Consider the following 228,374-nt stretch of genomic DNA (forward strand, 5'->3'; position numbering starts at 1 on the left):
CGAGTTCGGCGGCGATCTCCGTGGGCTCGGGGTCCCGGCCGTGCTCGCGGTTGAACTCGCGCTGCACGCGCCGGATCCGGCCCAGCTCCTCCACCAGGTGGACGGGCAGGCGGATGGTGCGGGACTGGTCGGCGATCGACCGCGTGATGGCCTGACGGATCCACCAGGTGGCGTAGGTGGAGAACTTGAAGCCCTTGCGGTAGTCGAACTTCTCGACCGCGCGCACCAGGCCGGCGTTGCCCTCCTGGATCAGGTCCAGCAGCGGCAGACCGCTGCGGGGGTAGCGACGGGCGACCGCGACGACCAGACGCAGGTTGGAACGGATGAAGACGTCCTTGGCCCGCTCACTCGCGTCGTGCAGCGCCTGGAGCTCCTCGGTGGTGGCCCCCACCGTGTTCTCCTCGGTGCCGTCGAGGATCTGCCGTGCGAACACACCCGCTTCGATGATCTGGGACAGCTCGACTTCCTTGGCTGCGTCGAGCAGCGGCGTGCGCGCGATCTCGTCGAGGTACATCCCGACCAGGTCACGGTCGGCTATCTCGCCGTGATGGGCGCGAACACTGCTTGCCGAGTCGGCCGTCTCGCCGGAGGCGGACTTACGACGGGCGACGGCACGGGTTGCCATGCTTGCTCCCTTACGATGGTGAGTCAGCGGGTGGTTCCTGCGGACACTCGGCACGTACGGTCAGGTCTGCGTCTCGATCTCATTCGGACTCTGCTCGAGTGCCCGGCATCTGTTGGAAACAACGACTGGAATCCGGACAGAATTCCCAACCCGCCCCCCGATTTTTCTGATCATGCAGTACCCTGTCGGACCGCAGGGGGCACGGGCGCCGTCGCTTTACGCGAATACCCAGGTCAGACCGGGAGCCGAGGGTCTTCTGACATCGCGCACCGATCCGTAGGACCAGTGCGCGCGTGAGACGACAATCACGTTCGACACCGCGGCCCTCATTCCAAAGGAGTACCGCCCCGCCCCGGACTGCTCTCCCCCCTGTAGACGGCCCGTGCCGTCCGATGGTTGCCACGGAGTCGCCCCGGGCGGGTGACGGGTGGCGGTGGCGGGCGCTCCGGCCACCCGCCACCGCCACCCGTCACCCGCCCCCGCCCCCGTCGCCGCGACTGCGACCGCAGCCCTCAGCCCTCAGCCGAACTGAACCGACCGCTTCGCCAGCCCCAGCCAGAACCCGTCGATCACCGACTTCTGCGTGTCCAGGTCGCCGGCGGCGTCCGCGGCGCCCATGGTCACGAAGAGCGGTGCGAAGTGCTCGGTGCGCGGGTGGGCGAGCGCGCCCGCCGGGGACTTGCGGGTGAAGTCGAGCAGCCCGTCCACGTCACCGGCACCCAGGGCCCGGTTCCCCCAGTCGTCGAACTCCACCGACCACCTGGGGATACCGCCCTGCCGCAGCGCGGCCAGGTTGTGGGTGAAGAAACCGGAACCGATGATCAGCACGCCCTCGTCACGCAGCGGCGCGAGCTTCCGCCCGATGTCCATGAGCTTCACCGGGTCCAGCGTCGGCATGGAGACCTGGAGCACCGGGATGTCGGCCCCGGGGAACATCTCGACCAGCGGGACGTAGGCGCCGTGGTCCAGCCCGCGGTCGGGAACGTCCTGCACGGGAGTGCCGGGGGCGCGCAGCAGCTTGCGTACGGATTCGGCGAGCGCGGGAGCGCCGGGGGCGCCGTACTTCACCTGGTAGTAGTGCTCGGGGAAGCCCCAGAAGTCGTAGACGAGGGGGACCGTCTCGGTGGCGCCGAGGGCGAGCGGGGCCTCCTCCCAGTGGGCGGAGACGACGAGGATCGCCTTCGGGCGGGGCAGTCCGGCGGACCAGGCGGCCAGCTGACCGGGCCAGACGGGGTCGTCGGCCAGCGGCGGGGCGCCGTGGCTGAGGTACAGCGCGGGCATGCGTTCCTGAGTGGCGGCGGTCATGGCTGCGACTCCTTCCGGTGATCGGTGCAGATCCGTCATGGGCTGGCACGGTCTTTACTTGAAACCTCAACCTCTTCTCCGGATCCTACCGTAATTTTGTTTAACCTTCAAGCAGAAGCGTCGTACAGTGGAGTGCATGACGACGGCACCCACATCCGCACCGGCCCCGGGTCCGGTCCCCGACCCGGCACGCACCGACGAACCACGCTGGCTCAACGACGAGGAACAGCGCGTCTGGCGCTCGTACATCGAGGCCAGCACCCTCTTGGAGGACCACCTCGACCGCCAGCTCCAGCGGGACGCGGGCATGCCGCACCTCTACTACAGTCTGCTGGTCAAACTCGCCGAGGCACCGCGGCGGCGGCTGCGGATGACCGAGCTGGCGATGCTGGCGAAGATCACCCGCTCCCGGCTCTCGCACGCCGTGGCCCGCCTGGAGAAGAGCGGCTGGGTGCGCCGCGAGAACTGCCCCTCCGACAAGCGCGGCCAGTTCGCCGTACTGACGGACGAGGGCTTCGAGGTGCTGCGCCGGCACGCACCCGGTCATGTGAACGCCGTACGGCAGGCGCTCCTCGACCGGCTCACCCCCGAACAGCAGAAGTCCCTCGGCGAGATCATGGAGATCGTCGCCGAGGGACTCCAGCCCAGCGAAGCGGGTGCGGACCTGCCCTGGCTCCGCTGAGCGCGGGAGCCGGGGCAGGTCCTGGGAGCCGTACGGACGAGGCGTCCCCTCCTCATCCGTACGGGTGGTCCGAATCCGTACGGGTGGTCCGAAGGGGCGGCGGTCAGTGGGCGACGACCGGCACCGCCGCTTCCTCCTGAGCGCCCTCGGCGCCCTCCGCGCCCCGGTCGGCCCCGTCGGAGGCCCCGGTGACCGTGGTTCCCGGGCGCCCTGCGTCGACGAGGGTCAGGGCGATGACCGCGGCCAGGACGAGGATGCCGACGGCGAACCAGATCGCGCTGGTGTAGCCCTGCACCATGCCCTCGAGCCGCACCACCTGCTGCTGGGACCGGCTCGCGGCGCCGCCGATGTGGTCGGCGATGTAGGACGTGGTGGCCGAGGCCGCGATCGTGTTCAGCAGGGCCGTACCGATCGCGCCGCCCACCTGCTGCGAGGTGTTGACCATCGCGGAGGCGACGCCTGCGTCCCGGGGCTCGACGCCCTGGGTGGCCAGCGACATGGCCGGCATGAACGCCGTACCCATGCCGAGACCGAGCAGCAGCATGCCGGGCAGGAGTACGGCGGCGTAGGAGGTGCCGATCTCCATCCGGGTCAGCAGCAGCATGCCGACGGCGGCGACCAGGAAGCCGGGCCCCATCAGCAGCCGGGGCGCGACCCGGGTCATCAGGCGGGCGCCGATCTGGGTGGAGCCCGTGATCATGCCCGCGACCATCGGCAGGAAGGCGAAGCCGGTCCTGACCGGCGAGTAGCCCTTCACGACCTGCAGGTAGTAGGTCAGGAAGAGGAACAGGCCGAACATCGCGATGATCGCCAGGCCGAGTGAGAGGTAGACCCCGCCGCGGTTGCGCTCGGTGATCACGCGCAGCGGCAGCAGCGGCGCCCTGACCCGGGACTCGACCAGGACGAACGTCAGGAGCAGGACGGCCGACGCGACGAACATGCCGACGGTCAGCGAGTCGCTCCAGCCCTCGGACTCGGCGCGGGTGAAGCCGTAGACGAGCGCGACCAGGCCCAGGGTGGACAGCACCACGCCGGGGATGTCCAGCGGCGAGCGGTTGCGGCCGCCCTTCGGCTCACGGATGACGAAGTACGCGCCGGCCGCGGCGACGACGGCGAACGGGATGTTCACGAAGAACGTCCAGCGCCAGTTCAGGTACTCGGTGAGGAAACCGCCGAGGATCAGGCCGACGGCGCCACCGCCACCCGCGATCGCACCGTAGATGCCGAACGCCTTGGCGCGCTCCCTGCCGTCGGTGAACATCACCGCGAGCAGGGACAGCGCGGCCGGCGCGAGCAGCGCGCCGAACACGCCCTGCAGCGCGCGGGCGCCGAACATCATGGCCCCGCCGGTGGCCGCGCCGCCCAGCGCGGAGGCCGCGGCGAAGCCACCCAGGCCGAGCACGAAGGCCCGCTTGCGGCCCCACAGGTCGGCCATCCGCCCGCCGAAGAGGAGCAGTCCGCCGAAGGCGAGGGCGTAGGCCGTGACGACCCACTGCCGGTTGCCGTCGGAGATGCCCAGGTCCTGCTGGGCGGAGGGCAGGGCGATGTTCACGATGGTGGCGTCCAGGACGACCATCAGCTGGGCGAGCGCGATGAAGACGAGCGCTTTCCAGCGGTTGGCGTCCGGTGCGTTCCGTGCGTCAGGTGCGTCCGGCGCGTTCCGTGCTCCCGGTACGCCGGGGGCTTTTGAAGCTGTTTCAGACATGGGGATACCCACTTCGGAACTTCGTGACGGAAAATTCAGAGCTTGAGATGAAAAAACGATGTCGTCGGGGAACGACTCGCCCACGGGGGACGGCCGTTGAGGCAGCTCCACGGATCTCGGTCTGGAACTCGGTCTGGAACTCGTCCTGAAAGTCGGTCTGGAACTCGGTCAGGGAGCGCTCAACGCGCCCGCAGGTCCTCCACGGTTACCGCCGCGCCCGGCAGGACACCGCGGGCCGGGGCCCGCATCCCGTCCAGGAACAGCTGAAGATGGCGATGGACGAACCGGTCGGCGTCGAGGCACCCCGTACCGGCCGGCGGCCGGCTGAGCTGGGCGACACCGACCAGCAGATCACCGAAGTCCACGTCGGCACGGAGCTGACCCGCCGCCTTGGCACGGTCCATGATCTGTGCGACGAGCCTCTCGGCACGTACACGCGCGGCCCCCAGGTCGGGGTGGTTCTGGTCGAAGGTGCCGGCGATCATCGGGCACAACGCGCTGATCCGCTCGTCGGCGGCGGTGTGCGCGAAGCGCTCCAGCGCCTCGAAGGCATCCCCGGTCTCGGCGAGTGCACGCTCGGCCGCCTCCGCCGTACGGTCCATCACGGCGCACACGACCTCACGCACCAGCGCGTCGCGGTCGGGGAAGTTGCGGTACACCGTGGCATTGCCCACGCCGGCCCGGCGGGCGATGTCGTCGAACGGCACGTCGGGGCCGAACTCGACGAACATCTCCCGGGCGGCGGTGACGATCCGCTCCCGGTTGCGCAGGGCGTCGGCACGGGGCCGGGACACCTTGCGCGATGCGGAAGGGGCGGTCTGCACGATGCACTCCTGTCGTTCTGCTCGCCGATGCCCTGCTCACCGGCGTTCTGCCCACTGATGTCCTGCTCGCTCCCGTGATCCGGGGAAGAACTCCCCGCTTCACGCGAACACAGGACTAAACGGGGAAGTGATCCCCGCTTATTTCCCACTCGGGAAACTCCCGACGTGACCTGAGTCACATTCGCGTGGGCATCCCTCACCACCTCCCTCACCCTCCCGCCCTCCCGTCCGTAAACCGCACGATCGGCCCCTCCAGCGCGCGTCCGCGCACCCTGCGACAGAGGGTGATCGAAAGGGTGCAGCCGGAGACCGGCGGCTGCCGTGTGGAGCGGAGGTCCCCCGCATGCAGGCGCAGCCGACCAGCAGCCGGATATCCCCGCGCCGACTGGCCGCCCTGGCGTCCGTGACCGCATTGACCCTCGCCGCCATCCCCTCGGCCGGCAACGGCCACCTCTCCCCGTACACCTCGGCCCCCGGTGCCGGCCCCAGCGCCCCGGCCCCCACCTCCTCACACGGCCCGTGCATGATCAGCAGTGCCCGCGAGGTGCAGATGTCGGAGGGCATCCCCACGGGTGCCGGCTACACCCGCTCCACCGGCACCGTCCGCGCCCTCACCCTCATGGTCGACTTCTCGGACGCGCCCGGCGAGGGCGATGCCCTCGACCGCTACCGGGAGTTCTTCCCGCAGACGCAGGAGTGGTTCCGGACCAGTTCCTACGGCCGCCTCGACTACCGCCCCGAGCTGCCGATACCCGGCTGGCTGCGGATGCCCAAGTCGTTCCGGGACTACGGCATAGAGCGCGGCGCCCCCTTCGACCCCGACTACCGCCAACTGGTCCGGGACCTCGTGGCGGAGGCGGATCCGAAGGTGGACTTCGGGGCGTACGACCTGGTGAACATACTGGTGACCCCGAACGCGGGACCCTCCGCCCTGGACACGGTCCTGTCGGTGACCTTCGCGGGCAACGCGGAGGCCCCGACGGCGGACGGCGTCCCCGTCGCCAACGCGTCGTTCGTCTACTCCCGCCAGGACGACGGCTCCGGTTCCCTGGACCGCACGGGTTACCGCGTCCTCCCCCACGAGAACGGCCACGTCTTCGGCCTGCCCGACCTCTACACGGCCGAGGGCGGCGGCGCCGTGGGCCACTGGGACATCATGAGCGAGGACTGGGGCGCCAACAACGACCTGCTCGGCTGGCACAAGTGGAAACTGGGCTGGCTGGACGCGCCCCAGGTGCACTGCGCGGCAGGCACGGGCACCAGCGAGTACGCCCTGACGCCGCTGGCCGAGTCGGGCGGCCCGAAACTCCTCTTCCTCCCGCTGGACACCAGCTCCGGCTACGCCGTCGAGTTCCGCACCCGGGCCGGCAACGACGAGGCGGTGTGCCGCCCCGGCGTCCTCATCTACAAGGTCGACGCGGACGTCGACACCGGAATGGGTCCCGTCACGGTCTACGACTCCCGCCGGAACAGCGGCGGCTGCACCCGTAGCCCCAACGTCCACGCGGAACTCTCCGACGCCACCTTCACCCCCGGTGAGACCTTCATCGATCGCAAGGCGGGAATCCGCGTCAAGGTCCTGGAGCCGACCACCCCGAACACGGACTCGGCCTCCGACACGAACTCAGACCCGGGCTCCGGTTCCGGCTCCGGCTCGGACTCGAAAACGCCGGAGTACCGAGTGCAGATCACCCGAGGCTGAACCCTCGTCCGAGGCCCTCACGGATGCCCGGCCGGGCGGGCGGGACTCACTTTCTCCGTCGGAAAACAGGCGGCGCGGGAAGGACACAGGCAGCAAACGGGCACCGTTCCGAGCGAACCGGGTGCGGATCATGCTCCGTTTTTGGCCGAAGAAGGCCCCTGTCTGCGAGAACAAGACATGCGAAGCGGGCACATCCGGTCACGGAACGCATGACGTTTTGCCTGGTCATAACCCTGGGCGTAGCCATAAATAGTCCGCAAGAGTCCGAACGGACCGGACTCTGCCTGGCGCGATCGCGCCACACCGGAAACGGCCTGACCGGGTGTCGGCCCAAGGCGCGCAGGGGAGGTGTCACCGTGGACGCCGAAGAACGTCGACGCTCCATCCTGGAAGTGACGCGCCGGGCCGGCTCGGTGGACGTCGCCAGGACGGCCGCCGACCTGGGCATCTCCAAGGAGACCGTACGGCGTGACCTGAACCTGCTGGCGGCTCACGGGCTGGTGCGGCGAACCCACGGCGGCGCCTACCCCGTCGAGAGCGCCGGCTTCGAGACGACGCTCTCCTACCGCACCACCAGCCAGGTCAGGGAGAAGTCGCGGATCGCCGCCGCAGCCGTGGAGCTGCTCGGTGACGCGAAGACGGTGTACATCGACGAGGGCTACACCCCGCAGCTCATCGCCGCCGGCCTGCCTCGCGACCGGCCACTGACCGTGATCACCTCCTCCCTCGCCGCGGCCGGCACCCTGGCCTCCGTCGAGAACATCACCGTGCTGCTGCTCGGTGGCCGCGTCCGCGGCGCCACGCTGGCGACCGTCGACCACTGGGTGACCCACACGCTGTCCGACCTCGTCATCGACCTGGCCTACGTCGGCGCGAACGGCGTCTCCCGCCACTGGGGGCTCACCACTCCGAACCCAGCGGTGAGCGATGTGAAGACACGGGTCATGGCTGTCTCCCGACGCCGGGTGTTCTCAGGCGTCCACAGCAAGTTCGGAGCGGCCAGCTTCTGCCGTTTCGCCGGGATCGGGGACCTGGAGGCGATCGTCACCGACACCGGGCTCCCCGCCTCCGAAGCCCGGCGCTACGTCCTCCTGGGACCGCAGGTCATCCGGGTCTGACCCCCGCCTCCCCACCACGTACCGCACACCACGCACCACCTACCGCACACCCCACGCACCACACGCACTCACCACTCGACACCACGCATTCGACACCACGCACCACTCACTCACCACTCGCCCGACCGGGCGGGCCTTCCACGCCCTCGAACACCTCTGGAGCCAACCATGCCCACCCCCAAGACCACCCGAGTCCGGAGAACCACCCGCGCCGTGCTCGTCGCCGTCTCCGCCGGTTCGATGCTGGCCGCGTGCAGCGGGGCCGGCGGGGCGGGTTCGGAAGCCGGGGGCGAGAGCATCAACGTCCTCATGGTCGGCAACCCGCAGATGGAGGACATAGCCAAGCTGACGAAGGACACCTTCACCAAGGACACCGGCATCAAGGTGAACTTCACGATCCTTCCCGAGAACGAACTGCGCGACAAGGTCACCCAGGACATCGCCACCCAGGCCGGCCAGTACGACGTCGCCACCATCGGCGCCTACGAGGTGCCCATCTGGAACGAGAACGGCTGGCTGCAGGAGCTGAGCTCCTACGCCGAGAAGGACTCCGCCTTCGACAAGGACGACCTGCTCAAGCCCATGGTCCAGTCCCTGTCCGGCGACGACGACAAGCTGTACGCGCTGCCGTTCTACGGCGAGTCGTCCTTCCTGATGTACAACAAGGAGGTCATGGAGGAGAAGGGCATCACCGTGCCCGAGAAGCCGACCTGGCAGCAGATCGCCGACATCGCCGCCAAGGCCGACGGCGCACGCCCCGGCATGAAGGGCATCTGTCTGCGCGGCCTGGCCGGCTGGGGCGAACTCGGCGCGTCGCTGTCGACCGTGGTCAACACCTTCGGCGGCACCTGGTTCACCGAGGACTGGAAGGCCCAGGTCAACAGCGCCGAGTTCAAGAAGGCGACCAACTTCTACGTCGACCTGGTCAGGAAGCACGGTCAGTCGGGCGCCGCGCAGTCCGGGTTCACCGAGTGCCTCAACGCGATGAGCCAGGGCAAGGTCGCGATGTGGTACGACGCGACCAGTGCGGCGGGACCGCTGGAGGACCCCAGCTCCAGCAAGATCGCGGGCAAGGTCGGCTACGCCTACGCGCCGGTGGACAAGACGGACAGCTCCGGCTGGCTGTGGACCTGGGCGTGGGCGATGCCGAAGACCACCAAGAAGGCCGACGCCGCCTCGAAGTTCATGCTCTGGGCGTCCGGCAAGGAGTACGAGAAGCTCGTCGGCGAGAAGCTGGGCTGGTCGCGTGTTCCCGCCGGGAAGCGGGCCAGCACCTATGAGATCCCGCAGTACAAGGAGGCGTCGGCGGCCTTCGGCGACATCACCGTCAAGTCCATCGAGCAGGCGAACCCGACGAACCCCGGTGTGCAGCCGCGGCCCACGGTGGGCGTCCAGTTCGTGGCCGTCCCCGAGTTCCAGGACCTCGGCACCAAGGTGACGCAGGACATCTCCGCGGCCATCGCGGGCAAGACCAGCGTGGACAAGGCCCTGGACAACGGCCAGAAGCTCGCGGAGGAAGTCGCCAAGAACTACCGGTGACCCGCCCGGTCGCCCTCCGGTGACTCCTCAGGTCACTCTCCGGTGACTCTCCGGTGAATCCCGCTGCCCGTCGGACGCCGACGCCCTGACGGGCAGCGCCCCCGCCGCGGTGCCCGGTACGCCCTCCTCCGCACCGGCGGACGCCACCCCGTCACGGCGTCCGCCGACCGGGCACCGCTTCTTCTCCACCCCGGCCGCGATCGGCTGCGACCGGCCGGCTCAAGGACCCCTCATGACCACGCTCACCCCCGCACCCCGAGCGGTGCGCACAGACCCCCCGCACCGGCCAGGCAAACGTGAGACGCCGCACAAATGGCGACGGCGCATCCCACTGCTGCCGGCACTGATCTTCACGATCGTCGTGACCCAGCTGCCGTTCGTGGCCACGCTCGTCATCTCGACCTTCCAGTGGAACATCCTCAAGCCGGGCGAACGGCACTTCACCGGCCTGTCCAACTACGGCTTCGTCTTCACCGACGAGAGGCTGCGCACGGCGGTACTGAACACCATCGTGCTCACCGCTTCGGTGGTGATCCTCAGTGTGGTCCTCGGACTGGGGCTGGCGCTCCTCCTCGACCGCCGCTTCCCCGGCCGGGGCCTGGCCCGCACCCTGCTCATCACACCGTTCCTGGTCATGCCCGTGGCCGCCGCGCTGCTGTGGAAGCACGCCATCTACAACCCCGACTACGGCCTCATCAACGGCACCCTCAACGCCGTCTACCGCCTCTTCGGAGCCGAGAACGGCCCCACCATCGACTGGGTGTCGCACTCGGCGATGCCGGCCGTCGTCGTCGCGCTGGTGTGGCAGTGGACCCCGTTCATGATGCTCATCCTGCTGGCCGGGCTCCAGGCCCAGCCCGGCGACGTGCTGGAGGCCGCCCGGGTCGACGGTGCCTCGGCCCGGCAGACCTTCCGCCACATCACCCTGCCCCACCTGCGGCAGTACATCGAACTGGGTGTTCTGCTCGGCACCATCTACGTCGTGCAGACCTTCGACGCGGTCTTCACCATCACCCAGGGCGGCCCCGGCTCGCAGACCACCAACCTCCCCTACGAGATCTACCTGACCATGTTCCGCAAGTACGAGTACGGCGAGGCGGCCGCCGCCGGCGTGGTCGTGGTGATCGGTTCCATCGTCGTCGCCACGTTCGCCCTGCGCACCATCGCGTCGCTGTTCCGCGAGGAGGTCTCCCGGTGACCACCACCCAAGCGGCGCCGGCCGCCGCTCCCGCGGCCGGGCCCAGGAAGTTCCTCCGCCGCAAGGACGACCAGGGCGGTCAGGGCGACTCACCGCGGCTGAGCCCGGTGTGGGCCTTCGTCGCCTGGCTCGCCACCCTGGTCTTCTTCGCCCCGGTGGCCTGGATGGTGCTGACCAGCTTCCACCAGGAGTCCGACGCCGCCACCAACCCGCCCAGCCTGCTCGCACCCTTCACCCTGGACCAGTACGAGCTGTTGCTGGGCCGGGACATCACGCCGTACCTTCTCAACTCGGCCATGGCGAGCGTCATTTCGACGCTCCTCGTCCTCGCCCTGTCGATTCCGGCGGCCTACGCGCTGTCCATCAAGCCGGTCGAGAAGTGGACCGACGTGATGTTCTTCTTCCTGTCGACGAAGTTCCTGCCCGTCATCGCGGCACTGCTGCCGGTGTACCTGATCGTCAAGGACGCCGGGATGCTGGACAACGTCTGGACGCTGATCGTCCTCTACACCGCCATGAACCTGCCGATCGCGGTGTGGATGATGCGCTCCTTCCTCGCCGAAGTCCCCAAGGAGATCCTGGAGGCCGCCGAGGTCGACGGCGCCGGACTCCCCACCGTGCTGCTGCGCATCGTCGCCCCCGTCGCCATGCCCGGCGTCGCCGCCACCGCGCTGATCTGCTTCATCTTCAGCTGGAACGAGTTCCTGTTCGCCGTCAACCTCACCGCCACCAACGCCTCCACCGCCCCTGTGTTCCTCGTCGGATTCATCACCAACGAGGGCCTCTTCCTCGCCCGTCTGTGTGCCGCCGCCACCCTGGTGTCCCTGCCCGTCCTCATCGCCGGCTGGGCCGCCCAGGACAAGCTGGTCCGCGGTCTGTCCCTAGGAGCAGTCAAGTGAAAGCCGCCCTCATCGAAGCCCCCGGCAAGGTCACCGTCACCACGGTTCCCGACCCCACCCCGGGACCGCGTGACGTCGTGGTGGACGTGGCCGCCTGCGGTCTGTGCGGCACGGACCTGCACATCCTCCAGGGCGAGTTCGCACCGAAGCTGCCCATCGTCCCCGGCCACGAGTTCGCCGGCGAGGTCGTCGGCCTCGGCTCACAGGTCACCGAGGTCTCCCTCGGCGACCGGGTCGCCGTGGACCCCTCCCTGTACTGCTACGAGTGCCGCCACTGCCGCACCGGCCACAACAACATGTGCGAACGCTGGGCCGCGATCGGCGTCACCACCGCCGGCGGAGCCGCCCAGTACGCCGTGGCCCCGGTGGCCAACTGCGTCAAACTGCCCGAACACGTCCGCACCCAGGACGCCGCCCTGATCGAACCCCTCTCCTGCGCGGTCCGCGGCTACGACGTCCTGCAGTCCCGCCTCGGCGCCCACGTCCTGATCTACGGCTCCGGCACCATGGGCCTGATGATGCTGGAACTGGCCAAACGCACCGGCGCGGCCCGCGTGGACGTCGTCGACCTCAACCCCGACCGCCTCGCCACCGCCCACCAGCTCGGCGTCTCCGCCACCGCCGCCGACGCGGACGAACTGGACCGGCCCCAGGGCTGGGACCTCGTCATCGACGCCACCGGTAACGCCGCCGCCATCCAGGACGGCCTGGACCGCGTCGCCAAGGCCGGCACCTTCCTGCAGTTCGGCGTCGCCGACTACGCCACCCGCGTGACCATCGACCCGTACCGCATCTACAACCAGGAGATCACCATCACCGGCTCGATGGCCGTCCTGCACAGCTACGAACGCGCCGCCGACCTCTTCGCCACCGGTGTCCTGGACCCGGACGTCTTCATCAGCGACCGCATCCCGCTCGACCGCTACCCGGAGGCAATGGAGCAGTTCGCAGCGGGCCAGGGCCGAAAGATCCTCGTCACCCCCTGACACGGGCGGACGGGGGCCGGGCGGAGCACCCCTGCCCTCCCGGACCCCGTCCCCACCCCCTGCCCTTATACCGACAACCCTCACCGGCACGTATCCGCTACGCTGTCCCTGGTCGGTCATCGGTACGCCGCGCCCCGCAACCGAGCAAAATCGCGGAGCACCCCGCACCATGTCCGACCAGTGGGTTTGTCCTCCTCACAGGGGATGCCCTCGCCTTCGTAGCTCAGGGGATAGAGCACCGCTCTCCTAAAGCGGGTGTCGCAGGTTCGAATCCTGCCGGGGGCACCAGCCGAAAGGCCCCGGACCGATCATGGTCCGGGGCCTTTGACATCTACTTCTGACATCAACGCGGGCGGTCACTCACAACCGGCCGCCGCTTGAGCAGCCGATCCATGTGGCTGATGGCCTCGCGCTGAGTGTCCTGCACGACGTGCGTGTACACGTCCATGGTGATGCTGATCTGACTGTGCCCGAGGATCTCCATCACGACGCGAGGCGCGACCCCGGCCGCCGTGAGGAGCGTCGCGGTGCCATGCCGGGCGTCGTGCAGCCGAATCACGCGAAGGCCGGCGGACTCAGCGACACGGGTGAAGGAACGGTAGACATTCCGCGGCTCGACCTGACGACCGGTGCGGGTGGTGAAGACGTAGCCCGACTCGTGCCACTGCTCCCCCGCCTTGGCGCGAGCGGCGGACTGGCGCATCCGGTGCCGGCGCAGCGGGGCGATGCAGAGCGCGGGCAACGGAACGACGCGTCGACGGCGGCTCTTGGGATCGTCGTCGTACAGGACACCACGGCGCCGCTGGGTCTGCTGGCGGACGTAGAGGACGCGGCTTTCGAGGTCGAGGTCAGACCAGCGGAGACCGATGATCTCTCCCCGGCGGAGCCCCATGGCGATGGCGAGCACGAAGGCCGCGTACAGCGGGTCCTTACGGGAGGCCGCCAAGAAGTCGAGGGTCCAGGGCTTCAGTTCGTGGTTGTCGGTACGGGCGGTCCGACGAGCTTGGTGACGTTACGCGTGATCAGTTCCTCGCGGCAGGCGGAGGAGAGCGCCGATCACAGGACGCGGTGGGATTCCTTGGCGGTCGCCGCGGTCGTCTCCTTCTCCAGGCGGACGAGGAAGCGGCGTACGTCGGCGACGCCGAGGGATTCGAGTCGTTTGGCGCCGAGCAGGGGCACCAGGTAGAGCCGGACGTGTGCCTCGTACTTGTCGTACGTGCTGAGCTTCCGCCGAGGCTTGATGACGTTGTCCAGCCAGTACGGCAGCCACTCGGAGAGCTTGGCCGAGCGGGTGGGCACGGGCACGCCCTGGTCGGCCTTGGCGAGCAGCTCCCGGCGCTTGGCGTCGCACTCGGCCCAGGTCTTGCCGTAGGCGAACTTGCGGGCACGGGTGCCATCCGGCTGGAGGACGTAGACCGCGCACTGATAGCGGCCGTCCTTGCGCCTGGTGATGGTGCCGGCACCGTTCGGATTGCGCTTGCGCTGGCCGGCCATCAGGCAGCCTCCTCGATCCGGTCAAGCCCCGGCTGCGCTCCGCTCCGCCGGGCGCGCTTCCCGGCTCCGCTGCGGGCGACGCTCCTGCCTCCGGCCCGCTCCGCCCGCGCTGCGCCGACGCGCGCCCACTGGTGGATAGGGCCGGTGGCCATGAGTCGATCACCGCATAGAGCGGCCCACGGCCAAGACGATGGTTGCGGACGCTGCCCCCTCCGGAACAACGAAGAGACCACCCATCCGGCCGGGGTGGTCTCTTCGTTCCAGGGCCTGTCCGACGGGTCACGTCACCGACCCCGCACCCGACAGCACTGTCACCCGAATGGCCCAACATGATGTGCCACCCACATGGGTGAACATCAAGCTGATTAGTGCCCCAACCGAGGCAATCCGTGAAAGGCGAACAAAATGCGCATTCGACGAATCCTCGCCGCAGTCATCGCCACGGCAGCCCTCGCCGGACTCGGCCTCACAGGCGCCGCCACCGCCACCGCCAGCAGCGCCACCTCGCCCGGCAGCGTCACCCCGGGTGAGTGCACGGACGGCGGCGGAACGATCGATCGGTCGACGCCCGTGCTCCCGACCTGCAGGGGCGGTATGTACGACGGGCAGACGGTCGACTAAACCCCACTAGGGCCTGTTGCGAAAGTGGATCGGCGCCCCGCAGCCACGCGCTGCGGGGCGCTCCCTCGCGAGCGTAGCCGGGAGAGTCGCAGGGACTGTGCCAACCCATTGGGCACGCCAGGTCCGAGTCGGCCCGGAAGCACGCGGCGGGCGGGAGCTCCCGAACGCCGTCGCGCGCGAGCGCAGCGAGCTGCCAAGGTTTGCGCGGCCGTAGCCGCACCTCTGTTACTGAGGCAAGAAGCCGGGGGTTCCTTGCCCAAGCTCGCGGAGGCGAGCGAGGTAGTCCGCCTCCGGCGGGGGACCGGCCGGCACCGGGATGGAGGGGGCACCCTCCGGCGGTCGTCCGACCGTGGGCGCAGACTCCGCCGGTGACGACACCGAACCGTCATCGGCTGAGTGCCGACGGGCGTTCCCGCACCGTCGCGGTCGACGGCCAGGACGTGGGCGAGTACGCGGCCGCTGTGGATGTTCACGCCGTGCCTCACGACCTGTCGCGGGTCGTGCTGCATCTGCGCCCGATCGGAACGTGGCCGGCCGAGCCGGAGTCCTCGCCCGGGTGGAGGCGGCATCCCGCGCACCCTGTTCTTCGGAGCCGGCTTCTTCGAGGAGTCAAGCCACGCCACACAGAGTGGGGCATACTTGAAGTATGGCAACTCGGAAGATCACCATCACCGTGCCGGAAGAGCTGGTGGAATCGATCAAGGAGCGCGTCGACGCACGCGGGGTGTCCGGCTACATCGCGGCCGCCGCCGCCCACCAGGACGCCATGGACCGACTGCGCGAGTTGGCCGACCGTCTCGAGGAAGAGCACGGCGCCGTGACGGACGACGAGCAGCAGGCAGCGCTGGATCGCATCGCCGCCATCGACGGCTGGCACGACGAACAGCGGTCGGCTTCGGGCGAGGCCGCGTGAGCCGCGCTGTCCGAGCGAAGTTGCCCCGGCCGCGGCAGCGTGTCTTCGTGTTCGGCTCCGAGGCTCTCTCCAAGGCGGTCCAGGGTGATCGGGAGATGGCTGCGCTGATCAAGACGGCTCCGCGGCTCGACATCCCGATCGTCACCTCGGCGCTCACCACCCTGGAGGCATGGGACCCGCGCGAAACGTCGAGGCAGGCACTGTGGAGCTGGACGCTGTCCCGGATCCGCATCGTGCACACGGACGACCAGGTGATCGCCATGGCGCGCGACATGCTGAAGGCAGCCGGCCTGCACGGGCACAAGTACGCCCTCGACGCCCTCCTGGCGGCTGTGGCCGGGCGGGAAGCCGCACAGGGAGCCCAGGCAACCGTCTTCACCTCCGACACCGACGACATGGATCAACTCCTCGCGGGCCACTCCGTGCGAGTCGAAAAGGTCTGACAAGACGCCCGCACCTCACTCCGGCCGCTCGCCGGGCCCCGAGCACCCCGTGGCCTTCGCCGGACAGCACACTCACCGGCACGTATTCAGCACACACGAGGGCGGGAAGCACCGTGAACACGTGAGAACCGCGGAGGAGTCCTTCCCCTGGTCGGACGCCGTGCGGCCCTTTCCACGTCACGGCCACCGCCCCAATCTTCAATGGGTGTAGCTCGCGTTTTGGGAAGATCGCCGGTCAGGCCCCGTCCGGGTGGCTCGGTGATCAGTCAGCTGGTGGCGGGTCAATCCCTAGGACTGGCAGGCAGTCCTCAACGGCGACGAGTTCGATGTCGTCGCGCCGCCGCTTGTTCCACTGCTCGCGGGTCAGCCTCCACTGTTTGATCTCCGCCGGCTCGCCGCGCCGGGTGTCCCAGGTGACGCCGTTCGGCACGTAGCCCAGAGCTTGGGAGATGCGGTTCGAGGCATGGTTGTCGCAGAAGGCATCGCTGCTCGCCTCACGGGCCCCCAACCCATCGAAGGCCAGATGCAGCACCGCCTGCCGCATCTCCTTGCCCAAGCCGCCGCCCCGCACGTCCGGGCTGAGCCAGGAAAAGGTGGTGACCGTACCGAACGCGGCGAAGTCGGTGCCGATCAGATCCTGCATGCCCACCGGCTCACCGTCGATGACCACGACGAAGTACAGACGCCAAAGGCTCGCGCTCACCCGGCCCCGGCCGCGCCACACCCCCTGCAGCCAGCCCCACTCGCGCTCTGGGCTGTCCTCATAGAGGGACATCGGATCGTCAAAGGGCCACGGGGGCTGCGTGACCACGCCCTTGCGAACCGTCGGGACCAGGCGCTCCAGGAGCTCATCTGTCGCCCCTAGCAACGACAGACGGGGGGTGTGCACCTGCACGTTCAACGGGGGATATGCAGACAAAGGCGAGGCAGACACCGGCATGCGCGCAACCCTATGGGCCAGCCAACATGGCGCGCATCACATATTCGACCCGGAGCCTGAACATGGCGATCTTCCCAGAGGGAGCTACACCCATCTTCAATAGCCGACAACGTCGCAAGAAGTCATCTCAATTGGCACGTGCGCCTCCGCACGTGAGAGTCAGACTGTCCGGCTCATGCACCATGGCTTGACCGTGATGTGAGACTTGCGGCATGGACATGGGGCGTGAGTCGCGGTGGGAAAAGGACGCAATGACGGTGGAGATCGTTTTCGCCCTGGTGACTGCCGTCGCGCTGGCTGCGGCGGTCTTCGCCGTCGCTCTGACTCCCGCACTAGCCTTTGGCATCTCTGGTTCAGCGAAGAAGGGCGTGTTGGCGGGGGGCGCACTGCTCGGAGCGACGGCCGGAATGTGGCGTCTGGTACGGGTGCTGCGTCGGTTCGACGAGCAGCGCCGAATGGGCCGCTGACTGCGGGCCCTCTCCGTGAGGTCGCTAGTGCTGTGACCGGGAAGGGTCGCCGGGTCAGCTCGGTCAGTCCGATCGTGCTGCTTCCCACCTCCATGAGGTTTGGCGAGGGAGGCCGTCGAGGTCACCGCGGCCGGTGCACCAGAGAAGTACCTGGGTGGGGTCTCCGGGCGGGGCGGCGGGGAAGAGTCGGTTGAGTACGGCTGCGCTCAGCGGTGCTGGTGGTAGCCAGCCCACGGACAATCCCTGCGTGATGTCGTGGGTGTGCAGGAGGGTTTCGGCGACGCCCATCGCCGCGAACCCGTCGGGGTCGCACGGACCCCAGTGCCAAGCACGCAAGGTTGGGCTGGCCGTGGCCAACGCGCTGCTGAGCAGCCCGCCGCAGGCGGTGACGGCCTGGAGCACCTCAGCCGGTGAGGCGGTGGAACGGATGTTCAGGTCGAAGGGAAGGTAGGCGTCGGCGGGCTGTGCTGCCAGCTGCCCTGCGTAGGCCAGCAGGTCATGGCCGATGTGCGCTGCTGTCTGCCGGCAGGTCCATTCGAGCGGCCCCGCCGGCACCGTCCAGTCCTCGGCGGTTTGGGGGCTGAGCACCCGCAGCATCTCTGCCACGGCGGCGTCGACGTCCTGATGGTCCATGCGGAGCTCCTTGCGGTTCGTGCTGTGCGACTGGGCTGTGCCGGGAGTCGTCCATTCACGCTGCCAGGCACCTGGCACGTCCGCCCCAGCGGATGCCTTTCCCACTGCGAATGCGGGCGCGCCCGCGGCGCTGGGCGGCGGCGTGTCAGTCCCCGTGGTCTTCGCGGCGGCGTCGATAGTGTGCCTTTGCGCCGGGCGAGGAGTAATCGTCAAGACCTGTGGGCCGATTGATCTCAGTTTCGTTCGGGTGGGTTGATCGCGACGAGTTCGACCTCGAAGCCGTCGTCGTTCTCCAGGTAGGCGGCGTAGTGCTGTCCGCCGCCGGCGTATGGATGCCGCTCGGGGAACATCAACTGCCAGCCATGCTGAGCGGCGTCGGCAGTCAGCTTCTCGACCATGGTGGCGTCTTCGACGTGGAAGGCCAGGTGGTTCAGTCCCGGGCGGCAGCGATCGTGCCGTTCGGCAGTGAGGGCCGGGGACTGCTCGATGACCAGGTAGGTCGGCCCGAGCCGCCAACTGCGGCCGCCGTCCCAGCTTTGGTAAACGGCGTAACCCAGCGCCTCCAGCAGCCAACCGAGCGAGGCGAGTGCGCGGTGGAGGTTGGGCACCCACAACTCGACGTGATGCAGCGTGCCGTGTGTGGGCCGGCTCATGCGGCCGCCTCCTCAGCACGCTCGACGAGGTGGCCGTTCTCGAAGCGGGCGCCGGAGCGGACGAGGGCGACGAGGTGGGGGGCGGTGACCGCCCGCCAGCGGGCCTGCGCGGCTTCCGCGCGCTTGAACACCATCGCCAGAGCGGCGGCCGGGCTGCCGGCGCCCCGGGTGACCTTGGTCCGCAGCCTGATCGTGGAGAACGTGGACTCGATCGGATTCGTGGTCCGCAGATGGATCCAGTGCTCGGCCGGGAAGTCGTAGAACGCCAGCAGCTCGTCCAGGTCACTGGTGATCTTCTCGGCGGCCTTGGGCCACTTCGCCCCGTAGTCCTTCGCGAACTGCTTCGCCGCCTGCTCGGCGTGGGCCCGATCCTCGGCGTTGCAGATCTCCTGCAGGGCCTTCTTCGCTCCCGCGTGCACGGACTTCGGCAGTGCGTTGATCACATTTCGGGTCTTGTGAACCCGGCACCTTTGGTGCCTGGCCTGCGGAAACACCTCCGCCAGGGCCCGCCACAGGCCCATGGCCCCGTCGCTCACGACGAGCTCCGGATCGCGCATGCCGCGCCGTCGGCAGTCCCGCAGCAGGTCGGCCCAGGACTCGGTCGACTCCCGCAGCCCCTCCGCCAGGGCGATCAGCTCCTTGCTGCCGTCCAGACGGACGCCCACCAGGACCAGGACACGGGAGCGGGCCTGCCCGAGACGGACCTTGGGGTGGACGCCGTCGGCCCACACGTAGACGTAGTCAGTGCCGGCCAGGTCGCGGCGCTGGAAGGCGGCGTGCTCGTCCTGCCACTGTTTCGTGAGCCGGTTCACCGTCGCCGCCGACAGGCCGGCCGCGGAGCCGAGGAACTGCTCGAGCGCGGGCACGAAGTCGCCCGAGGACAGTCCGTGCAGGTAGAGCAGCGGGAGGACCTTGCTGATCTTCGGGGACCTGCGGCACCAGGGCGGCTGGGGGTACCTCCCGGCCGAAGGCTGGGGGGAGATCTTCGACGAGAATCGCTGCCGTTCACCACTCGCCTCGTCGACGCGGCGGTCGTTGACCCGCGGGGCGCGGACCTCGACCGGGCCGGCCACTGTCGTCACGGTGCGGGGCCGGTGGTGGCCGTTGCGCACCACCGGGCGTCGGCCGCGTTCGTCCCGCTCGGCCGCCAATTCGGCTATGTACTGGTCGACTTCGGCTTCCAGTGCGGCGGCGAGCATCCGTCTCGCGCCCTCCCGGACGATCTCGTCGGTCAGGGAGCCAGTAGCGGTGGAGCCGTCTTCGTTGACTACGCTGAGCACGGGCGTGCCTTCCCGACCCGCGCTGCGAACGCGGGCCTGCTCGATGACCATCAGTCGATCCCTCGGGAAGGTACGCCCTTCACGTGCCGCTCCGGGAGCCGATCCACAAGTCATGAGCATCGCTCGGAGCTACAAGAACCGGTGGTACAACTCCTCGAACCGGACGACGTCCTGGATCAACGTCAACTACTGGGCGTCCTTCGCTCTGCACAGCGACCGGGCCTACAACCTGGACAACGTGTACAAGCTGGGGATCGGGGACATCCTCCAGATGGACTTCGGCGGCAACAGGTCCAAGGACCACTCCATGACCACCACGTACAAGAGCGGCGGAGTGCCCTACCCCACCCACCACTCGACCAACACCTACCGGAAGTCGGTGAAGAGCCTTGTGGCGCAGTACCCGCGCGCGACCTACTACGCCTTCCGCACCTGACGGAAGCGGACACCGCTCGTGGCGGCGTCGCGCCGGGCTGCTCATGGCGGTGCTCTGCGCGGTAGCGCTCACCGCGTGCGGCGGCGGGGACGGCTCTGCGTCCGCGAAACCCGACCTGGCGGACCAGGACCGTTTCCTGCACGACTACGTACGGTTCCTCAACCGCTCGGACGAGGACGGGCTGGCCGGGCTGCTCGACGCCCATCCCCAGGGCTCCAAGGACGCCCGCGTCCGGATCAAGGCGTACGGCGGACAGGACTGGGACGTCCGGTGGACGCGCACCTCTGACTTCAAGGACGTATGGAAAGTGGACGTGTCCGGCACCGCAGGTGCCAAGCGCCGACCCGTCCGCGTCACCGAGACCATCACCTGGGAGAAGGCGCGGTGGGTGATGGCCCCGCTCCCGGGTGTCGTACCGACCCCATCCGACGCGGCGGGGACCGAACCGCCCGGGTGAGCGCATCAGAGCCCGGCCGTTTCGCCTGAGCGGCGTCCGGTCTTGAACAAGACAGCGAATGTACCTCCTGAACTGGGGCGGCCGGGCTTGTCCAAGGCTTCTGTCGTTCCAGCAGGAAGACACTTTCTGCGTACACACCATCGCCTGGCCCTCAGGCTCGTCGTCCCGGCCGACGCCCACGGAGTGGTCAGCCACGCAGGATCGCGTGCCCACGCCTGCCTTCTTCGCCGGGCTGTTCGCGCTTCGGTCACCGCAGACCGCAGGAGACGGCCAAGCGAAGGCACCCGCCAGGCGCAAGTGCGCATCGTGCACATCACCGACCGAACACACCATGGGCGGATTCATGGTCCGGGGCCTTTTGGCGGTTCGGTTTCAGGCGGCGTGGGGGGGTGAAGGTGACGCGAGTACGGCTCACCAAGGGTCGTGGGCTCGTCCAGGAGGCGGTCCGTCTTGTCCTCCACCCGCCGGTGGAGGCGGAACGGAAGCAGCTCCAGCCAATCCCGCACCTCGGGTTCGATCTCGATCTCCCACCGCTCCGTCATGCATTCAACGGCATATACCTCCAAGCACACAACGCAAGCCTCCACCGGCCTCCCCGGCCTGCGCTTCCCCCTGGCCGCGCCGCGCGCCCACGCTTCGCAGCAAGAGGTCTCTCCCCCTGCAGGCGGCCCAGAACGGATTCAGCACACATGAGGCCGGGAAACCCCGCGAACACGCGAGAACCGCAGAGGAGCGTTTCCCCTGGTCAGACACGCCGCGGCCCGCATCTTCGCAGGTCACAGCCCCGCCCAGGGAAAACTCCTCAAGCGGGTGTCGCAGGTTCGAATCCTGCCGGGGGCACAACGTATTACCGCTCTGAACTGGGGTTTCTCCCCCAGGGAGGCACTCTGTTCGGCCTCGGACTCCTCGTCCGGGGCCGTTTGCGTGAGCGGTGCGTGAGCGGACGGAGAGTTGATCTCCCGGATGTCCCCCAACGGATCAGCATCACCCGGCACGGACTCCAGGCCGGACTCCCCCGTGATGTGGGGGCTCAGGCTCCGCTTCGGGCGCGGTGCTCTCGGAGGCGGCGCGGGCGTGCGGTACGCGCCGGGCTGCGGCCTCAGCGATCGCCAGATCCGCCTCGGGCAGCAGGCTCGTGTACGTGTCGGCCGTGATGGTGATCGAGGAGTGGCCGGGCATCTCCTGGATGGGGTGTGTCCAGCGAGTGGTGCAACTCGCCGGTCCGAGGGTCCTCCGCGGGCATCGGGTGTGCCTGATGGGTGCCGGTGTCGATGAGGATCTGTGCGGCATGGATGACGTTGTCGGCACGGCCGGCATCGGCCATCGCGGCACGGACGGCATCGGGTGTCGCGTGCGGTGGGACCACGAGAAGGGACAAGTTGGTCCTGGTCGTCCCGAGTGATCAGGACGGTGCCCTCACCGACCGGGAAGGAGTCGATACGGACGACCTGGTCGTCGCTGACCAGGCGTGTGGGAAGTTCATCCCGTGCACCGCCGCACCGGCTGCGCCCGCCGGCGGTTCCGGACGCGTCGCCTCTCGGTAAAACGCCTGTTCACGCGCACATCCCAGGGCCTCGAAGCGGCGTAGAGTAAAGGGATCGGGAGTACTCCGCACACTGGCCGCCATGTCGGTGTCGTTCCCGGCGAACAACAACACCAGCCTCCGAGAGGAGGCTCGGGGACAGGTCCGCGTCATGACCGCGACCATCGAACCCACGATCTTCAAAGAACGCCTGCCTTCGGCGTCGGCCCGGCTGTCCCTGGCCCCGACCGGCTCGGTTCCAGGTCTCCTGGACGGTGCCTGGTGGCCCCGCTCCCGTGATCTCCTCCGGGAGATCCCCACTCTGACGGACGCGCTGGACGCGTGCTGGGGTCGGATCACCCACGTCACCGTGAACCCGGCCCACTGGCCCGTCATCCCGCGCAAGGTCCCCGTCACGGGGCACACGGTGCATGTCGGCTGGTTCGCCGACGAGCAGGACCCGAACAAGGTGATCCTCCTCTCCTACACGGTGGGCCGCCTGGACCTGCTGGTGATCCCTCCGGAGACGGAGCCGGCCGCCGCCGCCCGGCTGATGGCAGCAGCAACCGTTCCGGGAGGCATCCGCACCGCCAGCGGTCTGATGGCCGACGAGGCCATGAGCCACGACGCGGCAGAGGCTCGGAGCCGGGAAGAGGAACGGAAGACCGACGGCGGAGCCGCTTCGGCGGCCGGAGCCGCGATCGGGATCTTGAGTTCCGCCCTGAGGGGGTGAGGACGTGGAGACAGCCGTCACCATCGCCGTGATCATCTTTGTGATCATCGCGGGGACGTTCCTGATCCACCGGCTCAACGCGCAGCATGACGAAAGGATCGGGGCGTTCCGCTACAGCGACGCCCTACCGGGAATCGGTCGGCGGACCCGTAGGAGTCCACGTGCGACCGCGCCGAATGGCTTTCCTGCCGACGCCACACGCCGTGAGCATCGAGAGGGGCGCCGCTGATGACGCAGACCTGCTTCCAGCCGGGACGGGTATGGGGCGACGGCCGTCACACCCACCGACACGTCGCCCCCGATACACGTCGTCCTGTATGAGCAAGGGGTCACCATGAAGTCACCGGAACCGCCGTCGGCCGGGCACGCGGAGGCTCGTATCGTCGCCGCGGACCCGGAGGCGGCTCGCCATGTCGCGGAGACTCTCCGCCGTTGTTTCACCGCCACCGAAGCGCGCGGCTACCCCGCAGGCGCTGACGGCGGAACACGCCTCCACCTCACCGTGGACACCACGCGCATGGCGGAGCCGGTGCGCTCCTGGCTGTTGACCAGTCAGCCCTCCCGGGACGATCACGCACAGCCGGACGAAATCCGAGGAGATGGCCCTCGGCGGGGGAAGGAGGACACCGCCCCGGACGTAGGGGTCTCCGTCGGTGCCGGCACGAGAGGCAGGCGACCATGGCGACACTGCACGAGCGGCAGCACTACCGCGAAGCGATCATGAAGACCCTGTACGAGGCCATCGAGGGCAATCGCCTCCTCGGCCTCACCGGGGCGCAGCTGCGCGAGGACTTCGCCATGCCCGAGGAGGACCTGGCCGCCGCCTGCACGTACTTGGCGGCCGAGGGACTGATCCAGGTCGACTGGGCACGAGGAAACACACCCGCGATGGTCACACTGACGCACAAGGGGATCCAGTTCATGGAGGCCGAGGAGAAGGACAGTGACTGACACGGCACAGGCCGCCCTCAGGCCCCGGCCGGTCACACGGCGGCCTTTCCCTCCCATATGACCGAAATGGCGTCACGGGCATACCCTGATGAGTGGGCCGGCGCACTCTCACGTGCAACGACCCGGAAGGGCGGCCCCGGCGTGTATACGCCGGGGCCGTTGCGTCACCGGCGACTGCCACAGGGAGAAGGTGTGATCCACTCGGCCGGTCTCCGCGGGTGACGCGACTGCGACGCCGTTGACCCGAAGGGCCGAGAAAGCAGCGCGCCGTCTACGTGGACGGCGAACCGCGACTGAGCCACTGCTGATGCGGGGAGGCTGACGTGGTGCTGTTTCTTCTGCTGCTCATCGTGGCGGTGGTGCTCGGCGGTGCCCAGCACCACATCGTCCGGCCCGCGGAAGGGCCACCAGCCCGGCATCCCGAAACCCCGGCGGCGCTGCGGTTCCAGCCCGCCCAGCAGCACGCCGCCGCCCAGGGCGAACAGTCCAAGGCCTAGAAGCCCCAGCAGCACCCGGTTCACGGTCTTGAGCATCGGGGGCACCTCAGCCGTTCTTCGGGCGCCGGACGTGCACGGTCAGCGCGGGTTGCCGGGCGAGACCCAAGGCCCCTCACGGCTTCCCCCAGCGTGGCGTCCAGGTCCGCACGGACCTCCTCGAGATCGTGGAAATGTGCCCGTGCCCGGGCTTTGCCCTTCCGGCGCCCGACAGCGACCTGTGCCGACTGGACACCGGGCACCTGCACGGTCCGGTCGCGCAGAACCAGGGCGGCCGCGCGGCGGTCGAGCCCGGCGCGGACCTCCCCTGCCCCGGGGATACCGGTGGGCTGCCGCATGGGCAGCATGCCTGCGCAGTCCCGGCGTCACCGCCAGCAGGAAGAGCCACAGGCCGAGGGCCATCGCCAGTGCGGCCCCGACGATCATCCAGATGTCGTCCAGGGGCCGTGTGGCCAGTTCCTCGGCGAGCCGCCGCCAGTGCATCGCAGACCGTCCTGCCCGCACCGAGCCCACGTCGTACAGGAGCAATCCAACGGCCGCGGCGGACGGCAGGGCCACCAAGGCCGCGGGAATCCGCCGCGCTGACCAGAAACGGCGTGCCGACCGGTCTGACGCGTCGATCGCCGCCGTCGCGCCCGTGCCCGCCCCGGGGCGGCATCGGCGGACGGAGCCGCCTGTCCGGAATCGGTGGGAAGGTCGCTGTCGCCGGGCGGCTGCCGCCAGGTGTTCGTGCTCATCTCACCCTTTCCTGGTCCGCGTGCCGGGCATGCACCGAGTGCAGCCTCTCGACCGGCACCGCGAGGTCGGGCACCTCCATGCCGGCCCATGTCCTGAGCCGTTCGGTGACCTCCCGGCGCACTGCGCCGCGCTGTCGGACGGATGGCCGAGCTCGACGGCGATGCGCAGCCGTGCCTCGCCGAGCACTGCCTGCTGTCCGGCGGCAGGCTCGGCGTCTCGTCCTGCGGTATTCCGCTCCGGTGCCCGCCGCACGGATGTGGCCACGCGTGGCGTCCGGCGGCCGGGTGGTACGTGGCCGGCCGACCAGGTGAACCGGCTCAGCGCCTCGCGCGCCACCTGGGAAGCGACCGTCGCAACGGCCCGGTCGGCGACGGTGATCGCACCGCGCTCCCCGCGGGGGATGCCGGGCGCCGATCGGCTCCTCCGGTCACTGCCGCCCCTCTCACCGAGCCCGTCGCCGGTCATCGCGGATCCGCTCCTGCCGGTCTCGGCGGCGGACGAAGTCGCCCGGTTCGAGATCACCTTCCATCAACCGCCCGGCCACGAGACCGACGACGCCCAGCACCAGCACCAGCAGGAAAGCCCAGAAGCCGCCGAAATACGCGGCGAAACCCAGCGCCATTCCGGCCATCAAGCCCACCACGGCCCTGCTCATCACGCGCTCCTTCACTCACGCGGGCTGCTCCGCCCCGGCTACTGGATCCGCTGCCGCTCTTCCCCCTCCTCCTCGTCGGGCAGCTTCACGTCGCTGACCGTGATGTTGACCTCCACGACTTCCCGACCCGCCATCCGCTCCACCGCGGAGATCACGTTCTCCCGCACCGCACCGGCCACGTCCGTGATCGAGACGCCGTAGTCGACGACGATCTCCAGATCGATGGCCGCCTGCAGCTCGCCGACCTCGACACTGACCCCGCGCGTGACGGACTTGCCGCTCCCGGCGCCAGGCATCCGCTCCCGCACGGATCCCATCGAGCGGGCGAATCCGCCGCCCAGGGCATAGACGCCGGGCACGTCCCGTGCCGCCATTCCGGCGATCTTCTCCACCACCACATCGGCGATGGTCGTCCGGCCGCGAGAACCGGGCGCACCGATGTATTTTGCGCCGACGTCATCAGTCATCAGGGCATTCCTTCCTTAAGGAGCACTCCTGGAACCCTTTGCAATATTATATTCAATTTAGTGCAGTTTGCCCGAGCTGCGGATCGTGAGGCGGAGTGGTCCAACGAGTGGCCCGAGCGCCCCTACCCGGAGCCCTCGCGGACACTTCGGGCGCAGTGCGGCAGGAAGAGAACCGCGGCCATGGAAGAAGGAGGGTGAGAGGCCGGTGAAAACCGAGGCGTGGACGCAGGCAGTACGGCACCAGCTCGACCTGGGCCGGCTGCTCCCGCTCGGCGGGCCCGACGACGGGACATGGATCACCGAGCAAGCGGCCGTCCGGGTCCTCGGACGCGCTGCCGCTGATATTCCCGGTGTCCGGCTGGAGTCTCTGCGCATCGGACCGGCACCGCTCGAGCCCGTGTCCGAGCCGGCCGTCCGCCCGCCGGCCAGCGCGCTACCGCCTGGCCCGCTCAGGATCGAGGCCGCCTTCACAGCACCCCTCGGGCAGCCGCTGCCTCACACCGCCGACCAGTTGAGGAGCGCACTGCTCAACGCGGCCGCCGAACGGCTCGGCCTGGCCACCGTGACAGCCGACCTGCGCGTCACGGATCTCCGTGAGGCCCTGGAGACAGGCGTGAAGTCGCCGACCGCAGCGAGGGCCATGAGGCCGACGCCGGAAACTGCAGCCGCGCGAAGCTCACCCCCGGCGACCGGAACAGGATCCATGCAGGGGCCCGTCGGGAAACTCGCGGACGCCACGACGGGCGTTCCGGGCGTCGCCCGCCTCACCGCCGTGCTGGGAAGCCGCCCGGTCAAGGTGGAGGACCATGACGATCCACCCGGCCGACACATCGAGGTCCAACTCGCGGTCGCCCCCGGACACCATCCACTGGAAGTCGCCCGCGCCGTCCGGGACGCCGTAGCCGATGCGGCCGCCGGGGACGCCCCGGGCCCGGTCACCGCCGCCGTCCTCATCACGGAAACCGAGGCCTAGCCCGGCGTCGAACGGCAGCTCGACGCGTCGGGCCTGATCCGGTCCCATTTCTCCGGCCTCGCCCTCGGCGCAGGCCACACCGCGGCGGGCATCGCCGGGGCGATTGCTGTGACCTGGGCAGACAGCGAACGAGCCAAGGTCTCCGGAGCCGTCGCCGTGCAGCGCAGCGCAGAAGCACAGCGACCATGGCGACCGTCGCTGAGCGCAGCAGCCTCGTGACCGGACCAGGAGACCTCAGCGAACTTCGTGCCCGTAGCCACGGGACAAAGAGGTAGCCGGCTCAAGTACGAGCCCCCCATGCCTGGCTACTGCCCCACCCGCGCCCGCTCCGCCGCAGGCAAGAACACCCCGCACGCGTGAGCGATGCGTGAGCGATGCGTGAGCGGACGACGGAGCACCACCCGGCATGAACCAACACCCCCGATCAAGGACTCGATCCCACTCCTGAAGCGGGTGTCGCAGGTTCGGATCCTGCCGGAGGCACAGAGAAACACCAGCGCAGAGGCCCTTCCGTCCCCACGGGCGGAGGGGCCTTCGTACTCACAGCACATGCAACGACCTTGACAGCGGCTCTTCAGCATGTGCCCGGTCGGCAGCCTGCTGGAGCCGGACTGCGAGGTACTGCCGAGCCCGGAGCACGACCAGCGGCTGACCGGCCACACCGCCCGCCCGTGCAGCGATTCCCATGACCGGCTGGAGCTGCTGCGCGTGGTCGGCCTCCGGGGCCTGCCCCGCGGCTGAACCGCTACGCGGGGTCCGGCGGTGCCCGCAGCAGCGGTACCGCCCCGGACCGGTCGCCGGTCGCCGACGTCGCCCTCCACTTGCCACTCACGGCGGCCGGGACACATCGGCATGGGCCCCGGTGCACCGCTGTCCGCCTTCACCGGTCCGGATCGTCGTCCTCGTGGCCGGAGTCGGGGATTTACGGACCAGCAGGGTCTGGACAACATTATATCTGCATCCGCGGGATGAGAGTTTTACGGAACCGTGCGGGCAGCTTCCTTGCAGTAACGGGCAGAGCAGAATTATTCAACGCACACGGACCGCCGCAACGTGCTACTGTCGTTCTCAGTTGCAGTTGTGGTTCCCGAATTCCAAGTTCTTCTCAGTCGGCTTCTGCGCCACTGGAAGCGCCTTTTGGCACCGGTCTTTTTCCGGGCGGGGTGATCATCGCGGCGACACGGCGTCCGTACAGTGCGGATGCCGACTCACTGCCCCGAAGGAGACAAGACATGGCTACTGGCACCGTGAAGTGGTTCAACGCAGAAAAGGGCTTCGGCTTCATCGAGCAGGACGGTGGCGGCGCTGACGTGTTCGCCCACTACTCGAACATCGCCGCCCAGGGCTTCCGCGAGCTGCTCGAAGGCCAGAAGGTGAGCTTCGACATCGCGCAGGGCCAGAAGGGCCCGACGGCCGAGAACATCGTTCCCGCCTGACGTCGGCACGCATTCTGCAGCTGGGGCCCGCATCCTTCGGGGTGCGGGCCCCAGCTGTACGCACTTCCCGTAGTGGTTCAACCTGCGGGGCGACTGCGAGGAATCCGTGGACTCAAGCACACGGATTCCCTTTCGGGGACACCAGAAAATCTCCCCTCGATCACATTTTGGCGCACGATTTATTTTCGCGCCCCACTCGGCCCGTTCTTGCAATTCTCCGCGCTGCTCACTGCTGCGGAAATTCCTTGATATGTGCCGCATCAAGGAAGGTCCCGCATGAACCGCACACGCACGAACGACCGCTTCGCCCGCACTCGGAACGGCAGCACCGCCCCCGGGAAGAACGGCAACCGGTTCGGCTCATCGTCCCCGAGCCGCTCCGGCGGACCGGTCCGTTCCAACGGTCACAGCCGCCGCCCCGCCGCGTTCCAGGGTGAGTTCGCCCTCCCGGAGACGATCACCCCGGCGCTGCCCGCGGCGACGGACTTCGCCGATCTCGACATGCCCGCGGAGCTGCTGACCGCGCTCGGCTCACAGGGCGTGACCGTCCCGTTCCCGATCCAGGCCGCGACGCTGCCGAACTCCCTCGCCGGCCGGGACGTCCTCGGCCGGGGACGCACCGGTTCCGGCAAGACCCTCGCCTTCGGGCTGGCGCTGCTGGCCCGTACGGCCGGGCAGCGCGCCGAGGCCCGGCAGCCGCTGGGGCTGATCCTCGTGCCGACGCGTGAGCTGGCGCAGCAGGTCACCGACGCGCTCATGCCGTACGCCCGCGCAGTGAAGCTGCGTCTGGCGACGGTAGTGGGAGGGATGCCGATCGGCAGGCAGGCCGGCGCGCTGCGCCGCGGCGTCGAGATCGTCGTCGCCACCCCCGGACGCCTCAAGGACCTCATCGAACGCGGCGACTGCCGACTGGACCGGGTGGCCGTCACCGTCCTCGACGAGGCGGACCAGATGGCCGACATGGGCTTCATGCCGCAGGTCACCGCCCTGCTCGACCAGGTCCGTCCTCAGGGTCAGCGCATGCTGTTCTCCGCCACTCTCGACCGCAACGTCGACCTGCTCGTACGCCGCTACCTGAGCGACCCCGTCGTGCACTCCGTCGATCCGTCGGCCGGCGCGGTCACCACGATGGAGCACCACCTGCTCCACGTCCACGGCGCCGACAAACACGCGGCCGTCACCGAGATCGCCGCACGCGACGGCCGCGTGATCATGTTCCTGGACACCAAGCACGCCGTCGACCGCCTCACCGAGCACCTCCTGAACAGCGGGGTGCGGGCCGCCTCCCTCCACGGGGGCAAGTCGCAGCCGCAGCGCACCCGTACGCTGACGCAGTTCAAGGACGGACACGTCAGCGTGCTGGTGGCGACCAACGTCGCTGCGCGCGGCATTCACGTCGACAGCCTCGACCTCGTCGTCAACGTCGATCCTCCGACCGACCACAAGGACTACCTCCACCGCGGCGGCCGCACGGCCCGCGCCGGCGAGTCCGGCAGCGTCGTCACCCTGGTCACCCCGAACCAGCGCCGGGCCATGACCCGCCTGATGGCAACAGCCGGCATCGTCCCGCAGACCACCCAGGTCCGCGCGGGCGCGGAGGCCCTGCACCGCATCACCGGCGCCCAGGCCCCCTCCGGCATCCCGGTCGTCATCACCGCACCGGTGGTCGAACGCCCCAAGCGCGGCGCCACCTCGCGCGGCCGGCGCCGCTCCGCTTCGGCGACCCGGCGCGCGCCCGCGCGACGGTCCGTCTCCGACGCGGCCTAGAACCGTCTTGATCAGGAAGCTGACCCATCTCTGCAGGAGGCACCTCTTGACGCTGGTCCAGATGCATTCCCGCTCAACGAGCACCGACACCGTGCACAGGACGGTTGCCGATGCCATGGACCCGGCCGGGCCCCAGGTCTGGGACGACATGACCGTCGAGGTGGCGCTGTCCGTCATGGCCGCCGCCCGCACGGCTCACCTCGTCGTCTGTGACGAGGACGGCCAGTACACCGACCTGGTCACCCGGGCCCGGCTCACCGCCGTGCGGGACGGTTCCGGATACACCGACCGGGTCCGCCTGCGCGACATCTCCGACGCGACGACGGCGGACTCTTCGCCTCGCCGCTGACCGCGGTGGCCGAAGCCGAGCACGCGATGCGGCACCGGCGGCCCGAGGCCCTGCCCGTGGTCGACGAACACGGCAACGCCCCGGGCGTCGTCGCCCTCTCCCGCTGAACCGCCTCACCACGGTCGGCCCCTTCCCCTTCTCCTTGTGAGGCGTCATGCGTTGTGTCATCGCCCGCTTTCCGTTCGAGCTCACCAAGGAAGGCGTGCTGGAATCGATGAAGGGCGTCAAGCCCGAGCCGGTCACCGGCGACTCCGTCGTCATCGGGCGCCGCCACTACCCCGTCAAGCAGGTCGGCCAGGTCATCACCCGCCAGGACCGTCGCGATTTCAGCGGCGGCGAAGTCCTCAGGGCCATGACCCGGCTCGGCTTCACCTGCCGCACCGGCCCCAAGGTCTCAGAGGTCTCAGAGGTCTCAGAGGCGAGGATCGCCGACCCGCTCCAGCGGGCTTCCGCGGTGCTTGGCGCGCCCATGTCCATCTGACCGACGGGAGAGGTGCGAGCCGGTACCAGGACAGCGCTGAGGGCCCGAACCGGCTTGTTTCCCCGACCTCGTCAGCCGCTCGAGCAGGTTGGCGCGAGGGCGACCATGACTCCGGGCGCTCCCACGGAGGACACCTGGTGAGCCGCGGCCTGCGCGACCGGAACACTGCGTGCGGACCGGACGGTGGAACTCGATGGCCGGCCTGCTCGTCGCCACGGCAGCGCCGGTGACTCGTCTCCTCGGACCGCCGTGGACCGCCGTGGACCGCGGTCCCAGGCCGGATTGCGATGCCCGGGCCTGATCGGCTGCCGGCCACGGTCCTGGTGGGCCACCGTCCGCTGTGAGGGTGCGGGTCAGGCGTCCGCCTTGTGGTTGGACCCGGCCTCACCGCGTCGCAGTGCGTCGTTGATGCGCCGGGCCTCTTCCAGTTGGTCTTCCAGGATGATGATGCGGCAGGCCGCCTCGATGGCGGTGCCCTGGTCGACCATTTCCCGGGCGCGGGCGGCGATGCGCAACTGATAGCGGGAGTAGCGACGGTGGCCGCCCTCGGAGCGCAGCGGCGTGATCAACCGGGCTTCACCGAGGGCCCGCAGGAAGGCGGGCGTGGCACCGAGCATCTCCGCTGCTCGTCCCATGGTGTAAGCGGGGTAGTCGTCGTCGTCGATTCGGTTGAACGGCGTGTCTGTGGTCATCTGCACCTCTGAGGGGGAACGCGTCGAGGGGCCTTGGTGCCGTACGGCACCAAGGCCCCGAGGGATTTGTAACACCACCGACCGGCTTACTGCGATGCCGGCCTTCTGTTTCCGCACCGGCCCCCGACAGGGGGCGGAGAGTGCGGGGATCGCGGATACGTGACCGTGGGACCACCTTCCGTTCCGGGGCCTGCGGTACCCGGGCAAACCGTTCTCGCCCGGGCGATCCTGATGGCGTCCTCCTCCTTCTCTCTTCCTTCTGACAAATCTTTTGACACTGCGGATCCTGCGTACTGCCGGCGGCCCTCATACGGCCACCAGGCCCGGCGGTCAGCGAGGGGGCCCCAAGCCTACTCCGGCCCCACCACTCCACCGCCGTGCCAGAACCTTTGCTTCCGTGCGGGCAGTTCGTGTCTGCCACACCTCGCTGACTTCCTGGCTACAGCAGACACATTAACCTCAGCGCGCATGCATGTCTATAGCAGCCGCGACAGATTTCAGCCCATGCGAGTGAAAGGTTCCACACCAGCACCCAGGTGCCGCAACCGCTCGGCTTCGACTGGGGCATGACGCGTGGGAGCGGCGACCGTCCCGACGGACGGTCGCCGCAACGACGCCACCAGCTTGTTCCCGGCCCTCGAGGCCGTGCCGGTCGTACGGCCGGCACGGTCGGCCGGCCGGCACGGTCGGCCGGCCGGCACGGTCGGCCGGCCGGCACGGTCGGCCGGCCGCTGTGCGGGCATGGCGGGGCCGACCGCGGTCACGACCGACGAGTGTCACCGTCCCGTCCATGACCCTGGAGCGAATCCGCCGATCACCCCACGCGATAGGCGCACGGCTCCGGACTTGGCACCCGACGTCGGTCCGCCGAGCGCACTTTCACCGTCGCCCTGAAGTCAAGCCGGACGTGCCCCTGCACAAGCCCGACGGCCGTTCTCGGGGAGGACCCGCCAGAACGGATTCAGCGCACACGAGGCTTGCCGGGTGCGGCAACTCCACCATGGTTGAACGCGTTCAACTCCCCTGGCATGATGCCGCTGGACGAGAGGGCCATGGCCATGACGAGTTCGCTTCTCATGCCGCGAGTCCGGCCCCGGGTCGGCGGGACCGGCAGGGGGAGAGCGGCGGGGAGTACCGCCCCTACGCGGATCCTCGACTGGCAGCATCCGCAGGTTGTCTCGTCGCTTCGACAGATCGACACGACAGCGAACTCGGGGGCCGATCCGGGGCACGTCCGCCAGATAGCGGCCCTGCGCCGGGCCCACCGGTGGATCGCAGCAGCGGTGCAGCCGGTGTACTCAGTACAGGACGAGGTACTCAGTACAGGACGAGCGCCCCGTGTCCGAGGTGCTTCGCCGCGGCCGCGGCTCGTGCAGCCAGCGACTGGCCGTGCTGGAGTCCGTGGCACGGGCATCCGGGGTGGCCACGCGGGTGCGCGGCCTGCTGGTGGACGGGAGTTTCTGGTATCCGCGCTTCCCCCGGTTGCATCGGATCGTCCCGGAGCAGGTTCTCCTGGCATGGCCGGAATTCCGCCTCGAGGGCCTGCCGGCGGGCGTCCACCCCACCCCACCGCACCCTGGTTGGGAGTCTCTGAACTCTTCGGCAGCTTTGACGAGTTGAGTGACAGTCATGGTGGCGGCTTCACCAATGCCGGACCGGAGACGCTGTTCGACGCGCTGTCCAGGACAGCGATCGACTGGGACGGTGTGACGCTCTGTCCGGCCGACGGCGCCGCGTGCGACCTCTCGGCGTACGTCTTGACGGACCTCGGTCGCTTCGACTCTCGCGACGAACTCTTCACCCGGCACGGCCAGACGCTCTGCCCGGCGGCGAGACTGCTGGCCGAGCCGATCCTCGGCCGTCGCCGCTCGGCGGGCGGCTAGTCCTGTCCGGCTCACATCCACGTCTGCCATCAACGGCGCCGGACGGGGACGCACACCAGCACTTCTGCCTGGTCGCCGCACCAGTCGATGACGGCAGCCGGAGCGGACTCGGATCGAACCCTCAAGCGGGTGTCGCGGGTTCGAGTCCTGCCGGGGGCACCGGGCCGATGGTGATGGTGCCGGCGCTGTCGGGTTCCGCTTGCGCCGACGGTTCGTCAGGCCTCCGCCTCCAGTTCGGTGGCGGGGGTCCTGGCCGTAGGCCTCGTCGCCGGTCACCCCTGGCCGCGCTCCTGGGCGGGAACGGCGTATACCAGCAAGTTCCGCTGGTAGCCGCCGTGTTCGCGGTCGTACGGGGGCGCGCAGGTGACCAGGGTCAGGACCGGCCGTCCGTGGCGCCGGAACACCTCGTCGGGGAGCCTGTCCTTGTCGACCACCTCGAGGGCCGTCACCTTGTACCTCACGGGGGGCGCGTCCTCGCGGGCGACGGTGGCGTCGTCGCCCTTCCGGACCTCGTACAGCTTGGCGAAAGCGCCCAGGGCGCCGGTGCGGTCGTCCACATGGCCGATGAGGACGGCGGATCCGGCGGGGGCGCCCGGCGCGGGGCCGTAGCGGTACCAGCCGGCCTGCCCCGCGCTGTCGGGGATCTCCACCGTTCCGTCGTCCTTGACGCCGACGCCCTGGAGCCGGGCGTCCAGAGAGACCCGTGGAATGCGCAGCGCCGTCGGCTCGGGTACGGAACCGGACGCGTTCTCCGTCTCGCCCGGTCCACCGTCCTGGCCCCCGAACGAGGCCCCGGCCGTAGGCTCCTGGGCCCGCGGCCGGGTGCCGAAGTCCGACGGCACCGAGGTTCCGGACGGCCACAGCGACCAGAACAGCAGCGCCGCCAGGACGACGGCGACCACCGCGGCGGCCCCGACGGCCGCCGCGGAGGGTCGCCCGCCCCTGAGGGAGGAACGCATGGCCGTCAGTCGCTCCGGGAGTACCGGCGGCGGGCGGCCAGCAGACCGGCGACCGCGACGGCACCCGTGGCGCCCCAGGCGAGCCAGATGGTGGCGGACTCGTTGTCGGCGGCCATCGCGCCGCTCTCGCCGGCGTCCACACCGCGCGGTGCGGAGCCCATACCGCTGATCGTCTGCGTCTTCAGCGCGAGGTTCTCGTCCTCGGCGCTGCCCCAGGCGTAGACGACCGTGCCGGCGCCCTCGGCGAGGTCGAGGTCGGCGGGGCCGATGACCACGGTGCCGGTCCCGGCCAGGACGACATCGGCGCTCACCGTGCCGGCGGGCACCTCGAGCGACTTCTCGTTCGGGTTGGTCAGGCCCTCGATGACCGGCTCGCCGCCCGCGCGGACGTCCACGGCGGGTGCCGCGGCCACGTGACGGACGGTCAGCCGCGACTGACCGGCCGGGACCTTGGAGGTGTCGTTGACGAACGCGGTGAGCACGGGGGCGCCCTGCGCGTCGAGGTGGGCCGCGAGCGTGGCGTTCGCCCCGGCCGGGATCTCGACGCTCTTCCGGATGGCGGGCTTGCCGTCGGGGCCCTCGCCGTCGGCGAAGACCTCGATGTCGTAGGTGCCCGGGTCCAGGGACTGGGGTTCGGTCAGGGTGCCGGGCTTGAAGTCGGGGAGCAGTTCGTTCCCGTTGGCGTACACGTCGACGGTGAGGCCCGGAACGCCGTGGAAGACGGACACGGACGCCTTGCCGTCCTCCTGCGCCGTACCGTCCGCGGAGGCGGGGACGGCCACGGCGAGGGACAGGACGCAGGCACCGGCGGTGGCGGTGACGGTGGCGATCTTCCTGCTGCGCGAGTTCGTCATCGGAACTCCCTTCGTGGGGGACCCCGGTCACACGTGGGGCCCGGCTTCCGGATGAGCGGCTTCTCGGATGCATCGCGCGACGGGTTCTTCGGCCGGGTGCCCAGCGACTCCTCACTGGCGTCCGGCAACCGTCGTGCTGTCGCACGCGGCCGCGGTCGGTGTCACGAGTGTTGTCGGGAGTGGTGCCACTGGTGATGTCAGCCGTGCTGTCGGAAGTGAGGGCGGGCTACCCGGGCGGGTCCTTGAACGGGACCCAGCACTTCGATCCCGGCGGCCGCGAGGCGAGGCAGGCGCTCTTCATTGAGCGGCCTGCTTCCCGTGACACCTGGCCCAGTATGAGATGCCGTGCGACAGTGCGCCACTTATGCGCCGTACGCCCCAACCGGAAACGGCTCGCCGCCCCGGCCGGCTCGGGCCCGGCGGACGGCCCGAGCCCTGGGCCAGGCCCGCGGCCGGAGCCGCTGGACCGTCGACGGCGTCGACGGACACGCGATACGAGTCGCGCGAAAAACCTTCGCCCACCTCTGCATGGCCTTGAGCGGGAAGGTCGGTCGACGATCTTCACCGGTACGGAAACCTCTTGCCCGGGCGAACCGTAGACGCGCAGCCCAGGGACGGGGTGGCCGGCGTGGCACTCGTCGTCGATCTCCGGCCCGGCGCCCGGTGGCTGCTACGGATCGCCCCGGTCATCGTCGGCGTCCACGGCTGCGCGGACCACGCCGAGAGGGACGATCACCCCGTTCCCCGGGGAAGAGGGAAGCGGTCGGCCTGTCGGCCTCAGGTCTTCTGCCCCGGCCAAAGTGCGCCACCACCGAACATCGCGGAAAGTGGAAGCCAGGAAGGGAGCGTTCCATGAGCTGTTGGCGTGGACACGGCCCCTGGCGCCACTACGTCCATCCGTACCCGCCGCCCCATGGCCACTGTCCGGTACCCCGCCCTTACGCACCGCCGCCGGAGCCTCGCGTCCGCGCCGCAGATGCGGAGACATCAGGGACCACCTGCGACAGCTCCAGAACGAGATCGCCAGGCTTCGGCGGGACGTGGATGAGCTGAGGCGTCGGTCCAGCAAGCCGGAGCAGTGACCGTTGCTCGTGGTGGTGGTGTGCCACGTCGCCCGGGGAGGGCCACCACCCCAGCGACCAACCCGTATGGCACCTCAAGAAAGTAGCCCCTCTCATGGCAGCCACGCCCGTCATGCAACTGCCAGTCATCAACGAATGCGCGGCCGAGAGCTGCGCCTACAACCACGACCACACCTGCCACGCCGTGGCGATCACCGTAGGAGACGCCAGCGCCCCCGTCTGTGACACGTTCATGAGCGCAGACATGGAGGGTGGAGAGCCGTCCGTCACCGGCCGGGTCGGCGCGTGCAAGATGGCCGACTGTCGGCACAACACCGGGCTGGAGTGCCATGCCCCGTCCATCACCGTCGGTTACGAGCACGAGCAAGTCGACTGCCTCACCTACGCGCGGGCCTGAGCGACGGGCACAGCCATCACGAGCTGCCGGGGTTGCCGTACAGCAGCGAAGTGCAGTGACCCCAGCAACCGTGCCGATCCGGAAGCGCCCGTCGGAAACCAGGAAGCAACCCGTCCGACCAGCACTGACCGAGTTCTACGGAGCCACGGATCAGAAGGTCGCCGACATTCACGTCTGCCGTCGATGACGCCGGACCGGGACGTACATCAGCACCCCCGTCCGGCCGCCGCACCAGTCACCGACAGCAGCCGGAGCAGGATCGGATCGAACTCCTCAAGCGGGTGTCGCGGGTTCGAATCCCGCCGGGGGCACCAGGCGGAAGGCCCCGGACCGATCATGGTCCGGGGCCTTCGACATCCAGGCCGGTCCTGCCGGGGCGCTTTTGGCGTGGTGGCCCTCGGCGGCGCGCTCGGTCGGCTCAGGCGTTGGGACGCTTGCCGTGGTTGGCCTTCTTCTTCTTACGACCGCGTCGTTTGTTGGCTCGCTTGGCCATGGTGCGCATCTCCCTGATCGGGGCTCTTCCTGCCTCCGCCAGTCTAGGTTCGGCCCCGGGTGTCCGCACCAGTGGTGAAGCGGCCCTTACGAGACGGGGCACGCCCCGCGCGGTAACGCGCGCCACCGACAACGCCGTTCACTCACCGTCGGCGGCGGGCTCGTCCTCCTCCCGTTCGCTGTCCGGTCCCTGGGCCCGCACCCGCTGGACGTGCTCCAGGGACTCACGCAGTTCGGCGAGCCAGTCGTCGGTGTGCCGCTGGACCAGGCGCACGCACCAGGCCAGCGCCTCGCTGCGACTGCGGGCCACCCCGCCGGCGATCAACGTGTCGAGGACCAGGCGCTCCGGCTGGCGCAGCCGGGTCATGACGGGCGCGGCGACATGGGTGAACAGGGCGCGCCGCCCGTCGCACTCCACTCCCCAGGAGACCTTCCGGCCGAAGCGGTGCTCCGCGTCCCGGGCGACCGCGATCCGGGCGTCCCGGGTGCGTTCCCGGAACTCCTGGATCCGGCCCTCGATCGCCGCTTCCCGCTCGGCCGGAGAGGCGTCCTCGACCGGCCGGGGTCCGGGAATGCGTCCGATCACCGTGATCTCCTCGCGGTCGACCGTGACCTCGGCCAGTTCCTCGAAGAGGTCGTCGGGGAGCCGGCCGCTGAACCAGCCCCTCAGCTGTTCTCGCTGCTGTGCCGTAATCATGTAATGACGATTACTCGGCATCTTCATGAACACAAGGGATGGCGGAACGGTCCGCCGACAGCAGAATCGGAACACTTCAGGCCTATTGCCGACCTTGAATGCGTGATGTCGTCGGAGAACCTGCGCCGATCGCGTCGGGATCGCGCGCCGGACTCCAGGCCTCGAACGGCCGGGAGCACAGGAACTCCTCGAAGCCGTCGCGGCTCAACGTCACCCCATGGTGTCGAAAACCGTGAGCAGTCGGCGGGCATGTGCCACTCAAGCGCTCAAATGAGCGACATCAGGACAGTTGCAGCCAAAGTGCTCACGACTTTGGGACGGTGTGTCCTCCCCGGGGCAGGAGCGCGTGTCCCGGCATCGCCACGTCGAGGCCGCCGCCGCACCGGGCGGCCGGGGAACATCGCCCGCACGAGCAGCCGACCGCCCCCGACCCGCGACGCCACCTTCAGATCCCTTGCACCGCCCGGAGGGGCACCGTCTCGGCCCGTGGGCCGACCGGGACGGATTCGGCGCACATGAGACCGGCAGCCCCCGCGGACTCGTGGGAACCACCGAAGCGTATTTTCCCGGGCCGGACGCGCCCAAGGCACCGTTTACCCAGGTCAGGCTCTTGACCGGGGAGAACTCCTCAAACGGGTGTCGCGGGTCCGAATCCTGCCGGGGGCACAGCAGGCGAGGGCCGACTCAGGAGAGGTCCCCCCTCCCGGGCCGGTCTTCGGCGTGTCCGGGGTGGTGCCACGCGCGCGCCACTCCGTCCGGCCGGCGCCCTCTTCGGAGGAGTCCGTGGCCATCCCCCCGCCGCCCCGAATCACGGCCCGGAGCTGGTGGGCGAGGGCTCGGTCACGATCACTGGTCGCGTGCCGGCAGATCAGCGCGGCCCGCGGGCTGCCGTGCCCCGCACCACGGTCGGCAGGCGTGGCGGGCGCGGTCCGGTGTGCTCGTGGTCGCTCTCGAGGGACTCGTCGCCGGCGTCGCGGCGGCCGGGTCCGGCCCGACAGCCGGTTCGCGCACGGTCCGGTCGACGCGCTTCCCGGAGCCGGCGTGGGCGCGATCGTTCGCGACGGCACCGTCTTCTTCCCCGGTGGTGAGGACGAACTGCGGCCCGGGGACCGCGTCGTCGTCCTCACCGAGCACGACCGAGCCCGACCGCGTCCCCGCGATCGAGCACGACCTGTGACTCCGTCACGCTCGTCGCCGCGTCCTCGACGGTGGCGCCCGCGCAGACGGATCGGCGGACGCGAGCTCCTGCGCTCCGAGTTGCCGGGGCCGGTCGAAATGGAGTCGCTCGGCGCGACCGTTCGCGGGACCGCCCGACGGCTCTGGAAGGTCTACCTCGCGGTGACGGTGATCGGCATCCCGGTCCCGGCCTGCCTGGGACGGGCCGGGCTGGACCCGCGGATGGGTCTCTTCAACGCGTTCTCCTACGCGACGTCCGCCGTGTCCCTCGGCGGGTTCACCCCGGAGGTCGACTCGGCTCAGGGCCTCGCGCCGGTGACGCAGTGGGTGCTGTGCGGGCTGATGGTGGCGGCCGGGGTGAACCTGCTGCGGTTGTGCGGCTGGCGGCCTTGTCGCCCTGCGAGATGAAGTCGAGGGTCTCGTACTTGATGTCGCTGAACGCGGACTGCTGGATCTTGGTGGTGTGCTTGAACGCCTCCGGCCCGCGCATCGAGTCGTCATGGCTGCCGTGGTTGCGGAAGTCCGCTGTGAGGTAGCGGTCGGCGGCCGAGAGGCCGCCCAGGTCGAGGCCCTCGTGGAAGACCTTCTCGATCAGTTCCTTCTGCTGCTCGGGGGTGAGCATGGGATGAACAGGATTTCCGCAGTGCCTTCGGGCGGGGTGTGCTGCACGGCCGACTCGCCTCCGTCGCTCGTGCCCCCGGTCCCACCCGGGTGAGCGGCGACGACGGTTTTACGCCCCCCGGGCCGGAGGGAAAACCGGGCCCCACCCGCGCAAAAGGCCCCTGGAAAGCGTCGTCCCTTCCCCCGTGGCGGGTGAGGCAGGGGAAGCGTGCCTCGGGTGCGATGGACGGAGCGGCGGGTGCCGGCCGCTGCCCGGCCGGCCCCGCCGGCGTACCGGGCCGACTCGGCGAGGTGGACGGCGTGAAGCACTGGCGGGCCCTGATCGTTCTCGGTACGGCCCAGTTCCTCATGGTCCTGGACACCTCCGTCATGAACGTGTCCATCAGCCGGCTGGTCGACGACTTCGACACGGAGGTCACCGCCATCCAGGCCGTCATCACGTTGTACGCACTGGTCATGGCGGCGTTCATGATCATCGGTGGGCGGTTCGGGGACATTTTCGGGCGTCGCCGCATGTTCCTTCTGGGCCTGGTCGTCTACGGCGTGGGGTCGGCCCTGACCGCTGTGGCCCCCACGCTGTGGGTCCTCACGCTGGGCTGGTCCGTCATCGAGGGGCTCGGAGCCGCCATGGTGCTGCCGGCCATGGTCGCCCTCGTCGCGGAGTCGTACCGCGGGCGGGACCGGGCCGTCGCCTACGCGGTCATCGGCGGGCTCGCCGGCGCCGGGATCGCGGTCGGCCCGCTGCTGGGCGGCTGGATGACGACGTACCTGACCTGGCGGCTGGTCTTCGCCGGTGAGGTCGTGGTCGTCGTGGCCGTCCTGCTGTGCCGTCGGGTGATCGCGACGCCCGTCCGGACCGGCCCGCCTCCCCGGCTGGACGGCGTCGGTGCCGCGCTCTCCGCGGCCGGACTGGGGCTGGGTGTGCTCGGCGTGCTGCAGAGCAGCACGTGGGGATGGGTGCAGCCGCGGAACCCGCCCTTCACCGTGTTCGGCTTCGCCCCGACGCTGTTCGTCGTCGGCGCCGGGGTGGCCGTCCTGGCCGTCTTCCGGCACTGGGAGCGGCGGCGCGACAGCCGGGGCGCCGACCCCCTGGTGCACCTGTCCCTGCTGGACAGGCCCGTGCTGCGGTCCGGTCTGCTGACGCTGCTGAGCCAGAACCTCATCCTCCTGGGGCTGTTCTTCACCATCCCGCTGTATCTGCAGGTCGTCCAGGGGTTCGACGCCTTCCAGACCGGGCTGCGTCTCCTCCCGGTGTCCGCCACCATGCTGGTGACCTCCCTGTCCGCGTCCCCCCTGGGACGGGTGTGGGGGCCGCGCCGGGTGGTCCGGGTGGCCCTGCTCACCCTGACGGCGGCCATCGTGTGGCTGCTGGCCACCGTCGACCCGGTCATCGACGACGCCCAGTTCGCCGGAGCCATGGCCCTGCTGGGCGTGGGGGTCGGCCTGCTCGCCTCTCAGTTGGGCAACGTCGTCCAGTCCGGTGTCGGCGAGGAGGAACGCAGTGAGGCCGGCGGGCTCCAGTTCACGGCACAGAACCTGGGCTCGGCGCTGGGCACCGCGCTCATCGGGTCGATTCTCATCGGTGCGCTGGCCCACGCCTTCACCACACAGGTGGCGGACGACCCGCGTCTGTCCGAGGAGACCCGTACGCAGGTCGGTGTCTCTCTCGAGGCCGGGGTCTCCTTCGTCTCCACCGGTCAGGTGCGCTCGGCGGCCGAACGTGCCGGGTTGCCGCCGTCCGAGGTGGACGCCGTCACGGACTCCTACGCCTCCGCACAGCTGGCCGGCCTGAAGGCGGCGATCCTGGCCACCGGCGGCGTCGCTCTCGCCAGTTTCCTGGTCACACCGCATCTGCCGACCTCCCCGGGCAGCCGTCCGCGGCAGCCGGACGCCGGTGCCCCGGCCGAAGCGACCGGCCCGAAGCGCTGAGACCAAGGCTGAGGCCAAGGGAGCCAGGCGTGTCCAGAACCAGAACCAGAACCAGAACCAAGACCAGGATCAGGATCAGGATCAGGAGCAGGGCCAGGGACGGCCCGGCCGCGCACCGGCGGGCGCGCCGCGCCGAGCGCCGAATCCACGCGGACTACACGGGTGCCGTCTACGGATCCATGCTCGCGGCCTCCGTGGTGCTCGGCGCCGGCTCGCTGGGCTCGTTCCCCCGCGCCGAGCTGGTGCTGCTGCTGTTGCTCACCGGTGTGGTGTTCTGGATCGCGCACGTGCACGCCCAGTTGTTCGGGGCACGGCTGGCACAGCGGACTCCGGACCGCCGGGTGGTGCTGCACGTGTGCCGTGACGAGTCGCCGATCGTCAAGGCCGCTTTCCCGCCGGCCGCCGCGGTGGCCGTCAGTCCGCTCCTGGGCCTGGACGTGCGGGGCGCCCTCTGGCTGGCCCTCTCCGTCGCCGTGGCCGGGCAGGTGGGCTGGTCCGTGGCCGCGGCACACCGTGCCGGTGCTTCCCGGCGGCTGATGGCCGCCACCGCGTCGGTCAATCTGCTGATCGGCCTGCTGATCGTCTCCTTCAAGATCGTCCTGAAGCACTGAGAACGCACGGGCCCGGGGTACCGACCGCCGGACGGAGGGGCACCTGCACCGGGTGCCGGGATCACCCGCCGTGGGTGATCCCGGCACCCGGTGACAGGCGTGACCCTGGATCGTCAGGTTCTCGCACACCGTCCGTCACGGACCGTCCGTCACGCACCGCCCCGTCGGCGCATCCGGAGGCGACCGACCGATCATGCGAGGAGAGGTCATGTCCATGCCGCGTGGTCCGGTACCGCAGACCGGGTCGGAACGCCGTGCCGACCGAATGCCCTTCGATCCGATGGGCGATCCCACACACGCACTCACACGGCTCGGCCGTTCATGGACCTGGCTCCTGGGCTCGGCCGTCACGACGCTGGTGCCGGGCGTCCTGGTGCTGGTCTGGCCGGAGGCGACCCTGCACGTCCTGGCCGTCCTCATCGGCCTGTACCTCCTGGTGACCGGGGCGTTCCGGTTCGTGGCCGTCTTCGCGCGGGAGGGGCACGAACGGCTCCCGGGGCTGCTCCTGGCCGTGCTGTACGTCCTGACCGGGGTGTTGTGCCTGCGGAACCCGCTGCAGACGATCGCCGCGCTCTCCCTGATCGTCGGAGTGGTCTGGCTCGTCTCCGGCGTGCTCACCCTCTACACGGCCCTCGCCGCCCATGACCTGCCGCACCGTGGCGTCGTCCTGGGCACGGCCGTACTCGCCATCGTCGCGGGGATCGTGGTCCTCGCCCTGCCGGCCGAATCGGCCCGCGCCCTGACCCGGTTGCTCGGCCTGTGGCTCGTCCTGCTCGGCCTGGCCGAGGTGGTGGTCGCCTTCGCGTGGCGGGCCGCGCTCCACAAGACGCGCTCCGCGGGGCCGCACACGCCCGTCCCGGCGGCCTGACACCGCGACCGCCGCGGAGGAGCACCCATGAACCCGGCCACGACCCCGGGCCCGCCCGACTCCGACGGAGCCGCGCACCCGAAGCACGCCTTCACCGCCGACGAACGAGCGGAGTACGAGCGGCTGCGCCGTCACGCGGCGGTGCGACACCGGCGGGTACGCGTGGCGGGCTCCTCGATCCTCCTTCTGCTGGCCCTGCTGCTCGCTCCCCTGGCCGTCGTCGCGGCCTGGGTCCAGGACACGGTCTCCGACACCGACAGGTACGTGGAGACGGTCGCACCGCTGGCGTCCGATCCGGCCGTGCAGAAGGTCGTGATCAACCGGCTCACGGACCGCGTGATGGAGAACGTGGACGTCTCGGCGGTGACGGACTCACTCGCCGAGGCCCTCCAGAACGCCGGGGCGCCGCCCCGTGTCGTGGCGGGGGCCGAGTCCCTCACGGGTCCGCTGCAGAACGAGGTCAGGACGGTCGTGCACCGCACTGTCAGCCGGGTGATCACCGGCGACACCTTCCAGCAGGTGTGGGAGGGCGCCAACCGGCGGGCGCACGCCGCGGTGGTGACCATGCTCACCGGTGACAGCGCGGGTGCCGTGCGCGCCCAGGGCGACACCGTCCAGCTGGATGTGGGAAAGGTCGTCGACCAGGTGCGGGAGCGGCTCGTCGACGCGGGCTTCGACAAGGCGGCCGCCATCCCGGACACCGACCGGACGATCACACTGTTCCAGACCGAGCAACTGGGCAAGGCGCAGGACATGATGCGGCTGCTGGACGTCCTCGGCGTCTGGCTGCCCGTCCTGACCGTGGTGTTCGCCGCGCTCGCCGTGTGGACCGCCCCGGCACACCGCGTGATGCTGATGGTCACCGCGACGGGTGTCGGCGTGATGATGGTGGTGCTGCTCGTCGCGCTGGCCGTGGCCCGACGGGTCTACCTGGACTCGGTTCCGCCCGCGACGCTGCCGCCCGGCGCGGCGGCGACGATCTACGACGCGTTCGTCCTGTTCCTGCGCGACAGCACGCGCACCCTGCTGGTCGTCTCGGTGATCACGGCACTGGTGGCGTACCTGTACGGTCCCGGACGTCCCGCACGTGCCGTTCGCACGACGGCGCAACGGGGTGCGGCGGCCACCGGCCGGGCGCTGCGCCGCGCCGGGGTGCGCACCGGGTCCGCCGGACGCTGGCTGGCGGACCACCGGGCGTGGACCACCGGCGGCGTCTTCGCGGCCGGGTCGCTGGCGCTGGTGCTCTGGAACCACCCCACGGTCGGGGCGGTGGTGCTCGTTCTCGGTGTCGTCCTGGCCGCTCTGGTGGTCCTGGCGATCCTCGGGGCCGCCGCTCCCCCTGCCCACGGGGAGTCCGGCGCCTGATCCGAGGGCGGGAACCCGTCCGCCGACGGCACCTCACCCGGTGCGCACACTCACCCGCGCCGGGTGAGGTCGCCCGGTGCTCGCCGCAGGCACGCTGAAGACGGCACGAAACCGCTGCCGGCGGGCGCCCGGGAACGAGGGAGACCGCGGCGCCCTCGCGGACGAGGAGTTCCGCAGGGCGAAGGAACTGGTCCTGACCGGCCACGGCCCGGTGGAGCGCTCGGACTCCACCGCCCGCGACCCCGGTCGCTGAGCACCCGCACACCACGAAACGAGGCGCAGGACGACCGCGACGCACACCCCCGTCCGCGCCCACGGCCGGCACCGTGTGAGGCAGTCCCGGCACGGCGCGGACGCAGTGAGAGGCCGGAGAGGACAGGGCCGGAGAGGACAGGGCCGGCGCCGCGTGCCCGGGAACGCGAGGAGAAGGGCCGACAGGTGGAACGGCGCAGAGGTGGCACGAGGGGATCGGGCGGGGCGGGGGGCGCAGCCGCACTCGAAGGCGGGGCCGGGCGGGCCCGCCTCGCCCTGCTCGCCCTCCTGGGAAGCATCCTGGTGCCGCTCGTCGCCGCCGGTCTGCGGAGCGTGCTGTGGGTACTGGTCGGCGTCGCGGGGCTCGCGCTCGCCGCCGCCGGCGTGTGGTGGGTCCTGGCCCACACGGGTGTGCTCCGTGCCCTCGGGGCGGTCCTGTCGGTGGCCGCGCCGGTCGCCGTGTTCGCCCTGTACGCCGCGTTCGGCTTGCTGGGGCCGGCCCTGGTGTCCCTGGCCCTGTGGGCGCTGGCCGTCACGGCGGCGCGTACGGCCCTGACACCGGATCACCCCGCCTCCGAACAGGCTGTCACCGAGGCGCCCCACGCCCCCTGGATCCTGATGAATCCGCGCTCCGGCGGCGGCAAGGTGGGCCGTTTCCAGCTGGCGGAGAAGGCCCGGGCGGCGGGCTGCCGGGTGGTCCTGCTCGACGCGGGCCAGGACGTCGTCGAGCTGGCCCGGCAGGCCGTCGCCGAGGGAGCCGATCTGCTGGCGGTGGCGGGGGGCGACGGCACCCAGGCCCTGGTGGCCGAGGTCGCGGCGCGCCACGACCTGCCGTTCGTGGTGGTCCCCGCGGGCACCCGCAACCACTTCGCCCTCGACCTCGGCCTCGACCGCGACGATCCGGCCGCGGCCCTCCGGGCCCTGACCGACGGCGTCGAACTCCGCGTCGACCTCGGGTACGCCGCGGACCGGGTCTTCGTCAACAACGCCTCGTTCGGGACGTACGCGTCCGTCGTCACCGACCCCGCGTACCGGGACGCCAAGACCCGCACGACCCTGCGCACCCTTCCCGGCCTCCTCACCGGCGAGGAGGCGCTCAGGCTGCGGGCACGGGCCGGCCGGACGCGCATCGACGGGCTCCAGGCCCTGCTCGTCGGCAACAACCCCTACGGACGTGCCGTGGACGCGGCCCGTCCGGGGCGCAGGGAGCGGCTGGACTCGGGGCTCCTCGGCCTGGTGTGCGTGCGGGTCGGCAGCACCGCCGAGGCGGCGCGCATCGTGCGCGGTCCGCGCTCCGGGGGGCTCGTCCGGCTGACCGCCGAAGAAGTCGTCGTCGAAGCCGGCACGGACACCCTCCCGGTCGGCATCGACGGAGAACACGTCGTCCTGCCGTCACCCGTGGTGTGCCGCAGCGCGCCCGGTGCACTCCGGGTCCGCGTGCCACGCCACCGCCCTCACGCACGGCGAGGCAGCGGCGCGGCGGCCGACTGGCCGCACGTGGCACGGTTGGCGCTGGGCCGCCCGGTCCCGGACCGGCGGACGACTACGACTCGGCCGGGGTGACGGCGGTGATCGCCGTCTCGTCCGGCGGTTCTCCGGGGCCACCCACCGGCGCCCGTGCGCGGCCCCGCCCCCGCCGGAACAGTGGCGGCTCCCCGCCGAGGACGGCGGGGAGCCTGTGGACCGCCGGGTGGAGGTCCGCGGCGGCTACCGGGGCGCGACCGCGTCCTCGGTGCTCCTCGGGCGCCTCCGCTCCCGGACCAACGAGATCGCGATCACCAGCGCAGCCACGAGCACGGAGAGCACCACCTGGCTCCGTCCGCCGCCCTCCCTGCCGTCGGTGAGCATGTAGACGAGCACGAACGAGATCATCCCGATCGTCACCCACGTCAGATACGGGAACAGCCACATCCGGACGACGAGCTTCTCCGGGTTCTCGCGCAGGATGATGCCCCGCATCCGCAGTTGCGAGAAGCAGATGACCAGCCACACGAAGAGCGCGACCGCGCCCGAGGAGTTCAGCAGGAACTGGAACACCGTGTCCGGCCACAGGTAGTTGAAGGCGACCGCCACGAAGCCGAAGGCCACGGAGGCCAGGATCGCGGCCTGCGGGACACCTCGCGCGTTCGTCCGTACGAAGGACTGCGGGGCGTCGCCGCGCTGGCCCAGGGAGAAGGCCATCCGGGAGGCGGTGTAGAGGCCGGAGTTGAGGCAGGACAGCACGGCGGTCAGCACGATGAAGTTCATGATCTCGCCGGCGTGCGGGATCCCGATGGAGTTCAGGGCCGCGACGTACGACCCCTTCTCCTGGATCGCGGGGTCGTTCCACGGCAGCAGGGAGACCACGATGAGGATCGAGCCGACGTAGAAGAGGCCGACCCGCCAGATCACGCTCCTGGTGGCCTTCGCGACCGCCCGCTGCGCGTCCGGGGACTCGGCGGCGGCGAGGGTGACGATCTCGCTGCCCATGAAGGAGAAGACGACCAGCAGGATGCCGGTGAGGATCGCTCCGGGCCCGTTCGGCAGGAAGCCGCCGTGTTCGGTGAGGTTGGCGAAGCCCGTCACGGCGTTGTCGGAGCCGGGCAGCACACCGAAGATCGCCAGGCCGCCGAGGACGATGAAGCCCGCGATGGCGACGACCTTGATGCCCGCGAACCAGAACTCGAACTCGCCGAAGGAACCGACCGAGAGCAGGTTCGTGGCGGTGAGGACCACCATCACGATCAGCGCCCAGGCCCACTGCGGTACGGCCGGCACCCACCCTTCCAGGATCACGGCAGCCGCGGTCGCCTCCACGGCGAGCACGACGACCCAGAAGAACCAGTACAGCCAGCCGATCGAGAACCCGGCCCAGCGGCCCAGTGCCCGGTCCGCGTAGGCGGAGAAGGAACCGGAGCTCGGGTTGGCCGCGGCCATCTCTCCGAGCATCCGCATCACCAGGACGACCAGGGCTCCGACCAGCGCGTACGACAGCAGGATGCCGGGCCCGGCGGCGGCGATGCCGGAGGCGGAGCCCACGAAGAGGCCGGCGCCGATCACACCGCCGATGGCGATCATGGACAGATGGCGGTTCTTGAGACCGGCCTTCAGACCCGACTGCTCCGGGGGCCGGCCGCCGACCGGCGGAGTGGTGGCGGTGGCCAGGGAGTCAGGGGGGTGTGTGGTCATATCGACATCCGTCCAAAGTGGGGTTGGGGAGTCCTGCGGGGAGTGGCTGCCGTGTTCACCGGGCCACCGATCACCGATCACCGGCGATCCGGATCTCCGGATACCCCGTGATCGGCGGGAACGAGCAGGCCGGTTCGGCAACGGGTCAGCCATGACCCTGGAAATTCTCGAAATCGTTCACTGTGTGGGGGGGTGGTGTTCGATATTCGGGTGTTGTGCCGATGATGGGGTCGTCATCGCACGTCGGCGCCGTGCTCCGTCTCCTCGTGAGAGGCGGTGTGAGAGCCGGTCCGCATCACTTGCGGGGTTGAATTCGCGCAAGCGTATGAGGGGTCACGAGGCGATGTGTTTGTGCGGCTCGACGAATCCGCCTCCGATCGGCTGTACGGCCGGCCAATGCGGAAGGAAGCGGAATCAGGCGGTGGGCGGCGGCAGCCGCAGCTGGAGCATGGCGAGCAGACGCTGGTCAGGGCGGCTCAGTTCGAGACCGGTCAGCTCCTCGGCCCGGCGAATGCGGTAGCGCAGCGTGTTGGGGTGCACATACAGCTGGGCGGCGGCGGCCCGTACGTCACCGAAGGAGTTCAGATAGGTCAGGACGGTCTCCGCCAGGCGGCCCTGGTTCCGGCTGTCGTGCTCGAGGAGGGCGGTCAGCCGTGGATCCCGTATCTCGGGATGGGCGGAAAGCAGTGTCAGCAGTTCACTGACCAGTACTTCCGCCTGGATGTCCGGCAGCGCGGCGACCGCGGTGGGGACGTCGGTCCCCAGCATGGCGTCGAGGATGCGGTCGGCCTCCCGGCGTGACTCCGGGACGTCCCCGAGCCCGGACACCACGCAACCGACCGAGCCGCGCAGGGGCAGGTCCAGGTGGCGGCGTGCGGCGTCGGTGATCTCCTGGCCCCAGCCGCGCAGCGTGTCCACGTCGATGCTGCGCGGCAACTGGGGCAGGAGCGCATAGATGCGGGGGTCGACCTGCGTGACCAGCGCACTGCGATGCCGGGCGGCCATGTGCACGGAGACCAGGTTGGTGACCTCGGCGTGGGTCAGCTCCGGGGCGGCGACGACATCCGCGGTTTCGTACGAGAAGCCCAGGACTGCGGCCGGACGGGTCGCGTCGAATCCCAGATGGGTGGCCAGCGGCTGGGGCCCGGTGTTCCCGTCCAGCAGTCCGGCCAGCAGGGTCCGGGTGAACGTCAGTCCCTCCGAGAGCTCCCGGCGGCGGCGCACCAGGTGGAGCGTGGCGACCCGGGCCGCACCCAGCAGTGCCTGGTCCGAGCGTTCGGACAGGGGCGTCGAGCCCTCCTGCACCCAGATGGTCCCCAGTTGCCGGCCCCCGGACCGCACGGCCACCGCGAGCCGGCGGCGGATCCCCAGCTCGGGGTGGCTGTCGACACTGATCACCTCGTCGCTGGAGTGCAGGTCCTGGAACACGCCCCACTCGCGCAGCTTCGCCAGATAGGGCTCCGGCCCCTGCCAGCCGAGGATGGAGCGCCGCCGCAGATCGTCGATCTCGTCGGAGTCGGTGGAACGGGAGTACGCCAGCACCCGGTGGGCGGCGTCCTCGATGCTGACGATGCCGCCGGTGAGGATGGCGGTGGTCTGGGCGAGCGAGAACAGGTCGCCCTCCTCGGCCCCTTCGCCCGGGTGGCCCGGCGGCACGTCGTCGAGGGCGGCGCGGGCCAGCGTGTTCACCTGTTCCCAGCGCGCTTCGCCGCGCAACGAGAGCAGGGCGACCCCGGCCTCGGCGGCGGTCTCGCTGAGGGCCGCGGCCTGGCCGGGGCTGTCCAGTTTGACCACGACGCCGGCGGCTCCGTCGCGCCCGGCGGCCCGCAGCGCGGGATAGGCGGCTCGGCCACGGGCACCGATGACGAGAACCAGCTCGCCCGGCCGAGTGGCCGGCGGGTCCTCGGGGTCGAGCAGGGCGACGCCGCGGATCTCGACGTCCAGTCCGGCGGGAGCGGCCTGCACCTCCAGCAGCGAATCACCCAGTGCCATCAGCAACTCGCGCAGGCTGATGCTCGCCGTGGGGGGAGGTACCGCGTCCGAATCTATGGTCATCGCCTCTGCCGGGGGCCGTGCCGAGCGCGATGCTATCCGTTCGGCGACGGGGACCGCACCGGGCATGTGTGGACCCCGTCGGGCTGACAAGTCCACAGACACGCTTTTACAGTGGTGGGCACGACCCCTGCCGGGCCTGCGGCACACCTGTGTCGCAGCCACCTGCCGGCTCAGCCGGCATCTGGCGGAGGTGTGCCGTGCCAGACAACTGTCGGCCTTCCGGCTTCAGCGCCGACCTGTTCCCCGCCGCACGCGGATGGATCCGCGATGCCGCGTGCGTGGGCGAGGACCCCGAGCTTTTCTTCCCTCTGATCGAGCGGGACAGCGAGCCCCAGGTCGCTCGCGCCCGTGCGGTCTGCCATCGCTGCCGCGTCCTGCTCGCCTGCCGCCGGTGGGCCGTCGAGCAGGGGGAGGACGTCGGCATCTGGGGTGCGACCACCGCCGCGCAGCGTCGCGCCATCCGCCGGGAGCTGTTCGACGGCCCGGCGGGACGAACGGCGGGGAAAACGGTTGACGCGCGTCAGGAATGACCGCTTACAGCCGGGGTGCCGGCCATGCGGTGCCGCCTCGGGTCCTCGAGTCCGGCCGGCTCGGCCATCACCCGGGCCATCGCCTCGGTCACCGTGGTACCGACCGGCGTCGTCTCGGCCGTCTCAGCCTCCTGGTGCGAAGGCCGTGCTGGCCAGGGCCACGTGTACGGCGGTGCCGGCGAGGATACTCAGCAGGGCGTTGCGGTGCCACAGGTGCAGGCCGACGGTGACGGCCAGGGCGGCCAGGGGGGCCAGGGCGCGGGACTCGGTGACCGGGAGGTCGCGCAGGCAGTAGACGACCAGGATCACCATGATCCCGGCGGGCATGCGGGTGCTGAGGTACTGCACGGTGGCGCTGGCCCGCAGCGGGGCGAGGACGGCGAAGGGCAGAGCGCGCAGGGCCCAGGTGACGGCGGCGGCGACCAGGATCGCCGCGACGGCGAACGGGGTCTCCCCTGCCCGAGCGAAGTCGAGAGCTTGGGGAAGGGCGTCAGACATGGGCGGGCTTCCTGCCGGTGGCGAGGTGGCGGGCCAGGAGGCCGGCGGTGAACAGGGCGAAGGCGGCCAGGAGCATCTGGTCCGGGAAGAGGAGCCGGGCGGCCAGGGCGCAGACGAGGGCGAGCACCGGGGTGGGCAGGTCGCCGCGCAGGTCGCGGATGGCGTCGAGGGCGAGGACGGCGAACAGGGCGGTCAGTGCGAAGTCCAGGCCGGTGACGCCGTCCGGGACGAGGGAGCCGAGCAGGGCTCCGGCCGTCGCGCTGCCGGCCCAGTACAGGTGCATGAAGAACTGCAGCCACAGGATGCGCCGGCCGGACCAGGTGCGGGCCTGCTCGGTGGCGGTCAGGGCGTACGCCTCGTCGGTGAGCGCGAAGGTGCTGTACGTCTTGGCGAGGCGGCCCCGCACCCGGTGCAGGGGGAAGGACAGGGCGTAGAAGACGTGCCGTGCCTGGACCAGGGAGGCGGCCACGGCGACGGACGCCAGCGGCGCGGCGGCGGCGACCATGCCGATGAGCAGGAACTCGAACGAGCCGCCGTAGATCAGGGCGGCGGACAGCCCCGCCCACCACCAGTCGAGTCCCGACTGGACGACCAGCGCCCCGAAGGCGAGACCGAGCGGGAACATTCCCATGCCCACGGACGCGCAGTCCTGGAAGGCGGCCCGCGCCTCGGACCGCTTGCGCGACGGAGGAACAAAGGCGGGAACGGACGCCGACACGGGCCCGGGGACGGACACGGGCCCGGTCCGGTCGGCGACGGTGGAACTTGTTCGCATACCGACATTTTAGTGAGAATCCCACCTCATATGGTTACCGATCCGGGTCGTACGATCGCCGTATGAGCAATGCAAGCAGCCTCGATGCGACCGACCGCGAAATTTTGTTTCATCTGCGCCGGGACGGTCGGCTGTCCAACGTCGAGCTGGCCAAGCGGGTGGGCCTGACCCCGCCCCCGTGCCTGCGCCGGGTCAAGCGCCTGGAGGAGGCCGGCGTCATCACCGGCTACCGGGCCGTCGTCAGTCCCGGAGCGATGGGACGCGAGCTGGAGGTCCTCATCGACGTCGAGATCTACGCCAACGACCGCAAGACCGTCGAGGAGTTCGAGAACACCGTGGCCTCCTACGAGGAGGTCGTCGAGTTCCGGCGGATGTACGGCCGCCCCGACTACTTCCTCCGCGTCGCCGTCGTCGACCACGCCGCCTACGAAGCCTTCCTGACCGGAAAACTCACCGTACTGCCCGCCGTCCTCCGCCTCGAATCCCACCTCACCATGAAGAAGATCAAGGCCGACGCTTGATTCCTGAAGCTCGTAGTGTGGGCCGATGGAGACGGAACAGCGCAGTGTGGAAAGGCCGTTCAGGTGGAGGGCCGTCGCCGTCGGCTGTGCGGTGCTTGCCGTCGTGGCGAGTTGGAGCGGTCTGCTGATGGTGGTGGCGGGGCGGGTGGTTCCCGGCTGGGGAGTGAGCTGCGTACTGCTCGGCGTCGCGCTGGTACTGCTCGTGTGCGTGCGCAACACGGCCGAGGGAGTGAACAAGCCCCCTCGCGTGCCTCGTTGGATGATCATCTCGTCGACTGCCGCCGCCGCACTGGGCATCGCGTTCGGCGCGGGCGGCGACCTGATCAACGGAGCCGAGTACTTCGTCCTCGAGCCCGAGGGGCCCGGTGGCTGCCGAGCCGTGGTGCGGGAGACGTCCTTCCTGGTCATAGGCACGGGCGAGGTCTACGAGGTGGGATCCAGTGGTCTGGGCCGGCGCATCGGCTCATGGACGGTCGACGACGGCCACCGCCCCTTCCGCTTCGGTGCGTACGAGCTGGACTGGGGGCAGGACGGGGGGAACCTGAGCGTCCACGGCACCAGCGGCAATCCCGTCCTGTGGCACGACATTCCCGAGATCGACTGCTGATGACGCGCCACCACGGCCGCGGCGCAACCGTAAGCGCGCTTCGGGCGTCGTGATCACCGAACAGTGATCCACGAAAAGGGGCATCCGTACACATGGACAGGCGCTGGGCCGGATCCGCCGTCGCCGCGGCAGGGGCGGTGATGCTCTTCACCACCGCCTGCGGGGGGCCGTCAGCCCCGGCGGACGACGACAAGGGCAGCCCCTCGAGCCCCTCACCCGGTACGTCGGCGCAGGCGACGCGGACGCCCGGCGCTCCGGCGGCCGCGAAGAGCTCGCCCCACCCCGGCTTCGCCGCCTTCCAGGCCAAGCCCTGCCCCCGGCTCACCGACGCCGACAGGACCAACGGCCACCTGATCACCACGGTCGCCGGACCACACGAAGGCGTCACCGTCCACCCCGGCGGCGAACCGCAGACCGTCCTCGTCAAGCTCTGCAACACCACCGGCGAGGCACTCCGCGACATCGCGCTCTCCGCGCAGGTCGAGTGGAACTACGCGGGCGAGCGGGAGCCCGAGCTGACGGTGGAACGGCGTGAGGCTCCCGACGGCGACTGGCGTCCCGTCGAGCTGGCCGTGGTCAACGACTACCAGCCCCTGACCGGCGCGTCCGGTGCGCGGGACCTGCCCGCCGACGGCACCCGCGTCGTGGAGTACCGGATCAGCGCCGCCGAGGACGCCCCCGCGGGCAGCGGGCGGCTCGGTGTCCATGCCGTCCGGGCCGACGCGGACCCGTTCGACATGGAGGACATGCGGGGCGGCGGCAGCGGCGGCTTCCCCCTCACCACGGCCTCCGGCCACTGAGCGCTCCGGGGTTTCCGGGGGATGCCCGCGCCGGCGGCGCCCCCGTCATACGGTCCGGCACGCCCGGCACACTCGGCATCGGCCGCGGCTGACGCACCGGGTTCAGAGCAGGTCCCGGGCCTCGTCGCGCAGCGTCGACAACGCGTGCCGCGCGGCCGCCGTGTCCGGCAGCACGGCGAACAGCAGGGGACTGCCGGCGGCCGGTTCCTCGGCCAGGGTCCGGCGGATCCACTCCATGCCGTCCTTGAGCTCGGCGTACGCGTCCGCCGTCCCGCCGCTGCGGGCGAAGTTGCCGAGCGCCGACCGGTGCATCGCGTCGATCAGCGCGGAGAGCGCCATCGGCAGGAACGCCGGACCGTCCGGGGGCAGTCGGTCACGCAGATACGCCCGCGTCAGGGCGACATAGCGCTCGTTCTCGAGCACCTCACGCCTGCGCAACTCGGGCACGACCCGGGTCAGCCGGTAGCGCTGGAGCACCAGTTCGGGCCTGCTCAGGAAGTCGAGCATCACCACCTCGGTGGCCGCGACGACGACGTCCACCGGCGACCGCCCCCCGGTCGGCTTCACCAGGTGGCGCGCCAGCAGCTCCAGCCGCGCGGAGTGATCGGGGAACGCCAGCTCGTCCTTGCCGTCGAAGTACCGGAACACCGTACGCCGTGACACCCGCGACGCGTCCGCGACGGCCTCCACGGTGACGCTCTCATAACCCTGCTCCAGGAACAGCGCCATCGCCGTCTCCGCGATGCGGTACTTCGTCTCCAGCCCCCGTTCGGCCACGGCCCCTCCCCTCCTCGACTTCTCGACTTCTCGACTCCTCGACGTCGTCGTGCGAAGTCGTCGAGGAGTCTATGGCCACGGTCGCGGGGGGAGGCCGGACCGGCCGTCTCCCCCGCGTGCGGTCGGCGCCGCCCACCCGCCGGACAGGCCGACCCGGGCGGCGACGGCACGGTTCCGCGTGGTCACCTCACCCCTTCCACACCGGCCGGAGAACCCACGTCGGCATCCTGGCCGGATCGCCGGTCCTCGGAGCGCACCGTTCGATGCAGCACCGGCAGGAGCAGCACGCCGAGGACGGCGGCGCCCACGAGGACGGCGTGCCCGGCGAACTCGCTTCCCCGGCCCTCGGCGAGTCCGTACAGGTAGGGGCCGACGAACCCGCCGAGCAGCCCGACCGTGTTGATGAACGCGAGCCCGGCCGCGGCCATCAGCCCGGACATCCTCGCCATCGCGACCGACCAGTAGAGCGGGAGGATGCCGACCAGCAGCAGCATCGCGGCGTCGATCAGCAGAATGCGCAGCACGGCACCGTCGGAGACGCTGTACGCGATCGCCACCGGGACCGTGGCGACCGTCACGTACGTCAGGACCCGGACCTCGTTCCGCACGCGGCGCTGGATCCACGGGATCACGAGCACGCCGACGAGCGCGGCGATGCCGGCGCTGCCGCTCACGACACCGATCAGGAAGGACCCTTCGACGTCGAGGCTTTCGACGATGGACGGGAAGTTGTACTGGATCGCCACGCTGCTGACCTGGTTCGCGAAGTAGATCAGGGACAGGGCGAGGATGAACGGCCGGGCGAAGGCGATCCTGACGTTGCCCTTCAGGGTGCCGTGCCCCGGAGCGGCCCGCACGACCGCGCGGTCGTTCAGCACCGCGGCCTCCCGCGCCGTCAGCCACTTCGCGTCCTGTGGCCGGTCGGGGACGAGGCGCCACACGAAGTAGGCGACGACCACGGTGAGCAGGCCCTCGACGAGGAACATCCACTGCCAGCCGTACAGCCCGCCCGCTCCGTGGAGCTCCATGAGAGCGCCGCCGAGGGGACCTCCGAGCGCGAAACCGGCGCACACGGCGAGGTAGAGGATCCCGACCACGGTCACCCGCTGCTTCTGCGAGAACCAGATCGTGACGGTGTACATGAGCGCCGGGTACAGGCCGGCCTCGGCCGCACCGAGCAGGAACCGGACGACGTAGAAGGACAGTTCGTCCTGCACGAACATCATGCAGGAGCAGAGCAGTCCCCAGGTCACGGCGATCCGGGTGATCCAGCGCCGCGGCCCGACGCGGTACATGATCAGGTTGCTGGGCACCTCCAGGAGCGCGTAGCTCAGGAAGAAGATGCCGGCGCCGACGCCGTACGCCGCGGCGCTGATGCCCACGTCGGCTTCGAGTGACGTCTTGGCCATGCCGACGTTGGTGCGGTCCACGAACGCCATGAAGTACGTGAGGCACAGGATCGGCAAGAGACGGAAGGCCGCTTTGCGGCTCGCCGTGGCGTGCAGGGCGTCGGTGCCGTCCTGCACGGTTCGCTGCTGGTTCACAACGGGGCTCCCGGAGCGTATGGCACTGGATGTCATTTTTTGACACTCGGTGGCGCTGGACTGTGCCACACGCCACATGGGGGCACAAGACCTCTGACACAGGTCCGAGTTGACGCGCCCGAGCGCGGGAGGCAGAGCGTCATCGCGGACCCGGCCGGCCCGCACCTCGGAAGCCGCTTCGGTGCCTCCCGCGAGAACCCTGCACGGATCCACCCGGGTCCGACCGGAGGAAACCGCCCTCGTGCCGGGGCCCTTCCACCTTCGCGCGAACGGCGACTGAGGCTTCGTCACCGGAGGCAGGAAGGCCGACAGCACGGTGGACGATCCCGGCCTTCATGTGATCGTGTCGAGGGCAAGGTGGACGAGGGGGCGAAGATCATGACGACCTGGGGCCTGGTCATCGAGACGACCATGGGGGTCGGAGAACGCAAGCACACCGAGGCATACGTGCTCGCTCACGTCATCGGGGAGCGCGAGGAGGCACTCGCGGAGCTGGAACGACGGGCACGAAGCTACTCACCCGCGCACCCCAGAAGCCCCAAGCGCCGTCGGCTCCTGCGGCAGGACGACGGGTTCCTGCTCGTCGTGGACGGGGCATGGCAGTCGTTCGTCACCCGGTTCACGGTGGCGGAACTGCTCGAGGACTCAGACGCGCCCACCGCCCCGGAGCCGGTGGTGGAAACTGTGCCGGAGCCTGTGGTGGAGGCGCCGGGTGCGCCCGTCGCCGCAGCGGCCGATCCTGTGGACCAGCAGGCCGAGCCCGCGGAGCAGCCGGTCGAACGGTACGCGGACGGGGTGCCGGTCAAGCCGGCCTGGCTCGGACGCACCGACCTGCCGTGAGGCCCCTGGTGATTACTCGCAGCACCTGGCGGAAGTCTTCCTTCTCCGGTGGCGGTGAAGGCAACGACTGCGTGGAGATCGCGGAGGCTGATGACGCCCGCATGGCCATCCGCGACTCGAAGGACCCAGCCCGTGCCGCTCTCTCCGTCCCCGCTCCGGTGTTCGCCGCCTTCGTCGGCTGCCTGAAGGACCGGCCGGGGCGCCCCGTGTAGCACCCGGCGCCCTTCTGCGCGGTGAAGTGGCTGGAACAGGTGCTTCGGTCGCTGAGTTTGTCGCCAACCAGGGTGATATTCGGTCATGTTCGCCTACGTTGGGCGCACTGATCGCGCTCATCACAGGAGGCTCAGCCGTGTCGAAGGACACCACCCCGGACAGTGCCGGTTTCGAGACACGTGCCCGTATCGATACGACGAAGCCGCACTCGGCGCGGTTCTGGAACTACTTCGTCGGGGGCAAGGACAACTACAAGGTCGACCGGGAGATCGGGGACCAGATCAAGGGCATCTTCCCCGGGCTGGTCGACGTGGCCCACACCAGTCGGCGGTTCCTCGGGCGGGCCGTCGGCCATCTGGCGGGGCAGCAGGGGATACGGCAGTTTTTGGACATCGGTACGGGACTGCCGACCGCCGACAACACGCACCAGGTGGCGCAGCGCGTCGCTCCGGACGCGCGGATCGTGTACGTCGACAACGATCCGATCGTGCTGACCCACGCCCACGCCCTGCTGACCAGCACTCCCGAGGGCCGGACGGACTATCTGGACGCCGATCTCTACGACCCGGAGTCCGTCCTGCGGGCCGCCGCCGGGACGCTGGACATGTCCCAGCCCGTCGCGCTGATGATCCTCAACACGCTCGGCCACGTCGCCGACTACGAGCAGGCCCGTGATCTGGTGCGCCGGCTCATGGCGGGGCTCCCCTCGGGGAGTTACCTGGTGATCAGCGACAGTACGGCCACGAGCGAGGGCATGATCGCGGCGTCGAACGCGTACAACGCGAGCGGCGCCGTACCGTACTACGTGCGCGAGGTCGAGGAGATCGCCGGATTCTTCGACGGCCTGGAGCTGGTGGAGCCGGGCGTCGTACGGGTCCCGGAGTGGCGACCGGATGCCGACGCGCCGGACGAGGACTACGTGAAGGACGTGGACGCCTTCTGCGGAGTGGGGCGCAAGGCGTAGCCGGGACAGGAAGGTGGGTGGGGGCCGACCCGTGGGTCGGCCCCCACCCATTTCCTGCCCCAGGGATGATGGTCGACACTGGCAACCCTGGGTAACGTTTCTGCAGGTCAGCGCAGCAATCACGTGATCATCTTTCATGGTGAAACCGCCCGGCAACAGACAACCGGAAGGGCAATTCCTAGTTGTTCCCGACGTTCGTCAGGAAACAATCAGGAGGGGATCGCCTTGATGTGGTCGTATGTCGTACCCCGGGCCGCCGCACTCGCTGCGGCGAGCGCTCTCGTCACCATGACGCCATCCACCGCACAAGCCGCCGGAGCGATCGGATCGACACCGATTCGCACCTTCGAGTACACCGTCGGTGGCGTGACGATGAAGATTCCGACCGGGTGCATGTTCACGCACGTCGTCCGCGGGAGCGGCAAGGAGATCACCTATCAGAACGCCGGCGTCGACTGCGCCTTCGTGGGGGCACTCAGCAGTGGCTTCTGCAACTGGCGCATCGACTTCACCTACACCGACACGAACAACAAGACCTACCGGACGTCCCGCGGCAGAACGCACAGCGAATGCAAGATCGACCCCATGCGCAACAACTCTCCACAGCGCCTGCCGCATTACGGCAAGGCGTGCGCCCAGCTCTATGTCAACGGGGTGCAGCGGGTAAGTCAGTGTCACCACATCACGAAGTGAGTCATTCATGACCGAGCAGCGTGGGCCGGGCACGGATCCGGGATATGAAGCGCGTCGGCGCCGGGCCGGGATCGCGTCGTTCGTTGCGGGGCTTGTCGCGGCTCTCGCCTTCTTCGCGTTCTTCCCCGGGTTGCCGCATGTCATCGACTGGGGCGCCATCCTCGTCTCCCTGGCCGTGGGTGCCCTTGCCCGCTGGGCTTGTCGGGCGTGGGTGGCAAGGAGCGTGGAGAAGAAGGAGAAGCACACCGATCAGGTGTGATCGTCGTCTGCGCTCCTGACAGGGTTAGCATCCGGGTATGACGACTGTAGAGACCAACGGTTCTTCTCCTCTCGATGTCGAGATCGGTGCTCTGGGCGGTGGGTCCGCCGGGCTGGGGCGGTATGCGGGGCAGGTCGTGCTGGTGGTGAACGTGGCCTCCAAGTGCGGGCTGACGCCGCAGTACGCCGGGCTGGAACGGCTGCACGAGAAGTACGCGGCGCGGGGCTTCACCGTGCTCGGGGTGCCCTGCAACCAGTTCATGGGGCAGGAGCCGGGCACCTCGGAGGAGATCGCCGAGTTCTGCTCCGCGACGTACGGCGTGACCTTCCCGATGACCGAGAAGGTCGAGGTCAACGGGGAGGGGCGGCACCCGCTGTACGAGCGGCTGGTCGACTTCGCCGACTCCGAGGGGCACAGCGGGGACATCCGCTGGAACTTCGAGAAGTTCCTGATCGGGCGGGACGGCAAGGTCGCCGCCCGGTTCTCGCCGCAGACCGAGCCGGAGGCGGCGGAGGTCGTGGCGGCGGTCGAGAGCGCGCTCGGTTAGGGGCTGTCCGGCGGATCAGGTCGCAGGAAATCGACGGTGCCTTGTCAGCGCAGGTGAGCGGGGGCGATGGGGGGTCCCTCCCGCGCGAGCGCAGCCGAGCGTGGGGGAGCGTGCAGCTGCAAGGCGGAGGAGGGAGTCGACGCGGAGCGTCGGCGAGTGACGACAACGCCGCAGATGGGCGTGCCGGACCCCGCGTCTGCGGCATGATCCGCCGAACAGGCCCTAAGGGCTGCCGCCCCGGCGTCCGGTTCCGGTGGCCGCGTTGACCTTGCCCCTGGGGCAGGGTCCAGCGTTCGTGTCGTCGGGCGGACGGGCCGCCCGACGACGGAGGATGGCGCGGTGGACCCAGAGGTGGCCCCGGAGAGCGGGGAACTGCTCGGCATCGGCGCGTTCGCGGCGCGGGCGCGGCTGTCGGCCAAGGCGTTGCGGCTGTACGACCGGCTGGGGCTGCTGGCGCCGGCGCGGGTCGACGAGGTCACCGGTTACCGGTTCTACCGGGCGGGTCAGGTCGAGCGTGCCCGTACGGTGGCGCTGCTGCGGCAGCTGGACATGCCGCTCGCCCGGATCGCCGAGGTTCTCGACGCGGACGACGGTGCGGCCGCGGCCGACCGGCTCGCCGCCTACTGGGCGGACGTCGAGGCGCGGGTCGCCGGGCAGCGGACACTCGCCGCATTCCTCCGTGGACGGCTCTCTGGGAGGAGTTCCGAGATGTACGGGAAGTTCGCGGTCGAGACGGTGGACGTGCCGCAGCAGGTGCTGATCACCGAGACGCGGCACACTCTGGCGGACGAGTTGCCCGCGTGGATCGGGGCGGCGCTGGGCCGGTTGGAGCGGGGTGCCTCGGAGTGCGGAGGCGTGGCCGGGGTGCCGTTCGTCGCCTACCACTCCGAGGTGTCGATGGAGAGCGACGGTCCTGCCGAGGCGTGCGTGCCGGTCGCCGACGAGGCGGCGGCGCGGGCCTGGGCCGAGGCGCGGGGCCGGGCGTGGGAGACGACGGTGCGGGTGGAGCCGGCCCAGCGGTTGGCCTACACCCGGATCACCAAGGCTCAGGTGGCTCATCCACAGATCCTGGCCGCGTTCGAGGCGGTGGAGCAGTGGATGGCGGCCGAGGGGCTGACGGCCGCGGGTCCGTGCAGGGAGGTGTACTTCGCGGACTGGGATGCCGCCGGGGCGGAGGATCCGGTGTGTGACGTCGCTTTTCCGGTGCGGTGAGGTGCTGAGCCGACGTGATGCGGTGAGGTGAACTGCGGGGACTCGTTCGCCGTGCCGAGAGGGTTGCGGGGTGGGCCGAGCCCTCTCGGCAAGGACGGCGATCTCGTCGAGAGGGCTCCGTGGAGCTCTGTTCGGTTCCGGTCCTCTCAGACCTTCACCGAGGCCACGAAAGCGGTCCACGCGTCCGTGGGGAAGGCCAGCTTCGGGCCCTCGGGGATCTTGGTGTCCCCGAGTTCCAGTGCTTCCTCGGTGGTCGACCTGACCATCACGCACGCGCCGTTGTTGTTGGTGTGGGAGGACGTCGTCCACGTTTCCGTGGTGCCCAGACGAATTGCCATGTTCGCTCCGTAGCCAGTTGCTGAGTTGCTGTCACCGGGCTGCGCATTCCGGCAGGTACCCGCAGAACGGATTGCGCCAACCTTCGTTCGCGGTTGGCGTGATCGACGCTACTGGTCGGCATCCTCTTCCGGCGCAGCCATTCACTCGACCGGGTGGCATATTCCAAGAGATACTTCCAGTCAGGCGTGGCAGCGGTGTAGCATCCCGCCCTCCCTGCCAGGAGGTCAGCGCGCGTACTCCTTCGCAACGCGTTCCACGAGCCGGCGGGACTGTTCCACGTTCAGGGACTGCGCCCTCAAGTGCTCGTACATCACGGTGTACTTCTGCACGTCGTGCGGCTTCTCCAGGTACAGGTCGCTGGTCACGCCCTCGATGTAGACGACACTCGAGTCGGCCGCGTCCGCGAACTCCAGGATCGAGTACTGCCCGTTGATACCGGAGTGCGCGCCGACCTCGAACGGCAGCACCTGCACGGTGATGTGCGGCAGTTGGGACAACTCCATGACGTGCTCCAACTGTTCACGCATGACCTGCCTGCTCCCGACGACCCGGTGCAGCGAGGCCTCGTCCAGGACCACCCACAGCCGCAGCGGGTCCTTGTCGGCGGTGATACGGCCCTGTCGGCGCAGGCGCACCTCGACCCGCTTGTCGTTCTCCTGGTCGGACGACTCGGGCGAACCGCCCTGGACGATCGCCTCGGCGTACGCACGGGTCTGCAACAGGCCGGTGATGATCTGCGGTTCGTAGACCCTGAGCGACTCCGCGTCCGTCTCCAGGCCGATGTAGACGCTGTACGGGATGTCGCCGAAGGCGTGCCACCAGCCCTGCTGGCGCGAGTCCTTGGCCATCTGCATCAGCGACTCGACGACCCGCTGGTCCTCGACCTCGTAGACTCCGCAGAGGTCGCGGACGTCACGCTGGCTGATGCTGCGCCGGCCGTTCTCCAGCCGGCTGATCTTCGACTGCGACACCAGCAGTCGTTCCGCCACTTCCTCGGCCGTCATGCCCTTGAGCTCACGGAGCCTGCGGAGCTCCTGGCCCAGCCGGCGTCGCCTGACAGTGGGATTGACATTGGACGCCACGGGACGTGCACCTCCGGCTGCGTGCCTCGTACTTACTCGTACTTGCCACTTTGCGTATCTGGTGTTGAGCAGACTGCCACCAAGGTGCTTCCTACCGCTGGGAAACAGTGGATATGCGACCACTGTCCGGCAGTTCACGGTGTGGTGACGCCACGGACCGGTGCGGGCGGGTAGCGTCGGTCGGTCGCGACGTCGACCAGTCGCGAGGTCCGCCGGTTGCGGCGGCCGCCGGTTCGCGGCATGCCGAGCGGGGCGGAGAGAGCCGTGAACTCTCTCCGCCCCGCTCGAACAGCGGCTCCCGTGACCGGGTCTGCGGTGCCGTGGCCGAATCAGGGGCCCGGTGAGCCCTGTCGTCGGCCTAGTGGACGGCGGCGCGCGCCATGGACCCTCGGTGCGGTTGGGCCGGTACCCCTCGGGCGGGTTCCGGTCCGCCCCGGCCGCCGGTGGTGGCCTGACGGCCGCCTGCCGGGGCCGCGCCACGGCGTGGCTGGGCCGCCACACCGTTCTGCACGTCCATCACGGCATGCGCCACCAGGCCGCCCATCGGGTCGTGCCGGATCAGGTCCCGCAACCGGGAACGCGAGGAGCGACCCTCGTTCCCCGGGTACAGGTGCTTGCCGAGACCCACCGCGTGCGCCAGTGCGGCAAGCGCCGCGGTCCGCGGGTCCGGCGGCACGCCGGTGCGGATCGCGGAGTCCAGCCGGGCCCTGATCTCCCGGCTGATCTCGGTGTCCGTCGCCTGGTAGCGAGTCGTCGGCAACACCCCGCACATCTGGCCGGCCACGGCATGCACCATGCCGCACCGCTCCAGATGCGAGAGGTAGGTCTGGCGGAGCCCGAGACGCGGCCCGCCGATCCAGTGGACGGCCCGAACCGGAGCGCCGCGCCTTCGCAGCAACTCCAACGCGCAGTCCAAAGTCGGATCTCCAGTCGGCCGTGGCACCACCACGGCGATACGATCCCCGTCTGGGGCTATCCGTCCGGCCAGCGCCAGCTCCACTAGCTGCGCTCCGGCCAGACCGAGGTCGAGCGACTGCGGCTGTGCAGTGGTACCCGTGGCCGGGTCCAACGCCAGCAGCAGAAGCTCTTCCGGAAGTGTTCTGCGGCTCCTGCCCATCCATGCCTCCCCGCGTGGATGAATGACAGGGTGACCCCTCTCACATCGGTCTGTCGAGGGCGCGTGACCGGTTCGTAAGGGAACCGACAGGTATGTCGTTCTCGTCTACCACGTGGGGGAAGCCCGTACACAGGACACTGGTACGTGGTTCGGACAGCGCCGCTGAGCGCTGTTCCGGGCGGGCGAATTGCGGATTCACGGTTCGGTAGGCGTACGCGCGGACGCGCGACGCACGGAGGAGGCATCGGTGGCGGGCGAGTCCCCCGACAGGTCGAAGCAGCGCGAGTCGTCGGCAGAACCGACGCCGGGGAGCGCGGGTCCGGTTCCCGAGGCCAGGAATGAGACGGAGGGCTCCGCGGAGAAGCGGGACCCCCGGCTGACGGTGAGCCGGGACGCGACGCCGTCGGAGTCGTCCGCGTCGGCCAAGGGCTCCGCGGGGGGCGTCGACACGGCCACCCGGGTGCTGTCGGTGCGCGATGCGCAGAGCGACGAGCAGGAGGACGAGGACGACCGGGAGGACGAGGAGGCCTCGGATTCCGCCGAGTCGGGCTCCGGGTCGGAGTCGGGCTCCGGGGCAGAGGAAGCCGCATCCGACGGGCGTGACGATTCCGCTACGGACGGCGACGGGCGACTGCAGGCCGTCGTCTCCTCGTGGGTGCGGTCGGCGGACGAGGCGGAGCAGACGGAGCAGGACGGGCCGGGGAAGGGCGCGGAGGGCGCCCAGAAGGCCGAGGACGCCGACAGGGACGACACGGACGAGCGGGACGGCCAGGACGAGCGGGAGGACGCCCAGGACGGCGGCGAGAGCCTTGACGAGGGCTCAGGCGAGCCTTCCGGGGCCGACGGTACCGAGGCGCCGGACGCAGACGCAGACGCGGACGCGGAGACCGAGACCGAGACCGAGGTGACACCGGAGGCCGACGCCGGCGCGGCCCCCGCCGTCGCCCGCGCCGCCGTCGCCCGCACCGCCGACGTCCCGGATGCCGCGGAGGACGACGCCCCCACCGACGGTGACGACGCCGATGGCGACGACACCGACGCGGACGCGGCCCCCGAGGCCGGTGCGGACAAGGCGAACGGCACCGACGACGTCGACGCCAAGTCCACCGCCGGGGCCGACGAGTCCGACACCGAGAAGGCCGAGGACACCGACGAGACCGACGAGGCTGCTCCCGGCGCGCCCCGCACCGATCAGCCCACCGCCGTCTTCAAGGCCCCGCGTCCCTCCGCGCCCGCCGTCGATCAGCCCACCACCATGCTGAAGCTGGGCGACGCGGCCAAGAAGGCCGACAAGAAGGCCGACAAGAAGGCCGACAAGGGCGCGGACAAGGCCACCGACAAGGCTGCGGGCACCGATCCCCAGCCCGAGTCCGCGGCCGAGCGCACCAGCAAGTTCGTGCCGCTGAAGGATCTGGACGACCCCGAGGTGCGCAAGGCACCGAAGGTCGGGGACTCCGTCACCACCGCGCTCCGGGTGCCTCCCTCCGCGTCGCCCGCCCCCGCATCGCCCGTCACTCCCCCCGCCGACGCCACCCGTTCGGTCCCGCAGGTCGGGCCGGAACTGACGAGGCAGCAGCCGCTGCCGCCCAAGCCTCCGCTGGATCTGCTGGCCGAGCTGACCAACACCCCGCCGCCGCCGGAGACCCCGCTGCGGACGGCCGTGCGGCGGGTCAAGATCTGGACGCCGCTGGCCGTTCTGCTGGTGATCGTCTTCGCGGTCGTACAGAACATGCGGCCTCTTCCCGCACCCACGCTCGAACTCACCGCCGAGGACAGTCACACCTTCGACGGCGACCAGGTGAAGCTGCCCTGGCCGGACGAGGGCCAGGGCTGGATGAGCGTCGACGGCATCGGCGCGATGGACCACTTCGGCGAGCAGAAGCCGGTCGCCATCGGCTCGGTCGCCAAGACCATGACCGCGTACGTCATCCTGCGCGACCACCCGCTGAAGCCGGGCGAGGAAGGCCCGAAGATCGAGATCGACCCGACGGCGGAGAAGGAGGGCGGCTACGACCAGCAGGGCGAGTCCACCCTCAACACCGTCAAGGCCGGCGACTTCCTCACCCAGAAGCAGGCCCTGTCCGCGGTCATGATCCCCTCCGCGAACAACATCGCGCGCCTGCTGGCGCGTTGGGACGCGGGCTCCGAGGAGGCGTTCGTCGAGAAGATGAACGCCACCGCCAAGGAGCTCGGGATGACCGACACGACGTACACCGACCCGTCCGGTCTGGACAAGACCACCGTCTCCACCGCCGGGGACCAGGTGAAGCTCGGCATCGCGGCCATGAGGATCCCGGCCATGGTGGCCATCACCAGTGTGGCCAGCTGGACGGACCCGACCGGCAAGTACTGGAGCAACCACAACCAGCTGCCCTACACCATCGGCGCGATCGGCCTCAAGACCGGCAACACCACCGCGGCCGGCGGCAACCTGCTCTTCGCCACCCGCAAGAAGGTCGATGGCCAGACGGTGACCGTCGTCGGCGCGATCCTCGGCCAGCGCAAGGCACAGTCGACCCTCGACCTGGTCAACGCGGTCAGCAAGACCGCGCTGCTCGCCGCGCAGGACGTGCCGACCTCGGAGAAGATCCTGAAGAAGGGCGACGTCGTCGGGTACGTCGACGACCGGCTCGGCGGTCACACCCCGGTCGTCGTCACCAAGGACGTCACCGCGGTCGGCTGGGCCGGCCTGAAGGTGAAGCTGAACCTCTCCGCCGACGCCCTGCCGCACACCGAGAAGGCCGGCACGAAGGTGGGCACGCTCACCGTCGGTGACGGCAAGGACAGCGCCGCCGTCAAGGTCCCGGTCGCTCTCCAGGAGGACCTCGTGGAGCCCGGCTTCTCGGACAAGCTGACGCGCATCGCCTGATCCACCCTGCTCCCCGGCGAGCGGCGGGCATCGCACCCCGCCGGTCGGTGCCCGCCCTGGGCGCCGACCGGCGGAGTGCGTGCTAGCGTCACGAAACGGGCAGGTCGCCGGTGACCGGGGCGCGGATGTCAGCACCACGGCGGACGGCCGCGACCGCGACCTCGAACGGAACGCGAACAGAAGACGGGACACGGGGAGTGCCTTCAGGTGGCCACTGCGGAGCCGACACGCGCCGACGACGCCGATCCGGGCCCGGGGTCCGGCCCGCGAATACCCGCGCCGGAAGCACATCGGCCGCCGGGCGGCGCATCCGGCCCTGAGCGCGGCTCCGCACCCGCCTCGGACGCCGGCCCCGTCGCCCCCGCCCCCACGCGGGTCTCCCGTCCCAGGGCCGCCGTCCTCGCGGTGCGGGCCCGGCTGCTGCGGCATCCGGTGCTGTCCGTCACCGCTCTCGCCGGCGTGCTGCACGTCGTCTGGTTCTTCACGTTCGCCAACAGCGGCGGCGATCTCGCGGCGCAGGACGCCTGGGCCGAGTTCGTCGGCCGGCACCCCGACTCCGCGTACAACCTGGCCTGGTACGGCGGCATGCACCCGGTGTCGTACAGCGTGGTGTCGCCGTATCTGATGTCGCTCCTCGGTGTGCGGACGACGATGATGCTCGCGGGGACGGCGTCGGCCGCGCTGTTGACGATGCTGCTGATCCGCAGCCTCCCCGGCCTGCGCAATCCCCTGTGGGCGGCGCTCGCGGGCGTGTTCGGGCTGCTGGGCAACGCGGCCTCGGGGCGGGTGACGTTCGGGCTGGGCATGATGTTCGGGCTGGCCGCGGTCGCCGTGGTGTTCTGCTGGCCGTACCGCTGGCGTTACAAGCGCTGGGCGAAGGCGCTGTGCGCGGCGCCGCTGGCGGCGCTGGCCACGATGTCCTCGCCGGTCGCGGGCCTGTTCGTGGGGCTGGTGGCGGTGGCCCTGTTCCTGCAGAAGCGGCGGCCTGGGGCGTGGGCGCTGGGGCTGGGCCCGACCGCGGTGGTGGCGGTGTCGGCCTGGATGTTCCCGTTCTCGGGGACGCAGCCGATGGGGTTCGGCTCGGTGGTCCTGCCGCTGGTGTTCTCGGTCCTGGTGGCCGTCCTGGTGCCCCGGGAGTGGATCACCGTTCGGATCACGGCCGCGGTGTACGGGCTGGGCGTGGTGCTGGTCTGGCTGGTCAGTTCGCAGATCGGTTCCAACATGACGCGGCTGGCGATGCTGTTCGCCGGGGTGGCGCTGGTGGCGGCGCTGCCGTTCGCGGTGCCGCGGAGCCGCAAGTGGTACGCGATCGTCGTGGCGTTCGTCGGGTTCGTCGGGTGGATCGGCTTCAAGTCGGTCGACGACGTCGTGCACACCACGCCGGCCGCCTCGTGGGCGCGTGAGCTGGCGCCGCTGGTGAACGAGCTCCAGGAGGTCGGTGCGGAGCGGGGCCGGGTGGAGGTCGTGCCGGCGCGTTCGCACCGCGAGGCCTCGGCGCTCGCGCCGTACGTCAATCTGGCCCGGGGCTGGAACCGGCAGGCCGACATGGAGCGCAATCCGCTCTTCTACGACGACACCCTCAACTCGGCGAACTACCACGAATGGCTGAAGCGCTGGGCGGTGCACTTCGTGGTGCTGCCGAAGGACGAGCCGGACGGTGACGGCGGTCAGCGGGAGCGGGAGCTGGTCCAGCGGGGGCTGCCCTATCTGAAGCAGGTCTGGGGCGACGCGAACTGGCAGCTGTTCGAGGTGAGCGAGCCGACCCCGCTGGCCGAGCCGAACACGGTCGTGGAGCGGGCCGAGCAGGGCGAGATGACGATGCGGGTCGAGGAGGCGGGCCGCGTCCTCGTGCGCATCCCGTACTCGCCGTGGCTGAGCATCGTCGACGCGGAGGGCAACAAGCTGCAGCCGCCGCAGGAGACGGAGGAGTCCAAGGAGCGTTCCGACGGGGACGGCCCCGGGGACGCGGAGGACGTGCCGAAGACGTACGACAACGTCAACGGCTGCCTGATGGAGACGGAGGAGGACGCGAACGGCGACAAGTGGACGGTGCTGCTCGCTCCGAAGCCGGGGACGTACCGGCTGGCGGCCCCGTACACCGTGCCGCGCGGCACACCCTGCCCGGACGAGCTGCGCTGACGCGTCGCACTGACGCTGATCGGCCCGCCCGGCCCCGCCCTCCTCCGAGCACCCGCCACTGTTCATGACCATGAACACCGGTCGCCAGCACGAACATTTTTGCGCGCTCTTGACTCGACACTTTCTTGTCGTGCCCACGCCTACGCGCTCACGATGAGCGGGCACTTCGCACCCTGCCTCGCAGGCATATCCCGTACGGGCGAAGTGCCAACCAGATGAGTGGAGTTCACAAGGCGGACCCCGGAAGGGGAGATATGAACAGTCTCGACTGGGCGGTACTCATAGGCTATTTCGCGGTGATGATCGCCATCGGCATCTGGTCCCACAAGCGGGTGGACAATGTCAGCGACTTCTTCACGGCCGGCGGCCGGATGCCCTGGTGGCTCTCCGGCATCTCCCACCACATGTCGGGCTACAGCGCGGTGATGTTCACCGGCTACGCCGGCATCGCGTACACGTACGGTGTCACGTCCTTCGTCACCTGGTCCTTCCCCATCGCCCTCGGTGTCGCCATCGGGTCGAAGCTGTTCGCCCCGCGGATCAACCGGCTGCGCTCCCGGCTCCATGTGGCCTCCCCGCTGGAGTACCTCAAGAACCGCTACGACCTGAAGACCCAGCAGGCACTGGCCTGGTCCGGGATGCTGCTGAAGATCGTGGACGTGGGCGCGAAGTGGGCGGCGATCGCCACCCTGCTGTCGGTGTTCACCGGTGTCTCGCTCAACCAGGGCATCCTCATCACCGGTGCGGTCACGGCGATCTACTGCACCATCGGCGGGCTGTGGGCGGACGCGCTGACGGAGTTGGGCCAGTTCGTCATCCAGTTCCTGGCCGGTGTCGCCATGTTCGTCGCGGTGGTGGCCGAACTCGGCGACCACGGCGGCCTCTTCGGCGTATGGGGCGAACCGGAGCTCCAGGGGCACGCGGAGCCGCTGGTCGGACCGTACGGCACGGTCTTCCTGCTGGCGTTCCTCTTCATCAAGCTGTTCGAGTACAACGGCGGCATGCTCAACCAGGCCCAGCGGTACATGGCCACGGCCACACCCCGCGAGGCGGAGCGCTCGGCGCGGCTCTCGGCGGCGCTGTGGCTGGTCTGGCCGCTGGTGCTGTTCTTCCCGATGTGGATGTCGCCGCTGCTGGTCGAGTCCCAGAAGGCGGACGGCTCCGACTCCTACGCGCTGATGACCGAACAGCTACTGCCGCACGGCCTGTTGGGGCTGGTCATCGTCGGCTTCTTCTCCCACACGATGGCGATGTGCTCCTCGGACGCCAACGCCATCGCGGCCGTGTTCACCCGGGACGTCGCTCCGGTGCTGTCCCGGCGGGCGCGGCGGTGGGGCGAGCGGTCGGGGCTGGTCGCGGCCCGGGTGACGACCGTGGTCTTCCTCGGCCTGTCCATGGCGGTGGCGACACAGGTCGACTCGCCCACGTTCAAGGACATCATCACCGTGGTCATCAAGTGGGTGGCCGGGCTGATGGGACCGATCGCCATCCCGATGATGCTCGGTCTGCTGCGCCCGTTCCGCCGCTCCGGTCCGACCGCCGCGCTCACCAGCTGGGGCCTGGGCCTGCTGGCCTTCTGGCTGGTGAACTACCCGATCAACCGGGCCGTCGACGGGGGCGTTCCGCTGGAGTACCAGGTCTCGATCCCGCTCGCCGTCTCGCTGGTCCTCTACGTCCTGGTCGGCTACGTGAAGCCGGAGGAGACCCCGGAGCGGACGGCGATCATCGAGCGCATCAACACCGACGGCGACTCCACCGCGGCGGCGGTCCCGGCCCCGGTGGAGGAGACACCGCGCGCGGCCGGTGCGCAGACGAAGGACTAGCAGCCGAAGGCCGAGGGCACCGAAGGCCGGGAATCGCGGAGGGCAGGGAATCGCGGAGGTCAGCCGGGCAGGGAGCCTGCGATTCCCCGGGGGTATCTCGCCAGCCAGGCCGGGGACGAGCCGGCGGGGCCGTGCAGGGCGGGGCCCTGGGTCATCTCCATGGCGAAGTCGTCGGCGAGTTCCAGGATCGTGGGACGGCCCTCCAGTTCGGCCAGCCAGGCCGGCGGGAGGGCCGTCTCGCCGTGCAGGGCGCCCAGCAGCCCGCCGGTCAGCGCGCCGGCCACCGCGCTCGGCCCGTCCTGGTTGACGGCGAGGCACAGCCCGTGCCGCACGTCCTCCCCCACCAGGGCGCAGTACACGGCGGCGGCGACGAGGCCTTCCGCCGTGCCCGGCCCGGCGAGCCGGGTGACCCGCTCCGGGGCGGGCATCCCCTGCCGCACGGCGCCCAGGGCCTGCTGCAGGGCGTCCGACACCGGCTGGTGCCCCGGTCGGGCGGCCAGCAGCGCGAGCGCCCGCTGCACCGCCGCGTCCAGGTTCTCGCCCCGGGCCAGCCCGTGCACGATCACCGCGTACGCGCCGGCCGCGAGGTAGGCGGTCGGGTGCCCGTGGGTCTGTGCCGCGCACTCCACGGCGAGCTGGGCGACGAGCTGCGGCTCCCAGCCGACGAGCAGCCCGAAGGGCGCCGAACGGGCCGCCGCCTCGGGCCCCGCCTCACCGGGGTTCTTGGGCGACTCGGGCGTCCCCATGGTCCCGTCCCCGAGCCCCAGCAGCAGCGCGCGGGCCGGGTCCCGGCGGGCGTAGAGCCACTCCTCCCGCGCGAGCCACCCGTCCTCCGCCCGGCGCTCGTCCGGCCCCCAGTCCCGTTGCGTGGCCGCCCAGCGCAGATACGCCCGGTGCAGGTCGGTCGGCGGGTGCCAGGCGCCGGTGTCGCGCCGTACCTGCGCGCGGATCAGCCCGTCCACGGAGAACAGGGTCATCTGGGTGAGGTGCGTGACGGCCCCGCGCCGGTCGTGGGCGGGGGCGGGTCCGGTGATCCCCGCGGCGCCGTGCGCCTCCCTTATCGCGTCGGCGCCCATCCCGTCCACGGGCGCGCCCAGGGCGTCCCCGAGGGCGACCCCGAGCAGCGTTCCGCGCACCCGGCTGCGGAAGTCCTGCTGCTCGCGCCGCCCCCACACACGGGCCCGGCCGTCGCGTCCACCCAGACCTCCCAGGCCACCGTGCATACGTGCGACGCCAGCACTGTAACGAACGGAGGTGACCGGTTCAGTACGCGGCGAGGTAGGGGATCGATGCCCGAAACGACCGAGCCTGACCATTACTGGCCACCTGCACCCGACCGTCACTGACCGCCCCTGCGCCGTCCGCGCAGCCAGGGCGCTTATGGCATTTGCGATGCCATAATGGGTCCATGGCAGACGACGACACCGAATTCCCTCCCGGCGGCGGCCCCAGCAGCGGCGTCTCCGTCACCCTCACCGCCGGCACCCTGCAGGCGATCCGTGAGCGGGTCGGCCGACGGGGTGTCTCGGCGTATCTGGAGAGGGCGGCTCAGCGGCAGATCGAGCGGGATCAGCTGGACGAGCTGATCTCCGCCTTCGAGGAGGTGCACGGGCCCGCAGACCCGGAGGCCGTGGCGGCCAAGCGCGCCCGGCTCACCGGAGAGGACTCCGGGGCGGGGGTCGCCGCGTGAGCGGTGCTCTGGTCCTGGACAGCGAAGGGCTGGCGAAGGCCGTACAGCGGGACCGGGAGGTTCACGAGTGGCTGTCGGCCGCCCGTGACGCCGACCTCCCCGTGATCACCTCCGCCACGGTGCTGGTCGAGGTGATCCATCCGAAGATCAACGATGCGGCGCTGCGGTGGACGCTCTCACGTGTACGCGTGGAACCGGTCGCCCAGGCGCTCGCCCAGTCCGCTGCCGCTCTGCTGCGTACCGCCGGCCTTCACGGCCACAAGTACGCCATCGATGCCATGCTCTGCGCGACCGCCCTCCAGTACCCCGGTCGGGTGACGATCCTGACCTCCGACGTGGAAGACGTCGGCCTCCTCACCGCCGGGCATCCGCGTGTGGTGGCGGAGAAGGTCTGAGCTCACCCGGTCACTCGACGACCCGGACCGTGGTGCCCGGGGTGCCGAAGGTCCACAGGGCCTCGCCGTCCGCCTTGCCCACGCGGATGCCGCCGGTCGTCCGGCCGTCGGGCGGTGGGGGTGAGGAGCCGTCGACGGCGTGGGAGAAGGCGATGGATACGCCCGACTTGGCGGCGAAGTAGATGACGTGTTCGACCTCGACGCCGTCGCTGCCGGTCGTGGCCTCGGTGCGGGTGCCGATCGTGTACGTGCCGGGGTCGGGGGCGACCGTGCCCGGCCAGACCTCGAAGGAGCGGCGGGGGGCGTCGCTGGCGTCCACCAGCCACACCTGCTGGTCGTCGAGGGAGTAGACGATCCGGCGGCCGGTGCCCGAGTCGGCCGGGACCGCCTCCGACTCCGACTCCGCCCCGGTCTCCTTCTCCTTCGGTGCGGCGGACGGTTTCGCGTCCGCCGTCGCCGACGCGCTCGGGCGGCTCGTGGACGCGGTGGGCTTCGGCCCCTGGTCCGCCTGGACGGCCAGGACCGCCACCGCGGCTATCGCCCCCGTGGTCAGCCCGGTCACCCAGGCCCACGAAGGAAGACGGGCAGGCACCGGTACGCATCTCCTCAGCTACGAGAACCCCCTCAGCTCCGGGGCCCGATCATCGTACTGCGACCGGGACGGGGCAGCCGGGTGGGCCGCCCTCGCCCGTCCCGGTCCGCCCCGGCCCCGTGCCGGTCCGCCCCGGCCTCAGTCCAGCACCGGCAGGAGGGCCGGGAGGTGGCCGTCGGAGGCCTGGGCCGCCTGCTGCCGTTCCTCGGGGACCTCGCCGTACAGGGTGGTGCGCGGCTTCGCCGGGCGGCCCGCCGCCTCGGCGACCGCGATCAGGTCCTTGACGGACTTGTAGGAGCCGTAGGAGGAGCCCGCCATGCGGGAGATGGTCTCCTCCATCAGGGTGCCGCCGAGGTCGTTGGCGCCGGAGCGGAGCATGTCCGCCGCGCCCTCCGCGCCCAGCTTGACCCAGCTGGTCTGGATGTTGGGGATGTGCGGGTGCAGCAGGAGGCGGGCCATCGCGGTGACCGCGCGGTTGTCCCGGGTGGTGGGGCCGGGGCGGGCGATGCCGGCCAGGTAGACGGGGGCGTTGGTGTGGATGAAGGGCAGCGTGACGAACTCGGTGAAGCCGCCGGTGCGTTGCTGGATGCCGGCCAGGGTGCGCAGGTGCCCGAGCCAGTGGCGGGGCTGGTCGACATGGCCGTACATCATCGTCGAGGAGGAGCGGATGCCCAGGTCGTGGGCCGTCTCGACGACCTCGATCCAGGTCGCCGCCGGCAGCTTGCCCTTGGTCAGGATCCAGCGGACCTCGTCGTCGAGGATCTCGGCGGCCGTGCCGGGGATGGAGTCCAGGCCCGCCTCCTTGGCCTCGGTGAGCCACTCGCGGACGGACAGGCCGGTGCGGGTGGCGCCGTTGACCACCTCCATCGGGGAGAAGGCGTGCACGTGCATGCCGGGGACGCGTTCCTTGACCGCCCGCGCGATGTCGAAGTACGCGGTGCCCGGCAGGTCGGGGTGGATGCCGCCCTGCATGCAGACCTCCACCGCGCCCACCTCCCATGCCTGTTGGGCGCGGTCGGCCACCTGCTCCAGGGAGAGCGTGTACGCGTCGGCGTCGGTGCGGCGCTGGGCGAAGGCGCAGAAACGGCAGCCGGTGTAACAGACGTTGGTGAAGTTGATGTTGCGGGTGACGATGTAGGTGACGTCGTCGCCGACCGCCGCTCTGCGGACGTCGTCCGCGATCCGGCACAGGGCGTCCAGCGCCGGGCCGTCCGCGTGCAGCAGGGCGAGGGCCTCGTCGTCGGTCAGCCTCGTCGGGTCGTCGGCCGCGGTCGCCAGGGCCTGGCGTACGTCGGTGTCGATGCGCTCGGGTGCCATGCCGGGGGCGGCGGCCTCGCGCAGGGCGCCCCAGTCGCCGTAGACCTCGTCGAAGTCGTCGCGGCGGTCGGCGGTGCGGCCCTCGGTGTCGATGGTGCGGTGCAGGTCGGTGCGGCCACTGGCCGTGAACACCTCGTCGGGCTCCTGCCAGGGGCGGCCCTCGACCACGGCGTCCGGGAGGGCGAGGCCGGTGGCGGGGTCGGCGAGCGCCGCCACGTGCGGGCGCAGCCGCGGGTCCAGCCAGGGTTCGCCCCGGGTGACGAACTCCGGGTAGACGCAGAGGCGTTCGCGCATCTCGAAACCGGCCGCCCGGGACTTCTCGGCCAGTTCGTCGATCCGCGGCCAGGGGCGTTCGGGGTTGACGTGGTCGATGGTGAGCGGGGAGACGCCGCCCCAGTCGTCGATGCCGGCCGCGATCAGGCGTCCGTACTCGGAGTCGACGAGGTTGGGCGGGGCCTGCAGGCAGGCGGACGGGCCCAGCACGTGCCGGGCGACGGCGACCGTGGCGAGAAGCGCGTCGAGTTCCGCGTCCGGCATGCCGCGCATCGCGGTGTCCGGCTTGGCGCGGAAGTTCTGGACGATCAGTTCCTGGATGCCGTGGTGGGCGCGGGAGACCTTCCTGAGGGCGAACAGGGACTCGGCGCGCTCCTCGTACGTCTCGCCGATGCCGATGAGGATGCCCGAGGTGAAGGGGACGGAGGAGCGGCCGGCGTCCTCCAGGACGCGCAGCCGCACGGCCGGTTCCTTGTCCGGGGAGCCGTGGTGCGGGCCGCCGGGCTCGGACCACAGCCGCGTCGCGGTGGTCTCCAGCATCATGCCCATCGAGGGCGCGACGGGCTTGAGCCGCTGGAAGTCGGTCCAGGTCAGCACGCCCGGGTTGAGGTGCGGGAGGAGGCCGGTCTCCTCCAGGACGCGGATGGAGATCGCCCGGACGTAGGCGATCGTGTCGTCGTAGCCGTGCGCGTCGAGCCACTCGCGCGCCTCGGGCCAGCGGTCCTCGGGCTTGTCGCCGAGGGTGATGAGGGCTTCCTTGCAGCCGAGGGCGGCGCCCTTGCGGGCGATGTCCAGGACCTCGTCCGGCGACATGAACATCCCGTGCCCGGCCCGGCGCAGCTTGCCGGGCACGGTGACGAAGGTGCAGTAGTGGCACTTGTCCCGGCACAGCCGGGTCAGTGGGACGAAGACACTCTTGGAGTACGTGATGACCCCGGGCCGGCCCGCCGCCCGAAGGCCCGCGTCCCGGACCCGGGCGGCCGAGGCGCACAGGTCCTCCAGCTGCTCGCCGCGCGCCTGGAGCAGGACGGCCGCCTCGGACACGTCGAGGGAGACGCCGTCACGGGCCCGCTTGAGGGCGCGACGCATGGAGCTCTCGGTCGGGCCGGTTCCGGAGGTCGCGGATGTCGTCATTCCTTGAGCATACGTTCGGGGTGATCAGGGCAAAGGGGGGCCGGGGCCCTCCTCCCGGCCCGGTGCTCACCGGCCGTCCCGGGGACCGCCACCGGTGCCGTCACCGGGTTCCCTCACCGGTGCCGTCGCCCGTCCCGCCGCCCGTGCCGTCGCCCGCGCCGTCGACGAACGGCTGGTAGGCGTCCAGGGCCCGCAGCACGCCCGCCTCGCCCTCCGGCGGCAGCTGCACCACGACCTCCTCGATCCCGAGCTCGGCGAAGCGGGCGAGCTTGCCCGGACTGGGCTGGACGGCGTACGGGACGACCTGGAGGGCGCCGGGGTCGCGGCCGGCGTCGGCCCAGGCGGTGCGCAGCCGGGGCACCGCCTCGGACAGGCCGCGCCCGCCGATCGGCATCCAGCCGTCGGCGTACTCGCAGATGTGCGTGAACAGCTTCGGCCCGGCCATCCCGCCGACCAGCGTGCGCGGACCGATGACGGGACCGCGCGGCTTCTGCACCGGCTTGGGGTGCGCGAAGCTCGCCCGGACGCTGTTGAACTCCCCGTTGTACGCGGTCGGTTCCTCCGACCACAGCGACCGCATCAGACCCATCCGGTCCCGGACCAGCTCCCGCCGCGTACCCCATTCCACCCCGTGGTCGGCGGCTTCCTCGACGTTCCAGCCGAAGCCGAGCCCGAGGGTGAACCGGCCGCCGGAGAGGTGGTCGAGGGTCGCGATCTGCTTGGCCAGGTCGATCGGGTCGTGCTGCGCGGCGAGCGTGATGCCGGTGCCGACGCCGAGCCGCTCGGTGACGGCCGCGGCCTGCGCGAGCGCGACGTAGGGGTCCAGGGTGCGGCCGTACTCCCGGGGCAGGTCGCCGCCCGCCGGGTAGGGGCTGGTCCGCTCGACGGGGATGTGCGTGTGCTCGGGCAGATACAGCCCGGCGAATCCGCGCTGCTCCAGCTCACGGGCGATCCGGGTCGGGGTGATCGTCTCGTCGGTGAGGAAGATCGTGACGGCGATGCGCATGAGCGGGCCTTTCGTACGCGGACGACGGACTCATCAATACCCGGGCCCGGACCTCCTGTCCATACCGACCGGTCGGGACACCGAGGTGGGCGCGGCGGGCGGAAGGACCCCCGACAGAGGGGCCGACGATGAGCGGTCGCCGTCGCTGAATCCGCTGATTCCCTTCCCTTGCACGGCAGTTCACCGCTCGATATCAGTGTGGTACCGCGACACCCTGCACCGCGTGCCCTGGCGTCCGCCCCGTCATCACACGACCCCCTGGGAGCAGCAGCATGTGCGAGGAGCACCGGAGCGGGATCGGCCGGCGTGCCGTCTTCCTGACGGGAGCCGCCGCCGCGCTTACGTTGGGGAGCGTGAGCTTCGCTTCCGCGGCCGGCCGCGGTGCACAGGAGACGAGGACGGTGCGCGGCACCCTCCCGCCGGGCGCCCCCGACTTCGTCTACGTCCCCGTCCAAGTACCTGACGGTGTAAGGGAGATCAGAGTCGCCTACTCCTACGACAGACCGTCCGTCCCGGCCGGGACCGCGGGCAACGCCCTCGACGTCGGGATCTTCGACGAGCGCGGCACCGAGCTGGGCGGCGCGGGCTTCCGGGGCTGGTCGGGCGGGGCCCGTACGGAGTTCTTCCTCCGCGCGGACGACGCCACCCCCGGCTACCTGCCCGGCCCGGTGCGGGAGGGCACCTGGCACATCGCACTGGGCCCGTACACCGTGGCCCCGCAGGGGCTGTCGTACGAGATCACCGTCACGCTGACCTACGGGGAGCCCGGCGAGACGGTCCGGCCGGTGTACCCGCCCGAGCGGGCCAAGGGGCGCGGGCGGGCCTGGTACCGGGGCGACTGCCATCTGCACTCCTGGCACTCCGACGGCCGCCGCACCCCGGCCGAGATCGCGGCGCTCGCACGGGCGGCGGGGCTGGACTTCATCAACAGCTCGGAGCACAACACCCACTCCGGGCACGCCCATTGGGCGGACGTCGCCGGGGACGACCTGCTGGTGCTGCTGGGCGAGGAGGTCACCACCCGCAACGGGCACGTCGTCGCGCTCGGCACGGACCCCGGCACCTTCGTCGACTGGCGCTACCGGGCCCGCGACAACCGGTTCGCCCGGTTCGCCCGCCGGGTGCGCGGCGCCGGGGGCCTGGTCGTGCCGGCGCATCCGCACGCCACCTGCGTCGGCTGCAACTGGAAGTTCGGCTTCGGCGAGGCGGACGCCGTGGAGGTGTGGAACGGCCCCTGGACACCCGACGACGAGGTGGCCCTGGCCGACTGGGACGGCATGCTCGTCGCCTCGGTGCGGGGCGGGCAGGGCGAAAGGGGCGGCCGGGGCTGGATTCCGGCGATGGGCAACAGCGACGCCCACCGGGACCCGGACGTCGTCGGCCACCCGCAGACCGTCGTCCTCGCCGACGAGCTGTCCCGCCGGGCCGTCCAGGAGGGCATCCGCGCGGGCCGCTCGTACGTCGCCGAGTCCGCACGCGTCTCCGTCGCCTTCACGGCGTCCGGCGGGCGGGGCGAACACGCCGGTATCGGGGAGCGGTTGGGCGTGGACCGGGACACGCCGGTCACCGTCCGCCTGGAGGCCCGCGGCGCCCCGCGCTGCACGGTCCGCCTCGTCACCGACCAGGGCGTCCTGCACACCGGCGCCCCGCTGCCGGTGTCCGGCTCGGGTGTCGTCGAGTGGCGGACCACCCCGTCGTACGCCGCCTACGTCCGCGCCGAGCTGCGGCACGAGACGGCGGCCGGCCCGCTGCCGGGCGTCCCGGCCGCGTTGACCAACCCGATCTTCCTGGGTCGCCGGTAGGCTCGCCGCACCATGAGCCGTCACGCCGAACGCAAGTACCGGGCCGTCACCGCCGTCCAGCGCCGGATCGCCAACCCCCTCATGCGCCGCTCCCCGCTGCAGACCCTCCTGGAGACCACGGGCCGCGTCTCCGGCCTGCCCCGGCGCACTCCGGTGGGCGGGCGGCGGGTCGGGGACTCGTTCTGGCTGGTGTCGGAGTTCGGCGAGCGGTCCCAGTACGTGCGCAACATCCGCGCGAACCCCCGGGTGCGGGTCCGCATCCGGGGCCGCTGGCACACCGGTACCGCCCACCCGCTGCCCGAGGACGACCCGCTCGCCCGGCTGCGCGCCCTGCCGCGCATGAACAGCGCGGCGGTACGGGCGGTGGGGGCGGGACTGCTGACGGTACGGGTCGACCTGGACGGCTGAGGCGGACGGCGCCGCCTCTCATCCACCTGACGAAGCGTCAACCGCGAGAGCCGGGAACGGTTCCGGTGACATCGACGCACACCTGTACGCAGAAGATGTGGGGGCCTTGTGGACCCGTGCGCGCCGCCGTGTGACCGCCGTCTCGCACGGCTGACGCATTCGTCACGGACAAGGCAGACTGGCGTGGTTGTTCAGGATCCGTAGGGGGACTCCATGGAGGGTGCACCGCGAGTGCCGGAGCAGGGACGTCCCAGTTCGCCGACAGCACCGGCCGAGCCGCCGGCGCTGCGCTTCAGTGTGCTCGGGCCGGTGCGCGCCTGGCGCGGCGGCGAGCCCGTCAGCACCGGCAGCCCTCAACAACGCGCCCTGCTCGCCGCCCTGTTGCTCCGCAGGGGTCGTACGGCCACGGCGGCCGAGCTGATCGACGCCCTGTGGGGCGAGGAGCCGCCCTCGCAGGCGCTGGCGGCGCTGCGTACGTACGCGTCCCGGCTGCGGAAGGTCCTGGACCCCGGGATCCTGGTCAGCGAGTCCGGGGGCTACGCGGTGCGCGGGCCGGGCGAGGGCGCGCTGGACGCCGAGGTGGCGCAGCGGCTGGCCGCCGAGGCGGAGCGGGCGAAGCACGCCGGGGACCTGTGCACGGCCCGGACGCTGCTGGACCGCGCCCTCGCGCTCTGGGACGGCGAGACCCTGGCGGGCATACCGGGCCCGTACGCGGAGGCCCAGCGGGTGCGGCTGGAGGAGTGGCGCCTGCAACTCGTCGAGACCCGGCTGGACATGGACCTGGAGCAGGGCTGCCACGCGGAGGCCGTCTCGGAGCTGACGGCGCTCACGGCGGCCCACCCGCTGCGCGAACGCCTGCGCGAGCTGCTGATGCTGGCGCTGTACCGCAGCGGACGCCAGGCCGAGGCGCTGGCGGTGTACGCGGACACGCGCCGGCTGCTCGCCGACGAGCTGGGCGTGGACCCGCGGCCCGGCCTGCGAGAACTCCAGCAGCGCATCCTCCAGGCGGACCCCCACCTGGCGGAGCCCTCCTCCCCCGCGCCGCCCGAGCCCGCCGCCGCTCCGGTCCGTCCCGCGCAACTGCCCGCCACCGTCCAGGACTTCACCGGCCGCGCGTCCTTCGTGCGCGAACTCGGCGCGATCCTCTCCTCGGCCGAGGGCCGGGTGATGGCGGTGTCCGCGCTGGCCGGGATAGGCGGCGTCGGCAAGACGACCCTCGCGGTGCACGTGGCCCACCAGGCACGGGCCGGCTTCCCCGACGGCCAGCTGTACGTCGATCTGCAGGGCGCGGGGCAGCGGGCGGCCGAGCCCGAGACGGTGCTCGGCGCCTTCCTGCGCGCCCTCGGCACCGCCGACTCCGCCATCCCCGACTCGCTCGAGGAACGGGCGGCGCTGTACCGGTCCGTCCTGGACGGCCGCAGAGTGCTGGTGCTGCTGGACAACGCGCGGGACGCCGCCCAGGTACGCCCCCTCCTGCCGGGCACGGAGGGCTGCGCGGCCCTGGTGACGTCCCGGGTGCGGATGGTGGACCTGGCCGGCGCCCACCTGGTCGACCTGGACGTGATGTCCCCGGACGAGGCGCTGGCCCTGTTCACGAAGATCGTCGGCGAGGAGCGGGTGGCGGCGGAGCGCGAGGCCGCGTTGGACGTCGTGGCGGCCTGCGGTTTCCTCCCGCTGGCCCTCCGGATAGCGGCCTCCCGGCTGGCGGCGCGCCGCACCTGGACCGTCTCGGTGCTGGCGGCCAAGCTCGCCGACGAACGCCGCCGCCTGGACGAGCTGCAGGCCGGCGACCTCGCCGTGAAGGCCACCTTCGAACTCGGTTACGGCCAGCTGGAGCCGGCCCAGGCCCGCGCCTTCCGTCTCCTCGGCCTGGCCGACGGCCCGGACATCTCCCTGGCGGCAGCGGCGGCGGTCCTCGACCTGCCGGCGGACGACACGGAGGACCTCCTGGAGTCCCTGGTGGACACCTCCCTGCTGGAGTCCGCGGCACCCGGCCGCTACCGGCTGCACGACCTGGTCCGCCTCTACGCGCGTGCGTGCGCCGAACGCGACGAGCACCCCCCGGGCGAGCGCGCCGCCGCCCTGTCCCGTCTCCTGGACTTCTATCTGGCGACGGCGGCGGGCGTGTACGCGATCGAGCGGCCCGGGGACCGGCTGGTGGACCATCTGGCCGCCACCCACCATCCCGGGCTGCGTTTCCCCGACCGGGGGCCGGCGCGGGACTGGCTCTACACGGAGGCGAACTGCCTGCTGTCCTTCGCCCGGCAGTGCGCCGACCGGCCGGACACCCTGCGCCGCAGCATCGACCTGCTGTGGGCGGCGCTCGACCTGTCGGAGTCGGGGGCCAACTCCAAGGAGTACGAGTTCACGGCGCGGACCCTGCTGGAGGCGGCCCGGAAGGGCGGCGTCGCGCAGGTGGAGGCCCGGGCGCTGATGACCCTGGCGCACGCGCACCTCGACGGCGGCCGGTTCGACCTGGCCGACGAGGAGGCCGAGCAGGTCGTCCACCTGGCGCGGCGCGCCGACGACCTGCTGCCCGTGTGCTGGGCGCACAACGCCCGCGGCGTGATCGCGCTCTACCAGGGCCGTACCGCGGCCGGCGAGGAGCACCTCTCCCACGCCCTCACGCACTTCCGGACGCTGGGCGACCGCCCCGGTGAGGCCAGCGCGCTCTGCAACCTCTCGCGGATCCGGCTGGCCACCGGCAGCACGGACAGCGCCGTGGCACTCGCGCAGCAGGGCATGGAGATCTACGACGCCACGGGCAACTCCATGCGCGGTGCGAACGGCCGGTACGCGCTGGGCATGGCCCTCACCCAGAGCCACCGGCTCGTCGACGCGGCCGACCGGCTCCTCGAGGCGCTGGAGGTCTTCCGGGACAGCCGGCAACGGCTGTGGGAGGGCATGACCCTGTTCCGTCTGGCGGAGGTCGACATCGCGGGGCAGCGCTACGCCCAGGCCGCGGCGAACGCGGAGATGGCGCTGACGGTGCTGCGCGGCATCGGCGGGCAGTGGCGGCGCGGCAACGTCCTGACGGTGCTGGGGCACGCCCTCACCGGCGTCGGCCACACGGGCCGCGCCCGCGTCTGCTGGGAGGAGGCCGTGCGCATCTACGAGGCGCTGGACGCACCGGAGGCCACGGCGGTACGCGCGCTGCTGACTCCCGTCGAGGCCGCCTGAGCGTTCGTCGGCCGCGGGTGACGGCGGCGCCGCGTGGCGCGGACCGCCGTCGACGCCGCCGTCGGCGCGCGGCGTCACGCGGCGCCGGCACGATCTCCCGGCAGGCGCCGCCGCGTTCGACCGGAGACGGAGCGGTTGCCGCCCGCCCCCGTGCGGCGGGGCTGCGCCGAGTGCTCCTTGTACGTGCCTGCCGATACGGGCCCGCCGGAACGGGCCGGACCGGGCCGGACCGGCGGTGCGGCCCGCTGCACGGGGGGCAGCGGGCCGCACGGAGGGGGTGATTCGCGTCGGTGGCCCCGTTCGGGGCGATGCCGGACGCGGACCGGTCGGGTTCACCCGGTGAGGGCGTCGTCCTTCACGCGCATCCGGCTGCCCAGGAGTCCGCCGAGGGCGGTGATCAGGGACAGGGCCGTCAGCAGCAGGGCCGCCGGCCAGGAGGCCCCGCCTCCGGTGGCCAGCAGGGCGGTCGCCAGGAAGGGGAGGAAGCCGGTGAGGGCGCCGGCCAGGTTGTAGGAGAGAGCCACGCCGGTGTAGCGCAGCCGGGCCGGGAACAGGTCGGCGAGCAGCGCCCCGGACACCGCGTACGCGACGGAGAGCACGCCGATGCCGGCCGCCATGGTCAGCACGACCACGACGGGGTTCTCGGTCTCGATCAGCCAGAAGAGCGGGAAGGCGAAGGCGGCGCTGAGCAGGCCGCCCCACAGCGTGACCCGGCCGGGGCCGAGGCGGTCCGCCATGCGTCCCACGACGAGGATCACCACGATCTGGACGACCGCAGCCACCAGCGTCCCGTTGACCATGAGGGACCGCGGCATTCCCAGGGTGTCGGCCCCATAGCTGATCATGAACGTGGTCAGCATGTAGAACCCGCCGACTCCCAGGGTCGCCGAGGCCATCGCGACCAGCAGTCGGCCCCAGGCCTGGCGGAAGATGTCGAGCGCCGGCACCTTGGCCTGCTCGTTCTGCTCCAGCATCTCGTCGAAGAGCGGCGACTCCTCCACCTTGCGGCGGATGTAGACGGCGATGCCCATCAGCGGGAAGGCCATCAGGAACGGCAGGCGCCAGCCCCAGGAGTCGAAGGACTCGGACGGCAGGAGGAGCACCAGGGCGAAGGCGCCGGAGGAGAGCAGGGTGCCCACGGGGGAGCCGACCTGCGGGAGTGCGGCGTACCAGCCGCGCTTGTTCGGCGGCGCGTGTTCCACGGCCAGGGTGATGGCGCCGCCCCACTCACCGCCGACGGCGATGCCCTGGACCAGGCGCAGGAGCACCAGCAGCAGCGGTGCGGCGATGCCGATGGTGGCGTAGCCGGGCAGCAGACCGATCAGACCGGTGGCGATGCCGATCATGACCACGGTGATCAGCAGGGCCGGCTTGCGGCCCATGCGGTCGCCCAGCCATCCGAAGACCAGGGCGCCGATCGGCCGGGCGGCGAAGCCGACACCGAAGGTGGCGAAGGCCGCCAGGGTGGCCGTTGTGGGGTCGAGGGTGGTGAAGTACAGCCGGTTGAAGACGATGGCGGAGGCGGTACCGAAGAGGAAGTAGTCGTACCACTCCAGTGCCGTGCCGACGAAGGACGCGAAGGCGACCCGTCCGGCGTCCCTGGCCTTCGTATCGGTCGACGTGCCCGGCGGAGCCCCTGGGGCGACCTGTCCGACTGTGCTCATGCGTGACTCCTTGCGTCCGGCCGGGAGGTTCCGGCCGCGGGGAGGGGACCGTTCACTGCCGCGAGGTCCCCGACTGCGTCGGCGCCGTGGACGCACTCCCCGGCCACGAAGGTGGCGAGGACGTCGATGGCGCCCATCCGATGACTGTCGACGACGACAGGGTCATCGGAAAGCATGACGAAATCGGCATATTTGCCGGGGGTGATGCTGCCTCGACGGCTCTCGTCGTGGCTGGCCCATGCCGCATCGATGGTGTAGGCCCGAAGGGCCTGCTCCGCGCTCACGCGCTCGTCCGGGGCGAGCACGGTGCCCGCCTTGCTGAGGCGCTCGACCATGGACTGCATCCCGAGGAGGGGCGCTCCCGGGGCGACCGGCCGGTCGGAGCTGCCCGGCACCCGGATCCCTCGCTCGAGGAAGGAACGGTGCCGGTACATCCACAGCGTACGGTCCGGACCGAGTCCCTCGGCCATACTGTCGCCGACGTCATACAGGAAGCGGGCCTGCGGCACCGGGACCACACCCAGCTCCACGTAGCGGTCGAGCTGGTCGGGGCGGACCACCGCGGAGTGCTCGATGCGGTGCCGCACATCCGGGCGGGGCAGCACGCGCTGCGCCTCGGCGAAGGCGTCGAGGGCGAGGTCGACGGCGCTGTCGCCGATGGCGTGGGCGGCCACCCGCCAGCCGGACCGGTGGGCGTCGACGACGAGCCGGTGCATCTCCTGCGGACTGTTCTGGTAGACGCCGCTCGTGTGGTCGTGCCCGCAGAACGGCTCGGAGACCGCGGCCGTGCGGCCGATCAGCGACCCGTCCAGCCAGATCTTCATGGGGCCCAGGCGCAGCCGGTCGTCGCCGAAGCCGGTGCGCAGGCCCAGGTCGATGCCGGTGGTGATGCCGTCGTCGGCGTGCGCGCGCAGGGCGTGCAGGTTGTCGGCGGCGACCATCAGCTCGACCCGGGTGCGCAGGGTGCCGCGTTCGCGGGCCAGCTGGTAGGCGGCGGCCTCGACGGGACTGCGGCCGATGAGGCCGAGCCCGATCCCGGCCTCCACCACGTGGGTCAGGCCCTCGGCGGCGTAGACCTCGCTCGCACGGCCGAGGGCGTCGGCCAGTTCGGCCACCGGGTAGGGCATGACCAGGTCGGTGACCAGGGCCTGGGCCCGCTCCTGGAGCAGGCCGGTCGGGGCGCCGTCGCCGTCGCGCACCACGACTCCGCCGTCGGGGGCGTCGGCGGTGCCGTCGAGGACGCCTGCGCGCCGCAGCACCTCGCTGCCGGCCACGCACATGTGACCGGAGCGGTGCTTGAGCCACACCGGCCGCCCGCCGGCCGCCCGGTCCAGCTCCGTGCGGTGCGGGTGCCCGCCCATGACCGTGTCGTCGTACCCGGCGCCCACGATCCAGGCGTCGGCCGGCAGGGCGGCCGCGCGGCGGGCGACGGCGTCGTAGACCTGGTGCAGCGTGGTGGCCGTGCTCAGGTCGAGTTCACCGAGGGACTGGCCGAACCAGGCCATGTGGTTGTGGGCGTCGCCGAATCCGGGGACGACGACCGCGCCGCCGCAGTCGAGCACGGTGCGCGCGGGCAGGTCCTCGACCGTCTCGTCGAGGCCGACGATCCGCCCCGCCAGGACACCGAGGGTGTGGGCGCGGGGGTGGTGGTCGTCCACCGTGCGGATACGGGCGTTGCGCAGTTTGAGATCGAGCATGGGGCGGCTTTCGGGTGGGGTGTGTGGGGGTGTCCGGCTCGGGGCAGGGCCGGTCGGGGCCGGTTCAGGCCAGGTTCTGCAGGCGGGTCAGTGGCAGGTCGGCGGCATGGTGGATGTCGATCGGGCGGCCGTCGACGAGGACCGCGTCAGGTGTGGTGGGTACCCGCACCGTCGGTACGGCGGTGTTGCCGACCATGTCGCCGCGGGTCAGGCCACGGCTGTCGCGCAGGGCGGTGTAGCGCACCCCCGTGGGGAGGGCGTCGGCGGCGGCGCGGTCGTCCAGGCAGGCCTGGGAGACGAAGACCGTGGACAGCCGGCGCGGGGCTCCGCCCAGGCCGCCGAAGTACGGCTTCATCACGCGCGGCTGGGTGAGCCGGGTCGAGCCGGAGCCCGAGCCCGTCAGCCCCCAGGCGACGAAGCCGGACTTGAGCACCAGCTCCGGCTGCGCGCCGAAGGTGGCGGGGCGCCACAGCACGACGTCGGCGATGCCGCCGGGCCGAAGTGAACCGACGTCCGAGGCCATGCCGTGGGCGATCGCGGGGTTCAGCGTGATCTTGGCCAGGTAGCGCAGCACCCGTTCGTTGTTGACGAAGTCCGGACCGCTCTGCCCGGCCAGGTGGGCCTGGACGTGGGCGAGCTGCCAGGTGCGGCGCGCGGTCTCGGCGATGCGGCCCATGCCCATGGAGTCGGAGTTGACGATGCTGATCGCGCCGAGGTCGTGCAGGGCGTTCTCGGCGGCGATGGCGTGCTCGCGCACCCGGCTCGCCGCGATGGACACGTCGCTCTCCACCCCGTGGTGTCCGCCGTGGACGGTCATCGTCATGGGCAGCAGTTCGGCGACGGTGGCCGGGGTCAGCGGCAGCGTCGGGGTGGTGGAGGAGGTCAGCACGTGCGGCTGGGAGACGATCTCCAGCAGGTCGGGGTGACCGCCGCCGCCCTCGACGTGGTAGGCGTGCACGGTGCGTCCGCGGGTGGCCGAGAGGGTGTCGGCCAGGTAGCCGGACTCGTTGAGGGTGTCGGTGTGCAGGGCGACCGGCAGGTCGGCCTGCTCCGCGACGCCCAGGCAGGTGTCGACGATGCGGGGCGTGGCCCCCCAGTCCTCGTGGATCTTGAAGCCCCCGGAGCCGGCGAGCACCGCGCGCTCCAGCAGTTCCTGCGAGGAGGAGGAGCCGCGGGCGAGGAACGCCACGTTGACCGGGGCGTCGCGCCAGCCCTCGATGAGGCTGTGCAGGTTGTATGCGGGGTTGGCGCCGACGTCCCACACGCCGCCGATCCCCATGCCGACCATGGTGGTGACGCCGGCGGAGAGCGCGGCGGGCACCACCTCGGGGCTGGAGAGGTGGACGTGGGAGTCCACGACCCCGGCCGTGGCGAGGAGTCCCTGGCCGTTGATCATCGCGGTGTGGGAGTCGACGACGAGTTCGACGCCGTCGTTGTTCTCCGGGTTGCCGGCCCGTCCGACGCCGACGATCCGGCCGTCCTTGATGCCGATGCTGGTCTTGCGGACGCCGAGCAGCGGGTCCATGACGACCACCCCGAGGATCACCATGTCCAGAGCGCTGTCCCGCGGGGCGCGGCCGGTCACCAGCAGGCCGTCGCGGGTGGTCTTGCCGCAGCCGCCGAGCATTTCCTCACCGGGCTCGGTGTCGTCGGCGTCGACCCGTATCCACAGGTCGGTGTCGGCCAGCCGGATCCGGTCTCCGGTGGTCGGACCGTACACGGACGCGTACGCGCGCCGGGACATCCGGCTCATCGGTCTCCTCCTCGTGCCACGACGGTGACGGTGCGGGTCGCACCGGGCTCGAACCGCTCGGAGGAGCCGGCCGGGACGTCCAGCCGGTGGCCGCGGGCGGCCTCGCGGTCGAACTCCAGTGCGGTGTTCGCCTCCTCCAGGGGGAAGTGGGAGGAGAGCCACACCGTGCGGGCGCCCCGGTTGGTGATCTCCAGTTCCCTGCGCGGCCGGCCGGGGGCCAGATCCGTCTCACCCTCGGCGGCCAGTACGGCGCCGGGGTCGGTCGGCCCGGCCGGGCCGAAGGGCTCGGCGACGTGGACCAGTGTGGAGCCGTGCGGGAAGAGCGCCTCCACCTGGATGCCGGGCACGGCCCCGGCGACTCCCGGCAGCAGCTGCTCGTGCGGCACGACCTCGCGGGCGAGCTCGATCACGGTCTCCAGCGCCACCCCGTCCCAGGCCATCTCCAGGATCTCGTCGCACACCAGGGCGACGGCCTCCGTCGCACCGAGCCGGGCGCCACGGGCCAGCCGCCGCCGGGCGAGTTCGGCGGCCGAGAACAGCGTCAGCCGTTCCTGCTCGCGTGGAGTCAGATGCATGGACATTCCCCTCGAGATCATGCGCGGCCTGCTGGCCGCGCGGGTGGGGCACGCACAGCACAATGCCCTGTGAGAAGGGTGTGAACAATGCTGAAACGCTCCGTGCTGGAGCAGTGATAATGGGCATATGCACAATGCGCCGGACATCGACGGTCCCGCCCCCACCCCTGCCGACCGGCCCGCCGGCGACGGCGGCGCGTCGGTTTCCCCCGAGCTGCGCACGCTGGTGCGCGACTGCCTGGACGACCTGGACGACCTGGTCCGGCGCTACGTCCCGGAGGTCTCCGCGTTCGACGACTACGAGGCCGTGGTCCCGCCCGAGGACCTGCGCGACACCGCCCGGTCCTCCTTCGAACTGCTCCTGCGCCTGATCGGCGACCTGCCGGTGCCCGAGGACCTGCGCGCGGTCCCGGAGCGGCTGGGCCGCCGCCGCGCCCACCAGGGCGTGCCGCTGGAACGGCTCCTGCAGGCGGTGCGCATGGACTTCCGCGTGCTGTGGACCGCGTTCCTGGAACGCACCCGCCCGGAGGACCTGCCGCAGCTGACGCGCGGGGCGGTGCGGGTGTGGGAGGCAGTGGAGTTCCACACCGTGCACGTGCACGCCGCCTACCTGGACCAGGTCGCGGTGCTGGCCCGCGAGCAGGAGCGTGAGCGGACCGCGTTCATGGGCAGACTGCTGTCCTCGGACGGCCGCGACCAGCAACTCGTCGCCCAGGCCGCCACCCTCCTCCAGGTGAACGCGCAGTCGGACTTCGTCGTGGCGGTGGCCCCGCCGGAGTCGCAGGAGGAACTGCGCCGGGCCGTCACGGCACGGCTGACAGGCCGCTCCCCCCACCTGCAGCAGCACAACGGCATGCTGGTGCTCGTGGCCAGGCTGCCGCAGGGAGCGGACGCGCCCCCGCCCGCCTGGCTGGACGGTGTGGCGTGCGCGGTCGGCCCGGTGGCGCGCGGACTGGCCCGCGTCCCCGACACGGTGCGGGTGGCCGAGGCGATCGCCATGACGATGGACGGCGGCGACACGGCGCGAGGCGGCCCGGTGACCCTGGTCGACGCATGGATGCCCGTGTCCGCGGCACGGCTGGGCCCGATCGCGGGGATGCTGGCCGACTCGGTGCTGTCCGGTCTGGACCGGCTGTCCCCGCCCGAGCGCGGGCGCCTGCTGGACACCGTGGTCGCCTACTGCGAATCCGGGACGGTCTCAGCGGTCACCCGCGACCTGTACTGCCACCGCAACACGGTGCTCAACCGGCTGAGCCGGTTCACCGAGCTGACCGGCCTCCACCCCACCAGGCCGACGGAGGCGGCCACCATCCTGTTCGCCCTGCAGTGCTCCCGCAGCCGTGGCGGGTGACACCCGCGGATCGTGTGACACCGGTCGCTCCGGCGGCCGGGCTCACGCCAGGGCGTTCACCGCTGCGGCGAAGAGGTGGGGCAGACGGGTGGCCGCGGGGGTGATGCGATGGCCGAGGGCGGGGTGTTGGCGGGCCCTGACCAGGAGGTCGGTCAGGAGGCGGTGGCGGCGGGTGGCTCGTCTCCAGTCGGTCTCGTAGTGGTCCGGGGTGCCCCGGCGGACGTTGGCGACCAGGGCCTCGGCGCCGGTGAGGGCGTGGGTGATGCCCTCACCGGTCAGCGCGTCGATGTAGCCGGCGGCGTCACCGACCAGGAGGACCCGGCCGTGGACGCGGGTGCGGGCTCGTTGGCGCAGGGGGCCGGCGCCGCGCACCGCGGTGACGGCCGCTTGCGCGGGGAGACGGGCGGCGAGTTCGGGGAACGCCCTCAGATGGGTGACGAAGGGAGCCCGCCGGGTGGTCAGGAGGGCGACACCCACGAGGGCGGGGCCGAGCGGGGTGACGTAGGCCTCCGCGTGGGGCCCCCAGTGGACTTCCACGTAGGGGGACCAGGGGGGCACCGCGTAGTGGCGGCGCAGGCCGTAACGGGGGGTCCCCGTGGTGCGCACGTCCAGGTCGAGGGAGCGGCGGACGGGTGAGTGCAGGCCGTCGGCGGCGATCAGCCAGCGGGCGCGCAGGCCGGTGCCGGGGACGGTCACGCCCGTGGTGTCCTGCCGTACTTCCCCCACCCTCAGGGGCAGCACGGGCACTCCCGCGTCCAGGACGGCCCGGTGCAGGGCGCTGTGCAGGCCGGTGCGGCGGGCGCCGAGGCCGGGGCCGCACCGGAAGGCGGCCTGGACCCTGCGGGGGCCCTGGACGTAACGGATGCCGGTGATGGGGTGGCCGGGGACGTCCAGGCCGAGGGCGGCGAGCGCGCGGACGGCACCGGGCATCAGGCCCTCGCCGCACGCCTTGTCGACCGGGGCCCGGCGGGGCTCGGCGACGACGGCGTCGAGTCCGGCGCGCGCGGCGTGCAGGGCGGTGGCGAGGCCGGCGGGTCCGCCTCCGACGATCAGCAGGTCGTGGGTGCCGTTCACGCGGGGACCGCCTGGGTCAGGGCCGTGTTCTCGCAGCGGATCCGGACCGTGAGCAGCATCGCGTTGGCGAGGGTGAACACCGTCGCGGTCAGCCATGCGGAGTGCACCAGGGGCAGCGCGACGATCTCCACGACGACCGCGACGTAGTTGGGGTGGCGCAGGAGACGGTAGGGGCCCGCCCCGACCAGGCGTGCTCCGGGGACGACGATGACGCGGGTGTTCCAGTAGGGGCCGAGAGTGCTGACGCACCACCAGCGCAGGGCCTGGGACAGTACGGCGAGCGCCAGCATGGGCAGGCCGAGAGCGGGGAGGAACGGCCGGCCGCCGACGAGTACGGGTTCGAGCAGACAGCACGCGAGCAGGCCCGTGTGCAGGGCGACCATGACGGGGTAGTGGCCGCGGCCGTGCTCCACACCGGCGCGGGCGAGGGTCCAGGCCGCGTTGCGCCGGGCGACGACGAGTTCGGCGACGCGCTCGGCGGCGACGGCGAGGACCAGGAGTACGTACCACCACTGCACGGGGGCGCTCACCAGTGCAGCAGGACGAGTTCGGAGCAGAAGCCCGGGCCCATCGCCAGGAGCAGGCCCCAGGTGCCGGGTTCGGGGCGGCGGGCCTCCAGGATGCTCTGCAGGATGTGCAGGACCGAGACCGAGGACATGTTTCCCGCCGTCGCGAGGGAGCACCGCGCGGACTCCAGGGCGTCCCCGGGCAGGCCGAGGGCGTCGGTGACGGCGGAGAGGACCTTGGGGCCTCCCGGATGGCACACCCAGGTTCCGATGTCGCCGGTGGTGAGGCCGTGTTCCGCGAGGAAGGCGCGCACGTGCCGGCCGAGGTGGTCGCGGACGACGCCGGGCACCCCGGCGTCGATCACGACGCGGAAGCCGCCGGCTCCGATGTCCCACCCGAGGAGAGATCCGGTGTCCGGGTAGAGGTGGCTGCGTGTGGCGACGACCGAGGGGACGGGGCCGGCCGCGTCCGGTCCACCGCTGTTCCCCCCGCCCCCGCTCCCCCTCCCGCCGGCGCCGCCGGCGCCGCGTGCGACGAGTGCCGCCGCGCCGTCGCCGAACAGGGCGCCGGCGACCAGGTTGGCGCGGCGGTCGTCACGGTGCTGGAGCGTCAACGAGCACAGTTCGACGGTGAGCAGCACCGCGGTGTCGTCGGGGTGACCGCGCAGGTGGTCGTGCACCCTCGCGAGGCCGGCGGCGCCCGCCACACAGCCCAGGCCGAAGACCGGAAGCCGCTTGACGTCGGGCCGCAGCCCCACGCGCCCCGCCAGCCGGGCGTCGAGCGAGGGGGCGGCGACGCCGGTGATGGAGGCGCACACCAGCAGGTCGACGTCGGCCGGTGCGAGCCCCGCCTTCCTCAGCGCGCCGGTGAGGGCTTCCTCGCCCAGTTCGAGGCCGACCGCCAGCCAGGCGTCGTTGCGCAGCCGAAGTCCCTCAGACCGGCGTACCGCTCGATCGGCAGGGCGAGGTGCCGGGTGTGTACGCCTGCGGAGGCGTGCAGGCGGCGCAGTACGGCGCGGTCCGCGCCCGGGGGCAGGCACAGGTCGCCGATCGGCTCGGTCAGGTCGGCCTGGGCGTATCGGTGCGGCGGCAGCGCGGTGTGGACGGCGGCAATCGCAGAGGCCGCGGATGGCGCGGATGGCGCGGATGGCGCGGCCGTCCGGCGCGGGACGGCGGTCGAGGAGGCAGGGTCGGCGATCAGGGGGACACGCATGTCGGTCATACCTCCCCCGCGTCGGCTGCCTGATTACCTTGCGTACGTGTCTCTCCACCCGTCCGGGGCCCTCCGACGCTCGACGCGCCGGGTCCCGGTGTTGCTGCGTTCCTGCCATCCGGAGCCGACGGTCGCCGTGACGGTGTTCGTGACCGCTCTGGCCGTGGCGGCGGGCCGCGGACCGGCGGGATCGGCGGCGGTGGGTGCGGCGGTGCTGGCCGGTCAGCTCTCGGTGGGCTGGTGCAACGACGCCGTCGACGCGCGGCGCGACATGGACTGCGGGCGGGGCGACAAACCGGTCGCCGCCGGCACGCTCCCGCCGCGGGTGGCGGCCGCCGCGGCGGGAACGGCCCTGGCGTTGTGCGTACCGCTGTCGCTGCTGAGCGGCGTCGTGGCGGGTGCGGCGCACCTCACGGGCGTGGCCGCGGGCTGGGCCTACAACCTGCGGTGGAAGCGCACGGTGCTCTCGCCGCTGCCCTACGCCGTGGGCTTCGGCTCACTGCCGGCCTTCGTCGTTCTCGGTCTGCCGTCGCCGTCCCGGCCCGCGTGGTGGGCGGTGGCGGCGGGGGCGCTGCTGGGTGTGGGGGCACACCTGGTGAACGTGCTTCCGGACATCGAGGACGACCTGGCGACCGGCGTACGCGGACTGCCGCAACGGCTGGGCCGCCCGGTCTGCCGGTGGCTGGCTCCGTGCGTGATGGCGGCGGCCGTGCTGGTGGTCGTCGCGGGGCCGCCCGGGGCGGTGGGGAGGCCGGGGTGGGCGTTGGGGGCGGCGGGCGGGATCGTCGCGGTCGCGGGTACGGCGGTACCGTCGGCGGACCGGAGCCGGTGGCCGTTCCGGGCGGCGGTCGTGGTGGCCGGCACGGCCGTGGCGCAGCTCCTGCTCCGGGGCTCGGACATGGCTGCTTGACGCCGGCGTTCATCATTCGTTTATCGCCGGGCGCCATCGTGGAGTCAGTCGATCCGTCGTGTCGGGGGGCAGACGGGTCGTCACCGGAGGCCGCTGTACCGGCCCACCAGGGTTGAGCGGCTGAAAGGCCCGTCCGGTCGTCCTCGGGGGAATGCCCGGGCGGGCCTCATGACGACGAACACCACACAGGGGAGACCGAAGAATCATGAGTGACGAGCAGGTCGTCAAGCCGCAGGACACCCACGCCACCTCGGAGCCGCTCGACACGAAGAGCGCGGACCCCAAGGCCCCCAAGGCCACGGATGGCGGCGCGACCACCCAGGGCGACATCCACGCCACCGACGAGCCCCTGGAGACCAAGGACATCCACGCCACGTCGGAGCCGTTCAAGCCGACCCGGTAGACCGCACCCGCACGGGGAGACAGCTGGGCCGCGACGGCGCGGAGGGGGAGCCGTCGCGGCCCAGCCGTGTGCGCACGCCTCGTCCGCCGGCCTCGCCCGGGACGGGCGCGGGGCCGAGCGGGTCAGCGGGTGGCCGGGGCGTACGGGTCGGGGTCGCAGGCGGAAACCCGGGCGGCGCGTTTGCGGTCGCCGCCGACCTTCACCCGCGCGGTCGCCGTATCGTCGGCGGCCACGGCGACCCGCTGCACCGGGGAGGCGACCGTGCGCCCGGCCCTGTCCTCGAAGTCGACGGTGACGGTGAAGACGCCGTCGACGGCATTGGGGTTGGTGACGCGAACGGTCGCGTACGGGACCGTCTTCGAGGCGCAGCTCAGCAGTTCCACGGTCGCGTCCCGGAGGGACGAGGAGGAGCTCCCGCTGCTCCCGCCGGTGCTGCCGCCGCCCGTGTCGGTGCCGCTGTCGTAGTTGTTGTCGTAGTTGTTGTCGTAATAGCCGTCGTAGTAATCGTCGTCGTCATCGTCGTCGCGGTGGCTTCCGCCGCCGGACTTCGGCGACGAGTCGTGGTTCTGCGACGAACTGCTGCACCCGCCACCGCCGTCCCCGCCGCCACCGCCGCGGCCGTGACCGCGGCCGGTCGAGAAACCGGTGAGGGTGAGGACGACCAGCGCCGCCACCGCCGTGAGCTTGAGAGTGTTCCCCCGTGACTGCATGCCCGGAAGACTATCCAGCCCCTGTCACGAGCACGTCACTATCCGGCGACCGTCACGTCGTACGCGCCGTCCCCGTCCCCTTCTCCGCGTCCAGGGCGTAGACGCAGCGGTCCTTGCTGCACGCGTAGACGACGCCGTCCCGGACGACCGGGGAGCCGGTGATCTCACCACCGGTCGCCAGTTTCCATCTCAGGCGGCCGTCGTCGGCCTTCAGCGTGTAGAGCAGGTGGTCGGTGGAGCCGAAGTGGATGCGGCCCTCGGCGACCGCGGGGGCGCCCACGATGTCGCCGCCGGCCTGGAAGCGCCACTTGGGCGTGCCGGTGACGGCGTCCAGTGTGTAGAGGCCCTTGCCGCTGCCGACGTGGACGTGGCCCGCGGCGACCAGGACCGGTTCGATCGAGGCGCGGGCCTCGGTGGCGATGCGCCAGCGGTCGCGGCCGTCGGCGGCGTCGAGGGCGTAGACCGTGCCGAGGTAGTCGGCGAGATAGACGCCTCCGCCGGTGACCGCCGGACCGGAGACGAAGGTGGGCTGCGAGAGGAAGACCGCGGGCGCCTCGAAGTGCCAGCGGACGTGCCCGCCGGCGACGTCCAGGGCGAGGACGCGGGTGCCCGCGGAGACGTACACGTACCCGTCGGAGGCGTGGGTGAGGCGGACCGGGACGCCGCCGCAGGAGGCCGCGTCGCCGATGGGGTACGACCAGCGCTCGTCACCCGTGCGGGCGTCCAGGGCGCGCAGGCGGGCGTCCTGCCAGACGTAGACCGTGCCGTCGTGGACGGCGGGGCCGGCCTCCGGGGTCTCGAAGTCGCTCTGGCAGCCGGTGACCTCCCACAGCCTCTGGCCGGTGGAGGCCTCCCACGCCTGGACGCCGCCGCCCCGGGTGCCGGTGACGACGGTGCCGTGGTCGGCCTGGAGGGAGTACACCCAGGCGTCCGTGGACAGCCGCCACAGATCGCCGCCCTCACGGGCGTCCAGGGCGAACAGGGTGGGGCCGTCGGATGCGTGGATACGGCCGTCGGCGACCGCCATCGACCAGGCGACGTCCCGGGTCTTGAACCGGCGGCGGCCGGTGGCCACGTCGAGGGCGTGCACCTCGAAGGAGGTGACGTAGACGAGGTCGTCGGCGACGGACGGGGTGCCCCAGACGTCGTTGGACATCCGGAAACGCCACGGCCGCCAGCCGCTCGGCTGCTCCGGCGGCAGGGGCGGCACGGGCGGCGCCACGGCCGCGGGGACGGCGGGGTCGGCGCCGTTGACGCCGGGGCGGGGCTTGGACCAGGAGGCGGCGAGGGCGGCCTCCGGCGGGGGCGCCTTGACGGCGGCGGCGCGGACGTCGGCGACGCGCGGGCCGGGGCCGATGGGCACCGGGGCGCCGGCCAGCCGGACCGGGCCGGTGTCGGGGGCGCCGACCGGCACGGGCGGGTGCGGCGGCGGGATCACGGGGTCGTGCGAGGGCGGGGGCGGGACCGGAGGGCGGGCGGCGCCGACGCTGCGGCCCCCCGCGGGGGCGGGGCGGGCGGGCGTGCGGCCGCCCCGGCGCCCCTCGATCAGGCTCACCGCCCGCTCGGGCAGCCACGCGGAGGCCGTACCGCTGTCGTCGGAGCCGGAGCCGAACAGGTGCGGGGCGAGCTGGGACTGCAGGTCGGCGGGGCTGGGCCGGGCCGAGGCCTCCATCTGCATACAGGACTCGATCAGCGGACGCAGCTCGTCCGGGAGGCCGTCCAGGTCCGGGCCCTCGCGCAGCAGCATGAAGACCGTCTCGACCGGGTTCGCGCCGTGGAACGGGGCGTGCCCGGTGGCCGCGAAGACCAGGGTGGAACCGAGCGAGAACACGTCGCTGGCGCCGGTGACGCTGCGGGAGTCCTTGGCCTGCTCGGGGGACATGTAGGCGGGGGTGCCGACGGCGACGTTCGTCATCGTCAGACGGGTGTTCGACACGCCGGAGGCGATACCGAAGTCGATCACCCGGGGGCCGTCCTCGACGACGAGGACGTTGGACGGCTTGAGGTCGCGGTGGACGAGTCCGGCACCGTGGATGGAGTGCAGCGCCTCCGCCACACCGGCCGCCAGCCAGCGCACCGCCTGGGCCGGCATCGGCCCGCACTCGTTCACTATCTCCTCGAGGGAGGGCGCGGGGACGTACGCGGTGGCCAGCCAGGGCACGGCGGCGCGCGGATCGGCGTCCACCACGGCCGCGGTGTAGAACCCGGAGACCGCGCGGGCCGCCTCCACCTCGCGGGTGAAGCGGACGCGGAACAGCTGGTCCTCCGCCAGCTCGGTCCGGACGGTCTTGATCGCCACGCGCCGCCCGGACGCCGAGCGCGCGAGATAGACCAGCCCCATCCCGCCGGCCCCCAGCCGTCCCAGCACCTCGAACGGCCCGATACGCCGCGGATCGTGCTGCGTCAGCTGATCCACCACTTGCCTGCCACCTCCCCGTACGAGTCGCGCCACCACCTGTACGCGACCGAAGTGCAGCGTCTCACCACCGCAGCCCCGTGGCGGCACGCACCCCGATTGTTCCTGTCCGGAGCGCCGGTTGCGAACCCGACGACATAGGGGGTGTCTAGTCTTATATGCAAAATAATGGGACGGACGGGGAGTCAAGAACCCACCGGGACGGCCGACGGGCCGCCGGGTCAGCGGGCCGTCGGGGCAGCGGGCCGGCGGGCCAGGAGGGCGAAGGACGCGCCCTGGTCGTCGGTGACCACGGCCACCGTGCCGTAGGAGGTGTCGAAGGGCGGGACCTGGACGCGGCCGCCGAGCCGGGTCACCTCCGCCATGGTGGCCGCGGGGTCCTCGACGGCGAAGTGGACGAGGAAGTGGGGCGGCATCTCGACCGGGAAGACGTCGGAGACCGGGGCACGGCCGAAGTCGGGCTCGACGCCCTCCCCGAACAGGGCGTCGTGGAAGAGATTGCCGTAGAAGGCGTTGGCCGCCTCGGTGTCCCGGGTGTAGAGCTCGGCCCAGGCGAAGCTTCCCCGCTCGTACCGGCGCCCGAAGCCGGGGCGGTCGCCGGGCTGCCACAGGGCGAACACGGCACCCTCGGGGTCGGTGACGAGTGCGGTGACGCCGAGTCCGCCGACCGGACGCGGCGCCGAGACGAGCTGCCCGCCGGCCGCGACGATCCGTCGGCACAGCGCGCCGACGTCCGGGGTCGCGAAGGACACCGTCCAGACGGTGGGGAGCCGGCCGTCCGTCTTGTGCGCGAGGGACGCCACCGGCTCACCGTCGAGCAGCGCCCGTACGGTTCCCAGGGGCGGGGAAGCCTGTGCCGGGCCCGACGGCCCCGACGGCCCCGAGGACACAGCCGGTGCGGGCTGCGAGGCCGGGGCGGGCCACTCGGGCTGCTCGGGCTGGTCTTCGAACGTCCACTCGAAGAGCTCGCCGTAGAACCGCTTGCCCGCCTCCACGTCGGGAAGCTGCGCGTCGACCCAGCAAGGGGTGCCCTCCGCGTACTCCGATGCCCCGTTTTCTGCGTTTCCGGCGTTTCCGGCGTTTCCGGCCATACAGCCAAACTAGCCGTGCCGCACGCACCGCGCAGACCAGGCACACCAGGCGTCAAGGACCCGCGCACCCCATTTGCAGTCGGCCGAATCGCGCTCCGATCGCCCGTCGGTAAGCTGACGTCATGACAGGACAAGTGCGTACCGTCGACGGCCGCGTGGCCGGCCGGCGTGGGCAGGCGACCCGGCAGAAGCTGCTCGACTGCCTCAGCGAGATGCTCAGCTCCTCCCCCTACCGGGATGTCAAAGTCATCGATGTGGCCCGCAGGGCGGGGACTTCGCCCGCGACCTTTTACCAGTACTTCCCGGACGTCGAGGGTGCCGTCCTCGAGATCGCCGACCAAGTGGCCGCCGACAGTGCCGGGTTGAGCGAGCTCCTGGAGGGCCGCTCCTGGGTCGGCAAGGCGGGCTGGCAGACGGCACAGGAACTTGTCGACGGTTTTCTGGACTTCTGGCGGAAGAACGACGCGATCCTGCGAGTCGTCGACCTCGGCGCCGCCGAGGGCGACAAGCGCTTTTACAAGATCCGCATGAAGGTCCTCAACTCGGTGAACGGCTCCCTCACGGACGCCGTCGCCGAGTTGCAGTCCAAGGGCCGGATCGACAAGGACGTGAACCCGGCCGCGGTGGCCGGTTCCCTGGTCACCATGCTCGCGGCGGTCACCCTGCACCAGAAAGGTTTCACCTCCTGGGGCGTGAAGCAGGCCGAACTCAAACCCAACCTGGCCCTGTTGGTCCACCTGGGCATCACCGGCAAGAAGCCGACGAAGTAGGTGGACGACCAACGGCCCTTCCCCCCTTCCCCGGTGCCTCGTTCCGCACCCGCGTCCTGTCAGACAGGCGGTGGTTCACTCCGGTGAACCACCGCCTGTCGCATGTCACGCCACCTCGGCAGTTCCGCCGTCGACCCGGCTGAGGAGCTGTCTCCTCAGGGCGGAATCGCATATCCGCTGTAGCGTCATACGCACAACCTCCGGGTGCGCTCGCCCGGACGCAGACATCGCAGGAGGAACCCCCCATGGCCCTGACCCGCGAAGAACGCGAACAGTTCCTGGCCGAGCCCCGTGTCGCCGCGTTGGCGGTCGACGCGGGAGCCGGACGCGCCCCGCTCACCGTGCCGATCTGGTACCAGTACGCCCCCGGCGGGGACGTATGGGTCATGACCGGACTCGACTCCCGCAAGAACCGGCTGATCGGCACGGCGGGCCGGTTCTCCCTCATGGTCGACCGTGTCGAACCCACCGTCCGGTACGTCTCGGTCGAGGGGCCGGTCGTCGAGACCACCCCCGCCACCCTCGAACAGCTCCGGGAGATCTCCGCCCGCTACCTCCCGGCCGAGAAGGTCGAGGGCTATGTCTCCGCCGCGTGGAAGGACCACGGCGAGCAGGTCGTCCTGCGCATGCGTCCCGAGCGCTGGGTCTCGTCCGACCTGGGCTCCCTGTGAGAGCGACCCGGTGAGGACCCGACGGACGGGCAGGATCGAAACATGGGAACCGATCTTCATGAGCTGCTGAAGTCACTGCGGGTGTGGGACCCGGAGGTCACCGACCTGCCGGAACTGGACCAGGCCGCCACCCCCACCGAGCCGCTGCCGCTGTTCACCCGGTGGTTCGCCGAGGCGGTGGCGGCCGGTCAGCCCGAGCCGCACACCGTGTCGCTGGCCACGGCGGACGCCGAGGGGCTGCCCGACGTGCGGATCGTGATGCTGCACGGCGCGGACGCGGACGGCTGGTCCTTCGCGACCCACGCCCACAGCCGCAAGGGCGGTCACCTCGCCGCCCGCCCGTATGCCGCGCTGGCCTTCTACTGGTCGGTGCTGGGCCGCCAGGTCCGGGTCCGCGGGCCCGTCGACACCGCCCCGGCCGAGGAGGCGCAGGCCGATCTGCACGCCCGTTCGACCGGGGCGCTGGCCGCCGCGCTCACCGGCCGCCAGAGCGAGGTCCTCGGCTCGCCCGGGGAACTGGCCCGCGCCTCGGAGGCCGCCTGGGAGCGGGCCCGGCGGGAGCCGGACACCCCGGCACCGTCCTGGACCCTGTACCGCCTGCGCCCGGACGAGGTGGAGTTCTTCCAGGGCGACGCCCTCCGCCGCCACACCCGGCTGCGCTACCGCCGCTCGTCCCGGGAAGGCTGGACGCGGGAACTGCTCTGGCCGTGAGGTGCGCGGTGGGGCCTTCGACGGGTCCCGGGTGACCCTTCGACGGGTCCCGGGTGACCCTTCGACGGGTCTTCAGCAGCCCTTCGGTGGGGCAGGCTCCGGGTCCGTGGCGAGGCGGGCGTGCAGGTGGGAGTCACGGAAGGCGTCGTGGCTGCCCTCCGCGAACATCGCCTCTCGCAGGATCCCCTCGGGAAGGAACCCGCACCGTTCGGCGACCCGGCAGGACACCTCGTGTTCGACCGCGTGGTCCAGTTCGAGCCGGTGCAGGCCGAGTTCGGTGAACGCCCACCGCGCGGCGAGCAGCAGCGCCCGGGTGGCCACGCCCCGGCGGCGGGCCTCGGGCAGCACCCAGTAGCCGACCATGCCCAATCCCTGCACCGGCCGGACGTCGTTGACACCGATGTGCCCCAGTGGCGTACCGGTGTCCGCGTCGGCGATCCGGAAGGACACGGTCGTGCCGTCCTCGGTCCACTGCGCCCTCTTGCGCAGCGCCTCCCGGGCGCCCGCGACGTCCGTGACCGGCCGGAGCGGGGTGTTCCAGCGGTTGAACTCCGGATCCGTGGTGCCGCGCAGCCACACCTCGGCGTCGGACCGGGACGCCGGGTCCCAGGGGCGCAGGTGCAGGCCGTGGCCGTGGAGTTCGGGGAGGGACCGCAAGGAGCGCGGGTGCGTATGCGTATCAGCCATACGGGTCATTCAAACCTGCGCGGTCGGCCGGGACACCGGATTTCCTCGTGTCCGGTTCCGCCCCCACCCCTCCATACGTGATCAATCCGCAACCAATTTCGGTCTTGACCGATACCCATCAACCTGATGCGTGATTACGCTCGCGCTCATGGCCGACTCCACCACGCCCCCGAACCCCGCCGCACCGCCCCGGGAAGACCGCCCCGTCTACGTCGTCGGCGGTGGTCCCGGCGGACTCGCCGTCGCGTACTCGCTGCGCGCCCGGGGCGTGCGGGCCGTCGTCCTGGAACGGTCCGAGCACGTGGGATCGTCCTGGCGGCGCCACTACGACCGACTCCGCCTGCACACCACGCGGCGCCTGTCCGCGCTGCCCGGTCTGCCGATACCGCGCCGGTTCGGGCGGTGGGTGGCCCGTGACGACATGGTCCGGTACCTGGAGAAGTACGCCGAGCACCACCGCCTCGAGATCGTCACCGGTGTCGAGGTCTCCCGTGTCGAGCGCACCCCCGACGACACGGGCTGGCTGCTGCGCGCCACCGGGGGCCGCGAGCTGACCGGCGCCGCGGTCGTGATCGCCACCGGCTTCAACCACACGCCCCGCCTGCCCGAATGGCCCGGCCGGGAGACCTACACCGGCGAGTTCCTGCACGCGTCCGAGTACCGCAACGCGAAGCCCTTCGCCGGCCGGGACGTCCTCGTCGCGGGGATCGGCAACACGGGCGCGGAGATCGCCGTCGACCTGGTGGAGGGCGGCGCCTCCCGGGTGCGGCTTTCGGTCCGTACCGTGCCGCACGTCGTGCGCCGCTCGACCGCGGGCTGGCCCGCCCAGCACTCTGCCGTCCTGGTGCGCCGGCTGCCGGTCGGGCTCGTGGACCGGCTGTCCCGGGCGCAGGCCAAGGTGGCGCTGCCCGACCTCTCGGCCCAGGGCCTGCCGCGCCCCGACAAGGGCCTCTACAGCAGGGTGCTGGAGGGCGCCATCCCCGTGCAGGACGTCGGGCTGGTCGACGCCGTACGGCGGGGCAGGGTGGAGATCGTGGCCGCCGTGGCGGGTTTCGAGGACGGCAAGGTCACCCTCGCCGACGGCACCCGCGTCGGCCCCGACGCGGTGATCGCGGCCACCGGGTACGTCCGCGGACTGGAGGGGCTCGTCGGCCACCTCGGCGTCCTCGACGACCGGGGCAGACCGGTGGCCCGCGGCGCCGGCACCCCGCCCCACGCCCCACGCCTGTACTTCACCGGCTTCACCAACCCGATCAGCGGCAACCTCCGCGAGCTGGCCATCGACGCGGAGAAGATAGCCAAGGCGGTGACCCGCCACGGGGCACCGGGGGTCTCCCGGCTCCCCCGATGACTTTCGACCGTCGACTCAGCCCTTCCCGGCCGCTTCTGACGCCACGTCAGTTCGGTGGCCCGGCTGTGCGGTCGCGGCACCGGCCGGTGGTCGGCGGCGGATGACCAGGGCCATCAGGGCCGCTGTCGCGCACAGGGCGCCGGAGGCGTACCAGACCACGTCGTAGGAGCCGAAGACGTCCCGTGCGACACCGCCGAGGAAGGCGACGAGGGCGGCGCCGATCTGGTGGGAGGCGAGGACCCAGCCGAAGACGATCGGGCTGTCGTCGCCGTAGTGCTCGCGACACAGCGCGAGGGTGGGCGGGACGGTGGCGACCCAGTCGAGGCCGTAGAAGACGATGAAGAAGATCATCGGGGGCTGGACCGTGGGGGCCAGGAGGATGGGCAGGAAGAGCAGGGAGATGCCGCGCAGGGCGTAGTAGACGGCGAGCAGGCGGCGCGCGTCGAAGCGGTCGGTGAACCAGCCGGAGGCCACCGTGCCGACGACGTCGAACACCCCGATGACGGCCAGCAGGGAGGCGGCGGCGGTGATCGGCATGCCGTGGTCGTGGGAGGCGGGTACGAAGTGGGTCTGGATCAGGCCGTTCGTGGAGGCGCCGCAGATCGCGAAGGTGCCCGCGAGCAGCCAGAACGGGCCCGTGCGCACCGCCGAGGCCAGCACCTCGAGCGCGCGCCGGGCGGCGCCGGGGACGGGTGCGGGCTTGGGTACGAACTCCGTTGCACCGTAAGGCTTCTGGCCCACGTCGGCCGGGTGGTCGTGCAGCAGCAGCCAGACGAAGGGGACGGTCGCGAGCGCGGCGAGCGCCACCGTGACGGCCGCCGGGCGCCAGTCGTGCCGCTCGACGATCCAGGACAGCACGGGGAGGAAGATCAGCTGTCCGGACGCGGACGCCGCGGTGAGGATGCCGGTGACCAGGCCCCGGCGTTCGGTGAACCATCGGTTGGTGACGGTCGCGGCGAACGCCAGCGCCATGGAGCCGGAGCCCAGGCCCACCAGCAGACCCCAGCACAGCAGGAGCTGCCACGCCGCCGTCATCCACACCGTCAGCCCCGAGCCGAGCGCGATCACGGTCAGCGCCACCGCGACGACCCGCCGGATGCCGTAGCGGTCCATCAGCGCCGCCGCGAAGGGGGCGGTGAGCCCGTACAGCGCGAGGTTGACGGAGACCGCGGCGCCGATGGTCCCTCGTGACCAGCCGAACTCCTCGTTCAGCGGGTCGATGAAAAGTCCCGGCACCGAACGGAAGGCGGCGGCCCCGATGATCGTCACGAAGGTGACGGCGGCGACGAACCACGCGCGGTGGATGCGGGGGCGAGGAGCCCGGAACCGAAGGCCGCGCTGTCGCAGCCCGTCGCCGGGACGCTCCACGGCGTCGGCCGTCCTGCTTGTCTGGGTCACGCCATAGAGCTTCCGGAAACCGGCCTGTCGTATCGAGTGGCCTGAAGGACAGCGTTCGCTAGGATCGGGCCATGAGATCGGCCGGCTCCGCCTCCAGCGCCCCGGGCACCGACACCGACATCGGCGCCGACACCTTCAGGCCCCATCGTGTCGTCGTCCTCGCCCTGGACGGGCTGCTCCCCTTCGAGTTGGGCATCCCGCACCGCGTCTTCGGCCGCCCCCGGGACGCCGCGGGGCGGCCGCTGTACGAGGTGGTCACCTGCTCCGTCCGGCCGCCCGGGCCGGTCGAGACCGACGCCGACTTCGCCATCCACGTCGTCCACGGCCCGGAGGCCCTCGCCACCGCCGACACGGTGATCGTCCCGGCCTCCTACGAGCTCGGCCCGGTGTACGAGCGGGGCGCGCTGACCGGCGAACTGGCCGCCGCCCTCGCCCGCGTCCGCCCCGGCACCCGGCTCGCCTCCATCTGCACCGGCGTCTACGTCCTCGCCGCCGCCGGCCTCCTCGACGGCCGTCCCGCGACCACGCACTGGGCGGACGCCGAGCGCTTCCAGCGGCTCTTCCCCCGCGTCGACGTCGACCCGGACGTGCTGTTCATCGACGACGGCGACATCCTGACCTCCGCCGGCGTCGCGGCCGGTATCGACCTGTGCCTGCACATGGTGCGGCGCGACCACGGTGTCGCCGTGGCCAACGACGTGGCCCGCCGCACGGTCGTACCGCCGCACCGCGACGGCGGGCAGGCACAGTACATCGAGCGGCCGGTGCCCGATCAGCAGCAGGCGTCCACGACGGGCGCCCGCGCCTGGGCGCTGGGCCGGCTGCACGAGCCGATCCTGCTGCGCGACATGGCCGCCCAGGAGTCGATGTCGGTACGCACCTTCACCCGTCGCTTCCGGGCGGAGACCGGTGTCAGTCCGGGGCAGTGGCTCACCCGGCAGCGGGTGGAGCGGGCCCGGCACCTGCTGGAGTCCACGGATCTGTCCATGGACCGGGTGGCCGGTGACGCCGGTTTCGGTACCGCCCAGTCACTGCGGCAGCACTTCCAGGCGGCACTGGGGGTGACGCCGTCCGCGTACCGGAGGACGTTCCGGGACGGGGACGGGAGCGCGCACCGGTCGGAAAAGTTGTCCACAGCCTGTGGAGAAAACGGCCGCCGCCCTACGGGACTCCAGATCCCCACCACTCCGGGACCCTGATCCGTCCGCGGCACACCAACGGCGACGGCGATCGCCCCCCTCTGACGTCGACGGCGGTGCGGTGCCGCTCGGTCCCGAGCTCGGCGGCACCGCACCGCCTTCCGACTCCGGCGCTCCCTCCCCGGGTTCCCTCGGCCGCAGAGGCAACCGACGCCGCAGTCACGACCCACACTCGCCGAGGACTCCCGTCGTCGAAGCCCTCGCCGTCCCCTCGCAGCGAATCGATGACGAACAGAGTGATCAAGCAGTCACGGCACGTCAATGCCGATTCATGGCCTTACGGGTGATTCCGCGCCATATGCCCGGTTATTCGTCGCCGCGCACGGAAGCACACCCGGCGCACCGGCTCACACTCCGGCCCGCGAGACCGTCCCCCCGTGCATCCGTGCACCGGTACGCCGACAGGCCGCGCGTCCACCCGCCGGCCCCACCCGCGACCTACACCGCCTCGTACGCGACTCCGCCACAGGCCGGGGCGGGCTCCTGCGCGGCCCCGCCGCGGTCCAGTTCGCACCAGATGCGCTTGCCGGTGCCGTCGGAACTCCACCCCCAGCGGTCCGCCAGGCCGTCGACGAGGGCGAGTCCGCGCCCACCGGTCGCGTCGCCGCCCGCACAGCGCGGCACCGGCGCCCTGCTGCTCCGGTCGGCCACCTCCAGGCGGACGGTGGCCTCCCCGGCCGCCGCATCCGTCAGGGACAGTCTCAGTACGGCCGGACAGCCGGTGTGCACGACGGCGTTGGTGACAAGCTCCGAGACAAGAAGGATCAGCGTCTCGGACAGCGGCCCGTCGGCCTCTATACCCGACCCGGCCAGGCGTGAGCGGGTCCACTGCCGGGCCCGCCCCACCTCAGCGGGGTCGGGCCGGATCTCCAGTTGCACTTGAAGCACCTGCACCGCTCACACCATCCGAACCGGCGGACACTTGGACTCGCGCCTCACGAGGGCCACGATCGTAGCCATTCTCTGCATGGCCAGAACAACGGCCGGGACAGGGGTCACGGAACGTGAGTCCCTTACGGGACAGCATGGTTGACGTACAGTCACGCCAACAAGCGCTTCGGGCATATTCCAGCGCGAAGGAGTACTCGTGCGGCATACTGTGCGACGCCCGCCCCGGCCGGCCGAACAGGCGGTGGCGGCAGGCCTGGTCGCACGGCGAACAGTGGCAGACGCTGACATTTCCGGGGCCGCCCCGAAGGCAAATCCCGTGCTGTGCGTGCTCACGACCACTCGCATCCCACACAAGGTACCGGAGTGGGCAGCCGACTCCGGGCCGTGACGAGTCACACATAGGACACAACACGGCATCAACGCTCCGTGACCTCGCTCTGCCACAATCCGCGACATCCGAGCGGGAGCACTCCAGGACGTCGCAGGCGGGGCGCGGGACGGGCCGCTCCGGCGGGCGGTTCGACAGCGGACTCCCCTCACCCTCTGTGACCATCCCCGCACTCCGGGTCCGCACCCAGGCGTTTTCGCGAGCAGTCGGGCCACCGCGGGGTCTGCGGGGTCGGCGGTGACGGCCGCCCCGTGGACGGCGGCGCGGGCGCTCCCCGCGCGGGCCGGCATCCCGGCGCACCGGTCGGGCCACCGCCCGGAAGGGCCCGTTCGGCCACGGCCGAACCGTTCACGGCTCCGGGCGTGTTGCGCCGCGGCCCGCACGTGTGCGTGGGCGCCGCCCCTGCGGAAGGCACCGAGGGCGCTGAAGGCACTCGAACACGTCACCGGGCGGCGCCGCTCCTGGAGCGGCGCCGCCCGGTGACGTGGAAACCGGCCCTACACGGGGACGGTGAAGTAGCGGGCGAAGCCCCGTACGATCTCTTCCTCGCCGATCCTGCCGTCACCGTCCGTGTCCAGCGTGGCGGCGGCGGAGCCGGCGAGCCCCTCGGGAACACCGAGCGCCTTCAGGACGCGGGCGACGTCCGTCACGCCGACCGCGCCGTCGTCGTCCGGGCCGGTCAGGGCGAGGGTCGCGCGCAGGAAGGGCCGGGCGATCTCGGCGAACCGGTCCGGGTTGTCCCGCAGCCGCTTCACCGCGCCGGTCACGAATTCCTCGCGGGTGATGCGCTGGTCGCCGTCGTGGTCCGCGATGGCCGCCATGCCCTGCCAGAAGGCCTCGGCGCCGCCGTACAGGGCCTGGCCCTTGTCGGAGCGGGCCCGCGTGCCGAACTCGGCGAGCAGCACCTTGGCCGCTCCGCTGAAGTCCTCGCGGTCGATGTAACCGTTGCCGTCCTGGTCGAAGGTGGCGAACCGGGCCGCGATCCGGCGCTCGTACTCGCTGGTGACCATGTTTCTTTCAGGCCGCCTTACTCAGAGGGTCGTCTCGCTCGGAGGGTACGTCGTGCGAGGCGGCTTCATGAATTCGGAAACGACGCTTGCGCCAAGAATGGGAGAATTCAGGGTCAATCATGTGACACACGGCACCTTTCGTGGTATGTGCGGTGCGCGTGGTGCTTGTGGTGCGCGTGTGCCCCGGTGTCCGTGATGCACGCGACACCCCGGGGGTCGGCGGCCGGCTCAGGCCGACAGCGGGCGGGAGCTCCCGTCCACCGCGGACGGGACGTCCGGGTGCACGTCGAAGAGGCGGCGGACGCCGAGCGCACCGAGGACCCGGTTGACGTGACTGCCGTCGGCGGCCCCGTGGGCGGGCAGGATCAATCGCAGACTGCCCTGGCAGGAACGCAGCAGCCGGCGGGTGGCTATGAGCACCCCGACACCGCTGGAGTCGCAGAACCACACCTCGGAGAGATCGAGGACGAGGCTGTGTCTGCCGTCGGCCACCGCGTCGTGCACCCGCTGACGCAGCACCGGCGACGTCACCAGGTCCAGCTCGCCCGACACCCGGAGCACGGCCCACTCGCCCTGCTGCCCGTCGGTCACTTTGAAGGCCACCACCACGCCCTTCGCTCGCCGAAACGGAAGAAACACCTACGCTTCCCTGCAGCGCGGCTGCCCACCGGCCGTGCCCTGAAACGCGACCCGGGAAACCGTTACCGAACAGTAAAGGCTTGTTTCAGTCGGCTTCGATCCAATTCGGTCTGTTCGGATCTGTTCAGATCCGATCCAGTCAGTTCCGATCGGCGAGCAGCTGGGTAGGCACGCCCCGGACGGTGTCCGACGTGCCCGCGGGCGGCCCCCTACCACCTGCGGCTCGACGGGGGGCGCACATTGCCACAAAGGGGCGTGCGTTCTCCGACGTGCCGACTACATTCATGGAGTCGGTGGGCACACGCTGGACCCGGGCACGACCGGCCCGGTGCGCCGGGGGAGAACAGGGGGTGAAGGGGCCGCATGACGAAAAGGGACGTACCGCCTCACTGGGACCGCGAGATGCAGCAGCGGCTCGCCCGCGGGGAGGCCGCGGCGCTCGGTGAGTTCTACGACCGGTTCGCCTCCCTCGTGCACGGCCTCGCCCATCGCGTCCTCGACGACGAGCGCGCCGCCGACGGCATCACGCGCGACGTCTTCGCCCATGTCTGGGAGCACCCGGACGCCTACGACCCCAAGCAGGGCCCGCTGCGCACCTGGGTCGCCGAGCTGACCCACCGGCTGGCCGTCGAGCGGCTGCGCGCGACCAGGACGGCGGCGCTCGCCCACAGCGCCCACAGCTCGCCCGGCGACGCGGAGGAACTGGAGCGCCAGGTGCGCCACGCCTCGGTGGCCGCCCGCGCGGACTACATCGTGCACGCCATGCCGGTACCGCTGCGGGCCGCGCTGGAGCAGGCGTACTTCCAGCGCCGCGACTACCACCAGACCGCCGCCGACCTCGGCGTCACCGAGGACGAGGCCCGCCGCCGCCTCCGGCTGGGCCTGCAGCTGCTGGCCACGGCTCACGACACCGGGACGGCACGGCTGGACACCCCGCCCGGCATCGGGGGTGCGGCGTGAGCGACGACCGTTTCGAGCCGTCCGACGACACCACCGCCGACACCACCGCCGACACCGCCGCCGACACCGCCGCCGGAGGCCCGCACACGGCCCCGGGAAACGGGGCGGACGGTACGCGTGAGGACGGTGGGCCGCCCCTGCCGGCGTCGGTGCCCGAGCCCTCCTCCGGGGTCGCGCCGCGGCCGGCCGAGCCGCTGGTGCTGGAGCACCGGGTGCTGAGGTCACTGCTGGGCGCGTGGGCGCTGGCCGCCTGTGCGCCGGAGGAGACGGCGGCCGTCGAGGAGCATCTCGGCGACTGCGGGGCCTGCGCCGACGAGGCGCTGCGCCTGCGCGACGCGGTCGGGCTGCTGCAGCGCCCCGAGAGCCTCGATCTGGACCCGGGGCTGCGCACCCGTGTCCTGGAGTCCTGCCTCGAGCGGCGCCCGCCGCGCATACCCGTACCCGACTGGGCCGCCGCCTACGACGCCGAGACGGCCCGGCTGGACGCGCTGCTCCAGGACTTCGGCGACACCGAGTGGCACGCACCCGTGCGGCTGCGCTGGTACGAGGCCGACGAGGCGACCACCCGCCGCACCACGGTCGCCGGGGTCATCGCGCATCTGCTGACCGTCGACGGCCTGGTCGCGGTCGCCCTCGGGCTGGACGACCCGCTCGGCGGCCTGTCGGCCGAGCGGTCCACCCCGTCGGCCCGCACCGAGGCGTACTGGAGTGCCGCCCACTCCCCGCCCACCCGCTCGGTACGGGCACCCTGGCGTGCGCAGACCCACGACCTGGTGCGGACCGTGTCCTTCACGGGCAGCCGGGCCGGGCGGATGGCGGTGCCGTACGGCGACTTCGAGCTGCCGTTGCACGACGCGATGCTGGACCGCGCCTTCGAGTGCTGGGTGCACGCGGAGGACATCGCCGAGGCGGTGGACTACCCGTACGATCCGCCCACCGGACGGCATCTGCACCGCATGGTCGACCTGGCCGCGCGGATGCTGCCGTCCGTCCTGGAGGCACGCCGCCGCTCCGGGACCGACGCACCCGGCGGGCGGCGGCTGGTCGCGGCCGGTGCGCCGGGGCGGAGCCTGCGGCTGGAGATCGAGGGGTCCGGCGGCGGGGAGTGGCTGATCCCGCTGGACTCCCCCGCCGCCCAGGGCTCCGCCGAGCACGAGGTGGCCCACATCGCCCTCGACGGATCGGAGTTCTGCCGCCTGGCCGCGGGCCACGTACCCCCGCGGGAGGCGGCCGCGGGGCAGGTCGGCGACAAGGAGGCCATCAGTGAGGTCCTTCTGGCGGCGGCCTCACTGAGCAGGATGTAGCCGGGCCCTTCGGCCCTTCCGGACGGAGCACGAGGCCCCGGGTCCGGAGGCCGGCGGTTCGGGCGAAGACCACCGCCCTCAGGCGAAGACCACCGTCCGCCGCCCGTTCAGCAGGATGCGGCGTTCCGCGTGCCACTTCACCGCGCGCGCCAGCGCCTGGCACTCCACGTCGCGGCCGACGGCGACGAGCTGGTCCGGGGTGACGTCGTGCCTCACCCGCTCGACCTCCTGCTCGATGATCGGGCCCTCGTCGAGGTCGGCGGTGACGTAGTGCGCGGTGGCGCCGATCAGTTTCACTCCCCGGGCGTGCGCCTGGTGATACGGCTTCGCGCCCTTGAAGCTCGGCAGGAAGGAGTGGTGGATGTTGATGATCCGCCCGGAGAGCTGCTTGCACAGGTCGTCCGAGAGGACCTGCATGTAGCGGGCGAGCACGACGAGTTCGACGTCCTCCTCGCGCACGATCTCCAGCAGCTTCGCCTCGGCCTCCGCCTTGGTGTCCTTCGTCACCGGCAGGTGGTGGAAGGGAATGTTGTACGAAGCCACCAGTTCCGCGAAGTCGGTGTGATTGGACACCACTCCGGCGATCTCCACCGGCAGCGCGCCGATCCGGGCGCGGAAGAGCAGGTCGTTCAGGCAGTGGCCGAACTTACTGACCATCAGGAGGATGCGCATCCTCTCGTCGGCCCGGTTGATCTGCCAGTCCATCCGGAACGAGTCACCGATCGCCGCGAAACTCGCCCGCAGCTTGTCCACGGTCACCGGCGCCTCGGCGGAGAAGTGGACCCGCATGAAGAACAGGTCGGTGTCGTGGTCGCCGAACTGCTGGCTGTCCTCGATGTTGCAACCGGTCATGAACAGATAGCTCGACACGGCGTGCACGATGCCCTGCTTGTCGGGGCAGGACAGGGTCAGGACGTACTGGTCGGCCGGGGCCTCTGTTCGAACGGGCTGCTCACTCATGCGGAAAAGGGTCCCATACGCGGGTCGCGGACGAGGAGCCGTCCCGCTACGCGGACCGCGTAAGGATGTTCAGCACCTCGAGGGTCCGCGGCGCGGCGTCGGGGTCCTCCCCGTCGCTCACCGCCAGCCGCACATGCGCGTCCCGCGCGGCCCGTACCGCGTCCGGCCATCCCTCGTGCGCGAGGTAGGCGGTGACCGGTGCGTCCGGACCGACCTGGTGCATGATCCGCAGCACGCGCAGCACCGCGGTGTCGACGAGCGCCGCCTCCTGGGAGTCGCGGAAGATCGTGCCGACGTACTTCTCGGCGGACCAGTTGTCCAGCCAGGTGTCCTCGACCAGCCGGTAGACCGCGTCGGTGACGTCACCGTAGCCGTCCACCCCGGCCAGCCAGACGCCCTGCTGGAACCCGGGGTCGGAGAGCATGTGCAGCGCGGAGCGCACATTGCTGCGCCAGCGCCACCATGGCATGTCGTTGAGTGGCATGCCGCCCATGGTGGATGAGCGACGGCCGCGGCGGGAAGAGTTCTCCGAACCTTGCACGGTCATCGATCGTACGTTTCCACTCCCCAGGGGTCACACCGACCCCTTAATTCACTTCCATGTCACCACTCGTTGACCGTGGGTCACCCCGGGGTTGGCGATGTGAGGGAATCGTGTGTGAACATGACCGGCAGTCGCATTCGCAGCAGTTCCCTTCCCCGCCGACGCTCCCGGCCGTTCAGAGCCGGCGTCATGACCACGGGCGCGCTGGCCGCGATGACGCTCGCCGCCGGCTGCGGAGTCGTCCCCGGCACCTGGGGGGCCGACGACGACCCGATCACCGTCATGACCTGGGCGCCCGAGGAGACCAAGGCCACCAACAAGCCCGGCATGCCCGCTTTCGCCCGCGCCTACGCCCGCTGGGTGAACTCCGAGGGCGGCATCAACGGCCGCAAGCTCAACGTCCTCACGTGCAACGAGCGCAACGACAGTGTGGCCGCCGCGCGGTGCGCCCGGACCGCGGTCAAGGAGAACGCCGTCGCGGTCGTCGGCTCGTACAGCCAGCACGCCGACGCCTTCCTGCCCACCCTCGAGGGTGCCGGCATCCCGTACATCGGCGGCTACGGCATCACCACCGACGAGTTCACCAGCCCGCTGTCCTACCCCGTCAACGGCGGCCAGCCGGCGCTGCTGGCCGGTCTCGGCCGCGCCCTCGCCGACTCCTGCGGGCCGGTCACCCTGATCCGGCCGGACACCATCGCGGGCGACCAGCTGCCCCCGCTGCTCGACTCGGGCCTGTCCGCCGGCGGCCATGAGCCGACCGCGGACCAGCGGGCGGAGGAGGAGGCCACCGAGTACGAGGGGCAGTCGAAGCGGGCCCTGGAGACCAGCACCACCGACCCGGAGGCGCAGGGCTGTGTGGTGCCCGCCCTCGGGGACCGCACCGGCACCTTCATGGACTCCTTCCGGCGGGCCCGCGCCGACTACCCCGACGTGCGCACCGCGACCGTGATGGGCAGCGTCGACCAGACGACGATCAACACGTCCGGCGGCGCGTCGAGCCCGTACGAGGGGTCGTACGTGACCGGCTGGTACCCGGCGTCGAGCGACGCGCTCTGGGACCCGATGGAGGACGTGATCAAGAAGGAGGCGTTCGGCGACAACCGGATCGACCCCGCCGACGCCGGGGTGCAGACCACCTGGATCGCCTACACGGTGCTGAAGCAGGTCCTCGAGTCGCTCGGCGACGAGGAGGTGAGCTCGGGCAGCGTGACCCGGACGCTGAACAAGGGGCTGAAGGTCGAGACGGGCGGCCTCACCCCCACCCTGCGCTGGCATTTCCAGGACAAGCTGGCCGCCGTCGGCTTCCCGCGACTGGTCAACGCCAACGTGACCCTGCAGAAGGTCGAGGACGGGCGGCTGGTGGCCGGCAGTGAGGGCTTCATTGACGTGACGGACACCCTGCACGAAGCCGACGTGGTGTGACGCGCGGGGCGCGGCGAGGGCGGGGCGGGGTGCGGAGGGGCAGGGTGCGGACGGAGGCCGTCCGCCGGCTCGGCCCTCTCCGCTGTTCCTCCGCCGCCCCGCCGCCCCCGCCGCCGGAAGCCGGTCACAGCTGGGTCGGCTGCCGCTCGGTCAGGCCGTGCTGCTTGGCGATCGCGTTCCACAGCGCGGCCGCCCTGGTCTTCTCCTCCGTCGCGGTGCCGCTGGCCCGGTTGCCCGCCTGGGTCTGACCGGTCGTGCGGGCCTGGCCCTTCTTGCAGCCCTTCTTGCCCGCCACCTGGTCGGCCCAGGCCGCGTAGTGGTCGTCGGCCGACGCCGACGCCTGCCACGCCTTGGTGAGCGCGGCGCTCAGCGCCTGGTGGTCGGGCAGCTTGTCCACCTCGATACCGGAGAGGTCGGTGACCAGCTGGTTGCGCTGGTCGGCCGCGTCCCGCAGGTCCTTGGCCGCCTGGTCGAGATTGCGGCAGGCCTTCACGTCGGCCACCGCGTTGATCACGGCGGTCCGGCTGTCGCCGCTGACGGCCAGCAGCTTGTCCAGCTCCACTGCCTGCTGGCGGACCGGGTCGACGGTGGGGGAGGCCTCGGCCTCGGGTTCCTCGCTCGCGGGGGCGGTGGCGGAGACGGGCTGCTTCTTGCCGTCGGCATCTCCGCTGTCGTCTCCGCTGCCGAGCAGCGCGCCCGCGCCGATGCCCAGGACCACGAGACCTACACCGACCGCCGCGATGAGCGGCACCCGTGACCCCGTACGGCCGCTCCGGCCGCCGCCGTCGCCCCCACGGGCGGCACGCCGGCCACCGCCACCGCCGCCCCGACCGGGCGGGGTGGGGGCGGGCTGCGGATGCTCGAAGCGGGGGAGCTGCTGGGTGGAGCCGACCGCGCCCGGGTCGCCGCCCGCGCCGCGGAAGAGATTGTCGAACTCGGCGGGCGGCTGCCGGTTCCCGTCGTCGGCCGGAGCGCCGGGTGCGGCGCCGTACGGGGCTCCCCCGGGCCCGTCGGTCACCGGGGCCATGAACTGGGTGGCCTCGGCGTCGGGGTTGCCCGCGGGCGGGCCCGGGTACCGGGTCGCCTCGGAGCCGTGTGCGGCGGGCATCTCGGGGGGCAGCGCCCCCGGGCCCACGGGGGGTATGTACTGCGTCGCGCCCTCGTCCACGGGGGGTATGTACTGCGTCGCCCCCTCGTCCACGGGGGCGGCGGGCACCGGCGGCAGGAACTGGGTGGCCCCCTCCGACCCGTCGGGCAGCGCGCCCGCGGCGGCGGAGCCGTACGCGTCGACGGCGGGAACGCCGTAGGAGGAACCGTTCTGCGGCGGCATCGGGACGGACGGGTCGTACGGGGTGTGGGCACCGTACGCCGGGACCTGCCCTCCCTCGGGCGGCAGCGGCCCCGGACCGTGCTGCCCCTGGCCGTACCCGCTCGCGGCCGGGTCCTGCGCGCCCCAGGGGGCAGGCTCCTGCGGGCCCCACTGCTGCGCGGGCGGGGACTGCCAGCCCTGACCCTGCGACGGGGCAGGCAACTGCTCCTCCGGTCCCCAGGGCGTCCCCCAGGTCTGGCCGCCGGGCGGCGCCGAGGCGGGCGCCTGCCCGCCCGTACCGCCCGGAGCGACCGGACCGGCCGACCCGCCCGGCAACAGGGGCTCGCCACCGTCGGAGGGCAGCACGATGCCTTCGCGCGCGGGGCGCGCCGAGGGCTCCTCGCCCTGTCCACTCTGCGTCACCGGGACTCCTACACATGGGGGACCTTGTGAATCGTCGACTCACGCTACCGGGTCCCCGGAGCCCGGTGCCACGCAGCACGGATCCCGCGCTCCCGCCCTGTGACCGCGGTAACAGAACCAGGTCACCACACGCTGTTCATGGCCCCTCCTTCACCCCGGTCCCGCGTCAACTCCGCATCGGCCGCCCGTTCACCGCCGACGCCCGTTCCGTTCATCCGCCGACGCCGCCACCGTGCGTACTCGTACTCGCAACTGGTACCGGTACTCGTGCCCCTGCCCACGTTCATGTTCATGCCGCGGTCGGGAGGGCGACGCGTGCGCCGAACTCCCTCACCACCGGCTCCTCCTGATACGGCTCCAGCCGCTGCCGGAAGTCCTCCAGGTACTCGGCACCGCGGTTCGACCTGAGTCCGTCGAGCAGTTCCACCGCTTTCAGGCCCGTACTGCAGGCCTGCTCGACCTCCCGCTGCTGCACCTGCGCGGTGGCCAGCAGTACATAGCCGATCGCCCGGCGCCGCGCCCGGGACTCCGGATGCCCGGCCAGGGACTCGAGCGCGCACCTCGCGGCCGCCTCGGCCTGCCCCAGGTCCCGGTGGCAGTGCGCCAACTCGTCGGCCAGATAGGCCTCGTCGAAGTGTGCGATCCACACGGGATCGTCCCCCGACGCCGGATCGGCCGCCTCCATGGCACTGATCGCGTGCCCGGCCGCGATCTGCGCGGCGTGCGCGTCGCCCATCAGCGCGTGCCCGCGCGCCTCCGCCGCGCGGAACATGGCCTGCGCGCGGGGTGTCGCCCGGCCCCGCGCGCCTTCCTGCGCGGCACGCGCCAACTGCGCGATCTCCCGCGGGTTTCCGAGCTGCGCGGCCAGATGGCTCATGGAGGCGGCGAGTACGTACCCGCCGTAGCCGCGGTCGCCGGCCGCCTGGGCCAGCCGCAGCGCCTGGATGTAGTAGCGCTGGGCGAGGCCCGGTTGCCCGGTGTCGATCGCCATGTATCCGGCGAGTTCGGTCAGCCGGGCGACCGCCGCGAACAACTCCCTTCCCACGGCCTCCCGGTACGACCCCGCGAGCAGCCCCGAGACGACGCTGTTGAGGTAGTGCACGACGACCGGACGCACATGCCCGCTGCCGTACTGGTGGTCCAGGTCCACCAGGGCCTGCGTCATCGACCGCACGGCCGCCACGTCGGACCGCCCGACCCGCGGCCCGACCGAGCGCGCCACCTGCGAGTCGGGGGCGGAGATCAGCCAGTCCCGGCTCGGCTCCACCAGGGCGGACGCGGCGACGGAGGAGCCGGACAGGAAGTCCCGCCGGCCCACATCACTGCGCCACAGCTCGCAGACCTGCTCGATGGCCCCCAGTACCGTCGGCGAGAACTGGAGACCGACGCCCGAAGCGAGGTTCTTGCCGTCGGCCATGCCGATCTCGTCGATCGTGACCGTGCGGCCCAGTTTGCGTCCGAGCGCCTCCGCGATGATCGCCGGCGCCCGGCCCCGCGGCTGCTGTCCGCGGAGCCAACGGGCCACCGACGTCTTGTCGTAGCGCAGGTCGAGGCCGTGTTCGGCGCCGCACAGGTTGACCCTGCGGGCCAGCCCGGCGTTGGAGCACCCGGCTTCCTGAATGAGCGCCTGCAGTCGTTCGTTCGGCTGCCGCGCGACGAGAGGCCTTGCGGCCATGGCACACCCCCTGTGGCTGCGGTGCCTGCCCACGCACCGAGTTGACGTGTCTTCCGCGGCCGGAGACCCGGCATCTCCTGACATCTCCTCTCGACCGGGAGCAAAAGTTCCGACCCTGAAGATCAATGCCCCGCCGAGGTGCCGAAGATGCGAGGCATGTACGGATTGCCGGGGTAACAGTTGATGCCTGCCCCGTCCGGCTGTCCACTCCCGGTCGCGGCCGCCGGCCGGCCGCCACCGGTCACCCACTCCTGGCTACCCACCCGGGGACGTGGATCCTCTTGCGCGCCCCCGCGGATGCACCCATGCGCCCCGGGCGCGGAGCAAGTGCTCCTCCCCCGCGCATGGACACGGGCGTAACCCCTGGTGACGGACGTAGTTGTGTTCATCGTGGAAGAGACGATCCCGGGCACCGGCGCCGGACACATCCCGAAGCAGCGCGGAGAAACCCTGCTGGAGACCGCAGTGCGTTATACCGAGGAGCGGCACTGGGACGTGTTCGCGGGCACCTGGCTGGAGGCCGTCAACGGGGTGCACCGCTGCTCGTGCGGCGTCGCGGAGTGCCCGGCACCCGGCGCACACCCGGCGCGCTCGGACTGGGCGGCCCAGGCCACCGGCAGTGCGACCACCGTCCGCCGCATGTGGCAGATGTGGCCGACGGCCTCGATCCTGCTGCCCACCGGCCACGCCTTCGACACGATCTCCGTCCCCGAGACGGCCGGGTTCCTGGCGCTGGCCCGGATGGAGCGGATGGAACTGACGCTCGGTCCGGTGACCCTGAGCCCGGCCGGACGCATGGAGTTCTTCGTGCTCCCCGGCGCCTCGACGAAGGTGCCGGGTCTGATCCGCTCCCTGGGCTGGTCGCTGTCCCCGCTCGATCTGAGCGTGCGGGGCGAGGGGGCGTACGTGGCGGCGCCGCCCACGCGGTTCGGGTCCAGGGGGGCCGTGCAGTGGGCCAGCAGGCCGACCCCGGCGAACCGCTGGCTGCCGGACGCGACGGAACTGATCTCCCCCCTCGCCTACGCCTGCGGCCGCGACCGCCAGGACCGGCAGGACCGCCGTGACCGGCAGGACCAACAGGACCGCAGGCACCGGCAGGGCAGGTAGAACCGCCGACGCCGGTAGGGCCGCCGGGACCGTCAGGGCCCCGGCCCGCCGGGACCGTCAGGGCCCCGGCCCGCCGGGACCGACGGAACACCGGGACCGACGGGACCGACAGGACCGGCGGAACCACCAGGACCACCAGGACCGACGGGACCGACGGGACCGGCAGAACCGGCAGAACCGGCAGGACCGACGGGACCGGCAGAACCGGCAGAACCGGCAGGACCGGTAGGGCCGGTGAGGCCGGTGAGGCCGGTGAGGCCGGTGAGGCCGGTGAGGCCGGTGAGGCCGGTGAGGCTCGTGGGTATCCGTGGAGGTGCCCCGGTCGGCTTGGTGCGCAGTCGGTCGGGGCGGTAGGTGTCCGGGGGGGATCCGGCCCCGCGCGGATCACCCTCCCCCGTAGGGTGCCCGTATGACGGAGGGAGCAGGTGTGGGTTCATCCGCCGTACGTGTACAGGGGCTCTGGAAGCGGTTCGGTCAGCAGATCGCGGTGGCCGGGATCGATCTGGAGCTGCCCGCGGGCAAGTTCATCGGGCTCGTCGGGCCGAACGGAGCGGGGAAGACCACCACGCTGTCGATGGTGACCGGGCTGCTGCGGCCCGATCAGGGCACCGTCGAGGTCGTGGGACACGACGTGTGGCGCGACCCGGTCGAGGTCAAGGCACGGATCGGGGTGCTGCCGGAGGGTCTGCGGCTGTTCGAGCGGTTGTCGGGGCGTGAACTGCTCGCCTACTCCGGCCGGTTGCGCGGCCTGCCCGGCGGCGAGGTCGACAAGCGCGCCACCCAGCTGCTCGACGTCCTCGACCTGGCCGGGGCCCAGCACAAGCTGGTCGTCGACTACTCGACCGGTATGCGCAAGAAGATCGGCCTCGCCACCGCGCTCCTGCACAACCCCGAAGTACTGTTCCTGGACGAGCCGTTCGAGGGGGTCGACCCGGTCTCCGCGCAGATCATCCGGGGCGTCCTGGAGCGGTACACCGCGTCCGGCGCCACGGTCGTGTTCTCCTCCCACGTCATGGAACTCGTCGAGTCGCTGTGCGACTGGGTCGCGGTGATGGCCGCGGGCCGGATCCGTGCCCACGGACCGCTCGCCGAGGTGCGCGGGGACGCGCCCTCGCTCCAGACGGCGTTCCTGGAACTCGTCGGTGCGCACGGCCGCGACACCGGCTCCGAGCTCGACTGGCTGGGCGGCGGATCCCGGTGAGCGCCCCCGCCCCCGCGCTCACCCCCGTCGTCGTCCGGCTGAAACTGTCCCTGCTGCGCAACGGACTGCGGCAGTCCGGTGGACGCAAGGCCGCGTACATCGCCTCGGCCGTCGTCGCCCTGCTGTTCGCCGCGCTCCAGCTCATCGGCCTCGTCGTGCTGCGCCGCGTCGACCACGCCGAGTCGCTGGTCGTGCTGCTGGTGGCGGTACTGGCACTGGGCTGGGCGGTGATGCCGCTGTTCTTCCCCAGCGGTGACGAGACGCTCGACCCGACCCGGCTGGTGATGCTGCCGCTGCGCCCCCGGCCGCTGGTGCGGGCCCTGCTCGTCGCCTCGCTGGTCGGCATCGGTCCGCTGTTCACGCTGTGCATGCTCGTCGGTTCGGTGATCGCCGTCGCGCACGGCGGGGCGGCGTTCGCCGTCGGTGTTTCCGCCGTATTCGCCGTCCTCGCCGTCCCGCTGGCGCTGCTGGTGTGCGTGGCGCTGGCCCGCGCGGTCGCCACCGCCAACGTACGGCTGCTGACCAGCCGCAGGGGACGCGACCTCGCGGTGCTCAGCGGACTCCTGATCGCGATCGGGGCGCAACTGGTCAACTTCGGTGCGCAGCGGCTCGGTTCCTCCGGTCTTGAGCAGCTCGAGCCGGCGGCGGACGTGGTGCGGTGGATCCCTCCGGCGTCCGCGATCGGCGCGGTGCACTCGGTGGGCGAGGGTTCGTACGGGACCGCCGTCGCCCAGTTCGCCCTGAGCGTCGGGGCGCTGGTGGCGCTGCTCGCGCTGTGGTCGCGGTCGCTGACCCGGTTGATGACCTCGCCCGACGGTTCCACCCTGCAGAGCGGCGAGGCGGCCGTGCGCGACCGCGCCTCGACCGGGCTCGCCCGGCTGCTGCCCGCGGGACGCACCGGCACGGTCATGGAGCGCAGCCTCCGCTACGTCTGGCGCGACCCCAAGACCAAGGCGGCGTGGGTGACCTCGCTGGCCATCGGGCTGATCGTGCCGGTGTTCAACGCCTGGCAGGGCACCGGCTCGGTCTACTTCGCCTGCTTCGCCGCCGGGATGCTCGGCATCATGATGTACAACCAGTTCGGGCAGGACACCTCGGCGTTCTGGATGGTCGCGATGACGATCTCCGACGCCCGGGACGCCTACGTCGAGCTCCGCGCCCGTGCGCTGGCACTGCTGCTGATCACGCTGCCCTACGCCACGCTCGTGACCGTCCTGACCACCGCGATGCTCGGGGACTGGCCCCGGCTGCCGGAGGCCCTGGGAGTGTCCTTCGCCCTGCTGGGCGCGATGCTCGCGACCGGCGCGTGGACGTCGGCGTGCTTCCCGTACTCCATTCCGCAGGAGGGCTACAAGAACGTCGCGCCGGGGCAGACCGGGCTCGCCTGGATCTCGATCTTCGGCGGCATGGTGGCGGCGGCCGTGCTGTGCGCGCCGGTCATCGCGCTCACGATCTGGCTGAACGTGAGCGCGGACGGCGAGGGCCTGACGTGGCTGCTGTTCCCGGTGGGCACGGTGTACGGCGCAGCCATCGGCCTGCTCGGTCTCCGCCTCGCCGCCCCGCGCACGGCCCGCCGCCTCCCGGAGATCCTCACCGCGGTCAGCAAGGGCTGAGCGCCCCGGACAAACGGCACGGGCGGCCGGGCTCAGCCGGTGCGGAGGGTGGCCAGGAACGGCTCGATCGCCGTCCGCCAGGCCTCCGGCTGGTCGTAGTGGACCAGGTGGCCGGCGTCGGCCACCTCCGCGTACCGGCCGCGGGGCAGGACGCGGACCATCTCCTGGGCCTCCGCGCGCCCCAGCTCGCCGTCGAGGCCGCGGACCACCAGGGTGGGGCACCGCACCTGGGCCAGCTCCTCCCAGTGCGCGTCGTAGACCCAGGTCTCGCGGGAGCGGAGCATCTGGTCCGGGTCGAAGACCGGCCGCCACCCGTCCGGGGACTCGGCCATCACCTCGGCGTAGAACTCACCGCGGGCCGGGTTCGGCCGCTCCACCCAGGGGTCGTCCTCACCGAACCACTTGCGCACGTCGGCGAGCGTGGCGAACGGGAGGGGCCAGGCCTTGAACCACTGGGCCCACTCGCGCTGCGAGGCGGCCCCGAGCGCGGAGGCCCGCATGTCGCAGATGATCACCCCGCGCACCAGGTCCGGCCGCTTGGCGGCCAGCTGCCAGGCGGTCAGCGCGCCCATCGCGTGGCCGATGAGGACGGTCGGGCCGAGGCCCAGCTGCTCCAGGGCGGCCTCGGTGTCGTCGACATAGGCGTCCCGGGTGAACGAGGCCTGCGCGGGCTTGTCGCTGCGGCCGTGGCCACGCTGGTCGAGGGCGACGGCCCGGTACCGCTCGGAGAGCCAGCGGGCGGTGGACGCCCAGTGCGAGGCCCGTCCCATGAGCCCGTGCAGTAACAGCACGCTCGTGTTCCCGGCGGCGTGCTCCGCCGGGTCGCCGCCGGTCTTGGGGGGATCGCCGAACTCCCAGGCGGCGAGCCGTACGCCGTCCGCCCCCGTCACGTCGATACGTCGCGCCATCGTGTTGGCACCCCCAAGCTCGCTGCCTGCCGTGCTGCTTGCCCTGCCTGCTGTTGCCGCCCCGCACAGGTTATCGAATGCGCTTTCGAGAACCCCGTTCCCGCCGCCAACACCCCTCGATCGAGTGACACCCCTCGGGGATTGATCGTCGTGGCCGAGGGGAGATCTTCATCGGGAGGCGAACCGCTCGGGGAGACCGGTTCGAGGGGAATGACCCTGGGAGCTCGGGGCTCCGGGTCAGCACTGGGGAGGACAGGCCCCGGCGCCGTGCGGCGCCGGGGCCCCTCGCGTACTCACGGCACATCCTCCGCCCCTCCCCGGCCGGGCGACATCATGCCGGGCCCGGCCAAGAGCCCCTCGCGTCATATGCCTCACGCGACAGCCTCGCACGTGAACCCGGCGAGCGCTGCACTTCGGCACACTGGATCTCGGATTCGGCGCGATCACACCGGAACCCCAACTCCCTGCCGGGCCAGACGAGTTGGGGTTCAAGCCGACGATGTTGCGATGTGGTGATCCAGCGATGCGGCGATTCGGCGGCAGGCCCCGGGCCCTAGGGCTTGGCGACGAACACGTGGGAGGCGACATCCTTCTCCAGCTCGGCCGCCTCGCCTCCGCTGCCCACCAGCACACCGCCCGCCGACTCCGTCACACTGACCACCGAGCCGGGCTGCACGCCCGCGCGGCGCAGCGTGTACATCAGCTGCGCGTCCGTCTGGATCGGCTCGCCGATCCGGCGCACCACGACCGTCTTGCCCTCGACCCCCGGGTCGAGATCGGCCAGGGACACCATGCCCTCGTCCAGGAACGGGACGGCGCCGTCCTTCTCGCCCAGCTCCTCCAGGCCCGGGATCGGGTTGCCGTAGGGCGACTCGGTCGGGTGCCGCAGCAGCTCCAGCACGCGACGCTCGACGGCCTCGCTCATCACGTGTTCCCAGCGGCAGGCCTCCGCGTGCACCTGCTCCCACTCCAGGCCGATCACGTCGACGAGCAGACACTCGGCGAGGCGGTGCTTGCGCATCACCCGGGTGGCCAGCCGACGGCCCTCGTCCGTCAGCTCCAGATGCCGGTCGCTGGCGACGGACACCAGGCCGTCACGCTCCATCCGGGCCACCGTCTGGCTGACCGTCGGCCCGCTCTGGTCGAGCCGCTCGGCGATCCGGGCGCGCATGGGGACCACGCCTTCCTCCTCCAGCTCGAGGATGGTGCGGAGGTACATCTCCGTGGTGTCGATCAGTCCGGACATACGTGCCCCTCGATGAGATCTGCGATTGGCTCTGCCGGAGGCTGGACGGCTCACCGGCGCATGCGCTGGCCCTGGACTCAATTCTGACCCATCGCACCGACAACCGGGGCATGCCGTGGAGACGCCGGGCATTCACCGGGTGGTACAGGCTGCCACGGAGGTCTGCCCGGCCCCTGCCGCCATGTTGACACGGCGCTGGTCCGGACCGCACGGTGATCCGCAGCAGCTCACCCCGAAGGGATGGTCCCCCATGAGCGACCGCACGGCGGCCGACCGGTTCCTCGACGCCGCGATCGACCTGCTGCACCGGGTCCGCGACGAGGAGGCCGACTCCGTGGCGGCCGCGGGCACCCTGCTCGCGGACACGGTCGCGGACGGCGGACGCCTCTTCGCCTTCGGCGCCGGCCACTCCTCGCTCGCCGCGCAGGACATCGTCTACCGCGCGGGGGGACTCGCCCTGATGAACCTGCTCGCCGTCCCGGGTGCCGTCGGCGTCGACGTGATGCCGGCCACCCTCGGTTCCGCCCTCGAACGCGTCGACGGCCTCGCGAGCGCCGTGCTCGACGCGTCACCGGCCCGCGAGGGCGACGCCCTGGTGATCGTCTCCCTGTCCGGGCGCAACGCGCTCCCGGTGGAGATGGCCATGAACGCCCGCGCCCTGGGCATGAAGGTCATCGGCGTGACCTCGGTGGCGTACGCGGCGGAGACGACGTCCCGGCACGTGTCGGGGACGTATCTGAAGGACCACTGCGACCTCGTCCTGGATTCCAAGATCGCGGTCGGCGACGCGGAACTCACCCTGGACAACGTCCCCGCCCCCTTCGCCCCCGCCTCCACGGTCGTCACCGCGGCCCTGCTCCAGGCGGTCGTGGCCGACGCCGCCGCCACCCTGGCCGACCGGGGCATCGAGCCCCCGCTCCTGCGCTCCGGCAACGTCGACGGCGGCCACGACTGGAACGGCCGCGTCATGGACCGGTACGCCGACCGGATCTTCTACCGGCGCTGAGAACCCGGCGCCACTCCGGGCGCCCGTCACTCCGGGCGCCCGGTCGCTCCCGCCGCCCCCGTCATTCCCGCTGCCCGGTGGCCCCCGCCAGGTCCAGGGCCGTGGCGATGCGTGCGGCCACGTCCTCCGCGTACATCACGTCAAAGCGTTCGAACGCGTTCCGGCCCGGGCCGCGCAGAAACGTCACGGCGCCCAGCGTCCGGCCGCGGCTGCGCAGCACCGTGCACAGGGCGTGTGCCGCGTCCGCCGGCCACTGCCGGGACACCGCCCACACACGCGCCTCCTCCGCCGGCACCGCCCCCGCGTCGGCCCGCACCGAGCCGGTCCGCTCCACGCACCGCAGCGCCGGATGCCCCTCGCGGTACCGCGCCGGCAGGCCCGCCCGCCCGGCCAGTCTGCTCGGCCCCGGCGCCCCGGAGGGGGTGGCCGCGATCCGCACCAGCCGGACCCGCCCGGCGCTCTCCCCCTCGTCCGCCGTCCCGTCGGGCCCCCGGTCGGCCACCCGGTCGATCAGCGCGTGGTCGGCGAATCCGGCCAGCGCGAAGTCCAGGTGGACGGTGACCGCCTCCGCCGGGTCCTCGCACTCGGCCGCCGCCCGCGCCGCCCGGTGCAGCTGCTGCGCGCGGAACCGCAGCAGCGACGCCTCCTGCTCGCTCTGCCGGGACTCGGTGACGTCCTGGAACAGCCAGCCCACACCGAGCGGCACCGGCTCCTCCGCCAGCGGCGACGACAGCCGCACGAATCCGCACCGCCAGCACCGCCGCCGCTCGCCCTCCGGTTCCCGCACGCTCACCCAGATGTCGGCGGGCGCGGGCGGGGTGCCCTCGGCCAGCACGTGGGCGAGCCCGCTCTCCAGCTCCTCCACACCCTGCGACAGCAGCTCCCCGAGCGGCCGTCCCAGCACGGAGCCGCGTCCCGTGCCGAGCGCGCGGGCCGCGTGCGGGTTCACCACGGCGGGCCGCAGATCGGCGTCGACGAGCACGACGCCCCAGCTCGCGTCCTCCAGCAGCGCCTCGCTCAGCGCGATCGACCGTTCCAGGTCGATCTGCGCGTGCACCTCGCTGAACGCGCAGTACACGCCCGCCGGCTTCCCGTCCGGCCCGCGCACGGCCGCGGACTGCGTCCGCACCAGCACCCGGCCGCCGTCCTTCGTCAGCAGCGCGAACTCGTGCACCTGCCGGCCCGGCGCGCCCATGGCCGACATCAGCCGCGCCTCCACCTCCGCGGCGTCGGCGCCGCGGACCGCCCACCCGGCGAACCCCTGTCGGCCCACCGCCTCGGCCGCGGTCCACCCGAGGACGCGCTCCGCCTCCCGGTTCCAGTGCGTCACCACCCCGTCCGCGTCGAGGGCGCACAGGGCGGCATCCATGCCGTCCAACAACGCGGCCAGCAGATCGGACCCACCCGGGCTCTCCCGCCCGGGCTCGTCGGGCCCCAGTTCGTCGGTGGCCCCACTACGCCGGGAAGCGCTCACCTGGACCCCCTGCAGGCTGTGTCCGCACGTACGGCACATCGGTCGGCTCACTTGCAATCATTCAACTTGAACGTGACCCAGCGCACACCGGATTCCCGCAACATCGAAGGAATCGTTGAAGGAATCGTCGCACTGCCCCGGCATCACCGCGGCCGGCCGTGCCGCAGCGTCGCGGCGCTGCGGCACGGTCGGCCCGGTTCGGCGTCCGCACACGCGGGCGGCAGGGGGCGTCACCCCTCCGGGAAGTGGGACCAGAAGTGTTCCACGATGTCGTCGAGGTAACGCCGCCCCTGCTCACCGGAGGCGTTGACGCCGCCGCCTCTGCTGAGGGTGGCCGCCATGAGGGACTGGTACTCGGTGTGCATGGCGCGCAACGGGTCCTGCAGCTCGCGGCGCTCCATCGAGAGAAGGCGGGCGATGTCGCGGATGTGGGCCTGCCAGCGGGTGGACACGGCCTCGGTGAGCAGCCGGGTGAGTTCCGCCTCCCCGCCGGTGATGGCGACGAAGTCCCTCGGGGGGAGCTTGAGGAGGGCGCCCAGTTTGGCCGACTGCCGTCGGTCGCCGGCCCATTGGCCGGTTTCCTCCATGCGGAGGTAGTCGTGAAGTCTCAGGCTGGTGACGCGGGCGACGTCCTCGGCGGCGAATCCGCTGGCGATCCGGTGTTCCCGCAGGGTGCGGGGAGCACCCATGAGGTCGCTCGGGGAACACCACAGTGCGCCGGCCAGAGCGGTGAGTTCGGTGGCGGTGGGCAGGGCGACACCGCGCTCCCACGCGGTGATGTGGTCGGGGGTGATGTGGGTCAAGCCGTAGGAGGCGCGCATGCCGTAGGCGACGTGGCCGGGGGCCATCCCGACCTTCCCGCGCAAGGTCCGGGCGGCGCGCGCGTTGAAGGGGAGCGGTGAGTTCACGCACCGAGAGTAGGGAGTGACCCACCGTGAAAACCATGCCCTCATGTCGCCTGCCTCCCGTTATGACGGGAAGGTCGCCGCGAATTCTGTAGGAACCGACGGGAGGCCGACTAGGGAATCAACTCCTCTTTTCCTCAAAGGCCTTGAGGAAATGGTTCAGGTTCGTAGAATCCGCTGGCGGTCCGCCACAGGCGTGTCCGAATTTCGGCATTTCGGCATTTCGATATTTCGGCGTTTCGACGTTCGCGAGGTTCCGAAATTTCGACGCCGCACGCGCCCGGCGGCTGCCGTCATGCTTCCCCGCACCTGCTCGCCCAGGAGACCCGCTCATGCAAACCCTCACGACCGACCCGGTCGACCCGGCGCCCGCCAGAGCCCACGGCCCGCTCGACCGGTTCTTCCGCATCAGTGAACGCGGCTCGACCTACGCCAGGGAGATACGCGGTGGCTTCGCCACGTTCTTCACGATGGCCTACATCCTGGTGCTGAACCCCATCATCCTGGGCAGTACCGAGGACAAGTTCGGCCACACCCTGAGCGCCACCCAGCTGGCGACCGCCACCACCCTGGTGGCCGCCGTGATGACCGTGATCATGGGTGTGGCCGGCAACCTGCCGCTCGCCCTGGCCGCGGGTCTGGGTCTCAACGCCGTCGTCGCCTTCCAGATCGCTCCCCTGATGGCCTGGGAAGACGCGATGGGCCTGGTCGTGCTCGAGGGCCTGCTGATCTGTGTCCTGGTGCTGACCGGTCTGCGCGAGGCCGTCATGCACGCCATCCCGCAGCCGCTCAAGCAGGCGATCAGCGTCGGCATCGGCATGTTCATCGCCTTCATCGGCTTCGTGGACTCCGGGTTCGTGTCGCGCATCCCGGACGCCGCGAACACCACCGTGCCCGTCCAGCTCGGCACCGGCACCCTCACCGGCTGGCCCATGCTCGTGTTCTGCCTCGGTGTGCTGCTGACGTTCGTCCTCATGGCCCGCAAGGTGCGGGGCGCCATCCTCATCAGCATCCTGGCGATGACGGTGTTCGCCGTCGTCGTCAACGAGTTCGCCGACGTCAAGAGCTGGGGCCTCACCGCCCCCGAGCTGCCCGGCAACCCCGTCGCCGCGCCCGACTTCGGGCTCCTGGGGCAGTTCGACCTGCTCGGCGCGTTCGGTCAGATCGGCGTGCTCACCATCGTCCTGCTGATCTTCACGCTCATCCTGTCCGACTTCTTCGACACGATGGGCACCGTCGTCGGCGTCACCGCCGAGGCCGGGCTGCTCGACGAGCGCGGGCAGGTCCCCGGTCTGGGCCGGGTCCTGTTCATCGACAGTGCGGCGGCCGTCGCGGGCGGTGCCTCCTCGTCCTCGTCCGCCACCACCTACATCGAGTCCGCCGCCGGTGTCGGCGAGGGCGCCCGGACCGGCTTCGCCAACCTCGTCACCGGCGGCCTGTTCGCTCTCGCCCTCTTCTTCACCCCCCTGCTCACCATCGTGCCGATGCAGGCCGCGGCCCCCGCCCTGATCGCGGTGGGCTTCCTGATGATGACGCAGGTCAGGCACATCGACTGGGACCGCTTCGAGCTCGCCGTCCCCGCCTTCCTGACCGTCGTGGTCATGCCGTTCACCTACTCCATCAGCAACGGCATCGGCGCCGGCTTCATCTCCTACGTGGTCATCAAGGCCTGCCTGGGCAAGGGCCGCGAGGTGCACTGGCTGCTGTGGAGCACCGCGGGGCTCTTCCTCGTCTACTTCGCCATCGACCCGCTGAAGCAGCTGCTCGGCGTCTGACGGCACCGGCCCCGCCACCTCCGCTCCGGAATCACCGAAAAAAAGTGGTTGCTCCGGAGGGAATCGCTTCTTAGGCTGGCGGTACTTCGGAGAGGAGGTGGTTCGGCAGATGTATGAATACCGGACGGAAGAGGTGGCTGCGGGCCAGTAGCCCGTCGCCGTACTCGGTTCGGCGCCGGACCGGCGTGTGCGAGATACACGCGACCGGCCCAACCCAACGCAGTCGCCCGACCCGCGAGTCGCCGGTACGTCCGGCCGGCCCCTCCTTCGGAGGGCCAGGCTCGCGGGTCGTCTGTTTTTTCAGTGGTTTCGGGGTTTTCAGGGTTTTCGGGGTTTTCGGGTTCTCAGGACTCTCGCGCTCAGCGGGCGAGGTCCGCGTAGCCCTCGATCTCGTGCAGGCCGCGGCTGCCGGGGCCGATGTAGTGGGCGGAGGGGCGGACCAGGCGGCCGGTGCGCTTCTGCTCCAGGATGTGGGCCGACCAGCCCGCGGTGCGGGCGCAGGTGAACATCGAGGTGAACAGGTGGGCCGGGACCTCGGCGAAGTCGAGGACGATGGCGGCCCAGAACTCGACGTTGGTGGCCAGGACGCGGTCGGGGCGGCGGGCGTGCAGCTCGGCCAGGGCGGCCTTCTCCAGGGCCTCGGCGACCTCGAAGCGCGGGGCCCCCAGGTCGCGCGCGGTGCGGCGCAGGACACGGGCACGCGGGTCCTCGGCGCGGTAGACGCGGTGGCCGAAGCCCATGAGGCGTTCGCCCCTGTCGAGTGCCTGCTTCACATACGCCTCGGCGTCGCCCGTGCGCTCGATCTCCTCGATCATGCCGAGGACCCGTGAGGGGGCTCCGCCGTGCAGCGGTCCCGACATGGCACCGACGGCGCCCGAGAGGGCCGCGGCCACGTCCGCGCCGGTGGAGGCGATGACGCGGGCCGTGAAGGTGGAGGCGTTCATGCCGTGCTCGGCGGCCGAGGTCCAGTACGCGTCGACGGCGGCGACGTGCTTGGGGTCGGGTTCGCCGCGCCAGCGGATCATGAAGCGTTCGACGATGGAGTGCGCCTTGTCGATCTCACGCTGCGGGACCATGGGCCGGCCCTGGCCGCGCGCGGACTGGGCGACGTAGGAGAGGGCCATGACGGCGGCGCGGGCGAGGTCCTCACGGGCCTGCTCGGCGTCGATGTCGAGGAGCGGTTTCAGGCCCCACGCGGGTGCCAGCATGGCGAGCGCGGACTGGACGTCGACGCGGACGTCACCGGAGTGGACGGGGATCGGGAACGGCTCGGCGGGCGGCAGGCCGGGGTTGAAGGCGCCGTCGACGAGCAGGCCCCAGACGTTCCCGAAGGAGACGTGCCCGACCAGATCCTCGATGTCGACGCCCCGGTACCGGAGGGCGCCGCCCTCCTTGTCCGGTTCGGCGATCTCCGTCTCGAACGCGACGACTCCTTCGAGTCCGGGTACGAAGTCGGACATCTGGCGGCTCCTCGTGGTGTGGGCGACGGATGGTGGTGTTGTGGGGGGTGGTGTCGTTGAGGGGTGTCGTTGGGGGGTGTTGTCGTGGGGTGGGGCGACCTCGTGCGGGCCGGTCGACAGGAACGGGGTGCGCGCCCGTCGGATCCGCGGTCCCCTGTGAGGACTCGCGGTCCGGACGCCACCGGTCACCCCTGTGATGCCCGGTGGGCGGTCACCCAACCGGATCAATGCCAGCACGATATCCCTGAGTGCCATTTTTGGGGAGGGTTCACGACACTCAGTGCCATACTAGGCGGTGGCACACCGGGTCCCCACGCGATCCGTAAATACGGCAGGATGACGGCGTGACCGACCGTGACTCCGTCCCCCTCGCTCTCGCCTCGATGCGCAAGCAGTACCGGGCCGAGGGGCTTTCCGAGACCGATCTGGCCGCCACTCCCGTCGAGCAGTTCGCGCGCTGGTTCAAGCAGGCCGCGACGGACGGCGGGCTGTTCGAACCGAACGCCGTGGTCGTCTCCACGGCGGACGCGCAGGGCCGGCCCAGTTCCCGCACGGTGCTGCTGAAGCACTTCGACGAGCGGGGGTTCGTGTTCTACACGAACTACGACTCCCGCAAGGGGCGCGAGCTGACCGGGAACCCGTACGCCTCGCTGCTGTTCCCGTGGCATCCGATGGCCCGGCAGGTCATCGTCACCGGAGTCGCGCTGCGCACCGGCCGGGACGAGACGGCCGCCTACTTCCGCACCCGGCCGCACGGCTCACAGCTGGGCGCCTGGGCGAGCGGCCAGTCCTCGGTGCTCGCGAGCCGTACGGAGCTGGACACGGCGTACGCGGAGCTCGCGGCCCGGTACCCGGAAGGCGAACAGGTGCCGGTGCCGCCGCACTGGGGCGGTTTCCGGGTGGCCCCGCAGGCGGTGGAGTTCTGGCAGGGCCGGGAGAACCGCCTGCACGACCGCCTGCGGTACGTGGCACAGGCGGACGGGGGCTGGAGGGTGGAGCGGCTGAGCCCGTGAGTGCGAAGCCGCACCCGTGAACGCCACGCCGCGCACGGTGCGCTCGCCGGCCCCCGGAACACCGACCGCCCCTCGCCTCAGTCCAGCACCCCGTCCAGCGCCCCCTCCAGGAGGGCCGCCCACTGTCCCACCACCCGTTCGCGGCGGGCCGCGTCGTCGGTGAGGAGGTTGGCCAGGCCCAGGCCGCGGGCCATGTCGAGGAGGCCCTGGACGGTCTCGCGGACGCCGGGACGGGACTCGTCGGCGCCCAGGAGGTCGACGGCGATGCGGTGGGACTCCCGGCCGACACGCGCCTCCAGTTCGGTCACGCGCGGGCGCAGCTGCTCCTCGTCGGAAGCGGCGACCCACAGGTGGAGGGCGGCACGGAACAGGGGCCCGGTGTAGAGGTCGACCAGGGCGGTGACCACCGCGCGGCGGTCACCGGCGGCCGCTCCCTCGGGGAAGAGCGCACGCAGCGCGGTGGAGCGTTCCTCTGCGACGTACTCGACGGCGGCCGTGAACAGGTCCTCGCGGGTCGGGAAGTGGTGCTGGGCCGCCCCCCGGGAGACACCGGCGCGTTCGGCGACGACGAGGACCGTGGAGCCCGCCCAGCCGTGTTCGGCGAGACAGGCCACGGCGGCTTCCAGGAGGCGCTGCCGGGTGGCCCGGCTGCGGTCCTGCTTGGGGACGCGTTCGGCACGGTCGGCCGCCGCGCTCACACCACCCATTCCGGATCCCGTCGTTCGAGGAAGGCCGTCATCCCCTCGCGCGCGTGGGCGGAGGCGAAAAGGCGGGCCGAGAGCGCCGTCAGGTGGGCGGCGTCCCGGTCGAAGGTCTCCAGCACCCTAGCCGTGAGCAGCCGTTTCGTCTCGGCCAGGGCCTCGGGGGCGGATCTGCGCAGACCGTCGAGGATGGGCGCGAGCGTCTCGTCCACGTCGTCACCGGCGGCGGTGAGCAGTCCGATGCGGGCGGCTTCGTCGGTGTCGAGGCGTTCGCCGGTGAGGTAGTAGCGGGCCAGCGCGCGCGGGTCGGTGCGGGGCAGCAGCGGCAGGGAGATGACGGCGGGGGCGACCCCGACACGGACCTCGGTGAAGGCGAAGGTCGCCGTGTGGGAGGCGACGGCGATGTCACAGGCGGCGAGCAGGCCGATGCCGCCCGCGCGGACGTGCCCGGTGACCCGCGCGACGACCGGTTTGGGCAGCTCGACGATCTGCCGCAGCAGGCCCACCAGGGCCTCGGGAGGGTTGGGGTCTCCCCTGCTCGAGCGAAGCCGGGAGCTTGGGGAAGGGTCGCGCAGGTCGGCGCCCGCGCTGAAGGTGTTGCCGGTGTGGGTGAGGACCACCGCGCGGACGCCGGTGTCCTGGCCGGCGTCGGTCAGTGCCTCGGCCAGTTCCCCGACGAGGGCGGCGGACAGGGCGTTGCGGCGCTCCGGGGCGTCGAGGGAGAGCGTTTCGACGCCCCGCACACGCGTGCGGCCGATCAGGGTCACGAGGGCTCCTTGTGCGCCGCGCGGAGTTCACGGCGCAGGATCTTTCCGGAAGTGGCGCGGGGGACGGCGGCGAGGAAGACGTCTGCGTACTCGCTGCGGAACACGGTTCCTCCAGGACGGCCGAGAAGCCGAGCGGGCCTAGTACGACTTGGGAAGGCCCAGGGTCTGGTGGGAGACGTAGTTGAGGATCATCTCCCGGCTCACCGGGGCGATACGGGACACGCGCGCGGCGGTTATCAGCGAGGCGAGCCCGTACTCGCGTGTGAGGCCGTTCCCGCCGAGGGTGTGCACGGCCTGGTCGACGGCCTTCACACAGGCCTCGGCGGCCGCGTACTTGGCCATGTTGGCGGCCTCGCCCGCGCCCGTGTCGTCACCGGCGTCGTAGAGGTGGGCGGCCTTCTGCATCATCAGGCGGGCCAGTTCGAGGTCGATGTGCGCCTGCGCGAGAGGGTGCGCGATGGCCTGGTGGGCGCCGATGGGCGCGTTCCAGACGGTGCGCTCACGCGCGTACTCGACGGCGCGGGAGAGCGCGTGGCGGCCCATGCCGATCGCGAAGGCGGCGGTCATGACGCGTTCGGGGTTGAGCCCGGCGAAGAGCTGGAGCAGACCGGCGTCCTCATCGCCGACAAGCGCGTCGGCGGGCAGCCGTACGTCGTCGAGGACCAGCTCGAACTGCTTCTCGACGGCGTTGAGTTCCATGTCGATGGGGCGCCGCTGGAAGCCCTCGGTGTCGCGGGGGACGACGAACAGGCAGGGCTTGAGTTTTCCCGTGCGGGCGTCCTCGGTGCGGCCGACGATGAGGGTGGCGTCGGCGATGTCGACACCGGAGACGAACACCTTGCGGCCGGTGAGGATCCAGTCGGTGCCGTCCTTGCGTGCCGTCGTGGTGATGCGGTGGCTGTTGGACCCGGCGTCGGGTTCGGTGATGCCGAAGGCCATCAGGCGGCTGCCGTCAGCCAGGGCGGGCAGCCACTCCCGTTTCTGAGCCTCGGTGCCGAAGCGGGAGATGACGGTGCCGCAGATGGCCGGGGAGACGATCATCATCAGCAGGGGGTTGCCGGCGGCTCCCATCTCCTCCAGGACGAGGGAGAGTTCGGCGATGCCGCCGCCACCACCGCCGTACGCCTCCGGCAGGTTGACGCCGATGTAGCCGAGCTTGGCGGCGTTCTGCCAGAACGGGCGGCTGTCGGCGCCGGGGGTGCGGGGGTGGTTCTTCGCGAACGAAGCGACGGCTGCGCGCAGCGCCTTGTGCTCTTCCGGTTCGATGTGAGTGGTCACTCGGTCCTCCGGGCTGCGGGTGATCGGTGGCTGGGCGCGCAGTTCCCCGCGCCCCTAGGTGGGTTGCACTACCGCCAGCAACATGCCGGGCTCCACCTGCTGTCCCGGGGTGGCGTGGAGGGTGCTCAATGTTCCTGTGACCGGGGCGGTGATCTGGTGTTGCATCTTCATCGCCTCCAGCCACAGCAGGGGCTGGCCAGCCTTCACCGGCGCCCCCTCGGTCAGGCCCTCGGCGATGCGGACGACCGTGCCCGGCATGGGGGCGAGGAGGGAGCCGGGGGCGTGCCGGGCGGCGGGGTCGGGGAAACGGGGCAGGGCGGTGAGGGCGGTGGCGCCCACGTACACACGGTCGCCGTAGCGGCTGACCTCGTAGCGGCGCCGTACGCCGTCCACGTCCAGGATCACGAGCCCCGCGTCGGCGTGTACGACCGGCACCCCGTCGGCCGCCAGGCCGTCGCGTGTGTGCCGGTAGCGGACCTCGTGTTCCTCGCCCGCCATCGCGTACCGCTTGACCTGCGGCTGCGAGGGCAGGTTGCGCCAGCCGCCGAAGCGGGAGCGGCCGTGGGCGTCGGCGAGGGCGGCGGCGAGCGGGGCGTACGGGTCGGGGGCCGGGGTGGTCAGCTCGGTCAGGTGGCGGTCGTAGAAGCCGGTGTCCATACGGGCTCCGGCGAACTCCTCGTGCCGCAGGGAGCGGACGAGCAGGTCCCGGTTGGTGGCGGGGCCGTGGATCACCGCGCGGTCCAGGGCGGAGGCCAGCTTGCGGATCGCCTCCGCGCGGGTGGGGGCGTGGGCGACGACCTTGGCGAGCAGGGGGTCGTAGTGGACGCCGATGTCGTCGCCGTCGGTGCAGCCGGTGTCCAGGCGGATGCCTTCGGGGACGGCGAGGCGGTGCAGACGACCGGTCTGCGGGGCCCAGTCGTGGGCGGGGTCCTCGGCGTAGAGGCGGGCCTCGACGGCGTGCCCACGCGCGCGTGGCGGGTCCTTCTCGAGCGGGTGCCCCTCGGCGACGCGGATCTGCTCGGCGACGAGATCGACTCCGAACACGGCCTCCGTCACCGGGTGTTCGACCTGGAGACGGGTGTTCATCTCCAGGAAGTGCGCCCTGCCGTCCGCGACGAGGAACTCGACGGTTCCGGCGCCGACGTAACTGACGGCGCGGGCGGCGCGTACGGCGAGGGTGTGCAGTTCGCCGGTGAGCCGTGCGGACAGCCCGGGTGCCGGGGCCTCCTCGACCACCTTCTGGTGGCGGCGCTGGAGGGAGCAGTCCCGGGTGCCCAGCGCCCACACCGTGCCGTGGGTGTCGGCGAGGATCTGCACCTCGACGTGCCGTCCGTCCCGCACGTACGGCTCGACGAACACCTCGCCGTCGCCGAAGGCGCTCGCCGCCTCCGCGCGGGCGGCGGCCAGTTCGCCGTCGAGGTCCGCGAGGCGCCGTACGACGCGCATCCCGCGTCCGCCGCCGCCCGCCGCGGCCTTCACCAGCACCGGCAGGTCGGCCTCGGTGACCTCACGCAGGGGCTCGATCCCCATCAGTTCCTTGGCGCGCGTCTTGGACGCCATCGCCTCGATCGCCTCCGGGGGCGGCCCGATCCACACCAGCCCGGCGTCCTGGACGGCCCGCGCGAAGCCGGCGTTCTCGGAGAGGAACCCGTAGCCGGGGTGCACGGCGTCCGCGCCGGCCGCGAGGGCCGCCTTCACGATCAGGTCGCCGCGGAGGTAGGTGTCGGCGGGCGCCGCACCCGGGAGCCGTACCGCCGTGTCCGCCACGCGCGCGTGGAGGGCGCTCTCGTCGGCGTCCGAGTGCACGGCGACCGTCCGGATCCCGAGCTCACGGCAGGTGCGGACGACACGGCAGGCGATCTCGCCCCGGTTCGCCACCAGAACGGAATTGATCGAGGTGATCGAGGTGAACACAGTCCCTCACATCCGGAAGACGCCGAAGCCACCGCGCACGCCCTCGTAGGGCGCGGTGTGGATGGCCGACAGGCACAGGCCGAGGACGGTACGGGTGTCGCGCGGGTCGATGACTCCGTCGTCGTACAGCCGCCCGGACAGGAACATGGGCAGCGACTCGGACTCGATCTGCTGCTCCACCATGGCGCGCAGCGCCGCGTCCGCCTCGTCGTCGTAGGGCCGGCCCTTCGCCGCCGCCGACTGCCGGGCGACGATGGACAGCACGCCGGCCAGCTGCTGCGGGCCCATGACGGCGGACTTGGCACTGGGCCAGGCGAACAGGAAGCGCGGGTCGTACGCCCTCCCGCACATGCCGTAGTGCCCGGCGCCGTAGGAGGCGCCCATGAGGACGGACAGGTGGGGGACGCGGGAGTTGCCGACCGCGTTGATCATCATGGCGCCGTGCTTGATGATGCCGCCCTGCTCGTACTCCTTGCCGACCATGTAGCCGGTGGTGTTGTGCAGGAAGAGCAAAGGGATGTCGCGCTGGTTGGCGAGCTGGATGAACTGGGCGGCCTTCTGCGACTCCTCGCTGAACAGCACCCCCCGGGCGTTGGCGAGGATGCCGACGGGATAGCCGTGCAGGGCGGCCCAGCCGGTGGTGAGGCTGGTGCCGTAGAGCGGTTTGAACTCGTCGAAGTCGGAGCCGTCGACGATCCGCGCGACGACCTCGCGCGGGTCGAAGGGGATCTTCAGGTCGCCGGGGACGATGCCGAGGAGTTCGTCCTGGTCGTACTCGGGCGGCGCGGCCGGTCCCGGATCGGGGTACGCCTTGCGGTGGTTGAGGCGGGCCACGACCCGGCGTGCCTGCCGCAGGGCGTCCGGCTCGTCGACGGCGAAGTGGTCGGCGAGGCCCGACACGCGCGCGTGCATCTCGGCGCCGCCCAACGACTCGTCGTCGCTCTCCTCCCCGGTGGCCATCTTCACCAGCGGCGGACCGCCGAGGAACACCTTCGCCCGCTCCTTGACCATGATCACGTGGTCGGACATGCCGGGGATGTACGCGCCGCCGGCGGTGGAGTTTCCGAAGACGACGGCGACGGTGGGGACTCCGGCCGCCGAGAGCCGGGTCAGGTCCCGGAAGACGGCGCCCCCGGGGATGAAGATCTCCTTCTGGGAGGGCAGGTCGGCGCCGCCGGACTCCACCAGGCTGATGCAGGGCAGCCGGTTGGCGAGCGCGATGTCGTTGGCGCGCAGGGCCTTCTTCAGCGACCAGGGGTTGCTGGCACCGCCCCGCACGGTCGGGTCGTTGGCGGTGATCAGGCACTCCACGCCCTCGACGACACCGATCCCGGTGACCAGGGAGGCACCGACGGTGTGGTCGCTCCCCCAGGCCGCCAGCGGGGACAGCTCCAGGAAGGGCGTGTCGGGGTCGAGGAGCAGCTCGATGCGCTCACGGGCGAGCAGCTTGCCGCGTTTCCGGTGCCGCTCGACGTACTTCTCGCCGCCGCCCGCGAGGGCCTTGGCGTGTTCGGCGTCGAGTTCGGCGAGCTTGGCGAGCATGGCCTCGCGGTGGGCCCGGTACTCCGGGTCGGCCGTGTCCAGGGCGGATTCGAGGACCGTCACAGCAGGGCCTCCGGGATGTCGAGGTGCCGGGAGCGCAGCCATTCACCGAGCGCCTTGGCCTGCGGATCGAAACGGGCCTGCGCGGCGACGCCCTCGCCGAGGATGCCCTCGACGAGGAAGTTCAGGGCGCGCAGGCGGGGCAGTACGTGCCGGGTGACGGGCAGATCGCGGGCCTCGGGGATCAGCTCCCGGAACCGCTCGACGGTCAGCTCGTGCGCGAGCCACCGCCAGGCGTCGTCGGAGCGAACCCAGACGCCGACGTTGGCGTTCCCGCCCTTGTCCCCGCTGCGGGCGCCGGCGAGGAGCCCGAGCGGGGCGCGGCAGGTCGGTCCGGGGGCCGGGGGTTCCGGCAGCTCCGGCTCCGGCACGTCCGCGAGTACGGCGGTGTCGTGGGGCGGCTCCACAGTGATCCGGCGTCCGTCATGGAGGACGGCTACATGGCCGACGTCACCATGGGGGACGTACACGCCTTCGAACACCCCATAGGGAGCGCCCTTCCCCGGTGGCGCGAGCACATGGAAGCCGGGATAGCTAGCCAGCGCCAGTTCGATTGCGGCCCCGCTCAACGCACGCCCGACCGCCTCCTGCCCGGGGTCCCGCACGACGAGTCGCAGCAGGGCGCTCGCGGTCTCCTCCGTGTCCGCGTCGGGCCGGTCGGTGCGCACCGGCTCCCACCGCACCTCGGCGGGCGGCGACTTGGCGAGCGCGCCAGTCATCTGCTCCCGTACGAGATCCGCCTTGGCCTCGATGTCGAGCCCGGTGAGGACGAACACGACCTCGTTGCGGAAGCCGCCGAGCCGGCTCCGCCCGACCTTGAGCGTGGGCGGCGGCGCCTCCCCTTCGGCGCCTTCGACGCGTACCCGGTCGGGGCCGTCCTGGCTGAGCCGTACGGTGTCCAGCCGGGTGGTGACGTCGGGTCCGGCGTACCGGGCGCCGCCCGTCTCGTAGAGCAGCTGCGCGGTGACGGTGCCGACGTCGACGAAGCCGCCGGTGCCGGGGTGCTTGGTGATGACGCAGGAACCGTCCTCGTGCAGTTCGGCGAGGGGGAAGCCGGGCCGCAGCAAGTCACCGGGCGGCCGCTCGCCGAAGAAGGCGTAGTTGCCGCCGGTGGCCTGGGTCCCGCACTCCAGCACGTGCCCGGCGACGACGGCGCCCGCCAGCCGGTCGTACTCCGTCGGCGCCCAGCCGAAGTGGGCGGCGGCCGGCCCGGTGACCAGGGCCGCGTCGGTGACCCGCCCGGTGACCACGATGTCGGCGCCCTCGCGCAGACAGGCCGCGATGCCGAAGCCGCCCAGGTAGGCGTGCGCGGCCAGCGCGCCCGGGTGGGCGGCGGTGAGGTCGTCGCCCTCCACGTGCGCGACGCGTACCGGGATGCCGAGCCGCCCGGCCAGCTCCCGTACGGCGTCCGCGAGCCCGGCCGGGTTGAGCCCGCCGGCGTCGGTGACGATCCTGACGCCGCGCTCGTGGGCGAGGCCGAGGCAGTCCTCCAGTTGCCGCAGGAAGGTGCGGGCGTACCCGGCAGAGGGGTCCTTGAGCCGGTCGCGGGCCAGGATGAGCATGGTCAGCTCGGCGAGGTAGTCGCCGGTGAGGACGTCGAGCGCACCGCCGGTGAGCATCTCGCGCAGGGCGTCGAAGCGGTCGCCGTAGAAGCCGGAGGCGTTGCCGATGCGCAGGGGCGTCGCCGTCACCGCGCGGTGTCCCCCTTCGGTTCCCGGCCACCTCCGGGCGGCCCGGCGAAGGCCTGGGCGATGTCCAGCCAGCGGTCGGCGTCGGAGCCGTCGGCGGTGAGGGCGAGATCGGCGCGGTGGGCGCGCTGGGTCACCAGGAGGCAGAAGTCGAGCGCGGGGCCGGTGACGCGGTCCGTGGCGTCCTCGGGACCGTACGTCCACAGTCCGCCCGAGGGGGCGGTGAGTTCGACGCGGAACTGCTCGAACGGCGTGGGCAGTCCGTGCACCCCGAAGGCGAAGTCACGGGTGCGGATACCGAGCCGCACCACATGCCGGAGCCGGTCGGTGGGTGGCCGCACCACACCCAGCGCGTCGGCCACGTCCAAGCCGTGGGCCCAGGTCTCCATGAGCCGGGCGGTGGCCATGGAGGCCGTCGACATGGGCGGGCCGTACCAGGGGAACCGCGCCCCCTCGGGCGCTGCCCGCAGGGCGTTCTCGAGGGCCTCGCGTCCGGCGCGCCAGTCCGCGAGCAGCCGTGCGGGCGGCAGGCCCGCCCCCTCCTCCGCGGCGTTGTCCACGAAGTCCCCGGGCTCGGTCAGCGCCTTCTCGACCTCGCGGGCGAAGGCGCCCTGATCGGTCACGGCGAGCAGCGAGGAACGGTCGGTCCAGGCGAGGTGCGCGATCTGGTGGGCGACGGTCCAGCCGGCGGCGGGCGTCTGTCGCGCCCACTCCTGCGGGCTCAGCCCGGCCACCAGCCGGTCGAGTTCGTCGCTCTCCGCACACAGGTCGTCGATCACGGGCGTCGGGTCGGCCATGGAGCGAGCATGACAGGCCCTCAGAAAACAATCAAGCACGCTTGCTGGGTTCTGTTCCGCCATCACAGCAGCAGCGGGCAAGGCCGGGTGGCAACGGTACCCACTCGCCCACGAACATTGGTTCGCGCTAATTTCCAGACGTGGCCGACCCTTATGAGCTGCGCTTCTTCGAAGACGTGCTGGAACAGGAGAGGAAGAAAGGGCAGGGCGAATGAACCTCGGCTCCATGGACGACCTGACGACCGACATCACACCCGAGAAGCGCGAGCGTATTGATGCCATCAAGGCGGAGATGGTCGATGCGGAGCGCGGACACGAGTTGGCCACGCTCCGCAAAGCTCAAGACTCACGCGTTTCCTTTGGTGTCCGTAGTGATGGTGTCATCTGGTGATGTCGTGTCGTGGGTCCGGTACCGGTGCCGGTATGGCAGGCGCGTGCGAGGTTCGAATGTGTGACCTTTGCGCGGATGTGTCGTTGATCGGATGACAGCATCACGGGTGAAGGAGGACTGGTGAGCCGGAAGGTGCCGGTCGGCGAGGGCGAGACCTCCCGCACAGCGTGCACTCGTGGCCTGCTGCGCGCGGCGGTCGACGAGAAGACCGGTGAACTCATGTCCGCTTCCTTGCTGGCCGAGCGGGTCGGCTGGGCCGTGGACCTGGTGTCCGGCCTGACAAGCGAGCTGATGGCCGAACGCTGGAACACCACCGACGTGGACATCCTCGCCTCCGGTGAGGACGCGGGGGGCCGGAAGCTTCCGTCGAACGCCTGGATGGCGCTGCGCCGCCTGGGCTGGACCGTGACCGCTCCCAAGGGTGTGAAGGTCAACGACCGGATCGTGCGCATGGCCCAGGAACAGGCCGGCCGCACGCTCCGCTGTGCGAAGTGGCGCGCGGACCTCACCTGCGGTGTCCTTGGGACCTGGCCCGCCGATCCGGCCAGGCGGACCGCCCAGGAGTGGGACGCTGTCCGCGAAGCGGTACCCGGCGGGCAGCATCTGCCGTCCAGCGTCATCAAGTCCCGCACCCGGCAGATCGCCGCGTTCGCCAGGAAGCACGGGCGGATGCCGGCCGATGTGCTCCAGCTGGAGGCCGCGCCCCGGGCTGCCCGGATGCTGCTGCTGTCCGCCTGCGACGGACAGCAGGCCGCCATCGAACGGCACGAGAGCGATCCGGGCCGGGCACTGCTGCGCCTGCAGCTCCCCACCCGGCCCGACCCGTGCTCCCACCGGGACTGGACGTGGACCGCCTGCCCCGTCGCGCTGCCGCCGACGATCCCCAAAAGCGCGGTGCTGCACCTGCCCACCCTGCGCATCCACCAGGGCACGGTACGGGCCGATCTCGCCTACACCCACGCCGTCCCGAAGACCCGGCGTACCGGGCACACGGTCGCGCTCGGTGTGGACTGGGGCCTGAACACCCTGCTGTCAGCCGGCACCGCCCGCCTCCACGAGGACGGGCGTATCACCGCTCCCGGCAGCGGGGGCATGTTCCGCGCGGCCGGCGTGCTCGCGAAACAGCACCGGCTGCGCCGCCTGTTCGAGCACCTTCAGGCGAAGGCCGACCACTACCAGCGGCTCATCGGCGACGACACCGACCACCCGCTGGCGGCCAGGACGCTGGCCCTCACCGACGAAATCCGGCGCGTGTCTGCCCGGCGGTCGAACCTCAACAACGCCCTCGCGCAGGCTGCCGCCCGTTGGACCGTCGACCAGGCCATCGCCGCTTCGGCGAGCGTGGCCTACGTCGAAGACCTCCGCTCCATGGAGGCCCGCGGCATGGGCCGCACGATGAACACCCGGCTCTCCCAGCAGGTGCGCGGGCGGATCGTCGACCGGATGCGGCACCTGGCCGCCGAAGCAGGTATCGCCGTCATCACCGTCCCGGCCCGCAACACCTCCAGGCACTGCCCCCATGCCTCGTGCCGCTGCGGCACCGCAAGGCACCGGACCGGCCCACCACACCGGGCTGGAAATGGGCGCTCTGCCCGTCCTGCGGATACCGGGGCGACCGCGACACGGGCGCGTGGAAGCGTATCGCCGCACGCGGCCTGACCCACCAGGCCAAGACCGTCACAGACCGCACCGGCGGCGCCATGGCCATCCGCTCCGTGATCGACAACCTCGAAGCCGAAGCCGCCATCACCCCGACCACCAGCACCGGGTGGGACCGGTCCAAGACCGGACCCACCCGGCCTCAGACGGCACGTCCGACGCCCAGGCGACGCCCAGGCGACGCCGGACACCCTCCCCCACCAGACCGCAAGGCCCGGCGGGCAAGCGTCCGGAGGGACACGCTCACACGGACCGGACCCGGCTGCCCCGCGCAGCCCACCGGCACCAGGACGTGACGAGGACCAGCACACCCACCACCGGCCCCCGGCCACGCGGAGCAGCACTGGGCGCGGGCTTCCACCTGCACGCTCACGCTTCCCCGCCCAGGTGGGCAGAACCCCCACCGGACCCCACGGTTCGCACAGGTTCGCTCAGCTGATCAGAGACGCTTCACCCAGATCCAGGTCGCCAAGGCGATGGGCGTCACGCAGGGCCGGGTCAGCCAGATCGAGCGAGGCACCGCTCGCCTGGACACCTCGACGATGGCGGCGTACCTGCACGCGATCGGTGGCGAGCTGACCATAACGGCCACCGTGGGAAACCTTTCGGCACGGCTGTAGAGCGCACCGGACCGCAGCCCGGCGCCGGCCCTCTCACGCGTCCCACCTGCGGTTACGGCGCGCGCCACACGGATGCGGCGGCCTCACGGTACAGGGAACTCGCCGTGGCCAGGTGTCCGCGTACCTCGTCGTCAGCGGCGGCGACCCGGGCGAGATGCTCGGCACGGTGGTACGCCTTGGCCATGACCGGGTGACGCTCGATTTCGATCAGCACGGCCCAGTGGCTGGGGTAGGCGTGGACCGGCTTGAGCGAACCGTGTTCCACCGCTTCGGCGAGCGCCCGGTCCTTCGCCCGGTCGTATGCCGGCAGAAGGTCTGGGGCGACAACCGTGCAGGCGGCACGCAGGGCGCCCGGTGTGCGCTCCGGGCGAGGGATCAGTGGTCCACCGCCGACGGTCTCAGTGGGTTGCACGGGAGCGACTCCAGCCCCGTCGCCGCTCGCCCCGCCGCGACAAGCGTCAGGAAACAGCCCCCGGCGCCTTCGGGCGCCCCCGTCCCACCTGGGTCCGCACCGCCCCCATGCTCGCCGCGATGACCAGGGCGATGGCGGCGGCCTCGGTGAGGGTGAGGGCCTGGCTGAGGATGAGGAAGCCCGCGGCGGCGGCGATGGCCGGTTCCAGGCTCATCAGGATGGCGAAGGTGGAGGCGGGCAGACGGCGCAGGGCGAGGAGTTCCAGGGTGTACGGGAGGACGGAGGAGAGCACCGCGATCGCCGCACCCAGACCGAGGACCGTCGGGTCGAGGAGCTTGGTGCCGGACTCGGCGATGCCCAGCGGGAGGAACACCAGCGCCGCCACGCCCATGGCGAGGGCGAGCCCGTCGGCCTGCGGGAAGCGGCGGCCCGTACGCGCGCTGAAGACTATGTAGGCCGCCCACATGACACCGGCCCCCAGGGCGTAGGCGACACCCACGGGATCGAGGCTGTCGAAGCCCCCGCCGCCGAGCAGGGCGACACCGGCGAGGGCGAGTCCGGCCCAGACGAAGTTGATCGCGCGCCGGGAGGCCAGCACGGACAGGGCGAGCGGGCCGAGCACCTCCAGGGTGACCGCCGTACCGAGGGGGATGCGGGCGACGGACTGGTAGAAGAGGCCGTTCATCCCGGCCATCGCGAGTCCGAAGACGATCACCGTGGTCCAGTCGGCGCGCGAGTGCCCGCGCAGCCGGGGCCGGCACACCAGGAGCAGCACGACCGCGGCCACCAGCAGCCGCAGCGTCACGACGCCGAGCGCGCCGGCCCGCGGCATCAGGGTCACCGCGAGCGCCCCGCCGAACTGCACGGAGATCCCCCCGGCGAGCACCAGCCCGACGGGCCCCAGCGAGCCCCGTCCGCGCGGAGCACCCGCTCCGCCGGGCATATGCCCGGGAGCCGCCGCGGGGACGGCGGCCGGGGCCGGGACGGACGGGGTGGCGGAGCTGGGGGTGGTCACGGCGCCTTCCATGGGTTCGGTGCGGGGAGCGGGTGACCCCCTCGAGGATTGTGCATGAAGCTGAACTGTCCGGTCCAGAGTAATGGACTCGGTCAGCACCATGCAGCTTTCACGTACCTGACGATGAGGCCCGCGGCCCGCCCGGGTCAATCCGGTCCGTCATACGGACGACGACCGGACGGGCAACGACATGTCGCCGTAGGTCAACGGAAGGTCACCCACCGGTCTCGGCGGCTGTCGGCCGTGCCCGCTTCGAGACTCACCTGTGACGCCCCGTGCCGCACGTTCCGCCGCGCCCCGGCGTCACAGTCGCATGAGTCGGGTTCAACGGACCGAGGGGGAACGGACGATGAAGTGGCACGCGACGACGAAACAGCGCGGAACGACGAAGCGGCACGGGACACGACGGCTGAGCGGCGCGCTGCTGGCGTTCACGGCGGCGAGCGGCCTGCTGCTCACCGGATGCAACGCGGGCGACAACGAGAACGCGACGGCCGACAGCAAGTACGACCGCAAGGGGAACGGCTCGGCCCCGCTCCCCGCCCCCGACGGCCCCCAAGGCTCGGGCGAGCGACGCGAGGGCGGGCAGCGCGAGGGTGAGCAGGACTCCCGCGACATCGCCCCCGCGCCGGACTACCTGTCCACCTTCGCCCTCGACGTCGACACCGCCTCCTACGGCTACGCCCGCCGCACCCTCGCCGACGGCCGGCTGCCCGACCCGTCGACGGTCCGTCCCGAGGAGTTCGTCAACAGCTTCCGCCAGGACTACGAGCGCCCCGACGGCGACGGCTTCACGGTCACCGTCGACGGCGCCCGCACCGACGAGGACGACTGGTCCCTGGTCCGCGTCGGCCTCGCCACCCGCCCCGCCGAGCCGGACGGCGAGCGCCCGCCCGCGGCCCTCACCTTCGTCGTCGACATCTCCGGCTCCATGGCCGAACCGGGCCGCCTCGACCTCGCCCGGCAGTCCCTCGGCACCATGACGGACCGGCTGCGCGACGAGGACTCCGTGGCGATCGTCACCTTCAGCGACGAGGCCGAGACCGTCCTGCCGATGACCCGCCTCGACGGCAACCGGGGCGAGATCCACGACGCCGTCGACAGCCTGGAACCCGCCCGGTCCACCAACCTCGGCGCGGGCGTCGAGACCGGCTACGAGACCGCCGTCGAGGGCCTGCGCGAGGACGCCACCAACCGGGTCGTCCTCGTCTCCGACGCGCTCGCCAACACCGGCGAGACCGACGCCGACGCGATCCTCGAACGCATCGGGGAGTCCCGTCGCGAGCACGGCATCACCCTCTTCGGCGTGGGCGTCGGCAGCAACTACGGCGACGCCCTGATGGAACGCCTCGCCGACAAGGGCGACGGGCACACGGTGTACGTGTCCGACGAGGAGGAGGCCCGCGAGGTCTTCTGCGAACAGCTGCCCCGCAACATCGAGCTGACCGCCCGCGACGCCAAGGCCCAGGTCGCCTTCGACCCGCGGACCGTCGCCGAGTTCCGCCTCGTCGGCTACGACAACCGCCGCGTCGCCGACGAGGACTTCCGCGACGACGGCGTCGACGGCGGCGAGGTCGGCCCCGGCCACACCGTCACCGCCCTGTACGCGGTCCGTACGAGGTCCGGCGCCGACGGCCACCTCGCCACGGCCACGGTCCGCTGGCTCGACCCCGGCACCCGCGCCCCGCACGAGGAGACCGGCGACCTGGAGACCGACGCCCTCGACGACTCCGTCTGGACCGCGAACCGCGGCCTCACGCTCACCGCGACCGCCGCCTACTTCGCCGACGCCCTGCGCTCCTCCGACCACCGCCACAGCGCCCTGCCCGGCGCCCCCGGCCTCGGCGAACTCTCCGAACGCGCCGCCGACCTGTCCTCCCGAACCGAGGACAAGGCCATCCGCGAACTGACCCGAGCCATCCGCAACGCGAACCGCCTCGACTGAACCCTCACGAGTCTTCCCGCAGGGCCTCCGCCAGCACCTCCGCCAGGTGGCGTCCCCGGACGTCCGCCAGTTGGTCCAGTTGGGTGCGGCAGGAGTAGCCGTCGGCCAGGATCAGGGCGTCCTGCGGTGCCCGCCGTACCGCGGGGAGGAGTTGGTCCTCCGCGCAGGCCACCGACACCTCGTAGTGGCCCTGCTCGAAGCCGAAGTTGCCGGCGAGGCCGCAGCAGCCGCCGCTGAGGTCGCCGGTGAGGCCCGCGGCGGCGCGCAACCGGCGGTCGGCCGTGTCGCCGAGGACCGCGTGCTGGTGGCAGTGGGTCTGGCCGGTGACGGGGCGGTCCAGGGCCGGCGGGGTCCAGTCCGGTGCGTACTGCTCCAGGGTCTCCGCGAACGTGCGGACGCGGGAGGCCAGCCGCGCCGCTCGGGGGTCGTCGTGCAGCAGCTCCGGTGCGTCCGTGCGCAGGGTCGCCGCGCAGCTCGGCTCCAGGACGACCACCGGGGCGTCGGTGGCGAGCACCGGTTCCATCAGGTCGAGGGTGCGGCGCAGCACCGCGCGGGCGCGGTCGAGCTGGCCCGTGGAGATGTACGTCAGGCCGCAGCAGACCCGGCCGCGGCGGGCCGTCAGCAGCCGCAGCGCCGAGCGGGAACGCGCGTCCCCCACCGGGCCCCGGGCTCCGGCCAGGCGCAGCGTCGGGGGTAGCGCGACCCGCAGGCCCGCCGCCTCCAGGACCCGTACGGCCGCACGGCCCACGGAGGGCGAGAGGTGCTCGGTGAAGGTGTCCGGCCAGAGGACCACCAGAGCACCCGGGGCGGAGGGATCGGCGGTCCGCCGTCCCCGCCACCAGCGGGTGAACGTCTCCCCGGCCAGGCGCGGGATCTCCCGCTCCCCCGCGATCCCGCCCAGCCGTTTCGCCGCCCGCGCGAGCGGGCCCACCGAAGCGCCCGCGTTGACCAGCGCCGCCGACCTCGTACGCGCCACCCAGCCCAGCCACAGCGGCAGCCGTCCCATCGTGTGGTGGGCGGCGGGCCGGCGGCGACCGGCGTAGTGGTGGTGGAGGAACTCCGCCTTGTAGGTGGCCATGTCGACCTCGACCGGGCAGTCCGAACGGCAGCCCTTGCAGGACAGGCACAGGTCCAGCGCGTCCCGTACCTCCGTGGACCGCCAGCCGTCGGTCACCAGCTCGCCGGCGAGCATCTCGTGCAGCAGGCGCGCGCGCCCGCGCGTGGAGTGCTCCTCCTGGCCCGTCGCCCGGAACGACGGGCACATCACCGCCGGCCCCGACACCGACTCCGTACGGCACTTGGCGACGCCCACGCAACGGCGGACCGCCGCGGAGAAGTCGCCGCCGTCGGCGGGGTAGCCGAAGGCGACGTCCACCGGTTCGCGCGGGAGGACGGCGAAGCGGAGGTTCGCGTCCAGGGGCTCGGGGCGCACCAGCATCCCCGGGTTGAGCAGGTCGTCCGGGTCCCAGACGCCCTTGACCCGCTCGAAGAGGGCCACCGTCTCCGGGCCGTACATGCGCGGCAGCAGCTCCGCGCGCGCCTGCCCGTCGCCGTGCTCGCCGGACAGCGAGCCGCCGTGGGCCACGACCAGGTCGGCGAGTTCCCCGGAGAAGGTCCGGAAGCGGGCGATGCCCGGTTCCGTCAGCAGGTCGAAGTCGATACGGACGTGGATGCAGCCGTCCCCGAAGTGCCCGTACGGCGCCCCGCGCAGCCCGTGGGCGGCCAGCAGCCCCCGGAAGTCCCGCAGGTACGCGCCGAGCCGGGCGGGCGGCACCGCACAGTCCTCCCACCCGGGCCAGGCCTCCGTACCGTCCGGCATCCGGGTCGCCGTGCCGCTCGCGTCCTCCCGGATCCGCCACAGGGCGCGCTGCCGGACCGGGTCGGTCACCACCAGGGAGTCGACGACGTCCGCCGCGCGGACGATCGCGTCCGCACGTGCGCGTGCCTCGTCCTCCGTGTCCCCGCCGGTCTCGACGAACAGCCAGGCGCCACCGCGCGGAAGGTCCACCGAGGACGGCACCAGGTCCGCCGCCATGCCCTCCACGGTCAGCGGGTGGTACGCCAGCAGCCCGGCCGCGGCCTCGGCGGCGCCGCTCTCGTCGGCGTACGCCAGCACGGCGAGCACACGCGCGCGTGGGGCGCGCACCAGCTCCACGACCGCCTCCGTCAGCACGCCCAGCGTGCCCTCGGAGCCGCAGAAGGAGCGGGCGACGTCGGCGCCCTTCTCGGGCAGCAGGGCGTCCAGGGCGTATCCGGAGATACGGCGGGGCAGCTCGGGGAAACCGGTGCGCAGGCGGGCGAGTTCGCCGTCCACCAGCTCCCGCAGTCCCGCCGGGGCCCCGGCCCACCCCGGTCCGGGCCGCAACCGCTCACCGCGCGGGGTGATCACCGACAGTTCCCGCACGCTGTCCGCCGTCGTCCCCCAGGCGACCGAGTGGGAGCCGCAGGAGTTGTTGCCGATCATGCCGCCGAGGGTGCAGCGGCTGTGCGTGGAGGGGTCCGGGCCGAAGCGCAGCCCGTGCGGGGCGGCGGCCTCCTGGAGCCGGTCCAGGACGAGGCCGGGCTGGACGACGGCCGTGCGGGTCTCCGGGTCGAGGGACAGCAGCCGGTTCATGTGCCGGGTGAGGTCGAGCACCACGCCGGTGCCGGTCGCCTGGCCCGCGATCGACGTGCCGCCGCCGCGCGGCACCACGGGGACGCCGTGCTCCCCGCAGACGGCGAGGGTCGCCGCCACGTCGTCGGCGTCCCGCGGCGACACCACGCCCAGCGGCACCCGGCGGTAGTTGGAGGCGTCCATGGTGGTCAGCGCCCGCGCGGTGACGCCGAAGTCCACCTCGCCGCGCACGTCCGCGCGCAGCCCGGCCCGCAGTTCCCGGAGATCCGTCATGCCCCCAGGATGCCCCCGGGACGGGCGGAACCACCGGCGACGGCGCACACCCCGCGCGGCGCACAGGCCGGGGCCGCCGGGGGGCCGATTCCCTCAGGAGGGACTCAAATCCCAAGAACGAGACCGGAATCTTCCCAAGCAGATCACGAACTTGCATATAGTGACCGCGAGTTGCGCGCAGTTGTCGGCCCTCGCTCCAGAAGCGACCCCGAAACCGGGTCCGGCGACCCCATGGACCACTCGAGGACCGCGCGGACCACACGTGCAGACGACACGGGCAGACGACGGCGTATGCCCCGCGGACCCGACCGAGGACCCGACCGAGGACCCTGATTGATGACCTCCCCCCTGCTCCCCGGCGACCGCCCCACCCCCCGCAGCCTGCTGCCCGTGTCCCTGCTCACCGCGGCGCTCTCCGCGGTCGGGGTCGTCGTCGCGGTGCTCCTGGGACCGGCCTCCGCGCGCGGCGTCCTCACGGCGGCCGGAGTGATCGCCGCCCTGCTGCTGTGCGCGGCCGTCACCTGGGCCACCCACGCCGTCCTGACGGCGCGAGCGCTCCGCGGGCGGCTGGAGGAGGTCACCCAGGACGTCGGCCGGCTGCTCCAGGAGCGCGCCCGGCAGGCGGAGGAGGCCCGCCGCCAGCACGAGCGGCTGACCGGCGAACTCACCCGGGAGCGGGCCCGGTTGTCGGCCGACCTGGACCAGGAGCGGGCCCGCCTCGCGAAGTCCGTGGCGGCGGAGCGCGAGCGCCTCAGCGAGCAACACGCCACCACCACGGCCCGGTTGACGCAGGAGTACACCGCCGAGCGGGCCCGCCTGACCGACGCCCACGCCACCGAACTCGCCCGGCTGAGGGACGACCACGCCGCCGAGCTCTCCCGGCTCGCCGAGGAGCACGCCGGGGAACTGCGCCGGCGCGCCGAGGAACACGAGGCGCACACCGCCCGACTGGTCCAGCAGCACACCGACGAGCGCGACCGGCTCGACGCGGAACTCAAGCGGCTCGGCGAGGAGCGGGCGCGGCTGTCACAGGACCGGGACCGGCACATCGGGGAGAACGCGCGGCTGGCCGTCCGGCTGCGCGAGGCCGACGGCGCCCGCGCCGCCGCGCTGTCCGCGACGGCCAACGCGGCCGGCCGGATGCAGGCCCTGTCCACCGGCATGCTCGCGGACCTGCGCGCGATGGAGGACAAGCACCACGACGAGGAGGTCCTCGCCGACCTCCTCCACCTCGACCACCGCACCGCGCAGGCGGGCAGGCTCGCCGACTCCGTCGCCGTCCTCACCGGCGCCCGCTCGGGCCGCCGCTGGGCCCGGCCGATCCGCATGGAGTCGATCCTGCGCGGCGCCATGGGCAGGATCAGCGGCTACCGGCGCGTCCGCGTCCACTCCGCCGCCGACACCGCCGTCGCCGGGCACGCCGCCGAGGGCGTGATGCACGCGCTCGCCGAACTCCTGGACAACGCCGCCAACTTCTCGCCGCCGACCGCCGAGGTCCACGTCTACGTGGAGGAGGTGCCGGCCGGCGTCATCGTCTCCGTCGAGGACAGCGGGCTCGTCATGGGCGAGGCCCAGCTGCGGCGCGCCGAGCGTGCCGTCTCCGGCGAGACCAGCGGGCTCGGCGGCCTCACCGGCACCCGGCTCGGACTCGCCGTGGTGGGCCGGCTGGCCCGGCGCTACGGCCTCCGGGTCTCCTACCGGCCCTCGGCCCGCGGTGGCACGGGCGTGCTGATGCTCGTACCGCAGGACATCCTCGTATCGCCGGACGCGCCCCACACCCCGCCCACCGGCGCCCCCGCCCCGACGGGCACCCGCACCGAGGCGCCCGCGCGGCCCGCGCGAGCCGCGCGGCCCGCGCGCTCCGAGGCGGAGACACCGGCGAGCACGGCACCCGGGCCGTCCACGCCGGGCCTCCCCCAGCGCCACAGCACCCGCCCGGCCGAGGCACCGGCCGCCCACCCCGCCGACGCCACGGCCCCGGAGCGGAAGCGGGAAACGGGCCAAGGCCCCACGGCCACGCCGACGCCCGCGGCGGCGACCGGCCACTCGTACGCGGCACACCGCGCCGGAGCCGACCTCGACCCCGACCCGGTACCCACCCACGAGTCCCCGGACCGGCACACGGACCCGAGCCCGAACACAGGCGCCGGCACCGGCACCGGCACGGACGCATCCGCGCCGGACGCGCCCCCGCTCGACCTGCCGCGCCGCCGCCGCGGCCGCACCCTCGCCGAGGCCGAGCGCACCCGAGGCGCCGGGACCCGCTCCACCACCCCGCGCCCCGCGGCACCCACCGCCGAGGAGACGAGGGCCCGCACGGCCCGCTTCAGCAGCTTCCGCCAGGCCGTCCGCGCCACCGCCCCGGACGACGCGGCGCCCTGCACGGAAGCAGCACCCTGCACAGAAACGGACACAGGCACAGGCACAGACACAGACACCGGCACGAGCACAGACAGCGGCACAAGCACCGCCCCCCTCGACACCCCCACCCCGACCCCCACCCCCGTAACACCGGAAGGCGACACCACCTCATGACCGGCACGACGACCGCCGACGAGAAGCTCACCTGGCTGATAGAGGGCCTGTTGGAGCGCACGCCGGGCGCGCGGCACGCGCTCGTGCTGTCCAGGGACGGCCTGAAACTGTGCCGCACCCCCGAGCTCTCCGCCGACCAGGCCGACCAGCTCGCCGCGATCGCCGCGGGCATCCAGTCCCTGTCGCACGGCGCGTCCGTGGAGTTCGGCGACGGCAGCGGAGGCGTCAGGTCGGCGATGACCGAGTTCTACGGCGGCGTGCTGTTCATCGTGGAGGCCGGCCAGGGCGCGCATCTGGCCGTCGTCACCGACGAGGACGCCGACGCCGGGCTCATCGGGCACAACATGAGCGAGCTGGTGGAGCAGCTCGGGGAGCACCTGACCGCGCCGCCGCGCACCTCATGAGCAGGCCGGGCAGGGACGACGCCCCCGACCGCCTCTACACCGTCACCGGCGGACGCAGCCGGTCCGGGGCCGACAACCCCTTCGACCTGGTGACCCTGGTCGTCGCCGAATGCGATCCGGTGCCGGGCATGCAGTCCGAGCACGCCGCGATCCTGCGGCTGACCGAACGACCCACGGCGGTCGTGGAGATCGCGGCCGAGCTGAAGCTGCCGGTGAGCATCACCCGCATCCTGCTCGCCGACCTCCAGGCGGCGGGACGCGTCAGCGCCCGCCACCCCCGCCAGGCCGCCGTACCCGACCCCGACATCCTGGAGCAGGTGCTCGTTGGACTCCGCAACCTCTGAGACGCGTACACCGCTGGGCGCGTCGGCCGACAACGGCCTCAAGATCGTGGTCGTGGGCGGCTTCGGCGTCGGCAAGACGACGATGGTCCGCTCGGTGAGCGAGATACGTCCCCTCAACACCGAGGAGACGATGACCCGGGCCGGGGAGGCCGTCGACGACGTCAGCGCGGTGAGCGGCAAGACCGCGACCACCGTCGCCTTCGACTTCGGCCGCATCACCCTGGACCGGCGCAATGTGCTGTACCTGTTCGGGGCACCCGGCCAGGAACGCTTCTGGTTCCTGTGGGACCGGCTGTTCTCCGGCACCCTGGGCGCGGTCGTCCTGGTCGACACCCGGCGCATCGACGAATCCTGGTACGCCATCGACCGGCTGGAGAAGCACGGCACGCCGTTCATCGTGGCCTGCAACGACTTCGGCGGCCCCGCCTTCGCCCCGGAGCAGATCCGCGAGGCCCTCGACCTCGATCCGCACGTCCCGCTGGTCACCTGCGACGCACGGTCCCGGGAGTCCAGCAAGCTGGTGCTGATCACGCTGGTGGAGCACATCCAGGCCCGCTACGCCGACCCGGCCCGAGCCCCTCGTCAGGAGCTGGTGTGAGCCCCACCCCCGCGTCCGCAGCCACCGCCCCCGTCGCCTTCAGCGGGCCCCTGCTCCAGGACGACCCGGCCAGGGTGTACCGGGAGATGCGGCGCGACCACGGCAGCGTGGTACCGGTGCTGCTCGACGGCGACGTACCGGCCTGGCTGGTGCTCGGCTACCGCGAGCTGCACCAGATCACCGGCGACCCGGTGCTGTTCAGCCGCGACTCCGACCTGTGGAGCCAGTGGGAGAACATCCCCGACGACTGGCCGCTGCTGCCGATGATCGGCCGCAAGCAGCCCTCCATCCTCTACACCGTCGGCGAGCGGCACCGCGAGCGCGCCGGGATGATGGTCCACGCGCTGGAGGCGGTGGACCCGTTCGAACTGCGCGGCTACGCCGAGAAGTTCGCCGACGAGCTGATCGACGGCATCTGCCACGGGGGCACCGCCGACATCGTCGGTGAGTTCGCGACGCTGCTGCCGGTACGCGTACTGGCCCGGCTCTACGGCTTCTCCGACGAGCAGGGACCGGCCCTGGTCACCGCCCTCAACGACATGATCGACGGGCGGGAGCGGGCGCTGGCGGGCCAGACCCACCTGTTCACGTCGATGACCGAACTGGTCGCCGCCCGCAGGGACGAGCCCGCCCGGGACGTGGCGTCGCGGATGCTCGCCGACACCTCCGGGTTCACCGACGAGGAGATCGTCCAGGACCTGATGGTGATGATGGCGGCCGGACACCAGCCGACCGCCGACTGGATCGGCAACTCCCTGCACCTGATGCTGACGGACAACCGGTTCGCCGCGTCCCTCTTCGGCGGCCGCAACAGCGTCGCCGAGGCGATGAACGAGGTGCTGTGGGAGGACACCCCCACCCAGAACGTGGCCGGCCGCTGGGCCTCCCGCGACACCCAGCTGGGCGGCCGCCGCATCCGCGCCGGTGACATGCTGCTCCTCGGCCTCCAGGGCGCCAACTCCGATCCCCAGGTGCGTACCGACGGCTCCGCCCTGACCGGCGGGAACGGCGCGCACTTCTCCTTCGGCCACGGGGAGCACCGGTGCCCGTTCCCGGCGCAGGAGATCGCCGAGGTGATCGCGCGGACCGGCATCGAGGTCGTCCTGGACCGGCTGCCGGACATCGACCTCGCGGTACCGGCCGCGTCCCTGACCCGCCGCCCCTCGCCGTGGCTCCGCGGGCTGTCCGAACTTCCGGTCACGTTCACACCCACTCCCGCCCTTGGAGGCAAGCTCAGATGACGGCTGCTGGTACGGACTCTCCCACCACCACGACGGACACCGGCCAGACCCCCATCCACCTCGACCCGTTCGTCTCCGACCTGGAGTCGGAGAGCGCGGCGCTGCGGGCCGCCGGGCCCCTCGCACGCGTGGTCCTGCCCGGCGACGTACCGGTGTGGGCGGTCACGCACCACGCCGAGGCGAAGAAGCTGCTCACCGACCCCCGGCTGGTGAAGGACATCAACGTCTGGGGCGCCTGGCAGCGCGGCGAGATCGCCCCCGACTGGCCGCTGATCGGGCTCGCCAACCCGCCCCGCTCCATGCTCACCGTGGACGGCGCCGACCACCGCCGGCTGCGCACCCTGGTCGCGCAGGCGCTCACGCCCCGCCGGGTGGAGCAGATGCGGGAGCGGATCACCGAGCTGACCGAGGGCCTGCTGGACAAGGTGGCCGCGGAGCCGGGCGAAACGGTCGACCTGAAGGCCCTGTTCGCCTACCCGCTGCCGATGTACGTGGTCGCCGACCTGATGGGGCTCGCCGAGGAGCGGCTGCCGCGGCTGAAGGAGCTGTTCGAGAAGTTCTTCTCGACGCAGACCCCGCCGGAAGAGGTCATCGCGACGCTGACCGAACTGGCGCAGATCATGGCCGAGACGGTCGCGCGCAAGCGGGAGAACCCCGGCGACGACCTGACCTCCGCGCTGATCCAGGCATCCGAGGACGGCAACCGGCTCACCGACCAGGAGATCGTCTCCACGCTCCAGCTGATGATCGCGGCCGGCCACGAGACGACGATCTCGCTCATCGTCAACGCGGTGGTCAACCTCTCCACCCACCCCGAGCAGCGCGAGCTGGTGCTGTCCGGCAAGGCGGACTGGTCGGCGGTGGTCGAGGAGACCCTGCGGTACTCCACACCCACCTCCCACGTGCTGATCCGGTTCGCCACCGAGGACGTGCAGGTCGGCGACACCGTCCTCCCGGCCGGGGAGGCGCTGATCGTGTCGTACGCCGCGATCGGCCGGGACGAGCAGGCCCACGGCCCCACCGCCGGCGTCTTCGACATCACCCGCGAGACCGCCAACCGCCACATCTCCTTCGGGCACGGCCCGCACGTGTGCCCCGGCGCGGCCCTCTCCCGGCTGGAGGCGGACGTCGCCCTGCCGGCCCTGTACGCGCGCTTCCCGAAGCTGGACCTGGCGGTCCCGGCGACCGAACTCCGCAACAAGCCGGTGGTCACCCAGAACGACCTGTACGAACTGCCGGTGACCCTCGGCGGCTGACCTTTCCGAACCGGCTTTCGGAACGGCTTTCGGGCGGCCTTCGAGCGGCCTTCGGGGGCCTTCGGGGCAGCTTTCGGGCTGGCCTTCGGGACAACCTCCGGGGCGGCGGAACGGGGATTCGACCCCCCGTCCCGCCGCCCCGCCGCCCTGCCCCGGCCCTTCCCCCACCGGCTGATTCGTGTCTCAGCCGACGGACGAGATTGCACCCGGGTTTCCCGTAGCCGCTAGGCTCCTTCCGTGGCTGAGATCCGGATTCCTGCTGACATCAAGCCCGCCGACGGTCGTTTCGGCGCGGGCCCCTCCAAGGTGCGGACGGAAGCGCTGGACGCGCTGGCCGCGACCGGCACCTCCCTGCTGGGCACCTCCCACCGCCAGGCCCCGGTGAAGAACCTGGTCGGCGAGGTACGCGAGGGCATCCGTGAGCTGTTCCAGCTCCCCGAGGGCTACGAGGTCGTCCTCGGCAACGGCGGCTCCACCGCGTTCTGGGACATCGCCACCCACGGCCTGATCGAGAACAAGTCGCAGCACCTCACCTTCGGCGAGTTCAGCTCCAAGTTCGCCAAGGCGGCCAAGCTCGCCCCCTGGCTGGCCGAGCCGACCGTCGTCGCCGCCGACCCGGGCACGCACCCCGAGCCGGTCGCCGAAGCGGGCGTGGACGTCTACGCCCTCACCCACAACGAGACCTCCACCGGCGTCGCCATGCCCATCAAGCGGGTGCCCGGCGCCGACGAGGGCTCCCTGGTCCTGGTGGACGCCACGTCCGGCGCCGGCGGCCTGCCCGTCGACATCGCCGAGACGGACGTCTACTACTTCGCCCCGCAGAAGTCCTTCGCCTCCGAGGGCGGCCTGTGGATCGGCGTCTTCTCCCCGGCAGCCGTCGAGCGCACCGAGCGCATCCACGCGTCCGGCCGCCACATCCCGGAGTTCTTCAGCCTCCCCACGGCGATCGACAACTCCCGCAAGAACCAGACGTACAACACCCCGGCCCTGTCCACCCTCTTCCTCCTCAACGAGCAGCTGAAGTGGATCAACGGCCAGGGCGGCCTGGACTGGTCGGTCCGCCGCACCGCCACCTCGGCCCGCACGCTGTACGGCTGGGCGGAGGACGTGAAGTTCGCGAACCCGTTCGTCACCGACCCGGCCAAGCGCTCCCAGGTCATCGGCACCATCGACTTCACCGACGAGGTCGACGCCGCCGCGATCGCCAAGGTGCTGCGCGCCAACGGCATCGTCGACACCGAGCCCTACCGCAAGCTCGGCCGCAACCAGCTCCGCGTCGCCATGTTCCCGGCGATCGACCCGGCGGACGTCGAGGCCCTGACGAAGTGTGTCGACTACGTCATCGAGCAGTTGTAGCCGCACCCCGCACGACGACGAAGGGCGCCCGGTAGATCACCACCGGGCGCCCTTCGGGCACGCGACGCCTACGCGAACTGACCGAGAAAGGCCTGCCAGCTCTCACCCGAGACGGTGAGCAGAGGCCCGTCGCACTGCTTGCTGTCCCGGACGGCCCGGCCGTTGTCGGTTGTGTGGGCCACCTCGACGCAGTTCTGCTCCGGCTGGGAGTACGACGACTTCCGGAAGGGGCTTACGACCTCGGTCACGATGCGTCTTCCTTCAAGCTCCGCAGTATGCCCCGGATGAGCTTGGCGCTCGCCTCGGGTGCCAGTGCTGACGATCGTAGTAGGTCGTACATATTGGCGTAAGCGGTGAGGTCCTCAGGACCTTCGAGGACCGACGTGCCCCTCAGGTTCTCCAGGGTCACTGCCTCGACCGTCGGCTCGGAATCGAAGCTGAAGGCGGAGAAAGCCGACGTCACGGCTCCCAGTACACCCGCGCTGAACGGCAGCACTTGCACGGTGACGTTCTTCCGCTTCCCGATCTCCAGGATTGTCGCAAGCTGCTCCTGGTGAATCTCGACGTCCACCAACGGGTGCGCGATGACCGACTCCCCGAGGATGGTGGAGTACGTCGCCCTGCCCTCCTCGATCTTCGCCTGCCGACTCTCGCGGACCTTTCCCAGCTGGGCGATCCGGTCCGGGGAGATGTAGTGAGGGCTCTCCTTGGAGATCGCTTCCGCGTACGACGGTGTCTGCAGGAGCCCCGGAACCAGCACCGGCTGCCACTCTCGGATATAGGTCGCGTCATCCTCCAACGCGATGTGGTCGAGGTAGTCCGCCCGTAGGTGTGCGGCGTGCTCGAGCCACCAGCCCCGGCGCTTCGACTGACGGGCCAACCCCTCCAGTTTCTGGCGGACTTCGGGATCACTCACACCGTACGCGTCGAGCATCGCCCGGATTTCGAGTGGGCGGGCGGTCACATGCCCAGTCTCTATGCGGCTGACCCTGGTCTGGTGGGCGGCGATCACCTCGGCGGCCTGGGCCTGGTCCATCTTCGCCGCCAGCCGGTACGTCTTGAGCGCAGCGCCAAGTCGCCTGCTGCGCACGGTCGGTCGTCCACCTACGGGCATCTCCGCCCCCTCTCTGACAGAGCCAAACTGTAGAGCATGCCGCAGTCGAACATATCTCCAACAGCATGTATGCACCTCAATTGATTGCCACTCCCCTTCTTGCGGCTCTAGCCTCATGGGTGAACGACGTTTTCATTTCCACATCTTGACGTCACGTCAGGAGGTACGGCACCCCCATGTCCGCAACCGAAACCTTCCGCATCCCCCAGCACAGACAGCACGTCCCCACCGCCCGCCGGCAGGTGCGCAAAGCCCTCGCGAACTGGGGAGTCACCGACCGACTCGCCGGCAGCGTGACGCTCCTCGCCAACGAGCTCGTCACCAACGCCGTGACCCACTGCCGGATCTCCTGCGCCCAGGTCGAGGTGAAACTCAACCTGTACGAGGCGCATTTGGTGCTGGAGGTCTCCGACCTCGACAGGGACAGGCTCCCCCGGCTGCGCGACTCCGCCCCGGACGAGGAGGGCGGACGCGGCCTGGTCCTCGTGGCGGCCCTGGCCGACGCATGGGGCTGTCGGCAGGGTCCGTACACGAAGTGCGTGTGGGCCCTGTTCACGCTCGGCGAGACGGAGAGCGCCCGCATCCCGTCAACTCTGTGAGGCGCTCGCCCGACGCTCGTGCAACACCCGGGTGAGCGACCGGGACCTCGCCCGCGAGGTCTGGACGCCGGACCCGTACGTGGTACGGCTGCCGAACCCGTACGACGCCCGATGGCAGCGCTGGCACAAGCGCTCCCGCGCCGCAGGCCGGTATCTACCTTTTCCTCCCGACGAAGAGTACTGGGAGGCACCAAAAAGCCTGCCCCTCGAACGCTACTTGCCATACCGACGACGTGGTGCATCCGTACATCCTCAGCCTGGATCCACCGATCGTGATCGGGAGGCGGAGGGGCTGACGCAGAGAGGTACCCACTGAGCTGGGAATATGGGAGTTCTCACGCTTCCGTCCGGCCCAACCAGCAAGGCACCTCGTAAGTGAAATCCTTCCACAGCCCCGCGGCGACCTTCGCCGATCTTGAAGACTCGTGCTGGCTCATCTGCCGCCGGGAAAGTTCACCGCGAACGCAGCCCGGCTCACTCTGGCCGTGATCAACCACAACCTCACCCGTGTGCTCGGCTGTCTGACCTCAGCGTTCCACGCGAGGGCCCGCACCGGCACGATTTGCCGCCAACTTCCCTACTTGTCAGCCTGGTTGGTCACTAGCGCGCGCACCCTGACCTTCCACCTGCCCAAACGCCGGCCCTGGCAGAACGCCCTCGAGGCGCTGTGGACGGCGGTCTGCCACCGCCTGCGAACCTGACCTGCCAGCCGCTCTGCCCACCCACAGCCAAAAACCTCGGAGCCCCTGCCACCGGGACAGCCACCCGGCGCTCTCCCCCGCCCACCAGTAGAAACCCGACCAGAATCAGCCGGGAAAACGCTCACGGAATCGGCTCGGTGGATACAGGCTCAGATTGTGCTGATGACCTGAGGGTTCACGAATTGGGTGTAGTAGTCAGCTTCGCATTCGACGGGCGGCATGTGGTCCAACTCACTATGCAGTCTTCGGTGGTTGTACCGATCAGCCCACTCGGCGGTAGCCAACTCGAACGAGCCGAAAGGGTCCGTCAGCAAGCTGGCGGACCCTCACGCAAGAACGCGGCTAGTCAGATACCGGTCGCCAGCGTCCTGCCTCCTTGAGGGCTACTCGCGCTGCCCACGCGGTCATGACCAGCGCGAGTGTCATCACTACTGTGAGGCTCCAGCCGATGATCGTGACAGGGAGCCCTTCGGCGCGGATGGGAGGTCCCTGCATAGGCAGGGTGAGAGCCACAGCAGCGCAGACGCCGACAAGCGCCGCACAGAAGAAGGCACCCAGAAAGACAAGCAGTGTCGTCCAGGCGAACAGACGCCTGTTTCCTGCCATGACGATGGTGGGTGCCAGAGTTTTGGAGAAGCGCAGGAACTCGGCCATGTTGGCCAGGCAGGTGGCGAAGGCAAGGATGGCCAGCGTAGCCATCGCGAACATGGGCAGCCACCAGTTGTGTTCCCGATAGGTGGCCAGGGTTGCTGTCCACTCTCCGCCGGGGACGGTGACGTGCCATCCCGGCATGAGAGTCCGGTTGGCCAGGTGCTTGACTGCTGCTTCGTCGACCTTGTGGCCTCTGGACGCGATGACCTGGAGTGTGCGCAGGTTCTCTGTGGCGCGCACAACGCCTCGCTCGACAGCGGCTGTGCCGTCCGCCATGGCGTCCGCGGTTTGCAGCAGCGCCCGTCCACGGTCGGAGTCGACCTTCTGGACAGAAGTCGTCAGAACTTGCCGATCCTTGGACGGAACGGGCAAGCCGGCTTGCCTCAGGGCTGCGTCACTACCGAGAACCCGAGTATGCGTTCGCATTTCAGGGCTGTCACTGCTGTAGACGGCCAGTACCTTCTGATCGTCGGGCAACGCGGTAATGAAGGACTGCAACTGCTGGGGTGAGTTGCGGTCGATACCATCTACCACCACGACGGAGGAATCGAGCATCCGCTGGGTTGCCAGGGCCTTCGCGTCGGACTCCGTGGTCCGGTTGTTCCAGGTGTAGAGCTGGGCCGACAGGCCGATCAGCAGAACAATGCTGGTGACGACACGGGTCACGGCAGCCGGGCTGGCTGCGACCCACCGACCGGCGAGCAGAGCCACTGGACGTCCCGCTCGCTGACCCCACCAGCCGATGAGTCGACCCAACTGTGTGGTGAGGGCTGACAGAGCCGCGGGCAGCAGCAGAAGCGCGGTCAGGGAACCTGCAGCGTAGGGCAGCAGGAACAATATTTCGTTGTCCTGTGCGGTGAACAGACCAGGGCCGAAGAAGGCAACGGCGAACGCCACGGGGCACAGCCATCGCGCGGTGCGTACCAGTGCGCGGCCCTGGTGTCCATCTGGGCGTACCCTGATGCTGCTGGTGGTCCGCGGCTGGACGGTGACCGCTGCTGTGAGTACTACGAGTGCGGCCAATCCGGCGCTGGCGAAGAACGGCAGCAGATGGGGCTTCAGGTAGTCAACGGTCATCATGTAGTTGACCTTGGGCAAATTCCAGTTGGAGCCTTGCCAGAAATACATCACCAAGATGGCCAGAGCGGCTCCGGTCAGGACCGGCGGCACTGTCTCACCCAGGTCGACAAGAAGTCGGTGACGCCGGGAAGCTCCCATCGCGTGGAGTATCGACTGACGTCGGTCTCGCTTCACGGAACCAGTGCGGCACGCAATGACAGTGAGCGCCAAGGCGGGGACCAGACACGTTGCGGTGATGAGGACGTAGAAGCCGGTGGCCGGCTGAATGTTCAGCGGCTCTCCGAAGACAGTACCCTCAGGGTTACCCCACGCCGAGACATAAAGCCCCTCTTTCATGGGCTTGGCCGGGCGTACATAAATGAGAGGCTCGGAGATACTGGCCAGGCCTTCGGGTTCCAGGCGGACGTCCATCTCTCCGTAGCGGGAGGTGATGCCCTCGTGCTGGCCAGCCAGTTCGGCGCCGTAGGACACTGCAGAGTGGCCCGGTGCCGGCCAGCGTCGAAGCCCGGGCGGCGGCGGCGAGTCCTTGCGGAGCGGCTGAATGTAGATCACGGAGTACTGCCGTCCCGCGACGGTGTCAGCCGATTCCATCCAGCGAGCAATGGCCTGCCCTGCCTGCTGTTCAGGAACGGTGACCGGGCTGCGTGCCGCTTGTGCGGCCTCGCGACCCGAGTAGGTGGCCGACACCACGACGCAGGCCGCGAACGACAATGCCAGTGCGAGAGTTGCCACGCACATGGCGACCAACCGAATCCTGCCGCTCTCGGCACCCCGGGCCGCGCTTCGCCCGATGCGTAGCAGTGATGCCACAGTTCCCAACGAAGCCCGGTTACGGTTCTTGTGACTGGTGTTCATACTCAGCTGCCCGCCCGCTCTGCCATATGGAAGGCTCCTTGGCGCAGCACCATGTGCTCGTCGGCACGGTCAGCGATGGAGGCATCGTGCGTGACAACGAGCAGGCCGCAGTTCCACTGTTTCGGCAGAGAGAACAGCAATGTGGCCACGCTGTCGCGGTTCTCCTCATCGAGAGCGCCCGTGGGCTCGTCGGCAAGCAGCAACACAGGCTCATTGATGAGGGCCCGGGCGACCGCGACTCGCTGCCTCTCGCCACCGGACAAATCGACTGTCGCGGTATCGCGTGCTCCCGCGACGGCGAGTTCTTCCAGGAGTTCTTCGGCACGTGAAAATGCCTCGTCGCGCTTCCGTCCGGCAAGCAGAGCGGCGAGAGCGACGTTCTCGACCGGAGACAGCTCGGGTAGCAGTTCCGCGAACTGGAACACCATGCCGATGGAGTCACGGCGGTGTTTGGTAAGCCGCCCGGGCCGCATTCGGGTAATATCCTCGCCCGCAATCTCAATGCGCCCCGATTTCGGTTTAATCAGACCCAAAAGACACATCAGCAGAGTTGATTTACCGCTACCGGATGGGCCCGTGATCGCCACGGAATGCCCAGAATCAACTGTCAGTGCTGCTCCGCCCAGAAGTGTGCGACCAGGTACTTCATAACGTAGTCCGGTCACGGTAAGCACGGAATCGGCAGCGGGCGGCGGGAGGGGGGGCATTCGGTTCCTTCAGGATCAAAGTTGACAACGGCTGGGTCGCCTCCCTGAAAGAGGACGACCCAGCCGTTTCAATTATCGGTGCGTGTCAGCGCGGCTCAGTAGGCCCAGGAACCGTAGCGGTCCTCGCCGGCGATCTGCTGCTCGCGGACGCGCAGCTTTGTCACGTTACTACCCTCTCCGCTGGAGGCACAGGTGGAAGAACCCGTATGGTTCCACTTGGTCAGCAGGTTGCTGGGGTTCGCGGAGCGGTAGTACTCGCCGGCAACCGAGTGGTTGTCCATGTCGGTGTCGCAAACCTCGACGACCTGCCGGTTGTACCAGGTCCGAGCCGTCCCCGCCCCACTGAGCGATGCGTAGATCTCGGCAGCGGAAGCCGGAGCCGCCATCGCTATGACACTCGCCCCGATCAGCGCTGTCATTACTGCAGCCTTCATGCGCATGTAAATCGTTCCCCTCCCAGAAAATACCTGGTGCAGCTATCAGCAGGAACGTATCAACTGCCCTCTTAGGGGGGAATCACTTTTTCAGTCACCTTGATCAACTAGTAATGCAACTCAATGTGCAATTTTATCCGGCCCCGCGTAGCGCAAAGAGCTGATAAATCAGGCAAAATAGGTCTCGAAATCTGTGACCTGGCCTAAAACTTTCGCGATCGGACCGCTCCTGCTGTTCATGGAAGTGCGCAGGTGAGGGAGCAGGCCCGTACTACAGGGAGTTTTGGAAGCTTTTCGTCTGCTGTCTTCGTAGTGGATGCGGCGGGCGACGGTCTGGTGAGCTCGGCGCCACAGCAGCTGGGCGGAGACGATGGTGTGCGGGATGGTGACGTGCCACAGGGGCTGGTGGAGCAGGCGGCGGATCTCCTCGGCGGCGTGGGCGATCAGTGGCCGGGGGTCGGGTACGTGGTCAACGGCGTTCAGAACATGGCGGGTTGTGCGTCGGTACCGTCTGTGGCTGCGGTGCCGGTGTCGGATGAGGCCAGGCGGGCGGTGCGGGTGGTGCTGACGGACAAAAACGCGAAGGCGGCGCAAGCCAGGGCGTCGTGCTGGTGCAACGGTTCCCGCTTGCGGACCTCGTCCTGGCCCAAGCCGCAGTCGGATTTCGCGGTCTCGAAGCAGTCCTCCACTGCCCACCGCAAGCCCGCGATCTTCACGAGGGTGGGCAGAGTGGTGCCGGTACGGGCGTGCACGATGAAGTAGGCCACCTCGCTCGGGTCGCTGATCGAGCGGCGCACGAGCAGCAGGTGCAACCAGCCGCGGCGGGGCGGGCCGGCCGATGCGGGCCAGGACACCTCGGCCAGGGCCCGGTCGTAGAAACACTCACCCTGTAAGGGGCGGAGTTGATCCTGGAGGTATCGGATCCGGGCAGGAACAGACTTCCGAGGCTCCACGAACCCGACCTCGACGGGGGGGGCGGGCGCGGACCGGCACTCGTGGAGGCCCTGGCCAAGGCGTGGGGTTGCCGACAGGGGTCCTGCACAAAGTGCGTGTGGGCGCTGTTCGCGCTCGGCGAGGCGGAGAGCGCTCGCATCCCGTCAACTCTGTGAGGCGCTCGCCCGACGCCGCGGGGCCGGAGACGGGTGCCTTGCCGAAAACCGTGAGCACTCGGCGAGCATGTGTCACGTAAGTGCTCAAACGAGCAGTATCAGGACAGTGGTGGCCACAGTGCTCACGGTTGTGGGACGGTGTGTCCTCCCCGGAGCGTGAACGCGTGCCTCGGCATCGCCCACGTCGAGTCCGCCGCCCCACCGGGCAGTCGCGGAAGGCCACCCGTACCAGCTCGGCAAACGGTTCCAGAAGCGGTGGTCCTTCCGGTCATCGGGGTTCACCGGCAGTGGTCAGGATCTTGTGCCAAGCCGCTTCGACTGTGTTGGCCATGCCGTGATCGTGCAGGTCCTGCTGCTGGGGCCATGCCGCAGTCCTGTCAGCGGCTGTCGCAGCACCGACTCCCTGACCACGACACCGAGGACGTCGTCGGCTCGACGCGGATGACGTCCGGAAACGCAGAAACCCCCGGCATGCCGGGGGCCACGAGAGCAAAATCCTTTGGGTGCCCTCCGGAGGACACATATTGATCAGAAACTCATGGGATTCACTCGTCGAGGACGTAGCGGACGTGCCGGCCTCCGAAGTATCCGCGCACGATGCGCGGTTGGCGTTGTCGGCGGTGGAAGAACCGCCGGGTCTCGGCGGCGAGTTCGGCTTGGCTCCTGGCCCGGTGGGTGTGGGGCAGGCTGCGTTTGAGGTCGGCGTTGACCAGCTCGTCGGGGTTCAGCTCGGGTGAGTACGAGGGCAGAAAGTGCAGTTCGACCTGGTCCTTGTGGTCGGCGAGCCAGACCCGGACCGTCTTCGAGCGGTGGGCCGAGTGCCGGTCGACGGCCAGGTGGACCTTGCGGTCGAAGTGCCCGAACAGCCGGGCGAGGAACCGGCACATGACCTTCGCGTCGAACGACCCGGTGAAGACCATGAAGTGTATCCGGCCCTTGGTGCTGATCGCGGACATCGCGTTCACGGAGAACCGGTTCCCGGTACGGCGCACGACCGGCGTCGTGCCTTTGGCTCCCCAGGTGCGGCCGGTGACCTGGTCCGATCGGATGCCGACCTGGTCGGCGAACAGCACCTCCCCGTTCTCCGCCTTCGCTCTGGCCCGGATCGCCGGCCACGTCTCCTCGCGCCAGATCCGGACTGCCTCCGCATCCTGCTCGACCGCCCGCTTGTCCGGCCGCTGGAAGGTCAACCCCCACCGCTTGAGGTACTTGCCCACCCCCGGCTCGGTGAAGCGGACCCGGTACAGCTTGAAGATCAGCTCGCCGATCAGCCCTCGCGTCCACAGCTGCCCGGAAAGCCGCAGGTCGGATGGGGTGTGGTCGAGGACGGCCTGACGGACGGCAGCCTGCTCGGCCTCGGACAGAACCTGATGTTCACCCACCCTGCGGCCCCGCGGGCGGGACAGCAGCGCGTCCCGTCCACCCGACTGCCACCTCGCCCACCAGTTGTCCGCGGTCCTGACCGACACCTGGAACAGGGCCGCAACCTCTCCCCGGTCCCGGCCCTCCACCAGCGCGGACACGGCCAGCAGACGCACAGCCTCCTGCGCGTCCGGCGGCCAGGTCCGTGCATCCCCCACCAGCTCACTCACACACCGTCAACGAATTTGAACCCAAAGCGTTTCGGATCAATAGGACCTTGCCCAGCAAATGTCGCACCCCTCGAGCCAGACAGCAAGCCACCCGGGGCCCGGCACTGTGTGCGGGTCACTGCGCCGGGCCCCTGGTCACACGCCGCTCACGTCGCCGTGCACGTCGCGCTCGGTGTGCTTCCGCCGCCGGGGGCGCCGCCGAAGCCGAAGCTCGCCGAACCGCCTACCGGGACCGCGCCGTTGTGGGGGGCGTTGGTCGCGGTGACGGTTGGGCCGGACTGGGTGTACGAGGCGTTCCACAGGGTGGTGACCCGCTGGGAGCCGCTCCAGGTCCACGTCACCTTCCAGGACTTCAGCGGTACCGTCCCGGTGTTGGTGACCTTCACCTCGGCGTTGAAGCCGCCGCCCCAGTCGCTGCTGACGGTGTAGGCGGCACTGCACGCGGGCCCGCCGCCCCAGGGACCACCCGGGCCGCCCGGGTCCCCCGGATCGCCGGCCGGGAACCCCGGCGCCTTGATGTCCGCGAGGTAGCCGTCCTTGACCGTGTCCACGGTCTTCCAGTCGTCCTTCAGGATGCCGCCGGTGTCACCGGAGTTGGGGTTCCAGGACCAGAAGGTCCAGTGGAAGCTGTCGGCGCCGTGTTCCGAGGTCGACCGCAAGTACGTCACCAGTGCGGACAGCCACCGCTGGTCCACGCCCGACTGGAGCGTCGTACCGAACTCGCCGAGCCAGACCGGGGCGATGTCCTGCTTGAAGACGTAACCCCAGTACTTGTCCCAGATCCCGGGCAGGTTGGCGGGGAACGACGGGTCCTCGAACCAGGGCTGCCGGCCCACACTGGTGGCGTAGTCGTGGGCGGGGTAGACGAGCCGGTCCGGCACGTTCAGGCGGACCGGGTGCTCGGCGACACCCATCAGGTTGCCGCCCCACCAGCCGTTGACCCCGTTGTACGACTGCACGCCCTCGACGAAGACCAGCAGTTCGGGGTTGACGGACAGCACCGCGTTGCCGGCCCGCTCGGTGGCCAGCCGCCAGTCCCGCGCCGTGTCGCCACAGCCCCAACAGGCCGGATCGTGGGGCTCGTTGTGCAGGTCGATGCCGATGACGGTCGGATCCCCCTTGTAACGGGCCGCGAGCGCCTTGAGGTTGGTGATCCACGTCGACTCGGGGACCGTCGAGGTGCACCAGAGCGCGGACTGCCCGGCCGCGTCCGGGCGGTGCCGGTCGAGCACGACCTTCAGGCCCGACTGCCCCGCGTACGCCACGATCCTGTCCATGACCTGGAGCGAAGTCAGGCCACGCAGGTCGGTGTTGATGCCGTCGTGGCTGATGCTGTCGGGCATGGCGCTCGGCTTGAGGGCGTCGTCGCTGTAGGGGAGACGGATCGTGTTGTAGCCCAGCGACTTCATCTGGTCGATCATGCTCTTGTAGTCGCGGGCCCACAGGCCGTGGGCCACCCGGGTGTCGGTCTCGAAGCCGAACCAGTTGACGCCGGCGACGCGTACGGACCGCCCGGTCGCGTCCAGGATCCGACGGCCCTCGGTGTGCCAGTAGCCCTCGCCCGCCATCGCGGTGCGCACCGGGCTCTCGCCCCGCTCCACCGCACCGGCCGACGGCGCACCCGCCAACGGCAGCAGGAACGCCGCCACGGCCACGCACAGCGCTCTTCGCAAGCTGCGGAACATGTCACCGCTTCCTCTCGGAGGGATGGGCCCGGAATACATGGGAGCGCTCCCATAACTCCGCACCTCCACGCAAGCCATGCACCATGAGCACGTCAAGTAGACGGGCGGGGTCCATTTCTCCGGACACCGCCCGGGCCGCACCTCCTGGAGGTTCTGGTCCGGAGACGGGCCAGCGGATGCCAGACCGGCGGATCGGTGTCTGGATGGAGGTATGACCACCTCGCACACGCACCCGGAACGCACCACCCACCCGGAGCTGGCGGACTTCGCCGGACAGTGGGCGGTGCTGCTCACCAGCCACCGCAGGAACGGCACGGGCGTGGGCACCGCCGTGAACCTCGCCGTGGAGGGCGACCACGCCTACTTCCGCACCCCCGGCAAGGCCAAGAAGGTCAAACGCCTGCGCCTCGATCCGGTGGTGGAACTGGCCCCCGCCACCCCCGACGGCAAGCCGGTCGGACCCGAGATGCGCGCCCGGGTCCGGCTGCTGAACCAGGGGAGCAGGGAGGACCGGCACGCGGCACGGCTGCTGCGGCGCAAGTACCCGGTCGTGCAGGGCGCCCTGGTCCCGCTCGCGCACCGACTGATGCGGACGCGGACGCTCCACTACGAGGTGCGGCCGGCACCCGCGGACGGCGCGTGACCGCCCGCCGGTTCAGCCCCGCCTGCGCCGGCGCCCCAGCCCGAACAGGGCCGCGCAGACGACGGCCACGGCGGCCACGGCACCGATCGTGAGGCCGTCCCCGGAACCGGAACCGCCCCCCGAACCCTCGTCCCCCGCCTGTGAGCCCCCGCCCGAGGAACCCGAGGCGCCCGACGAGGACGCCGGTCCGGAGCCGCCCCCGCCGGGCGCCTCCCGGGCCTCTACCGGGCTCTGCTCGCCCTCGCTCCCGTACATCAGCCGGGAGCCGTCGGCGGAGTAGCTGACGGACTCGCCCTGCCCCTGGAGCGGCACGCTGAGCCGCTCCTTGCGCTCGATCTTCCCGTCCCGGGCGTCGTCCCACGCGTAGTGGATCCCGCCGAAGTACCCGCGCACGGCGAGCTGCCGGCCGTCCGGGGAGAACGCGGCGTCGGTGGCCCACAGCTCGACGGGTGCGACGGGCTCGAAGACGTTGCCGCCCGAGGCGGAGAGTTCGGCCGGCCCCTCGTACAGGTGGCCGCCCTCCTCCTTCTTGTCGACGATGTAGACGCGTCCGGTCTTCGGGTGCACGACGAGGGACTCGGCGTCGCGGGCGCCGTCGGAGTAGGTCACGACGTACTGCGTGGCCCGCACGGTCTGGTCCCGCAGCTCCTTCGGCTCGGGCAGCTCGTAGATCCACACGTGCGGCCAGGTGCCGCCGAGGTTGTCGCCGATGTCGCCGACGAAGATCCGGTTGTCCGGCCCGATGGAGATGGCCTCGACGTCCCGGGGCGTGCCGATGCCGGTGAGGGTGAGCCGGGCGACGGTGTCGCCGGTGGCGCTGTCGACGGCGTAGAGGTAGGGGCCGTCGTCGCTGTCGTTGTGGGTCCAGTAGACGCCCGGGTGGAGGCGGGAGGCGGCGAGACCGCTGGACTCGGTGATGCGCGGGTCCTTGATCGTGAACCCCTCGTCGCCGTCGGCTGCGGAGGCGGGTGCGGCGGGTGCGGTGAGCGCGGCGCTCACCCCGAGGAGAAGGGCCGCGGCGGGCAGGGCGAAGGATCGGCGCATGCCCCAAGACTGCCATCACACCGCTGACTTGACGGCAGGTGGTCGGTCTCACATCGCGGTGGCCGGACTGATCGACGATGATGATCGGGTGCTCAGGTTCATGCCCGTCGGCGACTCGATGACCATCGGGAGCGCGGGTGAACACACCTGGCGCTACCGCCTGTGGCAGCACCTGTGCACGGAGTACGGCGGCCCCTTCACCTTCGTCGGCCCGCGCGAGACGCTGCACGACCAGGTGGCGGACGCCCCCACCTCGTACGCCTACGCCGAGCCCGACTTCCCCCGGGCCCACCTGGCCGGCTGGGGCGAGGGCTGGCAGCACATGGCGCCGCTGATCGGCGAGAGCGTCCGGTCCCAGCGGGCCGACGTGCTCCTGGTCTCCCTGGGCCTGATCGACCTCGGCTTCTACACGAACGCCGAGCAGACCGCGGACAACGTCCGTGCCTTCGTCGCCGGGGCGCGGGCGGCCAACCGCCGCGTCCGGCTGGTCCTGCTCCCGGTGATACCCAACATCCGCGCGGAGGCCGACCCGTCCTTCGCAGGCGAGGTCACCCGCTTCAACGAGCTGCTCGCGAAGACGGCCGCCGACCTCGACACCCCGGGCTCCCCGCTCCTCCTGGCCGCCGTCCCGCCGTCGTACGACTTCCACACCGACACCTACGACGGCACCCACCCCAACGCGAGCGGCGAACACAAGATCGCGGAGGCCTTCGCGGAGGCGATGTACGAGGGCTGGGAGCTGGGCGGGCCCTACTCCGCGTCCTAGCCGTCGCCCGGCGGCATATGCGCCCCACCCCGTGTCCTACTCACCGTGCGTAGCGTTGTGCCGCGCGGCCGTACTCGTCCGTGGAGCGGCCGGGGAGGAGCGCCACGATGACCGTCCTTGACGACAGGATCACCATGGCCGACAGCAACACGCAGCGTTTGGACGAGTGGTTCGAGCGGCTGGAGCGGATGCCCGTCCCCGAAGGATTCAGGGTCGAGATCGTCGGGGGCAACGTCTACATGACACCGCAGCGGGACACCCATTGGGCAATCATCCGTCGAATCGTACGGGCCGTCGAGGACAGGTTCGGGATGGACGTGCCAGTGTTCTCGGGCGTCCGCATCGACTTCCCCGGCCACGAGAACGGCCTCTGCCCGGACGTGGCCGTGCTTCGCGCCTCCGCCGAGAAGGACGACGGAGGCCGCTGGCGCCACGAGGACGTCGAGTTCGTCTTCGAGGTCATCTCCGAGGGCACGGCCGCCAACGACTACGGCCCGAAGAAGGCCGCCTACGCGACCGCCGAGGTCCCTCTCTACGTCATCGCCGACCCCTACCAGGGCCTCTGCTACGTCTACACCGACCCCAAGAACGGCGACTACGTCACCAGGACGCGGGTGGACTTCGGCGACGACATCGATCTGACGGGCACAGTGGCGGACCTGACGGTCGGAACCGGCGACTTTCCCCGCGACTGATTCCTGTCCCGTCCGCGCCCATCACACTGACGTGCTCCTGATCTCCGTCGACAACCCGGGGCTTCCTGAATGGCACGAACGGTCATCGAGATCGACGACGACAAGCCGGCCGAGGCCGCCGAGATCTTCGGGACGAGTACCAGGGTCGCCACCGTGAACGCGGCTCTCGAGGACGCCGTCAAACGCCGGAAGCGGGCGTCGTTCCTGACCTGGCCGGCCGAGGGCGGGCTGCCCGGCCTCACGGGGCCCGTGGAGGAGACAGCCGACGGCCTGGGGCGTCCCCGCAGGCACCGCCGACTGATCCCCTTGCATAGAGTGCGCTCCAGGACGTTGGCTTGGTGCTCATGGAGTACACGCAGCTCGGACGCACGGGACTCAAGGTCGGTCGGCTCGTCCTCGGGACGATGAACTTCGGTCCGCAGACCGACGAGGCCGACTCTCACGCCATCATGGACGCGGCGCTGGACGCCGGGATCAACCTCTTCGACACCGCCAACGTGTACGGCTGGGGAGAGAACAAGGGCCGTACGGAATCGATCATCGGCAACTGGTTCGCCAAGGGCGGCGAGCGGCGCGACAAGGTCGTGCTCGCCACCAAGGTGTACGCGAACATGAGCGCCGACGACGAGGCGTGGCCCAACCACGACAAGCTGTCCGCCCTGAACATCCGGCGGGCCGTGGACGCCTCGCTGAAGCGGCTGCAGACGGACCACATCGACCTCTACCAGTTCCACCACATCGACCGCAGCACGCGGTTCGACGAGATCTGGCAGGCGATCGACGTCCTGATCCAGCAGGGGAAGATCCTTTACGTGGGGTCGTCCAACTTCCCCGGGTACAAGATCGCCCAGGCCAACGAGGTCGCGGCCCGGCGCGGCGGGACCATCGGCCTGGTGAGCGAGCAGTGCCTGTACAACCTCGCCGAGCGCCGCGCCGAGATGGAGGTCATCCCGGCCGCGCAGGACTACGGGCTCGGGGTCATCCCCTGGTCGCCGCTGCACGGCGGTCTGCTGGGCGGCGTCCTCAAGAAGGAGGCCACCCAGGGGCGCCGCGCGTCCGGGCGGGCCGCCGAGACGCTCGCCGACCCCACCGCCCGCGCCCAGATCCAGGCGTACGAGGACCTGCTCGACAAGCACGGCGTCGAGCCCGGCGAGGCCGCGCTGGCCTGGCTGCTCACCCGGCCCGGGGTGACGGGGCCGATCGTCGGCCCGCGCACCACCGAGCAGCTGGCGTCGGCGCTGCGGGCGGTCGAGCTGGAGCTGAGCGAGGAGCTGCTGTCTTCGCTGGACGAGATCTTCCCGGGCCCGGGGCCGTCCCCGGAGGCCTTCGCCTGGTAGGACGCCGCCTTCCCGGCGGGCACGCCGGGATCGCCGGGGGTGCCTGGTGGCGGCGGGGCTAGTTTCCGAGCGCCGCCGCCACAGCCACTACCGCAAACATCAGTACAAGCGCACCGGCCATGATCCGGTTCCGGGTTTTCGGGTCCACGCCCTCGAGCCTAACCGGCCGCGCCGAGTGGGCAGCGCGCGACCACCTCGTAACGGGGCTGTTCGCCCGGCACCCCCGACCTCGGCAGGTTGCTGCGCACCAGCGCCACCTCGCCCACGGTCCAGGTGCGGCTCCGGAACCGCCCCAGGGCCTCCACGTACGGCCGTACGTCGGCACCGGTCCGGCTGCGGGCCAGCGTCAGGTGGGCCTTGTAGCGGCGGTGCTCCCCCATCGCCACGCCCGCCCTGCGCCCCGCCGCCTCCGTACGGTCGGCGAGCAGGCTCAGGGGGTGCAGGTCACCGTCCGCCCCGGTCCACAGGGTCCGCCCGTGGCCGAACCGGCCACCGCCGCACAGCGCCAGCTCGAAGGGTTCGCTCCGGGACGCGGCCCGCTCCAGGCGGGCGGTCAGCTCGGGGACGAGGTCGTCGTCGACCTCTCCGTAGAAGGCCAGCGTGAAGTGCCAATCAGCGGCTCCGCCGCGGGGCCGGCCGGGAACCCCGGTCCAGCGCAGGGCGTCCGCGCCGGGCAGCCGCCGCAGTTCCTCGACCTCGACGGCGAGCTCACGGATCACGTCCTCGGGCGGCACCACGGCGGCGAAGAGTCTCATGCCTCCAGTCTCACCGGGGAACGCGTGTACGCCCACGCGTGTCCTGGTCACCGTGCGTATCGTTGTACTGCGCGGCTGCATCCGTCCGGGGCGCAGCCGGGGAGGAGCGCCACGATGACCGTCCTTGACGACAGGATCAAGATGGCCGACAGCAACGGCGAACCCACTCTCGACATGATGTTCGAGTGGTTGGAGACGATGCCCGTCCCCGAGGGTTACAAGGTCGAAATCGTCGGGGGGAACATCTTCATGGCGCCTCAGCGGGACACCCACTGGGACATCATCGCGAACATTTACGACCAGCTGCGCGCCGAGTACCCGCGCAAGCGTGTGAAGTGCGACGTCCGCATCGACTACCCGGGGTACCTCAACGGCTTCGCCTCCGATGTCACGTTGATGGCCGAAGGCGCCGACAAGAATGCCAAAGGGCTGTGGAACTGCGCGGACGTCGAATTCGTCGCCGAGGTGATCTCCAAGAAGACCGGCGCCAACGACTACGGCTCCAAGAAGGACGCCTACGCCGCCGCCGGCGTCCCCGTGTACCTGATCGTGGACCCGTACACCGGCGAGTGGCACCTGCACACCCTGCCGAAGGACGGTACGTACCGCGGGGCGGTCCGACTTCCCTTCGGCGAGGAGGTCGACCTGACCGGGACGGTCGTCGGTCTGGTACTCAAGACCGACGAGTTCCCCCGCGACTGATCGCGGAGGAACTCGTCGGGGCGGCGGGTCCGGCCGTCAGGCCACCGCCGTCAGCTCCCGTTGCCGTTCCCTCGGTACGAACCGCACCTGGGGATGGCCGCGGTTCCAGCCGACCGTCAGGCGCAGGTTGCCGACGCGGGCCAGGATCAGGCCGATCACCGCGGCGGCGAGGACCGCGACGGCACCGCCCATCGCGAAGCCGAGACGGGCGCCGTAGGTGTCGGTGATCCAGCCGACGATCGGGGCGCCGACGGGCGCGCCGCCGAGGAAGACCATCATGTACAGGGCCATGACGCGGCCGCGTACGGCCGGGTCGGTGGACATCTGGATGCTGGTGTTGGTGGTGACGTTGACCGTCATGGCGAACAGGCCGATCGGGATCATGAGCAGGGCGAACAGCCACAGGGTGGGTGCCCCGGCCGCCACGATCTCCAGTCCGCCGAAGGCCAGCGCGGCCAGGATCAGCAGCCGCAGGCGGGCCGTGCCGCGCCGGGCGGCGAGCAGGGCGCCGGCCAGGGAGCCGACCGCCATCAGGGTGTTGAACAGGCTGTAGACGCCCGCGCCCCCGTGGAAGACGTCGTCGGCGAAGGCCGAGAGGTAGACGGGGAAGTTGAAGGCGAACGTGCCGATGAAGCCGACCAGGACGATCGGCCAGACCAGGTCGGGCCGGCCCGCGACATAGCGCAGCCCCTCCCGCAGCTGCCCCTTGCCGCGCGGGGACGGCGTGACGGCGTGCAGTTCGCGGGCCCGCATCATCATCAGGCCGGCCAGCGGCGCGATGAAGGACAGGCCGTTGAGGAGGAACGCCCAGCCCGTGCCGACGCCGGTGATCAGCAGGCCCGCGACGGCGGGACCGACCAGGCGGGCGGACTGGAAGTTCGCGGAGTTCAGGCTGACCGCGTTCTGCAGCTGACCGGGGCCGACCAGCTCGGCGACGAAGGACTGGCGGGCGGGGTTGTCGACCACCGTCGCCAGACCGGTGACGAAGGCGGCGACGTAGACGTGCCAGACCTCGACCTGTCCGGTGAGGGTGAGGGCGGCGAGCGCCAGCGAGGTGAGGGCCATCGCCGACTGGGTGACGAGCAGTGTGGGGCGCTTGCGCAGGCGGTCCACGAGGACGCCGCCGTACAGGCCGAACAGCAGCATCGGCAGGAACTGCAGGGCCGTGGTGATACCGACGGCGGCCGAGGAGGCGGTGAGGGTGAGCACCAGCCAGTCCTGGGCGATGCGCTGCATCCAGGTGCCGATGTTGGAGACCACCTGGCCGATGAAGAACAGGCGGTAGTTCCTGACCCGCAGCGAGGAGAACATCCGGGACTTGCGGATGCTCCGCCCCGGCGCTTCCGGGTCGGGCGGCGTGTCACCGCCGGCGGGGGTGTCGTGGGTGTCAGGAGCGGGGGCGGAGTCTGCTCCGGGTCCCGTACTCAAGGTTCGCCTCCTAGCGACGGCTGCTGATTTCCTAGATGTGCGCGAGCTTCTCCAGCACAGGGGCGGCGGCACGGAGTTTCGCCCATTCGTCCTCGTCGAGTTCCTCGGCGAGGGTGGCCAGGAAGACGTTCCGCTTGCGGCGGCTCTCGGCGAGCATCGCCTCGGCCTGTTCGGTCTGCGTCACGACCTTCTGGCGCCGGTCGTCGGGGTGCGGCTCCAGCCGGACCAGCCCCTTGCCCTCCAGCAGGGCCACGATGCGGGTCATCGAGGGCGGCTGGACGTGTTCCCTGCGGGCGAGCTCGCCCGGGGTGGCCCGACCACAGCGGGCGAGGGTGCCCAGCACCGACATCTCGGTGGGGCTGAGCGACTCGTCGACGCGTTGGTGCTTGAGCCGACGGGACAGTCGCATCACGGCGGATCGAAGGGCGTTGACGGCGGCCGCGTCGTCGTCATGGCTGAGGTCCGGCATGTTCTTTAGCATAACTCATTACTCTCGCTAAAGGACCAGTCGGGGCGCGATCGAACCCCGCCCGTGCCCGTGAGGTCGGCCACCCATGCCGCCGTCACGCCGCCGTCACGCCCCAGTCACGCCGCAATCGCGCCACAGAGCACGCCATAGATCACTCGTACGGGTGATCCCTGCGGGAAACATGGCACACCGGGCCGGAGAGTGCGGCAAGGCTCATGTCCATGGGGACCGACGTACTCAGCCTGCGCATGGACCAGGAACTGCTCGAAAGACTCCGGAGCCATGCCGCCAAACGCGGAATGAGCGTCCAGGACTATGTCGTCCAGACGCTCATTCGCGATGACTTCGACCAGCGGTTCCAGACCGCCGTCGAGGAGACGGAGAAGTTCTACGGCGTCACCTGATCCCGCACCGAGCCGGTCGGGCCGGGGCGGGTCAGGCCGGGCCGGGTCAGGTCAGACCCAGTGCCGGCATCAGGTAGTAGAAGGCGAAGACAGCCGACACCGCGTACATCGCCACCGGGACCTCCCGGCCGCGCCCGGCCGCCAGGCGCAGCAGCACGAAGGTGATGAAGCCCATGCCGATGCCGTTGGTGATCGAGTAGGTGAACGGCATCATCACCATGGTCACGAAGGCCGGAACGGCGATCGTGTAGTCCGCCCAGTCGATCTCCTTGATCGAGCCCGCCAGGATCAGGAAGCCGACCGCGAACAGCGCCGGGGTGGCCGCCTGGGACGGCACCATCGTGGCGACGGGCGTGAGGAACAGCGCGACGGCGAACAGCGCGCCGGTGACGACGTTCGCGAAGCCGGTGCGCGCGCCCTCACCGACGCCGGCCGTGGACTCCACGAAGGCGGTGGTGGCGGAGGAGGAGCTGGCGCCACCCGCGGCGACCGCGACACCGTCGATGAACAGGACCTTGTTGATGCCGGGCATCTGGCCGTCGGCGTCGGTCAGCTTGGCCTCGTCGGAGACGCCCATGATCGTGCCCATCGCGTCGAAGAAGCACGACAGCAGCACGGTGAAGACGAACAGGACGCCGGTCAGCACACCGACCTTGGCGAAGCCGCCGAACAGGCTGACCTCGCCGATCAGGCCGAAGTCGGGGGTGGCGACGGGGTTGCCGGGCCAGGTCGGGTTCGTCAGGCCCCAGGAGGGGATGTCGGCCACGGCGTTGATGATCACGGCGAGGACCGTCATCGCGACGATCGAGATGAGGATCGCGCCGGGCACCTTGCGCACGATCAGCGCCAGCGTGAGCAGCGCGCCGAGGATGAAGACGAGGACCGGCCAGCCGGTGAGGTGACCGCCGGTGCCGAGCTGGAGCGGGACGGTGGTCTGGGCGGCGTCCGGGATCCGGGAGACGAAACCGGAGTCGACCAGGCCGATCAGCATGATGAACAGGCCGATACCGATGGCGATGGCCTTGCGCAGACCGTACGGGACGGCGTTCATCACGCGCTCACGCAGACCGGTGGCGACCAGCAGCATGACGATGAAGCCGGCCAGCACCACCATGCCCATCGCGTCGGGCCACGACATGCGCGGGGCGAGCTGGAGGGCGACCACCGAGTTCACGCCGAGGCCGGCGGCCAGCGCGATCGGCACGTTGCCGATGACGCCCATGAGCAGCGTGGTGAACGCCGCCGTCAGGGCGGTCGCGGTGACCAGCTGGCCGTTGTCGAGCTGGTTGCCGTACACGTCCTTCGCGCTGCCGAGGATGATCGGGTTCAGCACGATGATGTAGGCCATCGCGAAGAAGGTGGCGAATCCGCCACGGATCTCGCGGGGCAGGCTGCTGCCCCGCTCGGAGATCTTGAAGTAGCGGTCGAGTGCGCCGTACGCGGGCGCGGGCCCCGGCTGATCGGGCAGGGGGGCCTTGCTGGGGGCCGACGTGGACATGCAGAACCTCATCACCGTCGGACTTCCATCAAAGCCCTTTGGCGTTTCCTACGAGCAGAATGGGCCAGAGACAAACAGATTCAGTATGAAGATATAACGACATCCACGCTATCTCCGCGCGTAGACACATGCGGCCCGGTGCGGCGAACCTCACCCCCGCCCGCCCTCGTAAGCTGTCCGCATGGCCGCTTTCTTCTCGGGTCTCTCGCGTTTGGTCACGGGAACCCCCAAGCACGAGGCGCCGGAGCCCCTGGAGGGCCCCGTGGTCGCCACCATCGTCGGCGGCACGATCATCTGGTTCGCCCTCTTCCTGGTGCAGCTGCCCTTCTACGGCTGGTTCGACGACCGCGGCCACACCTGGTGGCTGTGGACCTGCCTGGCCGGCGGCGGGCTCGGGTTCATCGGCATCTGGTACGTCCGCCGGCGCGACGCCGCGATCAAGCGCGACCAGGCCGCGGCGGCCGCTCGGGGCACGGAGACGGCGCAGTCGGCGCAGTCGGTGGAGACGGCGGAGACGGAACCGGCCGGCGGCCCCTCCCCGTCGTCGGCCGACTGACCCCTCACCACTCCCGTACGCCCACGGCACCACGACCGCCCCGCGGCCCTCCTCCCCCGGTCGGATCTTCCGCGCATCCGGTGGGTGAAGCCGTGAAGCCGCACGTACCGTCGACTGCATGGCGCATCTCGACGCGGACCCGCAGGCCGGTGCCGCGCAGCCCGGCACCGTCACCTCGCCGGTGACCGGCCTGACCGCCGCGGAGGTGGCGGAGCGGGTGGCTCTCGGGCAGGTCAACGACGTGCCGGTGCGCAGCAGCCGGTCCATGATCGAGATCGTCCGCGCGAACGTCCTCACCCGGTTCAACGCGATCATCGGCGTCCTCTGGGTGATCATGCTGAGCGTCGCGCCCATCCAGGACGGCCTGTTCGGCTTCGTGATCCTCGCCAACACCGGGATCGGCATCATCCAGGAGTGGCGGGCGAAGAAGACCCTGGACTCACTGGCGCTGATCGGCGAGGTGCGGCCCACGGTGCGCCGGGACGGGGCGGCGGCGGAGATCGGCACGTCCGAGATCGTGCTGGACGACCTGATCGAGATCGGGCCGGGCGACAAGGTCGTCGTCGACGGGGTGTGCGCCGAGGCGGACGCGCTGGAGATCGACGAGTCGCTGCTCACCGGCGAGGCCGATCCCGTGGTCAAGCAGCCCGGGGACCGGCTCATGTCCGGAAGCTTCGTGGTCGCGGGCGGCGGTTCCTTCCAGGCGACCAGGGTGGGACGCGAGGCGTACGCGGCGCAGCTCGCCGAGGAGGCGTCCCGGTTCACGCTGGTCCACTCCGAGCTGCGCTCGGGCATCTCCACGATCCTCAAGTACGTGACGTGGATGATGATCCCGACCGCGACCGGGCTGATCATCAGCCAGCTGGTCGTGAAGCACAACGAGCTGAAGAACTCCGTCGCCCGCACGGTCGGCGGGATCGTGCCGATGGTGCCCGAGGGGTTGGTGCTGCTCACCTCGGTGGCCTTCGCCATCGGGGTCGTCCGGCTGGGGCGCAAGCAGTGCCTGGTGCAGGAACTGCCCGCCATCGAGGGACTGGCCCGCGTCGACACGGTCTGCCTGGACAAGACCGGCACCCTCACCGAGGGCGGCATGGACGTCACCGGACTGCGGCTGCTCGACGGCGGCGACGAGGCGTACGTACGGAAGGTGCTGGGGGCCCTCGGCGCGTCCGATCCGCGGCCGAACGCGTCCCTCCGGGCGATCGCCGACGCCTACCCGGACACCGGGGACCGGCGCTGCACCGACACCCTGCCGTTCTCCTCGGCCCGCAAGTACAGCGGCGCCACCTTCGACGAGGGCGCCGAGGACGCCGAGGGCACCGGGCAACCGCCCGTCACCTGGCTGCTCGGGGCGCCCGACGTGCTGCTGGACGCCGACGACCCGGCCCTGGCCCGGACCACGCGGCTGAACGAGCAGGGGCTGCGGGTGCTGCTGCTCGCCCGCGCCGAGCGCGACGTGCCCGTGGACGACCCGGACGCGGCCAAGGGTGTCCGCCCGACCGCGCTGGTGGTGCTGGAGCAGCGGCTGCGGCCGGACGCGGCCGACACCCTGCGGTACTTCTCCGAGCAGAACGTCCGCGCCAAGGTCGTCTCCGGCGACAACGCCGTGTCGGTCGGTGCGGTCGCGGCCAAGCTCGGACTGAGCGGTACGACGGTCGACGCGCGCCGGCTGCCCGCCGAGCGGGACGAGATGGCCGAGGCGCTGGACCGGGGCACGGTGTTCGGACGGGTCGCCCCGCGGCAGAAGCGGGACATGGTGGGCGCGCTCCAGTCGCGCGGGCACACGGTCGCCATGACCGGCGACGGGGTGAACGACGTGCTGGCGCTGAAGGACGCCGACATCGGGGTGGCGATGGGCTCCGGCTCGGAGGCCACGCGCGCGGTCGCCCAGATCGTGCTGCTGAACAACAGCTTCGCCACCCTGCCGTCGGTGGTGGCCGAGGGTCGGCGGGTGATCGGCAACATCACCCGGGTCGCGACGCTGTTCCTGGTGAAGACCGTCTACTCGGTGCTGCTGGCGGTGCTGGTGGTGTGTTGGCAGGTGGAGTACCCGTTCCTGCCGCGCCATCTGACCCTGCTGTCCACGCTCACCATCGGCGTCCCGGCGTTCTTCCTGGCCCTCGCCCCCAACAGGGAGCGGGCCCGGCCGAACTTCGTACGGCGGGTCATGCGGTACGCGATCCCGGGCGGGGTGCTGGCCGCGCTGGCGACGTTCGCCACGTATCTGCTCGCCCGCCACCACTACAGCGGCGAGGGGGCGTTGGAGGCGGAGACGAGCGCGGCGACGCTGACGCTGTTCCTGATCTCGCTGTGGGTGCTGGCGATCATCGCCCGGCCCTACACCTGGTGGCGGATCGGGCTGGTGGCGACGATGGCCGCGGGGTTCCTGCTGGTGCTGGTCGTGCCGTGGCTGCAGGGGTTCTTCGCGCTGAGGCTGGTGGGGATGACGATGCCGTGGGTCGCGGTCGGCATCGCGGTGGTGGCGGCGGCCACCCTGGAACTCCTGTGGAGGTGGGTGGACCGCCGCTTTCCCGCTTAGGGCTCGGCTCGGCAGGGAACACCGGTCGCTTGTTCCCCTGCGGGCCGGTGGGGGCTGGTCGCGCCCACGCGGCGGAGCCGCATGTCGATACAGCCTCGCGCCCCCTCGGGGGGCGTTTCGGTGAACCGCGTGACCAGCCCCGGCAGGGCTTACTTCACGTCGACGAAGTCACCGGCGGCGTTGACCGCCGGGGTGGTCGTGGTGCCCGCGAAGGAGTAGCGGTAGTAGCCGTCGACGGAGGCCTTGACCGTGGTCTTCAGGTTGCCCGTCGAGTTGGTCTTGATGGTCTTGACGGTGGTGTAGGTGCTGGAGTTCTTCTTGCGGAACTGCAGCTTCACCGACTGGTTCGTGTAGCCGGCGTACTTGTAGGTCTCCCAGTTGGCGCGGGTCAGCTTGCCGGTGACCGTGATGGTCTTGCCCTTCTTCACCGGCTCCGGCGAGGCGTTGACCGTCAGCTTGGAGTAGCGCTGGACCAGGGTGGTGGCGAGGCCGCCCTTCTCCGCGTAGCCGATCTTGGAGATGTCGGGGTCGTCGACGGTCGGGTCCTCGCCGTTGAAGGCGATGGCCAGGGCGCCGGCCTTCCAGGTGCCGGCGTCCTCGTTCAGCAGGTCGTACTCCCTGGGGCGGATGTCGATGGTGCCGGAGCAGGTGGCCTTGGTCGCCGAGGTCGCCTTGCAGTAGGCGAAGTCGTCGCCGATCAGTATGTTCCGCGGCTCGGCGAAGCTGCCCTTGTAGAGGAACGGGTCGGTGAGGAAGTCGAGCGCGGTGATGTCGACGTCCGCGCCGTGGGTCAGGGTGTAGGTGACCTTGGTCGTGACCCGGTTGGTCGTGCCGACCTTGATCGCCTTGGCGATCTTGAAGTTGGAGAAGGTGACGTCCAGGGCGTACGGCTCGTCGTAGGCGGCGGCACGGGCGCTGAACGCGGCCTTGTCGGACGAGGCGGCCTGCGCGGCCTCACGGACCTTCGCGATGTCCGCGCGGCTCACGGCGCCGTCGGACGCCTGTGCTGCCGGAACGGCGAGGGCGGACAGGGCCAGGGCGCCGGAAACCGCGGCGATGACGGTGGCTCGAATACGCATGCATTCCCCATGTGGAGAAGGGGCCCCGATGGTCGTCGTTCCCAACGGCTCGTCGTCACTTCCGGGGCCCGAGTGACCATGGAGTCTGTTGACTCAGCTGATCAGATACATGACACCGGTGGATGGTTGTACGGGAAAACGAAAACCTGTGTGCGATTCTTGAAGATCACGGCCCCGGCCGCCGCGTGCCGCACGCAGAGCCCGAAAGGCCAGAAACATCTGAAGAACCCGAAGGAGGGTCCCGCATGATCACACCCGCCCGCGACAACCCCTGTCGGCATCATTCCCAGGCCTTGTCCACCATGCGGACGGGTACTGTGATTCAGTGATGAGCGCGACGAAGACCCCGGACAACCAGTCCCGGGCGAAAAGGCGCTCCATAGGCGCTCAGCTGTCCCGCCCCGTCCGTTCCTTCATGGAGACCGAGGCCGGCAGTGCGGGCCTGCTCCTGTTCGCGGTCGCGGTGGCCCTGATATGGGCGAACTCGCCCTGGTCGGACTCGTACACGTCGCTCTGGGCCACCGACCTGTCCCTCTCCCTGGGCAACGCCGAGCTGTCGATGGACCTGGGGCACTGGGTCAACGACGGACTGATGGCCCTGTTCTTCTTCATCATCGGCCTGGAGGTCCGTTACGAGGTCTCCGTCGGCGAGCTGAACAACCGCAGCCGGCTCATGATTCCGCTCCTCGCCGGAATCGGCGGCATGCTCGTGCCCGTCCTGCTGTACCTGGCGATCGCCCCCGGAGGCGAGGCCGCCATGGGCTGGGGCGTGGTCATCGGCACCGACACGGCGTTCATGCTGGGCGCGCTCGCCATCGTGGGCCCGCGGTTCGTCACGCAGCTGCGCGTCTTCCTGCTGGCCATCACCGTCATCGACGACATCGTGGCCGTCACCGTCATCGGCGTGGTCTACTCCGGCAGCATCAGTGTGCCGGAGCTGATCGTCGCGCTCCTCCTGGGCATGGTGCTGTCCGCGCTGACCCGCTTCGGCGTCTGGCAGGCGGCCCCGTACGTCCTGATCGTCCTCGTGATGTGGCTCGCCACCCTCCAGGCCGGTCTCCACGCCTCCATCGCCGGCATGCTCGGCGGCCTCCTGATCCCCGCCCGGAACCCGTCACGCGAGGGAGTGGAGCAGGCCGCTCGGCTCTTCCGCGCCTTCCGTCAGTCCCCCCTCGCGGACGTCGGCAAGACGGCACGCAGGGGGCTCCAGCAGGCAGTCTCCGTCAACGAGCGGCTCCAGACGGTGCTCCACCCCTGGTCCAGCTACGTCATCGTCCCGGTGTTCGCGCTGGCCAACGCCGGTGTCGACCTGCGTGACGGCGTCCTGACCAACGCCCTGACCTCCGCCGTCACCTGGGCCGTGGTCGTGGGTCTCGTCGTCGGAAAGCTGGTCGGCATCTGGGGCGGCGCCTACCTCGGCACCCGGACCGGCCTCGGGAAGCTCCCGACCGGGGTGGGGCAGGGCCATGTCCTGGGCGGCGGTGTCCTGTCCGGCATCGGCTTCACCGTGTCCCTGCTGATCGTCGGGCTCGCCTTCGACGACCCGGTGGTCCGTGCCGAGGGGACCGTCGGTGTCCTGCTGGCCGCCCTGTTCTCCACCCTCGCGGGCTGGCTCGTGTTCCATCTGGCCGCGACCCTGCGCGGGGAGACCGACGCGGACCTGCCCCGTTACCTGGACCGTCCGGTCGACCCGGAGACGGACCACATCCTCGGGCCCCCCGAAGCGCCCCTCACCCTGGTGGAGTACGGCGACTTCGAGTGCCCCTTCTGCGCCCGCGCCACCGGCGTCACCCAGGAACTGCGGCAACGTTTCGGCGACCGGTTCCGCTACGTCTTCCGGCACCTGCCGCTGCCCGACGTGCACCCGCACGCCGAGCTCGCCGCACGGGCGGCGACGGCCGCCGGCCTGCAGGGCCGCTTCTGGGAGATGCACGATCTGCTCTACAGGCACCAGGACGAGCTCGATTACCAGGACAGCGCCGGCTACGCCGCCGACCTCGGACTCGACGTCGAGAAGTTCCTCCGCGACCTCGACGACGAGAAGACGGCCGAGCGGGTACGGGTGGACGCCGCCAGCGCCGAGGCCAGCGGCGCCCGCGGGGTCCCGACGTTCTTCATCGGCAACCGCCGGCACACCGGCCCGTACGACGCGGCGACGCTCGCCCGCGAGCTCGAGGCGTACGCGCAGGAGTCCGGCGCCCAGGCGCCCACGAAGAAGTAGAAGCAGAAGCAGGCGAAAGGTCCGCCCGTGGGGGGGGTGGGCCGGGGGCGACCCCGGCCCACCCCCCCACGCGTTCAGTCGAACCAGCGGTCCCGCGCCAGTTCCTCCGTCCTGGACGGGTCCTCCAGCAGGGCCGCGACCTCGAAGCGGCGCGGCCACTCACCGGCCGCCCAGGCCAGCCCGGCGGCGACACCCTCCAGGGTGGCGGCGTGCGGCACGCCGTCGCCGGTCAGACGCCAGTCGATCTCCACGCCGTCCACGACGAGTTCCTCGTGCTCGACGTACGTCGCCGGGGTGCGCGACCCGAGCAGGACCCGCACGGACTCCGGCACGTCGTACTCGGTGCCCTGGGAACCGACCTCCCCGGTGACGGACTCGCTCAGCCGCCGCACCTGGAACAGTTCGGCCAGCTCGGCCGCCCGCGAGGGGCGGACGGGCAGCAGGGCCACGCCCGCGGTGAACGGCAGCAGGTCGGGCGAGTCGACGACCACCGCGTCGGCGGCGTCCACCACCTCGACCCGGCCGTCGACCACCGCGCGCAGCTCGTCCGGCAGGGTCACCTGGTCCGGCTCCAGGTCGGCCAGCGCCCCGTAGAGGGCGTGCAGCTGGGCGGCGGTGACCGCGCGGTCGGGGTCGGCGAGGCGGTCGAGGAGTTCGGCCGCGCCGCCCGGTTCGTCGAGCAGCGCGGACACGGAGGTGCGCACGCCGAGTGCCCGCAGCACCTGCTCGTCCTCGAAGCCGGTGGCGTCGGCCTCGTCGTACAGGCCGCGCAGCAGCGGGTCGCTCCCCGCGGCGCGCAGACCGGCCGGGCGGCGGCCGCCGAGCACCGGGTGCCCGCGCAGCCACCAGGCGGTGTACGGGCGGACGACCTCATGGGTGCCGTCGGGCAGCAGGACGCGCACCGGCTGGGTGAGCGCGTCGCGCAGCGGCGGGCGGGCGAGCAGGGCGAGGGCCTGGGGCCACCGGTCGTCGTCGACGAGGTCGAGGTCGCGCACGGCGACGATCTCGGTGGCGACCGGCGGCACCGGGCTGTCGGGGAAGCGGTCGAGGATGTCCTCGCTCCACACGTCCACGGCGTCGAGCAGGCCCGCGTCGTCGGGTTCGGTGAAGTCCCCTTCCCGCGGCTCGAGTTCGTCCGGGTCGAGGACGACGTCGGTGGCGCGGACCAGGGCGAAGTCGACCAGCACACCGCAGGCGGCCAGCGGGGCCTCTCCCCACTTCTGCGCCAACTCGATGTCCACGGAGGCGAGTTCACCCTCGCGCATGACGCGGGCGAAGGGGCCGCCGGGGAAGACCAGTTCGCAGGCCGGGGAGAGTTCGCCGTCCTCGTCGGGCAGCGCGAGGGCGCCCAGCCAGGGCTCGTCGCCGGGTTCGAGACCGGCGTCGCGCACCAGGCCGAGCACGGTGTCGGCGAGTTCCTCGGCGTCGGGCGCCTCATCCTCCCAGTTCATGGCGCCCTCGTCGTCGAGGGAGGCGGCGACGGCGGCCCGCACCTGCGGGGTGGTGAGCACCGCGCGCGGGGTGGCCGGGAGGGCGCCGAGCTTCTCCAGCAGGGGGTGCGCGGCGTCCGGGTGGGCGACCTTGAGGCCGAGCCGGGCCAGCACCCCGGGGTCGATCCGGGCGGCCTCCGCGCCGGGCAGCAGCACCTGCCGGGGGCCGATGGTGGTACGCCCTCCCCCGGTGCCGAAAGCCTGGGAGGTATCCCCGGCGAGCGGCACGGGCAGCCCGGAGAGCCGGTCCGGGTCGACCCCGGCGAGGCTCTCGTACAGCCGCCGCCACCAGGCGGGCGCCTTCTCCAGCCCGGCGAGCCGGTCGATCGCGTCGGCCAGCGGGACCCGGGCCACGCCCAGGGTGCGCAGTTCCGTCCGCCGTTCGAGCCCGGCGGGCAGCAGGGTGGGCAGCACCTCGGCGAGCACCCGCACGGTGTCGGCCCCGGCCCCCTCGACGATCTCGGCGTCCCGGGGCCGCAGCGACTCGGGCAGGCCGGAGTCGTCGTCCTGCTCGCGCGGGGGGACGGCGGGGGGCAGGAAGGAGGTGCGGGGCAGCCGCCCGAGGACCGCCTGGCGCAGGGCGCCGTCCAGTTCGCCCTTGCCGAGCGGGCCGGGCACGAGGTCGATGATCCCGGCGGTCACCGGATGCCACTCCGCGAGGAGACCGGCGTAGGCGTCGGCCGCGCGCTCCACCAGGAAGTCGGTGAGCGGGCCGGGGGCGGCGTGCCGGCGGGTGGAGTCCAGCGGGAAGGAGGCGATGAGCAGGGCGGGGACGCCGAGCGGCTCGTCGCTGGGGGTGGGGGCGTGCACGACGGGGCTGGTGCGGGGCCGGACGGGGCTGCCGTCGGAGTCGACGGGGACGGCCCAGGTGACCGACCAGTGGGGCCGCAGCCGCTCCTCGACGGGACGGTCGGCGAGCAGGTCCGGGGTGAGCGGTCCGTGGGCGGTGGAGGTGCGCCAGCGGGTGGTGCCGTCGCGCGAGTCGTCGACGAGGGTGAAGGCGCCCTCCTCACTCCGGCGCACGGTACGGGGCTCGTCGTCGCCGATCTCGACGACGACCTCCTCCAGGCCGGGCAGGGCGAGCAGCAGGGCGTCGTCGACGGCGTGCAGCAGCCGCTCGGCGAGGTCGACGGCGGCCGTGTCGCGCAGCGGCAGGATGACGGCGGTGTCGTACGGGTCGGGGGCGGTGCCCTCGGCGGCGAAGGGCAGGCGCAGCAGCGGTACGTGCCCGTCGCGGCGGCGGATCTCGTCGCCGAGACCGGCGCTGTGCCCCGCGCTGTCACCGGCGAGTTCCCGGGCCTCGGCCAGCGACCACCGCACCCCGCCCTGCCGGCCGACGAGGGCGGGCTCGTCGGTGACGGCGAGGACGGCGGCGAACCCGACGCCGAACCGGCCCACGGCCCCGGCGGGCTCGTCCCGCTTCGCGGACGCCCGCAGGGTGGACAGCGACTCGACCCCGGCCGCGTCCAGGGGAGCACCGGTGTTGGCGGCGACGAGCACCCCGTCGCGCAACGTGAGCCGGAGCCGCCCCGGCACCCCCGCGCGGGCGGCGGCGTCGGCGGCGTTCTGCGCCAGCTCGACGACGAGGCGGTCCCGGTACCCGCCGAGGACGAGATCCTCTTCGGCGTTGGCGTCCTCACGGAACCGGGCGGGACTGGTGGCCCAGGCGTCCAGCACCCCACGCCGCAGCCGTGCCGTCCCGAACGGGTCGGCACCCTCAGCGGCCGGCCGCACGAACTTGCTCACGTTGACTCTCCTCATCGGCCCTCATCGGCGTGAGACCGAAGGTACCGCTCCGCGGGACCCCGACGAGGACGGCGGGCACCGCACATGACCCGCAGCGAGGCCCCGGGTGCGCGCAGTGGCGTGGATCACGGTGCCGACCCCCTGGACGGGGCGGTCGGCCCGCGGAGCCGTACGGGCGAAGCGCGCTCACGGGTCCGGGGTGAAACCGGGCCGCCCAGGACCTCCTCACCGACGTCCGCGGCGGGAGCGGGTGCCTTGCTGAAAAGCGTGAGCGGTCAGCGGGTGAACGTCACTTGAGCGCTCACATGAGCACCATGGGGACGACAGCGCCCGAAGTGCTCACGCTTCCCGCGTCAACGGTCCGCAGACCCCCGACACTCTCCGCATCCCGCGCACCCCTCCGCACCCTTCTGCACCCTTCTGCACCCTTCTGGGCTTTTCCGCCGTCGTCGCCCCCGTCGCTGCGGAGGCGGGGCCGCCGGGTGGCTCTACGAGTGACCCAGTTCCGCCGACGACGCGTCCTCCGTCGCCGGGACCGAGCCGGAGTCCGGCGACGGGCGCAGCGGGAAGGGGTCGACGCGGGTTTCGTCGATCCGGGGCGGGGTGGGCTGGGGCGGCTTGGGCATGACCGCGGCCTCCGAGTGGCCGCCGCAGCCGTAGGACAGGGAGACGACACGGCCGTCGGCCGGGGAGAACTCGTTGGCGCACACGCCGAAGGCCTGGCCGAGCGATCCGCCGATCGGGGTGAGGAAGCCGCAGGACACACAGGACGCGGGGGCCGCCTGCGCCATCGGGGTCTTGGCGCCGAAGGCCTCCTCCCAGCGGTCGGCGGCGGTGTGCAGGCCGTAGCGGGACAGGACGCGGGCGCGCCGCATGCCGAGTTCCTCGGCGACCGCCGCGATCGAACCGCGGGCCGGGGCGGTCACCTGGTGCGCCGGGGTGCCCTCGGTGACGTCCGCGTCCTCGGCCTCCGCCAGTTCGGCGAACTCTCCGGAGACCGGCGAGTTCGGCGGCGGCGCGTCCTCACCGGAGAAGCCGGGCTCCAGCCGCAGGTCCTCGGCGTCGGTGGGCAGCAGATCGCCGGGGCCCATGTCGCCGGGACGCAGCCGCTCGCTCCACGGCACCCACTCCGGCGCGAGGATCGCGTCGGGGCCGGGCAGCAGGACCGCCTCGTCCACCGTGACGATCTTGGCGCGGGAGGCGCGGGCGACGGTGACGGCCCAGCGCCAGCCGCGGTAGCCGAGCTCCCTGCAGGCGAAGTAGTGGGTGACGACCCGGTCGCCCTCGGAGAGCATTCCTTCGTGTTCGCCGACGACCCCGGGCGCGGCGGCCTCCTCGGCTGCTGCGCGGGCGAGGTCGACGGCCTCGGCGCACAGCCGGTCGGGGGTGCGGCTTCGCGTTGTCGCTGCCTTCACAGGTATCGCTTCTCTCCTACGCCGTCTCACGAGTGCGCCACTCCCAGCGCGAGGGCGGACGGAGCGGACCGGAGGACCGCGTCGACGTCCACGCCTGATCGTGCTCGGGCGCGCCTCCATCCATTCTGCGGGATGGCTGAGATACGCACGCTACCTGCTCGCGTGCGCTGGGCCTACACCGACGGTTGTTCTCGAGTGTTCTCACGCGTTCCCGGGCAGCGCGCGCCGGTGCCGCGTTCCGCCGGAAGCCGCACACCGCGGGGCCGTCGAGGCGGTTGGGGCACTACGGACCGCCGTATCAGGGCACTATGAACGTCGTGGCCACCTCGAGGACACCCCAGGGCGCCACCGGGACCGGTGGGCCGAACGGGGCCAGAGTCAAGGGAAAGGCCCGACGCCTCACGGCGGGCGGGCCGGGCGGCCGTCTGCGCGCGGTCGGCCGCGTCCTGCGCTTCCCGGTGACCAGAACCGCACGCGGAATCCGCCGGGCCACCCACGCGCACGGCGCCGGGGAGTCCGGGCTCGGCAAGCTGATCGAGCTGCACGGTGTGAACGGCGCCGGCGACGTCATGATCACCGTCGCGCTCGCGTCCACCGTCTTCTTCTCCGTGCCGACGGACGAGGCACGCGGCCGGGTCGCGCTCTACCTCGCCATCACGATGGCGCCGTTCACCCTCCTGGCCCCGGTGATCGGCCCGCTCCTGGACCGCGTCCCGCACGGCCGCCGGGCCGCGATGGCGGGCGCGATGCTCGCCCGCGCGCTGCTCGCCCTGGTGCTGTCCGGCGCGGTGGTCACCGGCGGCATCGAGCTGTATCCGGCCGCGCTCGGCGTACTGGTCTCCTCGAAGGCGTACGGGGTGGTCAGAAGCGCCGTCGTGCCCCGGCTGCTGCCGCCCGCGTTCTCCCTGGTGAAAGCCAACTCGCGGGTCACCCTCGGCGGGCTGCTGGCCACCGGCGTCGCGGCGCCGATCGGCGCGGGGCTGCACCAGATCGGACCGCGCTGGCCGCTGTACGGCGCGTTCGTACTCTTCGTCACGGGCATGTTCCTGTCCTTCCGGCTGCCGGCGAAGGTGGACTCCGCCAAGGGCGAGGACACGGCACTGCTCGCGGCGGACGAGGCCCATCTGCACGGCCCGCACCTCAAGCCCGTCAAGCGGCCCGGTCTGCGCACGGTCGGCCCGGCCGTCACCCACGCGCTGGCCGCCAACGCCTCCATCCGCTGCCTGACCGGCTTCCTGATCTTCTTCCTCGCGTTCCTGCTGCGCGAGCATCCGATGACCGGCCAGAGCGCCGCCGTGTCCCTGGGCATCGTGGGGGTGGCGGCGGGCGTCGGCAACGCGCTCGGCACGGCCGTCGGCGCCTCGCTCCGGTCCCGCGCGCCGGAGATCATCATCGTGACGGTGGTGGCCTGCGTGGTGACCGCGGCGATCACGGCGGCGGCGTTGTTCAGCGCGGTCGTGGTGGCCTGCCTCGCCGGGGTCGCCGGCTTCGCGCAGGCGCTGGCCAAGCTGTCCCTGGACGCGCTGATCCAGCGGGACGTGCCCGAAACGGTCCGCACGTCGGCGTTCGCACGCTCCGAGACGCTGCTGCAGATGTCGTGGGTGCTGGGCGGGGCGATCGGTATCGCGATGCCGCTGATCGGGTCGCTGGGCCTCGCGGTGGGCGCCGCGATCGTCGCCACGGGCTGGCTGACCACCGTCCGCGCGCTGATCGGCTCCGCCCGGCACGGGGGCCACGGACGCGCGCGAGTGGCGTAACGCTCCGGCCACGCCGTACCCCCACGTGGGAGGTCGACCGGACGTGCCCGATAACCTTCGCACATGACCACGTTGCCCCGCGGCACAGCCGCTCGAAGTGACCGCGCTGTGCGACGGCGCCGTGCCGTCGTCGCCGCCGGTGCCGTATCCGCCGGACTGCTCGTCCTGTCGGCCTGCGACAAGCCGACGGCGATGTCCACGATCACCGTGGGCAGTGACTCGGTGTCCTCCGAGGCCACCTGCGGCGGTGAGGGCGAGGCCCTGAAGGCCGCCGACCTGACGTCGTGCCTGAAGGACAAGGACATCAAGGAGATCTCGGTCGACCCGGACGAGACCGTGCGCTTCGGTGTCGACCCGGACCTCGCCGACAAGGGCTGGACGATCCTGATGAACGGTCAGCCGCTGACCGACTCCAGCACCAAGACCTACCGCACCATCCCCGGCAGCGTGTTCTTCAACGCCCAGTACGGCGCCCAGGGCGACTCGACCCTGGTGTCGGTCAAGCAGGGCGAGAACGAGGCCACGGGCCTGTGGTCCTTCCGGCTGAAGAAGGACGCCTGATCGCGTCGTCCGTCGGGGCGCCCCCCACTCCCACGAGACCGGGAGCGCGGGGAGGCGTCCTCGTGGCCACCGCCGTCCCCGCCGAACGGGACGCGGTGGCTCGGGCCTTCCCGGGTGCCGCGCGCGCGAGGGCCCTGCCCGGGGCGAGTGTCGTCAGGATCGCCGACGGTCCCGATCTGATCGCCGCCGGTGTCGGCCCGGCCCTCGCCGCCGCCTCCACGGCCGCCGCGCTCACCGCCGCCGCTCTGGACGGCCACCCCTACCGCCTGGTCGTCTCGGCCGGGATCGCCGGCGGTTTCCCGCCGCACGCGCCCCTCGCCTCGCTCGTCGTCGCCGACGAGATCACCGCCGCCGACCTGGGCGCCGAGACGGCCGACGGCTTCCTGCCGGTGACCGACCTCGGCTTCGGCACCGTCACCCACCGTCCCCCCGCCGCCCTGGTCCGGGAGGTGGCCGCCGCGTCCGGCGCGCTCACCGGTGCCGTGCTCACCGTGTCGACGGTGACCGGCACCGCGGCCCGCGCCGCCCTGCTCCGCGAGCGCCACCCCGGTGCGCTCGCCGAGGCCATGGAGGGCTTCGGCGTCGCCGAGGCCGCCGCCGCGCACGGCGTACCCGTGCTGGAGATACGGGCGGTGTCGAACCCCGTCGGCCCGCGCGACCGCGCCGCCTGGCGCGTCGGTGACGCCCTGAACGCCCTCACCGAGGGCTTCGGGAAGATCGCGCCCGTCCTGGAGAGTTGGAACCGGTATGACAGTTGAGCAGCGGCGACTGGGGATCGTGTACTCCCCCTGCCCGAACGACACCTTCGTCTTCGACGCCCTCGCGCACGGCCGCGTCCCCGGCGCGCCCGCCCTCGACGTCACCTTCGCCGACATCGACATCACCAACGGCATGGCCGAGCGAGGCGAGTCGGACGTGCTGAAGGTGTCGTACGCGGCCCTCCCCTACGTCCTCGACGAGTACGCGCTGCTGCCCTGCGGAGGCGCGCTGGGCCGGGGCTGCGGGCCGCTGGTACTGACCCGGGAGCCCGGGGAACTCACCGGACGCACGGTCGCCGTGCCCAGCGAGAAGTCGACGGCGTATCTGCTGTTCCGGCTGTGGGCGGCGGACGTGGTGCCCGGTGGGGTCGGGGAGATCGTGGTGATGCCGTTCCACGAGATCATGCCCGCCGTACGGGACGGGAAGGTCGACGCGGGACTCGTCATCCACGAGGCGCGCTTCACCTACCGGGACTACGGGTTGCACCGGCTCGCGGACATGGGTGAGCACTGGGAGCAGACCACCGGGCTGCCGATCCCGCTGGGCGCGATCATCGCCAGGCGGTCCCTCGGAGCGCGGACGCTGACCCTGCTCGCCGACTCGATCCGCAGCTCCGTACGGGCCGCCTGGGACGACTCCGAGGCGGCGCGGCCGTACGTCATGGCGCACGCCCAGGAGATGGACCCGGCCGTCGCCGACCAGCACATCGGGCTGTACGTCAACGAGTTCACCGCCGACCTCGGCGAGGACGGCTACGCGGCCGTACGGGGCCTGCTGACGCGTGCGGCGGCCGAGGGACTGGTACCGCCCCTCGGCCCGGACGCACTGCGGTTCCCCTGACCCGTACCGGTGTGGGTGTCGGTACCGGTGCCGGACGCCCGGCCGGATCAGACGTCCAGCTGGTCGGCGACGGCGCGCAGGAGACCGGCGATCTGCTTCCCGGAGGTGCGGTCCGGGTAGCGGCCCTTCTCCAGGTTCGGTGTGAGGTTCTCCAGCAGGGTCGTCAGGTCCTGGACGATGGAGGCCAGCTCGTCGGGCTTCTTGCGCTGGGCCGCCGCGACCGACGGGGTCGGGTCGATGACGGTCAGGGAGAGGGCCTGGTCACCTCGCTGCCCGGCGACCACACCGAACTCCACCCGCTGACCCGGCTTCAGGGTCTCGACTCCGGCGGGGAGGACCGAGGAATGGACGAAGACGTCACCGCCGTCGTCGCGGGAGAGAAAGCCGAAGCCCTTCTCACTGTTGAACCACTTGACTTTGCCGGTGGGCACGTCCGTCCTCGTCCTCGTACTCGTCGGGAAACCGCTTCTGAAACGGCTCTTGATAACGCTCGGGCGGGTCCTGGTGACCCGCCGCAACCAAGGCTAATGGTCTTCGGGCAGGTGACAAGACGTCGCCCGGTAGTTCCCTCCGGCCAGGAACTACCCTGGTGCGGTGGCTGACAAAACCCAAGCGGATTCCGCGGCGCCCGGCGACGGCCTGGTCCGGGCCGGCGGCGTCGTCTTCATCATCGGTGCCGTGGCCACTCTGGTCACGGTGGCCCCGTTGTTTCTCGGCACGGAGCCCTTTCCGACGTACATGTTCGTACTGAGCATGCTCATGGGGGTCGGATTCCTGATGGCCGGCGCGGGAGTACTCCGCTCGGCCGCGGCGGGCCGCCGTCGGGCACGCGCCGGGCAGTAGGCCGTCACACGCCCGGCGGTGAGCCGTCAGGGGCGCGCCGCACGGTGGTCCGCGAACCAGCGGGGGAACTCGGTCAGGTCGGCGAGGACGACGTCCGCGCCCGCCGCGCGCAGTTCCGCCGGGTCGCACGGGCCGCTGGCGACCGCGACCGCCAGTGCTCCGGCGGTCCGCGCGCCGCGCACGTCACCCACATGGTCGCCGACGTACACGCCCGCGTCGTGCTCGCGCAGCGCCGACGCCTTCTGCTCGGCCCACAGATCGCCGACCACCGCGTCCGGTTCGATGCCGAGGTGGGCGAGGTGCAGCTTGGCGTTGGGCTCGTGCTTCGCGGTGACGACGATCGCGCGTCCGCCCGCCTCCCGTACGGCCGCCATGGCGTCGCGGGCGCCGGGCAGCGCCGGCGTGGGGGCTATGGCGTACGTCGGGTACATCGCCCGGTACAGGTCCGCCGCCTCCTCGACCCGCTCGGCCGGGAACCAGTTGATCAGTTCGTCCTCCAGGGGCGGCCCCAGCCGGGTGACGACGAGATCGGCGTCTATGGGGGTGCCGGTCCGCTCGGCCAGCGCCAGGTAGCAGGCGCGGATACCCGGCCGGGAGTCGATGAGCGTCATGTCGAGGTCGAAGCCGACGGTGAGCGGGGCGGACGGAGGCGGGGCCATAAAGGTCATACCCGCCATTGTGCCTGCGACTCGTGCGAGGTCAGCGGGGGCGCTGGGAGCGCCAGGTGAGGAACAGGGCCGAGGCCACCGCCGCGGCCCGGACCACCCAGGGCCAGGTTTCGGAGACGGCGTCGTCCATGGTGCCGTCGGCGATGGGGGTGCCCCAGCGTTCCTCGGTCCGGCCCCAGAGCCAGACGATTCCGCCCGCGATCGCGAGGCCCGGCAGGACGACGACCGCCCACTTGATCTCGGCCTGGGTGAGGCGGCGGGAGGCGTAGGCGATGACCCAGCCGAGGAACAGGGTGAACCAGTTGCCCAGGACGGCGCCCACGACCAGCAGGCCCGCGGCGACCAGGAGCAGGGGGTTGCTCCAGCCGCCGGACGGGAGGCGTGGGAACCGGCGCCCGGCGGTTCCGGTGCCGGTCTCGGTTCCGGGCCCGGCTTCGACGACGGTCGGCGCGGGCGCCTTCCCGTCGGGGCCCGTCGCCCCGTCCGGTTCCTTCGACGGCGGGGGCTTGAGCAGCTCGGGGATCTCCACGCCGCCGACGAAACCGGTGACCTCGTCGCCGACGCCGAAGGGGCTGTCGTCCACCCGCCACCAGTCGGGCTGGGTGGCGCTGTCCCCGAGTTCGTCCGTACCGGCCCGGTGCGGCGGGGACGGTACGCCGGTGGCGGGCGCGGGGTGCGGGTTCCCGGCCGGACGGGGGCGGGGGACGGCGCGGCGCAGGACGTCCCTCGCACGCCCGCCGCGGCCCCCGCTCCGCTGGGTGGGAACCGCGACGGGCGGCGGTGCGGGTCTGTTCACGGTGGGCCCGGTGGCCCCGTCCGGCCGGGAATCCGCGCCGCCGGTCCCGGCCGCCCCGGCCGACCCTGCCGTCCCGGAGGGGTCCGCGGCCGCCGCCACGACCTCGTCCGGGGTGCCCATGCGGGAGATGATGCGGCGCACGGCGGCCGGGGAGTCGACCGCGGACCTCGCCCGGTGCCGGTCGATCTCGTCACGCAGCCGGGCGACCAGACCCATCCGGGTCGCCGACGGCAGCTGCCGCTGCTGCGCCACGTCACCGACGCGGCTCAGGTACTCGTAGACGACCTGGTCACTCTCGATGCCCACGAAGCCCCTCCGGGGTGGGTGCGTCGGATACCCCGGGGGACGACGTTAGCGCAGGGCGGGGCGAGGCGGGACACAGCCGTGGGCGGTGCGGGTCGGACCGGCGGCACTCACCGGAGCCGCGGGCCTTTGAGCACAGGCCGTGGCCGTGCTCACGCAGGATGTGGCGGTCGCTCTGCCGGGTGGGGAAGCTCGGGTGGGGAAGCTCGGGTGAGGAATTGAGGAATTCAGGAAGGCCGCGGCGGGCGAAACGTTCCGTTCGCCGTTTCGAGCGTGGTCACCTTCGCCGTTTCGGTGGCGCTCCGGGCGTCCGGCGCCTCTCTGCCCCTCCGTACCACCCGCTACCGTGGGCAGGATGAGCGACCCGGCCACACCGCCCCGTTCCCTTGCGGAAGCACTCCGCACACGGGACGACACCTCCCTCGCCGCGCTCCTGCGCAGCCGCCCCGACCTCGTCACGCCCGTGCCCACCGACCTCACCCAGCTCGCCACCCGGGCCGGGACCCGTGCCTCGGTCGTGCGGGCCCTGGAGCGGCTGGACCGGTTCGCACTGCAGACCGCGCAGGCGCTGGCCGTGGCGGCCGATCCGGCGCCGTACGACGAGCTGCTCGGGCTGCTGGCGGGCGACGAGGGCGACCCCGCCGTGTCCGCCGCGCTGCCGCACGCCGTGCGGACGCTGCGCGAACAGGCGCTGGTGTGGGGCGGCGACGACCGGATGCGGCTGGTCCGTACGGCCCGTGAGCTGCTCTCCCCCTCCGCGCAGCACCCCTCGCCGACCGGTCTCGGCCCGACCGTGCGGGAGGCGACGGCCGGGATGTCCCCGGGGCGGATCCAGGAGATCGTCACGGCGACCGGGCTGCCGTCCACCCCTGACTCGGTCTCCGCGGTGACCGCCCTGACCGGGCTGTTCACGGACCGGGCGCGGATGTCGGCGTTGCTCGCCGAGGTGCCGTCCGAGTCGATGGAGGTGCTGGAACGGCTGGTGTGGGGGCCGCCCTACGGCCAGGTCACCGCCGATCCGGCGCCCCGGCTGCGCCTGCTGCTGGACCGGGGGTTGCTGCTGCCGACGGCGCCCGGGACGGTCGTCCTGCCGCGTGAGGTGGCGCTGCATCTGCGGGGCGGGCGGGCGCACCGGGTGAACGAGCCGGTGCCGCCACCCGTCGAACCGGCGCCCGCGACCGCGCCCGCGCACCGTCCACAGGTTGTGGACGGTGCGGCGGCCGGGCAGGCGTACACGGCGCTGGCTGCCGTCGAGGAGCTGCTGAAGGACTGGGACGAGGGCGGTCCGGCGGTGCTGCGGTCCGGCGGGCTGAGTGTGCGGGACCTGAAGCGGACCGCCGTCGCCCTGGACGTGCCCGAGCCGGTCGCCGCGTTCTGGGTCGAACTGGCTTATGCGGCAGGGCTGTTGGCCTCCGACGGGGAGGCGGACGAGCGGTATGCGGCGACCCCGGCGTACGACACCTGGCTGGAGCGGCCCGCCGCCGAGCGCTGGACGGTGCTGGCCGCGGCGTGGCTGGCGGCGACCCGGACCCCGGGGCTGGTCGGCGGGCGGGACGCGAAGGACCACACCTTGTCGGCGCTCGGTCCGGGGCTCGACCGGTCGGCGGCGCCCGAGGTGCGGCACCGGGTGCTGGCGCTGCTGGCGGGGCTGCCGGAGGGGACGGCTCCGGTCGCCGAGTCGGTGGTGGCGCGGCTGCGGTGGGAACGCCCGCCGCGCACCGGCGGGGGCGACGGCGAGGACCTGCGCTCCCGGCTCGCCCGGTGGACGCTCACCGAGGCGGAGATGCTGGGGATCACCGGCCGGGGGGCGCTGTCGGCCCACGGGCGGGCGCTGCTCGGCCTGCCCGTGCCGAAACCGGCCCATCCAGCCCACCCGGCCGAACCGGAGCCCCGGGGGCCGGGCGACCGGTTGCCGGTCCACCACCGGCCGGCCCCGCAGCCGGCCCCCCTCTCCCCCGCCGAGCCGAGGAACATCGCCGCCGCCGCCCGGCTGCTGGCCCCGCTGCTGCCCGAACCGCTGGACCACGTCCTGCTCCAGGCCGACCTGACGGCCGTCGCGCCGGGCCCGCTGCGACGGCCGCTCGCGGACATGCTGGACGTGCTCGCGGACGTGGAGTCGAAGGGCGGAGCGACCGTCTACCGGTTCACGCCGGGCTCGGTACGCCGTGCCCTGGACGCCGGACAGACCGCCGCGGACCTGCATGCCTTCCTCGCGGCGCACTCCCGCACGCCGGTTCCGCAGCCGCTGACGTATCTGATCGACGACGTGGCCCGCAGGCACGGGCATCTGCGGGTGGGCGCGGCCTCCGCGTACGTACGCTGCGACGACGAGGCGGTACTGAACGAGATCCTCGCCGACAAGCGGGCCGCGGGGCTGGGGCTGCGCCGTCTCGCGCCGACCGTACTGGCCGCGCGGGCCGACCCGGCCGGCCTGCTGGAGGGGCTGCGCCGGATGGGGTTCGCGCCGGCCGCCGAGTCCGCCGAGGGCGATGTCCTGATCACCCGCGCCCATGCCCGCCGCACCCCGCCGCGCACGCCGCCCGAGCCGGTTCCGGAGGGGCCGCCGGTGCCCGACGACACCCTGCTCACGGCGGCGATCCGGGCCGTACGGGCGGGTGACCTCGCCTCCACCGCCCCCCGCAAGCCCCGGGAGGGGGCGGAGGACGCGGCCGGGGGCGGCGAGCTGCCGCGCACCGGGTCCGCCGAGACCCTCGCCACCGTGCAGGCCGCCGTCCTCACCGGCGAGGCGCTGTGGATCGGCTACGTCAACGCCGAGGGCGCGGCCAGCCAGCGCGTCATCGCCCCGGTCCGCGTCGAGGGCGGCTTCGTCACGGCGTACGACCACACCGCCGACGAGGTCCGCACCTATCCGCTGCACCGGATCACGGGCGTCGCGGAGCTGGCGGACGACGAAAGCTGAGCCCGCTCCGCTGCGCGGCGTAGGCTCCACCCATGGTGCGGAGCACGGTGCAGGACGTCGAGAGCTACCTCGCGGAGGTCCCGGAGCCACGCAGGGCCGCGCTGACCGAACTGCGGCGGTTGTGCAGGGCGGAGCTCACGGGCTTCACCGAGGTGATGGCGTACGGCATGCCCGCCTACGAACGGGACGGCACGGCCGAGATCGCCTTCGCCGCCCAGAAGCAGTACCTGTCCTTCTACCTCCTGCGCGGCGATGTCCGGACGGCCTTCGAGGACCGGCTGGCCGGGCAGGACATGGGCAAGGGCTGCCTGCGGTTCCGAAAGCCGGAGGACCCGGCGACCATCGACTTCGACCTGGTGCGCGACCTGCTCCGGGCCACGGCGGCCGAACCGGGCCCGGTCTGCTGACGAACACCGGCGATCCGCTGACGAGCTCCCGCCCTCCGGGCCCGAAGTGGCGGGCGTCACTCCGGGTCCCGGAGGCCGGGCCATCAGGCAAACTGGACGTTTGGCCGAGCTGTGCCCGTGCAGTGCCCGTGCCGAGCCCGTCGCAGAAAGGCAGCCGCGCGTGAATGGTCCGCTCATCGTCCAGTCCGACAAGACGCTTCTCCTGGAAGTCGACCACGAGCAGGCGGACGACTGCCGTCGCGCCATCGCGCCCTTCGCCGAACTGGAACGGGCCCCGGAACACATCCACACCTACCGGGTGACCCCGCTCGGCCTGTGGAACGCCCGGGCCGCCGGCCATGACGCCGAGCAGGTGGTGGACGCGCTGGTGCAGTACAGCCGCTACCCGGTGCCGCACGCGCTGCTCGTCGACATCGCCGAGACGATGGACCGCTACGGCCGGCTCAGCCTGCTCAAGCACCCGGCGCACGGTCTCGTCCTCACCAGCACCGACCGGCCCGTACTGGAGGAGGTGCTGCGCTCCAGGCGGATCGCCCCGCTGGTCGGCGCCCGCATCGACCCAGACACCGTCGCCGTGCACCCCTCGGAGCGCGGGCAGATCAAGCAGACGCTGCTGAAGCTGGGCTGGCCCGCCGAGGACCTCGCCGGGTACGTGGACGGCGAGGCGCACGCCATCGAGCTGCGCGAGGAGGGGTGGGCGCTGCGCCCGTACCAGAAGCAGGCCGTGGAGAACTTCTGGCACGGCGGCTCCGGTGTGGTCGTCCTCCCCTGCGGCGCGGGCAAGACGCTGGTCGGCGCCGGTTCGATGGCGCAGGCGAAGTCGACCACGCTGATCCTGGTCACCAACACCGTCTCGGCCCGGCAGTGGAAGCACGAGCTGGTGAAGCGGACCTCGCTGACCGAGGACGAGATCGGCGAGTACAGCGGGACGAAGAAGGAGATCCGTCCCGTCACCATCGCCACCTACCAGGTGCTGACGACCCGCCGGAAGGGCGTCTACCCCCACCTGGAACTCTTCGACTCCCGGGACTGGGGCCTGATCCTCTACGACGAGGTGCACCTGCTGCCCGCCCCCGTCTTCAAGTTCACCGCCGATCTCCAGGCCCGGCGGCGGCTCGGCCTGACGGCGACCCTGGTGCGTGAGGACGGCCGTGAGTCGGACGTGTTCTCGCTGATCGGGCCGAAGCGGTTCGACGCGCCGTGGAAGGAGATCGAGGCGCAGGGCTACATCGCGCCCGCCGACTGCGTGGAGGTCCGGGTCAACCTCACCGACTCCGAACGGATCGCGTACGCGACGGCGGAGACCGAGGAGAAGTACCGCTTCTGCGCGACGACCGCCACCAAGCGGAAGGTGACGGAGGCGATCGTGCGGCGCTTCGCCGGTCAGCAGATCCTCGTCATCGGGCAGTACATCGACCAGCTGGACGAGCTGGGCGAACACCTGAACGCCCCCGTGATCAAGGGCGAGACGTCGAACGCGCAGCGGGAGAAGCTGTTCGAGGCTTTCCGGCAGGGCGAGATCGGCGTGCTGGTCGTGTCCAAGGTCGCGAACTTCTCGGTCGACCTGCCGGAGGCCACGGTCGCCATCCAGGTCTCGGGCACCTTCGGGTCCCGGCAGGAGGAGGCCCAGCGGCTGGGCCGGGTCCTGCGGCCCAAGGCGGACGGCCACCAGGCCCACTTCTACTCCGTGGTCGCCCGCGACACCATCGACCAGGACTTCGCGGCCCACCGCCAGCGCTTCCTGGCGGAACAGGGCTACGCCTACCGCATCGTCGACGCGGACGAACTCCTCGCGGAGAGCTGAGCGCGCGCACCCGGGGGGCACCCCCCGGGCCGTCATCCCCGGGCCGTCATCCCCGGGGGAGGTCGAACACCAGCAGGATGACGAACAGCGGCGGCGCCAGGGAGAGGAAGGCCGCCGCGATACGCGGGGTCGACCAGTGGGGCTTCCACGGCAGCAGCCAGGACGTGAGCCAGGCGCGGAAGGTGAGGACGCCGCCGAGGAGCATCGTCCAGTGGACCACGTCCTGGGCGGTCATCAGCTCCTGCGAGCAGTCGGCGGGGCCGCAGTTGTAGGTCGCCACGGCGGACAGCGCTCCCATCAGCAGCGCCACCGGCACCAGGACCGTCAGGAGCAAGGTCGCGACGGTGGGCACCACCCAGGCCCAGCGGTCCCGGTCGGCCGGGTGGGGCACCGGGGGCGTCAGGGGGCGAAGGGGTCGTGGCTCATGGAGCCGGTCAAGCCGCGTGACCGGTGCCCGCGCATCGGCGTACGTACTCGGACGGACGGGGACGGGTCACTCACTTCAGCACCCGATCGGACGCGTGTCGGTTGCCCGGTCGGCGGACCGCCGATGGTATGACAGCGGGTCCGCCGCCGCGGGCCCGACTCCCGGTCGCCGCGAGGGAAGGGCCTGCCCATGCCACGGACCGCCACCGCCACACGGACACTCCTCACCCGAGCCGCCGGCGCGGCGGCCGGGGCGCTGATACTGCTGCTCGGGGCGGTCGGCCCGGCGTCCGCGGGCGGACCGGGCGGCGGCGGTGGCGTCGGCGACAGCGACGGCGACGGCGACGGCGACGGCGACGGCAGGGTGGTGCTGCGGTGGCAGGACTGCCCGGACGTCGCGCAGACCGGGTTCGAGTGCGCGACGGCGAACGTCCCCCTGGACCACACCCGCCCCGGGGGCCGCACCATCGAGCTGGCGGTGATCAGGCACCGCGCCGCCGCGCCGGAGAAGCGGGTCGGCACACTGTTCTTCAACCCCGGCGGTCCGGGCAGCCCCGGCACCGTGGGACTGCCGCAGCTGTACGACAAGCTCCCGGACGAACTGCGGGACCGCTACGACATCGTCAGCTGGGACCCGCGCGGGGTCGGTGAGAGCACGGCCGTACGCTGCTTCGACACCGCCGAGGAGGCCACCGCCTGGCATGCGAAGGTCCCGCCGTTCCCGGTGGGCGAGCGCGAGCAGCGGGCGTACGTCGCCGCGTACGCCGACCTCGCGAAGCGGTGCGGGCAGCGCGATCCGCACCTGCTGCGCCATGTCTCGACCGCCGACACCGCCCGCGATCTGGACCTGCTGCGCGCCGCGGTGGGCGAGGAGCAGCTGCGGTACTGGGGCGTCTCGTACGGCACGCTGCTCGGCGCGATCTACGCGAACCTGTTCCCCGAGCGGGTCGGGCGGCTCGTCCTGGACGGGAACGTGGACCCGCTCGCCTGGCTGGGCGAGGGCGGCACGGTGGGCAAGCAGCGCGCGGCAGGCGGGAGCGGGGCGGCGGGTGAGGCCGGGGCGGCGGGTGAGGCCGAGGTGGCGAACACGTTCCTGCGGCTCGGCTCCCACCTCGGTTCGGCCGACACGCTGGCGCAGTTCCTCGACCACTGCGGGCGCGCACCCGTGACCGGTTGCGTCTTCTCGGCGGGCACCCCGGCGGCCACCCGCGACAAGTACGACACCCTGATGCGGCGCCTCGCCGAGCGGCCGGCCGGTGACTGGACGTACGCGAGGGCCGTGAGCGAGGTGCGCGGCGGGCTCTACACCGTGCACCCCGGCTGGACCGGTGTCGCGGACCTGCTGGAGTCGCTGTGGTCCGGCCGGCCCCTCCTGGAACCGGGCGTTCCGGCGGGCGGCCCGGCGCGCTACCCGGGCTTCGAGCAGTCGCTCGCGGTGATGTGCGCGGAGAGCCCCAACCCGCGGTCACCGCTGCGCTACCCCGAGTTGGAGCGGCGGGCGGTGGCGGAGTCCGGGGCGCCGGCCCACTGGTGGGTGTGGGCCAACGAGCCGTGCGCCGCGTGGCCGGCCCGGGCGGCCGATCCGTACACCGGCCCGTGGGACCGGGCGACCGCCCACCCGGTGCTGGTGGTGAACACGACCCACGACCCCTCCACCCCGTACCGGGCGGCCCAGAACATGGTGGAGGAACTGGGCGACGCGCGCCTGCTGACCCTGGACGGGTACGGGCACACCGCGCTGGACAACCCGAGTGCGTGCGTGGGACGGCACGTGGTGCGGTACTTCCTCACCGGCGCGCTGCCGCCGAAGGGCGCGCGGTGCACGCAGGACCTCCCGCCGTTCGCCCCGCCGGCCGAGGCGCCGTCGGCGTCGGAACCGATGCGGGCGCAGGCCGGGACGCCTGCCGGAGGCCTGCCGCGGACCGCGACCCCGGACAGGCCACTGCCGTCGCCGTACGGCGCCTGGCCCCTGGAGGTCGTCGAGGGGCTGCTCCCGCCCCGTACGTGATCAGCGGCGGCGGCGGACGCCGGCCTCCTCGTTGTACTCGCCGAGGACGGCGACCGAGAAGAAGGCCTCGGCGAAGATCCTGACGGCCCGCAGGGCGTTGCCGACACGGTGCGGGGAGTGGTGGACGGATCCGGTGGCAGTGGCACCGCGGCGCGGAGGGCCCTGGCCACCGGCCCGGTCGACTGGGATGAAGGTCGCTGCGCTCATGTGTCCAGAGTGCGCCCGATGACCCGTTCGGGGCATCAGTCCTTGGGCCCAACTTCGGGTCCCTCCCGGTCCCCCCTGAGGCAGCCGGTCTCCCCTCCCAGGAGGACCCGGCACCCGGAGAACCCCTGAGGGGTACGGCCGGGAGGAAAACCGTTCGTCCCCGGCACCGCGAGCCGACTAGAATCTCCCGCTCGCCCCGGCCGCGCTGTCCGCGCTGTCCGCGCTGTCCGCGCTGTCCGCGCTGTCCGCGTTGTCCGCGTCGCCCGGGGGAATTCCCGCCTCCCTCGCCGGAGTGCCACCGCCCGGACGGAAACCGGCCGGTCAGCCATGCCGTGATCACGCGGCATCACCGTCAGCACCAGCCGGAGGCAGCCCCGTGCCCGCGCACGTCCCCGAACCCGCCCCCACGCCCGCGCCCGCGCTTGCCGATACCAACCCGCTGGACCGCGAGCGTGCGCACCTCGCCGCGTCCCGTACCGCCCTGCGGGCCATGCGCGCGGACGTGGAGGCCCTCGACCTGAGCGACGTCACCGCGAACTGGGTCAACGCGCAGATCCTGGAACGGCAGATGGCGGAGCGCGTCAAGGCACTGGCCGACCTCAGCGACACCCCGCTGTTCTTCGGCCGGCTCGACTACCTGCACGCCCCGGGCGCCGAGGGGGCGGAAGGAGCCGAGGGCGAGCGCTTCTACGTCGGTCGCCGCCATGTGCACGACGTCGACGGCGACCCGATGGTGATCGACTGGCGGGCACCGGTCTCGCAGCCGTTCTACCGGGCGTCCAAGAAGGACCCGATGGACATCGCGCTGCGCCGCCGTTTCGGCTACACCGGTGGCGACCTCACGGCGTACGAGGACGAGCACCTGTCCGACCCGGCGGAGGCCGCCGTCACCGGCAAACTGCTCCAGCAGGAGATCGAGCGGCCGCGCGTCGGCCCGATGCGGGACATCGTCGCCACCATCCAGCCCGAGCAGGACGAGATCGTACGGTCCGGCCTGTCGGGCAGCGTCTGCGTGCAGGGCGGCCCCGGCACCGGGAAGACCGCCGTCGGCCTGCACCGGGTGGCGTACCTCCTGTACGCCCACCGCGAGCGGCTGGCCCGCACGGGCACGCTGGTCGTCGGGCCGAACCGGTCCTTCCTGCACTACATCGAGCAGGTGCTGCCCGCGCTGGGCGAACTGGCGGTCGGGCAGGCGACGGTGGACGACCTGGTGGCCCATGTCGAAGTGCGCGGGACGGACGACGCGCGGGCCGCGCTCGTCAAGGGCGACGCGAGGATGGCCGAGGTCCTGCGCCGGGCCCTCCACTCGCACGTGACGATGCCCACCGAGCCGGTCGTCGTCGTGCGCGGCTCACGCCGCTGGCGGGTACCGGCGTACGAACTGGAGGAGATCGTCCGCCAGTTGCTCGACCGCGGCATCCGCTACGGCGCCGCCCGCGAGGCCCTTCCGCAGCGCGTCGCGCACGCCGTGCTGGTGCGGATGGAGCGCGCCGGGGAGGCACCGGACGACAGGGTGCAGGACACGGTGGCCCGCACCAGCGCGGTGAAGGCCGCGGTGAAGGCGGTCTGGCCGGCCGTCGACCCGGCCAAACTCGTCCTGCGCCTGCTGGCGGACCCGGACTTCCTGGCCGAGCACGCGGCCGGACTGCTGGACGAGGACGAGCAGAAGGCGATCCTGTGGACGAGGCCGGCCCGGTCGGTGCGGTCCGCGAAGTGGTCGGCTGCCGACGCGGTCCTGATCGACGAGGCCACCGACCTGATCCGGCGCATCCCCTCCCTCGGGCACGTGGTGCTCGACGAGGCGCAGGACCTCTCCCCCATGCAGTACCGGGCGGTGGGCCGGCGCTGCACGACCGGCTCGGCGACCGTCCTCGGCGACCTCGCGCAGGGCACCACGCCGTGGGCGACCCGGAGTTGGCAGGAGGCGCTGGGCCACCTGGGCAAGCGGGACGCGGTGGTCGAGGAGCTGACCGCCGGTTTCCGCGTCCCGACGGACGTGATCGCGTACGCCTCCCGGCTGCTCCCGCACATCGCGCCGGGGCTGACGCCGGTGGCGTCCATCCGTGACAACCCGGGCTTCTTCGCGGTCCGCCCGATCACCGGCAGCGACGAAGTGGTGTCGGCCTGCCGTGAGTTGCTGGGCCACGAGGGCTCGGTCGGCCTGATCGCCGCGGACGCCCGCATCCCGGAACTGGCCCGGGAGCTCACCGCGGCGGGCCTCGGACACGTCGCGCCCGGCGAGGAGACGACGCACGACACCCGGCTCACCCTGGTCCCGGCGTCACTGGCGAAGGGCCTGGAGTACGACTACGTCGTCCTGGACGAGCCGCGCGCCGTCGTCGACGCCGAGCCCGACGAACGCACCGGCCTGCGCCGCCTGTACGTCGCCCTGACCCGAGCGGTCTCGGGCCTGATCGTGACCCACGCGGCCCCGCTGCCGGAGCAGTTGGTCAACTGAGCCGATCCGCGGAGGCGGTGTCAGCCGGCGTCAGCCCCCGTCCACCACCCGGCGCCACTCGGCCACGGCCTCCGCCGAGACGGGCCCGTTCCACCCGCCCGGCCGGGCCGCACCGCCGATGTGAAAGGCATGGATCCCGGCGCCGAGCAGCGTGGGCACCTGCTCCAGCCGCAGCCCGCCGCCCACGAGCAGCTGCTGCTCGTACCCGGGCTCGCCCTGCCCCCCTCGCCGGGCCTCGGCGAGCAGCGTCGGCAGCCCGTCGGCCACCCCGCCGGGCGCGCCGGCCGTGAGGTAGGCGTCGAGGCCCGGCAGCCCGTCGAGTTGCTTGCGCAGGGCGTCGCGGTCGGCGGCGCGGTCGATGGCGCGGTGGAAGGTCCAGCGGCAGCCGTCCAGCGCGCCGACGACCCGCTCCACCGCGCCCAGATCCACACCGCCGTCCGCGTCCAGGAACCCGAGGACGAACTCCTGTGCCCCCGCCTCCCGCATCTCCCGTGCCGTGTCCACCAGCCGGCCGAGGTCACCCGCGGCGAACCCGTCCGCCAGGCGCAGCATCACCCGCGGCGGGATGTCGACGGCCGCGCGCACGGCGGCGACGGTGCGGGCGGACGGGGTGAGCCCGTCGGCGGCCATGTCGGTGACCAGCTCGAGCCGGTCCGCGCCCCCGGCCTGCGCGGCGACGGCGTCCTCGACGTCGAGGGCGATCACCTCCAGGACTGCACGCTTGCTCATGGGACCCCATTCCTCGGCATCGATCGGCGGCGACTAGAGGTCTAGTCCAATCCACCCTACGCCCGCCACCCGAGGATCCGCGCCCCGGAGCCCTCGCCGCGCCTCACTCGTCGAAGATGTTCAGCTCCGCCGCCTGTGCCCCGGCCAGCTCGTACGCGGCACCGTCCACCGGCCGTCCCGCGTAGAGCCGCACCAGCGTCGGTCCGTCCCCGATGTACCGCGCCGGAGGTCGCTTGCCCGAGACCTCACCCAGCCGCAGCGGTTCATCGGCGTCGTCCAGGTCGGCGTGCAGCGGGAGGTGTCCCTTCCGACCGGTCACGTAGGCCAGCAGGGAGAACGCGGACGGCAGCCCCGCACCCGCGTACGCGCCGGGCTCCCCGAACGCCTCACGCACGTCCCCCGCGTGCACCCACTCGCCCAGCGCGAGGACGTCCAGCGCCCCGTCCGCCTTGGCGATCACCGGCCCGGCCTCGGTCATGCCGCGCTCCAGCTCGTCCACGACGCGCTGGTTGCTCCACTCGGCCCGCTCGGCGATGTCCCGGTCGTTGGACGCGGGCGAGAACACCCCCTCCTCGAACCGGCGCTCCAGCACCCGCGTGAACGCGGCCGAGCAGTGCGCCAGCACATCCCGCACCGTCCACCCCGGACACGCCACCACCGGCAACGCGAAGTCCGCGTCGTCCCTCCCCCGCAGCAACGGGATCAGCTCATCCCGCTCGACGGTCAGCAGCCGCCCGGGCAGCTCCGGGTCTCGTACGTTCTGCACATCCGCAGGAGTCGTCATGCCGCCCACGCTAGTGGCGGCTCCGCCCTCAGGAGGCGAAGCGTTCCGGGGCGGGCGCGGGAGTCATCCCGTGGAAGGGGCCGGGAGCGCGGCGAGTTCGCCCAGGACCCGGGCCGCCGGCGCCGGATCGACCAACCACTTCAGGTGACTGCCCGCGAGCGTGCGGACGTCGTACGGGTTGTCCGGCGTCAGCTCGTCGCCCTCGCGGATCAGCCGGTCCTGCAGGGCGAGCGGCATGCTCGCGTCGTCGGCCAGGCGGACGAAGGTCTTCGGGACGCGCCCCCAGGTCGCCGCCTGCGCCCGGTCGGCGGAGGTGCCGACGTCCAGGTTCTCGTCGGGCTGGAAGGTGTTCAGGAAGGTCAGGAACTCCTCGTCGGTGCCGTCGGCGAGGAAGGCCGCCTTGAGCGCCGCGAGGGCGGCCGGGTCCGCAGTGCGGAAGTTGACGCGGAGCAGGCCGAGTTCGGCGGGGTTCCCGGCCATCGCCAGCCCCAGGGAGGCGGCGTCGACCGTGGCCATCTCCGGCTCGGCGTAGTAGTCGCCGACGTCGAGCGCGACCGGGCACCAGGCCGCGACGTAGACGACGCGGTCGATCAGGTCGGGCCGCGCGTTGGCCGCGGCCGTGGCCGTGACGCCGCCGCGGCTGTGGGCGACGAGGATCACCGGGCCGTTCCGCTTGGCCCGCTCCAGGACCCCGATCAGGTGCGCGGCGTTGTCGGCGAGCGTGACGCCCTTGATCGCACCGGGCGCGGTGGCGAGGCCTTCGGGGTCCTGCGGCGCCTGGTAGGCACGGGTGTAGGTCGCCGCGAAGCCGTGGCCGGGCAGGTCGACGGCGACCGAACGGTGCCCGAGCAGGCCGAGTTCGGCCTGGAGCGGGGCGAAGGAGAAGGAGTTCGCGAAGGCTCCGTGGACCAGTACGAACGTCGGGTGCACCTGGCGGCTCATTTCTTCCGGTCTCCTTCATGTCGGCGGCACGCGCGTCGCGGTCGAGCGAGGAGCCCGCGAGGACGGCGTGCGGACAGGTGTTCGCGCTCCGGCGGTTCACACTACCCAGCGGAAGATCGTCCGCACTACCCGTAACCACCCCTTCCGCTTGCGCAGAGAGCGCGCCCCGAGCCCTCTTTCCGCCGGTGCGCCCCACCCGGCGAACCGGCGGAAAGTCACGGCCGACCGCTCAGCGGCCCCGGCCGGCGGCCCTGGAGTCGCGGGCGCGGGGGAGGCGGACGGAGGCGGGGCGGCGACCTCGATGCGGTTGCCTCCGGGCCGCTGGAGGGCGGCTTCCTTCCCGCCGCCTCGCGGCGGGGCCTTCGCCTCCTCGCCGTGACCAGAGCCCGGACGCCGCCCCGGCGACAGGGGCACCGATCACGGTACGCACCCGTCCGGACAAAATACGCACCCGCTCGGGCAAAATACGTGGCCCCGGTGAAGATTATGGGTAGAAGGCTCCTCAATCGCCGTTTCACGCAGGGTGACGCGCGAGCCACCAGTGCCGCAAACAGGGGGAAATGTGGTCTTATCGGTGTGCTTCTTGCCGATACGGCGCTTGCGGGCAGTGCGGGGGACGACCGGGGTGGGGTCGGGGCTCCAGCGTGCCCAGTCCTTCATGGTCCTGGCCACGCTCCTCTACCGGGCGAGCCATCTGGCAGTCGGCGTTCTCGCGGTCGCCCAGCGCCGGCAGGCCCATCCGCTGCAGTACGCGGCTCTGCTCGCCGCGCTGGGGCTGAGCGTGCTGGGTTACGGCACGGCCCTGCGGCGCGGCTGGTTCGACCGGCGGCACATCTGGGCGGACGTCCTCGTCCTCGGCTGCCTTCTTCCGTTGGCCCTCTACGCATGGGGCGGTGTGCGCGAGCCCGCTCCGCTCGGGTGGGCGATGCTGCTCGGCGGATCGGCGAGCGCCGCCGCGGCCATCACCCTCGAACGGAGCCACGTGCTCGTCGCGGTCGCCCTCCTCGTGGTGACCCACCTCGTCGGCTACCAGTGGGTGGGTGCCAGCCGGGCGGTCATCGGCGGCCACCTCAACTCACTGCTGTCATCGGCTGTGCTGGCCTGGGTCTTCTGGTGGTACCTGCGTCGTCAGGGACGCCTGCTCGACGACACCAATGCCCGTGCGCTGGCAGCCGAGGCCCACAAGGCGCGCTACGCCGAGCGGTTGGAGCACCACCGCGCCCTGCACGACACGGTCCTCGCCACGCTGACCGTCCTCGCGACCGGCGCGATAGACGCCAACGCCCCGGAGGTGAGGGAACGTTGTGCCCGTGAAGCCGCGTATCTGCGCCGACTGGTCCAGCAGAACGCCGGCGAGGACGACCACCGGGAGATCAGGGCGGCCCTGGAGGAGGCGGTCTGTTCCGTGGAGCGGCTCCAGCTGCGGGTCACCGCGCAGTACCACGACCTGCTGGAGGTGCCCCCCGAGGTCGCCGCCGCGTTCGCCGACGCCGTGACCGAGGCGCTCAACAACGTGCAGCGGCACGCGGGCACCGGACACGCGTACCTCACCGCGACCCGGGCTGTCGACGGACAGGAGGGAGTCGTCGTCACGGTGGTCGACCGGGGGCCCGGATTCGATCCCGAGCGCTACGTGCCCGGCCTTGGCCTGCGTGGTTCGGTCCTCGGTCGGATGGCGGAGGTGGGCGGCCGGGCCACCGTGGACACCGCCCCGGGTGAAGGTGTACGGGTGGAGATGCGGTGGCCGGGGTGATCACGGTCGCGGTGGTCGACGACGACCGGATGCTCCTCGACGGCATGCGAGCCTGGCTGGGAGGAGTACCGGAGCTGCGGCTGGTGGCGACGGAAGCCACGGTGGGGGCGCTCATCGGCGCGCCCGACGCGGAACGCCCGACGGCGCCCACCGAGTCGGGGTACGTCCCGCCCGACGTCGTCCTCCTCGACCTGATGCTGCGGGACGGCTCCGCCCCCACCGACAACATCCGGCGACTGCTGCGTGCAGGAAGCCGCGTCCTGGTGATCAGCACCGTCCCGGACCGCTCCCGGATCGTCGAATCGGTCCGGGCCGGTGCCGACGGCTACCTGACCAAGGACAACGACCTGCCGACGCTCGTCGCCGCCGTCAAGGACGTCGCGGCGGGCCGCAGCGCCCATTCCACCGAACTCGCCTTCGCCTGCGCCCACGACAACAGTCCCGACCGGCCCCGGCTCTCGCCGCGGGAGCGGCAGATCCTGCTCGACTACGCGTCGGGGATGACGCTCAAGTCCGCAGCTCGGCGCGCAGGCATCACGGTCCACACGGCCAAGGACTACCTGGACCGGGTCAAAGCCAAGTACCAGCAGGCGGGGCGGCCCACGTACACGAAGCTCGACCTGGCCCGCCGGGTGCACGAGGACAGCCTCGACCAGGGCTGACAGGAGCTGACGGCCCGGCGCAAGCCCCCCAAACGGACGGCTACAGGAAGCGGTCACACCCTTCGTATCGTCGTCCCCGGCGGCATCACGGCAGACCCGCCGGCGCACCCGTCCTTCCCTCCCCGGCCCTCGTCCGCCCTGGCCCCCGTGTCCCTGCCCGGCCCTCCGGCGCCGGGCCTCGAGTCGTCCGGTGCCGCTCGCCGCCGTCCGCCGGCGACAGCGCCCCCACCCGAGCAAGCCGGACTTCCCCCTTCCCGCGCACGAGGAGAGGCAGATGACCGAGTCGCACGACCGCACCGTCGCGGACCTCGACGGCCTTCGCACGAGACGAGGGAAACTGATCGGACGGGAGGCAGAGACGGGGGAGATCGAGACCCTGCTGACGGCTGCCCGGTCAGGGCGCGGCGGGGCGGTGTTCGTCACCGGCGAGCCCGGCATCGGCAGGACCCGGTTCGCCGCCGAGGCGATAGCCGTGGCCACGGTGGCGGGCATGGCCACGGCACAGGGCCGGGCCAGCACCGTGGGCCCCCTCGTTCCCTACCGGCCACTGGTCGAAGCGCTGCTCTCGCTGGTCCGCGCCGGTCTGCTGCCGGACCCCGACGAGCTGAGCCGCTACGAGCCGGTCCTGGCCCATCTGCTGGCCGACACCAGGGGCACCGGGGCCGGCGGCGTGTCGTACGTCGTGATCGCCGAGGCGGTGCTGCGCCTGCTCACCGTTGTCGGGCGGCAGCGGGGCTGCCTGCTGGTCCTCGACGACCTGCACGACGCGGACGCCGGGACGGTGGCGATCGTCGAGTACCTGCTGGACAACATCGGACAGCAGCCGACGGTGCTCCTGCTCACCGCGGTGTGCGAACCCTGCGCGGCGACGGAGCTGGCCGCGCGGGCGCGTCAGCGCGGAGCCGCGGCTCTGCTCACCCTGCGTCCCCTCGGCCACGCCGATGTGCACCTCCTCATCGCGACCGAGCTGGGCACGGCTCCGGCCGGCGTGAGCCTCGAGCTCGCCGACCGGGTGGCGGCCGACAGCGCCGGGATCCCGTTCGTGGTCCATGAGCTCGTCCACGGCCTCACCGGCCATGCCCTCGACGACGACCGGACGCCCTCCGTCCCCTCCGCCGTCACGGACAGCGTCAGGCGCCGGGCCGAGAGGCTCGGCCCTCGCGGAGTGGAGTTCCTCGGCATGGCGGCGCTGTTCGGACAGTGCTTCCCACCGACGGTGCCGCAGCACACGATCGGCTGCGCCCCCGGGGAGTCGTCCGCGATCCTGCGCGCCGCCGTCGCGGCGCACCTGATCGCGCCGGACAGATCGCGCGCGCAGTGGTACGCGTTCCGGTACCCGTTGGCGGCACAGGCCCTGCTGAACGGTCTCGGGCCGAGTGAGCGTGCCGGATACGCGGGGCGGGCGGCGCGCGCACTGGCCGAGCTGTACCCGGGGCTGCCCGGGGTGTGGTGCGCACGAGCGGCCGAGCTGCACGGGCACGCCGGCGACACCGGGGAGGCCATCGCCCTGTACTGCGAGGCCGCGGAGCGGGCGAGGGGCGACGGCGCGGTGGAGCGGGCGGTGGAGTTGCTGATCCGGGCGCACCGGCTCGTCGATCCCGGAACCGCCCTGGAGCCGCACGCCTCGGTGCTGGAACAACTGCTGGACGCTGTCGTCCGCTCGGCCCGGTTCGACCAGGTGCCCAGGCTGACCGCCGGCCTGGAATCTCTGTGCGGCGCCCACGACCTCCCCGCGCCGCGCCAGGCCGGGCTCCATGCGCGTCTCGCCGAAATCGCCGTCCTGAGGGGTCGGCCCGAGGAAGCCCGGCGGCACCTCGACACCGCCCGCTGGCTGCTCGGGCCCTGCCCGGCCGATGCGCACACCGCCCTCGTGGATCTCGCCGCCGCGCACGTCGAGCTGAGCGGGTCGGCGCCCGACCGGCTGCGTACCGCCGCCGAGTCGGCCCGACGGGCGGCGGACGCGGCCCAGCGCGCCGGCCTGCCGGAGACGGTCGGCAAGGCCCTCCTGGTGCTCGGGCAGCTGGCCTGGCAACGGGACGAGCAGACCGCGGTGACGCACTTCAAGCGGGTCCGCACGCTCGCCCACGCGCGTCGGCTCCCCGTCCTCCGGGTGTCGGCGGAGGTGTACCTGGCCAGGGTCGCGGCGCGGCGCGACCCTCTGCCGGACCGGATCGAGATGGCCTGGAAGGAGGCCCTGCGGATGGGCGCACTGCCGCTGGCGCACGAGACCGGGTACGTCCTCGCGCTGGACATGGTCCAGCGCTGCCGGTTCGAGGCAGCCGGTGACCGGATACGCGAGGGACTGACCGACGCGACCCGGTCGGGGCTGGGCCGGGTTCTGCCCATGCTGCGGCTGGCCGAGACGGTCCTGTACGCCCACCAGGGCCGGCGCACCGAGATGCAGGAGGCGCTGGAGCGACTGGCACCGCTCATCGACGCCGCTCCGGGCGTGCGATCGATGTCGCACGGGCTGGCGCGGGCGTTCTGTTCGCTGCTGGAGGAACAACACGACGACGCTGAGCGGGAGTTGGCACAAGCACTGGCACACGACACCGAGGACCCGGCGACCGACGGGTTCGGCTGGCACGGCATCGCCCTGCTGTGGGACGTGCTGGCCGGGCGCGCGGACCGACGGCAGTGCGCCGTCGCCGCGGAGGTCGCCGCCCGCGAGGGCCGGTGGAACCACCAGTTCGTCGGCCTGGCGCACGCCGTGCTGCTGGGACGCGAGGGCCGGTCCGGCGAGGCCTCGGCCGCCGCGAGCGCGGCGCTGGAGGCGGGCGAGCTCTACCCCACGGCTCGCCACCTCTGTGTGCGCCTGGTCGCGCGGTCGGCGTACGAGAACGGCTGGGGCTCGCCCGTCGACTGGTTGCGCGAAGCGGAGGAGTACTTCCACAGCGCCGGCCTGCGGGCGGTCGTCCATGCCTGCCGGGCCCTGCTCCGTGGAATGGGCGCGTCGGTCCGGCAGCGGCGCACGGGGACCGAGCAGGTGCCGCCGGATCTGCGCCGGTGCGGCATCACCGTCCGCGAGTTCGAGGTGGCCCGGCTGCTCGCCGAACGGATCGGCAACAAGGACATCGCCGACCGACTGCACATCTCGCCGCGAACCGTCGAGAAGCATGTGGCGAGCCTGCTCCAGAAGACCGGCCACCCCAACCGGGCGGCGTTCGCCTCCGCCTCCCGCGACCTGGTCACGTAGGACACGCGGGCGGCCCGCTCAGGAGAGCGCGGTGGCCCCCGCCAAGGTCACCACCCGGTCGAAGCGGCTGTCGAGATCGTCGTCCCCGTGGTGCACGACGAGGAGCGCGCGCCCCTCGGTGCGCTCCTGCAGCATCCGGAGCACCATGTCCCTGCCGGCTCTGTCGAGGTTCGCGAACGGCTCGTCGGCGAGGTACACGTCCGCGTCCTCACACAGGAGTGCGGCGACGCCGACCCGCTGCCGTTGACCGGACGACAGCCCGGAGGGCAGCTGGTCGGCCAGCCCGTCCAGACCCATTGACGTGCGCAGCCGCTCGTCGGAGACCAGGTCGCGCACCGGCAGCGGGGGCAGGTTCACCGGAGCCGTCAGGCTCGCCACCCGGGACGGGAGGGTGACCGTCCCGGCGTCGGGGGCGAGCGTCCCGGAGACGATGTGCAGGAGCGTGGTCTTGCCGCAGCCGTTCGGGCCGCGGAGCAGTATGTGCTCGCCGGCTCGCAGCTCGAAGTCGGCGATCGAGACGCCGGCGCCGTCGCCGTACCGGACCCGGGCTCCGCTGACCAGCACCAGGGAGCCTGCTCGGTGGTACGGCGCCTCCCGGGAGGCGCGCAGGGCCTCGATACGTCTGAGGACGGCGGTGCTCCGGCGGACCTGCGGAATCATGTTGATGAGGTCGAAGATCCCGGTGACGGCCCGCCACAACGAGTTCACGAACGCGAGGAAGCTGCCGAACGTCATCCTGCCGGCAAAGACGAACCAGGCTCCGATGATCATCGAGGCGGTGTCCGAGAGGTTCATGACCAGGTCGCTGAGGGTCCTCTGCTTCAGCGACAGCCGGTAGTTGACGAAGGTGATGCCGAGGAACCCGCGCAGCGCCTCCCGGTTGACCGCCCGGGTCCCGGGCAGCAGCGAGGGCAGACCGCGGAGGGCGTGGAAGGACTCGAGAGTACGGGTCAGCCGGTTGATGTACCGTGCCTCCGCCTCGCGTTCGGGGTCGGTGTTGTCCTCGATCCGCTTGGCCAGACGGTTGCTCACGAGCACCAGCGGCGGCACGATGACCAGCAGGATGAGGCTGGCCTGCCAGGACAGGTACAGCAGCACGCAGAGGAAGACGACCGACGACACGGCCTGCTTGACGATGCGGATCGCGACGTCGACCGCCGGCAGGACACCCTCGTGGACGTCCTGGTGGATCCGGCTGACGTAGGAGGCGTTGTCCGCCCCCGACACCTTTCGGCCGTCCAGGCCGAGGGTGCGGTCCAGCAGTTCCATCTCGAGCCGCAGTCGCACCGAGTTCTCGAACCGCTTGCGCCACCAGGAGATCCAGTAGCCCGCGATGTTGAGCGTCAGACCGAGCACGAGGTAGCACGTGCCGAGGACGAGGAAGGTGCGGAAGTCCGCGGCCAGGACCGCCCGGTCGAACAGGGCCTTGAGCAGGAGCGGGTGCAGCAGTGCCTCGAGTCCGCCCGTGGTCGTCTCGGCAACGGTGATCGTGACGAACCGGCCTCGGTGGCCCCGCAGCGTGTGCCACAGTTGCCTCACCGCGTCACCTCGTCCAGCAGGAAGTCCGCCGTGCCACCGTTGTTCACGCGGTGGAGTACCCGCAGCACGCCGGCCGAGCCGGTCAGGTAGTCGCACGCGCAGCGCAGCAGTCCCTCTCCGGGGACGCCCAGGGGCACCGCCCCGCCGCGGCGGGGCACCCCGAAGCGCTCGGCCGGCTCGAACAGGAACACCTTCCGGACGAAGTCGAGTTGGCGCAGCGCGGTGTCCCGGTACGAACGGTCGCCGGTGATCTCGGCGGCGTCCAGTAGCGCGTCGGCGATGCCGCTCATGCCGAAGCCGTACCCCGGCAGCACCGAGTGCCGCACGTCCAGCGCGCGCAGGACGTTCCGTGCGGCGTCCAGTTCGCCGTAGCGCAACAGCACCTGCGCCACGCCCGCAGACCCCACCTCGACGTACGGCTCCATGGTCCCCTCGTGCTCGAACATGACCAGGCCGTCCTCACCCAAGGGCTTGGCGTGGGCCATTTCCCAGGCCAGAGCCTGCCGCCCGAGCCGCAGCAGGTGGTCCTCGCCCGTGATCTGGTGCATCCGCAGCAGGAACATCGCGACCCCCGCCTGACCGAATCCCAGACCGGTCAACGGGCCCTTGATCGCGTGGTCGTTCAGCCAGTAGGCGTGCCGGCCGTCGCCCTGCGCGGAGTCGCACAGCGCGCGTGCGCACATCCGGGCGGCGGCGAGATCGTCCTGGCGCCGGTCGCGGAGGAAGAAGCGCAGGTTCGTCATCCCCAGGCCGGCGAGGCCGTAGTAGAAGGTGTGGTCGCCCCGCTCGGGCGCACGCCGGTTGGCCTGGGCCAGCAACTCCCTGGCCTGGTCCCGGAGTCCGAGCGAGTCGGCCGCCCAGGCGATGCCCGCCAGACCGCTCATGAGACCGTCCGGGTACTCCGCCGGTTCGATGGCCGCCAGTTTGTCGCTCAGCCAGTCACGCCACTCGGGTCGGATCGGGACGCCGGAGGCGTGCAGCGCCCAGAGCACGCCGCCGGCCCCGGAGCCGAGGCTCAGCGGGTTGGTGACATGTGCGAACGGGTCCACGGGGAAGAGCGTTGCCCGGTCGGGGTCCACGACCGCCTCGACGAACGCGGCCACCCCGGCCTCCGCCTCCGCCAGCCCGAGACGCTCCTCGACGGCGACTCGCACGGGTGCCGTCCCGACCTGGTCGAGCAGTTCCGCCTCGTGCTCCAGGATCTCGAGCACGTCGGTGAGGGTGATCCGCGCCCGGGCCAGGTCGGTGATCACCTGGTGGATCCGCTCCGGCCAGCCCAGGTCGTCGGCGAAGACCCGGTACAGGTCGAGGACGTCGTCGCGCAGGTACGACATCGCCGCGATCGGGAAGATGAAGTACGCCATGGTGGTCGCCAGACCGAACAGGTCGCCTTCCGGCCCGGACGCCTCGAAGCGGGCCCGGGAGAGGCTGAACCCCGGTGTGTACAGTTCGACCGGCTTCTCCAGGGCCCCCTCCCGGTCCTCGGCCACGATCAGCCGGCACGCCTCCAGGTCGACGATGGTCACCTCGTAGGTGTCGGGGTCGACGAGCAGGTTCGCGGCGGTGAAGTCCCCGAGGATCACGTTGCGTTCGTGAGCGGCCCGGATCGCACGCGCCAGTCCGCGGAAGACGGTGAGGAAGATCCTCAGGAATTCCCGCGACTGTTCGACACCGGCCCCCGGCCGCGCGAGCGGGTTGTGTTCCAGCAGCACCGAGCGGATGTCGGAGCCGTCGACGAACTCCTCGGCGATGTAGTGGTGCTCCCAGTGGGAGAACGTGGTGATCGGAACCGGGTACGAGCCGACATCGGCCAGCCGCTTGAGGAACGTCCACTCCCGGGCCAGGACGTCCACGGCGTCGTAGCCCTGACGGGGGTTGACGTTGGTGTGGGGGCGGGCCTCCTTGAGCACCACCGGCCGGTTGCCGTTCGCCGTGTCCTCGGCCTTGTACACCCCGCCGCTGTTGGAGAACTGGATGGCCCCGGTCACCCGGAAGCGGCCCCCCAGCAGGTCGCTCTCCTCCCCCTCGTCGGTGGCGGGACTCCAGTCGGTGAACGGCCAGGGCACCCAGCCCGGTTGGGCGTACCCGATGCTCCGCTCGTCGGGGACCGGACCGTCCGGCCCGATGATGTGCGGCACCCGCCGGCCGAGGACGTCCAGGGTATGGGTGTCGAGGAACTGGCCGTACCGGAAATAGAGCGCCTTGCTGTCCCGGTACCGCAGGTCCGACAGCACGTAGGCGCCTTCGACGCCCTCCAGGACGCGGGCCAGATCGGCCAGGCACGACCTGAACTCGGCGTCGTCGCCCGGGTAGACGGTGATGAACTTGCCGCCGCTGCCGCGGGACATGCCCTTCGAGTTGAGCATCTCGAAGACATTGAGATCGAGAGCGATCTTGAAGTCGATGCCCCGCGTGGTCAGGTACCCGATCACCGCGGTGGCGACCTCGCGCACGGTGCTCGGGCTCGCCGACACGTGGATCTTCCAGCCCTGCGCCGGCAGGTCCGGGTTGTGCCGATGGCTCCACCAGATGCCACTGCGGACGAAGCGCGCCCGCACCCGCTCGTCGAGGGCCGCGAGGAAGTGGTCCGCCTGCGGCTCGTAATGAACGTCGAGCGGGTCGAAGAACAACGTGTCGTTCCAGGCGAAGAGGAATCGGTTGACCCATCGTTCGTTGCGCATGTCAGCCTCTTGTTCGTCCGGGAACCGCCGCCGGCAGCGGCTGGTGACAGTCGGGACAGGGCGGCGATCCGGGCGGGGACGCGGCGTCCCCGCCCGGATCGCCGTCGGATCAGTTCGGCTGAGTGCTGCAGCAGGTGCTGCTGCTGCTCGTCAGGCTGACGATGGCGGCACCGTGGGTCGCCGCGGTCGGCTGCAGGGCCTGGAGCTTGAGAACGGCCATGGATTCATCTCCTCGTGGTCTGAAGCGCTGGAACGCGCTGACGGATCTGGGGCAGGTACCGGCCGATCGGCACGCCCGCAGTCAACGCCGTCCGGCCTGCACGCACATGCGAGATCGACCCCCATATTTCCCGCCCGCCTCCCCCAGAAAGTGGGTGCCCCGGGCGGACGGCATGGAGGCGGCTCTCGCGTGTGAGGAGGTTCCGGAGGCACGGGCCGGGCACCGCAGGAGGAAGAATGGGCGGTATGGCCGACACCGACGTGCTGCGTGACCGTTTCGTGCGTGCTCTGGAGGGGGCCCGGGGTTCCGGGGGCGGGCCCGACCCGGTGCCGTATGCCGATAACCTGCTGGCGCGCTGGCGGGAGGAGCAGCGGCGATATCACACCGTCGCCCATCTCACCGCCGTACTCGATCGGGTCGACGAGCTGGAGGCGTACGCGGACGACCCGGACGTCGTGCGGCTCGCGGCCTGGTTCCACGACGCCGTGTATCTGCCCGACCGCTCCGAGAACGAGGAGCGGTCCGCGCGCCTCGCCGAGCGGGCACTGCCCGAGGCCGGGGTTCCGGAGGCGAAGGTCGCCGAGGTGGCACGGCTGGTGCGGCTCACCGTCACGCACGACCCGGCCGACGACGACCGGGACGGTCAGGTGCTGTGCGACGCCGACCTGGCGATCCTCGCCTCGCCCCCGTCGGCGTACGCCGCCTACACCGCCGCCGTCCGCGCGGAGTACCACTTCGTGCCGGGCGACGCCTTCCGCGAGGGCCGGGCCGCCGTCCTGCGACAACTCCTCGCCCTGCCCCACCTGTTCCGCACCCCTCACGGGCAGGAGCACTGGGAGTCCACCGCCCGGTACAACATCGGCTCCGAGCTGGAACTGCTGACGCAATGAGGCCGACCGGAGTAGCGTCATAGACCAGCTCCCTGCTGGAAGGATCACATTCCGTGAGTGAACAGTCCGTCCATCCGGAAGCACCCGTCGAACCGCCGCCCATGCGGACCCTCGGCGAAGTTCGGGCCGCCCTTGCCGCCGGGCTCGGTTTCCCGGGCGACCTGGCCCGCCTCGAAGCCGAACTGGCGGCCACCCTCAACCGTGTCGATTTCACGGACCTGCGTGAGGTGTCCGAGCTGATCGCGACGTATCGCGGACATGTCCTGACACGCTGCGACCCCGACTTCGAGGCCTCCCTCGCCGAGGGCATCGAACTGGCTCGTGCACTGAAGCTGGAGAATCCCCGTTGACCGAGCCGACGGCGTCGTGGAAGTCACGCACACCGCGCGCAAGCGCCTCGCCCTCCTGGGCCCCGCCGCTGAGGCGGTCGTCGAGGCGTTACGTACGGAGCTGGAGCGGACGCGGCAGCTGGGCCGTCGCGTCCGTGTACTCGACCGGGGCGCGGAGGTCTGGGTGACGCGTGTCGAAGCCCGTGCGGACTGCCCCGCCCTGTCCGTCACGTATGTCCGCCTTCCCCACCCGGCTCCCCCGACCTGTGCCATCGTGTCGGTCGTACCGGACGACACGGGTGGCGTGGATGACAAGGCCTGACGAGCGGGCGAGCGCGATCCGCGTACCCACCGACCGTCTCACCCTGGCGAGCATCACTCCCGCGGTCGCGTCCGACCTGTCGTCGAGCGGTGACGGCGGTTACCGGTGGGTCGGCGCCGCTCCCGCCGACGGGACCCGGGTGGGGGCCGGGTTGATGGTCAAGCAGTACGAGGAAGGGACCTTCCACCCGGAGTGGACCATGTACGTACTGGTCCGGCGGGAGGACGATCTCGCGGTGGGCGCCATGGGGTTCCACCGCGCTCCGGACGGGGACGGCCGCGTGGAGATCGGCTACGACCTCGTCGAGGGCGCCCGCGGCCACGGGTACGCCACCGAGGCGCTGCGCGCGCTGTCGGCGTGGGCGCTCGCGCAGGACGGCGTGCGGACCGTCACCGCCGTCATCGACCGTGCCAACCTGCCCTCGCAGAACGTCGTCACCCGCGCCGGGTTCACCCGGGTCGCCGAGAACGCGGGGGAGAACGCGGGCGAGTACGTCTACGAACTTCGCCGCTGAACCACGCCGTCGCGCACCGCGCCGTCGCGCACCGTGCTCTTGCGCACCCGCAGCCCCGCCCCGTACAGCAGCCGCACCACCTCGCGGCTGCTGACCTCCAACGCCCCGGCGAGCACGACATCCGCGTAGCGCTGCTCGGGGATGTCGTAGTGGTCGCGTTCGAAGGCGCGGCGGGGGACGCCGAGGGCGGCGGCGAAAGTGTGCAGTTCGTCGTAGGAGACGTCGCTGACCAGGTGGGACCAGAGGCGGCCGTGTCCCGGCCAGGTGGGCGGGTCGATGTACAGGGTCACGTCGAGGCCGCCCCGCCCAGCGAGCCGACCGGCGCCACCTTCACACCCGCCAGGTGGCACACCCAGTGCGGATCGGGGCCGAGTTCCGGCTCCACCTCCAGCGCGTGCGGGTCGCCGGAGCCGCACACCGGGCACAGCGGCCAGCGGCCGTACCGCTCCAGCAGGGCGTCCTGCACGTCCTGGGCGACCAGACCGGCGAGGAACCCGGCGCCCTCCGGCCACTGCTCGACCCACCAGCGGCGGTGCGCGACGGACTCCTCGACGAGCGAGACGACGTCCGCCTCGGCGACCTCGTGCGCGACCAGGTCCGCGAGCACCAGCGCGCGGGCCGCGTGCAACGCTTGCTCCAGAGGGCTGACGGGGCCGACGGGGGTGGCTTCGGGATCGCCGGGATCGTCATGGGGGGCCATGCCTCCATTGTGCGCACTCTTGACCGCACCACCGAAACGAAAATATCTTTCACAGGTGACCCGGAACGTGAAGGAAATTTTCGCTCCGCCCGCCCCCGCCGCCCTCGCGGCCAAGGTGCGCACGCTGGCCCCCTCGATGACCCGTTCCATGCAACGGGTCGCCGAGGCCGTCGCGGGCGACCCGGCCGGCTGCGCGGCCCTCACGGTCACCGGCCTCGCCGAGCTCACCGGCACCAGCGAGGCCACCGTCGTCCGCACCGCCCGCCTGCTCGGCTACCCCGGCTACCGCGACCTGCGGCTCGCCCTCGCCGGGCTCGCCGCCCAGCAGCAGTCCGGCCGCGCGCCCTCCATCACGACCGACATCGCGGTGGACGACCCCATCGCCGACGTCGTCGCCAAGCTCGCCTACGACGAGCAGCAGACCCTCGCCGACACCGCGGCCGGACTGGACACCGTCCAGCTCGGCGCGGCCGTCGCGGCGCTGGCCGGCGCCCGCCGGACGGACGTGTACGGCATCGGCGCCTCCGGGCTGGTCGCCCAGGACCTCACCCAGAAGCTGCTGCGCATAGGCCTGATAGCCCACGCCCCCGGCGATCCGCACCTCGCCGTCACCAACGCGGTGCAGCTGCGCGCCGGTGACGTGGCCGTCGCGATCACGCACTCCGGGTCGACGGGGGACGTCATCGAACCGCTGCGGGTGGCCTTCGAGCGCGGGGCGACGACGATCGCGGTGACCGGCCGCCCGAACGGCCCCGTCACCCAGTACGCCGACCACGTACTGACCACGTCCACGGCCCGCGAGAGCGAGCTGCGCCCGGCCGCGATGTCCTCCCGGACCAGTCAACTCCTGGTGGTGGACTGCCTGTTCGTCGGCATCGCCCAGCGCACCTACGAGTCGGCGGCCCCCGCCCTGTCCGCGTCGTACGAGGCCCTGGCCCACCGGCACCGGAGCGGCTCGCGGTAGCGGACGGGGGCTCGGGGGACACAGCGGGGCCGAGAACGCCCCACCACAGTGCCGGCACCGGCCGGAGACACCAGGCACAGACGCCGCCCACAGACCACCGGACACAAACCACCGGACACAGACCACCGGACACAGACCACCGGAGAGAACCGTTCCATGACCCACACGTCCGAACCCCGTGGTCTCCGGGCCGAGTTGGAGACTCTGACCACCGAGGCGTTCCGTCCGGAGCTGGCGGACGTCGACCGGCTGCCCACCCTCGACATCGTCCGGCTGATGAACGGCGAGGACGCCACCGTGGCCGGTGCCGTGGCCGAGCAGCTGCCGCGGATCGCCGCCGTGATCGACGCCGTCGCCGACCGGATGGCCCGGGGCGGCCGGCTGGTCTACGCGGGCGCGGGCACCGCCGGCCGGCTCGGCGTCCTGGACGCCTCCGAGTGCCCGCCGACCTTCAACACCGACCCCGCCAGGGTCGTCGGCCTGATCGCGGGCGGCCCCGGCGCCGTGGTGACCTCGGTCGAGGGCGCCGAGGACTCGGCGGAGCTGGCCGCGTCCGACCTGGCCGCGCTGGGGCTGACCCCCGACGACTCGGTGGTCGGCGTCTCCGCCTCCGGGCGCACCCCGTACGCCGTGGGCGCCGTCACTTACGCCCGTGAGCGGGGCGCGCTGACCGTGGGTCTCGCCTGCAACCCGGGCAGCCCGCTCGCCGCGGCGGCCGAGCACGGCGTCGAGGTGGTCGTCGGCCCGGAACTCCTCACCGGCTCCACCCGCCTCAAGGCCGGCACCGCCCAGAAACTCGTCCTCAACATGATCTCGACGATCACGATGATCCGGCTGGGCAAGACGTACGGGAACCTGATGGTCGACGTCCGCGCCTCCAACGAGAAGCTGCGCGCCCGCTCCCGCCGTATCGTCGCCCTCGCGACCGGCGCGGCGGACGCCGACATCGAGCGCGCCCTGGCCGCCACGGACGGCGAGGTCAAGCACGCCATCCTGGTCCTGCTCGCCGACGTGGACGGCCCGACGGCCACCCGCCTGCTGACCGAGGCGGGCGGCCACCTGCGCGCGGCGCTGGCGGCCGCGGCCGGCCGATCGTGACGGCTGGGATACTGGCCCCACCCCCCACACGGAGACGAAGCACATGAACCACGCGCAGCTCACCGCCCTGGGACGCGCCCTGCGCGTCCTCGGCGAGCACGGCGAGGCGCTGGCCGCCGACACGCCGGACGCCAAGCTGCACGAGGTGCGGGCCGACCTGAAACGCGCGCTGGACCGGCTGGACGAGAGCGTCGAGACGGCCGCGCCCAGCACCCGCTGCCCCGAGCACCCGACCGGGCCGGTCGACAAGAGCGCCCCCGACCTGTGCCTGCTGTGCGAGACCCGGCGCCGGACCGCCCGCCGCGCCGAGTTCAACGGACCGGCGCCCCACCAGCCGTCCGCCGAGCCCGTCCCGTCCCGGTACGGGATGCACGGCGACCGTCCCCAGCCGCAGCAGCGCTGGCTGCCGGAGCTGTGGAACGGTCAGGCGTGGCAGCTGTGCGGCACCCCGCGCCGGGACCGGCGCGAGGCCGAGCTGTACATCGCGGCGCAGCGGCGCGGGCCCCGGCCCGCCATGGCGTACCGGGTCGTGCACGAGTTCACCGACTACGAGGTGCTGCGCGTGTGGGGGACGCCGGTCCGGCACGACATCGAACCGATGCGGGACCTTTAGCCGACGGGGTCCGCGGCTCGGCGCAGCTCAGCCCGGCTCAGCCCGGCTCAGCTCAGTGTCTGCAGCGACGCCGCGTCGTACGGCTCGAGCTCGTCGAAGCGTCCGCCGAGGACCTTCGCCGCCCAGTCCGGGTCCTGGAGCACCGCACGTCCCACGGCGACGAGGTCGAACTCGTCCCGCTCCAGCCGGTCGAGCAGGTTGTCGAGGCTGCCCAGCTCGGCGCCCTTCCCCCGGAACGCGTCCCGGAAGTCCCCGTTCAGGCCGACCGAACCGACCGTGATGGCGGGCCTGCCGGTCAGCTTCTTCGTCCAGCCGGCCAGGTTCAGGTCCGAGCCCTCGAACTCCGGGAGCCAGTAACGGCGGGTGGAGGCGTGGAAGGCGTCGACACCGGCCGCCGCGAGCGGGGCGAGGATCGCCTCCAGCTCCTCGGGGGTCTCGGCGAGACGGGAGTCGTAGGCGTCCTGCTTCCACTGGGAGTACCGGAAGATGACCGGGAACCCGGGCGAGACCCGCTCACGGACCGCCGCGACGATCTCCGTCGCGAACTTCGCCCGCGCCACCGGGTCGCCGCCGTAGGCGTCGGTGCGGCGGTTGGTGCCCGCCCAGAGGAACTGGTCGATCAGGTAGCCGTGGGCGCCGTGCAGTTCCACGCCGTCGAAGCCGATGCGCTCGGCGTCCGCGGCGGCCTGCGCGAACGCCTCGACCACCGCGTCGATGTCGGCCTGCGTCATGGCCTTGCCGGTGCCCTCGGTGCCGTCGGTGCGTACGCCGGACGGGCCGATCGCCGGGGCGTCCGGGTACGGCGCCTGCCCCTGCTTGCGGACCATCCCGATGTGCCACAGCTGCGGCACGATCGTGCCGCCCGCCGCGTGCACCGCGTCGGCGACCTTCGTCCAGCCGGCCAGCTGCTCCTCGCCGTGGAACCGCGGCACCCGGTCGCTCTGTCCGGCCGACTCGTGCCCCACGTAGGTGCCCTCGGTGACGATCAGTCCGACACCGGCGGCGGCCCGCCGGGCGTAGTACGACACCACGTCCTCACCGGGAACACCGCCCGGCGAGAACATCCGGGTCATCGGCGCCATCGCGATGCGGTTCGGCACGGTGAGGCCGTTGATCGAGACCGGCCGGGACAGAAGCCCCGAGACTCGGGCGGCGGTGGTGGAGGTGGTGACGGTCATGTGGGGCCCCTCATTGGATATACCAGTCAGTATGTGCGCGTGCATCAATCACACTCCAGCGCCAACCACCAAGCGGCGAAAGGCATTCCACCCACCCGACACACCCGCCTGTGACCCCGAACACACCCATCCCGAGACTCAAGCACCGGGCCGATCCCCGCGACTGGGCCCCGCTCGCAAAAACGCGGGAACACGAAAACGCCCGAGGGCGGCACCCCCTGTCGGAAACAGGGGGTGCCGCCCTCGGTACTGACGGACCGGGTCCGAACCTGAGGTGAGTCAGGCTCAGAAGTCCATGTCACCGCCCGGCATGCCGCCCGGAGCAGCCGCGCCGGCCTTCTCCGGCTTGTCGGCGATGACGGCCTCGGTGGTGAGGAACAGCGCGGCGATCGACGCGGCGTTCTGCAGCGCGGAGCGCGTCACCTTGGCCGGGTCGATGATGCCTTCCTTGACCAGGTCGACGTAGTCGCCGGTCGCGGCGTTCAGGCCGTGGCCCGGGGTCAGGTTGCGCACCTTCTCCACCACGACGCCGCCCTCGAGGCCGGCGTTGACGGCGATCTGCTTCAGCGGGGCCTCGAGCGCGAGCTTCACGGCGTTGGCGCCGGTCGCCTCGTCACCCTCGAGCTCCAGCTTCTCGAACACCTGGGAGGCCTGGAGCAGGGCCACGCCACCACCGGCGACGATGCCCTCCTCGACGGCCGCCTTCGCGTTGCGAACGGCGTCCTCGATGCGGTGCTTGCGCTCCTTGAGCTCGACCTCGGTGGCGGCACCGGCCTTGATGACCGCGACACCGCCGGCGAGCTTCGCCAGGCGCTCCTGCAGCTTCTCGCGGTCGTAGTCCGAGTCGCTGTTCTCGATCTCGGCGCGGATCTGGTTCACGCGGCCCTGGACCTGGTCCGAGGAGCCGGCACCGTCGACGATGGTGGTCTCGTCCTTGGTGATGACGACCTTGCGGGCCCGGCCGAGCAGGTCGAGGCTGGTGTTCTCCAGCTTGAGGCCGACCTCTTCGGAGATGACCTCGCCGCCCGTGAGGATGGCGATGTCGTTGAGCATGGCCTTGCGGCGGTCGCCGAAGCCCGGGGCCTTGACGGCGACGGACTTGAAGGTGCCGCGGATCTTGTTGACCACCAGGGTCGACAGGGCCTCGCCCTCGACGTCCTCGGCGATGATCAGCAGCGGCTTGCCCGACTGCATGACCTTCTCCAGGAGCGGCAGCAGGTCCTTGACGTTGCCGATCTTGGAGTTGGCGATCAGGATGTACGGGTCGTCGAGCGACGCCTCCATACGCTCCATGTCGGTGGCGAAGTACGCCGAGATGTAGCCCTTGTCGAAGCGCATACCCTCGGTGAGCTCCAGCTCCAGACCGAAGGTCTGGGACTCCTCGACGGTGATGACGCCTTCCTTGCCGACCTTGTCCATGGCCTCGGCGATGAGCTCGCCGATCTGGGTGTCGGCGGCGGAGATGGAGGCCGTGGAGGCGATCTGCTCCTTGGTCTCGACGTCCTTCGCCTGCTCCAGCAGGGCACCGGAGACGGCCTCGACGGCCTTCTCGATACCGCGCTTGAGGGCCATCGGGTTGGCGCCGGCGGCTACGTTGCGCAGGCCCTCCTTGACCAGGGCCTGGGCGAGGACGGTCGCGGTGGTCGTACCGTCACCGGCGACGTCGTCCGTCTTCTTGGCGACTTCCTTGACCAGCTCGGCGCCGATCTTCTCGTACGGGTCCTCGAGCTCGATCTCCTTGGCGATGGACACACCATCGTTGGTGATCGTGGGGGCGCCCCACTTCTTCTCGAGGACGACGTTGCGGCCCTTGGGGCCGAGCGTCACCTTGACGGCGTCCGCGAGCTGGTTCATGCCGCGCTCGAGGCCGCGCCGCGCCTCCTCGTCGAACGCGATGATCTTGGCCATGTGAAGTGGTCCCTCCAGGACTGGGGGTGATTACTTCGGACCGCGCCCGCGCCCGCGACGGACGGCTCACAGAACCGGTGGTTCCTTGCCCCACCGGCCTGCGGGCCTCACCGACCCGGTCCTTACGTTGTCACTCTCACCTTCAGAGTGCTAACGCCAATGATTAGCACTCGACCCATGCGAGTGCAAGCGCCTCCGGGGGATCGCCGGGGGGAGTCAGCCGCGCGCGAACAGTGTGGGCGGCCCGGAGCCGGCCGCGCGCGGACAGCTCCGGGCGCCGGTCACCACCCGGGTCCCGGCACGGCGAAGGGTCCGCACCCCTGGGGTGCGGACCCTTCGCCGTGCAGGAAATTCTTGCGGTTGGTAGCGCGTTCAGGCGCTGAGACGAACCATGTCGGCCTGCGGGCCCTTCTGGCCCTGCGAGATCTCGAACTCGACCCGCTGGCCTTCTTCGAGGGTGCGGTAGCCGTCCATCTGGATCGCGCTGTAGTGGACGAAAACATCCGCACCACCGTCGACCGCGATGAAGCCGTACCCCTTCTCCGCGTTGAACCACTTGACGGTGCCCTGAGCCATGCCTAACTCCCCTATTACTGGCCCTTGCACAGATCCACACTTCGCGGATCCGGGTCAGACCTCACCCCCCAACGATTGGGGGCGTGCGCCGGAACGCGTCGACCGCGGCCGAATGTATCCGTCCAACTGCCCTCTGCAACAGGTCAATCGGACGAGAAATCTGGAAGCCGCCGGTCCGGAATGTGACGGGAATTCACCTGATTTCAGGTCAAGTCAGGCCGGGCAAAGCCCGCAAATGCCGCAGAAGTGGCCCAGATTTTGGCTGCATCCAGTCGGGCGTGCGGCAGGAATTAACGGTTCCAGAACGGGGAGTCGGGACCGCGTTCCCCAACCCTACCGCGCTCAACCTCATGGAATTGCCCCCTCCGCTTCTCTCACGGAGGGGGCAATACGGTAAACACTCGGTCATATCAGTTACCGAGGGTAATGGTCAGCCGCCGGCGACGGCCGGGATGATCGACACGCCGGCACCGTCCGGGGTCACCGTCTCCAGGCCCTGCTCGAAGCGGACGTCGTCGTCGTTGACGTAGACGTTGACGAAACGGCGCAGCCTGCCCTGGTCGTCCAGGACCCGGGCGGAGATCCCGGTGTGGTTCTTCTCCAGGTCGGCGATGACGTCGCCGAGGGTCGCCCCCTCGGCGTTCACCTCGGCCTTGCCGCCGGTGTAGGTGCGCAGGATGGTGGGGATGCGAACGGTCACGCTCATGCGTCTCGACCTCCAGTGACGATGGGAATACTCTGCGTGTTGGTCGCCGGGTCGGCGGTGCCGGCCGGTGGAGCCGGTGCAGGACCTCGGCTCGGGTGCGTCCCGGGGGCGATCGGCCGTGCAGCAGGACACCCGGCGGGCGACCGTCGGCCTCCTCGGGACCCCGAGGAGGCGGTCAGGCGAGGCCGGCCTCTCGGAACGACTCGAGGCTGGGGCGGATGGTGGCGGTCAGGCCGGTGCCGGCCACCGCGTCCAGCGTCTTGAGGCCGTCGCCGGTGTTGAGCACGACGGTGGTCAGGGACGGGTCCAGGAGGCCGTTCTCGATCAGCTTCTTCGTGACGCCGACGGTCACACCGCCCGCGGTCTCGGCGAAGATGCCCTCGGTCCGGGCGAGCAGCCGGATGGCCTCCACGACCTGCTCGTCCGTCACGTCCTCCACCGCGCCGCCGGTGCGGCGCGCGATGTCCAGGACGTACGGGCCGTCCGCCGGGTTGCCGATGGCGAGCGACTTGGCGATGGTCTTCGGCTTCTGCGGCCGGACGACGTCGTGGCCCGCCTTGTACGCGGTCGACACCGGCGAGCAGCCCTCGGCCTGCGCGCCGAAGATCTTGTACGGCTTGTCCTCGACGAGGCCGAGCCGGATCAGCTCCTGCAGCCCCTTGTCGATCTTCGTGAGCTGCGAGCCGGAGGCTATGGGGACGACGAGCTGGTCGGGCAGCCGCCAGCCGAGCTGCTCGCAGATCTCGTACGCGAGGGTCTTGGAGCCCTCGGCGTAGTACGGCCGCAGGTTGACGTTGACGAAGCCCCAGCCCTCGCCTGCCGGGTCGCCGATCAGCTCGGAGCAGAAGCGGTTCACGTCGTCGTAGTTGCCCTCGATGCCGACGAGTTCACCGCCGTAGACGGCGGCCATGACGACCTTGCCCTGCTCCAGGTCGTGCGGGATGAACACGCAGGAGCGCAGGCCGGCGCGGGCGGCGGCGGCGCCGACGGCACCGGCGAGGTTGCCCGTGGAGGAGCAGGACAGGGTGGTGAAGCCGAAGGCGCGGGCGGCCTCCAGGGCCTGGGCGACGACCCTGTCCTTGAAGGAGTGGGTCGGGTTGCCGGAGTCGTCCTTCACGAACAGGCCGCCGGTGACGCCGAGTTCGCGGGCGAGGCGGTCGGCCTGGACGAGCTGGGTCCAGCCGGGGTTGATGTTCGGCTTGGTCGCCACGTCGGCGGGAACGGGCAGCAGGGGCGCGTAGCGCCAGATGTTCGCGGGGCCCGCCTCGATGCGCCGGCGGAGTTCCTCGGTGTCGTAGGCCGAGAAGTCGTAGGCGATCTCCAGCGGGCCGAAACACTCCTCGCACGCGAAGACGGGGCCGAGGGGGACGCGGTGGCCGCATTCGCGGCAGGACAGCGCGGCGGCGGGGCCGAGATCGACAGAGGGCTCGGCGGATTCAGCGGCGGATTCGGTGGTGCTTACGACGGTCTGCACAGCCATGTGAGGCGAGGCCCTTTCTCCTCATCTTCCCCACGACGTGTTTCGTCGTGAGACGGACTTGGCACCTTCCCTAGCCGGGAGCCTCGCGTGGACGATCAGCGATCAGCGTTCGGTGTTCCGCTGTGATCGTCGATCGACGGTGATCCACGAGAACCGGCTGGAGGGTTGCCGGGGCTTCATCGGGCCGTATCCCTCTGCCCCTCTGGATGAGCTGTATTCGGTTGTGTGTCATGCGGTGGTGCGGTCGTGCGCGGCGGACGCGAGGGAGGTCGTGACCCCCGGTGTGCAAGGGGCGTCCGCGTTGTTCAAGACTGTAACCGACGGCCAGGACGACGGAGAGTGCGCGTCCGAACCGCGAGATGGATCAACAGGTGTCAGGTGTATGGAGCACAGAGGTGAGGAGCCGCGGACCGTGCTGGAAGAAGTCGAGCGCTGGCTGGCCGACCGCTCCTGGTCCGTGGCCGACCGCCCGCTGCACCGCGTCCTGGCCGCGAAGCGCGCCACGGGCCAGACGGTGAGCGTGGTGCTGCCCGCGCTCAACGAGGAGGCGACGGTCGGTGACATCGTCAGGATCGTCCGGCACGAGCTGATGCACCGGGTCCCGCTGGTCGACGAGATCGTGGTCGTGGACTCCGGCTCGGCCGACCGCACCTCCGAGGTGGCCGCGGCGGCGGGCGCGACGGTGGTGCACCGGGACACGATCCTGCCCCGCCTCCCCGCCGTGCCCGGCAAGGGCGAGGTGCTGTGGCGCTCCCTGCTCGTCACCCGGGGGGACATCGTCTGCTTCGTCGACGCGGACCTCAGGGAGTTCTCCGCCGACTTCGTCTCCGGCATCGTCGGCCCGCTGCTCACCGAACCGGACGTCCACCTGGTGAAGGCGATGTACGACCGCCCCTTCAGCGTGTCCGACGGAGCGTCCCCCGGCACCGCCGCCACGGCCGGTCAGGGCGGCAGGGTCACGGAGCTGATGGCGCGCCCGCTGCTCAACATGCACTGGCCGCAGCTGGCCGGCTTCGTCCAGCCGCTCGGCGGCGAGTACGCGGCCCGGCGCTCGCTCCTGGAACAGCTGCCCTTCCCCGTCGGCTACGGCGTGGAGCTGGGCATGCTGGTCGACGCCCTGCACCTGGTGGGGCTGGACGCCCTCGCCCAGGTCGACGTCGGCGTCCGCCGGCACCGCCACCAGGACGGCCAGG

Annotated in this window: 204 protein-coding genes, 1 tRNA gene, 8 pseudogenes and 1 riboswitch (2 of these 214 only partly in view); of the genes and pseudogenes, 113 read left to right on the plus strand and 100 right to left on the minus strand. The window is 71.4% G+C overall.

The features are described from left to right. Both ACVW19_RS14115 and ACVW19_RS14120 read right to left on the minus strand, forming a co-directional pair. A protein-coding gene (locus tag ACVW19_RS14115; RefSeq protein ID WP_457459746.1) for a sigma-70 family RNA polymerase sigma factor crosses the window boundary here: on the minus strand, positions 1-625 show its 5' portion. 374 nt of this gene lie to the left of the window's left edge; 625 of the gene's 999 nt are visible here — the first part of the coding sequence; it begins with the start codon at positions 623-625; its stop codon lies off the left edge, out of view. Positions 626-1,144: 519 nt separating this feature from the next. Next, positions 1,145-1,930 (minus strand): dioxygenase family protein, encoded by a 786-nt coding sequence (locus tag ACVW19_RS14120; protein WP_457459747.1) that lies wholly within the window; start codon positions 1,928-1,930, stop codon positions 1,145-1,147. Positions 1,931-2,066: 136 nt separating this feature from the next. Between ACVW19_RS14120 and ACVW19_RS14125 the strand changes: the two genes are divergently transcribed. Continuing rightward, the gene (locus ACVW19_RS14125) at positions 2,067-2,612 is read left to right on the plus strand and encodes a MarR family winged helix-turn-helix transcriptional regulator (RefSeq protein WP_457459748.1); all 546 of its coding nucleotides are present in this window, start codon (positions 2,067-2,069) and stop codon (positions 2,610-2,612) included. A gap of 103 nt (positions 2,613-2,715) precedes the next feature. On the opposite strand, the gene ACVW19_RS14130 is transcribed toward ACVW19_RS14125, so the two are convergent. Beyond that, complete coding sequence (locus tag ACVW19_RS14130; RefSeq protein ID WP_457459749.1) at positions 2,716-4,317, minus strand: MFS transporter; 1,602 nt, start codon at positions 4,315-4,317, stop codon at positions 2,716-2,718. A 179-nt stretch (positions 4,318-4,496) separates the two neighbouring features. Then, the gene (locus tag ACVW19_RS14135; protein WP_457459750.1) at positions 4,497-5,141 is read right to left on the minus strand and encodes a TetR/AcrR family transcriptional regulator; all 645 of its coding nucleotides are present in this window, start codon (positions 5,139-5,141) and stop codon (positions 4,497-4,499) included. Positions 5,142-5,484: 343 nt separating this feature from the next. Here ACVW19_RS14135 and ACVW19_RS14140 point away from each other — a divergent pair, with 343 nt between their 5' ends. The 7 genes from ACVW19_RS14140 (at position 5,485) to ACVW19_RS14170 (ending at position 12,871) form a co-directional block, all read left to right on the plus strand. Beyond that, positions 5,485-6,843 carry a M6 family metalloprotease domain-containing protein gene (locus tag ACVW19_RS14140; protein ID WP_457459751.1) on the plus strand — a complete coding sequence of 453 codons (1,359 nt, stop codon included), beginning with the start codon at positions 5,485-5,487 and terminating at the stop codon, positions 6,841-6,843. Between the two features lie 356 nt (positions 6,844-7,199). Further along, positions 7,200-7,961, plus strand: a complete 762-nt coding sequence (locus tag ACVW19_RS14145; RefSeq protein WP_457459752.1) for a DeoR/GlpR family DNA-binding transcription regulator — start codon at positions 7,200-7,202, stop codon at positions 7,959-7,961. Positions 7,962-8,129: 168 nt separating this feature from the next. Continuing rightward, positions 8,130-9,500, plus strand: a complete 1,371-nt coding sequence (locus tag ACVW19_RS14150; protein ID WP_457459753.1) for an ABC transporter substrate-binding protein — start codon at positions 8,130-8,132, stop codon at positions 9,498-9,500. Between the two features lie 232 nt (positions 9,501-9,732). After that, positions 9,733-10,698 carry a carbohydrate ABC transporter permease gene (locus ACVW19_RS14155; RefSeq protein WP_457459754.1) on the plus strand — a complete coding sequence of 322 codons (966 nt, stop codon included), beginning with the start codon at positions 9,733-9,735 and terminating at the stop codon, positions 10,696-10,698. Between the two features lie 98 nt (positions 10,699-10,796). Then, on the plus strand, positions 10,797-11,597 hold the full coding sequence (locus tag ACVW19_RS14160) for a carbohydrate ABC transporter permease (RefSeq protein ID WP_457464603.1): 801 nt from the start codon (positions 10,797-10,799) through the stop codon (positions 11,595-11,597). After that, complete coding sequence (locus ACVW19_RS14165) at positions 11,594-12,583, plus strand: zinc-dependent alcohol dehydrogenase family protein (RefSeq protein WP_457459755.1); 990 nt, start codon at positions 11,594-11,596, stop codon at positions 12,581-12,583. Before ACVW19_RS14160 ends, ACVW19_RS14165 begins: the two co-directional genes overlap by 4 nt. A gap of 212 nt (positions 12,584-12,795) precedes the next feature. Beyond that, positions 12,796-12,871, plus strand: a tRNA-Arg gene (locus tag ACVW19_RS14170). 55 nt (positions 12,872-12,926) lie between these two features. On the opposite strand, the pseudogene ACVW19_RS14175 reads toward ACVW19_RS14170, so the two are convergent. Then, a pseudogene (locus ACVW19_RS14175) lies at positions 12,927-14,077 on the minus strand (tyrosine-type recombinase/integrase). Positions 14,078-14,482: 405 nt separating this feature from the next. On the opposite strand from ACVW19_RS14175, the gene ACVW19_RS14180 reads away from it, so the two are divergent. The 3 genes from ACVW19_RS14180 (at position 14,483) to ACVW19_RS14190 (ending at position 16,054) form a co-directional block, all read left to right on the plus strand. Then, positions 14,483-14,698, plus strand: a complete 216-nt coding sequence (locus ACVW19_RS14180; RefSeq protein WP_457459756.1) for a hypothetical protein — start codon at positions 14,483-14,485, stop codon at positions 14,696-14,698. Between the two features lie 646 nt (positions 14,699-15,344). Then, positions 15,345-15,611, plus strand: coding sequence for a hypothetical protein (locus ACVW19_RS14185; protein WP_381360068.1), 267 nt, complete (start codon positions 15,345-15,347; stop codon positions 15,609-15,611). 47 nt (positions 15,612-15,658) lie between these two features. Then, positions 15,659-16,054 (plus strand): hypothetical protein, encoded by a 396-nt coding sequence (locus ACVW19_RS14190; RefSeq protein WP_457459757.1) that lies wholly within the window; start codon positions 15,659-15,661, stop codon positions 16,052-16,054. A 262-nt stretch (positions 16,055-16,316) separates the two neighbouring features. Here the strand turns inward: ACVW19_RS14190 and ACVW19_RS14195 are convergent, their stop codons facing one another. Further along, entirely contained in the window at positions 16,317-16,949 is a 633-nt protein-coding gene (locus tag ACVW19_RS14195; protein WP_457464604.1) for a GNAT family N-acetyltransferase, read from the minus strand. 257 nt (positions 16,950-17,206) lie between these two features. On the opposite strand from ACVW19_RS14195, the gene ACVW19_RS14200 reads away from it, so the two are divergent. Further along, positions 17,207-17,461 (plus strand): DUF6332 family protein, encoded by a 255-nt coding sequence (locus tag ACVW19_RS14200; RefSeq protein WP_457459758.1) that lies wholly within the window; start codon positions 17,207-17,209, stop codon positions 17,459-17,461. A gap of 63 nt (positions 17,462-17,524) precedes the next feature. Here the strand turns inward: ACVW19_RS14200 and ACVW19_RS14205 are convergent, their stop codons facing one another. The 3 genes from ACVW19_RS14205 to ACVW19_RS14215 all read right to left on the minus strand — a co-directional run bounded on the left by ACVW19_RS14205 (position 17,525) and on the right by ACVW19_RS14215 (position 20,027). Further along, positions 17,525-18,094: a maleylpyruvate isomerase N-terminal domain-containing protein gene (locus tag ACVW19_RS14205; protein WP_457459759.1), complete on the minus strand. Its 570-nt coding sequence runs from the start codon at positions 18,092-18,094 to the stop codon at positions 17,525-17,527. Between the two features lie 233 nt (positions 18,095-18,327). Further along, positions 18,328-18,747 carry a VOC family protein gene (locus tag ACVW19_RS14210; RefSeq protein WP_457459760.1) on the minus strand — a complete coding sequence of 140 codons (420 nt, stop codon included), beginning with the start codon at positions 18,745-18,747 and terminating at the stop codon, positions 18,328-18,330. Further along, positions 18,744-20,027: an IS256 family transposase gene (locus ACVW19_RS14215; RefSeq protein WP_457459761.1), complete on the minus strand. Its 1,284-nt coding sequence runs from the start codon at positions 20,025-20,027 to the stop codon at positions 18,744-18,746. The genes ACVW19_RS14210 and ACVW19_RS14215 overlap by 4 nt, the downstream gene beginning before the upstream one ends. Positions 20,028-20,139: 112 nt before the next feature. Between ACVW19_RS14215 and ACVW19_RS14220 the strand changes: the two genes are divergently transcribed. Then, entirely contained in the window at positions 20,140-20,463 is a 324-nt protein-coding gene (locus ACVW19_RS14220; RefSeq protein ID WP_457459762.1) for an amidase domain-containing protein, read from the plus strand. Between the two features lie 49 nt (positions 20,464-20,512). Then, positions 20,513-20,920: a hypothetical protein gene (locus ACVW19_RS14225; protein ID WP_457459763.1), complete on the plus strand. Its 408-nt coding sequence runs from the start codon at positions 20,513-20,515 to the stop codon at positions 20,918-20,920. Between the two features lie 1,243 nt (positions 20,921-22,163). Here the strand turns inward: ACVW19_RS14225 and ACVW19_RS14230 are convergent. Then, positions 22,164-22,410, minus strand: a pseudogene (locus ACVW19_RS14230) (DUF5994 family protein); the annotation flags it as partial. Between the two features lie 204 nt (positions 22,411-22,614). On the opposite strand from ACVW19_RS14230, the gene ACVW19_RS14235 reads away from it, so the two are divergent. From ACVW19_RS14235 to ACVW19_RS14250, 4 genes are all read left to right on the plus strand, one after another. Further along, complete coding sequence (locus ACVW19_RS14235) at positions 22,615-23,175, plus strand: DUF5994 family protein (protein ID WP_457464606.1); 561 nt, start codon at positions 22,615-22,617, stop codon at positions 23,173-23,175. Between the two features lie 4 nt (positions 23,176-23,179). After that, positions 23,180-23,404, plus strand: a complete 225-nt coding sequence (locus ACVW19_RS14240; RefSeq protein ID WP_457459764.1) for a hypothetical protein — start codon at positions 23,180-23,182, stop codon at positions 23,402-23,404. 449 nt (positions 23,405-23,853) lie between these two features. Further along, positions 23,854-24,126, plus strand: a complete 273-nt coding sequence (locus tag ACVW19_RS14245) for a hypothetical protein (protein WP_457459765.1) — start codon at positions 23,854-23,856, stop codon at positions 24,124-24,126. A 323-nt stretch (positions 24,127-24,449) separates the two neighbouring features. Further along, positions 24,450-24,623: a hypothetical protein gene (locus ACVW19_RS14250; protein WP_457459766.1), complete on the plus strand. Its 174-nt coding sequence runs from the start codon at positions 24,450-24,452 to the stop codon at positions 24,621-24,623. Positions 24,624-24,669: 46 nt separating this feature from the next. Here ACVW19_RS14250 and ACVW19_RS14255 read toward each other — a convergent pair. The 3 genes and pseudogenes from ACVW19_RS14255 to ACVW19_RS14265 all read right to left on the minus strand — a co-directional run bounded on the left by ACVW19_RS14255 (position 24,670) and on the right by ACVW19_RS14265 (position 26,480). Continuing rightward, positions 24,670-25,357: pseudogene (locus ACVW19_RS14255) on the minus strand (DUF6286 domain-containing protein). 443 nt (positions 25,358-25,800) lie between these two features. Next, positions 25,801-26,013 carry a hypothetical protein gene (locus tag ACVW19_RS14260; protein WP_457459767.1) on the minus strand — a complete coding sequence of 71 codons (213 nt, stop codon included), beginning with the start codon at positions 26,011-26,013 and terminating at the stop codon, positions 25,801-25,803. 38 nt (positions 26,014-26,051) lie between these two features. Further along, positions 26,052-26,480, minus strand: a complete 429-nt coding sequence (locus tag ACVW19_RS14265; protein ID WP_457459768.1) for an Asp23/Gls24 family envelope stress response protein — start codon at positions 26,478-26,480, stop codon at positions 26,052-26,054. A 205-nt stretch (positions 26,481-26,685) separates the two neighbouring features. Between ACVW19_RS14265 and ACVW19_RS14270 the strand changes: the two genes are divergently transcribed. The 6 genes and pseudogenes from ACVW19_RS14270 to ACVW19_RS14295 all read left to right on the plus strand — a co-directional run bounded on the left by ACVW19_RS14270 (position 26,686) and on the right by ACVW19_RS14295 (position 31,486). Further along, a complete protein-coding gene (locus ACVW19_RS14270; RefSeq protein WP_457459769.1) occupies positions 26,686-27,453 on the plus strand; it encodes a hypothetical protein in 768 nt (255 codons plus the stop codon). A 579-nt stretch (positions 27,454-28,032) separates the two neighbouring features. Then, the gene (locus tag ACVW19_RS14275) at positions 28,033-28,194 is read left to right on the plus strand and encodes a hypothetical protein (protein WP_457459770.1); all 162 of its coding nucleotides are present in this window, start codon (positions 28,033-28,035) and stop codon (positions 28,192-28,194) included. A gap of 491 nt (positions 28,195-28,685) precedes the next feature. Then, positions 28,686-28,889: a cold-shock protein gene (locus ACVW19_RS14280; RefSeq protein WP_004986771.1), complete on the plus strand. Its 204-nt coding sequence runs from the start codon at positions 28,686-28,688 to the stop codon at positions 28,887-28,889. Between the two features lie 276 nt (positions 28,890-29,165). After that, positions 29,166-30,656 carry a DEAD/DEAH box helicase gene (locus tag ACVW19_RS14285; RefSeq protein WP_457459771.1) on the plus strand — a complete coding sequence of 497 codons (1,491 nt, stop codon included), beginning with the start codon at positions 29,166-29,168 and terminating at the stop codon, positions 30,654-30,656. A gap of 46 nt (positions 30,657-30,702) precedes the next feature. Continuing rightward, a pseudogene (locus ACVW19_RS14290) lies at positions 30,703-31,112 on the plus strand (CBS domain-containing protein). A 47-nt stretch (positions 31,113-31,159) separates the two neighbouring features. Continuing rightward, positions 31,160-31,486, plus strand: coding sequence for an SCO5918 family protein (locus ACVW19_RS14295; RefSeq protein ID WP_457459772.1), 327 nt, complete (start codon positions 31,160-31,162; stop codon positions 31,484-31,486). Positions 31,487-31,839: 353 nt separating this feature from the next. Here the strand turns inward: ACVW19_RS14295 and ACVW19_RS14300 are convergent, their stop codons facing one another. After that, positions 31,840-32,178: a MerR family transcriptional regulator gene (locus ACVW19_RS14300; protein ID WP_457459773.1), complete on the minus strand. Its 339-nt coding sequence runs from the start codon at positions 32,176-32,178 to the stop codon at positions 31,840-31,842. A 1,347-nt stretch (positions 32,179-33,525) separates the two neighbouring features. Between ACVW19_RS14300 and ACVW19_RS14305 the strand changes: the two genes are divergently transcribed. Next, complete coding sequence (locus ACVW19_RS14305; RefSeq protein WP_457464607.1) at positions 33,526-33,798, plus strand: hypothetical protein; 273 nt, start codon at positions 33,526-33,528, stop codon at positions 33,796-33,798. After that, positions 33,795-34,061: a hypothetical protein gene (locus ACVW19_RS14310; RefSeq protein ID WP_457459774.1), complete on the plus strand. Its 267-nt coding sequence runs from the start codon at positions 33,795-33,797 to the stop codon at positions 34,059-34,061. Before ACVW19_RS14305 ends, ACVW19_RS14310 begins: the two co-directional genes overlap by 4 nt. A 272-nt stretch (positions 34,062-34,333) precedes the next feature. On the opposite strand, the gene ACVW19_RS14315 is transcribed toward ACVW19_RS14310, so the two are convergent. After that, positions 34,334-35,020 carry a class F sortase gene (locus ACVW19_RS14315; protein WP_457459775.1) on the minus strand — a complete coding sequence of 229 codons (687 nt, stop codon included), beginning with the start codon at positions 35,018-35,020 and terminating at the stop codon, positions 34,334-34,336. 5 nt (positions 35,021-35,025) lie between these two features. Continuing rightward, complete coding sequence (locus ACVW19_RS14320; RefSeq protein WP_457459776.1) at positions 35,026-35,874, minus strand: DUF4397 domain-containing protein; 849 nt, start codon at positions 35,872-35,874, stop codon at positions 35,026-35,028. A gap of 1,176 nt (positions 35,875-37,050) precedes the next feature. Between ACVW19_RS14320 and ACVW19_RS14325 the strand changes: the two genes are divergently transcribed. Further along, positions 37,051-37,353 (plus strand): DUF1540 domain-containing protein, encoded by a 303-nt coding sequence (locus tag ACVW19_RS14325; RefSeq protein WP_457459777.1) that lies wholly within the window; start codon positions 37,051-37,053, stop codon positions 37,351-37,353. 418 nt (positions 37,354-37,771) lie between these two features. On the opposite strand, the gene ACVW19_RS14330 is transcribed toward ACVW19_RS14325, so the two are convergent. The 3 genes from ACVW19_RS14330 to ACVW19_RS14340 all read right to left on the minus strand — a co-directional run bounded on the left by ACVW19_RS14330 (position 37,772) and on the right by ACVW19_RS14340 (position 40,340). Continuing rightward, positions 37,772-37,846, minus strand: a complete 75-nt coding sequence (locus ACVW19_RS14330) for a 50S ribosomal protein bL37 (protein ID WP_109381338.1) — start codon at positions 37,844-37,846, stop codon at positions 37,772-37,774. A gap of 138 nt (positions 37,847-37,984) precedes the next feature. Continuing rightward, a complete protein-coding gene (locus ACVW19_RS14335) occupies positions 37,985-38,542 on the minus strand; it encodes a hypothetical protein (protein ID WP_457459778.1) in 558 nt (185 codons plus the stop codon). Between the two features lie 1,453 nt (positions 38,543-39,995). After that, positions 39,996-40,340 (minus strand): ester cyclase, encoded by a 345-nt coding sequence (locus tag ACVW19_RS14340; protein WP_457459779.1) that lies wholly within the window; start codon positions 40,338-40,340, stop codon positions 39,996-39,998. Positions 40,341-40,639: 299 nt separating this feature from the next. Between ACVW19_RS14340 and ACVW19_RS14345 the strand changes: the two genes are divergently transcribed. The 6 genes from ACVW19_RS14345 (at position 40,640) to ACVW19_RS14370 (ending at position 46,927) form a co-directional block, all read left to right on the plus strand. Then, positions 40,640-42,268: an MFS transporter gene (locus ACVW19_RS14345; protein WP_457459780.1), complete on the plus strand. Its 1,629-nt coding sequence runs from the start codon at positions 40,640-40,642 to the stop codon at positions 42,266-42,268. Between the two features lie 80 nt (positions 42,269-42,348). After that, on the plus strand, positions 42,349-42,879 hold the full coding sequence (locus ACVW19_RS14350) for a hypothetical protein (RefSeq protein WP_457464609.1): 531 nt from the start codon (positions 42,349-42,351) through the stop codon (positions 42,877-42,879). A 208-nt stretch (positions 42,880-43,087) separates the two neighbouring features. Then, positions 43,088-43,747 (plus strand): HdeD family acid-resistance protein, encoded by a 660-nt coding sequence (locus tag ACVW19_RS14355; RefSeq protein WP_457459781.1) that lies wholly within the window; start codon positions 43,088-43,090, stop codon positions 43,745-43,747. Between the two features lie 27 nt (positions 43,748-43,774). Continuing rightward, positions 43,775-45,112 (plus strand): hypothetical protein, encoded by a 1,338-nt coding sequence (locus ACVW19_RS14360; RefSeq protein WP_457459782.1) that lies wholly within the window; start codon positions 43,775-43,777, stop codon positions 45,110-45,112. Positions 45,113-45,188: 76 nt separating this feature from the next. Further along, the gene (locus ACVW19_RS14365; protein ID WP_457459783.1) at positions 45,189-45,365 is read left to right on the plus strand and encodes a hypothetical protein; all 177 of its coding nucleotides are present in this window, start codon (positions 45,189-45,191) and stop codon (positions 45,363-45,365) included. A gap of 185 nt (positions 45,366-45,550) precedes the next feature. Then, positions 45,551-46,927: a diacylglycerol/lipid kinase family protein gene (locus ACVW19_RS14370; RefSeq protein WP_457459784.1), complete on the plus strand. Its 1,377-nt coding sequence runs from the start codon at positions 45,551-45,553 to the stop codon at positions 46,925-46,927. Positions 46,928-47,071: 144 nt separating this feature from the next. Here ACVW19_RS14370 and ACVW19_RS14375 read toward each other — a convergent pair whose 3' ends face one another. Together ACVW19_RS14375 and ACVW19_RS14380 are read right to left on the minus strand one after the other, a co-directional pair. Beyond that, positions 47,072-48,532 carry an amino acid permease gene (locus ACVW19_RS14375; RefSeq protein WP_457459785.1) on the minus strand — a complete coding sequence of 487 codons (1,461 nt, stop codon included), beginning with the start codon at positions 48,530-48,532 and terminating at the stop codon, positions 47,072-47,074. A 414-nt stretch (positions 48,533-48,946) separates the two neighbouring features. Then, entirely contained in the window at positions 48,947-50,587 is a 1,641-nt protein-coding gene (locus ACVW19_RS14380) for a helix-turn-helix domain-containing protein (RefSeq protein WP_457459786.1), read from the minus strand. Between the two features lie 197 nt (positions 50,588-50,784). Between ACVW19_RS14380 and ACVW19_RS14385 the strand changes: the two genes are divergently transcribed. Beyond that, positions 50,785-51,117 (plus strand): WhiB family transcriptional regulator, encoded by a 333-nt coding sequence (locus ACVW19_RS14385; RefSeq protein ID WP_457459787.1) that lies wholly within the window; start codon positions 50,785-50,787, stop codon positions 51,115-51,117. 123 nt (positions 51,118-51,240) lie between these two features. On the opposite strand, the gene ACVW19_RS14390 is transcribed toward ACVW19_RS14385, so the two are convergent. Both ACVW19_RS14390 and ACVW19_RS14395 read right to left on the minus strand, forming a co-directional pair. Continuing rightward, positions 51,241-51,615 (minus strand): branched-chain amino acid transporter permease, encoded by a 375-nt coding sequence (locus ACVW19_RS14390; RefSeq protein WP_457459788.1) that lies wholly within the window; start codon positions 51,613-51,615, stop codon positions 51,241-51,243. Then, complete coding sequence (locus tag ACVW19_RS14395) at positions 51,608-52,246, minus strand: AzlC family ABC transporter permease (RefSeq protein ID WP_457464611.1); 639 nt, start codon at positions 52,244-52,246, stop codon at positions 51,608-51,610. Before ACVW19_RS14395 ends, ACVW19_RS14390 begins: the two co-directional genes overlap by 8 nt. A 206-nt stretch (positions 52,247-52,452) precedes the next feature. On the opposite strand from ACVW19_RS14395, the gene ACVW19_RS14400 reads away from it, so the two are divergent. From ACVW19_RS14400 to ACVW19_RS14410, 3 genes are all read left to right on the plus strand, one after another. Further along, a complete protein-coding gene (locus ACVW19_RS14400) occupies positions 52,453-52,911 on the plus strand; it encodes an Lrp/AsnC family transcriptional regulator (protein ID WP_457459789.1) in 459 nt (152 codons plus the stop codon). Between the two features lie 25 nt (positions 52,912-52,936). Next, the gene (locus tag ACVW19_RS14405) at positions 52,937-53,518 is read left to right on the plus strand and encodes a hypothetical protein (RefSeq protein WP_457459790.1); all 582 of its coding nucleotides are present in this window, start codon (positions 52,937-52,939) and stop codon (positions 53,516-53,518) included. A gap of 92 nt (positions 53,519-53,610) precedes the next feature. Further along, positions 53,611-54,318: a hypothetical protein gene (locus ACVW19_RS14410; protein WP_457459791.1), complete on the plus strand. Its 708-nt coding sequence runs from the start codon at positions 53,611-53,613 to the stop codon at positions 54,316-54,318. A 102-nt stretch (positions 54,319-54,420) separates the two neighbouring features. On the opposite strand, the gene ACVW19_RS14415 is transcribed toward ACVW19_RS14410, so the two are convergent. Continuing rightward, complete coding sequence (locus ACVW19_RS14415) at positions 54,421-55,095, minus strand: TetR/AcrR family transcriptional regulator (RefSeq protein WP_457459792.1); 675 nt, start codon at positions 55,093-55,095, stop codon at positions 54,421-54,423. A gap of 182 nt (positions 55,096-55,277) precedes the next feature. Further along, on the minus strand, positions 55,278-56,639 hold the full coding sequence (locus tag ACVW19_RS14420; protein WP_457459793.1) for an MFS transporter: 1,362 nt from the start codon (positions 56,637-56,639) through the stop codon (positions 55,278-55,280). Positions 56,640-57,017: 378 nt separating this feature from the next. Between ACVW19_RS14420 and ACVW19_RS14425 the strand changes: the two genes are divergently transcribed. The 7 genes from ACVW19_RS14425 to ACVW19_RS14455 all read left to right on the plus strand — a co-directional run bounded on the left by ACVW19_RS14425 (position 57,018) and on the right by ACVW19_RS14455 (position 61,367). After that, on the plus strand, positions 57,018-57,479 hold the full coding sequence (locus tag ACVW19_RS14425; protein ID WP_457459794.1) for a hypothetical protein: 462 nt from the start codon (positions 57,018-57,020) through the stop codon (positions 57,477-57,479). Positions 57,480-57,487: 8 nt separating this feature from the next. Continuing rightward, positions 57,488-57,691: a DUF397 domain-containing protein gene (locus ACVW19_RS14430; RefSeq protein ID WP_457459795.1), complete on the plus strand. Its 204-nt coding sequence runs from the start codon at positions 57,488-57,490 to the stop codon at positions 57,689-57,691. Between the two features lie 137 nt (positions 57,692-57,828). After that, positions 57,829-58,656 carry an SAM-dependent methyltransferase gene (locus ACVW19_RS14435; RefSeq protein ID WP_457459796.1) on the plus strand — a complete coding sequence of 276 codons (828 nt, stop codon included), beginning with the start codon at positions 57,829-57,831 and terminating at the stop codon, positions 58,654-58,656. Positions 58,657-58,944: 288 nt separating this feature from the next. Next, positions 58,945-59,349, plus strand: a complete 405-nt coding sequence (locus tag ACVW19_RS14440) for a hypothetical protein (RefSeq protein WP_457459797.1) — start codon at positions 58,945-58,947, stop codon at positions 59,347-59,349. A 7-nt stretch (positions 59,350-59,356) separates the two neighbouring features. Next, complete coding sequence (locus tag ACVW19_RS14445) at positions 59,357-59,608, plus strand: hypothetical protein (protein ID WP_457459798.1); 252 nt, start codon at positions 59,357-59,359, stop codon at positions 59,606-59,608. A 37-nt stretch (positions 59,609-59,645) separates the two neighbouring features. Further along, positions 59,646-60,155, plus strand: a complete 510-nt coding sequence (locus ACVW19_RS14450; RefSeq protein WP_457459799.1) for a glutathione peroxidase — start codon at positions 59,646-59,648, stop codon at positions 60,153-60,155. 339 nt (positions 60,156-60,494) lie between these two features. After that, positions 60,495-61,367 carry a MerR family transcriptional regulator gene (locus ACVW19_RS14455; protein WP_457459800.1) on the plus strand — a complete coding sequence of 291 codons (873 nt, stop codon included), beginning with the start codon at positions 60,495-60,497 and terminating at the stop codon, positions 61,365-61,367. 146 nt (positions 61,368-61,513) lie between these two features. Here the strand turns inward: ACVW19_RS14455 and ACVW19_RS14460 are convergent, their stop codons facing one another. The 3 genes from ACVW19_RS14460 to ACVW19_RS14470 form a co-directional block, all read right to left on the minus strand. After that, positions 61,514-61,705 (minus strand): DUF397 domain-containing protein, encoded by a 192-nt coding sequence (locus ACVW19_RS14460; RefSeq protein ID WP_457459801.1) that lies wholly within the window; start codon positions 61,703-61,705, stop codon positions 61,514-61,516. 225 nt (positions 61,706-61,930) lie between these two features. Continuing rightward, on the minus strand, positions 61,931-62,788 hold the full coding sequence (locus ACVW19_RS14465) for a helix-turn-helix domain-containing protein (protein WP_457459802.1): 858 nt from the start codon (positions 62,786-62,788) through the stop codon (positions 61,931-61,933). 358 nt (positions 62,789-63,146) lie between these two features. Beyond that, positions 63,147-63,905, minus strand: a complete 759-nt coding sequence (locus ACVW19_RS14470; protein WP_457459803.1) for a GOLPH3/VPS74 family protein — start codon at positions 63,903-63,905, stop codon at positions 63,147-63,149. A gap of 247 nt (positions 63,906-64,152) precedes the next feature. Here ACVW19_RS14470 and ACVW19_RS14475 point away from each other — a divergent pair, with 247 nt between their 5' ends. From ACVW19_RS14475 to ACVW19_RS14485, 3 genes are all read left to right on the plus strand, one after another. Then, positions 64,153-66,774 carry a D-alanyl-D-alanine carboxypeptidase gene (locus tag ACVW19_RS14475; protein ID WP_457459804.1) on the plus strand — a complete coding sequence of 874 codons (2,622 nt, stop codon included), beginning with the start codon at positions 64,153-64,155 and terminating at the stop codon, positions 66,772-66,774. A 207-nt stretch (positions 66,775-66,981) separates the two neighbouring features. Beyond that, positions 66,982-68,913, plus strand: a complete 1,932-nt coding sequence (locus ACVW19_RS14480; protein WP_457459805.1) for an MFS transporter — start codon at positions 66,982-66,984, stop codon at positions 68,911-68,913. A gap of 254 nt (positions 68,914-69,167) precedes the next feature. Next, entirely contained in the window at positions 69,168-70,736 is a 1,569-nt protein-coding gene (locus ACVW19_RS14485; RefSeq protein ID WP_457459806.1) for a sodium:solute symporter family protein, read from the plus strand. Between the two features lie 59 nt (positions 70,737-70,795). On the opposite strand, the gene ACVW19_RS14490 is transcribed toward ACVW19_RS14485, so the two are convergent. After that, positions 70,796-71,959 (minus strand): ADP-ribosylglycohydrolase family protein, encoded by a 1,164-nt coding sequence (locus tag ACVW19_RS14490; RefSeq protein ID WP_457459807.1) that lies wholly within the window; start codon positions 71,957-71,959, stop codon positions 70,796-70,798. A gap of 185 nt (positions 71,960-72,144) precedes the next feature. Here ACVW19_RS14490 and ACVW19_RS14495 point away from each other — a divergent pair, with 185 nt between their 5' ends. Both ACVW19_RS14495 and ACVW19_RS14500 read left to right on the plus strand, forming a co-directional pair. Continuing rightward, positions 72,145-72,426, plus strand: coding sequence for a hypothetical protein (locus tag ACVW19_RS14495; RefSeq protein ID WP_457459808.1), 282 nt, complete (start codon positions 72,145-72,147; stop codon positions 72,424-72,426). Then, positions 72,423-72,821 carry a PIN domain-containing protein gene (locus ACVW19_RS14500; protein WP_457459809.1) on the plus strand — a complete coding sequence of 133 codons (399 nt, stop codon included), beginning with the start codon at positions 72,423-72,425 and terminating at the stop codon, positions 72,819-72,821. Before ACVW19_RS14495 ends, ACVW19_RS14500 begins: the two co-directional genes overlap by 4 nt. 10 nt (positions 72,822-72,831) lie before the next feature. Here the strand turns inward: ACVW19_RS14500 and ACVW19_RS14505 are convergent, their stop codons facing one another. The 3 genes from ACVW19_RS14505 to ACVW19_RS14515 form a co-directional block, all read right to left on the minus strand. Further along, positions 72,832-73,413: a hypothetical protein gene (locus tag ACVW19_RS14505; RefSeq protein WP_457459810.1), complete on the minus strand. Its 582-nt coding sequence runs from the start codon at positions 73,411-73,413 to the stop codon at positions 72,832-72,834. Positions 73,414-73,551: 138 nt separating this feature from the next. Then, positions 73,552-76,137: a bifunctional FO biosynthesis protein CofGH gene (locus ACVW19_RS14510; RefSeq protein ID WP_457459811.1), complete on the minus strand. Its 2,586-nt coding sequence runs from the start codon at positions 76,135-76,137 to the stop codon at positions 73,552-73,554. Between the two features lie 100 nt (positions 76,138-76,237). Further along, entirely contained in the window at positions 76,238-77,143 is a 906-nt protein-coding gene (locus ACVW19_RS14515) for an LLM class F420-dependent oxidoreductase (RefSeq protein ID WP_457459812.1), read from the minus strand. Between the two features lie 272 nt (positions 77,144-77,415). Here ACVW19_RS14515 and ACVW19_RS14520 point away from each other — a divergent pair, with 272 nt between their 5' ends. The 3 genes from ACVW19_RS14520 to ACVW19_RS14530 all read left to right on the plus strand — a co-directional run bounded on the left by ACVW19_RS14520 (position 77,416) and on the right by ACVW19_RS14530 (position 82,533). After that, positions 77,416-78,945: a CehA/McbA family metallohydrolase gene (locus ACVW19_RS14520; protein ID WP_457459813.1), complete on the plus strand. Its 1,530-nt coding sequence runs from the start codon at positions 77,416-77,418 to the stop codon at positions 78,943-78,945. Positions 78,946-78,957: 12 nt separating this feature from the next. Then, positions 78,958-79,353, plus strand: a complete 396-nt coding sequence (locus ACVW19_RS14525) for a nitroreductase/quinone reductase family protein (protein ID WP_457459814.1) — start codon at positions 78,958-78,960, stop codon at positions 79,351-79,353. A gap of 213 nt (positions 79,354-79,566) precedes the next feature. After that, on the plus strand, positions 79,567-82,533 hold the full coding sequence (locus tag ACVW19_RS14530) for a BTAD domain-containing putative transcriptional regulator (protein ID WP_457459815.1): 2,967 nt from the start codon (positions 79,567-79,569) through the stop codon (positions 82,531-82,533). A gap of 332 nt (positions 82,534-82,865) precedes the next feature. Here the strand turns inward: ACVW19_RS14530 and ACVW19_RS14535 are convergent, their stop codons facing one another. The 4 genes from ACVW19_RS14535 to ACVW19_RS14550 form a co-directional block, all read right to left on the minus strand. After that, on the minus strand, positions 82,866-84,197 hold the full coding sequence (locus ACVW19_RS14535; protein WP_457459816.1) for an MFS transporter: 1,332 nt from the start codon (positions 84,195-84,197) through the stop codon (positions 82,866-82,868). Beyond that, entirely contained in the window at positions 84,194-85,894 is a 1,701-nt protein-coding gene (locus ACVW19_RS14540; protein ID WP_457459817.1) for an amidohydrolase, read from the minus strand. The genes ACVW19_RS14535 and ACVW19_RS14540 overlap by 4 nt, the downstream gene beginning before the upstream one ends. Before the next feature lie 64 nt (positions 85,895-85,958). Beyond that, positions 85,959-87,647: an urease subunit alpha gene (locus ACVW19_RS14545; protein WP_457459818.1), complete on the minus strand. Its 1,689-nt coding sequence runs from the start codon at positions 87,645-87,647 to the stop codon at positions 85,959-85,961. Then, positions 87,644-88,222, minus strand: coding sequence for an urease subunit gamma (locus ACVW19_RS14550; protein ID WP_457459819.1), 579 nt, complete (start codon positions 88,220-88,222; stop codon positions 87,644-87,646). Before ACVW19_RS14550 ends, ACVW19_RS14545 begins: the two co-directional genes overlap by 4 nt. Positions 88,223-88,349: 127 nt before the next feature. Here ACVW19_RS14550 and ACVW19_RS14555 point away from each other — a divergent pair, with 127 nt between their 5' ends. Then, positions 88,350-89,573: a PucR family transcriptional regulator gene (locus tag ACVW19_RS14555; RefSeq protein WP_457459820.1), complete on the plus strand. Its 1,224-nt coding sequence runs from the start codon at positions 88,350-88,352 to the stop codon at positions 89,571-89,573. Between the two features lie 42 nt (positions 89,574-89,615). Here ACVW19_RS14555 and ACVW19_RS14560 read toward each other — a convergent pair whose 3' ends face one another. The 3 genes and pseudogenes from ACVW19_RS14560 to ACVW19_RS14570 all read right to left on the minus strand — a co-directional run bounded on the left by ACVW19_RS14560 (position 89,616) and on the right by ACVW19_RS14570 (position 92,366). Continuing rightward, complete coding sequence (locus ACVW19_RS14560) at positions 89,616-90,647, minus strand: NAD(P)/FAD-dependent oxidoreductase (RefSeq protein ID WP_457459821.1); 1,032 nt, start codon at positions 90,645-90,647, stop codon at positions 89,616-89,618. Then, positions 90,644-91,177, minus strand: coding sequence for an isoprenylcysteine carboxyl methyltransferase family protein (locus ACVW19_RS14565; RefSeq protein WP_457459822.1), 534 nt, complete (start codon positions 91,175-91,177; stop codon positions 90,644-90,646). Before ACVW19_RS14565 ends, ACVW19_RS14560 begins: the two co-directional genes overlap by 4 nt. After that, positions 91,174-92,366: pseudogene (locus ACVW19_RS14570) on the minus strand (type III polyketide synthase). Before ACVW19_RS14570 ends, ACVW19_RS14565 begins: the two are co-directional and overlap by 4 nt. Positions 92,367-92,412: 46 nt before the next feature. Here ACVW19_RS14570 and ACVW19_RS14575 point away from each other — a divergent pair. After that, complete coding sequence (locus ACVW19_RS14575) at positions 92,413-93,276, plus strand: UbiA family prenyltransferase (RefSeq protein ID WP_457459823.1); 864 nt, start codon at positions 92,413-92,415, stop codon at positions 93,274-93,276. Positions 93,277-93,481: 205 nt separating this feature from the next. Beyond that, positions 93,482-93,679: a hypothetical protein gene (locus tag ACVW19_RS14580; protein ID WP_457459824.1), complete on the plus strand. Its 198-nt coding sequence runs from the start codon at positions 93,482-93,484 to the stop codon at positions 93,677-93,679. Between the two features lie 122 nt (positions 93,680-93,801). Here the strand turns inward: ACVW19_RS14580 and ACVW19_RS14585 are convergent, their stop codons facing one another. From ACVW19_RS14585 to ACVW19_RS14595, 3 genes are all read right to left on the minus strand, one after another. Continuing rightward, the gene (locus ACVW19_RS14585) at positions 93,802-94,389 is read right to left on the minus strand and encodes a hypothetical protein (RefSeq protein WP_457459825.1); all 588 of its coding nucleotides are present in this window, start codon (positions 94,387-94,389) and stop codon (positions 93,802-93,804) included. A gap of 52 nt (positions 94,390-94,441) precedes the next feature. Beyond that, complete coding sequence (locus ACVW19_RS14590; protein ID WP_457459826.1) at positions 94,442-96,808, minus strand: outer membrane protein assembly factor BamB family protein; 2,367 nt, start codon at positions 96,806-96,808, stop codon at positions 94,442-94,444. Positions 96,809-97,026: 218 nt separating this feature from the next. After that, on the minus strand, positions 97,027-97,896 hold the full coding sequence (locus ACVW19_RS14595) for a VOC family protein (RefSeq protein ID WP_457459827.1): 870 nt from the start codon (positions 97,894-97,896) through the stop codon (positions 97,027-97,029). A gap of 134 nt (positions 97,897-98,030) precedes the next feature. On the opposite strand from ACVW19_RS14595, the gene ACVW19_RS14600 reads away from it, so the two are divergent. From ACVW19_RS14600 to ACVW19_RS14610, 3 genes are all read left to right on the plus strand, one after another. After that, complete coding sequence (locus tag ACVW19_RS14600) at positions 98,031-98,666, plus strand: TetR family transcriptional regulator (protein WP_457464613.1); 636 nt, start codon at positions 98,031-98,033, stop codon at positions 98,664-98,666. 245 nt (positions 98,667-98,911) lie between these two features. Further along, positions 98,912-99,337, plus strand: coding sequence for a pyridoxamine 5'-phosphate oxidase family protein (locus ACVW19_RS14605; RefSeq protein ID WP_457459828.1), 426 nt, complete (start codon positions 98,912-98,914; stop codon positions 99,335-99,337). A 42-nt stretch (positions 99,338-99,379) separates the two neighbouring features. Continuing rightward, on the plus strand, positions 99,380-100,048 hold the full coding sequence (locus ACVW19_RS14610) for a pyridoxine/pyridoxamine 5'-phosphate oxidase (RefSeq protein WP_457459829.1): 669 nt from the start codon (positions 99,380-99,382) through the stop codon (positions 100,046-100,048). 72 nt (positions 100,049-100,120) lie between these two features. Here ACVW19_RS14610 and ACVW19_RS14615 read toward each other — a convergent pair whose 3' ends face one another. Beyond that, on the minus strand, positions 100,121-100,735 hold the full coding sequence (locus ACVW19_RS14615) for a GNAT family N-acetyltransferase (protein ID WP_457459830.1): 615 nt from the start codon (positions 100,733-100,735) through the stop codon (positions 100,121-100,123). A gap of 148 nt (positions 100,736-100,883) precedes the next feature. On the opposite strand from ACVW19_RS14615, the gene ACVW19_RS14620 reads away from it, so the two are divergent. After that, positions 100,884-102,086 carry a flavin-containing monooxygenase gene (locus tag ACVW19_RS14620; protein WP_457459831.1) on the plus strand — a complete coding sequence of 401 codons (1,203 nt, stop codon included), beginning with the start codon at positions 100,884-100,886 and terminating at the stop codon, positions 102,084-102,086. 15 nt (positions 102,087-102,101) lie between these two features. Here ACVW19_RS14620 and ACVW19_RS14625 read toward each other — a convergent pair whose 3' ends face one another. Next, positions 102,102-103,484: an MFS transporter gene (locus tag ACVW19_RS14625; protein ID WP_457459832.1), complete on the minus strand. Its 1,383-nt coding sequence runs from the start codon at positions 103,482-103,484 to the stop codon at positions 102,102-102,104. A 71-nt stretch (positions 103,485-103,555) separates the two neighbouring features. On the opposite strand from ACVW19_RS14625, the gene ACVW19_RS14630 reads away from it, so the two are divergent. Beyond that, positions 103,556-104,683, plus strand: a complete 1,128-nt coding sequence (locus tag ACVW19_RS14630; protein WP_457459833.1) for a GlxA family transcriptional regulator — start codon at positions 103,556-103,558, stop codon at positions 104,681-104,683. 438 nt (positions 104,684-105,121) lie between these two features. On the opposite strand, the gene ACVW19_RS14635 is transcribed toward ACVW19_RS14630, so the two are convergent. The 3 genes from ACVW19_RS14635 to ACVW19_RS14645 form a co-directional block, all read right to left on the minus strand. Continuing rightward, complete coding sequence (locus tag ACVW19_RS14635; RefSeq protein WP_457464615.1) at positions 105,122-105,562, minus strand: ATP-binding protein; 441 nt, start codon at positions 105,560-105,562, stop codon at positions 105,122-105,124. An 897-nt stretch (positions 105,563-106,459) separates the two neighbouring features. Further along, positions 106,460-106,972, minus strand: a complete 513-nt coding sequence (locus ACVW19_RS14640) for an EF-hand domain-containing protein (protein ID WP_457459834.1) — start codon at positions 106,970-106,972, stop codon at positions 106,460-106,462. Between the two features lie 228 nt (positions 106,973-107,200). Beyond that, positions 107,201-107,581 (minus strand): STAS domain-containing protein, encoded by a 381-nt coding sequence (locus tag ACVW19_RS14645; protein WP_384205392.1) that lies wholly within the window; start codon positions 107,579-107,581, stop codon positions 107,201-107,203. Between the two features lie 393 nt (positions 107,582-107,974). On the opposite strand from ACVW19_RS14645, the gene ACVW19_RS14650 reads away from it, so the two are divergent. Both ACVW19_RS14650 and ACVW19_RS14655 read left to right on the plus strand, forming a co-directional pair. Beyond that, positions 107,975-108,571: a sigma-70 family RNA polymerase sigma factor gene (locus tag ACVW19_RS14650; protein ID WP_457459835.1), complete on the plus strand. Its 597-nt coding sequence runs from the start codon at positions 107,975-107,977 to the stop codon at positions 108,569-108,571. Next, positions 108,568-109,875, plus strand: a complete 1,308-nt coding sequence (locus ACVW19_RS14655) for a maleylpyruvate isomerase N-terminal domain-containing protein (protein WP_457459836.1) — start codon at positions 108,568-108,570, stop codon at positions 109,873-109,875. Before ACVW19_RS14650 ends, ACVW19_RS14655 begins: the two co-directional genes overlap by 4 nt. Positions 109,876-109,953: 78 nt before the next feature. On the opposite strand, the gene purU is transcribed toward ACVW19_RS14655, so the two are convergent. Then, positions 109,954-110,835: a formyltetrahydrofolate deformylase gene (gene purU, locus ACVW19_RS14660; RefSeq protein ID WP_457459837.1), complete on the minus strand. Its 882-nt coding sequence runs from the start codon at positions 110,833-110,835 to the stop codon at positions 109,954-109,956. Between the two features lie 46 nt (positions 110,836-110,881). Next, entirely contained in the window at positions 110,882-111,382 is a 501-nt protein-coding gene (locus ACVW19_RS14665) for an SCO4402 family protein (protein WP_406726916.1), read from the minus strand. A gap of 117 nt (positions 111,383-111,499) precedes the next feature. On the opposite strand from ACVW19_RS14665, the gene ACVW19_RS14670 reads away from it, so the two are divergent. Continuing rightward, positions 111,500-112,801, plus strand: a complete 1,302-nt coding sequence (locus ACVW19_RS14670; RefSeq protein ID WP_457459838.1) for an ABC transporter substrate-binding protein — start codon at positions 111,500-111,502, stop codon at positions 112,799-112,801. Between the two features lie 124 nt (positions 112,802-112,925). Here ACVW19_RS14670 and ACVW19_RS14675 read toward each other — a convergent pair whose 3' ends face one another. Continuing rightward, on the minus strand, positions 112,926-114,533 hold the full coding sequence (locus tag ACVW19_RS14675) for a hypothetical protein (RefSeq protein ID WP_457459839.1): 1,608 nt from the start codon (positions 114,531-114,533) through the stop codon (positions 112,926-112,928). A gap of 289 nt (positions 114,534-114,822) precedes the next feature. Beyond that, entirely contained in the window at positions 114,823-116,208 is a 1,386-nt protein-coding gene (locus tag ACVW19_RS14680; RefSeq protein ID WP_457459840.1) for a transcriptional regulator, read from the minus strand. Between the two features lie 381 nt (positions 116,209-116,589). Between ACVW19_RS14680 and ACVW19_RS14685 the strand changes: the two are divergent. The 3 genes and pseudogenes from ACVW19_RS14685 to ACVW19_RS14695 all read left to right on the plus strand — a co-directional run. Next, positions 116,590-117,249: pseudogene (locus ACVW19_RS14685) on the plus strand (bifunctional DNA primase/polymerase); the annotation flags it as partial. A gap of 475 nt (positions 117,250-117,724) precedes the next feature. Beyond that, positions 117,725-118,516, plus strand: a complete 792-nt coding sequence (locus ACVW19_RS14690) for an ABC transporter ATP-binding protein (protein ID WP_457459841.1) — start codon at positions 117,725-117,727, stop codon at positions 118,514-118,516. Continuing rightward, on the plus strand, positions 118,513-120,129 hold the full coding sequence (locus ACVW19_RS14695; protein ID WP_457459842.1) for a transporter: 1,617 nt from the start codon (positions 118,513-118,515) through the stop codon (positions 120,127-120,129). Before ACVW19_RS14690 ends, ACVW19_RS14695 begins: the two co-directional genes overlap by 4 nt. 32 nt (positions 120,130-120,161) lie before the next feature. Here the strand turns inward: ACVW19_RS14695 and ACVW19_RS14700 are convergent, their stop codons facing one another. Together ACVW19_RS14700 and ACVW19_RS14705 are read right to left on the minus strand one after the other, a co-directional pair. Next, on the minus strand, positions 120,162-121,037 hold the full coding sequence (locus ACVW19_RS14700; protein ID WP_457459843.1) for an alpha/beta fold hydrolase: 876 nt from the start codon (positions 121,035-121,037) through the stop codon (positions 120,162-120,164). Between the two features lie 553 nt (positions 121,038-121,590). Beyond that, positions 121,591-122,283: a metal-dependent transcriptional regulator gene (locus tag ACVW19_RS14705; protein ID WP_457459844.1), complete on the minus strand. Its 693-nt coding sequence runs from the start codon at positions 122,281-122,283 to the stop codon at positions 121,591-121,593. A gap of 250 nt (positions 122,284-122,533) precedes the next feature. Between ACVW19_RS14705 and ACVW19_RS14710 the strand changes: the two genes are divergently transcribed. After that, on the plus strand, positions 122,534-123,289 hold the full coding sequence (locus tag ACVW19_RS14710; RefSeq protein ID WP_457459845.1) for an SIS domain-containing protein: 756 nt from the start codon (positions 122,534-122,536) through the stop codon (positions 123,287-123,289). 61 nt (positions 123,290-123,350) lie between these two features. Here ACVW19_RS14710 and ACVW19_RS14715 read toward each other — a convergent pair whose 3' ends face one another. Continuing rightward, the gene (locus ACVW19_RS14715; protein WP_457459846.1) at positions 123,351-124,763 is read right to left on the minus strand and encodes a PAS domain-containing protein; all 1,413 of its coding nucleotides are present in this window, start codon (positions 124,761-124,763) and stop codon (positions 123,351-123,353) included. 230 nt (positions 124,764-124,993) lie between these two features. After that, a complete protein-coding gene (locus ACVW19_RS14720; RefSeq protein ID WP_457459847.1) occupies positions 124,994-125,671 on the minus strand; it encodes an XRE family transcriptional regulator in 678 nt (225 codons plus the stop codon). 329 nt (positions 125,672-126,000) lie between these two features. Here ACVW19_RS14720 and ACVW19_RS14725 point away from each other — a divergent pair, with 329 nt between their 5' ends. Then, positions 126,001-127,443: an NCS2 family permease gene (locus ACVW19_RS14725; protein WP_457459848.1), complete on the plus strand. Its 1,443-nt coding sequence runs from the start codon at positions 126,001-126,003 to the stop codon at positions 127,441-127,443. Between the two features lie 359 nt (positions 127,444-127,802). On the opposite strand, the gene ACVW19_RS14730 is transcribed toward ACVW19_RS14725, so the two are convergent. Further along, positions 127,803-128,903, minus strand: coding sequence for a citrate synthase 2 (locus ACVW19_RS14730; RefSeq protein WP_457459849.1), 1,101 nt, complete (start codon positions 128,901-128,903; stop codon positions 127,803-127,805). Positions 128,904-129,247: 344 nt separating this feature from the next. Between ACVW19_RS14730 and pdxH the strand changes: the two genes are divergently transcribed. Continuing rightward, the gene (gene pdxH / locus ACVW19_RS14735; RefSeq protein WP_457459850.1) at positions 129,248-129,916 is read left to right on the plus strand and encodes a pyridoxamine 5'-phosphate oxidase; all 669 of its coding nucleotides are present in this window, start codon (positions 129,248-129,250) and stop codon (positions 129,914-129,916) included. A gap of 77 nt (positions 129,917-129,993) precedes the next feature. Here pdxH and ACVW19_RS14740 read toward each other — a convergent pair whose 3' ends face one another. From ACVW19_RS14740 to ACVW19_RS14770, 7 genes are all read right to left on the minus strand, one after another. Continuing rightward, entirely contained in the window at positions 129,994-130,623 is a 630-nt protein-coding gene (locus ACVW19_RS14740) for a TetR/AcrR family transcriptional regulator (RefSeq protein ID WP_457459851.1), read from the minus strand. Beyond that, positions 130,611-131,384 carry an enoyl-CoA hydratase family protein gene (locus tag ACVW19_RS14745; protein WP_457459852.1) on the minus strand — a complete coding sequence of 258 codons (774 nt, stop codon included), beginning with the start codon at positions 131,382-131,384 and terminating at the stop codon, positions 130,611-130,613. The genes ACVW19_RS14740 and ACVW19_RS14745 overlap by 13 nt, the downstream gene beginning before the upstream one ends. 138 nt (positions 131,385-131,522) lie before the next feature. Beyond that, positions 131,523-132,662: an acyl-CoA dehydrogenase family protein gene (locus ACVW19_RS14750; RefSeq protein ID WP_457459853.1), complete on the minus strand. Its 1,140-nt coding sequence runs from the start codon at positions 132,660-132,662 to the stop codon at positions 131,523-131,525. A gap of 54 nt (positions 132,663-132,716) precedes the next feature. Further along, positions 132,717-134,576 (minus strand): acetyl/propionyl/methylcrotonyl-CoA carboxylase subunit alpha, encoded by a 1,860-nt coding sequence (locus tag ACVW19_RS14755; RefSeq protein ID WP_457459854.1) that lies wholly within the window; start codon positions 134,574-134,576, stop codon positions 132,717-132,719. A gap of 6 nt (positions 134,577-134,582) precedes the next feature. After that, complete coding sequence (locus ACVW19_RS14760) at positions 134,583-136,181, minus strand: acyl-CoA carboxylase subunit beta (protein ID WP_457459855.1); 1,599 nt, start codon at positions 136,179-136,181, stop codon at positions 134,583-134,585. Continuing rightward, entirely contained in the window at positions 136,178-137,869 is a 1,692-nt protein-coding gene (locus tag ACVW19_RS14765; RefSeq protein WP_457459856.1) for an acyclic terpene utilization AtuA family protein, read from the minus strand. The genes ACVW19_RS14760 and ACVW19_RS14765 overlap by 4 nt, the downstream gene beginning before the upstream one ends. Then, positions 137,866-138,663, minus strand: coding sequence for a TIGR03084 family metal-binding protein (locus ACVW19_RS14770; RefSeq protein WP_457459857.1), 798 nt, complete (start codon positions 138,661-138,663; stop codon positions 137,866-137,868). Before ACVW19_RS14770 ends, ACVW19_RS14765 begins: the two co-directional genes overlap by 4 nt. A 226-nt stretch (positions 138,664-138,889) precedes the next feature. On the opposite strand from ACVW19_RS14770, the gene ACVW19_RS14775 reads away from it, so the two are divergent. From ACVW19_RS14775 to ACVW19_RS14785, 3 genes and pseudogenes are all read left to right on the plus strand, one after another. After that, positions 138,890-139,054 carry a hypothetical protein gene (locus tag ACVW19_RS14775; RefSeq protein ID WP_457459858.1) on the plus strand — a complete coding sequence of 55 codons (165 nt, stop codon included), beginning with the start codon at positions 138,890-138,892 and terminating at the stop codon, positions 139,052-139,054. A 120-nt stretch (positions 139,055-139,174) separates the two neighbouring features. After that, on the plus strand, positions 139,175-140,713 hold the full coding sequence (locus tag ACVW19_RS14780) for a zinc ribbon domain-containing protein (protein ID WP_457459859.1): 1,539 nt from the start codon (positions 139,175-139,177) through the stop codon (positions 140,711-140,713). A gap of 452 nt (positions 140,714-141,165) precedes the next feature. Then, positions 141,166-141,333: pseudogene (locus ACVW19_RS14785) on the plus strand (helix-turn-helix domain-containing protein); the annotation flags it as partial. 52 nt (positions 141,334-141,385) lie between these two features. Here the strand turns inward: ACVW19_RS14785 and ACVW19_RS14790 are convergent. Together ACVW19_RS14790 and ACVW19_RS14795 are read right to left on the minus strand one after the other, a co-directional pair. Then, the gene (locus tag ACVW19_RS14790) at positions 141,386-141,745 is read right to left on the minus strand and encodes a hypothetical protein (protein ID WP_457459860.1); all 360 of its coding nucleotides are present in this window, start codon (positions 141,743-141,745) and stop codon (positions 141,386-141,388) included. Positions 141,746-141,791: 46 nt separating this feature from the next. Next, positions 141,792-142,760 (minus strand): EamA family transporter, encoded by a 969-nt coding sequence (locus ACVW19_RS14795; protein ID WP_457459861.1) that lies wholly within the window; start codon positions 142,758-142,760, stop codon positions 141,792-141,794. A gap of 349 nt (positions 142,761-143,109) precedes the next feature. Here ACVW19_RS14795 and ACVW19_RS14800 point away from each other — a divergent pair, with 349 nt between their 5' ends. Then, positions 143,110-144,705 carry a YfbK domain-containing protein gene (locus ACVW19_RS14800; protein WP_457459862.1) on the plus strand — a complete coding sequence of 532 codons (1,596 nt, stop codon included), beginning with the start codon at positions 143,110-143,112 and terminating at the stop codon, positions 144,703-144,705. A gap of 4 nt (positions 144,706-144,709) precedes the next feature. On the opposite strand, the gene ACVW19_RS14805 is transcribed toward ACVW19_RS14800, so the two are convergent. Then, complete coding sequence (locus ACVW19_RS14805) at positions 144,710-147,592, minus strand: FAD-linked oxidase C-terminal domain-containing protein (RefSeq protein WP_457459863.1); 2,883 nt, start codon at positions 147,590-147,592, stop codon at positions 144,710-144,712. 336 nt (positions 147,593-147,928) lie between these two features. Here ACVW19_RS14805 and ACVW19_RS14810 point away from each other — a divergent pair, with 336 nt between their 5' ends. The 7 genes from ACVW19_RS14810 to serC all read left to right on the plus strand — a co-directional run bounded on the left by ACVW19_RS14810 (position 147,929) and on the right by serC (position 155,326). Continuing rightward, positions 147,929-150,127: an ATP-binding protein gene (locus ACVW19_RS14810; RefSeq protein WP_457459864.1), complete on the plus strand. Its 2,199-nt coding sequence runs from the start codon at positions 147,929-147,931 to the stop codon at positions 150,125-150,127. Continuing rightward, positions 150,124-150,531, plus strand: a complete 408-nt coding sequence (locus ACVW19_RS14815; protein WP_279335345.1) for a roadblock/LC7 domain-containing protein — start codon at positions 150,124-150,126, stop codon at positions 150,529-150,531. The genes ACVW19_RS14810 and ACVW19_RS14815 overlap by 4 nt, the downstream gene beginning before the upstream one ends. Continuing rightward, positions 150,528-150,875, plus strand: a complete 348-nt coding sequence (locus tag ACVW19_RS14820) for a DUF742 domain-containing protein (protein WP_109379351.1) — start codon at positions 150,528-150,530, stop codon at positions 150,873-150,875. The genes ACVW19_RS14815 and ACVW19_RS14820 overlap by 4 nt, the downstream gene beginning before the upstream one ends. Then, entirely contained in the window at positions 150,856-151,473 is a 618-nt protein-coding gene (locus ACVW19_RS14825) for a GTP-binding protein (protein WP_457459865.1), read from the plus strand. Before ACVW19_RS14820 ends, ACVW19_RS14825 begins: the two co-directional genes overlap by 20 nt. Further along, entirely contained in the window at positions 151,470-152,714 is a 1,245-nt protein-coding gene (locus ACVW19_RS14830) for a cytochrome P450 (RefSeq protein WP_457459866.1), read from the plus strand. Before ACVW19_RS14825 ends, ACVW19_RS14830 begins: the two co-directional genes overlap by 4 nt. Next, complete coding sequence (locus ACVW19_RS14835; protein ID WP_457459867.1) at positions 152,711-153,970, plus strand: cytochrome P450 family protein; 1,260 nt, start codon at positions 152,711-152,713, stop codon at positions 153,968-153,970. The genes ACVW19_RS14830 and ACVW19_RS14835 overlap by 4 nt, the downstream gene beginning before the upstream one ends. Positions 153,971-154,207: 237 nt before the next feature. After that, complete coding sequence (gene serC, locus ACVW19_RS14840) at positions 154,208-155,326, plus strand: phosphoserine transaminase (RefSeq protein ID WP_457459868.1); 1,119 nt, start codon at positions 154,208-154,210, stop codon at positions 155,324-155,326. 68 nt (positions 155,327-155,394) lie between these two features. Here the strand turns inward: serC and ACVW19_RS14845 are convergent, their stop codons facing one another. Then, complete coding sequence (locus ACVW19_RS14845; protein ID WP_457459869.1) at positions 155,395-155,574, minus strand: DUF397 domain-containing protein; 180 nt, start codon at positions 155,572-155,574, stop codon at positions 155,395-155,397. Beyond that, positions 155,571-156,440 carry a helix-turn-helix domain-containing protein gene (locus ACVW19_RS14850; RefSeq protein WP_457459870.1) on the minus strand — a complete coding sequence of 290 codons (870 nt, stop codon included), beginning with the start codon at positions 156,438-156,440 and terminating at the stop codon, positions 155,571-155,573. The genes ACVW19_RS14845 and ACVW19_RS14850 overlap by 4 nt, the downstream gene beginning before the upstream one ends. Positions 156,441-156,616: 176 nt before the next feature. Between ACVW19_RS14850 and ACVW19_RS14855 the strand changes: the two genes are divergently transcribed. Together ACVW19_RS14855 and ACVW19_RS14860 are read left to right on the plus strand one after the other, a co-directional pair. Beyond that, entirely contained in the window at positions 156,617-157,039 is a 423-nt protein-coding gene (locus tag ACVW19_RS14855) for an ATP-binding protein (protein WP_457459871.1), read from the plus strand. Positions 157,040-157,444: 405 nt separating this feature from the next. Further along, positions 157,445-157,740 (plus strand): annotated as a pseudogene (locus ACVW19_RS14860) (IS1380 family transposase); the annotation flags it as partial. A 342-nt stretch (positions 157,741-158,082) separates the two neighbouring features. Here ACVW19_RS14860 and ACVW19_RS14865 read toward each other — a convergent pair. From ACVW19_RS14865 to ACVW19_RS14890, 6 genes are all read right to left on the minus strand, one after another. Next, positions 158,083-160,203 carry an FtsX-like permease family protein gene (locus ACVW19_RS14865; RefSeq protein ID WP_457459872.1) on the minus strand — a complete coding sequence of 707 codons (2,121 nt, stop codon included), beginning with the start codon at positions 160,201-160,203 and terminating at the stop codon, positions 158,083-158,085. 125 nt (positions 160,204-160,328) lie between these two features. Next, positions 160,329-161,033: an ABC transporter ATP-binding protein gene (locus ACVW19_RS14870; RefSeq protein WP_457459873.1), complete on the minus strand. Its 705-nt coding sequence runs from the start codon at positions 161,031-161,033 to the stop codon at positions 160,329-160,331. Positions 161,034-161,128: 95 nt separating this feature from the next. Beyond that, positions 161,129-161,473, minus strand: a complete 345-nt coding sequence (locus tag ACVW19_RS14875; protein ID WP_457459874.1) for a hypothetical protein — start codon at positions 161,471-161,473, stop codon at positions 161,129-161,131. 473 nt (positions 161,474-161,946) lie between these two features. Next, positions 161,947-162,279: a hypothetical protein gene (locus tag ACVW19_RS14880; protein ID WP_457459875.1), complete on the minus strand. Its 333-nt coding sequence runs from the start codon at positions 162,277-162,279 to the stop codon at positions 161,947-161,949. A gap of 842 nt (positions 162,280-163,121) precedes the next feature. Beyond that, a complete protein-coding gene (locus tag ACVW19_RS14885) occupies positions 163,122-164,156 on the minus strand; it encodes an IS630 family transposase (protein ID WP_457459876.1) in 1,035 nt (344 codons plus the stop codon). A gap of 158 nt (positions 164,157-164,314) precedes the next feature. Next, positions 164,315-165,853, minus strand: a complete 1,539-nt coding sequence (locus tag ACVW19_RS14890) for a cellulase family glycosylhydrolase (protein ID WP_457459877.1) — start codon at positions 165,851-165,853, stop codon at positions 164,315-164,317. A gap of 211 nt (positions 165,854-166,064) precedes the next feature. Between ACVW19_RS14890 and ACVW19_RS14895 the strand changes: the two genes are divergently transcribed. Beyond that, complete coding sequence (locus ACVW19_RS14895; protein ID WP_457459878.1) at positions 166,065-166,496, plus strand: PPOX class F420-dependent oxidoreductase; 432 nt, start codon at positions 166,065-166,067, stop codon at positions 166,494-166,496. A gap of 12 nt (positions 166,497-166,508) precedes the next feature. Here the strand turns inward: ACVW19_RS14895 and ACVW19_RS14900 are convergent, their stop codons facing one another. Then, on the minus strand, positions 166,509-167,540 hold the full coding sequence (locus tag ACVW19_RS14900) for a WD40 repeat domain-containing protein (RefSeq protein ID WP_457459879.1): 1,032 nt from the start codon (positions 167,538-167,540) through the stop codon (positions 166,509-166,511). An 88-nt stretch (positions 167,541-167,628) separates the two neighbouring features. On the opposite strand from ACVW19_RS14900, the gene ACVW19_RS14905 reads away from it, so the two are divergent. The 4 genes from ACVW19_RS14905 (at position 167,629) to ACVW19_RS14920 (ending at position 170,338) form a co-directional block, all read left to right on the plus strand. Further along, entirely contained in the window at positions 167,629-168,306 is a 678-nt protein-coding gene (locus tag ACVW19_RS14905) for an SGNH/GDSL hydrolase family protein (protein WP_388703824.1), read from the plus strand. Positions 168,307-168,413: 107 nt separating this feature from the next. Then, a complete protein-coding gene (locus ACVW19_RS14910) occupies positions 168,414-169,001 on the plus strand; it encodes a Uma2 family endonuclease (RefSeq protein ID WP_457459880.1) in 588 nt (195 codons plus the stop codon). A 69-nt stretch (positions 169,002-169,070) separates the two neighbouring features. Beyond that, positions 169,071-169,409 carry a type II toxin-antitoxin system VapB family antitoxin gene (locus ACVW19_RS14915; protein WP_457459881.1) on the plus strand — a complete coding sequence of 113 codons (339 nt, stop codon included), beginning with the start codon at positions 169,071-169,073 and terminating at the stop codon, positions 169,407-169,409. Further along, positions 169,346-170,338 (plus strand): aldo/keto reductase, encoded by a 993-nt coding sequence (locus ACVW19_RS14920; protein ID WP_457459882.1) that lies wholly within the window; start codon positions 169,346-169,348, stop codon positions 170,336-170,338. Before ACVW19_RS14915 ends, ACVW19_RS14920 begins: the two co-directional genes overlap by 64 nt. A gap of 158 nt (positions 170,339-170,496) precedes the next feature. Here ACVW19_RS14920 and thpR read toward each other — a convergent pair whose 3' ends face one another. Next, complete coding sequence (thpR, locus tag ACVW19_RS14925) at positions 170,497-171,093, minus strand: RNA 2',3'-cyclic phosphodiesterase (RefSeq protein WP_457459883.1); 597 nt, start codon at positions 171,091-171,093, stop codon at positions 170,497-170,499. A 114-nt stretch (positions 171,094-171,207) separates the two neighbouring features. Between thpR and ACVW19_RS14930 the strand changes: the two genes are divergently transcribed. Next, entirely contained in the window at positions 171,208-171,795 is a 588-nt protein-coding gene (locus tag ACVW19_RS14930) for a Uma2 family endonuclease (RefSeq protein ID WP_457459884.1), read from the plus strand. A gap of 36 nt (positions 171,796-171,831) precedes the next feature. On the opposite strand, the gene ACVW19_RS14935 is transcribed toward ACVW19_RS14930, so the two are convergent. Then, positions 171,832-173,223, minus strand: coding sequence for an MFS transporter (locus ACVW19_RS14935; RefSeq protein ID WP_457459885.1), 1,392 nt, complete (start codon positions 173,221-173,223; stop codon positions 171,832-171,834). A 31-nt stretch (positions 173,224-173,254) separates the two neighbouring features. After that, positions 173,255-173,692, minus strand: a complete 438-nt coding sequence (locus tag ACVW19_RS14940) for a MarR family winged helix-turn-helix transcriptional regulator (RefSeq protein ID WP_457459886.1) — start codon at positions 173,690-173,692, stop codon at positions 173,255-173,257. A 221-nt stretch (positions 173,693-173,913) separates the two neighbouring features. Here ACVW19_RS14940 and ACVW19_RS14945 point away from each other — a divergent pair, with 221 nt between their 5' ends. After that, positions 173,914-174,096, plus strand: coding sequence for a ribbon-helix-helix protein, CopG family (locus ACVW19_RS14945; protein WP_109379380.1), 183 nt, complete (start codon positions 173,914-173,916; stop codon positions 174,094-174,096). A 46-nt stretch (positions 174,097-174,142) separates the two neighbouring features. Here the strand turns inward: ACVW19_RS14945 and ACVW19_RS14950 are convergent, their stop codons facing one another. Then, positions 174,143-175,594, minus strand: coding sequence for an NCS2 family permease (locus tag ACVW19_RS14950; protein WP_457459887.1), 1,452 nt, complete (start codon positions 175,592-175,594; stop codon positions 174,143-174,145). Between the two features lie 181 nt (positions 175,595-175,775). Between ACVW19_RS14950 and ACVW19_RS14955 the strand changes: the two genes are divergently transcribed. Together ACVW19_RS14955 and ACVW19_RS14960 are read left to right on the plus strand one after the other, a co-directional pair. Then, entirely contained in the window at positions 175,776-176,150 is a 375-nt protein-coding gene (locus ACVW19_RS14955) for a DUF2530 domain-containing protein (protein ID WP_457459888.1), read from the plus strand. Positions 176,151-176,268: 118 nt separating this feature from the next. Then, positions 176,269-178,689 (plus strand): HAD-IC family P-type ATPase, encoded by a 2,421-nt coding sequence (locus ACVW19_RS14960; protein ID WP_457459889.1) that lies wholly within the window; start codon positions 176,269-176,271, stop codon positions 178,687-178,689. A gap of 149 nt (positions 178,690-178,838) precedes the next feature. On the opposite strand, the gene ACVW19_RS14965 is transcribed toward ACVW19_RS14960, so the two are convergent. Further along, a complete protein-coding gene (locus ACVW19_RS14965; RefSeq protein ID WP_457459890.1) occupies positions 178,839-179,768 on the minus strand; it encodes a hypothetical protein in 930 nt (309 codons plus the stop codon). 328 nt (positions 179,769-180,096) lie between these two features. On the opposite strand from ACVW19_RS14965, the gene nhaA reads away from it, so the two are divergent. Beyond that, positions 180,097-181,989: a Na+/H+ antiporter NhaA gene (gene nhaA / locus ACVW19_RS14970; protein WP_457459891.1), complete on the plus strand. Its 1,893-nt coding sequence runs from the start codon at positions 180,097-180,099 to the stop codon at positions 181,987-181,989. A 74-nt stretch (positions 181,990-182,063) separates the two neighbouring features. On the opposite strand, the gene ACVW19_RS14975 is transcribed toward nhaA, so the two are convergent. Both ACVW19_RS14975 and ACVW19_RS14980 read right to left on the minus strand, forming a co-directional pair. Continuing rightward, the gene (locus tag ACVW19_RS14975) at positions 182,064-185,225 is read right to left on the minus strand and encodes a sacsin N-terminal ATP-binding-like domain-containing protein (RefSeq protein WP_457459892.1); all 3,162 of its coding nucleotides are present in this window, start codon (positions 185,223-185,225) and stop codon (positions 182,064-182,066) included. A 488-nt stretch (positions 185,226-185,713) separates the two neighbouring features. After that, positions 185,714-186,640, minus strand: a complete 927-nt coding sequence (locus ACVW19_RS14980) for a DUF3027 domain-containing protein (protein ID WP_457459893.1) — start codon at positions 186,638-186,640, stop codon at positions 185,714-185,716. 317 nt (positions 186,641-186,957) lie between these two features. On the opposite strand from ACVW19_RS14980, the gene ACVW19_RS14985 reads away from it, so the two are divergent. From ACVW19_RS14985 to ACVW19_RS15000, 4 genes are all read left to right on the plus strand, one after another. Beyond that, positions 186,958-188,397: an MFS transporter gene (locus ACVW19_RS14985; protein ID WP_457459894.1), complete on the plus strand. Its 1,440-nt coding sequence runs from the start codon at positions 186,958-186,960 to the stop codon at positions 188,395-188,397. A 63-nt stretch (positions 188,398-188,460) separates the two neighbouring features. Continuing rightward, entirely contained in the window at positions 188,461-188,958 is a 498-nt protein-coding gene (locus ACVW19_RS14990) for a DUF2771 domain-containing protein (RefSeq protein WP_457459895.1), read from the plus strand. Between the two features lie 62 nt (positions 188,959-189,020). Next, complete coding sequence (locus ACVW19_RS14995; protein ID WP_457459896.1) at positions 189,021-189,716, plus strand: futalosine hydrolase; 696 nt, start codon at positions 189,021-189,023, stop codon at positions 189,714-189,716. Continuing rightward, the gene (locus ACVW19_RS15000; RefSeq protein WP_457459897.1) at positions 189,706-190,557 is read left to right on the plus strand and encodes a 1,4-dihydroxy-6-naphthoate synthase; all 852 of its coding nucleotides are present in this window, start codon (positions 189,706-189,708) and stop codon (positions 190,555-190,557) included. Before ACVW19_RS14995 ends, ACVW19_RS15000 begins: the two co-directional genes overlap by 11 nt. A 47-nt stretch (positions 190,558-190,604) precedes the next feature. Here the strand turns inward: ACVW19_RS15000 and ACVW19_RS15005 are convergent, their stop codons facing one another. Then, positions 190,605-190,988: a cold-shock protein gene (locus tag ACVW19_RS15005; RefSeq protein WP_202278384.1), complete on the minus strand. Its 384-nt coding sequence runs from the start codon at positions 190,986-190,988 to the stop codon at positions 190,605-190,607. Between the two features lie 163 nt (positions 190,989-191,151). Here ACVW19_RS15005 and ACVW19_RS15010 point away from each other — a divergent pair, with 163 nt between their 5' ends. Beyond that, positions 191,152-191,400: a hypothetical protein gene (locus ACVW19_RS15010; RefSeq protein WP_457459898.1), complete on the plus strand. Its 249-nt coding sequence runs from the start codon at positions 191,152-191,154 to the stop codon at positions 191,398-191,400. Positions 191,401-191,426: 26 nt separating this feature from the next. On the opposite strand, the gene ACVW19_RS15015 is transcribed toward ACVW19_RS15010, so the two are convergent. Beyond that, complete coding sequence (locus ACVW19_RS15015) at positions 191,427-192,077, minus strand: HAD family hydrolase (RefSeq protein WP_457459899.1); 651 nt, start codon at positions 192,075-192,077, stop codon at positions 191,427-191,429. Between the two features lie 22 nt (positions 192,078-192,099). Beyond that, the gene (locus tag ACVW19_RS15020; protein WP_457459900.1) at positions 192,100-193,170 is read right to left on the minus strand and encodes a hypothetical protein; all 1,071 of its coding nucleotides are present in this window, start codon (positions 193,168-193,170) and stop codon (positions 192,100-192,102) included. 352 nt (positions 193,171-193,522) lie between these two features. Between ACVW19_RS15020 and ACVW19_RS15025 the strand changes: the two genes are divergently transcribed. The 3 genes from ACVW19_RS15025 to ACVW19_RS15035 all read left to right on the plus strand — a co-directional run bounded on the left by ACVW19_RS15025 (position 193,523) and on the right by ACVW19_RS15035 (position 198,298). After that, complete coding sequence (locus tag ACVW19_RS15025) at positions 193,523-196,087, plus strand: helicase-associated domain-containing protein (RefSeq protein ID WP_457459901.1); 2,565 nt, start codon at positions 193,523-193,525, stop codon at positions 196,085-196,087. A 32-nt stretch (positions 196,088-196,119) separates the two neighbouring features. Further along, the gene (locus tag ACVW19_RS15030) at positions 196,120-196,494 is read left to right on the plus strand and encodes an iron chaperone (RefSeq protein WP_457459902.1); all 375 of its coding nucleotides are present in this window, start codon (positions 196,120-196,122) and stop codon (positions 196,492-196,494) included. Positions 196,495-196,654: 160 nt separating this feature from the next. Further along, complete coding sequence (locus ACVW19_RS15035) at positions 196,655-198,298, plus strand: DNA repair helicase XPB (RefSeq protein WP_457459903.1); 1,644 nt, start codon at positions 196,655-196,657, stop codon at positions 198,296-198,298. Positions 198,299-198,344: 46 nt separating this feature from the next. Here ACVW19_RS15035 and ACVW19_RS15040 read toward each other — a convergent pair whose 3' ends face one another. Beyond that, positions 198,345-198,689: a hypothetical protein gene (locus ACVW19_RS15040; protein ID WP_457459904.1), complete on the minus strand. Its 345-nt coding sequence runs from the start codon at positions 198,687-198,689 to the stop codon at positions 198,345-198,347. A 225-nt stretch (positions 198,690-198,914) separates the two neighbouring features. Here ACVW19_RS15040 and ACVW19_RS15045 point away from each other — a divergent pair, with 225 nt between their 5' ends. Beyond that, positions 198,915-200,732, plus strand: coding sequence for an alpha/beta hydrolase (locus ACVW19_RS15045; protein ID WP_457459905.1), 1,818 nt, complete (start codon positions 198,915-198,917; stop codon positions 200,730-200,732). On the opposite strand, the gene ACVW19_RS15050 is transcribed toward ACVW19_RS15045, so the two are convergent. Continuing rightward, complete coding sequence (locus tag ACVW19_RS15050) at positions 200,733-200,939, minus strand: hypothetical protein (protein WP_457459906.1); 207 nt, start codon at positions 200,937-200,939, stop codon at positions 200,733-200,735. Positions 200,940-201,315: 376 nt separating this feature from the next. Between ACVW19_RS15050 and ACVW19_RS15055 the strand changes: the two genes are divergently transcribed. After that, positions 201,316-203,397: a HelD family protein gene (locus ACVW19_RS15055; RefSeq protein WP_457459907.1), complete on the plus strand. Its 2,082-nt coding sequence runs from the start codon at positions 201,316-201,318 to the stop codon at positions 203,395-203,397. 30 nt (positions 203,398-203,427) lie between these two features. On the opposite strand, the gene ACVW19_RS15060 is transcribed toward ACVW19_RS15055, so the two are convergent. The 3 genes from ACVW19_RS15060 to ACVW19_RS15070 all read right to left on the minus strand — a co-directional run bounded on the left by ACVW19_RS15060 (position 203,428) and on the right by ACVW19_RS15070 (position 205,852). Next, the gene (locus ACVW19_RS15060) at positions 203,428-204,126 is read right to left on the minus strand and encodes a copper homeostasis protein CutC (protein ID WP_457459908.1); all 699 of its coding nucleotides are present in this window, start codon (positions 204,124-204,126) and stop codon (positions 203,428-203,430) included. Between the two features lie 103 nt (positions 204,127-204,229). Beyond that, the gene (locus ACVW19_RS15065) at positions 204,230-204,910 is read right to left on the minus strand and encodes a maleylpyruvate isomerase family mycothiol-dependent enzyme (protein WP_457459909.1); all 681 of its coding nucleotides are present in this window, start codon (positions 204,908-204,910) and stop codon (positions 204,230-204,232) included. A 63-nt stretch (positions 204,911-204,973) separates the two neighbouring features. Then, on the minus strand, positions 204,974-205,852 hold the full coding sequence (locus ACVW19_RS15070; RefSeq protein ID WP_457459910.1) for an alpha/beta fold hydrolase: 879 nt from the start codon (positions 205,850-205,852) through the stop codon (positions 204,974-204,976). A 625-nt stretch (positions 205,853-206,477) separates the two neighbouring features. Between ACVW19_RS15070 and ACVW19_RS15075 the strand changes: the two genes are divergently transcribed. From ACVW19_RS15075 to ACVW19_RS15085, 3 genes are all read left to right on the plus strand, one after another. Then, positions 206,478-207,605 carry a sensor histidine kinase gene (locus tag ACVW19_RS15075; protein ID WP_457459911.1) on the plus strand — a complete coding sequence of 376 codons (1,128 nt, stop codon included), beginning with the start codon at positions 206,478-206,480 and terminating at the stop codon, positions 207,603-207,605. Beyond that, the gene (locus tag ACVW19_RS15080; protein ID WP_457459912.1) at positions 207,593-208,267 is read left to right on the plus strand and encodes a response regulator; all 675 of its coding nucleotides are present in this window, start codon (positions 207,593-207,595) and stop codon (positions 208,265-208,267) included. The genes ACVW19_RS15075 and ACVW19_RS15080 overlap by 13 nt, the downstream gene beginning before the upstream one ends. Positions 208,268-208,541: 274 nt before the next feature. Next, complete coding sequence (locus tag ACVW19_RS15085) at positions 208,542-211,463, plus strand: helix-turn-helix transcriptional regulator (protein WP_457459913.1); 2,922 nt, start codon at positions 208,542-208,544, stop codon at positions 211,461-211,463. An 18-nt stretch (positions 211,464-211,481) separates the two neighbouring features. Here the strand turns inward: ACVW19_RS15085 and ACVW19_RS15090 are convergent, their stop codons facing one another. From ACVW19_RS15090 to ACVW19_RS15100, 3 genes are all read right to left on the minus strand, one after another. Next, entirely contained in the window at positions 211,482-213,002 is a 1,521-nt protein-coding gene (locus ACVW19_RS15090) for an ATP-binding cassette domain-containing protein (RefSeq protein WP_457459914.1), read from the minus strand. Further along, the gene (gene lanKC, locus ACVW19_RS15095; RefSeq protein ID WP_457459915.1) at positions 212,999-215,683 is read right to left on the minus strand and encodes a class III lanthionine synthetase LanKC; all 2,685 of its coding nucleotides are present in this window, start codon (positions 215,681-215,683) and stop codon (positions 212,999-213,001) included. The genes ACVW19_RS15090 and lanKC overlap by 4 nt, the downstream gene beginning before the upstream one ends. Positions 215,684-215,792: 109 nt before the next feature. Beyond that, a complete protein-coding gene (locus tag ACVW19_RS15100) occupies positions 215,793-215,903 on the minus strand; it encodes a class III lanthipeptide (RefSeq protein WP_202278364.1) in 111 nt (36 codons plus the stop codon). Between the two features lie 245 nt (positions 215,904-216,148). Here ACVW19_RS15100 and ACVW19_RS15105 point away from each other — a divergent pair, with 245 nt between their 5' ends. From ACVW19_RS15105 to ACVW19_RS15120, 4 genes are read left to right on the plus strand one after another with little or no spacing between them, the layout of a single operon-like run. Then, positions 216,149-216,793 (plus strand): HD domain-containing protein, encoded by a 645-nt coding sequence (locus tag ACVW19_RS15105; RefSeq protein ID WP_457459916.1) that lies wholly within the window; start codon positions 216,149-216,151, stop codon positions 216,791-216,793. 53 nt (positions 216,794-216,846) lie between these two features. Next, positions 216,847-217,143 (plus strand): hypothetical protein, encoded by a 297-nt coding sequence (locus ACVW19_RS15110; protein ID WP_457459917.1) that lies wholly within the window; start codon positions 216,847-216,849, stop codon positions 217,141-217,143. 16 nt (positions 217,144-217,159) lie between these two features. Further along, a complete protein-coding gene (locus ACVW19_RS15115; protein ID WP_457459918.1) occupies positions 217,160-217,444 on the plus strand; it encodes a hypothetical protein in 285 nt (94 codons plus the stop codon). After that, positions 217,431-217,958 (plus strand): GNAT family N-acetyltransferase, encoded by a 528-nt coding sequence (locus tag ACVW19_RS15120; RefSeq protein ID WP_457459919.1) that lies wholly within the window; start codon positions 217,431-217,433, stop codon positions 217,956-217,958. Before ACVW19_RS15115 ends, ACVW19_RS15120 begins: the two co-directional genes overlap by 14 nt. On the opposite strand, the gene ACVW19_RS15125 is transcribed toward ACVW19_RS15120, so the two are convergent. Together ACVW19_RS15125 and ACVW19_RS15130 are read right to left on the minus strand one after the other, a co-directional pair. Continuing rightward, the gene (locus ACVW19_RS15125) at positions 217,940-218,248 is read right to left on the minus strand and encodes a DUF4031 domain-containing protein (protein ID WP_457459920.1); all 309 of its coding nucleotides are present in this window, start codon (positions 218,246-218,248) and stop codon (positions 217,940-217,942) included. The genes ACVW19_RS15120 and ACVW19_RS15125 overlap by 19 nt on opposite strands. Beyond that, positions 218,245-218,658 carry a hypothetical protein gene (locus ACVW19_RS15130; RefSeq protein ID WP_457459921.1) on the minus strand — a complete coding sequence of 138 codons (414 nt, stop codon included), beginning with the start codon at positions 218,656-218,658 and terminating at the stop codon, positions 218,245-218,247. The genes ACVW19_RS15125 and ACVW19_RS15130 overlap by 4 nt, the downstream gene beginning before the upstream one ends. A 55-nt stretch (positions 218,659-218,713) precedes the next feature. On the opposite strand from ACVW19_RS15130, the gene ACVW19_RS15135 reads away from it, so the two are divergent. From ACVW19_RS15135 to ACVW19_RS15145, 3 genes are all read left to right on the plus strand, one after another. Next, complete coding sequence (locus tag ACVW19_RS15135) at positions 218,714-219,622, plus strand: MurR/RpiR family transcriptional regulator (protein ID WP_457459922.1); 909 nt, start codon at positions 218,714-218,716, stop codon at positions 219,620-219,622. Between the two features lie 156 nt (positions 219,623-219,778). Beyond that, on the plus strand, positions 219,779-220,720 hold the full coding sequence (gene murQ, locus ACVW19_RS15140; RefSeq protein ID WP_457459923.1) for an N-acetylmuramic acid 6-phosphate etherase: 942 nt from the start codon (positions 219,779-219,781) through the stop codon (positions 220,718-220,720). Between the two features lie 43 nt (positions 220,721-220,763). Continuing rightward, positions 220,764-221,333, plus strand: a complete 570-nt coding sequence (locus tag ACVW19_RS15145; protein ID WP_457459924.1) for a hypothetical protein — start codon at positions 220,764-220,766, stop codon at positions 221,331-221,333. Between the two features lie 47 nt (positions 221,334-221,380). On the opposite strand, the gene ACVW19_RS15150 is transcribed toward ACVW19_RS15145, so the two are convergent. The 5 genes from ACVW19_RS15150 to thrC all read right to left on the minus strand — a co-directional run bounded on the left by ACVW19_RS15150 (position 221,381) and on the right by thrC (position 227,181). Beyond that, positions 221,381-222,511 (minus strand): NADH:flavin oxidoreductase, encoded by a 1,131-nt coding sequence (locus ACVW19_RS15150; RefSeq protein WP_457459925.1) that lies wholly within the window; start codon positions 222,509-222,511, stop codon positions 221,381-221,383. A 285-nt stretch (positions 222,512-222,796) separates the two neighbouring features. Continuing rightward, complete coding sequence (gene groL / locus ACVW19_RS15155; protein WP_457459926.1) at positions 222,797-224,419, minus strand: chaperonin GroEL; 1,623 nt, start codon at positions 224,417-224,419, stop codon at positions 222,797-222,799. A 372-nt stretch (positions 224,420-224,791) separates the two neighbouring features. Further along, complete coding sequence (locus ACVW19_RS15160; RefSeq protein WP_004929928.1) at positions 224,792-224,995, minus strand: cold-shock protein; 204 nt, start codon at positions 224,993-224,995, stop codon at positions 224,792-224,794. A 430-nt stretch (positions 224,996-225,425) separates the two neighbouring features. Continuing rightward, the gene (locus ACVW19_RS15165) at positions 225,426-225,701 is read right to left on the minus strand and encodes a MoaD/ThiS family protein (protein ID WP_457459927.1); all 276 of its coding nucleotides are present in this window, start codon (positions 225,699-225,701) and stop codon (positions 225,426-225,428) included. A 175-nt stretch (positions 225,702-225,876) separates the two neighbouring features. Continuing rightward, positions 225,877-227,181, minus strand: coding sequence for a threonine synthase (thrC, locus tag ACVW19_RS15170; protein WP_457459928.1), 1,305 nt, complete (start codon positions 227,179-227,181; stop codon positions 225,877-225,879). Between the two features lie 18 nt (positions 227,182-227,199). Next, a riboswitch (SAM riboswitch) is annotated at positions 227,200-227,394 on the minus strand. A gap of 199 nt (positions 227,395-227,593) precedes the next feature. Here thrC and ACVW19_RS15175 point away from each other — a divergent pair. Continuing rightward, positions 227,594-228,374: the 5' portion of a glucosyl-3-phosphoglycerate synthase gene (locus ACVW19_RS15175; RefSeq protein ID WP_457464617.1), read on the plus strand. It continues 194 nt past the right edge of the window; only the first 781 of its 975 coding nucleotides appear in the window; it begins with the start codon at positions 227,594-227,596; its stop codon lies beyond the right edge, outside the window.

This window comes from Streptomyces sp. TE5632 (assembly GCF_054061295.1).

Excerpts from the sequence above, each read along its gene's own strand:
- ACVW19_RS14245 (WP_457459765.1), top strand. The coding sequence starts at position 23,854 with ATGGCGACACTGCACGAGCGGCAGCACTACCGCGAAGCGATCATGAAG.
- ACVW19_RS14835 (WP_457459867.1), top strand. The coding sequence starts at position 152,711 with ATGACGGCTGCTGGTACGGACTCTCCCACCACCACGACGGACACCGGC.
- ACVW19_RS14615 (WP_457459830.1), bottom strand. The coding sequence starts at position 100,735 with ATGGCTGATACGCATACGCACCCGCGCTCCTTGCGGTCCCTCCCCGAA.
- ACVW19_RS15065 (WP_457459909.1), bottom strand. The coding sequence starts at position 204,910 with ATGACGACTCCTGCGGATGTGCAGAACGTACGAGACCCGGAGCTGCCC.
- ACVW19_RS14490 (WP_457459807.1), bottom strand. The coding sequence starts at position 71,959 with ATGCACGGTGGCCTGGGAGGTCTGGGTGGACGCGACGGCCGGGCCCGT.
- ACVW19_RS15015 (WP_457459899.1), bottom strand. The coding sequence starts at position 192,077 with ATGGCGGGTATGACCTTTATGGCCCCGCCTCCGTCCGCCCCGCTCACC.
- ACVW19_RS14800 (WP_457459862.1), top strand. The coding sequence starts at position 143,110 with ATGAAGTGGCACGCGACGACGAAACAGCGCGGAACGACGAAGCGGCAC.
- ACVW19_RS14670 (WP_457459838.1), top strand. The coding sequence starts at position 111,500 with ATGACCGGCAGTCGCATTCGCAGCAGTTCCCTTCCCCGCCGACGCTCC.
- ACVW19_RS14450 (WP_457459799.1), top strand. The coding sequence starts at position 59,646 with ATGACGACTGTAGAGACCAACGGTTCTTCTCCTCTCGATGTCGAGATC.
- ACVW19_RS14770 (WP_457459857.1), bottom strand. The coding sequence starts at position 138,663 with ATGGCCGACCCGACGCCCGTGATCGACGACCTGTGTGCGGAGAGCGAC.
- ACVW19_RS14275 (WP_457459770.1), top strand. The coding sequence starts at position 28,033 with ATGTGCCCGGTCGGCAGCCTGCTGGAGCCGGACTGCGAGGTACTGCCG.
- ACVW19_RS14740 (WP_457459851.1), bottom strand. The coding sequence starts at position 130,623 with ATGGGTGGTGTGAGCGCGGCGGCCGACCGTGCCGAACGCGTCCCCAAG.
- ACVW19_RS14775 (WP_457459858.1), top strand. The coding sequence starts at position 138,890 with ATGGACGACCTGACGACCGACATCACACCCGAGAAGCGCGAGCGTATT.
- ACVW19_RS14295 (WP_457459772.1), top strand. The coding sequence starts at position 31,160 with ATGCGTTGTGTCATCGCCCGCTTTCCGTTCGAGCTCACCAAGGAAGGC.
- ACVW19_RS14895 (WP_457459878.1), top strand. The coding sequence starts at position 166,065 with ATGACCACCTCGCACACGCACCCGGAACGCACCACCCACCCGGAGCTG.
- ACVW19_RS14965 (WP_457459890.1), bottom strand. The coding sequence starts at position 179,768 with ATGCGTATTCGAGCCACCGTCATCGCCGCGGTTTCCGGCGCCCTGGCC.
- ACVW19_RS15160 (WP_004929928.1), bottom strand. The coding sequence starts at position 224,995 with ATGGCTCAGGGCACCGTCAAGTGGTTCAACGCGGAGAAGGGGTACGGC.
- ACVW19_RS14910 (WP_457459880.1), top strand. The coding sequence starts at position 168,414 with ATGACCGTCCTTGACGACAGGATCACCATGGCCGACAGCAACACGCAG.
- ACVW19_RS14605 (WP_457459828.1), top strand. The coding sequence starts at position 98,912 with ATGGCCCTGACCCGCGAAGAACGCGAACAGTTCCTGGCCGAGCCCCGT.
- ACVW19_RS14120 (WP_457459747.1), bottom strand. The coding sequence starts at position 1,930 with ATGACCGCCGCCACTCAGGAACGCATGCCCGCGCTGTACCTCAGCCAC.
- groL (WP_457459926.1), bottom strand. The coding sequence starts at position 224,419 with ATGGCCAAGATCATCGCGTTCGACGAGGAGGCGCGGCGCGGCCTCGAG.
- ACVW19_RS14930 (WP_457459884.1), top strand. The coding sequence starts at position 171,208 with ATGACCGTCCTTGACGACAGGATCAAGATGGCCGACAGCAACGGCGAA.
- ACVW19_RS14515 (WP_457459812.1), bottom strand. The coding sequence starts at position 77,143 with ATGCGCATCGCCGTCACGATCTTCCTCACCGACGAGACGATCACCCCG.
- ACVW19_RS15150 (WP_457459925.1), bottom strand. The coding sequence starts at position 222,511 with ATGACCGTCACCACCTCCACCACCGCCGCCCGAGTCTCGGGGCTTCTG.
- ACVW19_RS14265 (WP_457459768.1), bottom strand. The coding sequence starts at position 26,480 with ATGACTGATGACGTCGGCGCAAAATACATCGGTGCGCCCGGTTCTCGC.
- ACVW19_RS14580 (WP_457459824.1), top strand. The coding sequence starts at position 93,482 with ATGAGTGACGAGCAGGTCGTCAAGCCGCAGGACACCCACGCCACCTCG.
- ACVW19_RS14820 (WP_109379351.1), top strand. The coding sequence starts at position 150,528 with ATGAGCAGGCCGGGCAGGGACGACGCCCCCGACCGCCTCTACACCGTC.
- ACVW19_RS14460 (WP_457459801.1), bottom strand. The coding sequence starts at position 61,705 with ATGGCAATTCGTCTGGGCACCACGGAAACGTGGACGACGTCCTCCCAC.
- ACVW19_RS14620 (WP_457459831.1), top strand. The coding sequence starts at position 100,884 with ATGGCCGACTCCACCACGCCCCCGAACCCCGCCGCACCGCCCCGGGAA.
- ACVW19_RS14300 (WP_457459773.1), bottom strand. The coding sequence starts at position 32,178 with ATGACCACAGACACGCCGTTCAACCGAATCGACGACGACGACTACCCC.
- ACVW19_RS14150 (WP_457459753.1), top strand. The coding sequence starts at position 8,130 with ATGCCCACCCCCAAGACCACCCGAGTCCGGAGAACCACCCGCGCCGTG.
- ACVW19_RS14610 (WP_457459829.1), top strand. The coding sequence starts at position 99,380 with ATGGGAACCGATCTTCATGAGCTGCTGAAGTCACTGCGGGTGTGGGAC.
- ACVW19_RS14960 (WP_457459889.1), top strand. The coding sequence starts at position 176,269 with ATGGCGCATCTCGACGCGGACCCGCAGGCCGGTGCCGCGCAGCCCGGC.
- ACVW19_RS14890 (WP_457459877.1), bottom strand. The coding sequence starts at position 165,853 with ATGTTCCGCAGCTTGCGAAGAGCGCTGTGCGTGGCCGTGGCGGCGTTC.
- ACVW19_RS15165 (WP_457459927.1), bottom strand. The coding sequence starts at position 225,701 with ATGAGCGTGACCGTTCGCATCCCCACCATCCTGCGCACCTACACCGGC.
- ACVW19_RS14355 (WP_457459781.1), top strand. The coding sequence starts at position 43,088 with ATGTCCATGCCGCGTGGTCCGGTACCGCAGACCGGGTCGGAACGCCGT.
- thpR (WP_457459883.1), bottom strand. The coding sequence starts at position 171,093 with ATGAGACTCTTCGCCGCCGTGGTGCCGCCCGAGGACGTGATCCGTGAG.
- ACVW19_RS14900 (WP_457459879.1), bottom strand. The coding sequence starts at position 167,540 with ATGCGCCGATCCTTCGCCCTGCCCGCCGCGGCCCTTCTCCTCGGGGTG.
- ACVW19_RS15025 (WP_457459901.1), top strand. The coding sequence starts at position 193,523 with ATGAGCGACCCGGCCACACCGCCCCGTTCCCTTGCGGAAGCACTCCGC.
- ACVW19_RS15120 (WP_457459919.1), top strand. The coding sequence starts at position 217,431 with ATGACAAGGCCTGACGAGCGGGCGAGCGCGATCCGCGTACCCACCGAC.
- ACVW19_RS14940 (WP_457459886.1), bottom strand. The coding sequence starts at position 173,692 with ATGCCGGACCTCAGCCATGACGACGACGCGGCCGCCGTCAACGCCCTT.
- ACVW19_RS14405 (WP_457459790.1), top strand. The coding sequence starts at position 52,937 with ATGGAGACGGAACAGCGCAGTGTGGAAAGGCCGTTCAGGTGGAGGGCC.
- ACVW19_RS15030 (WP_457459902.1), top strand. The coding sequence starts at position 196,120 with ATGGTGCGGAGCACGGTGCAGGACGTCGAGAGCTACCTCGCGGAGGTC.
- ACVW19_RS14530 (WP_457459815.1), top strand. The coding sequence starts at position 79,567 with ATGGAGGGTGCACCGCGAGTGCCGGAGCAGGGACGTCCCAGTTCGCCG.
- ACVW19_RS14470 (WP_457459803.1), bottom strand. The coding sequence starts at position 63,905 with ATGGGCAGGAGCCGCAGAACACTTCCGGAAGAGCTTCTGCTGCTGGCG.
- ACVW19_RS14540 (WP_457459817.1), bottom strand. The coding sequence starts at position 85,894 with ATGCTCGATCTCAAACTGCGCAACGCCCGTATCCGCACGGTGGACGAC.
- murQ (WP_457459923.1), top strand. The coding sequence starts at position 219,779 with ATGACCCACACGTCCGAACCCCGTGGTCTCCGGGCCGAGTTGGAGACT.
- nhaA (WP_457459891.1), top strand. The coding sequence starts at position 180,097 with ATGAGCGCGACGAAGACCCCGGACAACCAGTCCCGGGCGAAAAGGCGC.
- ACVW19_RS14380 (WP_457459786.1), bottom strand. The coding sequence starts at position 50,587 with ATGACCATAGATTCGGACGCGGTACCTCCCCCCACGGCGAGCATCAGC.
- ACVW19_RS14425 (WP_457459794.1), top strand. The coding sequence starts at position 57,018 with ATGACGACCTGGGGCCTGGTCATCGAGACGACCATGGGGGTCGGAGAA.
- ACVW19_RS14875 (WP_457459874.1), bottom strand. The coding sequence starts at position 161,473 with ATGCGCATGAAGGCTGCAGTAATGACAGCGCTGATCGGGGCGAGTGTC.
- ACVW19_RS14990 (WP_457459895.1), top strand. The coding sequence starts at position 188,461 with ATGACCACGTTGCCCCGCGGCACAGCCGCTCGAAGTGACCGCGCTGTG.
- ACVW19_RS14400 (WP_457459789.1), top strand. The coding sequence starts at position 52,453 with ATGAGCAATGCAAGCAGCCTCGATGCGACCGACCGCGAAATTTTGTTT.
- ACVW19_RS14805 (WP_457459863.1), bottom strand. The coding sequence starts at position 147,592 with ATGACGGATCTCCGGGAACTGCGGGCCGGGCTGCGCGCGGACGTGCGC.
- ACVW19_RS14210 (WP_457459760.1), bottom strand. The coding sequence starts at position 18,747 with ATGAGCCGGCCCACACACGGCACGCTGCATCACGTCGAGTTGTGGGTG.
- ACVW19_RS14440 (WP_457459797.1), top strand. The coding sequence starts at position 58,945 with ATGACGCCATCCACCGCACAAGCCGCCGGAGCGATCGGATCGACACCG.
- ACVW19_RS14710 (WP_457459845.1), top strand. The coding sequence starts at position 122,534 with ATGAGCGACCGCACGGCGGCCGACCGGTTCCTCGACGCCGCGATCGAC.
- ACVW19_RS15060 (WP_457459908.1), bottom strand. The coding sequence starts at position 204,126 with ATGAGCAAGCGTGCAGTCCTGGAGGTGATCGCCCTCGACGTCGAGGAC.
- ACVW19_RS14140 (WP_457459751.1), top strand. The coding sequence starts at position 5,485 with ATGCAGGCGCAGCCGACCAGCAGCCGGATATCCCCGCGCCGACTGGCC.
- ACVW19_RS14410 (WP_457459791.1), top strand. The coding sequence starts at position 53,611 with ATGGACAGGCGCTGGGCCGGATCCGCCGTCGCCGCGGCAGGGGCGGTG.
- purU (WP_457459837.1), bottom strand. The coding sequence starts at position 110,835 with ATGAGTGAGCAGCCCGTTCGAACAGAGGCCCCGGCCGACCAGTACGTC.
- ACVW19_RS14180 (WP_457459756.1), top strand. The coding sequence starts at position 14,483 with ATGCGCATTCGACGAATCCTCGCCGCAGTCATCGCCACGGCAGCCCTC.
- ACVW19_RS14870 (WP_457459873.1), bottom strand. The coding sequence starts at position 161,033 with ATGCCCCCCCTCCCGCCGCCCGCTGCCGATTCCGTGCTTACCGTGACC.
- ACVW19_RS14550 (WP_457459819.1), bottom strand. The coding sequence starts at position 88,222 with ATGCATCTGACTCCACGCGAGCAGGAACGGCTGACGCTGTTCTCGGCC.
- ACVW19_RS14545 (WP_457459818.1), bottom strand. The coding sequence starts at position 87,647 with ATGAGCCGGATGTCCCGGCGCGCGTACGCGTCCGTGTACGGTCCGACC.
- ACVW19_RS14375 (WP_457459785.1), bottom strand. The coding sequence starts at position 48,532 with ATGACCACACACCCCCCTGACTCCCTGGCCACCGCCACCACTCCGCCG.
- ACVW19_RS14680 (WP_457459840.1), bottom strand. The coding sequence starts at position 116,208 with ATGGCCGCAAGGCCTCTCGTCGCGCGGCAGCCGAACGAACGACTGCAG.
- ACVW19_RS15085 (WP_457459913.1), top strand. The coding sequence starts at position 208,542 with ATGACCGAGTCGCACGACCGCACCGTCGCGGACCTCGACGGCCTTCGC.
- ACVW19_RS14185 (WP_381360068.1), top strand. The coding sequence starts at position 15,345 with ATGGCAACTCGGAAGATCACCATCACCGTGCCGGAAGAGCTGGTGGAA.
- ACVW19_RS14395 (WP_457464611.1), bottom strand. The coding sequence starts at position 52,246 with ATGGGAATGTTCCCGCTCGGTCTCGCCTTCGGGGCGCTGGTCGTCCAG.
- ACVW19_RS14510 (WP_457459811.1), bottom strand. The coding sequence starts at position 76,137 with ATGACGACATCCGCGACCTCCGGAACCGGCCCGACCGAGAGCTCCATG.
- ACVW19_RS14340 (WP_457459779.1), bottom strand. The coding sequence starts at position 40,340 with ATGCTCACCCCCGAGCAGCAGAAGGAACTGATCGAGAAGGTCTTCCAC.
- ACVW19_RS14280 (WP_004986771.1), top strand. The coding sequence starts at position 28,686 with ATGGCTACTGGCACCGTGAAGTGGTTCAACGCAGAAAAGGGCTTCGGC.
- ACVW19_RS14555 (WP_457459820.1), top strand. The coding sequence starts at position 88,350 with ATGCACAATGCGCCGGACATCGACGGTCCCGCCCCCACCCCTGCCGAC.
- ACVW19_RS14205 (WP_457459759.1), bottom strand. The coding sequence starts at position 18,094 with ATGGACCATCAGGACGTCGACGCCGCCGTGGCAGAGATGCTGCGGGTG.
- ACVW19_RS14705 (WP_457459844.1), bottom strand. The coding sequence starts at position 122,283 with ATGTCCGGACTGATCGACACCACGGAGATGTACCTCCGCACCATCCTC.
- ACVW19_RS14325 (WP_457459777.1), top strand. The coding sequence starts at position 37,051 with ATGGCAGCCACGCCCGTCATGCAACTGCCAGTCATCAACGAATGCGCG.
- ACVW19_RS14360 (WP_457459782.1), top strand. The coding sequence starts at position 43,775 with ATGAACCCGGCCACGACCCCGGGCCCGCCCGACTCCGACGGAGCCGCG.
- ACVW19_RS14630 (WP_457459833.1), top strand. The coding sequence starts at position 103,556 with ATGAGATCGGCCGGCTCCGCCTCCAGCGCCCCGGGCACCGACACCGAC.
- ACVW19_RS14595 (WP_457459827.1), bottom strand. The coding sequence starts at position 97,896 with ATGGCCGGAAACGCCGGAAACGCCGGAAACGCAGAAAACGGGGCATCG.
- ACVW19_RS14640 (WP_457459834.1), bottom strand. The coding sequence starts at position 106,972 with ATGGTCACCAGCGAGTACGAGCGCCGGATCGCGGCCCGGTTCGCCACC.
- ACVW19_RS15050 (WP_457459906.1), bottom strand. The coding sequence starts at position 200,939 with ATGAGCGCAGCGACCTTCATCCCAGTCGACCGGGCCGGTGGCCAGGGC.
- ACVW19_RS14690 (WP_457459841.1), top strand. The coding sequence starts at position 117,725 with ATGACGGAGGGAGCAGGTGTGGGTTCATCCGCCGTACGTGTACAGGGG.
- ACVW19_RS15000 (WP_457459897.1), top strand. The coding sequence starts at position 189,706 with ATGACAGTTGAGCAGCGGCGACTGGGGATCGTGTACTCCCCCTGCCCG.
- ACVW19_RS15100 (WP_202278364.1), bottom strand. The coding sequence starts at position 215,903 with ATGGCCGTTCTCAAGCTCCAGGCCCTGCAGCCGACCGCGGCGACCCAC.
- ACVW19_RS14950 (WP_457459887.1), bottom strand. The coding sequence starts at position 175,594 with ATGTCCACGTCGGCCCCCAGCAAGGCCCCCCTGCCCGATCAGCCGGGG.
- ACVW19_RS15145 (WP_457459924.1), top strand. The coding sequence starts at position 220,764 with ATGAACCACGCGCAGCTCACCGCCCTGGGACGCGCCCTGCGCGTCCTC.
- ACVW19_RS14320 (WP_457459776.1), bottom strand. The coding sequence starts at position 35,874 with ATGACGAACTCGCGCAGCAGGAAGATCGCCACCGTCACCGCCACCGCC.
- ACVW19_RS14130 (WP_457459749.1), bottom strand. The coding sequence starts at position 4,317 with ATGTCTGAAACAGCTTCAAAAGCCCCCGGCGTACCGGGAGCACGGAAC.
- ACVW19_RS15105 (WP_457459916.1), top strand. The coding sequence starts at position 216,149 with ATGGCCGACACCGACGTGCTGCGTGACCGTTTCGTGCGTGCTCTGGAG.
- ACVW19_RS14920 (WP_457459882.1), top strand. The coding sequence starts at position 169,346 with ATGGAGTACACGCAGCTCGGACGCACGGGACTCAAGGTCGGTCGGCTC.
- ACVW19_RS14220 (WP_457459762.1), top strand. The coding sequence starts at position 20,140 with ATGAGCATCGCTCGGAGCTACAAGAACCGGTGGTACAACTCCTCGAAC.
- lanKC (WP_457459915.1), bottom strand. The coding sequence starts at position 215,683 with ATGCGCAACGAACGATGGGTCAACCGATTCCTCTTCGCCTGGAACGAC.
- ACVW19_RS14485 (WP_457459806.1), top strand. The coding sequence starts at position 69,168 with ATGAACAGTCTCGACTGGGCGGTACTCATAGGCTATTTCGCGGTGATG.
- ACVW19_RS15130 (WP_457459921.1), bottom strand. The coding sequence starts at position 218,658 with ATGGCCCCCCATGACGATCCCGGCGATCCCGAAGCCACCCCCGTCGGC.
- ACVW19_RS14725 (WP_457459848.1), top strand. The coding sequence starts at position 126,001 with ATGCAAACCCTCACGACCGACCCGGTCGACCCGGCGCCCGCCAGAGCC.
- ACVW19_RS14855 (WP_457459871.1), top strand. The coding sequence starts at position 156,617 with ATGTCCGCAACCGAAACCTTCCGCATCCCCCAGCACAGACAGCACGTC.
- ACVW19_RS14915 (WP_457459881.1), top strand. The coding sequence starts at position 169,071 with ATGGCACGAACGGTCATCGAGATCGACGACGACAAGCCGGCCGAGGCC.
- ACVW19_RS14520 (WP_457459813.1), top strand. The coding sequence starts at position 77,416 with ATGTGCGAGGAGCACCGGAGCGGGATCGGCCGGCGTGCCGTCTTCCTG.
- ACVW19_RS14730 (WP_457459849.1), bottom strand. The coding sequence starts at position 128,903 with ATGTCCGACTTCGTACCCGGACTCGAAGGAGTCGTCGCGTTCGAGACG.
- ACVW19_RS14665 (WP_406726916.1), bottom strand. The coding sequence starts at position 111,382 with ATGACCGTGCAAGGTTCGGAGAACTCTTCCCGCCGCGGCCGTCGCTCA.
- ACVW19_RS14235 (WP_457464606.1), top strand. The coding sequence starts at position 22,615 with ATGACCGCGACCATCGAACCCACGATCTTCAAAGAACGCCTGCCTTCG.
- ACVW19_RS15045 (WP_457459905.1), top strand. The coding sequence starts at position 198,915 with ATGCCACGGACCGCCACCGCCACACGGACACTCCTCACCCGAGCCGCC.
- ACVW19_RS14585 (WP_457459825.1), bottom strand. The coding sequence starts at position 94,389 with ATGCAGTCACGGGGGAACACTCTCAAGCTCACGGCGGTGGCGGCGCTG.
- ACVW19_RS14700 (WP_457459843.1), bottom strand. The coding sequence starts at position 121,037 with ATGGCGCGACGTATCGACGTGACGGGGGCGGACGGCGTACGGCTCGCC.
- ACVW19_RS14200 (WP_457459758.1), top strand. The coding sequence starts at position 17,207 with ATGGACATGGGGCGTGAGTCGCGGTGGGAAAAGGACGCAATGACGGTG.
- ACVW19_RS14810 (WP_457459864.1), top strand. The coding sequence starts at position 147,929 with ATGACCTCCCCCCTGCTCCCCGGCGACCGCCCCACCCCCCGCAGCCTG.
- ACVW19_RS14495 (WP_457459808.1), top strand. The coding sequence starts at position 72,145 with ATGGCAGACGACGACACCGAATTCCCTCCCGGCGGCGGCCCCAGCAGC.
- ACVW19_RS14955 (WP_457459888.1), top strand. The coding sequence starts at position 175,776 with ATGGCCGCTTTCTTCTCGGGTCTCTCGCGTTTGGTCACGGGAACCCCC.
- ACVW19_RS14650 (WP_457459835.1), top strand. The coding sequence starts at position 107,975 with ATGACGAAAAGGGACGTACCGCCTCACTGGGACCGCGAGATGCAGCAG.
- ACVW19_RS14525 (WP_457459814.1), top strand. The coding sequence starts at position 78,958 with ATGAGCCGTCACGCCGAACGCAAGTACCGGGCCGTCACCGCCGTCCAG.
- ACVW19_RS14445 (WP_457459798.1), top strand. The coding sequence starts at position 59,357 with ATGACCGAGCAGCGTGGGCCGGGCACGGATCCGGGATATGAAGCGCGT.
- ACVW19_RS14155 (WP_457459754.1), top strand. The coding sequence starts at position 9,733 with ATGACCACGCTCACCCCCGCACCCCGAGCGGTGCGCACAGACCCCCCG.
- ACVW19_RS14390 (WP_457459788.1), bottom strand. The coding sequence starts at position 51,615 with ATGTCTGACGCCCTTCCCCAAGCTCTCGACTTCGCTCGGGCAGGGGAG.
- ACVW19_RS14315 (WP_457459775.1), bottom strand. The coding sequence starts at position 35,020 with ATGCGTTCCTCCCTCAGGGGCGGGCGACCCTCCGCGGCGGCCGTCGGG.
- ACVW19_RS15070 (WP_457459910.1), bottom strand. The coding sequence starts at position 205,852 with ATGAGCCGCCAGGTGCACCCGACGTTCGTACTGGTCCACGGAGCCTTC.
- ACVW19_RS14125 (WP_457459748.1), top strand. The coding sequence starts at position 2,067 with ATGACGACGGCACCCACATCCGCACCGGCCCCGGGTCCGGTCCCCGAC.
- ACVW19_RS14285 (WP_457459771.1), top strand. The coding sequence starts at position 29,166 with ATGAACCGCACACGCACGAACGACCGCTTCGCCCGCACTCGGAACGGC.
- ACVW19_RS14335 (WP_457459778.1), bottom strand. The coding sequence starts at position 38,542 with ATGATTACGGCACAGCAGCGAGAACAGCTGAGGGGCTGGTTCAGCGGC.
- ACVW19_RS14260 (WP_457459767.1), bottom strand. The coding sequence starts at position 26,013 with ATGAGCAGGGCCGTGGTGGGCTTGATGGCCGGAATGGCGCTGGGTTTC.
- ACVW19_RS14535 (WP_457459816.1), bottom strand. The coding sequence starts at position 84,197 with ATGAGCACAGTCGGACAGGTCGCCCCAGGGGCTCCGCCGGGCACGTCG.
- thrC (WP_457459928.1), bottom strand. The coding sequence starts at position 227,181 with ATGGCTGTGCAGACCGTCGTAAGCACCACCGAATCCGCCGCTGAATCC.
- ACVW19_RS14945 (WP_109379380.1), top strand. The coding sequence starts at position 173,914 with ATGGGGACCGACGTACTCAGCCTGCGCATGGACCAGGAACTGCTCGAA.
- ACVW19_RS14850 (WP_457459870.1), bottom strand. The coding sequence starts at position 156,440 with ATGCCCGTAGGTGGACGACCGACCGTGCGCAGCAGGCGACTTGGCGCT.
- ACVW19_RS14815 (WP_279335345.1), top strand. The coding sequence starts at position 150,124 with ATGACCGGCACGACGACCGCCGACGAGAAGCTCACCTGGCTGATAGAG.